Annotated in this window: 154 protein-coding genes, 1 tRNA gene and 1 pseudogene; 61 read left to right on the forward strand and 95 right to left on the reverse strand. The window is 52.5% G+C overall.

Annotation, left to right across the window (positions count from 1 at the left end; genetic code table 11):
* Nucleotides 1–77: 77 nt before the first annotated feature.
* The 5 genes and pseudogenes from OGX94_RS00050 to apbC all read right to left on the reverse strand — a co-directional run.
* Nucleotides 78–1805: pseudogene (locus OGX94_RS00050) on the reverse strand (fimbrial biogenesis outer membrane usher protein); the annotation flags it as partial.
* A gap of 12 nt (nt 1806–1817) precedes the next feature.
* Complete coding sequence (locus tag OGX94_RS00055) at nt 1818–2501, reverse strand: fimbria/pilus periplasmic chaperone (protein ID WP_257661818.1); 684 nt, start codon at nt 2499–2501, stop codon at nt 1818–1820.
* Between the two features lie 52 nt (nt 2502–2553).
* Nucleotides 2554–3108: a fimbrial protein gene (locus OGX94_RS00060; protein WP_257661817.1), complete on the reverse strand. Its 555-nt coding sequence runs from the start codon at nt 3106–3108 to the stop codon at nt 2554–2556.
* A 284-nt stretch (nt 3109–3392) separates the two neighbouring features.
* Complete coding sequence (locus OGX94_RS00065; protein ID WP_257661816.1) at nt 3393–3674, reverse strand: DUF2574 family protein; 282 nt, start codon at nt 3672–3674, stop codon at nt 3393–3395.
* A gap of 265 nt (nt 3675–3939) precedes the next feature.
* Nucleotides 3940–5049 (reverse strand): iron-sulfur cluster carrier protein ApbC, encoded by a 1110-nt coding sequence (gene apbC, locus OGX94_RS00070; RefSeq protein ID WP_043016929.1) that lies wholly within the window; start codon nt 5047–5049, stop codon nt 3940–3942.
* 164 nt (nt 5050–5213) lie between these two features.
* Here apbC and metG point away from each other — a divergent pair, with 164 nt between their 5' ends.
* Entirely contained in the window at nt 5214–7247 is a 2034-nt protein-coding gene (metG, locus tag OGX94_RS00075; RefSeq protein ID WP_003834451.1) for a methionine--tRNA ligase, read from the forward strand.
* A gap of 205 nt (nt 7248–7452) precedes the next feature.
* The gene (locus tag OGX94_RS00080; RefSeq protein WP_125112583.1) at nt 7453–7911 is read left to right on the forward strand and encodes a YehR family lipoprotein; all 459 of its coding nucleotides are present in this window, start codon (nt 7453–7455) and stop codon (nt 7909–7911) included.
* 43 nt (nt 7912–7954) lie between these two features.
* On the opposite strand, the gene OGX94_RS00085 is transcribed toward OGX94_RS00080, so the two are convergent.
* The 3 genes from OGX94_RS00085 to OGX94_RS00095 are packed head-to-tail and all read right to left on the reverse strand — an operon-like array spanning nt 7955 to nt 10873.
* The gene (locus OGX94_RS00085; protein ID WP_003834454.1) at nt 7955–8425 is read right to left on the reverse strand and encodes a YehS family protein; all 471 of its coding nucleotides are present in this window, start codon (nt 8423–8425) and stop codon (nt 7955–7957) included.
* A gap of 46 nt (nt 8426–8471) precedes the next feature.
* The gene (gene btsR / locus OGX94_RS00090; protein WP_003840155.1) at nt 8472–9191 is read right to left on the reverse strand and encodes a two-component system response regulator BtsR; all 720 of its coding nucleotides are present in this window, start codon (nt 9189–9191) and stop codon (nt 8472–8474) included.
* Nucleotides 9188–10873 carry a sensor histidine kinase gene (locus OGX94_RS00095; RefSeq protein ID WP_003834458.1) on the reverse strand — a complete coding sequence of 562 codons (1686 nt, stop codon included), beginning with the start codon at nt 10871–10873 and terminating at the stop codon, nt 9188–9190. Before OGX94_RS00095 ends, btsR begins: the two co-directional genes overlap by 4 nt.
* Before the next feature lie 225 nt (nt 10874–11098).
* Between OGX94_RS00095 and mlrA the strand changes: the two genes are divergently transcribed.
* Together mlrA and OGX94_RS00105 are read left to right on the forward strand one after the other, a co-directional pair.
* Nucleotides 11099–11830 carry an HTH-type transcriptional regulator MlrA gene (gene mlrA / locus OGX94_RS00100; RefSeq protein ID WP_003027351.1) on the forward strand — a complete coding sequence of 244 codons (732 nt, stop codon included), beginning with the start codon at nt 11099–11101 and terminating at the stop codon, nt 11828–11830.
* A 259-nt stretch (nt 11831–12089) separates the two neighbouring features.
* A complete protein-coding gene (locus tag OGX94_RS00105; protein WP_003027354.1) occupies nt 12090–12197 on the forward strand; it encodes a protein YohO in 108 nt (35 codons plus the stop codon).
* On the opposite strand, the gene OGX94_RS00110 is transcribed toward OGX94_RS00105, so the two are convergent.
* The 5 genes from OGX94_RS00110 to bglX form a co-directional block, all read right to left on the reverse strand.
* Nucleotides 12178–12909, reverse strand: coding sequence for an ABC transporter permease (locus OGX94_RS00110; protein WP_257661815.1), 732 nt, complete (start codon nt 12907–12909; stop codon nt 12178–12180). The two genes, OGX94_RS00105 and OGX94_RS00110, sit on opposite strands and share 20 nt — an antisense overlap.
* Nucleotides 12893–13840 carry an ABC transporter ATP-binding protein gene (locus tag OGX94_RS00115; protein ID WP_257661814.1) on the reverse strand — a complete coding sequence of 316 codons (948 nt, stop codon included), beginning with the start codon at nt 13838–13840 and terminating at the stop codon, nt 12893–12895. Before OGX94_RS00115 ends, OGX94_RS00110 begins: the two co-directional genes overlap by 17 nt.
* Nucleotides 13833–14999 (reverse strand): ABC transporter permease, encoded by a 1167-nt coding sequence (locus OGX94_RS00120; protein ID WP_277401776.1) that lies wholly within the window; start codon nt 14997–14999, stop codon nt 13833–13835. Before OGX94_RS00120 ends, OGX94_RS00115 begins: the two co-directional genes overlap by 8 nt.
* 15 nt (nt 15000–15014) lie before the next feature.
* Nucleotides 15015–15932 (reverse strand): glycine betaine ABC transporter substrate-binding protein OsmF, encoded by a 918-nt coding sequence (osmF, locus tag OGX94_RS00125; protein ID WP_191222359.1) that lies wholly within the window; start codon nt 15930–15932, stop codon nt 15015–15017.
* Nucleotides 15933–16163: 231 nt separating this feature from the next.
* Nucleotides 16164–18461, reverse strand: coding sequence for a beta-glucosidase BglX (gene bglX, locus OGX94_RS00130; RefSeq protein WP_003834471.1), 2298 nt, complete (start codon nt 18459–18461; stop codon nt 16164–16166).
* 232 nt (nt 18462–18693) lie between these two features.
* On the opposite strand from bglX, the gene dld reads away from it, so the two are divergent.
* Nucleotides 18694–20403: a D-lactate dehydrogenase gene (gene dld, locus OGX94_RS00135; protein WP_063940511.1), complete on the forward strand. Its 1710-nt coding sequence runs from the start codon at nt 18694–18696 to the stop codon at nt 20401–20403.
* 102 nt (nt 20404–20505) lie between these two features.
* Here the strand turns inward: dld and pbpG are convergent, their stop codons facing one another.
* The gene (gene pbpG / locus OGX94_RS00140; protein WP_003027363.1) at nt 20506–21453 is read right to left on the reverse strand and encodes a D-alanyl-D-alanine endopeptidase; all 948 of its coding nucleotides are present in this window, start codon (nt 21451–21453) and stop codon (nt 20506–20508) included.
* Between the two features lie 180 nt (nt 21454–21633).
* Nucleotides 21634–22221 (reverse strand): Yip1 family protein, encoded by a 588-nt coding sequence (locus OGX94_RS00145; RefSeq protein WP_003834475.1) that lies wholly within the window; start codon nt 22219–22221, stop codon nt 21634–21636.
* A gap of 240 nt (nt 22222–22461) precedes the next feature.
* On the opposite strand from OGX94_RS00145, the gene OGX94_RS00150 reads away from it, so the two are divergent.
* On the forward strand, nt 22462–23031 hold the full coding sequence (locus OGX94_RS00150; RefSeq protein WP_003834476.1) for a DedA family protein: 570 nt from the start codon (nt 22462–22464) through the stop codon (nt 23029–23031).
* A 37-nt stretch (nt 23032–23068) separates the two neighbouring features.
* On the opposite strand, the gene mdtQ is transcribed toward OGX94_RS00150, so the two are convergent.
* Nucleotides 23069–24508: a multidrug resistance outer membrane protein MdtQ gene (gene mdtQ, locus OGX94_RS00155; protein WP_048234918.1), complete on the reverse strand. Its 1440-nt coding sequence runs from the start codon at nt 24506–24508 to the stop codon at nt 23069–23071.
* A 169-nt stretch (nt 24509–24677) separates the two neighbouring features.
* Here mdtQ and OGX94_RS00160 point away from each other — a divergent pair, with 169 nt between their 5' ends.
* Together OGX94_RS00160 and yohP are read left to right on the forward strand one after the other, a co-directional pair.
* The gene (locus OGX94_RS00160) at nt 24678–25412 is read left to right on the forward strand and encodes a class I SAM-dependent methyltransferase (protein WP_003834481.1); all 735 of its coding nucleotides are present in this window, start codon (nt 24678–24680) and stop codon (nt 25410–25412) included.
* 70 nt (nt 25413–25482) lie between these two features.
* Nucleotides 25483–25566, forward strand: coding sequence for a small membrane protein YohP (gene yohP, locus OGX94_RS24900; RefSeq protein ID WP_015572324.1), 84 nt, complete (start codon nt 25483–25485; stop codon nt 25564–25566).
* A 103-nt stretch (nt 25567–25669) separates the two neighbouring features.
* Here the strand turns inward: yohP and dusC are convergent, their stop codons facing one another.
* The 6 genes from dusC to mhbT form a co-directional block, all read right to left on the reverse strand.
* Nucleotides 25670–26614, reverse strand: coding sequence for a tRNA dihydrouridine(16) synthase DusC (dusC, locus tag OGX94_RS00165; protein ID WP_003834483.1), 945 nt, complete (start codon nt 26612–26614; stop codon nt 25670–25672).
* A 61-nt stretch (nt 26615–26675) separates the two neighbouring features.
* Entirely contained in the window at nt 26676–27869 is a 1194-nt protein-coding gene (locus OGX94_RS00170) for a 3-hydroxybenzoate 6-monooxygenase (protein ID WP_257661813.1), read from the reverse strand.
* 14 nt (nt 27870–27883) lie between these two features.
* The gene (maiA, locus tag OGX94_RS00175) at nt 27884–28528 is read right to left on the reverse strand and encodes a maleylacetoacetate isomerase (RefSeq protein ID WP_003834489.1); all 645 of its coding nucleotides are present in this window, start codon (nt 28526–28528) and stop codon (nt 27884–27886) included.
* 8 nt (nt 28529–28536) lie between these two features.
* On the reverse strand, nt 28537–29238 hold the full coding sequence (locus OGX94_RS00180; RefSeq protein ID WP_063940516.1) for a fumarylacetoacetate hydrolase family protein: 702 nt from the start codon (nt 29236–29238) through the stop codon (nt 28537–28539).
* A gap of 15 nt (nt 29239–29253) precedes the next feature.
* Complete coding sequence (gene gtdA, locus OGX94_RS00185) at nt 29254–30291, reverse strand: gentisate 1,2-dioxygenase (RefSeq protein ID WP_149385215.1); 1038 nt, start codon at nt 30289–30291, stop codon at nt 29254–29256.
* Nucleotides 30292–30302: 11 nt separating this feature from the next.
* On the reverse strand, nt 30303–31661 hold the full coding sequence (gene mhbT, locus OGX94_RS00190) for a 3-hydroxybenzoate transporter MhbT (protein ID WP_240389221.1): 1359 nt from the start codon (nt 31659–31661) through the stop codon (nt 30303–30305).
* 126 nt (nt 31662–31787) lie between these two features.
* On the opposite strand from mhbT, the gene OGX94_RS00195 reads away from it, so the two are divergent.
* From OGX94_RS00195 to OGX94_RS00220, 6 genes are all read left to right on the forward strand, one after another.
* A complete protein-coding gene (locus tag OGX94_RS00195) occupies nt 31788–32696 on the forward strand; it encodes a LysR substrate-binding domain-containing protein (protein ID WP_286568471.1) in 909 nt (302 codons plus the stop codon).
* Between the two features lie 131 nt (nt 32697–32827).
* Nucleotides 32828–33232: a CidA/LrgA family protein gene (locus OGX94_RS00200; protein WP_003834497.1), complete on the forward strand. Its 405-nt coding sequence runs from the start codon at nt 32828–32830 to the stop codon at nt 33230–33232.
* Entirely contained in the window at nt 33229–33924 is a 696-nt protein-coding gene (locus OGX94_RS00205; protein ID WP_003027380.1) for a CidB/LrgB family autolysis modulator, read from the forward strand. Before OGX94_RS00200 ends, OGX94_RS00205 begins: the two co-directional genes overlap by 4 nt.
* A 148-nt stretch (nt 33925–34072) precedes the next feature.
* Nucleotides 34073–34957 carry a cytidine deaminase gene (gene cdd, locus OGX94_RS00210; RefSeq protein ID WP_003834500.1) on the forward strand — a complete coding sequence of 295 codons (885 nt, stop codon included), beginning with the start codon at nt 34073–34075 and terminating at the stop codon, nt 34955–34957.
* 163 nt (nt 34958–35120) lie between these two features.
* Nucleotides 35121–35840, forward strand: a complete 720-nt coding sequence (gene sanA / locus OGX94_RS00215; protein WP_003027383.1) for an outer membrane permeability protein SanA — start codon at nt 35121–35123, stop codon at nt 35838–35840.
* A 2-nt stretch (nt 35841–35842) separates the two neighbouring features.
* Nucleotides 35843–36082, forward strand: coding sequence for a DUF2542 family protein (locus tag OGX94_RS00220; RefSeq protein ID WP_257661812.1), 240 nt, complete (start codon nt 35843–35845; stop codon nt 36080–36082).
* A 51-nt stretch (nt 36083–36133) separates the two neighbouring features.
* Here the strand turns inward: OGX94_RS00220 and mglC are convergent, their stop codons facing one another.
* The 6 genes from mglC to folE all read right to left on the reverse strand — a co-directional run bounded on the left by mglC (nt 36134) and on the right by folE (nt 43054).
* On the reverse strand, nt 36134–37144 hold the full coding sequence (gene mglC / locus OGX94_RS00225) for a galactose/methyl galactoside ABC transporter permease MglC (RefSeq protein ID WP_003027393.1): 1011 nt from the start codon (nt 37142–37144) through the stop codon (nt 36134–36136).
* A gap of 15 nt (nt 37145–37159) precedes the next feature.
* A complete protein-coding gene (gene mglA / locus OGX94_RS00230; RefSeq protein ID WP_003027396.1) occupies nt 37160–38680 on the reverse strand; it encodes a galactose/methyl galactoside ABC transporter ATP-binding protein MglA in 1521 nt (506 codons plus the stop codon).
* Between the two features lie 71 nt (nt 38681–38751).
* Entirely contained in the window at nt 38752–39750 is a 999-nt protein-coding gene (gene mglB / locus OGX94_RS00235) for a galactose/glucose ABC transporter substrate-binding protein MglB (RefSeq protein WP_003027399.1), read from the reverse strand.
* 293 nt (nt 39751–40043) lie between these two features.
* On the reverse strand, nt 40044–41069 hold the full coding sequence (gene galS / locus OGX94_RS00240; protein WP_032943995.1) for an HTH-type transcriptional regulator GalS: 1026 nt from the start codon (nt 41067–41069) through the stop codon (nt 40044–40046).
* Between the two features lie 144 nt (nt 41070–41213).
* A complete protein-coding gene (yeiB, locus tag OGX94_RS00245; protein ID WP_063940519.1) occupies nt 41214–42371 on the reverse strand; it encodes a DUF418 domain-containing protein YeiB in 1158 nt (385 codons plus the stop codon).
* A gap of 14 nt (nt 42372–42385) precedes the next feature.
* A complete protein-coding gene (folE, locus tag OGX94_RS00250) occupies nt 42386–43054 on the reverse strand; it encodes a GTP cyclohydrolase I FolE (RefSeq protein WP_003027410.1) in 669 nt (222 codons plus the stop codon).
* Nucleotides 43055–43376: 322 nt separating this feature from the next.
* Here folE and fghA point away from each other — a divergent pair, with 322 nt between their 5' ends.
* A complete protein-coding gene (gene fghA / locus OGX94_RS00255) occupies nt 43377–44213 on the forward strand; it encodes an S-formylglutathione hydrolase (protein ID WP_003834512.1) in 837 nt (278 codons plus the stop codon).
* Between the two features lie 279 nt (nt 44214–44492).
* On the forward strand, nt 44493–46478 hold the full coding sequence (locus OGX94_RS00260) for a ligand-gated channel protein (protein ID WP_003834514.1): 1986 nt from the start codon (nt 44493–44495) through the stop codon (nt 46476–46478).
* 65 nt (nt 46479–46543) lie between these two features.
* On the opposite strand, the gene lysP is transcribed toward OGX94_RS00260, so the two are convergent.
* Together lysP and yieE are read right to left on the reverse strand one after the other, a co-directional pair.
* Complete coding sequence (gene lysP / locus OGX94_RS00265; protein WP_257661811.1) at nt 46544–48013, reverse strand: lysine-specific permease; 1470 nt, start codon at nt 48011–48013, stop codon at nt 46544–46546.
* Between the two features lie 195 nt (nt 48014–48208).
* Nucleotides 48209–49090: a DNA-binding transcriptional regulator YeiE gene (gene yieE / locus OGX94_RS00270; protein WP_003834519.1), complete on the reverse strand. Its 882-nt coding sequence runs from the start codon at nt 49088–49090 to the stop codon at nt 48209–48211.
* Nucleotides 49091–49209: 119 nt separating this feature from the next.
* Here yieE and OGX94_RS00275 point away from each other — a divergent pair, with 119 nt between their 5' ends.
* Both OGX94_RS00275 and nfo read left to right on the forward strand, forming a co-directional pair.
* Nucleotides 49210–50259, forward strand: coding sequence for a YeiH family protein (locus OGX94_RS00275; RefSeq protein ID WP_043016967.1), 1050 nt, complete (start codon nt 49210–49212; stop codon nt 50257–50259).
* Nucleotides 50260–50330: 71 nt separating this feature from the next.
* A complete protein-coding gene (gene nfo, locus OGX94_RS00280; protein ID WP_003834523.1) occupies nt 50331–51188 on the forward strand; it encodes a deoxyribonuclease IV in 858 nt (285 codons plus the stop codon).
* Nucleotides 51189–51220: 32 nt separating this feature from the next.
* Here nfo and hypT read toward each other — a convergent pair whose 3' ends face one another.
* Nucleotides 51221–52132, reverse strand: a complete 912-nt coding sequence (gene hypT / locus OGX94_RS00285) for a hypochlorite stress DNA-binding transcriptional regulator HypT (protein ID WP_020996669.1) — start codon at nt 52130–52132, stop codon at nt 51221–51223.
* Nucleotides 52133–52484: 352 nt separating this feature from the next.
* On the opposite strand from hypT, the gene cuyB reads away from it, so the two are divergent.
* Both cuyB and OGX94_RS00295 read left to right on the forward strand, forming a co-directional pair.
* On the forward strand, nt 52485–53204 hold the full coding sequence (gene cuyB, locus OGX94_RS00290; RefSeq protein WP_003834537.1) for a cysteate racemase: 720 nt from the start codon (nt 52485–52487) through the stop codon (nt 53202–53204).
* A 75-nt stretch (nt 53205–53279) separates the two neighbouring features.
* Complete coding sequence (locus OGX94_RS00295) at nt 53280–54578, forward strand: anaerobic C4-dicarboxylate transporter (RefSeq protein WP_063940523.1); 1299 nt, start codon at nt 53280–53282, stop codon at nt 54576–54578.
* 106 nt (nt 54579–54684) lie between these two features.
* On the opposite strand, the gene fruA is transcribed toward OGX94_RS00295, so the two are convergent.
* Genes fruA through fruB form a run of 3 tightly spaced genes read right to left on the reverse strand, consistent with a single transcriptional unit; the run spans nt 54685 to nt 58458 of the window.
* Entirely contained in the window at nt 54685–56373 is a 1689-nt protein-coding gene (fruA, locus tag OGX94_RS00300; protein ID WP_003834542.1) for a PTS fructose transporter subunit IIBC, read from the reverse strand.
* A 16-nt stretch (nt 56374–56389) separates the two neighbouring features.
* Nucleotides 56390–57328: a 1-phosphofructokinase gene (gene fruK, locus OGX94_RS00305; protein WP_003834544.1), complete on the reverse strand. Its 939-nt coding sequence runs from the start codon at nt 57326–57328 to the stop codon at nt 56390–56392.
* The gene (fruB, locus tag OGX94_RS00310) at nt 57328–58458 is read right to left on the reverse strand and encodes a fused PTS fructose transporter subunit IIA/HPr protein (protein WP_257661810.1); all 1131 of its coding nucleotides are present in this window, start codon (nt 58456–58458) and stop codon (nt 57328–57330) included. Before fruB ends, fruK begins: the two co-directional genes overlap by 1 nt.
* Before the next feature lie 368 nt (nt 58459–58826).
* Between fruB and setB the strand changes: the two genes are divergently transcribed.
* On the forward strand, nt 58827–60008 hold the full coding sequence (setB, locus tag OGX94_RS00315) for a sugar efflux transporter SetB (protein WP_003834548.1): 1182 nt from the start codon (nt 58827–58829) through the stop codon (nt 60006–60008).
* On the opposite strand, the gene OGX94_RS00320 is transcribed toward setB, so the two are convergent.
* Nucleotides 60005–60259, reverse strand: a complete 255-nt coding sequence (locus OGX94_RS00320) for a YkgJ family cysteine cluster protein (RefSeq protein WP_257661809.1) — start codon at nt 60257–60259, stop codon at nt 60005–60007. The genes setB and OGX94_RS00320 overlap by 4 nt on opposite strands.
* Nucleotides 60260–60416: 157 nt before the next feature.
* On the opposite strand from OGX94_RS00320, the gene yeiP reads away from it, so the two are divergent.
* Nucleotides 60417–60989, forward strand: a complete 573-nt coding sequence (gene yeiP / locus OGX94_RS00325) for an elongation factor P-like protein YeiP (protein ID WP_003027452.1) — start codon at nt 60417–60419, stop codon at nt 60987–60989.
* Nucleotides 60990–61704: 715 nt separating this feature from the next.
* Here the strand turns inward: yeiP and torD are convergent.
* Genes torD through torC form a run of 3 tightly spaced genes read right to left on the reverse strand, consistent with a single transcriptional unit; the run spans nt 61705 to nt 65968 of the window.
* Nucleotides 61705–62337, reverse strand: coding sequence for a molecular chaperone TorD (gene torD / locus OGX94_RS00330; RefSeq protein WP_191222350.1), 633 nt, complete (start codon nt 62335–62337; stop codon nt 61705–61707).
* Nucleotides 62327–64825 carry a trimethylamine-N-oxide reductase TorA gene (gene torA / locus OGX94_RS00335; protein WP_063940529.1) on the reverse strand — a complete coding sequence of 833 codons (2499 nt, stop codon included), beginning with the start codon at nt 64823–64825 and terminating at the stop codon, nt 62327–62329. The genes torD and torA overlap by 11 nt, the downstream gene beginning before the upstream one ends.
* 9 nt (nt 64826–64834) lie before the next feature.
* The gene (torC, locus tag OGX94_RS00340) at nt 64835–65968 is read right to left on the reverse strand and encodes a pentaheme c-type cytochrome TorC (protein ID WP_257661808.1); all 1134 of its coding nucleotides are present in this window, start codon (nt 65966–65968) and stop codon (nt 64835–64837) included.
* Nucleotides 65969–66133: 165 nt separating this feature from the next.
* On the opposite strand from torC, the gene pdxR reads away from it, so the two are divergent.
* Nucleotides 66134–67606 carry a MocR-like pyridoxine biosynthesis transcription factor PdxR gene (gene pdxR / locus OGX94_RS00345; RefSeq protein ID WP_003834556.1) on the forward strand — a complete coding sequence of 491 codons (1473 nt, stop codon included), beginning with the start codon at nt 66134–66136 and terminating at the stop codon, nt 67604–67606.
* Nucleotides 67607–67651: 45 nt separating this feature from the next.
* On the opposite strand, the gene uxuA is transcribed toward pdxR, so the two are convergent.
* Nucleotides 67652–68842, reverse strand: coding sequence for a mannonate dehydratase (uxuA, locus tag OGX94_RS00350; protein WP_063940532.1), 1191 nt, complete (start codon nt 68840–68842; stop codon nt 67652–67654).
* A 202-nt stretch (nt 68843–69044) separates the two neighbouring features.
* Between uxuA and OGX94_RS00355 the strand changes: the two genes are divergently transcribed.
* From OGX94_RS00355 to yejF, 9 genes are all read left to right on the forward strand, one after another.
* A complete protein-coding gene (locus tag OGX94_RS00355) occupies nt 69045–70511 on the forward strand; it encodes a mannitol dehydrogenase family protein (RefSeq protein ID WP_003834561.1) in 1467 nt (488 codons plus the stop codon).
* Between the two features lie 119 nt (nt 70512–70630).
* A complete protein-coding gene (locus tag OGX94_RS00360) occupies nt 70631–71617 on the forward strand; it encodes a CobW family GTP-binding protein (protein WP_003834563.1) in 987 nt (328 codons plus the stop codon).
* A gap of 33 nt (nt 71618–71650) precedes the next feature.
* A complete protein-coding gene (locus tag OGX94_RS00365; protein ID WP_126317672.1) occupies nt 71651–72364 on the forward strand; it encodes a phosphatase PAP2 family protein in 714 nt (237 codons plus the stop codon).
* 413 nt (nt 72365–72777) lie between these two features.
* Nucleotides 72778–73347, forward strand: coding sequence for a bifunctional murein DD-endopeptidase/murein LD-carboxypeptidase (mepS, locus tag OGX94_RS00370; protein ID WP_003834567.1), 570 nt, complete (start codon nt 72778–72780; stop codon nt 73345–73347).
* 167 nt (nt 73348–73514) lie between these two features.
* Nucleotides 73515–75074: a cyclic di-GMP phosphodiesterase gene (locus OGX94_RS00375; protein WP_032934501.1), complete on the forward strand. Its 1560-nt coding sequence runs from the start codon at nt 73515–73517 to the stop codon at nt 75072–75074.
* Nucleotides 75075–75174: 100 nt separating this feature from the next.
* The gene (locus OGX94_RS00380) at nt 75175–76989 is read left to right on the forward strand and encodes an extracellular solute-binding protein (protein WP_286568481.1); all 1815 of its coding nucleotides are present in this window, start codon (nt 75175–75177) and stop codon (nt 76987–76989) included.
* Complete coding sequence (locus tag OGX94_RS00385; RefSeq protein WP_003834575.1) at nt 76990–78084, forward strand: microcin C ABC transporter permease YejB; 1095 nt, start codon at nt 76990–76992, stop codon at nt 78082–78084.
* Nucleotides 78084–79109 (forward strand): ABC transporter permease, encoded by a 1026-nt coding sequence (locus tag OGX94_RS00390; RefSeq protein WP_003834577.1) that lies wholly within the window; start codon nt 78084–78086, stop codon nt 79107–79109. Before OGX94_RS00385 ends, OGX94_RS00390 begins: the two co-directional genes overlap by 1 nt.
* Before the next feature lies 1 nt (nt 79110).
* On the forward strand, nt 79111–80700 hold the full coding sequence (gene yejF, locus OGX94_RS00395) for a microcin C ABC transporter ATP-binding protein YejF (RefSeq protein ID WP_149281480.1): 1590 nt from the start codon (nt 79111–79113) through the stop codon (nt 80698–80700).
* A 3-nt stretch (nt 80701–80703) separates the two neighbouring features.
* Here the strand turns inward: yejF and OGX94_RS00400 are convergent, their stop codons facing one another.
* The 3 genes from OGX94_RS00400 to rsuA all read right to left on the reverse strand — a co-directional run bounded on the left by OGX94_RS00400 (nt 80704) and on the right by rsuA (nt 83295).
* Nucleotides 80704–81048, reverse strand: a complete 345-nt coding sequence (locus tag OGX94_RS00400; protein WP_085951589.1) for a YejG family protein — start codon at nt 81046–81048, stop codon at nt 80704–80706.
* Nucleotides 81049–81381: 333 nt separating this feature from the next.
* Nucleotides 81382–82572 carry a Bcr/CflA family multidrug efflux MFS transporter gene (locus tag OGX94_RS00405; RefSeq protein ID WP_003834584.1) on the reverse strand — a complete coding sequence of 397 codons (1191 nt, stop codon included), beginning with the start codon at nt 82570–82572 and terminating at the stop codon, nt 81382–81384.
* Nucleotides 82573–82587: 15 nt separating this feature from the next.
* On the reverse strand, nt 82588–83295 hold the full coding sequence (rsuA, locus tag OGX94_RS00410; RefSeq protein WP_003834586.1) for a 16S rRNA pseudouridine(516) synthase RsuA: 708 nt from the start codon (nt 83293–83295) through the stop codon (nt 82588–82590).
* Between the two features lie 151 nt (nt 83296–83446).
* On the opposite strand from rsuA, the gene radD reads away from it, so the two are divergent.
* Nucleotides 83447–85207, forward strand: a complete 1761-nt coding sequence (radD, locus tag OGX94_RS00415) for a DNA repair helicase RadD (RefSeq protein ID WP_032934604.1) — start codon at nt 83447–83449, stop codon at nt 85205–85207.
* Between the two features lie 124 nt (nt 85208–85331).
* Entirely contained in the window at nt 85332–85616 is a 285-nt protein-coding gene (rplY, locus tag OGX94_RS00420) for a 50S ribosomal protein L25 (RefSeq protein WP_003027502.1), read from the forward strand.
* A gap of 119 nt (nt 85617–85735) precedes the next feature.
* On the opposite strand, the gene yejK is transcribed toward rplY, so the two are convergent.
* Nucleotides 85736–86743 carry a nucleoid-associated protein YejK gene (gene yejK / locus OGX94_RS00425; protein WP_003027504.1) on the reverse strand — a complete coding sequence of 336 codons (1008 nt, stop codon included), beginning with the start codon at nt 86741–86743 and terminating at the stop codon, nt 85736–85738.
* A 134-nt stretch (nt 86744–86877) separates the two neighbouring features.
* Between yejK and OGX94_RS00430 the strand changes: the two genes are divergently transcribed.
* From OGX94_RS00430 to narP, 4 genes are all read left to right on the forward strand, one after another.
* Entirely contained in the window at nt 86878–87105 is a 228-nt protein-coding gene (locus OGX94_RS00430) for a YejL family protein (RefSeq protein WP_003027506.1), read from the forward strand.
* 31 nt (nt 87106–87136) lie between these two features.
* Complete coding sequence (gene yejM, locus OGX94_RS00435) at nt 87137–88897, forward strand: LPS biosynthesis-modulating metalloenzyme YejM (protein WP_003834595.1); 1761 nt, start codon at nt 87137–87139, stop codon at nt 88895–88897.
* Nucleotides 88898–88971: 74 nt separating this feature from the next.
* Nucleotides 88972–89048 (forward strand) — tRNA-Pro (locus OGX94_RS00440).
* Between the two features lie 208 nt (nt 89049–89256).
* A complete protein-coding gene (gene narP, locus OGX94_RS00445; RefSeq protein WP_003834605.1) occupies nt 89257–89904 on the forward strand; it encodes a nitrate/nitrite response regulator protein NarP in 648 nt (215 codons plus the stop codon).
* Between the two features lie 96 nt (nt 89905–90000).
* On the opposite strand, the gene OGX94_RS00450 is transcribed toward narP, so the two are convergent.
* The 15 genes from OGX94_RS00450 to napF form a co-directional block, all read right to left on the reverse strand.
* On the reverse strand, nt 90001–91050 hold the full coding sequence (locus tag OGX94_RS00450) for a cytochrome c-type biogenesis protein CcmH (RefSeq protein WP_193134229.1): 1050 nt from the start codon (nt 91048–91050) through the stop codon (nt 90001–90003).
* Nucleotides 91047–91604, reverse strand: coding sequence for a thiol:disulfide interchange protein DsbE (gene dsbE / locus OGX94_RS00455; RefSeq protein WP_003834613.1), 558 nt, complete (start codon nt 91602–91604; stop codon nt 91047–91049). The genes OGX94_RS00450 and dsbE overlap by 4 nt, the downstream gene beginning before the upstream one ends.
* Complete coding sequence (locus OGX94_RS00460; protein WP_008785295.1) at nt 91601–93556, reverse strand: heme lyase CcmF/NrfE family subunit; 1956 nt, start codon at nt 93554–93556, stop codon at nt 91601–91603. The genes dsbE and OGX94_RS00460 overlap by 4 nt, the downstream gene beginning before the upstream one ends.
* Nucleotides 93553–94032, reverse strand: coding sequence for a cytochrome c maturation protein CcmE (ccmE, locus tag OGX94_RS00465; protein WP_003834619.1), 480 nt, complete (start codon nt 94030–94032; stop codon nt 93553–93555). The genes OGX94_RS00460 and ccmE overlap by 4 nt, the downstream gene beginning before the upstream one ends.
* Nucleotides 94029–94241 (reverse strand): heme exporter protein CcmD, encoded by a 213-nt coding sequence (ccmD, locus tag OGX94_RS00470; RefSeq protein ID WP_003834621.1) that lies wholly within the window; start codon nt 94239–94241, stop codon nt 94029–94031. The genes ccmE and ccmD overlap by 4 nt, the downstream gene beginning before the upstream one ends.
* Nucleotides 94238–94975, reverse strand: coding sequence for a heme ABC transporter permease (locus tag OGX94_RS00475; RefSeq protein ID WP_257661805.1), 738 nt, complete (start codon nt 94973–94975; stop codon nt 94238–94240). Before OGX94_RS00475 ends, ccmD begins: the two co-directional genes overlap by 4 nt.
* Nucleotides 94976–95051: 76 nt before the next feature.
* Nucleotides 95052–95711 carry a heme exporter protein CcmB gene (ccmB, locus tag OGX94_RS00480; protein WP_003027542.1) on the reverse strand — a complete coding sequence of 220 codons (660 nt, stop codon included), beginning with the start codon at nt 95709–95711 and terminating at the stop codon, nt 95052–95054.
* Nucleotides 95708–96328, reverse strand: coding sequence for a cytochrome c biogenesis heme-transporting ATPase CcmA (gene ccmA, locus OGX94_RS00485; RefSeq protein WP_003834625.1), 621 nt, complete (start codon nt 96326–96328; stop codon nt 95708–95710). The genes ccmB and ccmA overlap by 4 nt, the downstream gene beginning before the upstream one ends.
* A gap of 20 nt (nt 96329–96348) precedes the next feature.
* Entirely contained in the window at nt 96349–96951 is a 603-nt protein-coding gene (napC, locus tag OGX94_RS00490) for a cytochrome c-type protein NapC (protein ID WP_003027548.1), read from the reverse strand.
* Nucleotides 96952–96960: 9 nt separating this feature from the next.
* A complete protein-coding gene (gene napB / locus OGX94_RS00495) occupies nt 96961–97410 on the reverse strand; it encodes a nitrate reductase cytochrome c-type subunit (protein WP_003834627.1) in 450 nt (149 codons plus the stop codon).
* Nucleotides 97407–98270: a quinol dehydrogenase ferredoxin subunit NapH gene (gene napH / locus OGX94_RS00500; protein ID WP_003027552.1), complete on the reverse strand. Its 864-nt coding sequence runs from the start codon at nt 98268–98270 to the stop codon at nt 97407–97409. Before napH ends, napB begins: the two co-directional genes overlap by 4 nt.
* A complete protein-coding gene (gene napG / locus OGX94_RS00505) occupies nt 98257–98952 on the reverse strand; it encodes a ferredoxin-type protein NapG (protein ID WP_003834629.1) in 696 nt (231 codons plus the stop codon). Before napG ends, napH begins: the two co-directional genes overlap by 14 nt.
* Nucleotides 98953–98958: 6 nt before the next feature.
* A complete protein-coding gene (gene napA, locus OGX94_RS00510; RefSeq protein WP_286568485.1) occupies nt 98959–101445 on the reverse strand; it encodes a nitrate reductase catalytic subunit NapA in 2487 nt (828 codons plus the stop codon).
* Complete coding sequence (napD, locus tag OGX94_RS00515; RefSeq protein WP_003027560.1) at nt 101442–101705, reverse strand: chaperone NapD; 264 nt, start codon at nt 101703–101705, stop codon at nt 101442–101444. The genes napA and napD overlap by 4 nt, the downstream gene beginning before the upstream one ends.
* On the reverse strand, nt 101695–102186 hold the full coding sequence (napF, locus tag OGX94_RS00520) for a ferredoxin-type protein NapF (protein ID WP_286568487.1): 492 nt from the start codon (nt 102184–102186) through the stop codon (nt 101695–101697). The genes napD and napF overlap by 11 nt, the downstream gene beginning before the upstream one ends.
* Before the next feature lie 413 nt (nt 102187–102599).
* Between napF and eco the strand changes: the two genes are divergently transcribed.
* Nucleotides 102600–103097 carry a serine protease inhibitor ecotin gene (gene eco, locus OGX94_RS00525; protein ID WP_032934607.1) on the forward strand — a complete coding sequence of 166 codons (498 nt, stop codon included), beginning with the start codon at nt 102600–102602 and terminating at the stop codon, nt 103095–103097.
* 96 nt (nt 103098–103193) lie between these two features.
* Here the strand turns inward: eco and mqo are convergent, their stop codons facing one another.
* Complete coding sequence (gene mqo / locus OGX94_RS00530) at nt 103194–104855, reverse strand: malate dehydrogenase (quinone) (protein WP_003834639.1); 1662 nt, start codon at nt 104853–104855, stop codon at nt 103194–103196.
* A gap of 278 nt (nt 104856–105133) precedes the next feature.
* On the opposite strand from mqo, the gene OGX94_RS00535 reads away from it, so the two are divergent.
* Nucleotides 105134–106381 (forward strand): SulP family inorganic anion transporter, encoded by a 1248-nt coding sequence (locus OGX94_RS00535; RefSeq protein WP_206159693.1) that lies wholly within the window; start codon nt 105134–105136, stop codon nt 106379–106381.
* Here OGX94_RS00535 and mgtE read toward each other — a convergent pair.
* The 6 genes from mgtE to OGX94_RS00565 all read right to left on the reverse strand — a co-directional run bounded on the left by mgtE (nt 106344) and on the right by OGX94_RS00565 (nt 113676).
* The gene (mgtE, locus tag OGX94_RS00540; protein WP_125112618.1) at nt 106344–107780 is read right to left on the reverse strand and encodes a magnesium transporter; all 1437 of its coding nucleotides are present in this window, start codon (nt 107778–107780) and stop codon (nt 106344–106346) included. The two genes, OGX94_RS00535 and mgtE, sit on opposite strands and share 38 nt — an antisense overlap.
* Nucleotides 107781–107885: 105 nt before the next feature.
* On the reverse strand, nt 107886–109529 hold the full coding sequence (locus tag OGX94_RS00545) for a multidrug ABC transporter permease/ATP-binding protein (RefSeq protein ID WP_003834645.1): 1644 nt from the start codon (nt 109527–109529) through the stop codon (nt 107886–107888).
* A 75-nt stretch (nt 109530–109604) separates the two neighbouring features.
* A complete protein-coding gene (gene alkB / locus OGX94_RS00550; RefSeq protein ID WP_373371602.1) occupies nt 109605–110255 on the reverse strand; it encodes a DNA oxidative demethylase AlkB in 651 nt (216 codons plus the stop codon).
* Nucleotides 110255–111319 carry a bifunctional DNA-binding transcriptional regulator/O6-methylguanine-DNA methyltransferase Ada gene (ada, locus tag OGX94_RS00555; RefSeq protein ID WP_125112619.1) on the reverse strand — a complete coding sequence of 355 codons (1065 nt, stop codon included), beginning with the start codon at nt 111317–111319 and terminating at the stop codon, nt 110255–110257. Before ada ends, alkB begins: the two co-directional genes overlap by 1 nt.
* A 79-nt stretch (nt 111320–111398) precedes the next feature.
* Nucleotides 111399–112451: an FAD:protein FMN transferase ApbE gene (gene apbE, locus OGX94_RS00560; protein WP_063940547.1), complete on the reverse strand. Its 1053-nt coding sequence runs from the start codon at nt 112449–112451 to the stop codon at nt 111399–111401.
* Between the two features lie 115 nt (nt 112452–112566).
* On the reverse strand, nt 112567–113676 hold the full coding sequence (locus tag OGX94_RS00565; RefSeq protein WP_020996678.1) for a porin OmpC: 1110 nt from the start codon (nt 113674–113676) through the stop codon (nt 112567–112569).
* 733 nt (nt 113677–114409) lie between these two features.
* Here OGX94_RS00565 and rcsD point away from each other — a divergent pair.
* A complete protein-coding gene (gene rcsD, locus OGX94_RS00570; RefSeq protein WP_148361718.1) occupies nt 114410–117079 on the forward strand; it encodes a phosphotransferase RcsD in 2670 nt (889 codons plus the stop codon).
* A gap of 16 nt (nt 117080–117095) precedes the next feature.
* A complete protein-coding gene (gene rcsB, locus OGX94_RS00575) occupies nt 117096–117746 on the forward strand; it encodes a response regulator transcription factor RcsB (protein WP_003027592.1) in 651 nt (216 codons plus the stop codon).
* 118 nt (nt 117747–117864) lie between these two features.
* Here the strand turns inward: rcsB and rcsC are convergent, their stop codons facing one another.
* A complete protein-coding gene (gene rcsC / locus OGX94_RS00580; protein WP_125112621.1) occupies nt 117865–120711 on the reverse strand; it encodes a two-component system sensor histidine kinase RcsC in 2847 nt (948 codons plus the stop codon).
* Between the two features lie 121 nt (nt 120712–120832).
* Complete coding sequence (gene gyrA / locus OGX94_RS00585) at nt 120833–123472, reverse strand: DNA topoisomerase (ATP-hydrolyzing) subunit A (RefSeq protein ID WP_057066395.1); 2640 nt, start codon at nt 123470–123472, stop codon at nt 120833–120835.
* A gap of 158 nt (nt 123473–123630) precedes the next feature.
* Here gyrA and ubiG point away from each other — a divergent pair, with 158 nt between their 5' ends.
* The 4 genes from ubiG (at nt 123631) to yfaE (ending at nt 128559) form a co-directional block, all read left to right on the forward strand.
* Nucleotides 123631–124359 (forward strand): bifunctional 2-polyprenyl-6-hydroxyphenol methylase/3-demethylubiquinol 3-O-methyltransferase UbiG, encoded by a 729-nt coding sequence (gene ubiG, locus OGX94_RS00590; RefSeq protein WP_008785314.1) that lies wholly within the window; start codon nt 123631–123633, stop codon nt 124357–124359.
* Nucleotides 124360–124778: 419 nt separating this feature from the next.
* On the forward strand, nt 124779–127064 hold the full coding sequence (gene nrdA, locus OGX94_RS00595; RefSeq protein ID WP_257661802.1) for a class 1a ribonucleoside-diphosphate reductase subunit alpha: 2286 nt from the start codon (nt 124779–124781) through the stop codon (nt 127062–127064).
* A gap of 110 nt (nt 127065–127174) precedes the next feature.
* On the forward strand, nt 127175–128305 hold the full coding sequence (gene nrdB, locus OGX94_RS00600; protein WP_003834668.1) for a class Ia ribonucleoside-diphosphate reductase subunit beta: 1131 nt from the start codon (nt 127175–127177) through the stop codon (nt 128303–128305).
* Complete coding sequence (yfaE, locus tag OGX94_RS00605) at nt 128305–128559, forward strand: ferredoxin-like diferric-tyrosyl radical cofactor maintenance protein YfaE (RefSeq protein WP_003027609.1); 255 nt, start codon at nt 128305–128307, stop codon at nt 128557–128559. The genes nrdB and yfaE overlap by 1 nt, the downstream gene beginning before the upstream one ends.
* Before the next feature lie 3 nt (nt 128560–128562).
* Here yfaE and OGX94_RS00610 read toward each other — a convergent pair whose 3' ends face one another.
* Nucleotides 128563–129753, reverse strand: coding sequence for an MFS transporter (locus OGX94_RS00610; protein WP_257661801.1), 1191 nt, complete (start codon nt 129751–129753; stop codon nt 128563–128565).
* A gap of 160 nt (nt 129754–129913) precedes the next feature.
* Here OGX94_RS00610 and OGX94_RS00615 point away from each other — a divergent pair, with 160 nt between their 5' ends.
* On the forward strand, nt 129914–130792 hold the full coding sequence (locus OGX94_RS00615; RefSeq protein WP_257661800.1) for a LysR family transcriptional regulator: 879 nt from the start codon (nt 129914–129916) through the stop codon (nt 130790–130792).
* A gap of 61 nt (nt 130793–130853) precedes the next feature.
* Here the strand turns inward: OGX94_RS00615 and glpQ are convergent, their stop codons facing one another.
* On the reverse strand, nt 130854–131921 hold the full coding sequence (gene glpQ, locus OGX94_RS00620; RefSeq protein WP_257661799.1) for a glycerophosphodiester phosphodiesterase: 1068 nt from the start codon (nt 131919–131921) through the stop codon (nt 130854–130856).
* Between the two features lie 3 nt (nt 131922–131924).
* Complete coding sequence (glpT, locus tag OGX94_RS00625; RefSeq protein WP_003834677.1) at nt 131925–133283, reverse strand: glycerol-3-phosphate transporter; 1359 nt, start codon at nt 133281–133283, stop codon at nt 131925–131927.
* Nucleotides 133284–133553: 270 nt separating this feature from the next.
* On the opposite strand from glpT, the gene glpA reads away from it, so the two are divergent.
* From glpA to OGX94_RS00645, 4 genes are all read left to right on the forward strand, one after another.
* A complete protein-coding gene (glpA, locus tag OGX94_RS00630; RefSeq protein WP_125112623.1) occupies nt 133554–135182 on the forward strand; it encodes an anaerobic glycerol-3-phosphate dehydrogenase subunit A in 1629 nt (542 codons plus the stop codon).
* Nucleotides 135172–136431 carry a glycerol-3-phosphate dehydrogenase subunit GlpB gene (glpB, locus tag OGX94_RS00635; RefSeq protein ID WP_003834683.1) on the forward strand — a complete coding sequence of 420 codons (1260 nt, stop codon included), beginning with the start codon at nt 135172–135174 and terminating at the stop codon, nt 136429–136431. Before glpA ends, glpB begins: the two co-directional genes overlap by 11 nt.
* Nucleotides 136428–137618 carry an anaerobic glycerol-3-phosphate dehydrogenase subunit GlpC gene (gene glpC / locus OGX94_RS00640; protein WP_003834686.1) on the forward strand — a complete coding sequence of 397 codons (1191 nt, stop codon included), beginning with the start codon at nt 136428–136430 and terminating at the stop codon, nt 137616–137618. The genes glpB and glpC overlap by 4 nt, the downstream gene beginning before the upstream one ends.
* A gap of 183 nt (nt 137619–137801) precedes the next feature.
* Nucleotides 137802–138743 carry an Rpn family recombination-promoting nuclease/putative transposase gene (locus tag OGX94_RS00645; RefSeq protein WP_257661797.1) on the forward strand — a complete coding sequence of 314 codons (942 nt, stop codon included), beginning with the start codon at nt 137802–137804 and terminating at the stop codon, nt 138741–138743.
* 38 nt (nt 138744–138781) lie between these two features.
* Here the strand turns inward: OGX94_RS00645 and OGX94_RS00650 are convergent, their stop codons facing one another.
* A complete protein-coding gene (locus OGX94_RS00650; RefSeq protein WP_257661796.1) occupies nt 138782–139978 on the reverse strand; it encodes a nicotinamide mononucleotide deamidase-related protein YfaY in 1197 nt (398 codons plus the stop codon).
* Between the two features lie 79 nt (nt 139979–140057).
* Nucleotides 140058–140600 (reverse strand): YfaZ family protein, encoded by a 543-nt coding sequence (locus tag OGX94_RS00655; protein ID WP_003834693.1) that lies wholly within the window; start codon nt 140598–140600, stop codon nt 140058–140060.
* 318 nt (nt 140601–140918) lie between these two features.
* Between OGX94_RS00655 and nudI the strand changes: the two genes are divergently transcribed.
* The 8 genes from nudI to arnF all read left to right on the forward strand — a co-directional run bounded on the left by nudI (nt 140919) and on the right by arnF (nt 149004).
* Nucleotides 140919–141344: a nucleoside triphosphatase NudI gene (gene nudI / locus OGX94_RS00660; protein ID WP_257661988.1), complete on the forward strand. Its 426-nt coding sequence runs from the start codon at nt 140919–140921 to the stop codon at nt 141342–141344.
* A 283-nt stretch (nt 141345–141627) separates the two neighbouring features.
* Nucleotides 141628–142767, forward strand: coding sequence for a UDP-4-amino-4-deoxy-L-arabinose aminotransferase (arnB, locus tag OGX94_RS00665; protein WP_257661795.1), 1140 nt, complete (start codon nt 141628–141630; stop codon nt 142765–142767).
* 2 nt (nt 142768–142769) lie between these two features.
* A complete protein-coding gene (arnC, locus tag OGX94_RS00670; RefSeq protein ID WP_193134236.1) occupies nt 142770–143753 on the forward strand; it encodes an undecaprenyl-phosphate 4-deoxy-4-formamido-L-arabinose transferase in 984 nt (327 codons plus the stop codon).
* Nucleotides 143750–145732: a bifunctional UDP-4-amino-4-deoxy-L-arabinose formyltransferase/UDP-glucuronic acid oxidase ArnA gene (gene arnA / locus OGX94_RS00675; RefSeq protein ID WP_003834702.1), complete on the forward strand. Its 1983-nt coding sequence runs from the start codon at nt 143750–143752 to the stop codon at nt 145730–145732. The genes arnC and arnA overlap by 4 nt, the downstream gene beginning before the upstream one ends.
* A complete protein-coding gene (gene arnD / locus OGX94_RS00680) occupies nt 145729–146631 on the forward strand; it encodes a 4-deoxy-4-formamido-L-arabinose-phosphoundecaprenol deformylase (RefSeq protein ID WP_125112627.1) in 903 nt (300 codons plus the stop codon). Before arnA ends, arnD begins: the two co-directional genes overlap by 4 nt.
* The gene (gene arnT, locus OGX94_RS00685) at nt 146628–148286 is read left to right on the forward strand and encodes a lipid IV(A) 4-amino-4-deoxy-L-arabinosyltransferase (RefSeq protein WP_257661794.1); all 1659 of its coding nucleotides are present in this window, start codon (nt 146628–146630) and stop codon (nt 148284–148286) included. The genes arnD and arnT overlap by 4 nt, the downstream gene beginning before the upstream one ends.
* On the forward strand, nt 148283–148618 hold the full coding sequence (gene arnE, locus OGX94_RS00690; protein WP_257661793.1) for a 4-amino-4-deoxy-L-arabinose-phosphoundecaprenol flippase subunit ArnE: 336 nt from the start codon (nt 148283–148285) through the stop codon (nt 148616–148618). Before arnT ends, arnE begins: the two co-directional genes overlap by 4 nt.
* A complete protein-coding gene (gene arnF / locus OGX94_RS00695; RefSeq protein WP_003834713.1) occupies nt 148618–149004 on the forward strand; it encodes a 4-amino-4-deoxy-L-arabinose-phosphoundecaprenol flippase subunit ArnF in 387 nt (128 codons plus the stop codon). The genes arnE and arnF overlap by 1 nt, the downstream gene beginning before the upstream one ends.
* A 2-nt stretch (nt 149005–149006) precedes the next feature.
* Here the strand turns inward: arnF and pmrD are convergent, their stop codons facing one another.
* From pmrD to OGX94_RS00740, 9 genes are all read right to left on the reverse strand, one after another.
* Nucleotides 149007–149270, reverse strand: a complete 264-nt coding sequence (pmrD, locus tag OGX94_RS00700; protein ID WP_257661792.1) for a signal transduction protein PmrD — start codon at nt 149268–149270, stop codon at nt 149007–149009.
* 95 nt (nt 149271–149365) lie between these two features.
* On the reverse strand, nt 149366–150790 hold the full coding sequence (gene menE / locus OGX94_RS00705) for an o-succinylbenzoate--CoA ligase (RefSeq protein ID WP_063940554.1): 1425 nt from the start codon (nt 150788–150790) through the stop codon (nt 149366–149368).
* Nucleotides 150787–151749 (reverse strand): o-succinylbenzoate synthase, encoded by a 963-nt coding sequence (gene menC, locus OGX94_RS00710; protein ID WP_125112629.1) that lies wholly within the window; start codon nt 151747–151749, stop codon nt 150787–150789. Before menC ends, menE begins: the two co-directional genes overlap by 4 nt.
* Nucleotides 151749–152606 (reverse strand): 1,4-dihydroxy-2-naphthoyl-CoA synthase, encoded by an 858-nt coding sequence (gene menB / locus OGX94_RS00715; RefSeq protein ID WP_003027671.1) that lies wholly within the window; start codon nt 152604–152606, stop codon nt 151749–151751. Before menB ends, menC begins: the two co-directional genes overlap by 1 nt.
* A gap of 14 nt (nt 152607–152620) precedes the next feature.
* Nucleotides 152621–153379 carry a 2-succinyl-6-hydroxy-2,4-cyclohexadiene-1-carboxylate synthase gene (gene menH, locus OGX94_RS00720; RefSeq protein ID WP_063940556.1) on the reverse strand — a complete coding sequence of 253 codons (759 nt, stop codon included), beginning with the start codon at nt 153377–153379 and terminating at the stop codon, nt 152621–152623.
* On the reverse strand, nt 153376–155046 hold the full coding sequence (gene menD, locus OGX94_RS00725; RefSeq protein ID WP_003834726.1) for a 2-succinyl-5-enolpyruvyl-6-hydroxy-3-cyclohexene-1-carboxylic-acid synthase: 1671 nt from the start codon (nt 155044–155046) through the stop codon (nt 153376–153378). Before menD ends, menH begins: the two co-directional genes overlap by 4 nt.
* A gap of 87 nt (nt 155047–155133) precedes the next feature.
* Nucleotides 155134–156432 carry an isochorismate synthase MenF gene (gene menF / locus OGX94_RS00730; protein WP_057066387.1) on the reverse strand — a complete coding sequence of 433 codons (1299 nt, stop codon included), beginning with the start codon at nt 156430–156432 and terminating at the stop codon, nt 155134–155136.
* Between the two features lie 104 nt (nt 156433–156536).
* Nucleotides 156537–156842, reverse strand: coding sequence for a stress response protein ElaB (gene elaB / locus OGX94_RS00735; RefSeq protein WP_257661791.1), 306 nt, complete (start codon nt 156840–156842; stop codon nt 156537–156539).
* Between the two features lie 63 nt (nt 156843–156905).
* A complete protein-coding gene (locus tag OGX94_RS00740; protein WP_008785342.1) occupies nt 156906–157367 on the reverse strand; it encodes a GNAT family N-acetyltransferase in 462 nt (153 codons plus the stop codon).
* Nucleotides 157368–157433: 66 nt separating this feature from the next.
* On the opposite strand from OGX94_RS00740, the gene rbn reads away from it, so the two are divergent.
* Complete coding sequence (gene rbn, locus OGX94_RS00745) at nt 157434–158351, forward strand: ribonuclease BN (protein WP_257661790.1); 918 nt, start codon at nt 157434–157436, stop codon at nt 158349–158351.
* Nucleotides 158352–158415: 64 nt separating this feature from the next.
* On the forward strand, nt 158416–159420 hold the full coding sequence (locus OGX94_RS00750) for a chemotaxis protein (RefSeq protein ID WP_003834740.1): 1005 nt from the start codon (nt 158416–158418) through the stop codon (nt 159418–159420).
* Between the two features lie 58 nt (nt 159421–159478).
* Here the strand turns inward: OGX94_RS00750 and nuoN are convergent, their stop codons facing one another.
* The 14 genes from nuoN to lrhA all read right to left on the reverse strand — a co-directional run bounded on the left by nuoN (nt 159479) and on the right by lrhA (nt 176177).
* Complete coding sequence (nuoN, locus tag OGX94_RS00755; protein ID WP_003027689.1) at nt 159479–160936, reverse strand: NADH-quinone oxidoreductase subunit NuoN; 1458 nt, start codon at nt 160934–160936, stop codon at nt 159479–159481.
* A gap of 6 nt (nt 160937–160942) precedes the next feature.
* Entirely contained in the window at nt 160943–162472 is a 1530-nt protein-coding gene (nuoM, locus tag OGX94_RS00760) for an NADH-quinone oxidoreductase subunit M (RefSeq protein ID WP_003027692.1), read from the reverse strand.
* A gap of 251 nt (nt 162473–162723) precedes the next feature.
* The gene (gene nuoL, locus OGX94_RS00765; protein ID WP_257661788.1) at nt 162724–164565 is read right to left on the reverse strand and encodes an NADH-quinone oxidoreductase subunit L; all 1842 of its coding nucleotides are present in this window, start codon (nt 164563–164565) and stop codon (nt 162724–162726) included.
* Nucleotides 164562–164864 carry an NADH-quinone oxidoreductase subunit NuoK gene (gene nuoK, locus OGX94_RS00770; protein ID WP_000612644.1) on the reverse strand — a complete coding sequence of 101 codons (303 nt, stop codon included), beginning with the start codon at nt 164862–164864 and terminating at the stop codon, nt 164562–164564. The genes nuoL and nuoK overlap by 4 nt, the downstream gene beginning before the upstream one ends.
* Nucleotides 164861–165415, reverse strand: coding sequence for an NADH-quinone oxidoreductase subunit J (gene nuoJ / locus OGX94_RS00775; RefSeq protein WP_003028059.1), 555 nt, complete (start codon nt 165413–165415; stop codon nt 164861–164863). The genes nuoK and nuoJ overlap by 4 nt, the downstream gene beginning before the upstream one ends.
* Nucleotides 165416–165426: 11 nt before the next feature.
* On the reverse strand, nt 165427–165969 hold the full coding sequence (nuoI, locus tag OGX94_RS00780; protein ID WP_003028062.1) for an NADH-quinone oxidoreductase subunit NuoI: 543 nt from the start codon (nt 165967–165969) through the stop codon (nt 165427–165429).
* A gap of 14 nt (nt 165970–165983) precedes the next feature.
* The gene (gene nuoH, locus OGX94_RS00785) at nt 165984–166961 is read right to left on the reverse strand and encodes an NADH-quinone oxidoreductase subunit NuoH (protein WP_003028063.1); all 978 of its coding nucleotides are present in this window, start codon (nt 166959–166961) and stop codon (nt 165984–165986) included.
* Entirely contained in the window at nt 166958–169684 is a 2727-nt protein-coding gene (gene nuoG / locus OGX94_RS00790; protein ID WP_032934609.1) for an NADH-quinone oxidoreductase subunit NuoG, read from the reverse strand. Before nuoG ends, nuoH begins: the two co-directional genes overlap by 4 nt.
* 80 nt (nt 169685–169764) lie before the next feature.
* On the reverse strand, nt 169765–171102 hold the full coding sequence (gene nuoF / locus OGX94_RS00795) for an NADH-quinone oxidoreductase subunit NuoF (RefSeq protein ID WP_003834753.1): 1338 nt from the start codon (nt 171100–171102) through the stop codon (nt 169765–169767).
* The gene (nuoE, locus tag OGX94_RS00800) at nt 171099–171599 is read right to left on the reverse strand and encodes an NADH-quinone oxidoreductase subunit NuoE (RefSeq protein WP_003028069.1); all 501 of its coding nucleotides are present in this window, start codon (nt 171597–171599) and stop codon (nt 171099–171101) included. Before nuoE ends, nuoF begins: the two co-directional genes overlap by 4 nt.
* A gap of 2 nt (nt 171600–171601) precedes the next feature.
* A complete protein-coding gene (gene nuoC / locus OGX94_RS00805; RefSeq protein WP_003834757.1) occupies nt 171602–173404 on the reverse strand; it encodes an NADH-quinone oxidoreductase subunit C/D in 1803 nt (600 codons plus the stop codon).
* A gap of 85 nt (nt 173405–173489) precedes the next feature.
* Nucleotides 173490–174152, reverse strand: a complete 663-nt coding sequence (gene nuoB / locus OGX94_RS00810) for an NADH-quinone oxidoreductase subunit NuoB (RefSeq protein WP_003028075.1) — start codon at nt 174150–174152, stop codon at nt 173490–173492.
* A gap of 15 nt (nt 174153–174167) precedes the next feature.
* Complete coding sequence (gene nuoA, locus OGX94_RS00815) at nt 174168–174611, reverse strand: NADH-quinone oxidoreductase subunit NuoA (RefSeq protein ID WP_003028077.1); 444 nt, start codon at nt 174609–174611, stop codon at nt 174168–174170.
* Between the two features lie 627 nt (nt 174612–175238).
* On the reverse strand, nt 175239–176177 hold the full coding sequence (gene lrhA, locus OGX94_RS00820; RefSeq protein ID WP_003834760.1) for a transcriptional regulator LrhA: 939 nt from the start codon (nt 176175–176177) through the stop codon (nt 175239–175241).
* Nucleotides 176178–176348 lie beyond the last annotated feature (171 nt).

The following is a 176348-nucleotide window of genomic DNA, read 5'->3' on the forward strand; positions in this document are numbered from 1 at the left end:
GGCTCATGATGTCCCTCTGGGATGCGCTCCGGATGAATATGATGATCTCATATCAGGAACTTGTTCGCACCTTCCTTAGACACATACAAATGTCTGCGCGGAGCGCTAATATCATCTCCCCAGTCAAACGGAATGGAGATAAAGATGTTAAAACGTTTATCTTCGTGATGATCTTCATCGTAAGTCTGACTAGCTGAAAAGGTATAGCTAATCCGTTGCCAGCTATTGGAATAACTCAGTTGATAATCTTTGCTGCTACCGCTACGCCCCCAGTAATCTCGCCACAGCGTACTGAGCGAGAATGAACCCCAGCCTTGCGGCAGAGACTGGCTGACGTTGGCCGAAAAACTGTTCTTACGACCAAAATCATTCTGATAATAATCTGCAATGTCATACACATCGTTTTCATCACGACGGTAGCTATTTTTGTTATTGGCCCAGACATGATCGTTAAACGTGCGATAGTCTTTTGAAGAGTAGCGATACGCCGCTAAGCCAAAACGGGTGGCGGTTTGCGTCAAATACTTGTTATAGGCAATCTGGTAGCTCTGCCCGTCAAACACATCACCGCTATCCTGCTTACTGTGGGACTGTGTTGCATCAACGGAAATCGCGCCAATACGCGTATTCCAGCCGGTACCCAACGTAAACGCATTGTAGTTATCCGCCAGCATGGTACCGCCGTACAGCGTTAACAGATTATTCAGCCCGTACTGATAGCTCATCTGTGCAAAGTCGGTCTGGTTACTGGCGCCTTCGATATGGCTACGCCCGGCGGCAAAATCATATTTTGAGACACCCGGCTGCAACATATTGGGCACCGCAGCATAGGGCACCAGATAGGTTGTTACCGATCCGTCCGCCTCTTTGATACTGACGTCAAGATCCGCACCGCCACCAGCCAACTGCAAATCAGCAATTGAGAACGGGCCAGGCGGAACCTCTTTTTGGTAAACCACAAAGCCGTTCTGTTCGATGGTGACCAACGCATTGCTTTGCGCAATCCCCTGAACCAGCGGCGTAAAATTCTGCTTTGAGTTTGGCAGCATCTGCATATCGCGATACAACCGTACGCCACGAAAGCGCACAGCATCAAAAATATCTGATGAGGTATACATATCCCCGGCACGCAGAGTGCCCAAAATTTGCGGGATGCCGCGTTCCAGATACAGGGTGTTGCTTTTCCACTCCCCGCTGCTGTCATCGGTTTTGTTATAGCTGGCATCAGAATGCAGCTGCCAGCCCAGCAGGTTTAACCCACTGGTAAAACGCGCATAGGTACTTTTGCTGTTACCAGAATCCTTATAGTCGCTGTAATACTGACTGGCATAATAGGAAGTATAGAAAGCATTGATGCCACGATCCCAATTCTCAGGAGGAACATACCCTTGCTCAAGTTCATCGACAAACGCCTGCGGAACGCTGAGATCCAGACGAAACGTGCCGATATTCCAGGCATAACTGCCCCCTTGCACCACCTGCTTTAGGGTTGGGCATTCATTCTGCTTGTCCAATGCTTGTATATTTATCCCCAGACGCGTTAATGCATCGCGGGATAGACAGGTGTCATCCGGATTATCCTTAACAGTAATATCATACTTACCACGCCACTGTTTATTGACGTAGATGTCAATATCATATTGGCCTGGCAGGGGTTGATTATCATCGAGGCGAAAATCAGAAACTTTCTCACCCTTCATTCCACCCATCATAAAATTTGTATCAAACGTTTCTTCTGCGGCATGGGCATCAATGCCAAGTAGCAACAGTAATACCGCCGAAGCAATCGGAGTCATCCTTAACATAACCAGCTCCTGTTATTTTAGGCTGACGTTATGGCTAATATAATTACCGTGATCGTCAATAATAGTCATTTTATACTGATTGGCATTAGCAATTTTTAATGCCACGTCTGTGCTGGAGAGCGGTGCAAGCATAATACTTTCGTTATTAATTTTAACATTATTAGCTTTTACTTCCGTCACCGTGACCCAGTTAGCGGCATCATTCTTAATGGAATAAATACTACCGCTACGTTTCATGGAAAGTTTCTGAAATGTACCTCTATTAACTGGGGCAATTCCTTTAGGCCGATAGAATAATTTAATGCGATTCTGCATTGCAAATTTCAATACATTTTTACCAGTACTGTCTGGATTGTTTGGTGGAATATCCAGTACATTAAGATAAAACAAACTTTCTTTGTTATCTGGCAACATATTCGGCATTTTTTTAATTTTCAACTGCTGACCAGAGTCCGCTGCTATCTTAGCCACCGGAGGAGTAAGCATAAAGGGTACGTGAACTTTTTCCGGTGGTAACGATGTATCTCCATCATCAATCCATGACTGTACCAGTGAAGACCGCACCCCCTGATTCATCAATTGAACCAATACTTCTTTTTTTTCTGCCGGGTAGATAACGCGAGTGCCATAAATCACTATACCAGCATGGACGGGGTGCGTAGATGCAATTAATAAAGCCGTTAGAATCCATTTCATTTCGCGTTCGTCCTTTTTAATGAATTGCCGGTGAAGACACCGGCATAGAAATTTAGTCTGCAGAAACGGAAATGGTTAAAACCGAAGACAATGTCCCTGCGGTTACCGGGATATCAGAATTAAGACGAGCATATTTTGCTTTGAAATCCAGAGTATACTCAATTCCATCATCGGTTTCTATTGCTGTAAGCTCATTTTTTAGATTACTCTCTTCAGCATCTGTAATTTGCTTATCACCCAATGCTAAATTAAAACCAACACCGTTTGCATCACCAGACGTTTTATTCAGAACTCCGGATGTAAATTGTGCACCAGTAATTCTTACAGTATTTAATTCTGTACCTACTGGACACACAATAACCATTGGTGTTGAATCATCATCCCTCTTTTCGTCTCCTACGGTAGCACCAGTAGACAAACCAGAAAAACGTGAAGCATCAATATTTGGCAGTGTAATAGTGCTTTTCGCATCGCTATTTTTAAAATAACAGGAACTATTTTCCACCGTACCATTGATGGTTAACGTGCCAATTTCATTGGCAGCAAAAGCCCCAGCACTCATAAATACAGTAGACAGTACAGCAGCAGAAATAATTGAACGTTTCATAGTATCTTCCTTAATTAAGTAATTTCTATTTATTAAGAGTTGTTATCTCTTGAAATTAAATTCGCACAACAAAAACGTTATCGCAATGTGAACACGTTGTTTTGTTGATTTAAAACAAGTTACTAATTGCAATATAATTGCAACAAATAAGTGAAGATAAACACTATTTATATATTTAATAAATTAGCGTTATTAATTGTCGTTTTTATTTGCTGGGGAAATAAAAAAGCACCCATCATTCATATAAATGATGAGTGCTTAATATAAACACTGAGATTCTTAGTTTAATCGTAACGGTTTAACACTATCTGTCGCATAGAACCCCCTGGTACAGAAACGATCTCGGTCACGACGCCCCTCGCTGGAACAGGATCCACATGACTGACATTTGAAAGATGAAGAGATTGACCGCATTTCTGTTGAACGTTGTTATTCACGACGTCAGCACTACAGGTTGGTTCAACGACTCGCCCACTGATTGTTAAGGTCGCAGTATCGGAAGCGAAGGTAGGGGCGCTCATTCCATAAGTCAGAGCTATAATTCCCATCAGTAAACTTTTTTTCATTTTAATCGTTATTCCTGTGGTTAGCATCAAATAGCATACAGAGGACCTGTTCAGCAGATTATGGGCATAACACCCTATTTGAACCAATTGAAATTGTAGATTAATGAGATAGATTTGATCAACTATAATGATGCATCGAGGTGATTTATTCGGAAAAAGGCATGAATTATAAACGCAGAATGAACAATATCGTAAGATTTTTAAATTTAATATATTCACCGCATCAATAATACATTGATACGGTGAATATCTGTAATGCTATAAATTACACCGCGCGGAAGGCAATCTCGCCCGGAATAACTTCTCCTTGCCAGTAGAGCTGTGCAGCCACTCGTCCTGCCAGGTCGCGGTAAATAGCAGTAAATTCGCTATCAGGACGGCTGATCACCGTCGGCGTACCACGATCGAGGTCCTCACGCAGAGAAATATGCAGCGGCATCTGTCCCAGCAGTTGAGTGTGATACTGTTCCGCCAACTTCTGTGCCCCACCGGTACCGAAGATCGGTTCATGGTGACCGCAGTTGCTGCAAATATGCATACTCATATTCTCAACAATACCCAGTACCGGCACTTCGACTTTTTCGAACATCACGATGCCCTTTTTCGCATCGATCAGCGCGATGTCCTGCGGCGTAGTGACAACAACCGCGCCCGTTACCGGAATGTTCTGCGCCAGCGTCAGCTGGATGTCACCGGTGCCCGGCGGCATATCCAGTACCAGATAATCAAGATCCGGCCATAAGGTTTCCTGCAACATCTGCAGCAGCGCTTTACTGGCCATCGGGCCGCGCCATACCATTGCGTTATCGTCAGTGACCAGATAACCAATGGAATTCGTTGCCAGACCATGAGACATGATCGGTGCCATGTGGGTACCATCTGGCGAGGTTGGACGCTGGTTTTCCGCGCCAAGCATTGTCGGGATAGACGGACCATAAATATCGGCGTCCAGAATCCCCACCTTCGCCCCTTCTGCAGCCAGCGCCAGCGCCAGGTTCACGGCGGTAGAGGATTTACCCACACCACCCTTACCTGAACTGACGGCGATGATGTTTTTCACACCATTAATACCCGGCTGGTTTTTCACGCGTTTCAGCGTCGCGATGTTATGCGACAGTTTCCAGTCGATCGCTTTCGCACCGGTAATACGCAGCAGATCGGCGCTACATTGCTCTTTTAATTCCTCAAACGCGCTATGCCAGACAAACGGCATGACCAGCTCAACGTGCAACGTGTCATCCATCCAGGCGACGTGGTGCAACGCTTTAAGCGTCGTCAGATTATGCTTCAGGGTTGAATGCTGAAAATTCGCCAGCGTCCCGGCAACCATGGCGCGCAGGGTCTCTGGTGATTTGGCCTGGGATTGTGCGTTCATCCCGACTCCTTTTTGTTGTTCTGAATATACAATAGTCACCAGGTAGTTTACTCCAACCGCAACAATTATTCATTTACGGATAAATGCCCTTATCGCTTGGCGCAGTAATTACCATTTTGGTACTATCAAAGCCCTTTTCACTACAAAAGAAGTAATTGCCCACTATGACTCAAGTCGCGAAGAAAATTCTGGTAACGTGCGCGCTGCCGTACGCCAACGGCTCAATCCACCTCGGCCATATGCTGGAGCACATCCAGGCTGATGTCTGGGTCCGTTACCAGCGAATGCGCGGCCACCAGGTTAACTTCATCTGCGCGGACGACGCACACGGTACGCCAATCATGCTGAAAGCACAGCAGCTTGGGATCACGCCAGAGCAGATGATCGGTGAAATGAGTCAGGAGCATCAGACTGATTTTGCAGGTTTTGACATCAGCTACGACAACTACCACTCGACGCACAGCGAAGAGAACCGTGAGTTGTCTGAGCTGATTTATACTCGCCTGAAGGAGAACGGTTTTATTAAGAACCGCACAATCTCCCAGCTTTACGATCCGGAAAAAGGCATGTTCCTGCCGGACCGTTTCGTTAAAGGCACCTGCCCGAAATGTAAGTCTCCGGATCAGTACGGCGATAACTGTGAAGTCTGCGGCGCAACCTACAGCCCGACCGAACTTATCGAGCCGAAATCCGTCGTGTCTGGCGCAACGCCGGTGATGCGTGACTCCGAACACTTCTTCTTTGATCTGCCGTCATTCAGCGAAATGCTGCAGGCGTGGACACGCAGCGGCGCGTTACAGGAGCAGGTCGCCAACAAAATGCAGGAATGGTTCGAATCCGGCCTGCAACAGTGGGATATCTCTCGCGATTCCCCGTACTTCGGTTTTGAAATCCCGAATGCGCCTGGCAAGTACTTCTATGTCTGGCTGGACGCGCCAATTGGCTATATGGGTTCATTCAAAAACCTGTGCGATAAGCGCGGTGACACCACCAGTTTTGACGAATACTGGAAGAAAGATTCCGACGCCGAGCTATATCACTTCATCGGTAAAGATATCGTTTACTTCCACAGCCTGTTCTGGCCTGCCATGCTGGAAGGCAGCAACTTCCGTAAGCCGACCAACCTGTTTGTACACGGTTATGTGACGGTGAACGGCGCGAAGATGTCCAAATCTCGCGGCACCTTCATTAAGGCCAGCACCTGGCTGAAGCACTTCGATGCCGACAGCCTGCGCTACTACTACACCGCGAAGCTTTCTTCACGTATTGATGACATCGACCTAAACCTGGAAGACTTTGTCCAGCGCGTTAACGCCGATATCGTCAACAAAGTAGTCAACCTGGCATCCCGTAACGCCGGCTTTATTGCTAAGCGTTTTGACGGCGTTCTGGCGGCTGAGCTGGCCGACCCGGCGCTGTATAAAACCTTCACCGACGCCGCAGCGGTGATTGGCGAAGCATGGGAAAGCCGCGAATTTGGTAAAGCGATCCGTGAAATCATGGCGCTGGCCGACGTGGCAAACCGCTACGTTGACGAACAGGCACCGTGGGTCGTGGCCAAACAGGAAGGCCGCGATGCCGACCTGCAGGCGATCTGCTCTATGGGTATCAACCTGTTCCGCGTGCTGATGACCTACCTGAAACCGGTTCTGCCAACGCTTGCTGAACGTGTTGAAGCTTTCCTGAACAGCGAACTGAGCTGGGATGCCATTGAGCAGCCACTGCTCGGCCACAAGGTCAACACCTTTAAAGCGCTCTACAATCGTATCGACATGAAACAAGTTGAAGCGCTGGTTGAAGCGTCGAAAGAAGAAGTGAAAGCAGCAGCTGCACCGGTTACCGGCCCGCTGGCTGATGACCCGATTCAGGAAACCATCACCTTTGACGATTTCGCCAAAGTTGACCTGCGCGTAGCGCTGATTGAAAACGCCGAGTTCGTGGAAGGTTCCGACAAACTGCTGCGTCTGACGCTGGATCTCGGTGGTGAGAAACGTAACGTCTTCTCTGGTATTCGTTCTGCGTATCCAGATCCGCAGGTCCTGATTGGCCGCCAGACCATTATGGTTGCCAACCTGGCTCCTCGTAAGATGCGCTTCGGCATTTCCGAAGGGATGGTGATGGCCGCAGGTCCTGGCGGGAAAGATATCTTCCTGTTAAGCCCGGATGAAGGTGCAAAACCAGGCCAACAGGTGAAGTAAATCAAACATCTCAAGCGCTGCAACTGCAGCGCTTTTTTTTGCTACGCAAGTGCTTCCTCTAATCTCAACCCCTGCTCCATTTTCGGACTGCTTCGTTGTTAATATTAGATTTATTCTATACTGCTCTGGTATCAAGGTAGTCTGAGCTCACCAGATTCGTGGACGTTATTATTTAACATCCGATATTCATGAAATGGAGTTTTACATGAAAGCGTTACAAAAATTATTTTTTCTCGCCGTGGCATCGATTGTGGTTTTTTCCCTGGCGGGATGTGGTGATAAAGAAGAGACAAAAACATTCAATGCCAACCTTAATGGTTCTGATATCACCGTCTCTTACACCTATAAAGGTGATAAAGTCCTGAAGCAAATCTCCGAAAGTAAAATTAGCTATGCGTCAGTCGGTGCCAGCAATAAAGAGGAGGCAGCAAAAGTATTCGACGCATTAAGCGCCAAATATCAAAACATTACTGGCATAGAAGAAAAACTCACCTATTCAGATACCTACGCGCAAGAAAATGTCACTATCGATATGGAAAAAGTTGATATAAAAGCGTTGCAGGCTATTTCAGGGATGAAGCTATCTGAAAACGCCGATAAAAACATCAGCATGAAGCAAATGCAAACGGTAATGGAATCGGCGGGTTTTAAAGAAGTGAAGTAAACCATCGGCGACCCGATGTTAATCGGCGTCGCCCATTTTTTCTTTATGGCTTCGCGTTATGTACCCGTGATGTCAAACCACGCAGAAAATAACGCAGGAACTGATCGCCGCATTCGCGATAGTTCTTATGATCAGGTGCACGCATCATGGCGGTAATTTCCGGCATCGACACACGGAATTTCTGCTCGGTCATAATAGCCAGAATATCGTCGGTTTTCAGCGAAAAAGCGATACGCAGCTTTTTCAGCACCGTATTGTTATTAACACGACGCTCCAGCGCCAGTTCCGGTGCAGAATCATCTTTACCACGCAGATGATAAATCAGGCCGTTTAAAAAACCGGAGAGAATGATATCCGGGCAACGAACAAACCCTGCTTCATCTTCTTTTGTCATCCAGGTATCGAAACCTGCGGAGGTGGATTCCATGTCAGCGAGCGCAAGAATACGCACCATGTCGTTATTGTTCGCTTTTAGGGTGTAGCGCAGGCTACGAAGAATATCGTTACTTAGCATAGAGCCTTCAACTGTCGGTGATGCAATGGCGCGCAGTGTATCAGTTTTACAGTCCAATCGCCTCTTTTAGACTTTTAAGATAACGACGACTCACCGGAACGGTCAGTCCGTTACGCAAAATCAGTTCCGCCTGACCGTTGTCTTCCAGACGGATCTCCTGCAATTGCGCCATATTCACCAGATATTGCCGATGACAACGCAGCAGAGGAGTACGGCTCTCCAGCGTCCTGAGCGTCAACTCAGTGAAGCCTTCTTTACCATCGCTGCTCGTCACATACACACCACTCATGCGACTGCTGATAAACGCCACATCATCCATTTGCAGCAAATAAATCCGACTATGGCCGCTGCACGGAATAAACTTCAGTGCCTGCTGATTTTCTGGTAGCAGTGATACATCCTGCTTGGTGCGCTCCTGACGCAAACGGATCAGCGTTTTTTCCAGCCGTGCTTCTTCAATCGGCTTGAGCAGATAATCAAACGCATGTTCTTCGAAGGCTTTCACCGCATACTCATCAAAGGCGGTCAGAAAAACAATGTATGGACGATGCTCAGGATCAAGCATACCAACCATTTCCAGGCCGCTGATTCGCGGCATCTGAATATCAAGGAACAGAACATCCGGACGCAATTTATGCACCGCGCCAATGGCTTCCACCGCATTCGAACATTCACCGACAATCTCGATGTCGCTTTGCTCTTGCAACAGGATCCGCAGATTCTCCCGGGCTAACGGTTCGTCATCGACAATCAGCACTTTGATCATGCCAGTTCCTCCAGAGGAAGTCGTAAAGTGATTCGGGTAAAGCGGTCAGGTTCACACGCTACGCTGATGCCAAAATCATCGCCAAACCGCTCGCGCAGTCGTTTATCGACCAGATTCATACCCAGTCCACTGGCTTCTGAGGTTGGCTGATACAGCCCAGCATTGTCTTCAATATCCAGCATCAGATATTGCCCTTCGCGACGGGCGGTAATCGATACTTCACCGGTATCCAGTAACTGAGAAGTGCCGTGTTTGATGGCATTCTCCACGATGGGCTGCAGAGTAAAGGCGGGTAATTGCTGATGCGAAAGTTCTTCTGGCACCGTCAAGGTCACCTGAAGACGCGACTGGAATCGTGCCTTTTCAATTTGCAGATAAGCATTAACGTGTTCAATTTCATCGGCCAGCGTCACAATTTCCGACGGGCGTTTTAAATTTTTACGAAAGAACGTCGACAGATACTGCACCAGTTGGCTGGCCTGCTCGCTATCGCGTCGGATCACAGCTTTGATGGTGTTAAGTGCATTAAACAGAAAATGGGGATTGACCTGGGCGTGCAGGAGTTTTATTTCCGACTGCGTGAGCATCGCTTTTTGCCGCTCATACTGCCCGGCCAGAATCTGTGCCGAAAGCAGTTGGGCGATCCCTTCCCCCAGCGTACGGTTGATCGAACTAAAGAGGCGGTTTTTGGCTTCATACAGTTTGATGGTCCCCATTACCCGCTGGTTTTCACCTCGCAGAGGGATCACCAGCGTCGAGCCTAATTTGCATTGCGGGTGCAAAGAGCAACGGTAAGGAACTTCATTCCCATCGGCATACACCACCTCTCCGGTTTCAATCGCGCGTTGGGTATATGACGATGAAATAGGTTTTCCGGGTAGATGGTGATCGTCGCCAATACCGGTAAATGCCAGCAGTTTCTCACGATCGGTAATCGCCACCGCACCGATATCCAGCTCTTCATACAGCACCTGAGCAACCTTCATGCTGTTAACCTCGTTGAACCCCTGGCGTAAAATACCTTCCGTTGAGGCGGCAACTTTGAGTGCTGTGGCGGAAAAAGCGGAGGTATATTTTTCAAACATCGCCCGTTTATCGAGCAAAATACGCATAAACAAGGCGGCGCCCACGGTATTGGTTACCATCATAGGTGCGGCAATATTGCTGACCAACCGAAACGCATCGTCAAACGGACGGGCAATTAATAAGATGATCAGCATCTGCACCAGTTCGGCGACAAAGGTAATCGCCCCCGCAGTCAGCGGACTAAAGACTTTATCCGTACGACCACGACGGGTGAGCACGCTGTGCACCAGCCCGCCGAGCAACCCTTCCACAATGGTCGAGATCATGCAGCTAAGCGCTGTCATCCCACCCATAGAATAACGATGCAAACCGCCGGTAAGACCAACTAAGCCACCGACCACCGGGCCGCCAAGCAGCCCGCCCATCACCGCGCCAATAGCGCGAGTGTTAGCAATAGAGTCATCGATATGCAGCCCGAAATAGGTGCCTAAAATGCAGAAAATGGAAAAAGTAACATAGCAAAGCAGTTTATGCGGGAGTCGGATAGTCACCTGCATCAGCGGGATAAACAAACGCGTTTTGCTCATGAGCCACGCGATAACGAGGAACACACACATCTGCTGAAGCAGCAGCAACACCAGATTAAACTCGTACATACCCGCCAACCACACATCACTTAAAAGCGCGTAACATACATGGGCTGCGTGTAACTTTCTTTGAAGTGTTGCAAAAAAAGACGAATTTGTGAGAACGATCACTCGAAAGCGCGAGCATGGTTACAAACTCACCCATTCATAGATCAAAAAACAGACAAAACTACCTGGTTCGCAAAAGAGCGTCTAAAGTAAAACTGGGACCTCGCGAGCAAGAGTGAGACGACGATGGCGCTTTACACAATAGGTGAAGTGGCTTTGCTTTGTGATATCAACCCTGTCACTTTACGCGCGTGGCAGAGGCGTTACGGATTACTTAAACCGCAGCGGACAGACGGCGGGCATCGCCTGTTTAACGATGCGGATATTGACCGGATCCGCGAGATAAAACGCTGGATAAACAACGGTGTCCAGGTCAGCAAGGTTAAAATGTTGCTCAGCAATGAGAGCATTGATGTGCATAACGGTTGGCGTGAACAACAAGAGACGCTGTTGAGCTATTTGCAAAGTAATAATCTGCATAGCCTCAGACTATGGATCAAAGAGCGTGGCCAGGATTATCCCGCACAAACGCTCAACACCCATTTGTTCATTCCGTTACGCCGACGTCTGCAATGCCAACAGCCGATCCTGCAGGCGTTACTGGGGATCCTCGACGGCGTACTGATCAACTACATCGCGATTTGTCTGGCCTCAGCACGTAAGAAACAGGGGAAAGATGCTCTGGTGGTTGGCTGGAACATTCAGGATACGACCCGCTTATGGCTGGAAGGTTGGGTCGCCAGCCAGCAGGGATGGCGCATTGACGTCCTTGCCCATTCGCTGAACCAACTGCGACCGGAGCTGTTTGAAGGTCGCACCTTGCTTGTCTGGTGCGGCGAAAACCAAACGCCCGCTCAGCAGCAACAGCTGAATGAATGGCGCGCGTTAGGTCACGATATTTATCCACTCGGTATTTAGAGCCTGGCCCATTAGGGCTATTTTGCTTGCCATTTCGAACCAGGGCAGTACTCAGACAACACTCAGAGAGTTTTGAACGCCCTTTAGGGCGGCCCGGAGGGTGAGCGTAGCGAATAATCCTCACGTACTACGTGTACGCTCCGGTTCTTCCGCGCTGGCCGTGTTCAAACTGTCTGCGCCAATAACACCTACTGAGATAGGCTCTTAATATTCTATTAACAAACGTGTACAATCCTTGAATTCACATAAGGAGTGCATAATGAGCGCAGCTAAAATCGGTGTCATTACCCTCTTCCTGCTGATGGCCATCGGCGGTATCGGCGGTGTCATGCTGGCAGGCTATACCTTTATTTTACGTGCCGGGTAAGATGTCTCGCTAATTTCTCAAACCCGCGGTCAACAATTACCGCCGCCAGCGCGACCAGCAGCGCCCCCTGAATCACATAGGCGGTATTGAACCCACTCAGCCCGATAATAATCGGCGTACCCAGCGTGTTCGCCCCAACGGTTGAGGCGATGGTTGCGGTGCCGATATTAATAATCACCGACGTGCGAATCCCGGCCAGAATCACCGGGGCCGCCAGCGGCAACTCGACTTTACGCAGCCGCTGCCCCTGACTCATGCCCATTCCGCTGGCAATATCCATCACGCTGGGTGAAATTCCGCCGAGTCCCGCCAGCGTTGCCTGCAAGATCGGTAATACGCCATACAGGATCAACGCGATAATTGCCGGTTCAGGACCAAATCCCATCACCGGTACGGCGATCGCCAGCACAGCAACTGGCGGAAAGGTCTGTCCCACGGCGGCGATGGTTTCCACCATGGGCCTGAATTCCGCGCCCCAGGACCGGGTTACCGCTATACCGGCCCCGGTGCCAATAAGTACGGCAATCAGGCTTGAAATCCCCACCAGGCCAAAATGGCTCAGTGCCAGCACCGCAAAACTTTCCTGCTGATACACGGGACGCGGTAGCGCCGGAAATAGCGCACTGAACAAGGCCTGACTATGAGACAACCCAACTAACAGGACCAGAAACAGGACAATAAGCCATAACAACGGATCAGCAAGACGTTTCACGGGTCGGCATCTCCGAAAGCAAATCACGAAAATGAAGCGTCCCGCAGGACACCCCCTGCGGGGTCACGACCGGCAAGACGTCGCAACCGCGCGCTACGAACACCGACAACGCATCACGCAGCGTCATTTCATCTACCAACGGTTCACCGGCGGTGTGTTCACCGCGACGGATAAAATCCCCTACCGTGCGAAGCGACAACAGACGTACGCCCAGTTCACTACGGCCAAAGAATGTTTGCACGAATTCGTTCGCCGGTGCAGTCAGCATCGACAGCGGCGTGCCTTGCTGTACTACCTTTCCTGCATCCATCAGAACCAGATGCTCCGCCAGCCTTAGCGCCTCGTCGATATCATGCGTCACCAGCACAATGGTACGCCCGAGCAGACGATGAATACGCGTCATCTCCTGCTGCAGCGCACCGCGGGTGACCGGATCCAGCGCGCCAAAAGGCTCATCCATCAGCAGTACCTGCGGATCTGCCGCCAAGGCACGCGCCACGCCGACCCGCTGCTGTTGCCCGCCAGACAGCTGATGCGGATAACGATGGCGCAAACTTTCCTCAAGACCCAGCAGCGCCATCAGTTCGTCTGTTCGGTCATCAATATGTGAACGCGACCACTTTTGTAGCTGCGGCACCGTGGCGATGTTCTGCGCGACGGTCCAGTGGGGAAACAAGCCAATAGACTGAATCGCGTATCCCATGCGCCGCCTTAACTCCAGCACCGGCAGGCTGCGGATCTCTTCCCCGGCAAAGCGAATCTGTCCGCTGTCATGTTCAACCAGCCGATTGATCATTTTCAGCGTGGTGGATTTCCCGGAACCTGACGTGCCAATTAACACCGAAAAGCTGCCCTCCCCCAACCGCAGATTAAGGTCGTCAACGGCTGTTTGCTGACCATAGGTTTTACTGACATGGCGAAATTCAATCATTGTTTGTTACCTTCAACAGCGCGAGCCCTAAATCAAACAGCGCATCAATCAATACCGCCAGTACCACAACCGGGATCACGCCCAGCAACACTAAATCGACGGCGCTACTGAGCAATCCCTGAAAGACCAGCGCGCCAAATCCCCCTGCGCCAATCAGCGCAGCGATTACCGCCATTCCCACCGTTTGCACCATCACCACCCGCAAACTGCGCAAGAAGACCGGCAGCGCCAGTGGAAACTGCACCGAGACAAATCGCTGGAAAGTGCTCATCCCCATCGCTCGGGCGCTTTCCAGCACATCGCGTGGAACCTGATGCAATCCAGCTACTACGCCGCGCACCAGCGGTAACAGCGCATACAGCACCAACGCAATAAGCGCAGGCGTCAGGCCGGTTCCGGCGACGCCGAGTGAACCCAGCAAGGGAAAATGCTTCACCAGCCCGGCAAGGGGCGCAATCAACAGGCCAAACAGCGCGACGGAGGGAATGGTTTGGATGATATTCAGTACTGCAAAAACCGGTCCCTGACGGGCGACAGAGAAAGCACACCAGATGCCCAGTGGTACGCCAATCACGAGTGCGGGCACCACGGTAGCGAACAGAATTGTCAGATGTTGTGCCAGGGCGTCGTTAAAAACATCCTGGCGGTTGGCATACTCTTTAAGAAGGGAAAGATCGTTAAACGTGCCGGAGAACAAAAGCACCAGCGGCAAAATAAACATTTGCGCGTGCAACAGCCAGCGCCATGACGCCTGTTCGGTGATGCGACGAATGGCGTCACTGGCGGCCAGCAGCATTAGTCCTAGCCCCAACCAGAACCCGCTGCCCAGGCTGGTTCTGGCCAGTGGACTTCCCGTCTGGGCCAGATACGTTGCCGTTGTTCCTGCGGTTACCAGCGCAGCAATAACCAGCAACTGGCTAATAACAAGCGTCAATATATTGCCGGGCTTTCCCGGTACAAAGCACAGAAGAAACAGCAGTAAACAGGCAACTGCCAATCCCCACGCCATGTCGGGCCGGATATCCCAGAGTTGGCGCCCCTCACCGGAGACCAGGCGATTAGGCGCATAGCTAATGAAAGGCAGCGCTGCCGCCGCGAAGGTAAGAAGTACCAGTAACAACAGCACCCGATTAACTGAAATCTTTGACAAAACACCCACCTGCTGCAAACTCCGTTACTTCACCCATCCTTTTTGCTTCAGGTAGTCTGCTGCAACTTTTTTCGCATCCAGCCCCTCCACGGCAATACTGGCATTCAGCTTCTGCAACGTTTTTTCATCCAGGCTGGCAAAAACCGGTTGTAGCCATTCTCCCATTTGCGGGTAGTCTTTCAGCACCGATTCACGCACAACGGGTGCTGGCGCATAAATGGGCTGGACACCTTTTGGATCGCTTAAAGTTTGCAGACCGAGCGCCGCAACCGGGCCATCTGTGCCATAAGCCATCGCCGCATTGACGCCAGAAGTCTGCTGCGCCGCCGCTTTAATCGTCACCGCGGTATCCCCTCCTGCCAGCGACAACAGCTGGTTTTGATTCAGTTTGAAATCATAGGCTTTTTCAAACGCAGGCAGCGCGTCAGCCCGCTCGATAAATTCAGCAGAGGCGGCAAGTTTGAACGTTCCCCCGTCTTTCAGGTAACGGCCTAAATCAGCAAGGGACTCAAGCTTGTTCTTTTGCGCGATATCCTGGCGTACTGCAATGGTCCAGGTATTGTTGGCAGGAGCAGGCGTTAGCCAGACCAGCTTATTTTGCTCTGCGTCCAGCTTTTTCACTTTCTCGAATCCGGCCTGCGCATTTTTCCACGCGGGATCATTTTCATCTTTAAAAAAGAATGCGCCATTACCGGTATATTCCGGATAAATATCCAGCTCACCGGAGGTGATTGCCCCACGCACCACTGGGGTGGTACCCAGCTGTACTTTATTGACGGTTTTCACGCCATGGCTTTCGAGCACCTGCAAAATAATGTTGCCGAGCAGCGCCCCTTCGGTATCGATTTTTGAACCGACCGTGACGGGTGACGCGGCCTGTAAGGGCTGGCTTATCGCGGCTAACAGCGCCAGCGAACCCACCGATACTTTTGAGATTATCATGCTGTACTCCTCATCCTTTTGCGGCCCTTTTCAGAGACTTGAGGAAAAAGCATAGTCGAAAAATCAAGCCTTAACCTGGCTATTGGGTGGTAACGCTGAGAGTTATTAGCGGTAAGGCGATAATAAAATAAAAAAATCCGGCAACCCCAATATGAATTTGCCGGATGATACGATTTAGTCGGCCTGATAAGCATTGCGCCATCAGGCCTGCTGCATGAATTTACTCGTCAATTAAAGCAGTTCGAATTCGCCCTGCTTCACTCTGGCGGAATCCACACCGATAAAGACGTTAAACTTGCCAGGCTCTGCATCGTATTTCATCTGCTGATTCCAGAATTTGAGCGCTTCAATATCAATCGGGAAGCTGACGGTCTGGGTTTCACCTGGCTTAAGATTCACTTTTTCAAAACCTTTCAGCTGTTTTACCGGACGACTCATGGAGGCGGTCACATCCTGTAAATACATCTGAATCACCGTTGCACCTTCGCGCTTGCCGGTGTTGGTCACCTGCACGCTGGCCGTCACGGTTCCGTCACGTTTCATCGTCGGAGAAGAGAGCTTCACATCAGAAACTGTAAACGTGGTGTAGCTCAGGCCATAACCAAAGGGATACAACGGACCATTGGCTTCATCAAAGTAGCGCGACGTGTACTTGTTCGGCTTATCGGCGTTATACGGACGACCGGTATTGAGATGGCTGTAATAGACCGGGATCTGTCCAACAGAGCGCGGGAAAGACATCGGCAGCTTGCCTGACGGATTGTAATCACCAAACAGCACATCGGCGATGGCGTTACCGCCTTCCGTCCCGGCAAACCAGGTTTCGAGGATCGCATCGGCTTGTTGATCTTCCTTAACCAGCGCCAGCGGACGACCGTTCATCAACACCAGAACCAGAGGTTTACCCGTGGCTTTCAGCGCAGCAATCAGGTCACGCTGACTTTGCGGAATGGTGATATCGGTGCGGCTGGAGGCTTCATGCGCCATGCCCTGCGCTTCACCGACTACCGCGACAACCACATCTGATTGCTTCGCGGCGTTAACGGCTTCATCGATCATCGCCTGCGGCGAACGCGGGTCAACCTTTACCGCTTCTTCATACAGGTTGAGGAAATCGACAATGCCTTTGTCGTTGGTGATATTCGCCCCTTTGGCGTACAGCACTTTGCCCTGATCGCCGACGGCATTTTTAATCCCCGTCAGTACCGTTACCGACTGATCGGCAACACCGGCGGCGGACCAACTGCCCATCACATCACGCTTGCTGTCGGCCAGCGGACCGACAACCGCCACTGTGGCCGATTTTTTCAGCGGCAACGTTTCCAGACGGTTTTTCAGCAGCACCAGGCTTTCGCGCGCCACTTCACGCGCCTCTTTGCGATGCAAACGGCTTTCTGCGTTGGTGTCCTGTGGGTCAGATTCTTTGGCCCCCAGATGGCTGTACGGATCGTTAAACAGCCCCATATCATATTTCACGTTCAGCACGTGGCGCGCGGCGTCGTCCAGCTCCGCCATCGTCACTTTGCCGGATTTAATCAAGCCCGGCAGATATTTGCTGTAATACTCATCGCTCATACTCATGTTGATGCCGGACTTGATCGCCACACGCACCGCATCTTCAGGATCGGAGGCGGTACCGTGCTTAATCAGTTCCTTAATCGCGCCGTGATCGGAAACGGTAATCCCCTTAAAGCCCCATTCATCTCGCAGCACGTCTTTTAACAGCCAGGCGTCTGAGGTTGCAGGCGTACCGTTTAGCGAATTAAGACCCACCATCACCGCACCGCTACCGGCGTCCAGCCCGGCTTTATACGGTGGCATATAGTCGTTGAACAGACGCTGTGGGCTCATATCGACGGTGTTATATTCCTTGCCACCTTCAACCGCGCCATAGGCGGCGAAGTGCTTGACGCTGGTCATCACCGAATAGCGATCCGCCGGGCTTTTCCCCTGCATCGCTTCCACCATGGTTTTACCCATCGTAGCCGTTAAATACGTGTCTTCACCAAAACCTTCTGAAGCACGGCCCCAGCGCGGATCGCGAGAGACATCGACCATTGGTGCCCAGGTCATATTCAGACCATCATCGGCAGCTTCATACGCGGAAATACGGCCAACGGTTCTGACCGCATCGAGATTAAAAGAGGATGCCAGGCCGAGACTTATCGGGAACACGGTACGCTGGCCGTGCAATACGTCGTAGGCAAAAAAGAGAGGAATTTTCAGGCGGCTGAGCTCCATCACCTGATCCTGCATTTTGCGGATATCCTGGCGCGTGACGGTGTTAAAAATTGCCCCAACCTGCCCGTCTTTGATCATCTCGCGGATGGCTTCTTTCGGGTTATCAGGCCCGACGCTTATCAAGCGTAGTTGCCCAATTTTCTCATCCACGGTCATCTGTTTAAGTAAATCGGTAACGAATGCATCCCGCGCTTCTGGCGTCAGAGGATGGTTACCAAACAGCGTGTCCGCCAGCGCTGGTTGCAACGCCAGACTCACCGCGACACCTACAGAACATAGCCATTTCATGTTGATTCTCTCTTTATTTTTTCCCGACCAGGCAGCGAAAATATAACAAAAACCGCAGTTTGCCGTAAGACTAAACGGGAGTGATAAAGAAAGCTAAGGTTATTCTCCTAATTTTCAAAACCAGCGCGAATCAGTAGAAGACGAACCAGAGACAATATGAATGAGAAAGCGTATTGTCATACAAAGCGCTATGCTTGTTCCTGATATTGAGTCCCACCACAAGGAGTGGAGAATGTCTTCCATTACAACAGATAATAAAGCTTTTCTGAATGAACTGACCCGTCTGGTAGGTCATTCACACCTGCTCACAGACCCTGCTAAAACCGCCCGCTATCGCAAGGGATTCCGCTCCGGTCAGGGCGATGCACTCGCCGTGGTGTTCCCTGGCTCGCTTTTAGAACTGTGGCGCGTCCTCAACGCTTGCGTCGCCGCAGATAAAATTATCCTGATGCAGGCCGCCAACACTGGTCTGACCGAAGGCTCTACGCCGAGCGGTAATGATTACGATCGCGAGATTGTCATTATCAGCACCCTGCGCCTTGATAAGCTGCACGTCATCGGCAAAGGCGAACAGGTGCTGGCCTATCCCGGCACCACGCTTTATTCACTGGAAAAAGCGCTCAAACCGTTTGGCCGCGAGCCGCATTCGGTGATCGGATCTTCCTGTATCGGCGCTTCAGTGATTGGCGGTATTTGTAACAACTCCGGCGGCTCGCTGGTTCAGCGCGGTCCGGCATACACGGAGATGTCGCTGTTTGCGCGTATTGACGAGCAGGGTAAATTACAGCTGGTTAACCATCTGGGTATCGAACTGGGCCAGACCCCGGAACAGATCCTTAGCAAACTTGATGACGACCGTATCAAAGATGACGATGTGCGCCACGATGGACGTCATGCACACGATCACGACTACGTTACCCGCGTCAGAGATATTGAGGCGGACACGCCCGCTCGCTATAACGCCGATCCGGATCGGTTGTTTGAATCATCCGGTTGTGCAGGCAAGCTCGCGGTTTTTGCGGTGCGTCTGGACACCTTCGAAGCCGAAAAAAACCAGCAGGTCTTTTACATCGGTACCAACCAGCCAGAGGTGCTGACGGAGATCCGCCGTCATATTTTGGCAAAATTTGAGCATCTGCCGGTCGCCGGTGAATATATGCACCGCGATATTTATGACATCGCTGAGCAATACGGCAAAGATACGTTTCTGATGATCGACAAGCTCGGCACCGACAAAATGCCGTTCTTCTTCACCCTGAAAGGTCGCACCGATGCGATGCTGGAAAAAGTGAAAATTTTCCGTCCGCATTTCACCGATCGGGCAATGCAGAAATTTGGCCATTTGTTCCCCAGCCACTTACCCGCGCGCATGAAAAGCTGGCGCGATAAGTATGAACATCACCTGCTGTTAAAAATGGCCGGTGGCGGCGTGGCTGAAGCGCAAAACTGGCTAAGCGAGTTTTTCAAAACCGCTGAAGGCGACTTCTTTGCCTGTACGCCGGAAGAAGGCAGCAAGGCGTTTTTGCATCGCTTTGCGGCGGCTGGCGCGGCTATACGTTATCAGGCCGTGCATGCCGATGAAGTGGAAGATATTCTGGCGCTGGATATCGCGCTACGCCGTAACGATACCGAATGGTACGAGCATCTGCCTGCAGAGATCGACAGCCAACTGGTGCACAAACTCTATTACGGTCACTTTATGTGCTACGTCTTCCATCAGGATTACATTGTGAAAAAAGGCGTGGACGCGCATGCGCTGAAAGAGCAGATGCTGGAACTCCTGCGCGAGCGTGGGGCGCAGTATCCGGCAGAGCACAACGTCGGGCATCTGTATCAGGCGCCGGAAACCTTGACCCGTTTTTACCGTGAGAACGATCCCACCAACAGTATGAATCCGGGTATTGGGAAAACGAGTAAGCAGAAGTTCTGGAAAGAGTCGTAAACCAAAAAAAAGATAAGCGCCACCGGGCATGTTGCCGGGGGCGCTTCGCTTGCCCGGCCTACAGCCACATTAGTTTTGTGCAGGCCGGATAAGACGTCTTGTTTAATCGTTCTGTGCGGTTTGCTCGCCCGTCGCCGAACCTGCCGCCGCCATCTGCGCGGCTTTTTGCTTTTTATAGCTCAGCGCCGCCGCCGGAACCGGCATCACCTTGCCCGTTTCGATCCAGGTACGTAAACGGCTGGCATCGGCAAAGTGGGTATATTTACCGAACGCATCCATCACCACCAGCGCCACCGGTTTGTTATTGATCACCGTGCGCATCACCAGACAGTGTCCTGCCGCATTGGTAAACCCGGTTTTGGTTAACTGAATATTCCAGTTATCGCGGTATACCAGATGGTTGGTGTTACGGAATGGCAGCGTATAAGCCGGGTTGGCAAAGGTCGCCATATCTTCACGCGTGGTGCTTAACTGGCCAATCAGCGGATACTGCTTGCTGGCGATCAGCAGCTTAGTTAAATCACGAGCGGTCGATACGTTATGAATCGATAAGCCAGTTGGTTCCACAAAGCGAGTCTGAGTCATGCCGAGCGCTTTCGCTTTGGCATTCATGGCCTTAATAAACGCGTTATAACCGCCAGGGTAATGATGCGCCAGGCTCGCCGCCGCACGGTTTTCTGATGACATCAGCGCCAGCAACAGCATGTCTTTACGGCTAATTTCACTGTTCAGTCGCACACGAGAGTAGATGCCTTTCATTTCCGGCGTCTGACTGATATCAACTTTCAGTTTCTCATCCAACGGCAGTCGTGCATCAAGCACCACCATCGCGGTCATTAATTTGGTAATCGACGCAATCGGACGCACAAGGTCCGGGTGGTTCGAATAGATAACTTTGTTGGTATTCAGATCAACAATCATCGCGCTACCGGACGCTATCTCAGGTTGAGAAGCCGCTGCGGTAGTTGCCGTTTTAGCCACGGCTTGGGGTGCAAAAGGAACGGCCAGCACCAGGGCAAGGCTTAATAATGAAACTCGGAATTTCAGCATGATGAGATTTCTGATAATGGTTCACGCACGTCACAACGCACACCGCCAGAGACTAAGTATTATCTCAAGCTAGCTCAGGCATCATAGCGATCCAGCAGGTTTGCCGCCACAGGAGAATCGTCTCGAAATGCTGCGTTGCTGACTTTTACGTCAACAACGCAGCGCAGACAGGTTTATCCGTCAGAATAACCGATAGCCGTAACCCCACAGGATTACCGTAATCGCCAGCAGAACTTCCAGTACCAGCACACCGATCGCCAGCGTCGAACTGGAAAAGCTCAGGCCTTCCTCTTTAGAGATATTCAGGAACGTCGGTATGCCGAGATAAAGTAAATAGCCGGTGTAAAATAGCGCGATCGTTCCTACTAATGCACACAGCCAGACCAGCGGATAAAGTGCGACCAATCCGCTTAAAAACAGCGGCGTCGCGACATATCCTGCAAAGACCATACAGTGGGCCAACGACGGACGCTGCGGGTAATTACGTGCCATCCACCAGATAACCCGGCCCATGACGGCGACGCCTGCCAGCATGACCCCGTAAAACAGAATTGCCATCGCAAATCCGGTCAACAGAGATAACTTCAGGATATTGCCATCGCCAAAATTCCAACCGATTTGCGTTGTACCGATAAACGCGCAAACAACCGGGATTGCCGCCATCAGCAGTACATGGTGGGTATAGTGATGCGAAACACTTTCGTTTTCGCTGTTGATCACGTGCATTTCACGATCGGGATGGGAAAACAGTCCCCAGACATGGTTCATACCGCCCCCTTCTTGTCAGCTCCGGACCTCAACACTTCAAGTATAATTCAGCTTTTGATTATTTTATGTACACATGAAAAATACCGAAGCGCCGGGTAAAAAGTGTGTAAGCCGCAGGCTTGATAAGCGAAGCGCCATCAGGCATTAGGGAACTGAACGACGTTAAGCGCTACTATGCGTCTTTTCCGGCATCAAGTATTCATTGGGTGTATGCTATGACCAGTGGAGGTCATACAACGTATGGATATAACGCATTATGTTGCGCAATACGGCTATGCTGCGTTAATCATCGGCAGCCTGGCAGAAGGTGAAACCATTACCCTGTTAGGCGGCGTCGTGGCGCATCAGGGAGTCCTGAAATTCCCGCTGGTGGTGCTCTCGGTCGCGCTGGGTGGGATGATTGGCGATCAGTTGCTCTATTTACTCGGACGTCGTTTTGGCGGCAAAATTCTGCGTCGTTTCTCGCGCCATCAGGCGAAAATTCATTATGCGCAGAAAATGATCCAACGACGTCCTTACCTGTTTGTTGTCGGTACTCGCTTTATGTACGGCTTTCGCGTTATTGGTCCCTTACTGATTGGCGCCAGTCACCTGCCGCCGAAGATCTTTTTACCGCTGAATATTCTTGGCGCGTTTGTCTGGGCATTGCTATTTACCACCCTCGGCTACGTCGGTGGTGAAGTGATCGCGCCGTGGCTGCACAGCCTCGACCAGCATATCAAGCATGGCATCTGGCTGGTGCTGGTTATCGGGATAGTCGCGGGCGTCCGCTGGTGGATGAAACGTCGAAGCACGCGTAAAGCGCAATGAAGATGGCCCGACAGCGGAACACCGGCGGGCCGAACAATCAGGATGCGTGATAACCGCCACCCAGCGCGCTGGTCAACTGGATTGAGGCATCCAGCCACTGTCCTTGTAAAAGCAGACCGTTGCACTGCTCACGTAATGCCGGGATCTTTGCCTCGCTGACCCTGGAACCCGCAATAATACCTGCATTAAAGCGCGCCTGCGCCAGCCCCACTACGCGCTGAGCGTCATGTTCAATCTGCTGCTGATGCTGATTTTTCTGCGCCAGTGTTTCTACCTGCGATGCCGCACGTGCCACGTCATTCACCGCATCCACCACAGCTTTGTTGTAATTCGCCACCGTCAGGTTACTTTGCGCTTTCGTAATATCGAGATTCGCATTCAGTCTGCCGCTGTCAAAGATAGGCAGCGTCAGCCCGGCGGTTACACCCATTTGCTGCGCGGAATGGCGGAACAGGTCACTCAGATGTAACGCATCCTGTTGTAAAAATGCCATCAGATTCACATCGGGATAAAACGCCGCTTTCGCCGCATCAATGCTGCTCAGCGATGACTCAATGTACCAGTGTGCCGCCTGCAAATCTGGTCGACGGGCCAGAAGCGAGTAGCCCAATTGGGATGGGAGCTGACTTTCAACCACGGGCAGTTTGGTCGAATGGAGCTTCAGGGCAACGGACTGCGAGTTGCTCAACGCGCTTAGGCGCGCCTCAATCACCTTCATTTTACCGCTGACATCGTTCAGCTGCTGCTCTGTTTTGCTGGAATCGATATCGGTTTCAACACCTTCCACCGAAGAAGTGAGGCCGTTTTGATATAGCTGACGATCGACGGTTATCACATTTTGCTGCTCGCTTTCGATTTGCGTCAACACGGTTTTCAGCGCGGCCTGCGTCTGCCATTCCCAGTAAAGACGGGAGACGCCGCTCGCCAGCAGCTGTCGGGTTTGCTCACGCTCGGCTTCACGCGCCTTAACGGCCCCTATACGCGCCGTCACTTCAGCCCGATTCTTACCCCACAGATCCAGATTCCAGCCTGCGGTTAAACCAAAGGTGCCGTTGGTGTACCACGGCCCTGTCGTCCCGGCGGCCGGATCGGTAATGGCAAACGGTCCCATCAGCCCTTCGGCTGACATTCTCTGACGCTCAACGTCCGCGGAGAAGTCGATCTCCGGGCCATCCTGCGCCTCCACCGCCTTAGCCTGCGCCTCCGCCAGTTGAATGCGCTGTTCCGCGACCTGCATATCAGGAGAATTTCGCAACGTGCTGTCAATCAACGCATTAAGCTGGGGGTCGTGATATGCCTTCCACCACTGGCTGTCCGGCCAGCCATTTTTTAACGCGGCAGGCAATGTGGTATCGACATTTGCGGCAGGCGTCTGCTGTGACAGAGACTGGCGGTCATCATGCATCGGCGCGCAGCCAGACATCAGAACAAAAAGCGGCAACAATGCCGTCGTGACAAACACAGAATTACGATTCATGGAGATATACAGGTAAGAAAAGATGTGCAGAGATTACGACTTGTCGCTGTTGCTTTTTTAGTTACGCGTGGCAATACATCTTTGGCAATAAAAATATATAATCAGAAAAATATACACCTCGTGAATAATATAGATTAAATAATTTTAATAATTAATGGATGGAGATGTTATGTCACAGAATATCTATGACGATCCTGAGTTCTTTGCCGGATATGCCACGCTGGATCGTTCAGTAAAGGGACTCGACGGTGCGCCAGAATGGCCGACAATACAAGCGATGCTCCCCTCTCTTCAAGGCAAAAATATTCTTGATTTGGGCTGTGGATATGGTTGGTTTTGCCGCTACGCGCGCGATAATCAGGCAGCCAGCGTAATGGGACTGGATATTTCACAAAAGATGTTAACCCAGGCACACAGTATGACTCAGGGTAATGGCATCGTTTATCAGCGTGAAGATCTCGAAACGCTAACCCTGTCCCCAAATTCTTTTGACCTGGTTTATAGCTCGCTTGCCCTGCACTATTTGCACGATATAGAACGATTATTCGTAACCATTTACCAGTCATTAACACCAGGCGGTATGTTAGTTTTCTCTGCCGAGCATCCAATTTATACCGCACCGCTTAATCAGGGCTGGATAAAAGATAAAACCGGGCAGCTGTCCTGGCCGGTTAATCATTATCAGCAGGAAGGTGAGCGCATCAGTAACTGGTTTGCTGAAGGCGTCAAAAAACAGCACCGTAAGCTGGCGACCTGGATTAATGCGCTGATTGCCGCCGGATTCGAGATCGTTTGTCTCGATGAATGGGGACCTTCCGGGCAACAGATTGCTGAAAACCCGGCTTTAGATGAAGAAAAAGAGCGGCCGATGGTGTTTCTGCTCAGCGCACGTAAACCAGCATAACAACGCCCCCAGGCAGAATGATTGATACTTTCCTATACTCAATCTGAACTTACCAAAAAAAGGAAAGTTAATGAAAATTCTGCTGTGGGTAATTCTGATTATTTTTCTGATTGGGCTATTGGTGGTAACAGGCGTGTTTAAGATGATTTTCTGATGTCGTCATTTCGCCCAGGCCTGATAGCAGAAATCTCAGGCTATTATTCTCTCTGATGCCGGATGGCGGCGTAAACGCCTTATCCGGCCTACTGGAGCTGAGATCAGGCAGTAATCTCGATAGCCTGAATCGCTCGTGCGATATCCGGCGAATTATTTAACGCACGAATTTCCTGAAACAGTTCTGTTGCCTCTGAATATTCTTTGCGCAAATACCCTAACCACTGCTTAATCCGCGCTACATGATACAGCCCGGTGTCCCCCTGCTTTTCAAGGCGGGTATATTTTTGCAACAGCGTCACGACTTCAGGCCACGGCATACGCGGCTCGTTGTATTTCACCACGCGGCTCAGGTTCGGAATATTTAATGCGCCACGTCCGATCATCACCGCATCGCATCCGCTGATGGCCATACAATCCTGGGCGCTCTGCCAGTCCCAGATTTCGCCATTCGCAATAACCGGAATGGTCAGCCGCTGGCGGATCTCGCCAATCGCCTGCCAGTTAATATGTTCGGCCTTGTAGCCCTGCTCTTTGGTTCGGCCATGCACCGCCAGTTCGCTGGCACCGGCCTGCTGGACGGCATCGGCAATTTCAAACTGCCGGTCGCTGTTGTCCCAGCCCAGACGAACTTTCACCGTCACCGGAAGATGAGCCGGGACCGCCTCACGCATAGCTTTTGCACCCCGGTAGATAAGCTCAGGATCTTTCAATAACGTTGCGCCACCGCCGCTACCGTTCACCAGCTTCGACGGACAGCCGCAGTTCAGATCGACACCGTACGAGCCCAGTTCTACCGCGCGTGCGGCATTCTCCGCCAGCCACTGCGGATACTGTCCTAACAGCTGAATGCGAACCAACGTGCCGGATGGCGTCCGGCTGTTATTATGCAGTTCCGGGCAGAGTCGATGAAATACTTTTGCCGGCAGGAGCTGATCCACCACGCGCACAAACTCGGTGATGCACAGATCGTAATCATTCACTTCAGTCAGCAGCTCGCGCACCAGTGAGTCGAGCACGCCTTCCATCGGCGCCAGTAAAACACGCATATCGTCACCCGCAAAAAAAGAGGCGCTATGGTAGCGCCTCCGTTCGGGAGATTAAAGAGGCTCAGCGCGGCAATAGGCAGTTATCTTCTTTCCAACCGTACAGCCATTCCATACCGCGATAAAACTCCGCCTGCGATTTGTCTTTCCACAGCAGATTACGCACCTGCCGCTCGACGCCTGCGGCATGGTAGACACGGCCCATTTCACGCGTTGACCAGACGATGCGTGCGGTACGCGGAATACGCACCGACTCATACAGTGCAAAGGCATCAGCCGCATCGCCATCACACTGCTGTAGCGCTTTACCGAGCGTTACCGCGTCTTCCAACGCCATACAGGCACCCTGCGCCATATATTGCGCCACCGGGTGCGCGGCGTCTCCCACCAGCGTGATGCGGTCGGTTCCCCATTTTTCTACCGGCTCGCGGTCGGCGGTGGACCAGCGCCGCCATGATGTCGGTTTATCCAGCATCTGGCACGGGCGCGGATGGATACCCGCAAAATAGGAGAGCACTTCCTCTTTGCTGCCATCCTTCACGCCCCACTCTTCCTGCTGACGACTGTGGAAGGTCACCACCAGGTTATACTGCTTACCTCCGCGCAGCGGATAGTGCACCAGGTGACAGTGTGGTCCGGCCCACAGCACCGGTGCGTTAATGCGTAAATCTTCCGGCATATCATCACAATCAATCACGGCGCGATAGACCACGTGTCCGGTAACCCGTGGCGCATCGCCAATCAGAGACTGACGAACGACCGATTTTACACCGTCACAGCCCACCAAAATATCCGCCGTCCAGCTGTTACCGTGCTCATCAAATACCGTCACGTCATTCTCTGTCTGGCGAATATCAACCACGTTAGTTGAAGTGCGATACTCAACGTTAGGATGCACCAGCGCCGCTTCCCAAACGCTGGCGTGAATATCAACCCGATGGATAACCGCATAAGGACCGCCAAAGTGATCGCGGAACGCCTGCCCGGTTTCAATGCGCACAACCTCTTTTGCGTTTACCGCATCCATCATCGTGATGTGATCGGTAAAAACAGCACGCTGACGGGCGACTTCCCCCACGCCAAGGCTGTCCAGAGCAGAGAATGCATTCGGCCCGAGCTGAATACCCGCGCCAATTTCACCAATCTCGTGCGCTTTCTCCAGCAACATCACTTTAATGCCCTGACGGGCCAGCGATAGCGCGGTTGCCGCGCCGCCAATCCCGCCACCCACGATAATTGCGCGTGTCACTTTAGCCATTGTCGTTCTCCTTATCAGGCTGGAATTTTATCTTGTTGATTCTCGGGCGCGGCGGCGATAAACGCCGGAAGCTGAGTACAGGCATCATATACCGCCTTACAGCGCGGATATCCGCTCAGATCGCAACCCATACGTAACGCATTCGCCCACTGTGGGATCAGACAGCAATCCGCCAGCGTCGGCGCATCACCTACGCAGAACTTACCCGAATGACTCTGGCGCAGCATCTGTTCCACCGCGCTTAACCCTTGCTGGATCCAGTGTGCATACCAGCGTTTTTTATCTTCTTCACTGACCTTTAACTCTTCGCTCAGGTAGCGCAGTACCCGCATGTTATTCACCGGGTGGATATCACAGGCGATGGCATAGACAATTTCCAGCACCTTACTGCGCACCGGGAAGTCGGCTGGCAGCAGCGGCGTTTGCGGAAAGTGGCCATCCAGCCAGTCAATTATTGCCAGCGACTGCCCAAGTGATTCTCCGTCATCGGTCACCAGCGTCGGCACCAGTCCCACCGGGTTCATCCGTCGGTAGGCCAGTTCGTTCTGCTGACCAATGCGAATGTTGACGCCCACCGTCTGGTAATCCAGCCCCTTCAGCGCCAGCGCAATGCGCACCCGATATGACGCCGAGCTATTAAAGAAACTGTACAGCTTCATCATCCACCTCAGACAATCTTCACGGCGATGGGGGTTAAACCGTCTACGTTTCCGGTGATCACATCCCCTTTCACTACCGCCCCCACGCCTTCAGGGGTACCGGTGTAGATCAGATCGCCCGGCTGCAGTTCGAAGAAGCCAGACAGATAGCTGATGGTTTCATTCACAGACCAGATGAGGTGGCGAATATCGCTACGCTGATGATCGTCGCCGTTGACCTGCAACCAGATTGGCGCATGGTTAACATCCACACTTTCGCTGGCTTTATGCAGCGGCGCGATGGGCGCGGAGAGATCAAACGCTTTGCCAATTTCCCACGGACGCCCCATCTGGCGCATCTCCATCTGCCGATCACGGCGAGTCATATCCAGACCGGTGGCATAGCCCCAGATATATTCGTGCGCTTTTTCCAGCGGAATATCACTGCCCTTTTTGCCAATCGCCACCACCAGCTCTATCTCATAGTGATAGTTATCGGTTTGCGATGGGTACGGCAGTTCGAGGGTCTGACCAGCCGCCACCGGGACTACCGCATCGGCAGGTTTACAGAAAAAGAACGGCGGTTCGCGATCCGGATCAAAGCCCATTTCACGGGCATGAGCGGCATAGTTACGGCCCACACAGTAAACTCGGCGCACAGGAAATTGTTCATCACAGCCAACAACCGGAACGGTAACAGGCGCTTGTGGTTCAAATACGTATTGCGTCATTTTCTCTCTCCCAAATTAATAACGTGCTTCGCGGAACAACCCCAGCGCTTCCTGAACCGGTCTGTCCGAAAAACTGAATAAGACGGTATCTTCGCGGGTCTTGAACGACACGCCGTGCCAGGTCGGCACCACAAAGATATCTTTTGGCGAAAAGTTGAAGGTCTCATTGCCGATGGTGACCTGCCCACTTCCTTCCACCACGTGGTAGATAGTGCTGTCGGTGGTACGCGCCATTCGTGAGGAAAAGCCCTGCGGCAACAGTTGCAGGAAGGTTCCCATTGAAGGCATGGGATAACCGCCGGTTACCGGGTTGACGTAACGCATCTTGTAACCGTCCCATTCATCGGCGTCACCCATGCGGGTCAGGTCATGCAGTGCCTCACGGCTGCGATCGTAGCGATAGTTAAAAATCGGCGATGAGTTACCTTTCTGATGACGCAGCGGCAGCATATTGGCCGCGTAGCGCGGTAAATAATCCCCTTCCTTGCGCGTGACCGGCTGCTGATCTTCCGGGTAGTCTTCCGCAAAGCCACAGCCCAGCAGGTTCACCAACGGCAGGTCCAGACCGTCCAGCCACACCACCGGTTCACTGCCCGGGTTGCCGTGATCGTGCCAGCGCCACTGCGGCGTCAGAATAAAATCGCCTTCTTGCATCTGGGTGCGCTCGCCATCCACGGCGGTAAATGCCCCTTTCCCTTCGACAATAAAGCGCAGCGCAGACTGGTTGTGGCGGTGACTCGGCGCAACCTCGCCCGGCATAATTAACTGCAATCCCGCGTACAGCGTTGGGGTGATTGAAGACTGTCCGCGCAGCATTGGGTTTTCCAGCACCAGCACGCGACGAATCGCCTCTTTCGCGCCAATCAGATTGCCACTTTCTAACAGTAGTGGACGGATCTCCTGATAGTTCCAGTACGCTGGCGCGCAATGTGCGTTCGGAGTTGGCGGCACCAGACGATGCAGCGACTCCCACAGCGGGGTCAGATTCTGCCCGGAAATATGCTGGTAAAACTGCTGACGGCTGTTCTTAACATCCTGATTCAGTTCAGACATAGGGATTCTCCTTATTCATTCACAACACCTGCGCGAGGCAGAGTATTCGAGGCAGAGGCCGACTGGCGGATAACAACCGTCAGCAGCGTAAGCATCACCGCGCTGATGGCCGCCGGGACGGCAATAATGAAAAACAGGTTATCGAATGAGAAATTCATCGCCATCATCACGCCGCCGGAAAGCGAGCCGACAATCGCGCCGCAGCGTCCCACCGCATTAGACCAGCTGACGCCCGTCGCCCGGCTTTGTGTCGGATAAAGCGTGGCGGTTAACGCATTAAGACCAACCTGAGAACCGCTGATACCAATGCCGGTGCCAAAAATGGCCAGCGCCATCAGCCACAGGCCGTTCTCACTCAGACCAATCATGACGATGCATACCGCGCCCAGCGCATAGCTCACGGCCAGCACGCGGAAAGGATTGTATTTATCCATCAGCACGCCCAGCGCCAGCGCGCCAAGCGTACCGCCAATCTGGAAGGCAGCGGTCACCCAGGAGGCATGCTGCAGATCAATTCCACGGTGGTTTAACAGCGTTGGCATCCAGCTGGAGAGCAGATAAATAATCAGCAAGCTCATAAAGAACACTACCCATAGCATCAGGGTAATGGGCAGCTGTCGCCCGACGAACAGCTGGCGAATGCTGCCTTTAGCAATTGAGGTGCCCTCGTTGAGATAAAAATGGGTATTGTCATAACGTTCCCGGGTGATGGCGCTAACGGTTCTGGCAATCACGTTTTGCGGCAGCTGACGACGAACCTGCCAGCGTGGGGATTCCGGTAGCGCAAACAGCAGGGCCACAAACAGCATCAGCGGTAGAACGCCTCCCAGCACCAGGATGCCGTGCCAGCCAATCACCGGCACCAGCTGCGCGCTGACGATGCCGCCCATTGCCGATCCCAGGGTGAATCCGCAGAACATCATGGTGACCAGTGCCCCACGCCGACGCGCTGGCAGGTATTCAGACGTCATGGTGATGGTATTTGGCATCGCGCCGCCCAGACCTAAACCGGTCAGGAAGCGCAAAATAACCAGCGTTTGTAGATCGGGTGAAAAAGCCGAGATCAGACTTAGCGCACCGAACAATGCCACGCAGAGTTCTATCACTCTTTTGCGGCCAAAACGGTCGGACAGCGGGCCACAGAGCAGCGCGCCAGCGGTCAGTCCCAGCAGACCTGCGCCAAACAGCGGGGCCAGATCGCCGGCAGTCAGCTGCCAGTGAGTGCGAATGTCGGGTGCGATAAAACCAATCGCCGCGGTATCAAATCCGTCGAGCATGACAACCAGAAAACAGCAGATGATAACGCGCCACTGGGTCTTACCGACGGGGGCGGAATCGATCAGCGCTTGTAGATCACGTTGTTGAGTCATAGTGAATGCCTCAGTGCAGGTAGAGTAGATGTCTGTTTTGTTTTAGGTATGTTGCGACTTTGTATGTTTGGAGATGAAATGTACAATGGCTTTTCATGCAGAGGTATAACCTGGAGGTTATAGCAAATGGCAAACTGGGCGCAGAAACTGAAGTTGCACTACCTGCAAACGCTTATTGCACTGGGCGAACAGGGAAATCTGACTCACGTCGCCCGGATGATGAATATCACCCAGCCCGCGTTGTCGAAATGGTTATCACAACTCGAAGATGAGATTGGCATCACGCTCTTTGAACGTCATAGCAAAGGCTTGCGTCCTTCCGAAGGCGGCAAACTGCTACTGCAGCATGCCCAACGCCTAATCAATGATATGGAACGTTCGCAGTATGAGATCGCCCGTTTTAAGCAAGGCGGCCTTGTAGGGAGTCTGAAGATTGGCTGCTCGCCAGTAGCGACCGACTGTGTTTCTCAGGCAATACTGGGGTTGCTTAAAGAGTTACCAACCCTGCATCTTAATATTGAAGAGAAAGTGATGACCCCGCTGCTGCACGATCTGCTCGCGGGTTCGGTGGATGTCGTCGTCGGTCGCGTCGGTGGCCGGGCGCTTCAGTTGCCGCTCAATTACCAGGTGCTGTATACCGAGCCGGTCTGTTTCGTCGCCCGTCCCGATCATCCCCTGGCAAAATATCCCCTGCTCACCTGGCACGATCTGGCGAACTGGCGCTGGATTGTCTGGCCGACAGGAACCCCTATCCGGATAAGCATTGATAACGCGCTGGTTGATAACGGTGTCATGTTGCCGGAAAACATCATTGAATCGGCATCGATCAACGTCAGCACCAATCTGCTGCAAAGTAGCGACATGATCTCTATTCTTTCTTTGCGTCTGGCACAAAGGTATGCCGCCCAGGGACAGCTGGCTATCCTGAATCTGCCGAAGATTGAACAAAAAGGCAGCGTCGGCGTATTCTGGCGCAACAACGAAACGCCGACTACCGCCCTGAATCGTTTTTTGTATTATCTGGCACAGGTTTAGCGCGGAGAGTTAGGGCCATCGCCCGATGTTCCAGATATCTATTTCCTCTATGCTTAGAATTCATGATGTGATCGGTAGCACGTTTTTAAGTTTAATTGTATGATGAATGAGTCTCGTCAAGGGTTTCAACTATGAGCAAAGCACTGAACGTTATCTGGCAATATTTGCGCGCATTCGTCCTGATTTATGCCTGCCTCTATGCAGGTATTTTTCTTGCATCGCTACTCCCTATCACCATTCCGGGCAGCATTATCGGCATGCTGATCCTATTTGTCTTACTGGCTTTGCAGGTGTTACCGGCAAAATGGGTTAACCCTGGCTGCTACGTGCTGATTCGTTATATGGCCCTGTTGTTTGTCCCGATTGGCGTGGGGATCATGCAGTACTTTGACCTGCTCCGCGCACAATTTGGTCCGGTAGTGGTGTCTTGTACCATCAGTACGCTGGTCGTTTTCCTGGTGGTGAGCTGGAGCTCGCACATTGTGCACGGTGAGCGCAAAATCGTTGGGCAAAAAGAGGCTAAAGCAAAAAAATGATGTCGTATATCTGGTGGTCGTTACCTCTTACGCTGGCGGTATTTTTTGGCGCACGTAAGCTGGCAGCTCGCTTTAAAATGCCTTTGCTGAACCCTCTGCTGGTGGCCATGGTGGTAATTATTCCCATTCTGCTGCTGACCGGTATTCCCTATGATCACTATTTCAAAGGCAGCGAAGTGCTGAACGATTTGCTGCAACCTGCCGTGGTCGCGCTGGCCTATCCGTTATACGAACAGTTGCACCAGATTCGCGCCCGCTGGAAATCAATCATTGCTATCTGTTTTGCCGGCAGCGTTGTGGCGATGGTTACAGGTACAACAATCGCCTTGTTGATGGGCGCATCGCCGCAAATTGCCGCGTCAATCATGCCAAAATCGGTCACTACACCTATCGCTATGGCCGTGGGTGGCAGTATTGGCGGTATTCCGGCTATCAGTGCCGTTTGCGTCATTTTTGTCGGCATTCTCGGGGCAGTATTTGGTCATACGTTGCTTAATGCGATGCGTATTCGCACCAAGGCCGCTCGTGGGCTGGCAATGGGCACCGCGTCGCACGCCCTGGGCACCGCACGCTGTGCGGAACTGGACTATCAGGAAGGTGCGTTTAGCTCACTGGCGCTGGTCATTTGCGGCATTATTACCTCGCTGGTAGCCCCGTTCCTGTTCCCGATTATTCTGGCAGTGGTGGGTTAACCTTCATTTTTTAGCTATTTATTTGCGATGCGTTGCACATTTTTCATTTAAGTTTCATAAGTTGCATACACAATGAGATTTGGATCACATATAAAGCCATAACAGGCCCGTAAACTACGATTCCATTACATTGTTATGAGGCATCGCCATGCATCCACGTTTTCAAACTGCTTTTGCCCAACTCGCGGATAACTTGCAATCAGCCCTGGCCCCTGTTCTGGCGGATGCACATTTCCCCGCCATGCTGACTGCTGAGCAGGTCTCTTTGCTGAAACGCGAATCGGGACTGGACGAAGACGCGCTGGCATTCGCTCTGCTGCCGCTGGCTGCGGCCTGCGCACGTACTCCGCTATCCAACTTCAACGTTGGGGCAATTTCTCGCGGCATCAGCGGCAACTGGTACTTCGGTGGGAACATGGAGTTCCTGGGCGCGACCATGCAGCAAACCGTTCATGCCGAGCAAAGCGCCATCAGCCACGCCTGGCTGCGCGGTGAAAAAGGGCTCGCTGCCATCACCGTCAACTACACGCCGTGCGGCCATTGTCGCCAGTTTATGAACGAACTGAACAGCGGACTGGATTTACGTATTCATCTGCCGGGACGTGCACCACACGTGCTGCGCGACTACCTGCCAGATGCCTTCGGCCCGAAGGATCTGGAGATTAAAACGCTGCTGATGGACGATCAGGATCACGGCTTCGCGCTGCAGGGCGATACGTTGACTCAGGCGGCAATCACCGCTGCCAACAGATGCCATATGCCGTACAGCAAATCCCCAAGCGGCGTGGCGCTGGAGTGTAAAGATGGTCGTATTTTTAGCGGCAGCTATGCTGAAAATGCCGCTTTTAACCCGACCCTGCCACCGCTGCAGGGCGCGTTAAACCTGTTGAATCTCAACGGTTATGATTATCCAGATATCCAACGTGCTGTACTGGCTGAAAAAGCCGACGCGCCATTGATTCAGTGGGATGCAACCTCCGCCACGCTGAAAGCACTGGGCTGCGACAATATAGAGCGCGTACTTCTGGGTTAATCGACTCAATAACGCCAGTTCGTAGGCCGGATAAGGTGTTTACACCGCTATCCGGCACTATGCGCAATGCCTAAAATCCCCTCAATCAGACTGCTGTTTCTTGCGCTACGTCTTCCGGTACAGTAGCCTGATTGAAATTCCATCCAAATAACGAGTTTTCTGCATGTTAAAGCGCGTGTTTTACAGCCTGTTAGTCCTGCTAGGCTTGCTGCTTTTGACTGTGCTTGGACTCGATCGCTGGATGAGCTGGAAGACGGCTCCCTACATTTACGACGAACTGCAGGATTTACCCTACCGCCAGGTAGGTGTGGTTCTGGGCACGGCGAAGTATTACCGCACCGGCGTCATCAACCAATATTACCGTTACCGCATTCAGGGCGCATTGAACGCCTATAACAGCGGGAAGGTAAACTATCTGCTGTTAAGCGGCGATAATGCCCAGCAAAGCTACAACGAACCCATGACGATGCGTAAGGATCTGATTGCCGCAGGCGTCGATCCCGCTGACATCGTGCTTGATTACGCAGGGTTCCGGACACTCGACTCCATCGTGCGTACCCGCAAGGTCTTTGATACCAACGATTTCATCATTATTACTCAACGATTCCACTGTGAGCGCGCCTTGTTTATTGCGCTGCATATGGGTATTCAGGCCCAGTGCTACGCCGTACCTTCGCCAAAAGATATGCTCACCGTGCGGGTACGTGAATTTGGCGCCCGTTTTGGCGCACTCGCCGATCTCTACATTTTCAAACGTGAGCCCCGTTTTTTAGGCCCACTGGTGCCCATCCCTACTATGCATCAGGTACCGGACGATGCGCAGGGGTATCCGGCGGTCACGCCTGAACAATTACTCGAATTACAAAAGAAACAAGGAAAATAAGCATGGAAGGAAAAACGATCTTTATCGTTATTGGCGTACTGATGATTGTTCTCTGGACGTGCAGAGAAGGCCTGAAGGGACTACGTTCCGGTATCGTCGAGAAAACAGTGAAAGGTTCGCAGACGCCAATGATCATTTCTCGCGCTAAAGAACCCAGCACTTACTGGAACTATATCATCGTTTATTTCGGTATGGCCATTGGTGCATTGTTCACTGGTATCTGGTTACTCTTTATCAAATAAAAAAACCGATGCAGAACGCCTCTGCACCGGTTTTATTTTTCTCTTCCCAGATTACTTCTTACGCGCGTACTTCAGTGAGTCCAGCGCGACCGCGAAGATAATAATGCCGCCCTTGATAATATACTGCCAGTAAGGGTTCACGCCGATGTAGGTCAAACCGTAGTTGATGACGGTGAAGATGATCACACCGGTTACTACGCCAAACACGGTACCTACCCCGCCGCTGAACGACACGCCGCCAACCACGCACGCCGCAATCGCATCCAGCTCATACATAAAGCCGAGGTTGTTGGTCGCTGAGCCGATACGTCCGGCTTCGAGCAAACCGCCGAAGGCATAGAACACGCCAGACAACGCATAGATAATCAGCAGGTTCAGCGCAACGTTTACACCGGACACTTTCGCAGCTTCCGGGTTTCCGCCGATGGCGAAAATGTTTTTACCGAAGCGGGTCTTGTTCCACAGCACCCACACAAAGGCCACCGCAATCAGCGCATAGAATGTGATGTAGGAGAGTCGGAAACTGCCCAGTGCAATAAAGCCCTGCGCAAAGGTTGAGAATCCGCTGTCAAAGCCAGAAATTGGCGATGCGCCGACGAAGTCGTAGTACAGGGAGTTGATCCCGTAAACGATAATCATCGTACCCAGTGTGGTAATAAACGGTGTTACGTTCAGATAAGCAATGATAATACCGTTCACCAGACCGATAATGGCGCCAATCACGCAAACAATCAGCACCACTACAATGATTGGCATCGTCGCCATTTCCGGGAATACCTTGTTGGCATTCTCCATCGACTGCAACAGAGTTGCCGCCACCACTGCCGCCAGGCCAACCTGACGCCCCGCCGACAGGTCGGTCCCTTGGGTAACAATCAGTCCAGCCACACCCAATGCGATAATAATACGCACCGAGGATTGCGTGAGAATATTACTCAGGTTCAGTAAGCTTAAGAAAGTGGGATCCTGGAAAATAATAATCGCCAGCAAAACCAAAAGAACAACGTAAATTCCGCCTTCTTTCAGGTAAGTAAGAAAACTTTTCTTATTTAACGCACTCATGAGGAGCCCCTAATCTTAAAGGTGCAAAGACGCAAGACGGAGGATTTCGTTTTGCGTTGTTGTTTTAGTGTCAACAATTCCAGCAACGAGACCATTGCTCATCACCAGAATACGATCGGTAATACCCAGCAGCTCCGGCATTTCAGAGGAAATAATAATAATCCCCTTATCCTTTTTCGCGAGTTCGGCAATCAACTGATAAATTTCAAATTTCGCGCCAACATCGATTCCACGCGTCGGTTCATCCAGCATCAGAATTTCTGGCTGGGTTAATAACCAACGACCAATAACCACCTTTTGCTGATTACCGCCAGAAAGTGAACCGATTTGCGTACGATGACCCGGTGTTTTTACCCTCATGGAGTCAATTACCCACTGGGTATCACTCTTCATGCGGGAATTATCCAACAGACCAACTTTGTTTTTATAGTTTTGGATATTGGAGATTAACGAGTTAAAACCAATGTCCAGATATGCATAAATACCGGTTGAGCGGCGCTCTTCCGTGACCAGTGCAAAACCATGGTTGATGGCTTCATTTGCACTGTGGTTATTAATTTTTTTGCCGTGTAGCGTAATCGTACCTGATGATTTCTCACGAATACCAAAAAGCGTTTCAACGATATCCGTGCGTTTTGCGCCTACCAGACCTGCAATCCCAAGAATCTCCCCTTTGTGCAAATCAAACGAGATATCACGAATCGACGGCTGGCGCAGCGAGGTCAGGTTACGCACTTGCAGAATGACTTCACCAGGTTTGTTTTCTTTATCCGGAAAACGTTGGTTCAGTGAACGTCCGACCATCATGGCGATGATCTTATCCATATCCAGCCCTTCCAGCGGCTGGGTCGCAATCCACTGACCGTCGCGTAGTACGGTAATTTCATCGCACAGCTGGAAGATTTCTTCCATTTTGTGAGAGATATAAACAATACCGCATCCACGCTCTTTCAGCTTACGGATGATGGTGAACAGATGGTTAACTTCTTTTTCAGTTAACGATGAAGTTGGTTCATCCATGATGACGATTTTGGCGTCATAGGAGAATGCTTTCGCAATTTCAATCATCTGCATTTGTGAAACGGATAATGTACCGACGCGCGCACGCGGATCGATATCAATATCCAGTTCATCAAATATCGCTTTGGTATCGCGGTACATTTTTTCCTGATCGACAAACATGCCTTTGGTGGGATAGCGTCCCAGCCACATGTTGTCCATCACAGAACGTTGTAATACCAGGTTTAATTCCTGGTGTACCATCGAAATACCATTTTCAAGCGCTTCTTTAGCAGAATGAAAATCGATTTCTTTACCCTGAAATAAAATACTGCCGGAATCTTTTTGATAGATGCCGAAAAGACATTTCAATAATGTTGATTTCCCCGCTCCATTCTCTCCCATTAGGGCGTGAATAGAATGCGGGCGAACTTTTAAATTGACATTATCAAGCGCCTTAACGCCGGGGAAGGACTTGTTGATGCCGGTCATTTCCAACAAGTATTCGCCTGACGACTGAGTATGTGTGCTGACCATAATTATACCTTGTTGGCCTTGCAGAGTGCATTATTAAGGGCGCAATGAAATTGCGCCCACATACGGAGTATTTATTTGTTGGTGAACTCTGCCAGATTATCTTTATCGACACCTACGTACGGAACGCGAACAATCTTGTTCTCAATTTTCCAGTTAGTGCCATCTGCCGCACCTTTGCCGTCAGCCAGGTTTTTCGCCAGATCGAAGGTGGCTTTCGCCTGGTTGTTAGCATCGTTCAGCACGGTACCGGCCATGGCGCCAGATTTCACCAGAGCCAGCGCTTCAGGCAGCGCATCCACACCAAATACTGGTACGCTGGTTTTGTTGTGCGCTTTCAGCGCTTCAACTGCACCCATTGCCATCGCATCGTTGTTAGCGATAACCACTTCAATTTTGTTCGCGTTTGGACCAGACATCCACGCATCCATCTTATCTTTCGCCTGAGCGGTATCCCACATTGCAGTATCTAACTGCAGCTGCTCAGTTTTAATGCCCTTGTCGTTCAGCTCTTTAATCACGTAAGTGGTACGTGCTTCAGCATCCGGGTGTCCCGGTTCGCCTTTCAGCAGAACAAACTGAATTTTGCCGTCTTTGTTCAGGTCCCAGTTCGGGTTAGCTGCCCAGTGTTTGGCAATCAAATCACCCTGAATAATGCCGGACTCTTTAGAGTCGGTACCGACGTAATACGCTTTGTCATAGCTGTCCAGCGCTTTACGAGAAGGTTCTTTGTTGAAGAACACGATCGGTACGTTCTGTCCGCGTGCTTTTTCAATGACCGTGCCAGCAGCTGCCGGGTCAACCAGGTTAATCGCCAGTGCTTTAACGCCTTTTGCCAGTAGCACGTCGATCTGATCGTTTTGTTTGGACTGGTCGTTCTGCGAGTCGTTCATCAGCAGCTGTACATCTGGTGCCGCTTTGGCATCTTTTTCAATAGCCTTACGTACTACAGACATAAAGTTATCGTCATACTTATAGATAGTCACACCAATGCGGGTATCAGCAGCGTGCGCAGCCGCGCCGAATAACATGCTTGCCATTACAGCAGACAGGGTCAACACCTTCTTATTCATGGTATCTCCGGTTTTATTATGCAGGGTAGTACTTGAGATAAATGCTCGGCAGGCAGAACGTTACTGAAGTGTTACTGAACGCCGAAGCTCACTTTTAAAAAATATTTCTTCCGTGTCTGGCAACGCTCCAAAAACAGGCTTTAATTTTTGTTTAAGGCACCTATACCTCGATGAAAGTGATTATTCACCGTTACATAGTAGTTACAGCGCAACAAACAGTGTCATCATAGCTATCGCATTGTTAATATACTGTGAATTTACTCACATATTGAAAGCGGTTACATCGCGCAACGTTATGAGTTAGTGATCGGTGCCGCATTCTGCCGCAGCGCTACTGAATGGCGACGCACCAGCGTTGGCATAAAACAATGCGACGCCTGCGGATCCAACGTGCCAGCCGCCCCCTGTAGCGCAAGCTCCGTCGCCATTTTTGCCATTGAAGCAATGGGATAGCGCACAGTGGTTAGCTGCGGATCGGTGTAACGCGCGATGGGAATATCATCGAAGCCAATGATAGAAAGGTGTAATGGAATAGCGATGCCGTTATCTTTTAGCGCGGTCAGCGCGCCGGCTGCCATATTGTCGTTATAAGCGAAGACCGCCGTCAGTTGTAAGTTACGCCCCAGCAGTTCCACCATCGCGGACTCTCCGCCCTGCATATCGGGCGAACCGGTGCCGACCCAGCTTTCTGCCGCAACAATCCCCTGCTCTTTCAGAGCAGTTAACCACCCTTCTTTGCGCATGGCGTCATCTTCAATGCGGTGGCTTGATGCCAGATAACCGATGCGTTGATGACCATTATTTAGCAGCATCCGGGTAGCCATTTTGGCACCGCTGATGTTATCCAGGCAGACGCAACGGTGGGCGTAGCCAGGAACAAGGCGGTTGATCAGTACCATGCCGGGGATTTGATCCATAAACTCGGCCAGTTCCCGATCGCTCAGCGCTTTAGAGTGTACAATCAGCGCGTTACAGCGTTGGCGAATCAACACCTCAATGGCATGACGTTCTTTTTCCGCCTCATGGTAGCTGTTGCCAATCAGGACATACTTCTGATGCTGCTGAGCAACCATATCCACGGCTTTTACCAGCGCGCCAAAAAACGCATCTGATACATCCATGACGACAACACCAATCGTGTCGCTTACCTGCGTCGCCAGCGCTTGTGCGTTGGCATTAGGTCGATAGCCAAGCTGAGTGACTGCCTTCATTACCGCTTCACGCGTATCGGGACTCACCAGCGCACTGTTGTTCAGTACGCGGGAAACGGTCGCTACAGAAACGCCAGACTGCCGTGCCACATCACGAATGGTTACCATATTCACTGCCCTGTTTTAGATTGCGGCTGCCCGCAGACACCCCAGGCTGGGTATTTTGTCAGCACAATGAAACGGACTGCGTGAGTGATGTCACAGGAATGAAAGCGCTTACATCCATTTTGTTAATGAATGTGATCCAGATCGTTATCTGGATGTTCGTGGTAATGATGTCCCCGAAGCACGCAGGGTTAATTGACGCCACAGCCATTCCACCGGGCCCTGCCGGTAGAAACGCAGCCATATGACAGAGAAAAGTAAGTTAATCGCCCAGACCGGGATGACGAAAAGCAGCAGCTCCAGCCGGTCAAATTTCATAAATAAACCGGCCTGATAAAACAACGTGGTGCAGATTAAGGTCTGTAACAGATAGTTGGTTAATGCCATGCGACCCACACAGGCGACGGCAATGACCCATTTTAAGCGACTAAGCTGTGGCCAGAAACCAAACATCAGCGCGGCATAACCAATGGTTTGCAAAGGCGCCCCCAGCTCTCGCGGTGCTTGTAACAGGAAGGCACACCAGCGGTAGGCCCAGTCCAGTTGCCACTGGGCGATGATAGCAGGCAGGTTAATCGCCATGCCGATAATAACCAGCAGAACGCCAGTGCGTCGATAATGCTGCAAACTGTACTGCCCTTTTAGCCAGCCGCTACGCATTAATGCCGCGCCGAGCAGCATCATCCCCGCCAGTTGCCAGCCATATTGCGCACCTAACGCCAGCAAGCTATTGGACATCATATCCACGCGATTACTGATTGCTTCCATTCCGCCGTTCACTTTCCAGTATTTTTCATACAGCAACGCTGAAGCATCCGGCGTCCAGGCCCGGCTGGTTTCGCTCCCGGAGATCACACCCAACAGCAGCAATACACCAACGCCCGCCAAATAAAGCACCACGCCGGTGTTAAACAAGCTTTTCACCGACGGCGCATCCCGGATCAGCCGCCAGCAAATCAGGCCGATCAAGCCATATGCCAGCAGGATATCGCCATCCCAGAAGAGTAAACCGTGAATGAATCCCAATAGCACCAGCAACGTAAGCCGCGACTGGATCCAGCGTTTACCACGCGGGAGCAGCATTTGCAGACCAGCACCAAACAGCAGAGCAAACAGGGTAAGGAATTTTACCTGCGCAAAGAGATCGAGCAGCGCCCAGGTCCAGGCGTCAGATAAGGTAATGTCGCCATACCAGGCGGGATTGAGGTATGCCGCCTTCGGCAGGCCAAAGGCGCTAATATTGAGAAGCAGGATACCAAGAATGGCAACGCCACGAATAAAATCCAGCGTGACATTACGCTCCATGGTTCCTGCCCTAATCAGTTGTGATGACGTACTGCGCGCAGGAATTCCTGACGCGTGTTCTGGCTGGACTTAAACAATCCGCCAAGAGAAGTGGTGGTGGTCGCACTGGTCGCATCGCGAATGCCGCGCGCTTTCACACAGTAATGCACCGCGTCAATCGATACCGCCACATTATTCGTCCCGAGCAGCGTTTGCAGCGCGGTGAGAATTTGCTGGGTCAGACGTTCCTGTACCTGCGGACGCTGTGCAAAGAACTGCACAATGCGGTTAATCTTCGACAGACCAATGACCGAATCTTTCGGAATATACGCCACCGTCGCTTTGCCATCGATAGTGACAAAGTGGTGTTCACAGGTGCTGGTCAGCGTGATATCGCGGACCGTGACCATCTCGTCCACCTTCATTTTGTTTTCAATGACGGTGATTTTCGGGAAGTTGGCGTAATCGAGACCAGAGAAAATCTCATCGACATACATTTTCGCAATGCGATGCGGAGTTTCCATCAGACTGTCATCGCTCAAATCGAGATTGAGCAATTGCATAATCTCGGTCATATGGCCAGAGATAAGACGTTTGCGTGTTTCGTTATCCATCTCTTGCACAGGCGGGCGCAGCGGGGTTTCGAGACCACGCGCAACCAACGCTTCATGAACCAGTGCCGCTTCTTTACTGAGTGATGACATTTCTTCTTCTCCTGCAGGTGGGGCGCCTCTGCCCTGCATGGGGCAAAGTTTTTAGGCTGTGTCACAGCCAGAACATTGTGCGTGAGGCGGCGCACATAATCCAGTATTCACCGTGATAATTATTGAAATTGGCACAGCCTTTCAGCGTCGCTGATTTCACTTGTCTTTCAGCCCGGTGACGTCGAGTGTTAATGTAAAGTTATATAGATGATGAAGTATGTTTGCTCAATGCGGAAGTGAAAGTTACTCACAGTGCTATGAATAATCTGTATTATGATGAGTTCGCAAACACATTCAGGTTCAACACAACAAGGAGCCACGCATGGAAATGCTTGAAGAGCACCGCTGTTTTGAAGGCTGGCAGCAACGCTGGCGTCACGACTCCACCACGTTAAATTGCGCCATGACCTTCAGTATTTTTCTTCCACCACCCCGCGATAACGCTCCGCCTCCGGTGCTGTACTGGCTGTCGGGCCTGACCTGCAATGATGAAAACTTCACCACCAAAGCGGGTGCGCAGCGCATCGCGGCTGAGCTGGGTATAGTGCTGGTGATGCCGGACACCAGCCCGCGCGGCGAGCAGGTTGCCAACGATGATGGCTACGATTTAGGTCAAGGGGCAGGATTTTACCTCAATGCCACCCAGCAGCCGTGGGCAACGCATTTTCGTATGTATGACTATCTGCGTGATGAGCTTCCGGCACTGATTCAGTCGCAGTTTAACGTCAGCGATCGCTGTGCCATCAGCGGACACTCCATGGGCGGCCACGGCGCATTGATTATGGCGCTGAAAAATCCCGGGAGATACACCAGCGTTTCCGCCTTTGCGCCGATCGTAAACCCTTGTCGTGTTCCGTGGGGTGAGAAGGCTTTTAGCGCTTATCTGGGCGAAGATAAAACACAGTGGGCAGAGTGGGATAGCTGCGCGTTGATGCTGGCCAGCAAACCCGCAGACGCGATCCCGACGCTAATCGATCAGGGAGACAGCGATCAGTTTCTTGCCGATCAGTTGCAGCCCGCGGTACTAGCCGAAACTGCCCGTCAGACCGCTTGGCCAATGACGCTACGCATCCAGCCTGGTTACGACCATAGCTATTACTTTATTGCGTCGTTTATTGAGGATCACCTGCGCTTCCACGCCCAGTATTTGCTGAAGTAATTTCTTAGTTGAGGGCGGAAGCCCTCTTCATTTCTCCATCATTCCTTCACTTTTTCTCCTTTTTTCTTCCCCCACTATCTTATTGATTAAAAAAGTATTTCACCCCAAATCATATCAAACACAAATGATTTCTATTATCATTTGTGTTTACAAATATTCATACTTTTGTACAATCCCCCCGCTTCTTTACTGAAAAGAGTCCTTAAAAGACAAATACATACAATTGTCATGGCCTTTCACATGACGCGCAGTTTGATTCATTTAAATGGAATGATACAAATGACTATACCTCACGTTAAGGCTGTAGCTGCCGCAGTATGCGTCGCCTGCCTCCCATCACTCGGCCATGCCGCTGAACAAGACACCGTGGTCGTTACCGCTACCGGTTTCGAGCAGAAAATTCAGGATGCCCCGGCTTCAATATCTGTTATTACCAAGCAGCAGATTGAGGACAAAGCCTATCGAGATGTCACCGATGCGCTAAAAGATGTCCCTGGCGTCGTCGTCACTGGCGGGGGGAGCAGTAGCGATATCAGTATTCGCGGTATGGCTTCGCAATACACACTCTTCCTGGTCAACGGTAAACGCATCAGCACCCGCGGTACACGTCCTAACAGCGACAACTCAGGTATTGAGCAAGGTTGGCTGCCGCCGCTGGAATCCATCGAGCGTATCGAGGTAATCCGCGGCCCGATGTCATCCCTCTACGGCTCCGATGCGATGGGCGGCGTCATTAACGTCATCACCAAAAAAGTGTCGAATACTAAAGCCTGGACCGGCTCTTTGCACGGCGATGCCACTTTCCAGGAAGACAGAGACTCCGGCGATATTTACCAGACCAACGCCTATGCGTCTGGACCACTGATTGACGGATTACTTGGCGCGAAGGTGACCGGATTATTCTCCCACCGCGCGGAAGATGAAATCGTAAATGGCTACAATGAACAGCGTATGCGTAGCGGGGGATTAACCCTGAACTTTACGCCAGATGATAAAAACGACATCGATTTCGATTACGCACGTGAATTGCAGGATCGCGACAGTACGCCGGGCAAATCCATGGCCGAGGAAAACTGCCGCAACGGAAGCTGTAAGCCCAACAGTAAAAGCGAAAACAAGTATGTGCACACCACGTACTCAATAACCCACAGCGGTTATTACGACGACTTCAACTCCACCAGCTATGTCCAGCAGGAAGAGACCGACAACCCCGGTCGCCAGATGAAGTCCTACAACACGATTTTCAATAACCAGAACCAGGTATTCCTTGGGGCGCACACCCTGACGTTGGGCGGGCAATACCGTTATGAAAAACTGCGCGATAATGGCAACCAGCTGCAAGCGGCTGATGGACTGAACAAACTGACTCGCTGGAGCTGGGCGCTGTTTGCTGAAGATGAATGGGCCGTTACCGATACCTTCACGCTGACCGGCGGTCTGCGTATGGATAAGGATGAAAACTACGGTGACAACTGGACGCCGCGCGGCTATGGCGTATGGCATCTGAGCGATCAGTGGACCTTAAAAGGCGGCGTTTCCGCGGGCTATCGCGCACCGGATCTGCGCCAGTCTTCTGCCAGTTGGGGACAGGTCACCGGCGGCGGTCGTCTGAACGGAATCATTGTCGGCAACCCGGACCTGAAACCGGAGAAAAGCCTCAGCGAAGAGATCGGTTTACTGTGGGATAACGGCAACGACCTCAACGCAGGCGTTACGTTGTTCAATACCGACTTTAAAAACAAAATCACCGAAGTTCGCCGTTGTAACAGCAGTTCCGATCCGGCCTGCACCATCGGCGGCACCCATTATGACTTCGTCAGCGATCGCGTTAACGTCGATAAAGCCAATATGCGCGGCGTAGAATCCACCTTCGGCTGGAAAATAACCTCTGACGTCAACTGGACCGCGAACTACACCTACACAGAATCTGAGCAGAAAAGCGGTCAGTTCTCAGGCCAACCGTTGAACAAAATGCCGAAGCATATGTTTAACACGACACTGGACTGGCAGGCTACGCAGGATCTCGGTTTCTGGAGCCGTCTGAATCTGCGCGGGAAAACGTCTGAATACCTGAGCCGTACCTCCATGGCACAGGGCACCCCGTCCTATACTCAGGTCGACGTTGGTTTACGTTACTATGCTACCAAGGATCTGTTGATGACCGCTGGCGTGTATAACGTGCTGGATAAACAAATCGATTACGATACCTACGACACCGTCCTTGATGGACGTCGTTACACGGTTGGCATGACTTATAGCTTCTAAGTTAGGCGCAATAAAAAACCCCGGCACTCATCATGCCGGGGTTTTTGTTATGCTTTTTTATACCGTTACTTCTTTACGCGGCCCGGGAATTTCATTTCGCTGTAGCGAACAAAACGGGTTCCTTTGGTCAGCTTATAGCCAAACCAGATAATCAGGAACAGCGGGATACCGATATAGGTAGCCATCACGCCGCCCCAGTCAATGCTGTCTTTCAGGAACGCTTCGTAGTTCTGACCCAGGGTGATAATCAGGCACAGCACAAAGGCGAAGATCGGACCCAGCGGGAAGAAGCCAGAACGGTACGGCAGATCCTTCACATCGTGCCCCTGCAGCACATAACCGCGACGGAAGCGATAGTGGCTAATAGCAATCCCCAGCCAGGCGATAAAGCCCGTCATCCCGGAAGTATTCAGCAGCCACAGGTACACGGTCTGGTTGCCAAACATTGAAGTCAGGAAGCACAGCCCCGCCACCACGGTGGTCGCATACAGCGCGTTACGCGGTACGCCGCCACGAGACAGTTTGCCGAAAATACGCGGCGCTTTACCGTCACATGCCAGGGTGTAAAGCATACGCGTGGAGGCGTACATCCCGGAGTTACCTGCGGACAGCACCGCCGTCAGGATAACTGCGTTCATCACCGCTGCCGCAGACAGCAGACCCGCATGCTGGAATACCAGCGTGAACGGGCTAACGCTGATGTCTTTTACATCGTTACGCAGCAGGCTTGGATCGGTATACGGAATGATCAGGCTGATAATCAAAATTGCGAACACATAGAACAGCAGGATTCGCCAGAATACCTGACGTACCGCACGTGGAATGTTCTTTTCAGGATTTTCAGATTCGCCAGCCGCGATACCGATAAGCTCCGTCCCCTGGAAGGAGAAACCGACGATCATCGCCACGCCAATCATCGCAGCAAAACCACCGGCAAACGGTGCATCACCGATCGTCCAGTTGCTCCAGCCCACCGGCTGAGCGCCTTTGAAGATACCGAAAATCATCATCACGCCAACCACGATGAAGATAATGACGGTGGTAACTTTGATCAGTGAGAACCAATATTCCGCTTCACCAAACCCGCGAACGGAAATGTAGTTCAGCAGGAAGATAACGCCGAGGAACAGCGCACTCCAGATCCAGCCCGGCGTGTCCGGGAACCACCAGCTCATCACCAGCTGTGCGGCCACCAGGTCAACAGCAATCGTTACCGCCCAGTTGTACCAGTAGTTCCAGCCCAGCGCGAAGCCAAAGCCTTCTTCTACGTAGTTCTGACCGTAGGTGGAAAACGAGCCGGAAACCGGCATATAGGCAGCCAGTTCACCGAGGCTGGTCATCAGGAAGTACACCATCAGACCGATCAGAATATAAGAGAACAACGCGCCGCCTGGACCCGCTGCAGAAATAGTTGCACCAGATGCAACGAAAAGACCTGTACCGATGGAGCCTCCAATGGCAATCATCGTCAGGTGACGCGCCTTCAGTTCACGACGTAGCGTGGGCGCTTCTGTGGTTTTAGTTTCGGAAACCATGTGAAAATGCTATCCATCCAAAAAATGAGGCGCGATTGTAGCAGACGAAATGGCATTCTTCTGGCACAAATACGCTGTTATAAGAGACCTTCATGACTGGCCGCGGATTATAAGTAAAGCAGAAAATATGCGGTGTAAGGCGGTTAAGTTATAACCGCCGTTCTACAGAGAGGTGACATTACGACAGTAAGCGCCCTATTCGCCCAGCTCGACCTGATCGCTGTAATGTAAAAAACGCGTAATGGCATTGGAGATGTGTTTTTGCCTGTGATGCACGCGCCAGAGAGTACGGACTAAACGCGGCAGCGGCACGGGAACTTCGCTCAGCGTTCCCGCCTGCAACTGCTCCGCAATAACCCGACGCGACAAGCAGCTGATCCCGAGACCATGACGCACCGCATGCTTAATGGCCTCGGAGTTACCCAACTCCATTGCCATCTGAAATCTCGGCAGATGAGACAGCAGCAGGTAATCCACCAGTTCGCGCGTACCCGATCCTCGTTCACGCAGGATCCACGGCGAAGCAGCCAGCTGTTCCAGCGTAACAGGCCCCTTTGTGAGCGGTGACGACGGTGCGGCAAACACCACCAGCTCGTCTTCCAGCCACGGTTCAGAAATAATTTCAGTACTGTGACAAGGCCCTTCGATCAGTCCGATATCTACCCTAAAATCCAGCACCGCATTAATCACATCCTGACTGTTACCCACGCTCAGCTCGAGCGGCAAATCAGGAAAATCCTGCCGATAGCGGGCGATCATTGCAGGCAAGATATAGTTACCAATGGTGCTACTGGCATAGACCCGAATGGCACCATTATCTTCGCGAAAAAGCTGTTCGATTTCGGTTGTTTGCTCAAGTAACGCCAACGCTCGTGGGTAGAGCAAACGCCCGTGCTCGTTGACCACCAGTCGTTTACCGACACGGTCAAACAGTTGCACGCCGAGTTGCCCTTCCAGATCGGTAAGTGCCGCACTCACCGCCGACTGCGACAATGCCAGCATGACAGACGCCTGGGTCGTTGAACCGCTTTTTAGTACCTCAGCAAACACTTCAAGTTGTCGCAGGGTGATATGCATAGTCGTTTTCCACCAGATAACCGTCACTTACCACTTATAGAGATTAATTATAAATATATAATCAATTTTATTTTTAAACCACTTCGCCGTACTCTTTTACCCAGATAAAGGAGAAGGATATGACAGAACTCACCTTGCAGACTCATCGTCGTACAGCGTGGCATTTTATTCCGGGGCTTGCCCTGAGTGCAGTTATCACTGGGGTTGCCTTATGGGGTGGATCTATTCCCGCCGTCGCAGGTGCCGGGTTCAGCGCCCTCACCTTAGCAATCTTGTTGGGGATGGTCCTCGGCAACACCGTCTATCCGCACATCTGGAAAAGCTGTGACGGCGGCGTGCTGTTTGCTAAACAACATCTATTACGTCTGGGGATCATCCTCTACGGCTTCCGCCTCACCTTCGCGCAAATTGCTGACGTCGGCGTCAGCGGTATCGTGATTGATGTGTTAACGCTGAGCAGTACCTTTATGATTGCCTGTTTCCTGGGGCAAAAAGTGTTTGGTCTGGACCGCCACACCAGCTGGCTGATTGGCGCGGGGAGCAGCATTTGCGGTGCCGCCGCCGTGCTGGCAACCGAGCCGGTAGTGAAAGCGGAAGCCAGTAAGGTAACCGTCGCTGTCGCCACCGTGGTGATCTTCGGTACCATCGCTATCTTCCTGTATCCGGCAATGTATCCGCTGCTGGCACACTGGTTTAGCCCAGAAACCTACGGCATTTACATTGGTTCCACCATGCATGAAGTGGCGCAGGTAGTGGCTGCCGGGCACGCCATTAACCCGGATGCAGAAAACGCCGCGGTTATTGCCAAAATGCTGCGCGTCATGATGCTGGCACCGTTCCTCATCCTGCTGGCAGCTCGCGTTAAACAACTGTCTCCGGCTACGGGTGGTGAGAAAAGCAAAATCACTATTCCATGGTTTGCCATCCTGTTCATTGTGGTCGCGATTTTTAACTCGTTCCACCTGCTGCCGCAGTCGGTTGTGAACATGCTGGTAACGCTGGACACCATTTTGCTGGCAATGGCAATGGCTGCACTGGGGTTAACCACTCACGTTAGCGCACTGAAAAAAGCCGGTGCCAAACCGTTACTGATGGCCCTGCTGCTGTTTGTCTGGTTGATTGTCGGTGGTGCTGCGATTAACGTCGCTGTCCACGCCCTGATGGCATAAACGATCACGACTCACCTCCATTAACCCGCTATACTCTCCCTTTTTGTATTTGAGTATGGCGGGTTAAATTTATGAAATACATCGGAGCGCACGTAAGCGCCGCTGGCGGTCTGGCTAACGCCGCTATTCGAGCCGCAGAAATCGAAGCGACCGCATTCGCCCTGTTCACCAAGAATCAGCGCCAGTGGCGTGCCGCGCCGCTGACCACCGAAATCATTGATGATTTCAAATCTGCTTGTGAGAAGTACCACTACACCTCTGCACAAATCCTGCCTCACGACAGTTACCTGATTAACCTCGGTCACCCGGTCAGCGATGCGCTGGAAAAATCGCGTGATGCGTTTCTTGATGAAATGCAACGCTGTGAACTGCTTGGCTTATCCCTGCTGAACTTTCACCCTGGCAGCCATTTGATGCAGATCCCGGAAGATGAGTGTCTGGCGCGCATTGCCGAATCCATCAACATCGTCCTCGCTCAGACCCAGGGCGTTACGGCAGTTATCGAAAATACCGCCGGACAAGGTAGTAATCTGGGATTCAAGTTTGAGCACCTGGCCGCCATTATCGACGGCGTCGAAGATAAGTCCCGTGTTGGCGTTTGTATTGATACCTGCCACGCTTTCGCGGCGGGTTACGATTTGCGTTCCGCAGAAGAGTGCGAAAAAACGTTTGCGGAATTTGAACGTATTGTCGGTTTCAAGTATCTACGCGGTATGCACCTGAACGACGCCAAGAGCGCGTTTGGCAGTCGCGTTGACCGTCATCACAGCCTGGGTGAAGGCAATATTGGCCATGATGCCTTCCGTTGGATTATGCAGGATAATCGTTTTGACGGTATTCCAATGGTGCTGGAAACCATTAATCCGGATATCTGGGCCGAAGAGATCGCCTGGCTGAAAGCCCAGCAAACAGAAAAAGCAGTGGCGTAACGATCTCCGCGCGCCAGACAAGCTGGCGCGTATCAAGTGAGCGTAACCAGATCCTCTGGCATATGGTTGTACAAAATCCGCCAGAAATGCTCAGCCGTTTTATTCAAACGGGTATCCATTCGGTAAATATAGGCCTGAATTGGCACCATCAACTCCGGCGTGTCCAGACAAACCAGGCGCTTATCGCGCAATTCGTTCACGATCGTCCACGCTGGCAGCCAGGCGATACCATGACCATCTAATGCCATATTCTTCAATAGCTCACTCATCGAAGACATAAACAGCGTACGCGCCGAAATACTGCCCACCTCCGCCAGGTGACGGTTAACCAATCTTCCCATGTAGGAAGTGCTGGTATAGTTCAGAATCGGCACCTGCGGCTGATAGATATCAAACAACGCCTTACCCTGTGCATCCGCAGCACAGACGGGATACAGCTCAGACTCAAAAACCTTCAAGCCGCAGAAAGGTGACTGCATTAAGTCTTCATCGCGAAAGGAGATAATAAAATCACTTTTCCCCTCGCGCAGCGTATTCACCGCCTGGACTACGTCAATCGCTTCGACGTGGTAAACAAACTCCTCGCCCCATGCCGACATTGAATGTACTAATCTGGGCAACATCGTCAGCGACAAAGAATGTGCCGCCGCTATTTTGATATTGGGAACGCCAAGCAGGTTGTGACCACTTAGCTCATCTAAATTGCATTCCAGTTGTTGCAGCAGGCTACGGGTCTGCGAATGGAATAACTTACCCTCCTCCGTCAGCTGCAGTGGACTCGTCGTACGGTCAAACAGCAGCACCCCAACAGCGGATTCGAGCGCCTTGATCCGCCGGCTAAATGCCGGTTGGGATAGGTTGCGCTCCTCCGCGGCCTGGGAAAAATGACGACACGCTTCCAGCGTCAGAAAATCATATAACCATTTTGTCTCGATATTTTTCATGCCTGTCACGCGGATGTTTAAATATGTCGATTAGTCTTAAGCATCATGCCTGAATATTCCCGGAGATGATATTCAACATCAGTATCTGGTGATTCGTTTTTTGCATAATGCCTTCGTTTTTGACATTAACATGTTTCTTTACTCATCGACCACGACCGCTCACCCACCGCGTAACGTCGGGCCTCTGGCTGATTGCCGGCCAGCTGAGGTGGTAAAAGACATCACACTCATGCGTTTTTTGCATTGAACCAAACATTATTGCATTTCTCCTCACGACACTCTGCTGTTAAACATAAGCACCAGATAGACACCAGCTCTGAATATTAAATATCGGTAAATAGAGGTATATATCGTGAAAGGTTTAATTGGCGTACTTGGTGGTATGGGGCCTGCTGCAACCGTCGATCTTTTTAATAAATTCGTCACCTTTACCGCAGCGCAACGCGATCAGGAACATATCCCATTAATTATTTCATCCATCCCTGATATTCCAGACCGAACTGATGCGTTAATGCATCATGGTCATTCCCCACTTCCGGCAATGCGTGATTATATGCACAAACTGGAAGATGCTGGTGCGGAGTGTATTGTGATCCCCTGTAATACCGCCCATTTTTGGTTTAATGAATTAAAAGAGTGCTGTCATACAGAGTTACTCAGTATCGTTGAAACAACCATGAATGAGGTCAAAAACTGCGGAAAATCACGTATCGGTTTACTTGCTACTAACGCCACCCTTTACATGGGACTCTACCAAAAAGGCATAGAATCTCTTGGGTTAACCTGCATCAGTCCTGATTCATCCGATCAGGAAAAGGTCATGGAAAGTATTTATTGCTTAAAAGCCGGCGACCTTAAGCGGGCACAAACGCTGATGAATGAACAGGCTGAAGTGCTCTTCTCACGCGGCGCACAAATCATTGTACTGGGATGTACTGAAGTCCCCGTCATTCTTGCCGACGCAGTCAGAAAGTCTCCAGATAAATATATTGACTCAACCGGATCATTAGTTCGCGCCGGTATTAAATGGTACGAAAAACGAGTTGGCAAACATCATCTTCTGGCGCAATAACAGCCATTACCAGATTAATAAAGCATTAAACAACCACTTATTTTAATAACAAATTATTCTCTGGCGGAGGCCATTATGGTTTGGTTAGAAATTATCGTCGTGTTGGGTGCAATATTTTTTGGTATCCGCCTCGGCGGAATAGGTATCGGTTTATGCGGTGGTCTGGGGCTGGCTATTTTAACGTTGGGATTTGATCTGCAAATTGGCTCGCCACCCGTTGACGTTATCCTTATTATTATGACAGTTGTCGTGGCAGCATCGGCGCTACAGGCCGCAGGAGGTATGGATTATCTGGTTCGTGTTGCCGGTAATTTCATGCGGCGTAACCCTAAATATATCAATATTATTGCACCGATTATCACCTGGTCGATGACCATAATGGCCGGAACAGGGTTCATTGTATTTTCTACCCTGCCAGTGATTGCCGAAGTCGCCAAAGAGTCCGGTATCCGCCCTTCTCGTACGCTCGCCGGATCCGTAGTCGCCTCCCAGGTGGCGATATCCGGTTCGCCGATCAGTGCCGCAATGGCGGCGATGCTGACCATTATGGAGGGCAACGGTATCACCTTTATTCAGGTCATGGCGGTATGTCTACCAGCTTCGTTTGTCGCCGCGATGGTTGCCGCTTTTATCGCCTCACGTCAGGGATGCGAGCTTCAGGATGATGAAGTCTATCTGGAACGCCTGCAAAAAGGATTAGTGCGTAAATATGAAGGGCAAAACAGCACCACGCCGGGTGCCAAACTCTCGGTCGCCCTGTTTATGCTGGCAACGGTCGTCATCGTTATTCTTGCCGCCTGCCCGCAGCTACGCCCTGGATTCGATGCAGGCAACCCAATGAATACCCGGGATATCATCATTATCTGTATGTTGGCTGCCGCTTGCCTGATGGTGGTGTTATGCAAAACATCAACCGATGCTATTGTCCTGACATCCACGTTTAGATCAGGGATGAGTTCACTGGCGGTCATTCTCGGGATTGTTACACTGGGAACGACCTTCATTGATGCCCACTTAGCGGAGATTAAGGATATCGCAGGCGATATTCTACGGGCTTATCCCATGCTGTTGGCACTGGTGCTGTTTGGTACCTGTGCGCTTCTCTACTCGCAAGGCGCCACCACGCCGCTGATCATCCCTCTGGCCGTTGCGCTCGGCGTACCTACATGGGCAATTCTGGCCTCCTATGTGGCGGTAACCGGGGTGTTTGTTCTACCAACATACCCGACTTCGCTGGCGGCAATGGAGTTCGACACCACAGGGACAACGCGCGTGGGCAAGTATGTCTTAAACCATCCGTTTATGCTGCCAGGACTGGGTGGGATCATTGCTGGCGTTGCCTTTGGTTTTATCATCGCGCCAATGATTACCTGACCCGTTTTATTAAGGCTGGATGGATTATTGTGGCGATGCTGCAACGGTATAGGTAAAAGCATAAAAAAGGGGCAGAGAATTCTCTGCCCCTGGTATTGACGTTAAATCAGGCCGCCTTTGCCACAACCTCAGCTTCCGGGCGCTTCAGCACCGCGTAGGAGAGACCGGCTACCAGCGTACCGGCAATAATTGCCAGCAGGTATCCCAACACCGGCGTGATTGCACCTGGGATTAACAGGACAAACAGCCCGCCGTGTGGCGCCATCAGCTTCGCACCCACCGCCATCGAGATAGCCCCGGTAATCGCACCACCAACGATACAGCAAGGCAGAACGCGCATTGGGTCACGGGCAGCGAACGGGATTGCCCCTTCGGTGATAAAGCACAGGCCCAGTACCAGCGCAGCTTTTCCGCCTTCCTGCTGCGCTTTATCGAACTTACGACGCGCAACCAGCGTTGCCAGACCCAGAGCCAGCGGAGGTACCATACCCGCAGCCATGATGGCCGCCATCGGCGCATAAGTTTGTGTACTCAGCAGACCCACACCGAAAGCATACGCCGCCTTGTTAACCGGACCACCCATGTCGGTACACATCATGCCGCCAAGAATCGCGCCAAGCAGCACCGCATTGGCCGTACCCATGGTTTGCAGCCAGTGAGTCAAACCTTCCAGAATACCCGCCACCGGTTTGCCGATCAGGTAAATCATGGCCAGGCCAACCACCAGGCTTGAGAACAGCGGAATGATCAGGATCGGTTTCAGCGCTTCCATACTCTGCGGGAGTTTCAGCTTCGTGCTGATAAGCTTCGCCACATAACCGGCAAGGAAACCAGCAATAATCCCGCCAATAAAGCCGGAACCGGTGCTTACCGCCAGCATACCGCCGATAAGACCCGGCGTCAGACCCGGACGGTCAGCGATGGAAAACGCGATATAACCTGCCAGTACCGGCACCATCAGCGCGAAGGCTGAACCACCGCCAATCTGCATCAGCGCCGCCGCCAGCGTACCCTGCTCTTTAAACGCTTCGATACCAAAAGCGAACGAGAGTGCAATACACAGGCCGCCAGCAACTACCATCGGCAGCATATAAGAGACGCCCGTCAGCAGGTGACGATACGCCCCCGCGCTCTCTTTCTTACTTTCGGTTGCTGAAGTCTGCGCTTTACCGGTTGGCTGGTACGGTGTTGCTTCTTCCAGCGCTTTGTCCAGCTCCTGCTTTGTTTTCTTCAACGCAAGACCGGTAGAGGTGCGATACATCGGTTTGCCGGCAAACTTCGCCAGATCAACTTCAATGTCAGCTGCCACAATCACCAGATCAGCCTGAGCCACCTCTTCCGGCGTAATAGCGTTACCTGCGCCAACAGAACCTCGGGTTTCAACCTTCACCCACCAGCCACGTTTTTTCGCTTCAGTTTCAATCGCTTCAGCGGCCATAAACGTATGAGCAACACCGGTCGGACACGCCGTCACCGCCACCACGCGTTTTGGACCACTGCTGGCCACAGGTGCTGTTGTAACCGGGGCGCTGTAGGGTTTTGCATGGCCTTTAGCTTCGCTAAGGAAGAGTTCAGGATGCGCAACCGCACGACCAATGTCGCCCAGCCAGACTTTTTTGCCGTTCAGCGAACTGTCGGCAGGAAGCGTATCGCCCAGAACAATTGCCAGTTCGGCATCATTCGGATTATCAATAATTTCCAGATGTGCTTTCTGTGCCGCCGCTCCAAGCAGGGTTTTCGCCATGTAAGCGCGAGCCTGGCCGAGATTAGCGTCAATAATCAGCAGCGTTTTCATTATGCCTCTCCTGCTGTCAGTTAAACGGTTTTAAGTCGACACGCGCCATCATTGCGGCCAACTGAGGACGATCGGTAATGCCTACATTACTTTGGCTTACCGCCAGGGCGGCAACAGCCGTCGCCAGACGCAGGGTATGTTCGCTGGACTCACGCATCAGCAGGCCGTAAATCAGACCGCCAACCATTGAATCACCCGCACCGACGGTGCTGACCACCTCAACTGACGGCGGTTTAGCAATCCACTCGCCTGAGGCGTTAACCCACAGCGCACCTTCCGCGCCGAGTGAAATCACCACATGAGCGATCCCCTGCTCGCGAAGCGCATGCGCCGCTTCAATCACATCTTTCATTTCCGGCAGCTTACGACCGGCCCAGATTTCCAGTTCGCGACGGTTTGGCTTCACCAGCCATGGCGCCGCTTTCAGACCTGCTACCAACGCTTCACGACTACTATCAAAGATAATGCAAGGACACTGACTACGCAGGCGCGTCATCCAGTCGGTGAAGGCTTCCGGGCTCACGCCGGTTGGCAAACTGCCGCTGACGCACACCATGTCGAACTGGCCCAGCCAGCTCAGCGAATCATTTACAAAGCGTTCCCAGTCAGCCGGGGTGACTTCAAAGCCGGAGAAGTTGAAGTCAGATACTTCACCGTCTTTTTCGGTCAGCTTGACGTTAATACGGGTACGGCCCTGCACGACCTGAAAACGGTTGGCAATGCCCAGCTCGCTGAACAACTGCTGAAAACCATCCTGGTTGTCTTTACCCAGGAAGCCACCCACAGTGACATCGATACCTAAATCCTTCAAAACCTTAGCGACGTTGATCCCTTTCCCTGCCGCATGCAGACCGGTGGTTTTAACCAGGTTCACTTCACCGCGTTCAATTTCCGGGCAGAAACCCACCAGGTCGTAGGCCGGGTTAAGGGTGATAGTAGCAACACGTCTGCTCATTACGCGCCCTCCCCAAGACCTGCTGCGATGGCTTCGCCAATCGCCTTCAGCGCCTGTTCAGCATCTTCGCCCTGTGCAGTAAAGCGCAGGTGATGTCCTTTCTTCACGCCTAACGCCACAACTTTCATCAGACTGCGTCCATTCGCCGGCTTGCCGGTTCCATCAAGATTTGTCACGGTAATTTCACTGTTAAATTGTTTAATCGTATTCACCAGCATGGTGCCCGGGCGGGCATGTAAACCATGCTCATTGCGCACAATAAATTCGGCGCTCAGTACATCATCAGTTAAGGCGTCATCGCTGGTCAGCAGCGCCAGCACCGTTGCCGCATCAGCTTTCAACAAACGGTCAGCTTTATTATTCAGCAGCAGATCGCCAAGGCGCTTCAGTACCGCAACCGGTTGATCGTCATTCATGGCGACGGTCACCAGCAAGGCTGCCGCTTCACCTTGTACATCGAACACTGTTGCTGCACGACTAACCGCAACGGCGCTACGCACGTTACCTTCAGCACAGTCATTCAGCCAGATCCCCTGACCGAGATTCATCGGTTGCTCATTGATTGCTCTGGCCACAAAGGTGGCGTCAACCGCACCGACTTCTTTCAGCCGTGCCGCGTTGAGTGCCTGCAGCGTCACCAGCGAGTTGGCCACGACATCCAGCGACAGCGTTTCGTTATCAAGCTTCAGCTGTTCACTTTGCTTTTCACCCATCAGCAGCGCACGCAGTTCTTCCGCCGTGGTCGCAGATTTCAGCTGTTCAGCGACGGAGTCATCGCTCAGCACGTGTGTCAGCTGACGCAGTAAACCGAGGTGTTCATCAGAACTTGCGGCGATGCCGATTGCCACATAAGCAACCTGCCCTTCGCCCCAGGTCACGCCCTGCGGAAACTGAAATACCTGCACACCGGTTTTCAGTACCTGATCGCGCGTGTCCGTCGTACCGTGAGGAATCGCAATACCGTTGCCGAGGAACGTGGACGTCTGTTGTTCGCGCGCCAGCATGCCATCGACGTAGCCTTCCGCGACGTTACCCGCCTGCACTAAGGCAGCGGCAACCTGGCGAATAGCCTCTTCTTTATTCCCGGCCTGTTCGCCCGGGTGAATATCCTGAACAGATAACTGGAACATGATTCTCCTCTCCCGCTGAATTGAAACGATTCAGCCAACATGAGAAAAAAGGCGTCACCCGACTCCATCAGTTAAGGCAAGATGACGCTGAAACGTTTCAAGAAGTCTTGCTCTTTTTTCTTCAGCACACAAGTAAAGTTGACAAATTACTTGCTGAATTTAGAGATAACGCACATTTTCTCTGCGGAGGAGAAAAAATTGCTGACGCAAAAACGCCGTCAGCTTGTCAGATTCAGCAACGTCAGCAAGCAGCATTCTTTGACTGAAATGCTATTTTGATTTTTGATGCCGATTTTGATTTGGCTCCCTGTTTATTTTCTGACAAGCGGCGTAAACTCCGCGTCTCTTCACATCATTGATATCAAAACATGCATAACACCCCCGTAGCCGCCACACCCAAGGCGTTTGATTTAACGTCTTCGGCGTTCCTGCTTGTCGCATTTCTGACGGGTATCGCCGGTGCGTTGCAGACGCCAACGCTCAGCCTTTTTCTGACGGATGAAGTCCACGCCCGTCCCGGCATGGTCGGGTTCTTTTTTACCGGTAGCGCTGTGATCGGTATTCTGGTAAGTCAGTTTCTGGCCGGACGTTCAGATAGAAAAGGCGATCGCAAGAACCTGATTGTGTTTTGCTGCGTGCTGGGGATGCTGGCCTGCGTGCTGTTTGCCTGGAATCGTAATTATTTTATCTTGCTGTTTGTCGGGGTATTCCTCAGCAGCTTTGGATCGACCGCCAACCCGCAAATGTTTGCTCTCGCCCGTGAACACGCCGACCGCACAGGTCGGGAAGCCGTCATGTTCAGCTCAATATTACGTGCGCAGGTTTCGCTAGCCTGGGTAATTGGCCCGCCGCTGGCCTACGCGCTGGCCATGGGATTCAGCTTTACAGTGATGTATCTCAGCGCGGCGGTGGCGTTTGTTGTCTGCGGCGTAATGGTCTGGCTGTTTTTACCCTCAATGAGTAAAAACGTGCCTCTCGCGACAGGCGCAGTTGAGGCCCCGCGCCGCAATCGACGCGACACGTTGCTGCTGTTTGTTATCTGCACATTAATGTGGGGAACCAATAGTCTCTATATCATTAATATGCCGCTGTTTATCATCAACGAACTGCATCTGCCGGAAAAACTGGCTGGCATCATGATGGGCACCGCAGCCGGTCTGGAAATCCCGACCATGTTGATTGCTGGCTATTTTGCAAAGCGTCTGGGTAAACGTCTGTTGATGAGAATTGCCGTCGTTGCCGGATTCTTCTTTTATGCCGGTATGCTACTGGCTCACTCTCCGGCGATATTGCTTGGCTTACAGCTGCTGAACGCGATTTACATCGGTATTCTCGGCGGGATTGGTATGCTCTATTTCCAGGACCTGATGCCGGGACAGGCGGGTTCAGCCACCACCCTCTATACGAATACCATTCGCGTGGGCTGGATTATTGCCGGATCGCTGGCGGGAATTGCCGCTGAAATTTGGAACTATCACGCGGTGTTCTGGTTTGCACTGGTGATGATCGTCGCCACCGTCGCGTGCCTGGCGCGCATCAAGGACGTTTAAGGCGCGATTAGCACTTCAAGCTCGATGAGATAAACCATGGCCTGGTGCGTCGTCCGCCCGCACATTTCCGCACTGGGCTGTAAACCGGCGCACACCTTTGGTCGTAGCGGCGACGCAAAAATTTTGCAACGCAGGGATTCATCCAACTGAACGCAGGGCGTATTAGCGGGCTTGCCATCAGGCATACCGGGGATGGGACTGGAGATTGAAGGCGCGGTGCAGCATGCACCACAATCCGGACGGCATTCCATACAGTACTCTCTTTATCGTAAACCATCGGATTGTGCAGGAAGGGCACAGTACCACCTTTTTTGCACCAGCAAAAGCATGAATTCCGCTTGCCTGAATGCCCCGGCGCGAGTAGTTTTACGCGATATTTTAGACACTCCTCACTACAGGATTTTTTCGATGCCAAGAGCGAACGAAATTAAAAAAGGTATGGTACTGAACTACAACGGCAAACTGCTGATTGTAAAAGATATCGATATTCAATCACCGTCCGCACGTGGTGCTGCCACGCTGTACAAAATGCGTTTTTCTGATGTGCGTACCGGTCTGAAAGTTGAAGAGCGCTTCAAAGGCGACGATATCGTGGATACCGTCACTCTGAGCCGTCGTGGCGTTGATTTCTCCTACGTCGATGGCAACGAATACATCTTTATGGATAAAGAAGACTATACCCCGTATACCTTCACCAAAGACCAGATTGAAGAAGAGCTGCTGTTCATGCCGGAAGGCGGTATGCCGGACATGCAGGTACTGACCTGGGACGGCCAACTGCTGGCGCTTGAACTGCCGCAGACTGTAGACCTGGAAATCGTTGAAACCTCACCGGGTATTAAAGGCGCTTCAGCGAGCGCGCGCAACAAGCCAGCAACCCTGAGCACCGGTCTGGTGATCCAGGTTCCTGAGTACCTAAGTGCGGGTGAAAAAATCCGTATTCATATCGAAGAACGTCGCTATATGGGCCGTGCAGATTAAGCTCCTGTCGTTACAGGTGAACCAAAGATAATGACATGTTGTCTCTGGCAAAATGTTCCGTTCACTTTAGTGATATCACTTCTCTGAAACGATACTGCCTGTGAACGTGTTAAGGGTACTATCGCCGTACCCTTAACAATCCCGGCTCCCGGCGGGAAAATTGTTGCTACGCAATACCCTCCGCTTTTTCCTTCAGGCTATCGGGCCGGGCGCGAGGTAGCGTCCCTGCAAAGCGCGCCCTGAACCCGCATCCCTGCGGGTTCTCCCGGCCTTACGGAAACACGTCGGCAATTTTCAGCCGGACCAGCCACACCTGACCATCTACTTTTTTTGTTTAAACAGCAAAACAGATTTAACTGGAAATCAGAGAGTTGAAGCGATGACCCCGGTCCGGCTGAAAATCGATGAGGCGTTGACGGCTGACCGGGTCTGCCCGCAGGGATGCGGGCAGAGGGGACGGCCTGCAGGGACGCAGGCTCGGCCCCGACCCGACAGGCAGACGGCATGAGCCGAATGAATCGCATCGCGACGATTTTCCTGCCGGGAGCCAGGGTTGCAAGGGAGGCGGCGGTGAGCCTCCCTTGCACGTTCACGGGTATCTGCTCTTCAGAGAAATGACTCCGCTGAGGTGAACGGAACCCTATGCCGCAATAAAATATGCTCCATAATGCTTAACTGACTGGCATTACAACGCAGGCTGTCCCTTTTTTCATTTTCAGCGCTGGCTGCTGAGATAAAAATCATCCATCAACAATGACTCCAGATACTGTTCATCCTCTTGCATAAAACGCACTATCAGATTAACCGCCTGAGGATAAAACCCCTCGTTATCCCGCACCAGACAAGCGTCGCGAAATAACGGTGCCCAGCACAGAATATGATGATGCAAAAAGTAGTATTGCGCCGATAGCCTCTCCTCTTTAGCAACCATCCTCGCCATTAATGCCAACTGCACGGCAATATGATCGGAGGGCTCATTCTCTCTCGCTGCCAGACCTTGCTCAATCAGCAACACATTCATTTGCCGACGTTCTTCTGCCGCTGTCGTGTGTGGATAGTGCCCTGCATAGGGAGAAACACTAGCCGGCGGGGCCAGCAGAAACAGCGAGGCAAAATCTGCTGCCAGCTCCAGCTGACGGGAGTCGCGCCGCAAAACCCGGCTCAGACTACGCTCAAAACGTTTAACCTCGGCAGACACTCCAGGAACCGCCGCCAGTGAGGCAATCCAAGCCTGGCTATCGCCGTTTTCCAGACTGGCGAGCTGTTTTTCATCCAGCTCACGAAATAACAGTTGCGAAAACCACTGGTACACAGCCGCCCGCTGCTGATGAATTTGCTTATGCTGCACTGGTCCCCTCCTCTTTCACAATCTGCGGACCACCGAAAGCCGTCACTTGCGGGGCTTTCTGCTGATAACGCTCGACCTCCACCAGCACGGTATGCGCTGAAGGCCCCTGGGCCAATTGTGAAGTACCTATATCCGCGCTCAGCACGTTCGGGTCGCCATAGGTGCATAATGTCCCGGCTTTCCCCCCTTCCTGCGGGGAATACCACGCGCCTTCATGAATACGAATCACGCCAGGGGAAAAATCCGGACTGACAACCACGCCAGCCAGTACCTGACCACGAGCGTTATAAACGCGGGCGATATCACCGGCTTTTAAGCCACGAGCGGTGGCATCCTGTTCACTGATATAAAGCGGCTCTCTTCCGGCAACCGCATAGGTGTTGCGAAACGCCTCGCTAGAGCACAGTTGGGAATGCAGACGTTTATCCGGATGGCAGGATTGCAGATGCAGCGGGTATTTATCTTTTTTGCCGCTATGGGTACGCTCAAAGGGTTCCATCCACACGGGATGCCCTGGACAATCCTCATAGGCAAAGCCCGCGATGGTTTTGCTGTAGATTTCAATCAGACCTGACGGCGTTCCCAGCGGATTCAGGTCTGGCTGGTCGCGAAACTCACCGTGCCGTACCCACGGCTGACCCGGCGGATATTCAATATATCCGTCACCCTGCCAGAACGTTGTGAAATCCGGTAATGAGACACCGAGCGACGCTCCCATCTTCACGCCTTCATCATAAAGCACCTGTATCCACTGCATTTCATCACGGTTTTCGCGGTACACCGCTTCCTTGTCAAAGCGCTTACACAGCCCGGCAAACACATCAAAATCATGTCGCGCTTCATATTGCGGTTTGACGATCTGATGCAACGCCATCAACCCTTTATTCGAATGCGTACCGAACTGCTCAATATCGTTACGTTCAAAGCGGGTGGTAACGGGCAGGACGATATCGGCGAATCGGCACGACGCGGTCCATTGATGATCCAACACCACCACGGTTTCCAGCTTCTTCCACGCGTCGATCATGCGATTCCTGTCCTGCTGCGCATGAAATGGATTTGCCGCACTGTAGATCGCCATTTTGATGTCAGGCCATGTTAACGTCTCGCCGTTAAAGGCAACTTTTTTGCCCGGCTCAAGCAGGCAGTCAACGATACGTGAAGTGGGGATATGCTCCGATGCGCCGCGAAAATCCGCGTTGTACTTTGCCTGCGGGGGATTCGTGATCCCTCCCAGTCCAGAGAGCACAGGCCCGGCGGATGTTACCGTACCTCCACCGTTGTAGTGCCAGCCAAATCCTACCCCGCCGCCGGGCAAACCAATTTGACCGACCATGCTGGCCAGCACCACCAGCATCCACGGATACTGCTCACCATGGTGCATGCGTTGTACGCACCAACCGCCCATAAACTGTGTCCTGCCTTTCACCAACAGGCGGGCGAAGTCTCGGATCTGCTCTGCCGTCAGGCCGCAGATTTCTGCCGCCCATTCGGCATTTTTCGGCTGTTTATCGGCTTCGCCCAGCAGATACGGCAAAAACTGCTCAAAGCCGACGGTGTAATCGGTAATAAACGCCGTGTCGTACAATTTTTCTTCGTACAAGGTATGCGCCAGCGCCAGCATTAACGCCACATCGGTTTGTGGCCGCAACGCCAACTGCTCGCAGCCAAGAAAGTTTTGCGACTTGCTACGCACCGGATCAACACTGATAACGCGCATCTTACCCTGCGCTACCGCCTCTTTAATCTGCTGCCAGTAGCCAAACGCATCGTGATCGGGAACCAAAAACTCGATCTGCAGGTTCTTGATCGGATCGCAGCCCCACAGCACGATGGTATTGCTGTTTTCAATCACCAGCGGAAGCGACGTCTGCTGCTCATAAACTTCCAGCGAACCAATCACATGCGGTAAAATGACTTGTGCCGCTGCCGCAGAATAGTCGCCGACGGTTGTCACATAGCTACCATGCAGGCCAAGTCCCCGGTCCATCGCCCCGCCCGCTTTATGGTATTTGCCCACCATCTGCCAATCGGCAAGCCCGGTAAATACGCCTGATGAGCCATAGGTTTTTTGCACCCGCTCCAGCTCTTCGTAAAACAAATCCAGCGCCTGATCCCAACTAACCCGCACAAAACGGTTATCTCCGCGCTGGCTGCGATCCGACTTCTCACGCTTACGCAACCAGTCCAGACGCACCATTGGGTAGCGCACCCGCGACGGGTTGTAAACCACTTCACGCACCGCGTTCAGCATATCGCAGGGGTATTTGTCATGTTTGAACGGACGGGTTTCGGTCCACTCACCGTTGACCACTTTGGCTTCAAAAGCGCCATAGTGCGAACCAGATTGGATCCACTGTTCGGGATTTTCCCCCGCCGCCCACACTTTTGATATCAGCGGATTAGGCGCCAGTGCGCTGGCAGCCCCCACCGCCAGCATTCCGTTGAGAAAACGGCGGCGGGACGGATTAAAGTCATGAATATCCATACATTATCCTTACTTTTTGTTGGTTTCAGACACATCGCTGGCGTGGGTCTGGAGGTATTTCAACAACGTACGTTCCTCCACCGGATTAAGCCGGTAATAGGTCGACATGGCTTTCAGTCCGGCGATCCAGCCGTTAGCGGTATATCGGGTTGTAGGAGGAGTGCTATGACAGGCGCTACAGGTGGATTGCAGCATTTGATCTGAGTACTCCCAGATTGGCGCGAGCGTGTTGATAAAGTCCTGATCGGTGGTCCAGGCGGTGACGCTCACCTGCTGCCATTCCTGATGTGAGTCAGGATCGACCTGAGTTTGTAGCACTTTTACGTTCACCATCAGGGGCTCATCGAGAACGGCGGAGAAAACGCGTTTCCCCATATACTGGGTGATCACCCGTCCGCGTCCTTTGCTTTCACGCCAGCCCGCGATTTCGAGCTGCACGTTACGGCCTTCTTTTTTCAGCACCTTGACCTCGGTGGCGGGAAATAACAGCGCCTTCCCGGCCGGACTCCCTGCCGTTGCCGCCAGTGATTTTTCGCTTAATGAGAACAGCGTGGTCGCATCCGTTGGCGTATCTCCCTGACGCTGTAGTTGCTTATAGCGATCGCGAAAACCGCTGCTCATATCGGGTTTGTGATGGGCTATTCCTTTGTGACAATCGATACAGTTACTGTCTTTTGCTGCCGCTGCGGTCATTTGCGCCGCTGCATTTGCCGATTGCTTGCCATGATCCATTGCCTCATAGCTATGGCAGGATTTACACGCCGCTGAATTATTCGCGCTCATGCGCGCCCACTCCCGCTGGGCCAGCTCCGGGCGTTTGGCAGCAAACTTTTCAGGAGTATCGATAGAAGGAGAAATAAAGGTGTGATAGAGGTCGTTTAAGGCTTCAGTTTTACGAATAAGCGTTGGAACAACGCCCGGGGGGATATGACAATCCTTACACTCAGCCCGCACGCCAGATGCGTTGCGAAAATGCACGCTGGTTTTATATTCCTCTCCAGCCGTGCGCATCGAGTGACACGATAAACAAAATTCGGTGGTACTAGTGTAATGAACGCCTTGCCACGTTCCCCAAATAGCCAGGGCCATTACCACCGCCCCAGCCAATACGCACCACAATGCGTTCTTTCTTATCCACGACATGCTTGCCTCCATTTTTTTAATAGCGACACGCTAAGGGATAATAAAAACCAAAAATAGAGACAGCGATAGCAAGTTATAGGAACAGCCACTACTCCATGAGGTGTATCAAATAGTAAAAACGAGAAATTCGTAATATATTGGCCATATATTAATAAGGAATTCCTCATGCTTACATTAACGCTCAATAGAGAACTCCGCACTCCGCTGCAATTGCAAATTTTTCAATTTTATTTCCAGGCTATTCAGCGGGGAGATTTGCTTTGTGGCGATAAGCTACCCTCTATTCGCGAGCAGGCTCAGGTATTGAACGTAGCCAAAATAACGGTAGTGATGGCCTATGATAAGCTTATGGCTGCAGGGTTAATCAAGAGCCGACACGGCATTGGCTATGAAGTGATATTCACAACGCCTGTACGTATAACACCAACGCTTGTGCCCGTTACCCAGGGTTCTCCGCCCACAAAACCTAAAGCTGCCGGGGTCTCTACCGATGTTTACGCCGAGCCTGGACGAGAGTGCTACTGCCGGATGGGCGTCCCCGATCCCAACGCTTTTCCCTGGTCAAGCTGGCGGAAATGGAATAATGCTCCAAGCATACTTAAAGAACAATTATTTACCCGATATCATTCACCAAATGGATTATTTTCATTGCGTGAGCAATTGGTCAGATACCTTAATTTATCCCGCGGAATTAATACCCGAGCAGAGAACATCATCATTACCAACGGGATTCAGGAGGGATTATCACTGCTCAGCCAAATATTTATTATTCATCATGCTGTCAGTCAGCAAAAAAAGTGCCATATTGTGACCGAATCCCCTTGTTATTCTGGCGCATGGCATCTTTTTAATTATTACGGTGCAGACATTACGTCAATCGCCGTAGATAACCACGGGCTGCAAACAGATAATTTACCCGAGTATGAAACCCAGCTTTGTTATGTTACTCCAGCGCATCAGTATCCGATGGGAAGTGTACTTTCGCTGGAGCGCCGTCAGTCATTATTAACGTGGGCGCAACGCGTCGGCGCTTACATCATTGAAGACGATTACGATGCCGTTTTTACCTATGGGGAAAATCCCCTTCCCGCGCTGAAAGCCATGGATTATCACAACCGGGTTATCTACATGGGGACATTTTCTAAAACGCTGGGGCCAGGCGCACGGCTTGGCTATCTAATTTGCCCTGATGAACTGCTTCCGGCGGTACAGAATATGAAAGCGCTCAATAACAACGGCAGTCAGTGGTTGTTGCAGCAATTTTTAGCCGAACTGATGCAAAATCAGGTGTTTTATACGCATCTCAGCAAGCTGGCCTGCAGCTATGCGACGCGCCTCGCCCTGTTACGCGATGGCCTTTCCACTCTGTTTCCCGAAGGGAAAATCGCTGGCGCAACGGCAGGTCTGCACCTCTCGTTACGCATTGCCAGACATACCGAATTCATCGCCAGGCTGCAACAAAGCTGCCTGTTGGCCGGGATCCGTTTCGACACTCTGCCGGATATAGAAAATGGATCAGAAGCCACATGGCGCAAAGAGAACAGCGATGCTGTTATGTTTTTTGGATTTGGTGGATTGCAGATACAGCAGATCAATAAAGTGCTGACAGTGCTGGAGCAGGCGCTTGCGCAGCCTTGATGAATAACAGGGATCGCGCCTGTCGCGCAATCCCTGTGGTTAGACTTACAGCAGGTCGCGGAACTGCGTTTGTTTCAGCGCCAGCTCAACGCCGCGGACTTCTGCCAGGCCTTTCAGGCGACCAATCGCAGAGTAGCCCGGATTAGTTTTCTTGTGCAGATCGTCAAGCATCTGGTGTCCATGATCCGGGCGCATCGGGATAGGACGCAGGTCGCCCGCCTTTTTACGCCGCTGCTCTTCGCTCAAAATGGCAGCCACCACCGATACCATATCCACATCGCCCTGCAGGTGCGCACCTTCATGGAAGGTTTTCGGGTTATCTTCACGACAGGTTGAGCGCAGGTGTGTGAAGTGGATTCGATCGCCAAAGGTTTCGATCATTTTCACCAGATCGTTATCAGCGCGCACGCCGTAAGAACCGGTGCACATGGTAAAACCGTTATTAATGCTATCGACCGTTTCTTTCAGCCACTGCATATCTTCGATAGTCGAAACGATACGCGGCAGGCCGAGGATCGGGCGCGGCGGATCGTCAGGATGCACGGCCAGACGCACGCCGACTTCTTCTGCCACTGGCACAATCGCCCGCAGGAATACCGCCATATTATCGCGCAGATCGTCCTTGCTGATGCCGTCATATTCAGCGAGACGCGCACGGAACTGATCCAGCGTATAGCCCTCTTCTGCACCTGGCAGCCCAGCAATGATATTGCGGGTCAGCTTTTCAATTTCTGCATCACTCATGGCATTGAAGTAGTCCAGCGCCTGGCGTTGTTCTTCGGCGGTATAATCCGCTTCAGCTCCCGGGCGTTGCAGAATGTGAAGTTCGAAGGCCGCAAAAGCAATCTGGTCAAAACGCAGCGCTTTGGAACCATCCGGCAGCTGATATTCGAGGTCGGTACGCGTCCAGTCGAGGATCGGCATGAAGTTATAGCACACCGTATCGATACCACAGGTCGCCAGATTACGGATACTCTGCTGATAGTTGGCAATCCACGTTTGAAATTGACCTGAACGCGTTTTGATATCTTCGTGGACAGGGATACTTTCCACCACCGACCAGGTCAGCCCTTTTTCAGCCAGAATGGCCTGACGCTGTTGAATTTCTTCTACCGGCCACACTTCACCGTTAGGAATATGGTGCAAGGCGGTCACAACACCCGTTGCGCCAGCCTGACGCACATCATCAAGCGATACCGGATCGTTAGGTCCGTACCAACGCCAGGTTTGTTCCATTGTTTCACCTCACAAGTTGTTATACCAAATTAAATCATCTTAATGACGACTACCATACAGGCATCCGTCAACTGATCAACACATTGCCGATGATTGGTTGATCAAGCTCACATTCCCCGGATAAATGAGGCACACCAATTCAATTTGTTGTCATATAACTTTATACTGCCATTGTTAATTTATGGTTAATCAGGTGTGTTAAATGAAAACTATTGCCTCAGCGCCACTGGCGGAAAATGTCATGATTCCGCAATACGACCGCCAGCAATTAAAAACGCGGATTGTGCATTTTGGTTTCGGTGCTTTTCACCGCGCCCATCAGGCGTTACTAACCGACAGGGTGCTGAATGCGCAGGGTGGAGACTGGGGTATTTGTGAGATCAGTCTGTTCAGCGGCGATCGACTGATGAGCCAACTGCGCGAACAGGATCATTTATTTACCGTGCTGGAAAAAGGGGCCAACGGCAACCAGCCAATTGTTATCGGCGCCGTCAACGAATGTCTCAACGCCAGGCTGGATTCGCTGGCGGCCATTATCGAAAAATTCTGCGAACCTCAGGTGGCTATTGTCTCGCTAACCATCACAGAAAAAGGCTACTGCATCGATCCGGCGACAGGCTCGTTAGACCTCAGTAATCCACGTATTGCTCACGATCTGCAAACACCGACTGAACCGCACTCTGCCCCCGGAATTATTGTTGAAGCCCTACACCGCCGACGTGAACGCGGGCTACAGCCGTTTACCGTCCTCTCTTGCGATAACATCCCGGACAATGGTCATGTGGTAAAAAACGCCGTCCTTGGAATGGCGGAGAAACGTTCACCAGAACTGGCAACCTGGATTCAGGAACATGTCAGTTTCCCAGGCACCATGGTCGACCGCATTGTCCCTGCCGCCACTGAAGAGTCACTGGCCGAAATTGCCCGCGAGCTGGGGGTTGCCGATCCTTGCGCAATCAGCTGCGAACCGTTTATCCAGTGGGTGATTGAAGATAATTTTGTGTGTGGCCGCCCACAATGGGAAACGGCGGGCGTCCAGATGGTCGAAAATGTGTTGCCGTGGGAACAAATGAAACTGCGGATGCTGAACGGTAGTCATTCGTTTCTTGCTTATCTCGGCTATCTGGCCGGGTTTCAGCACATCAGCGACTGTATGCAGGACAGCGCTTTTCGTGAAGCCGCTTACCGCCTGATGCTCAACGAACAGGCACCTACGCTGCAAATTACCGATGTGGATTTAGACCAGTATGCCCTAAGCCTGTTGGAGCGTTTTGCCAACCCAGCGTTGAAACATAAAACCTGGCAAATCGCGATGGACGGTAGCCAGAAATTACCCCAGCGCATGTTGGAAGGGATCCGCGTACATTTAGCCCGCCAAAGTGAGTGGCCACTGCTGGCGCTCGGCGTCGCAGGCTGGATGCGTTATGTGAGCGGCGTGGATGATTCAGGCACCGCTATTGATGTTCGTGACCCGTTGAGTGAGAAAATTGCCGCTCTGGTTAAACAGAGCACAGAGTCAGAACGCGTCAACGCCCTGCTTTCGCTGCGCGAGATTTTCGCCACCGATCTCGTACAGAATCCGCAGTTTGTCGCGGCCATTCAGCAGGCCTGGCAACGCATTGCCCAATACGGTGCGCATCAGGCTGTCATTGAGACGTTAAAAAGTTAACGATTTCTGCCATTAAGCAGGACGAAGCGCCTCTTCGTCCTCTCCCCCCTTCTCTTTTTCCCCGTTTTTCGCCAGGATTGTTAAATGCCATTACGGTAATTTATGATTCTGGAGTAAATGTGACTAAAACCAATCTCATCACCGGTTTTCTCGGCAGTGGCAAAACCACCTCTATTCTTCATTTATTGGCAAACAAAGATCCTGCTGAGAAGTGGGCCGTGCTGGTTAATGAGTTTGGCGAAGTTGGCATTGATGGCGCGTTGCTGGCCGACAGCGGTGCGCTGCTAAAAGAGATCCCCGGCGGCTGTATGTGCTGTGTTAACGGCCTGCCAATGCAGGTTGGCCTCAATACGCTGCTGCGTCAGGGAAAACCCGACCGTCTGCTGATTGAACCCACTGGCCTCGGGCATCCCAAACAGATTCTGGATTTACTCACTGCACCGGTTTATGAGCCGTGGATCGATCTGCGCGCAACCCTCTGTATCCTTGATCCTCGCCTGTTACTGGATGAGAAAAGCGTCGCCAATGACAATTTCCGCGATCAGCTGGCCGCCGCTGATATCATTGTTGCCAACAAAACCGACCGTGCCACGACGGAAAGCGAAAACGCCCTGCAAAGCTGGTGGCAACACTACGGCGGTAATCGCCAGTTAGTTCATGCCGACCATGGGCAAATTGACGGACAGCTACTGGATTTGCCCCGACTAAACCTGGCGGAGCTTCCTGCAAGCGCGGAGCACGCCCATAGCCATGCCAACAAAAAGGGGCTGGCAGCGTTGAGCTTACCCGCACAGCAGCGCTGGCGTCGTAGCCTGAACAGCGGTCAGGGCCATCAGGCCTGCGGTTGGATTTTTGACGCCGATACAGTGTTCGATACCATCGGTCTGCTGGAATGGTCGCGTCTTGCTCCTGTTGGACGCGTGAAGGGGGTAATGCGTATTAAAGAAGGACTGGTACGCATTAACCGCCAGGGAGACGACTGGCATATAGAGACGCAAAACGTCGCACCACCCGATAGCCGTATTGAACTCATCGCCGATACCGAGACCGACTGGAATGCGTTACAGAGCGCGTTGTTGAGACTTCGTTTAGACGCTAGCGCGTAAGGTTGCCTTCGTTTTTAGCAATGGTAAACGACGATGAAAACCCGATACCCTTCAATCCTCCTGCTAAATATTGCGGGCCTGGCACTGTTTATGTCCTGGTATATTCCAGTCGGGCATGGGTTCTGGTCTTCACTGGATACGGGCGTTTTCCGCTTCTTTAATCATAAACTGGTGGAAAGCCCACTGTTCTTATGGGTTGTTGCTATTACCAATAATCGGGCATTTGATGGCTGCTCATTGCTGGCTATGGGCGCATTGATGCTGCACTTTTGGCTCAAAGAGACGTCGGAAGGTCGCCGACGTATTGTGGCTATCGGTTTGGTTATGCTGCTCACCGCAGTGGTATTAAATCAGCTGGGCCAGGCGCTTATTCCCGTTAAACGCGCCAGCCCGACCCTGATGCTGGATAATATTTATCGCGTCAGCGAACTGCTGCATATTCCGACCAAAGATGCGTCGAGAGACAGTTTTCCTGGCGATCACGGCATGATGCTGCTTATTTTTTCCGCATTTATGCTGCGTTATTTCGGAAAAGTCGCAGGAATAATCGGCCTTATTATTGCTGTGGTTTTTGCCTTTCCACGCGTAATGATTGGCGCTCACTGGCTCACTGATATCGTGGTTGGTTCCATGACGGTGGTCTTGATTGGCCTTCCCTGGTGGCTAATGACGCCATTAAGTGACCGATTAGTCACTCTGTTCGTGAATTATCTCCCCGGCAAAAACAAACAATTTTTAAACAAATAACGCAGAGTAATTAACATCATCAGGGATACTTCTGATTCCCTGATGATGCCGGGCAATATTTCATCATTCTGATTGTCATTCCCTTGTCATCTTATTCATGTTTAAAATGAGTAGGTTGCGTATTTTTTACCCTGATTGTTCTTAATTTAGACAATGCCGTTTATTCACTTTCTGTATCAATTTTTCTTATAAGAAATCACGTAAAATCACTCGCATTGGCCGGAACGATCGGGTAATCTCGAACTAGTTTTGCCTCGCGGGATAATTATTCCCTTTCAGAATAAATTTGTGCGTTCTGCCACAGATTTGACCTTAAGGAATTGTCTCATCGTGCGATGGTAATTAGTCTCGTCACGTTTGGCATTTTTTATAACGATATTTATCGTTAAGGACTTCAAGGGAAAACAAACAAAATGGTCAAATCTCAACCGATTTTGAGATATATCTTGCGGGGCATACCCGCGATAGCAGTTGCGGTTCTGCTTTCTGCATGTAGCACAACGAACACCGCCAAGAATATGCATTCTGAGACGCATGCTGTGGGCAATGGAGATAACTCTTCACTGCAAGCCTCTCAGGATGAATTTGAAAATATGGTACGTAATATCGATGTTAAATCACGTATTATGGACCAGTATGCTGACTGGAAAGGCGTGCGTTACCGCCTTGGCGGCAGCACCAAAAAAGGTATTGATTGCTCAAGCTTCGTGCAGCGTACATTCCGCGAGCAATTTGGTTTAGAGCTTCCGCGCTCAACCTATGAACAGCAGGAAACGGGAAAATCCGTTTCGCGCACTAATCTGCGCACAGGCGATCTGGTTCTGTTCCGTGCTGGCTCTACCGGCCGTCACGTCGGTATTTATATCGGTAACAACCAGTTTGTACATGCCTCGACCAGCAGTGGCGTTATCATTTCCAGCATGAACGAGCCTTACTGGAAAAAACGCTACAACGAAGCTCGCCGGGTTCTGAGCCGCAGTTAGTTTCGTTTGGCAGCTATCCCTTGGCTATCCTGATGAGACATTCCAAAAGCACTGCTTCGGCGGTGCTTTTTTGTTTCACCCTGCGACTAAGAAAAATCTCACAACATGAGTCATTTCAGGTTATATTCATACAGAGTAAGCAGTTAAATCAGGTAAAATAAGGATCTATGTTCAGACGCTCTTCTTCATCCGGTCGGAAAATCCTGCTTTCCTGTATGTTAACGGGGCTTATCGTCGCAATACTCGTGAGTACCCTGCAGTTTTTCGTCACCTGGCATAAACGAGAAGTTAAGTACGACACGCTCCTTGCCGATATCCAGAATTACGTCAGCAGCTACTTCACCGACCTCAAAACCACCACCGATGCCCTTCAGCCGCTGGTTGCCAACAGTTGCCAACAAGTCAGCGCTAAACTGACCTCCAGTGCAGCCTTTAGCCTGAACGTTCGCGCTTTCTTACTGGTAAAAGACGGCATCGCTTTCTGCTCTTCCGCAACAGGTTCCATGTTCACTCCGATTTTAGATTTGATCCCGAACCTCGATATCAGCAGAAATATTGATGTGGAATTACTTCCCGGTACGCCCATGATGCCGGACAAACCAGCGATCATGATTTGGCACCGAAACGCGTCGTTCAATGATAGCGGCGTATTTACCTCACTGAATATCAATCTGGCGCCTTACCTACTCTATACCGCCCGGCAGGATGATTTTGACGGTATTGCTATTATCGTCGGTAATACCGCAATTTCGACATTCTCATCGCGAATCATCGATGTCTCCGCTCTTCCTCATACCTCCTGGCGGCAGGCCACTCTTGAAGGGATCCCGCTTAAAATTCGCTTATACGCACAAGAGTGGAACTATACCGACGTCTGGTATTCTATTTTGTTGGGATGTATGGCCGGGATTATTGCCTCCCTTCTCCTCTGGTACTACATCTACAGCATCCGTTTACGCCCAGGCAAAGATATCCTCAACGCCATCAAACATAACCAGTTTTATGTGGTGTACCAGCCCGTCGTAGAGATGCAAACGCTGGAAGTGAAAGGCGTCGAGGTCCTGTTACGTTGGAATCACCCAACAACGGGCGAGATCCCACCGGATGCCTTTATTCATTACGCTGAATCACAGAAAATGATCGTCCCACTGACTCAGCATCTCTTTAAGTTGATCGCCCAGGATGCCCCGACACTGCAAAAAGTGTTACCCGCTGGGGCAAAATTAGGGATCAATATCGCGCCATCACATCTGCATGGCGAGACGTTTAAAGACGACATTCGCCACCTACAGGCCTCGCTTCCCGCAAACTATTTTCAGATAGTACTGGAAATCACAGAACGAGATATGCTCAATCAGCACGAGGCCACAAAGCTATTTGAATGGCTGCATTCCGCAGGTTTTGAAATTGCGATTGATGATTTTGGCACCGGCCATAGCGCGCTTATTTATCTGGAACGCTTTACCGTTGACTACCTGAAAATCGATCGCGGATTTATTAACGCCATTGGGACGGAAACACTGACTTCTCCGGTACTGGACGCCGTGTTGACACTTTCTAAACGTCTTAATATGCTGACGGTTGCGGAAGGGGTAGAAACTCCTGAGCAAGCCCGTTGGCTGCGCGATCGTGGGGTGCATTTTTTCCAGGGGTACTGGATTAGCCGACCATTACAGCTTGCTGATTTTGTGCGTTGGATGGCACAGCCCAATAAGCCGACGTGGTGATCGCAGTATGCGATTCATATACTCTCACTCGCCGCTACATCCCTTATCTTTCAGGCATGATGCCCGTCGGGTTGTGGCAGGAAAAGGAAATCGCTTTTATATGATCCCTCGCGTACTGCTACTGTTTATTACCCTCATCGGGTTTAGCGCCCAAGCGCAATCCATCAAAGAAAGCTATGCTTTTGCCGTACTGGGTGAGCCGAAGTACGCATTTAACTTTAATCACTTCGATTATGTTAATCCCGCAGCCCCTAAAGGTGGTCAAATCACCCTGTCCGCCATTGGCACATTTGACAACTTCAACCGCTATGCGATGCGCGGTAACCCCGGCGCACGTACCGAAACGCTTTACGATACGCTGTTTACCACCTCTGACGATGAACCTGGTAGCTATTACCCGCTCATTGCCGACAGCGCACGCTATGATGACGACTATTACTGGGTAGAAATTGCCATTAATCCACGCGCGCGTTTTCACGATGGCTCACCCATTACCGCCCGCGACGTCGCATTCACCTTCCACAAATTTATGACTGAAGGCGTGCCGCAGTTTCGTCTGGTCTACAAGGGAACAACGGTAAAAGCCATCGCGCCATTAACCGTACGCATTGAATTAGCCAAACCGGGTAAAGAGGACATGCTCAGCCTGTTTTCATTACCCGTGATGCCAGAGAAGTACTGGAAAGATCATAAGCTCAGCGATCCCTTATCATCGCCACCGCTCGCCAGCGGCCCTTATCGCATTACCAAATGGAAGATGGGCCAGTATATTGTCTATTCGCGCGTCAAAGATTATTGGGCCGCTAATCTGCCCGTCAATCGTGGACGCTGGAACTTTGATACCATCCGCTACGACTACTATCTGGATGATAACGTCGCCTTTGAAGCGTTTAAGGCCGGTGTGTTTGATCTGCGCCTTGAAAATGATGCCAAAAACTGGGCGACGCGTTATACCGGGAAAAATTTCGCGAATCATTACATCATCAAAGATGAGCAAAAAAACGAGTCCGCGCAGGATACCCGCTGGCTGGCATTTAATATTCAGCGTCCGGTATTCAGCGACCGACGGGTGCGGGAAGCCATCACGCTGGCCTTTGATTTTGAATGGATGAATAAAGCGCTGTTCTATAACGCCTGGAGCCGGACCAACAGCTATTTTCAGAATACCGAATATGCCGCGACAAAATACCCCGACGCGGATGAGTTGGTGATACTCGCGCCCTTGAAAAAGGATCTCCCCCCTGAGGTCTTTAGCCAAATCTATCAGCCACCAAAATCAAAAGGCGATGGCTACGATCGCGACAATCTGTTGAAAGCCGATACCTTACTGGAACAGGCCGGGTGGGTACTAAAGGGTCAGCAGCGCGTAAATAGCGCCAACGGTAAGCCCCTGAGCTTTGAACTGTTGCTCCCGGCAGGCAGCAACAGTCAATGGGTGCTGCCGTTCCAGCACAACCTGCAACGCTTAGGTATTACCATGAATATCCGCCAGGTGGATAACTCACAAATCACGAACCGCCTGCGCAGTCGCGACTATGACATGATGCCGAGGTTGTATCGTGCGATGCCGTGGCCGAGTTCGGACCTGCAAATTCTGTGGGCCTCTCAATATATTGATTCCAGCTACAACGCCCCCGGCGTACAAAGCCCGGTGATTGATAAACTGATCGACCAAATCATCGCGGCGCAAGGCGATAAAGCCAAATTGATCCCACTGGGCCGGGTGCTGGACAGGGTATTAACCTGGAACTACTACATGTTGCCTATGTGGTTTATGGCAGAGGATCGCATTGCATGGTGGGATAAATTTTCACATCCTGCTATTCGCCCAATTTATACTATTGGCCTCGACAACTGGTGGTATGACGTCAACAAAGCGGCGAAGCTGCCCGCAGCCAGGCGGCAGGGAGAATAAATGGGCGCTTATCTGATTCGACGTCTGCTGCTGGTGATCCCAACGCTTTGGGCCATCATCACCATCAACTTTTTTATCGTGCAGATAGCCCCCGGCGGTCCAGTTGAACAGGCCGTCGCCGCCATTGAGTTCGGGCAAAGCGGGGCATTACCCGGCGCGGGTAGCGAAGGCGTTCGTGCCAGCCACGCGCAAACCGGCGTGGGTAACATCAGCGACAGTAATTATCGAGGCGGCCGGGGTCTGGACCCGGAAGTGATCGCCGAAATCACTCGCCGCTATGGGTTCGATAAGCCCATTCATGAGCGTTACTTCAAAATGCTCTGGGATTACATTCGTTTCGATTTCGGTGACAGCCTGTTTCGTAGCGCCTCGGTGCTGACGCTTATCAAAGACAGCCTGCCTGTTTCCGTCACGCTGGGGCTGTGGAGTACGCTCATCATCTACCTGGTGTCGATACCGCTTGGGATCCGCAAAGCGGTGCATAACGGCAGCCGGTTTGATGTCTGGAGCAGCGCATTTATTATTATCGGCTATGCCATACCGGCCTTTCTGTTTGCCATTTTGCTGATCGTCTTTTTTGCCGGGGGAAGCTACTACGACCTGTTCCCGCTTCGCGGGCTGGTTTCCGCCAATTTTGACTCCCTGCCCTGGTATCAGAAAGTAACCGACTACCTTTGGCATATTACCCTGCCGGTGCTGGCGACGGTGGTTGGTGGGTTTGCCGCGCTGACTATGTTGACCAAGAACTCATTTCTGGATGAGGTGCGCAAACAATATGTCGTCACCGCACGCGCTAAAGGGGTCAGCGAGAAAAATATTCTGTGGAAACATGTGTTTCGCAATGCCATGTTGCTGGTGATCGCCGGCTTCCCGGCAACGTTTATCAGCATGTTTTTTACCGGCTCACTGCTGATTGAAGTGATGTTCTCACTTAACGGCCTGGGATTGCTGGGTTATGAATCTACCGTATCACGCGACTACCCGGTAATGTTTGGCACGCTTTATATCTTCACCCTGATCGGTCTGCTGCTGAATATCCTCAGCGACATCAGCTATACGCTGGTCGATCCTCGTATTGATTTTGAGGGACGCTAATGTCGCGATTAAGCCCCGTCAATCAGGCCCGCTGGGCGCGCTTTCGCCACAACCGTCGCGGCTACTGGTCGCTGTGGATTTTTCTGGTGCTGTTCGGCCTTAGCCTGTGTTCAGAACTGATTGCCAATGATAAGCCGCTACTGGTGCGCTACGACAATAGCTGGTATTTCCCCCTGTTCAAAAACTACAGTGAAAGCGACTTCGGCGGACCGCTGGCGACTCAGGCTGATTATCAGGACCCGTGGCTACAACAGCGCCTGGAAAACCAGGGCTGGATCCTGTGGGCACCAATACGCTTTGGGGCCACCAGCATTAACTTTGCCACCGATAAGCCCTTCCCTTCCCCGCCTTCCGCACAAAACTGGCTGGGAACAGACGCTAACGGCGGTGATGTACTGGCACGCATCCTCTACGGCACACGTATTTCTGTCTTGTTTGGTCTAATGCTCACCCTCTGTTCGAGCGTGATGGGCATTATGGCTGGCGCAATTCAGGGCTATTATGGCGGCAAGGTGGATCTGTGGGGGCAACGATTCATTGAAGTTTGGTCAGGAATGCCAACGCTGTTTCTCATCATTCTATTGTCGAGTGTGGTCCAGCCTAACTTCTGGTGGCTGCTGGGCATTACCGTATTGTTTGGCTGGATGAGCCTGGTTGGCGTGGTGCGCGCGGAATTTTTACGTACCCGAAACTTTGATTACATTCGAGCCGCTCAAGCGCTAGGCGTAAGCGATCGCAGTATTATTCTGCGTCATATGCTGCCCAACGCGATGGTCGCGGCCCTGACTTTTTTACCGTTTATTTTATGCGCCTCGATAACTACTCTGACCTCACTGGATTTTCTTGGGTTCGGTTTACCGCTTGGCTCGCCATCACTGGGAGAACTCCTGTTGCAGGGTAAAAACAACCTGCAGGCACCGTGGCTTGGCATCACCGCGTTCATCTCCGTTGCCCTGCTACTATCGCTACTGATCTTTATTGGTGAAGCGGTACGCGATGCGTTTGATCCCAACAAGGCGATTTAAAATGACACAACCTCTGTTAGCCATTGAGAATTTATCGGTAGGTTTTCGTCAACAAGAGACCGTGCGCACCGTAGTCAATGCCCTCTCACTACGGGTTGATGCCGGACAAACGCTGGCGCTGGTGGGTGAATCTGGCTCGGGTAAAAGCGTGACCGCGCTTTCTATCCTACGGTTGTTACCGTCCCCTCCGGTAGTTTACCCTTCCGGGGACATCCGTTTTCATGGTGAATCATTACTTCACGCCAACGAGCAGACGCTTCGCGGCGTACGGGGGAATAAAATCGCCATGATTTTCCAGGAGCCGATGGTGTCACTGAACCCGCTCCACAATCTGGAAAAACAGCTTTATGAAGTGCTGTCGCTGCATAGGGGAATGCGTCGGGAGGCGGCGCGGGCAGAAATCCTGACCTGCCTGGATCGCGTTGGCATCCGTCAGGCAGCCAAACGTCTCGCAGATTACCCGCACCAGCTGTCCGGCGGTGAACGCCAGCGCGTGATGATCGCCATGGCGTTGCTAACACGACCGGAGTTGCTTATTGCCGATGAACCGACCACCGCGCTGGACGTTTCCGTCCAGGCACAGATCCTGCAACTGCTGAGAGAACTACAGCGCGAGCTGAACATGGGATTACTGTTCATCACCCACAACCTGAGCATTGTGAAAAAGCTGGCCGATACCGTGGCGGTCATGCAAAACGGCCAGTGCGTTGAGCAAAATCGAGCAGCACAGCTGTTGGCTGCTCCAACGCATCCCTACACGCAGAAATTGTTAAACAGCGAACCTTCCGGCGATCCGGTGCCTGTACCTGCTGGGCAAGCTCCGCTGCTGGAGGTAGAAAAACTCCGCGTCGCCTTTCCTATCCGCAAAGGCATCCTGAAACGCGTGGTGGACCACAACGTCGTCGTTAACGACGTCAGTTTTTCCCTCCGGCCCGGTGAAACGCTGGGGCTGGTTGGAGAGTCAGGCTCCGGAAAAAGCACTACCGGACTGGCGCTTCTGCGGCTAATCACCTCGCAGGGAAGCATTGTGTTCGATGGTCTGGCACTGCATACCTTAAATCGACGCCAGCTGTTGCCGGTCCGTCACCGTATTCAGGTGGTATTTCAGGATCCCAACTCCTCGCTAAACCCACGCCTGAGCGTGCTACAGATTATCGAGGAGGGGTTGCGCGTTCATCAGCCTACCCTGTCAGCCGAACAACGCGAGGCACAGGTGAAAGCGGTGATGGCGGAAGTGGGATTGGATAGCGAAACGCGACATCGTTATCCTGCGGAGTTTTCTGGTGGGCAACGCCAACGCATTGCTATTGCCAGAGCATTGATTCTCAAACCTTCCCTGATCATTCTGGATGAACCAACATCGTCGCTCGACAGGACCGTACAGGCGCAAATCCTGACGTTGTTAAAGTCCTTACAGGAAAAGCATCGGCTAGCTTATATTTTTATCAGCCATGATTTGCACGTAGTACGCGCGTTATGCCATCAGGTTATTGTGCTACGTCAGGGAGAGGTCGTGGAGCAAGGGCAATGCGAGCACGTATTTAACGCGCCACAGCAAGCCTATACGCGTCAGCTGCTCGCGCTAAGCTGACGCTCAAAAAGGATTGTTGTTTGAAAACGGTTCTGCGATAGCCACGCCGAAGTTTTTCAGTCTGCAGGTCGCGGCAAATTCGTCCTGGCGATTCACAAACAGGCACGGCTCCCCTTCACATTCCAGTACGGAACAAGGAACCTCGATATCACTGAGGGCCTGGCTGAGCTTATGCATGACTGACCACGCGCTGTCACCATCAGGGCTGAGCAATTTGAGTGCCACCAGGCTGTTCTCATTACTCTGACCGTTTTGCGGAATCGGTTCAACTTTCGAACCTGCGAAACCCACCGACCAACGATAGCTCTGCGGCAGACGATGAACGATTGAGAGTTGTAATGTCATCACTTTCTTTCCCTGGAAGCACAATCACTTCACAATTATTTTACATCAATATTAACACATCATTGACAATACGTCTTTAGACAGTTGGTAAACGTTTACATCCAGTACTTATGCTGCTTACAGAACCCAGTAATTAAATTTATTCAACGGTTCTGGCATATTTCCGGGCTATATGTACTCGTTTCTGCGATCTAACTCAACCTTTTTAACTACAATGATGTGACTTTTTACATAAATTGATTTTACATAAAATAAACATAAGCAGGGGAAATGATAGATTTGCGGTTGATGTACATCAACTCTGGAGACCTTATGGCCCCCAGGTTGTGTAATAGATCACCGTTTTTGAGCGCGACTGGCGTAAAGATAGAAGAGAATTGAGCAGGTAGCGCAAAATGCGATCGACCATATCATTGGCCAGGCCGAGTTAAAGGTCGCCAGAGACAACAGGGCCCCGACAATGGCGCCAATGCCGAAGCGGAATGTCCCAGCCAGCGATGACGCCGTTCCTGCCATATGCGGAAATTCATCCAGGATAACCGCCATGGCGTTTGATGACACCATCGATACACAGCCAACAAACGCCGCAACGCCAACGACCAGAGCCCAGAACCCCAGCCCAAACAGTGCACTAAAGACCATCCATCCCGCCATCACGAACTGGATCCACAGACCAGTACGGAACATATTCAATGCCCCAACCCGACGCACAAAGCGGCTGTTGATGATAGTCATCACGAACAGGAATACGATGTTAAGTGCGAAGTAATAACCGAAATGCTGCGGTGAAACGTGGTTAATCTCAATGTAAACAAAGGGTCCGGCGCTCAGAAACGAGAACATCCCGGCAAAGCTGAACCCGCTGGCCAGCATATAGCTCAGCACTCGTTTATGACGAAACAGCGAGGCAAAGTTGCCAATAGTGGTACGCAGGCGAAACGGCTGGCGACGCTCTACAGGCAGGGTCTCTTTGATTAGCGTAAAGATCATCACCGACGCCAGAACAGCCGCCATGGCGAGGATCCAAAAGATATAGTGCCAGCTAAGCCATACCAGCACCCAACCACCCACGATAGGTGCCAACAAGGGCGCAATTGTGGTCACCAGCATGACGAATGACATCATGCGCGAGAACTCTTCCTTCGGATAGATATCGCGCATCAGGGCGTTGATAACCACGCTCGCCGCCGCGGCAGCCAGACCGTGGAAGAAACGCATCACGATCAGTTGATCGATAGTTTGCGCCAGGGCGCAGGCCACTGCCGCCGCCGCAAACACCAGCGTTCCGCCCAGAATCACCGGCTTGCGCCCAATGCTGTCAGCCATTGGGCCATAGAGCAACTGCCCCACTGCAAACCCCAGAATATAGGTACTGAGGGTCATCTGCGCGCTACCCGCAGGCACACCAAACTGTTCTGAGATAACAGGTAGCGCCGGAAGATACATATCAATCGACAACGGCATCAGCATGGCTAACAAGCCAAGGATAAAGACTATGGCAATTGACGAGTTCTGCCGGGTGGTCACATTTAGCTCCTGAAATTAACGCGGGGTTAAGTTAACGCTGGCGATTTCTTCTTCGGTCAATGGACGGTATTCACCCGGCTCCAGATCGTCATCAAGCCTGATGTCACCAATTCGTTCACGGTGCAGTTCCACAACGTGGTTACCCACCGCGGCAAACATACGTTTTACCTGATGATAGCGCCCTTCGCTGATGGTCAATCGCACCTGAGTTGGCGTAATGACCTCCAGAACAGCCGGTTTGGTCAGGTCTTTTTCATTATGCAACTGTACGCCACGGGCAAACTGCTCGGCGGTATCGTCTGCCACTGGCGACTCCAGCGTCACCAGATAGGTTTTCTCACAATGGTGACGAGGAGAGGTGATACGATGCGACCACTGTCCGTCATCGGTCATCAGTACCAATCCGGTGGTGTCGATATCCAGACGCCCTGCCGCATGCAGTTTGTAGGCAACCGGTTCATCAAGGAAATAGAGCACCGTCGGATGATCCGGGTCATCCGTTGAGCAAACATAACCCTGAGGCTTATTCAGCATAAAATAGCGCGGGCCATTTTGTTGAACGAGGGAATTACCGTCATATTCGACGTCGTGTTCTGGTAGCAGCTTAAAGGCACTGTTTTTAACGATTTCACCGTCAACGGTAACGCGGTTAGCACGGATCTCACGCCCGGCAATAGCGCGGCTGACGCCGAGTTGCTGAGCGATAAATTTATCAAGTCGCATGAGTGTGATTTTTGCCTGTAAAAATACGAGAAGCGGGTTTACGCCCGAAAAGTGGGACTGTTATCCGCCCAGTATAGCGGTGTTACACCATCCCTCAAGGGAAATGATTCATGGCATACTATACATTGTTGCTGTTTACCTTAATGAGCTCATGATTTTTACTCTTCGCCCGTACCAAAAAGAAGCCGTGGACGCCACGCTCAACCATTTTCGCCACCACCGCACGCCAGCGGTTATCGTCCTGCCAACCGGCGCGGGCAAAAGTCTGGTGATTGCAGAACTGGCCCGCGTGGCACGTGGTCGCGTACTGGTACTGGCGCACGTCAAAGAACTGGTCGCACAAAACCATGCCAAATATTGTGCGCTGGGGCTGGAAGCCGATATTTTTGCCGCAGGCCTGAAGCGTAAAGAGAGCCACGGGAAAGTAGTCTTTGGCAGCGTACAGTCGGTAGCGCGTAATCTGGACGCCTTTCAGGGTGAATTCTCCCTGCTGATCGTCGATGAATGTCATCGTATTGGCGATGATGAAGAGAGTCAGTATCAGCAAATCCTCACTCACCTGACTAAAGTAAATCCCCACTTACGTCTGCTCGGGCTTACCGCCACACCTTTTCGTTTGGGTAAGGGCTGGATTTATCATTTTCATTATCATGGTATGGTGCGCGGCGATGAAAAAGCGCTGTTTCGCGACTGCATTTATGAATTACCGCTGCGCTACATGATTAAACACGGCTACCTGACGCCGCCAGAACGCCTCGACATGCCGGTCGTGCAGTATGACTTTAGCCGCCTGCAGGCACAGAGTAACGGCCTGTTTAGCGAAGCGGATCTGAATCAGGAGCTGAAAAAGCAGCAGCGAATAACGCCGCATATCATCAGCCAGATTATCGAGTTTGCCCAAACCCGCAAAGGGGTGATGATTTTCGCCGCCACCGTTGAGCACGCCAAAGAAATTCTGGGCCTGCTGCCCGCTGACGACGCCGCGCTAATCACTGGAGATACGCCAGGCGCTGAGCGCGACGTGCTGATTGAAGAGTTCAAAGCCCAGCGCTTTCGCTATCTGGTGAATGTGTCGGTCCTGACCACCGGCTTCGATGCCCCGCACGTCGACCTTATCGCTATTCTGCGCCCAACAGAGTCAGTTAGCCTTTACCAACAAATTGTCGGTCGTGGGTTGCGCCTTGCACCGGGTAAAACCGACTGTCTGATCCTCGATTATGCCGGCAACCCGCACGATTTGTACGCACCGGAAGTGGGTGCTCCGAAAGGAAAAAGCGACAACGTTCCGGTACAGGTGTTCTGTCCTGCCTGCGGATTTGCAAACACCTTCTGGGGCAAAACCACGGCAGACGGCACGCTGATTGAACATTTTGGCCGCCGCTGCCAGGGATGGTTTGAAGATGATGACGGCCATCGCGAACAGTGCGATTTTCGTTTCCGTTTTAAAAACTGCCCACAGTGCAACGCGGAAAATGACATCGCCGCCCGCCGTTGTCGGGAGTGCGATGCGGTGCTGGTTGACCCGGATGACATGCTGAAAGCCGCGCTCAGGCTCAAAGATGCGCTGGTCCTGCGCTGTAGCGGTATGGTGTTACAAAACGGGCAGGATGATAAAGGCGAATGGCTGAAAATCACCTATTACGATGAAGATGGCGCTGACGTCAGCGAACGCTTTCGCCTGCACACTCCCGCGCAGCGTACGGCCTTCGAACAACTGTTTATTCGCCCGCACACCCGAACACCCGGTATACCCTTACGCTGGATAACCGCCGCCGATATCCTCAATCAGCAGGCGTTGTTACGGCATCCTGATTTCGTGGTGGCGCGTATGAAAGGTCAGTACTGGCAGGTCCGTGAAAAGGTCTTCGATTATGAAGGACGCTTTCGTCGGGCACATGAATTACGCGGTTAATCGTACTTTTGATTGATGTACCAGCCGTTTGAGTATAGAATCTCGCCCGCTTTTGCATACGCAAAGCAGATCACTTACCTGTTGCTGGGTCGCCTGTAGCAGGAATTATTAAAGAGAGATTTAAATGTTTACTATCAACGCTGAAGTACGTAAAGAGCAGGGTAAGGGTGCGAGCCGCCGCCTGCGTGCCGCTAACAAGTTCCCGGCAATCATCTACGGTGGCGCAGAAGCCCCGATTGCTATCGAACTGGATCACGATGCAGTTATGAACATGCAAGCTAAAGCTGAATTCTACAGCGAAGTTCTGACCATCGTTGTTGACGGTAAAGAAGTTAAAGTTAAAGCTCAGGCTGTACAGCGTCACCCGTTCAAGCCGAAGCTGTCTCACATCGACTTCGTTCGCGCGTAATCGCCAACAAGTTGAAGAAAAACCCCGCCTTGGCGGGGTTTTTTTATGGGATTTTTTTGGCGGTAAAGATGAAGCACGCTTGCCGGATAAGGCGTTTCCGCTCCATCCAGCAAACGGTTTTATTTCCCGCCCGACGTGCGACGCTGCAGCTGGTCGCGCAGGTTCGGCGGCGTACCTTTGATGGTCAACGTATCTGTAGCCGGATCCCAGAAAATACGCTCACCCAATAACATAGCGTCGAAGTTAATGGTTAACCCACCGCCGCTGCCGGCAAATTTGGTTAACTGACGCAGCGTACTGCGATCCGCAGGGAAGCTCTCTTCCAGCTCGTAACCTTTATCAGCGGTAAATTCGCTGAAGCTAACTTCACTGACGCCGGAAAGCTCTTTAGACAGCGACTCCAGTTCGATCTCTTCACCAGCCTGCAGCTGCTCGTTACAGTAGCTATACACCTGCTGACGCACGTTCTGGCGTTCGGCTTTATCGAGTTGCGCCTCGGCAGTAAAGTCATCGACCGCCTGCAGCAGGCCACGGTTTTGCGCTTTGGCATTCAGACCTTCGCTGGCACCGAGGAAGTCCATAAAGAAATCGGCGACTTTGCGCCCTACCCGCCCTTTCAGGAACGTCAGATAGCGCGTGGACTCCGGGTTGGTTTCCCACTCGGTTAAATCAATGCGCGCCACGATGTCCGCATGATTGATATCCAGATAGTGCGTCGGATTGATATCCAGATTTTCATTGACGCGCATGCTGCTTAAATTGTTCAGCACAGCAACTAACAGATACTCTACCGCCAGATAGCGATAATGGCAGAACAGAACAATACCACCGTCGGCAAAAGGATATTTCGCCAGTTCGTCCCGCAAGCGTCCGGTCGCGGCACGACTAAATGCCAGAAAATCCTCTTCACCCTGACGCTGTAAACGCAGCGTTTGCGCCAGTTCACTCTCTTCGCTAAACAGGCCATAGGCTTTATTCTTGGCGCTATACACCCGATGCAACTCAGCCATCATATCGACAACCGTCGCTGTCGGTTCCAGTAATGAATCGCGCAAGACCAGCTCAAGGTTCTGCTCGTCACGTTTGATAAGCTGGTGCAGGGCAATCTGGTTGATATCCAGACTCATGATAAACTCTCCTTTTAGACCGGGCGGTATTCAACCACCTGCCGGGCAGTGACGCAATAGAAGATAAAAAAGCAGAAAAAAAACTGTCTGTACGGTAATATGTTGCCCTTTCATGAACAGACTGATTTCGATTTATGCCACAAATTTCCCGCTATAGTGACGAACACGTTGAACAACTGCTGAATGAGATGCTCAACGTACTGGAAAAACATAAGGCGCCGACCGACCTTTCCCTGATGGTACTGGGAAATATGGTGACTAACCTTATCAATACAAGCATCGCACCGGCCCAGCGCCAGGCGATTGCCAACTCTTTTGCCCGCGCATTGCAGTCTTCGGTAAACGACGACCAAGCGCATTAAGAGCCTGCTCCGGGGAAACGAACAACAGTTTATGGTAACTCATCGTCAGCGCTACCGTGAGAAAGTCTCCCAGATGGTTAGCTGGGGGCACTGGTTTGCCTTGTTCAACATTCTGTTGGCCATGGTTCTCGGTAGCCGTTACCTGTTTGTCGCCGACTGGCCGACAACCCTTGCAGGTCGTGTATATTCCTACCTGAGCGTTGTCGGGCATTTTAGCTTTCTGGTGTTTGCCACCTATCTGCTAATCCTGTTTCCCCTGACGTTTATCGTCATGTCCCAGAGGCTGATGCGATTCTTATCGGCTATTCTGGCGACGGCTGGCATGACGCTGTTGTTAATCGACAGCGAGGTTTTCACCCGCTTCCACCTGCACCTCAACCCGATCGTCTGGGAACTGGTCATTAACCCTGACCAGAATGAAGCGGCGCGTGACTGGCAACTGTTGTTTATCAGCGTGCCGGTTATCCTGTTAATAGAAATGTTGTTTGCGACCTGGAGCTGGCAAAAGCTGCGCAGCCTGACGCGTCGTCGCCATTTCGCCAAACCGTTAGCGGCATTCTTTTTCGTTTCTTTTATCGCCTCGCATGTGGTGTATATCTGGGCTGATGCCAATTTCTATCGCCCGATTACCATGCAGCGCGCAAACCTGCCACTCTCTTACCCGATGACGGCGCGTAAGTTTCTGGAAAAACATGGCCTGCTGGATGCGCAAGAGTATCAGCGTCGCCTGATCGAACAGGGCAATCCGGAAGCGGTTTCCGTGCAGTACCCGCTCAGCGAACTGCACTATCGCGATATGGGCACCGGCCAGAACGTTCTGCTGATCACCGTAGACGGCCTGAACTACTCACGCTTTGAAAAGCAGATGCCTGCGCTGGCTGAGTTCGCCGGGCAGAATATCTCCTTTACGCGTCACATGAGCTCAGGCAACACCACGGATAACGGGATCTTTGGCCTGTTCTACGGCGTTTCGCCAAGCTACATGGACGGCATTTTATCGACCCGAACGCCTGCGGCGCTGATCTCTGCACTGAACCAGCAGGGTTATCAGTTAGGGCTATTCTCCTCGGATGGCTTTACCAGCCCGCTTTATCGTCAGGCGCTGCTGTCAGATTTCTCCATGCCGAGCGTGCAAACGCAATCAGACGAACAAACCGCAAGCCAATGGATTAACTGGCTGGGACGCTACGCGCAGGAAGATAATCGCTGGTTCTCCTGGGTCTCCTTTAACGGGACAAACCTTGATGACAGTAACCAGAAGAACTTTGCCAAACGCTACGCCAGCGCCGCTCAGGATGTGGATGCCAATATTAACCGTGTTCTTAGCGCCCTGCGCGACTCGGGTAAACTGGACAACACGGTGGTGATTATTACCGCTGGTAGAGGCGTGCCGCTGACGCAGGAAGAGAACAACTTTGCCTGGTCGCGCGGTCATCTGCAGGTTCCTCTGGTTATTCACTGGCCGGGAACACCTGCCCAGCGCATCAATAGCCTGACCGATCATACAGACCTGATGACGACGCTGATGCAGCGCCTGCTGCATGTCAGCACGCCGGCTAACGAATACTCGCAGGGGCAGGATTTGTTCAATGCAACCCGTCGTCATTACTGGGTGACCGCCGCTGACGGCAGCACGATGGCAGTGACCACACCAGAGATGACGCTGGTACTGAACAACAACGGTAATTACCAGACCTATGATTTACGTGGCGAGAAAATTAAAGATCAGAAACCGCAGCTCAGCCTGCTGCTACAGGTTCTGACGGATGAGAAACGATTTATTGCTAACTGATTAATTATAAATCAGTTAGTGAGGCATCCTCTTGCATTCGTAGCGGAAAGCAGTAGTATTAGCAGCCATAGCGTCGGCACGTAGCGCAGCCTGGTAGCGCACCGTCATGGGGTGTCGGGGGTCGGAGGTTCAAATCCTCTCGTGCCGACCAAAAATCCCAGAAAAAACCAACCCTTGTGGTTGGTTTTTTTATGCCTGCGATTCCGCATTCCTGAGTTTTACATCAGCCTTCAGCACAGGTTTTACTACTTACCCATGCATAAATTGGGGTAAAATTTATCTTCTCATCAGCGCGATGAATCTGGACGATTGATGCGCTGAAAACAATAATGATACTAATAAAAGCTCAGGAGAATAGTATGCCTGAAGTAACGCCTTTTCGGGTGCTGATTGTCGACGACCACCCGCTCATGCGGCGGGGAATTAGTCAATTATTGCAACTGGATCCCGCATTTGACGTAGTCGCTGAAGCTGGCGACGGCGCAAGTGCTATCGATCTGGCAAACCGTCTGGACCTTGATGTGATCCTGCTGGATCTCAATATGAAAGGTATGAGCGGGCTGGACACCCTGAATGCGCTGCGTCGGGACGGCGTCACCGCGCAAATTATTATTCTTACCGTATCGGATGCCGCCAGCGATGTGTACGCCTTAATTGATGCCGGCGCGGATGGTTATTTACTGAAAGATAGCGATCCTGAAGTCTTGCTGGAAGCCATTCGTAACGGCGCCAAGGGGGGTAAAGCGTTTAGCGCTCGCGTTAGCGAATATCTGCGCGAACGTGACCTGTTTGGCGCACAAGAAGATCCGTTCAGCATTCTCACCGAACGCGAGCTGGATGTATTGCATGAACTTGCTCAGGGGCTGTCGAACAAACAGATTGCATCAGTGCTGAATATTTCTGAACAGACGGTGAAGGTGCATATTCGCAACCTGCTGCGCAAACTCAATGTGCGTTCTCGCGTTGCTGCCACCATCCTGTTTTTGCAAACTCGCGGCATGCAGTAATCAATGAGATGCCGGATGACGACGCAGCAGCGTCATATCCGGCCTACAAAGCTCGCACAGGCCCGAAAGCAGCACGCCTTCGGGTAATCTGGACTCTTACTTCTCCTGCGGCGTTAGCTGCTCCATCGCCTGCTTAATGCTGCGTTCTATCACCGCCCGACGGGTATCATTGGCCGGTAATAATTTCAGCATCATCTCCCACGCCGCAACCGCCTCACCAAAGCGCTGCTGTTCAAAAGCGTTAAATGCGTACATGCTGAGAACCCGCACGTTGGCATGCTCGCCGCGCACCAGCTGGCGTAACAGCTCCCCGCCCCTGCGATTATCGTCAGGATCGGATGAACGGGTCAGTGCTTCCGCATAACCCAGCGCCGCATCGCTGTTTTTAGGATCCAGTCGATATGCATTGGCATAGGCTTCAGTGGCCGTACTGGCATTACCGAGTACCATGCCAATACGACCAAGCATGATCCAACCTTCAACGTTTGTAGGATCGGCTTGTAAACGCGTGCGCAGCCCCAGCGCCAGACGTGTCATATCCTCTTCATTGAGCGGGGCAGCTTTCGGATCCAATGCGCGTTCCAGCAGCGCCGGAGCCTGAGCAGTGGCCTGATGCCAGACCTGAACCTGCTTATAGCTGCCGGTTTCATAATAGCTCACCGCGCCAACGATCAGCGCCACCACGATGCCGGGCACAAACAACCCAAATCCACCGCGCTTGCCATCCGGGATAACGTCATCAGGAAACTCTTCCAGCTTCACCCGGACGCGTCGGCGAGTACGGGCAAAAATAATCCAGCCGCCCAAACCAATCGCTACTACCGGCATCACCCACAAAAGCACTGTAAGCGGCGTCAACGGTGGATCGTAGGTGACGAAGTTGCCGTAGCGCGCCACCATGTAGTCGACAATCTCTTTCTGACTTTTTCCTTCCTGCATCAGTTCGTACACTTTCTGGCGCAGGTCAGTGGCAATCATCGAGTTAGAATCGGCGATACTGTTGTTCTGACATTTAGGACAGCGCAGCTGTTCGGTAAGCTGACGGAACTGCTGCTCCTGCGCTTCATCCTTAAACTGCATCACATCGATGGTCGCCAGCGCAGATCCCGAGATAACCAGCATCAGCAGGCCCAGTAAAAATCTCATTGCGCAGCCTCCTTACTGTACTTATCCCACAACGGTTTGATCTCGCTCTCCCACACCCTGGCATTCAAATCACCGGCATGGCGATACCGAATAATACCTTTACCGTCGATCAGGAACGTTTCCGGCGCGCCGTACACGCCAAGATCCAGACCGAGCATACCGTCGCCGTCAAACAGGCTTAATGAGTAAGGATTGCCCAGCTCTTTCAGCCAGACAATGGCTTTCTGACGATCGTCTTTATAGTTCAGACCCACCACCCGCACGCCTTGTGCAGACAGCTGGTTCAGATACTGATGTTCGGCGCGACAGGTCGGACACCAGGTCGCCCAGACGTTCAGCAATACCGGTTTGCCCTGGGTCAGCACATCGGCCTGATAATGCTGACCTGGATTCTCCAGCGACTCCAGGCGGAATGTCGGAACGGGTTTGCCGATCAACGCCGATTCCAGATTCGTGGGATCGTCCCCCTGAGCGTTACGCGCCAGCTGCCACAGCAGCGCCGCCGCAATGATCAGAAAAATAATAAACGGAATTAACAGTGCGTTGCGCTTCATACAGCCTCCGACGCATTTTTTTGCACCGCGGCGCGAGGACGCGCGCGCTGACGATAGCGTGGATCAAACAGGCAGAACAATCCGCCCAGCGCCATCAGCAATCCTCCGGCCCAAATCCAGCGAATAAACGGTTTGTAGTACAGACGCACAGCCCATGCGCCGTTATCCAGTTCTTCACCCAGCGCGGCGTACAGATCGCGCGTGAACCCGCCGTCAATTGCCGCTTCGGTCATCATCGAACTGGTGCTGTTATAGAAGCGTTTTTCCGCATGCAGCGTGGCTTCCGGTTTGCCATCTCTGGTAACGCCAATAATGGCGACACCGCCCCGGTAGTTAGGTCCGGTAATATCTTTCACTTCGCGGAACGTGAACTGATAGTTATGGATACTGACGCTATCACCCGCTTTCATGCGGACATCGCGTTCAACGCTGTAGTTCTGGCTGAAGGCAATACCGACAATAGTAATCGCCAGCCCAACGTGGCCCGACACCATGCCCCAATAGCTTGGTGTTAATTTCGTTCCGCGGGAAACACGCAGGAATGCTTCGGACATCGCCAGCACGAATATCCAGCATGCCATCGCCAGCCCTACCACCGTCATAGCGGCAATGCGATCCTCAAACAACCACGGCAGCAGCAGCGACAGAACAAGCGTGGTGACAAACGCGATAATCAGTAACGTTTTCAGTTTACGCGGTCGGTCACGGCCCCAGCGCACTAATGGCCCAATTCCCAGCAACAGCGCGAACGGCGCCATCAGCCAGGTAAACATGGTGTTGAAGAACGGTTCGCCAATCGAAATGCTGCCCAGACCCAGCTGTTTGTGCACCAGCGGCAGCAGCGTGCCCAAGAGCACCACCAGCATGGCGGCAATCAGCAGAACGTTGTTGCCCAACAGCAGAGATTCACGCGACCACAGCGCGTTGTTTACCCGTGAACGGACCTTGTGACCGCGCACCGCAAACAGCAGCAGGGAGCCGCCAATCACCAATACCATAAAGGCCAGAATAAACATCCCGCGTGACGGATCGGAGGCGAAGGCATGCACCGATACCAACACGCCGGAGCGCACCAGGAAAGTACCTAACAGGCAAAGCGAGAATGCGCAGATTGACAGCAGCAGCGTCCAGGCTTTAAAGCTGGCACGCTGTTCGGTTACCGACAGCGAGTGCATCAGCGCCGTTCCCACCAGCCATGGCATAAACGAGGCGTTCTCAACTGGATCCCAGAACCACCAACCGCCCCAGCCCAGCTCGTAATAGGCCCAGGCCGAACCGAGCACAATACCCAGCGTCAGGAACACCCACGCCGCCAGCGTCCACGGACGCGAAAAACGGGCGAAGGTACTGTCCAGTCGTCCGCTCATTAGCGCGGCAATCGCAAACGCGAAGGCCACGGAGAAGCCGACATACCCCATGTACAGCAACGGCGGATGGAAAATCAGCCCCGGATCCTGCAACAGCGGGTTCAGGTCGCGCCCTTCAATAGGGAAGTTGGGCAACGTACGGGCAAACGGGTTGGAGGTAAACAGAATAAACAGCAGAAAGCCAACGCTTACCATCCCCATCACCGCCAGCACGCGAGCAACGATGTCCAGCGGCATTCGCTGGCTGAACGCCGCAACGGCGAACGTCCAGCCGCTCATCAGCAGCACCCATAGCAACAGCGAGCCTTCATGAGCCCCCCAGGTTGCTGCCACCCGATACCAGACCGGAAGCTGGGTATTGGAGTTGCTGGCAACGTAGGTGACGGTAAAGTCATTAACCACGAAGGCGTTGACCAGAATCAGGAACGCCCCCATCACGCAGATAAACAGAACCCAGGCAAAAGGCCGCGCGGAGGCCATCATTCGCACGTCGCCGCGCGCTACGCCCCACAGCGGATAGACCGACAGTAGTAACGCCACGCCGAGCGCAAGGCACAACAGCGCATTGCCAATTTCAGGCATCATGACGTTTTATCCTTATAAACACTTTCCGGGCGACGATGGTTTTCCTGCATCGCTTTTTCGACTTCCGGCGGGGTGTAATTCTCATCATGTTTGGCAAGAACCTCTTTGGCCTGCACATGATTTCCTTCGTCCAGTTCGCCCTGAACAACGACACCCTGCCCTTCGCGGAACAGATCCGGCAGAATGCCTTCGTAGGTGACATCCACCACACCTTCGGCGTCATAGATACTGAAATTCACCTTCAACGACTGCGGGTCGCGCTTTACGCTACCGGGCATCACCATTCCGCCCACGCGCAGGCGCTGACCGACTTCGGGCATCTGCTGCGTTTCGCGCTTACCGTAGAGTATCTCTCCCGGCGTATAGAACAGGTCAATATTAGAACGCAGCGCATAAAGCACCAGCGTAATGGTCAACGCCAGACCCGCCAGTACCGCACAGGCTATCCATAACCGATTTTTACGTCGAATATTCACGCCGCCTCCCGTTGCACTTGCGCCGCACGCATACGCGCTTCTCTCGCCCGCTGCTGCGCCACACCGCGTAAAATTGCGCGATGTTGTAACGCGGAATGCAGTACCAGCACCACCAGCGGGATAATGCTCATCGCTACGGCAAGCCAGACATACAAGGCGTAGCCGCCCATCGCGAAAAAATCACTCCATGATGCAAATGCAGGGGTCATTGGCGGCCTCTTTTTAAGATCAGTTCGCTCACCCACGGGCGGCGTTTTTCCATCATCAAAACCAGGTTACGCATGCGCATCAGCGCCAGCGTGACAAACAGTAACAGGTAGCCGACGATCGCCAGACGCAGCGGCGTACGCATCGCCGGATCGATGCTTTGCTGCATGCGGGTAGACCCCTGATGCAGCGTATTCCACCACTCAACCGAGTAGTGGATAATCGGTAAGTTGACCACGCCAATCAGCACCAGAATACCGGCGGCACGACCTGCCAGACGGCGGTCGTCAAAGGCATGCCACAGCGCAATGGCGCCCACGTAGAGAAACAGCAGCACCAGTTCAGAGGTGAGTCGGGCATCCCAGACCCACCAGGTTCCCCACATCGGTTTGCCCCATGCGGAGCCGGTCACCAGCGCAATAAAGGTAAACACTGCACCAATCGGCGCCATCGCAGCCAGCGCCAGATTGGCCATTTTCATCTGCCAGACCAGGCCGATAAACGCGGCAACAGCCATCGAGGCATAAATGCCCATCGACCAGATTGCCGCCGGAACGTGCAGATAAATAATGCGATAGCTCTGCCCCTGCTGATAATCCGCAGGCGCAAAACCAAAGCCCCAGACCCATCCCGTTATCAGTACCACCGCGCTGGCAATCGCCAGCCACGGGATAAACCAGCCACAGATCTGATAGAGCCGAGGGGGCATCGCCAATTGATGAAGTGTTTTCCACATAGTTCAGTCACCAGACTCCATAAATTAAAATCCGTTGTGCCAGAGCGCCTTGCCCGGCCTACACATCTAATTCTCGTTACTGCACGCTTATCCGTAACGCAGCGGCTGTGGCAAACGGGCTTAACGTGGCGCTGCCGACCAGCAACGCACCCAGAATTGCCATGTACCCTTCAACCGGTAAGTGCATAGAAGCCGCATCCATCGCGGCGGTTGCAAAAATCAGTAAGGGTATGGTGAGCGGGAGCACCAGCACGCTTAACAACACGCCGCCGCGCTTTAAGCCCACCGTCAACCCCACACCCGGCGCACCGAGGAAGCCCAGCGTCGGCGTGCCGAGTAACAACGTCAGCGCCATAATTTTCCAGCCGTACATATCCATGCCCAGCAGCAGCGCCACCAACGGCGAGAGGATCAACAGCGGCAGGCCGGTCACGACCCAGTGCGCCATCACTTTCGCCAGCACCACGGCCGGTAGCGGTAACGGCAGCAGCATCAGTTGCTCAAGGCTGCCGTCCTGCAGATCATCACGAAACAGGCGTTCCAGCGCCAGCAATGATGCCAGCAGCGCCGCAACCCAAATGATGCCCGGCGCAATGCGCGCCAGTAGCTGCGGCTCCGGCCCAATGCTCAGGGGGAACAGCGTAATAACAATCAGGAAGAACCATAAAGGATTGGCGATTTCCGCACTATGACGAAACGCAACTCGCAGTTCTAAACGGAAGATTCGCCACATCATTGCGTTACCCTCTCGCTGGTCAGCGCAATACGTCGCACTTTATCGGTTTCGACATTGAGCGGTTGGTGGGTGGTGAGAATAACAATACCACCCTGCTCTGTATGCTGCGCCATACGCTGAGTCAGTCGTTCAACGCCGTTCACATCAATGGCGGTAAAGGGTTCATCGAGGATCCACAGCCGGGCGCGGGTCAGCCACAAACGGGCCAGCGCCACACGCCGCTGTTGTCCGGCGGAGAGCTGGTTCACCGGGATATCTTCATATCCGGCAAGTCCCGCCTGCGCCAGCGCAGCCAGACACTGTGCAATGTCGCCGTCATGATGGAAGAAACGCAGGTTCTCCAACGCCGAAAGCCGGGTTTTTATCCCCGGCTGATGTCCGATCCACAGCAGTTGCTGATGGTAGTTGTCCCGCACGTGATGCAGCGGCTGCTCTTGCCAGCAAACCTCCCCTGCATCGGGACGCGCCAGCCCGGTAAGCAACCGCAGCAGAGTAGTTTTCCCTGCGCCGTTGCTGCCGGTAATTTGTACCCATTCCCCTGCGTTGACGCGAAATGACAGATTGCTGAACAGTATTCTGTCATCCCGCTCGCAAAGTAATTCTCTGGCTTCAAGCATACCTGGTTATCTACATCCTGTTAAAAGCCCGGTTTGACTTCGCGCATATCAGGCAGTTTGTGCGCTATCCCTTTATGACAGTCAATACAGGTTTGCCCGTCTTTCACGGCCTGGTCGTGCATTTTGGCCGCAACGCCTTTCTGGGCGGTTAAATCCATAAACTCGAAGTTGTGACAGTTTCGGCACTCTTGCGAATTATTATCTTTCATACGCCGCCACTCATTTTGCGCCATCGTCAGACGATGATCTTCAAATTTCTGCGGTGTATCTATCAGCCCCAGTGCTTTCGCGTACAGCTCTTTACTGGCCTTGATCTTACGAATCATTTTCGGGCCCCACTCATGCGGGACGTGGCAATCAGGGCAAGTCGCTCGCACACCACTGCGGTTGTTGTAGTGTACGGTTTCCATGTATTCCTGGTATACCGTATTGCGCATTTCGTGACAGCTAATGCAGAACTCTTCTGTATTGGCCTTTTCCATACCGGTATTAAAGCCGCCCCAGAAAATAATGCCGCCCACAAAGCCGATTAACAACAGCGTGCCGAGCGCCAGACGGCTGGGGCGACGCCACCATTGCCAGACGCGCTTAATCCAGCCTGGTTTACGGTTAGAATTTTCCATAATGACCTCTTATTTCCCGTAACCTTTCGAGGGGGTGAAGGTATTTTCAACAATCGGCGCGGCGTCAGCCTGCGGAACGTGACATTGCAGGCAGAAATAACGACGCGGCGCAACTTCAGCCAATACCTTACCGTCGCTGTCCATAAAGTGCGTCGGACTGATTCGCGGCGCACCGGTAGTGCGATAGCTTTCCACACCGTGGCATTGCAGGCAGCGGTTAGTGTTAGTCGTCACCTGATACCCTTCAACGCTATGCGGAACCATCGGCGGCTGATTCACATAGTTCAGCGGCATGCGCTCTTGCTCTTTCGGCATGCGAATCGCCCCTTCCTGTGTTCCTGAGACTTCCGGTGACTGGCTCAGATCCACTCCATTTGCAGCCCAAACGGCCCCACTGACGACCAGGGCAAGCAGGGCCGTCCATTGACACAGCGTCTTAATCAGGTCATGGCTTTTCATGATTTCGCTCCCGAACTCCATCGTGTTGTTATTGTAAAAACATCCTCAGAACAGACATCCACGCAACGACCGCAGGCCATGCAATCGCGGCTGGTTACCTGCACCGGACTTTGCTCATCCAGCACCGGCGCACGTAGCACATGCGGTTCCGGGCAAACATGAAAACAATCCATACAGCGGTTACATCTGTTACGTTCTTTTGCCGAAACGGTTAATGCCCCTTTGCTTCCCACCACGCTATACAGCGCACCCAGTGGGCAAAGATGCCCGCACCAGCCATGCTCAACGACCAGTAAATCAAATAAAAACAGCGCGAGGATCAGCAGCGCTCCGCTACCGAATCCCATTACCAGGCTCCGTCCAAGCAGAGAGACTGGATTTATCCACTCCCACAACAGCGTACCGGTCAGGGCGGAACCGACCAGGATAACCACCAGCAGGACGTACCGTATATGGCGCGGCAGGGTTGCGGACTGATTCAGGTCAAACCTTCTGCGCAACCAACTGGCTAAATCGGTAACCGGGTTCATGGGACAAACCCAACTGCAAAACAGTCGCTTACCGGCCAGGGCATACAGCACCGTGATGATAGCCGCCCCCGTTAACGCCACCGTCGCCGGCAGATGCCCGCTGGCCAGGCTTTGCAGAGTAATCAGCGGATCGGTGAACGGGATAGCGTCCAGCAACAGGCTGCTACTGTAGTTGCCATGCAGGATCCACACGCCAAGCCATGGGCCGCTGAGGAACATCGCCAGTATCAGAAATTGACTCAAACGACGCAGCAGCAGCCAGCGATGACTCTTCCACCATCCTTTTTTTGCCTGCGCTTCACGCCCGGCATCACGTTTACGATTTGCCATTGTTCCCCTCCAGCCAACCGAAGCGGTAATGGTGTCCTAACTCCCCTTTCGCCAACGACAGCGGCAGCACTTTTATTGCTGGCTGTTCCAGTACGCAGACTTTTTCGCATTTCCCACAGCCGGTACAGGCATCGCTGTGCACGGTCGGAATAAACCGCGCATGCTTGCCGGTACGCATGTTGCGGTCCAGCTCCAGGGTGATCGCCTCATCGATTTTCGGGCACTCGCGATAGCAAACGTCGCAGCGTAATCCCTGATAGTTGAGGCAGTTTTCGTGATCCAGCAGTACCGCCAGCCCCATACGCGAATCGTCAATGGATTCAATTTCCCTGTCCAACGCGCCGCTCGGGCAGACTTTGGCACACGGAATGTCCTCACACATTTCGCAGGGAATATCACGGGCGACAAAATACGGCGTACCGGCCGCCAGCCCGGAGGCCAACGTTGCCAGTTTCAGCGTGTCATACGGACACGCCTGAACGCACTGACCGCAACGTACGCAGGCGCTGGCGAATGCCTCCTCGCTCAGTGCACCTGGCGGGCGCAACCGCACGCCGGTTGCGCGTGCGGTTTGTTGTTGCAACCCCAGCGCCACGCCAACGACGGCCAGCCCGCCCGCTGCGCGAACCATATCGCGCAGAAAGCGGCGGCGGCCATTTTGGGGTTTTGCTGACCGGGACATAACGCGTTACACCTTCGCCAGTTTCACGGCGCACTTCTTGAAATCCGTCTCTTTGGAGAGCGGATCCGTCGCATCCAGCGTCAGGTTGTTCACCAGCTGTGCGGCGTCGAAGAACGGCATGTACACCAGCCCCTGCGGCGGACGGTTACGACCGCGTGTTTCAACAATCGAAATCACTTCGCCACGACGGGAAATCACTTTGACCTTATCGCCACGGCGCAGATCGCGTGCTTTTGCATCCAGCGGGTGGATAAACAGCACGGCTTCCGGGAAAGCACGGTGTAGTTCAGGCACACGACGCGTCATACTGCCGGTATGCCAGTGTTCCAGCACACGTCCGGTAGACAGCCACAGGTCATATTCTTTATCCGGCGCTTCAGCAGCAGGCTCAAATGGCAGCGCGAAGATAACCGCTTTACCGTCCGGTTTACCGTAGAACTTGTAGCTTTCACCTGCTTTCACGTAAGGGTCGTTGCCTTCGCTGTAGCGCCACTGGGTCTCTTTACCCTCAACGACCGGCCAGCGTAAACCGCGCGCTTTGTGGTAATCGTCAAATGGCGCAAGGTCGTGCCCGTGGCCGCGGCCAAACCAGGCGTACTCTTCGAACAACCCTTTTTGCAGGTAAAAGCCCAGCTCGCGGGATTCATCGTTCAGTTGATCTTCAGCCAGTTCAGTCACTGGGAATTTCGTTACTGCTGGCGTAGCAAACAGTACGTCATACAGCGTTTTGCCACGCAGTTCCGGTTTTTGTGCCAGCAGCTCTTCCGGCCACACTTCTTCTGTTTTGAAGCGACGAGAAAATTGCACCAGTTGCCACAGATCCGATTTCGATTCGCCCGGCGCTTTAATTTGCTGACGCCAGAACTGCGTACGGCGTTCCGCGTTCCCGTAGGCGCCTTCTTTCTCGACCCACATCGCGGTCGGCAGGATCAGGTCAGCCGACAGGGCGCTGATCGTCGGGTACGGATCGGAGACGATGATGAAGTTGCGCGGATCGCGCCAGCCCGGCATACGCTCTTCGTTGATGTTCGGACCAGCTTGCATGTTGTTGGTACACATCGCCCAGTAGACATTGAGCTTGCCATCTTTCAGCGCGCGGTCTTGCGCCACGGCGTGCAGACCAACTTTTGCCGGAATGGTCCCTGACGGAATGTTCCAGTGCTTCTCGCAGATATCGCGGTGTTTTTCGTTCGTCACCACCATGTCCGCAGGCAGACGGTGAGAGAACGTACCGACTTCACGCGCAGTGCCGCACGCGGAAGGCTGGCCGGTCAGAGAGAACGGGCCGCAGCCTGGCTGGGAGATTTTGCCAGTCAGCAGGTGCAGGTTATAGACCAGGTTGTTGGCCCACACGCCGCGGGTGTGCTGGTTAAAGCCCATCGTCCAGTAGGAGATAACTTTTTTCTTCGGATCGGCATACAGCTGCGCCAGCTGTTCCAGCTGATCTTTCGGTACGCCGGTCATTTCGGCCGTTTTATCCAGCGTGTACTCAGCAACGAAGGCTTTGTAATCCTCAAAACTCATCGGTACAGAGGCATCGGATCCCGGGTTTTTCGCCGCTTTTTCCAGCGGATGGGTTGGACGCAGACCGTAGCCGATGTCCGTCACGCCTTTACGCAGGTTAACGTGCTTGCTAAAGAAATCCTGGTTAATCGCATTGTTTTGAATGATGTAGTTCGCGATGTAGTTGAGGATCACCAGATCGGTTTGCGGTGTGAAGACCATACCGTTATCCGCCAGCTCAAAGCTGCGGTGCTGGAAGGTGGAGAGAACCGCGACGTTAACATTAGGATCGGACAGACGACGGTTGGTGATGCGCGACCACAGGATCGGGTGCATCTCCGCCATATTCGCGCCCCACAAGACGAAGGCATCGGCATGTTCGATATCGTCATAGCAGCCCATCGGTTCATCCATACCGAAGGTACGCATAAAGCCGACTACCGCTGACGCCATGCAGTGACGTGCGTTCGGGTCGATGTTATTGGAACGGAAACCCGCTTTAAACAATTTGGCAGCGGCATAACCTTCCCAAATCGTCCACTGACCAGAGCCGAACATACCGATAGACTCCGGGCCTTTCTCTTTCATCGACGTTTTGAATTTCTCTTCCATCACGTCAAAGGCCTGGTCCCAGCTAATCGGGGTGAACTCGCCTTCTTTGTGATATTTGCCGTCTTTCATGCGCAGCATCGGCTGCGTTAAACGGTCTTTTCCGTACATGATTTTCGGCAGGAAGTAACCTTTGATGCAGTTAAGCCCACGGTTAACCGGCGCATCCGGATCGCCCTGGCATGCCACAACACGCCCTTGCTGCGTTCCGACCAATACGCCACAGCCCGTCCCGCAAAAACGGCACGGGGCTTTGTCCCATTTGATGGCTTCTTGCTGACCGACTACCGCGCGGGCAACGCCCGGCACGCTTAACCCGGCAGCCGCCGCAGCGGCCGCAACGGCGTTAGCTTTCATAAAGCTACGACGACTGAGTTTCATGGTGTTTCCTCACCTTGCTCATCCTGCTGGTGATAAACCAGCGACACCGCCAGTACGCCCGCAACGTTGCGTACTGACTCAATTGTTTTCATTAGCGTTTCACTTTGCTCAGCTTCCACCACCACAATCAACTGACCACTTTCCACATCGCTGAGTGCAACTTCGCAACCGGGAAAGGAACGCAACTGCGTGGCGATATCGTTGATATGCTGGCTTTTGGCCTGAACGACCAGGCTGCAGACCTGCCAGTTATTGTCCATGGTTGTACTCCGCGTTAATGGCTGATACCGGGCAGATAGCGACACAGGCGCCACATCCGTTACAGTCCTGATTGTCGAGCTGCGGCTGATAAATGCCGGAAAGCGTGGGGCGAAAGGTTATTGCCATGGGCTCACAGCTATCCTGACAGCGGTGACATTCAACGGACTGATGTGCGAGACAGTTTTCCCCAATCGTAAAATTCAGATCCCATGCCCTGGTGTGGCGCGGAAGAAAAAGTGATTCGGGACAGGCTTCTGCGCAGGCATAGCAAAAGCTGCACTCGCCGTGTTTGAAATTTACGCTCGGGTAACCACCCTGGCCTCGCTGCAGGATGTCGGTTTCGCACGCCTGGATGCAGACGTCACAACGGAGGCAATGAGCCAGAAAGTGAGAGTCTTCCTTGCTCCACGGCGGACGGGTCCCTGCGCTGGCGTTTCGCCAACTGCCTGTCAACATGCCTCGACGGGATAAATCAACCATGACATTGTCCTTCCATAATGACGCCCTCCCTCGGCGGGTTGAACGACATAAAAAACTGCACTATTTATGAGTAGTTATTTTTAGCCGTAAGATATTTCAGGATGTGTTAGAGGTGCATACCCCAATTGGGGTAAATGCTGTTGCCGGATCAAAAGAGTGTTGAGTTGGCGGGAAAAAATGCGCTTTTGCTCACATTTCAATGAGTTATATAACAATGTATATAACGATTTATTTAAAAAGAGAAAGATCTCAATATTAGGATAATTCCTGGAATATATCGCTACCTTGATAGTAAACCTCTATCTAATACACTTTAAATATAAGTAAATCCAGATTAATAGATTATCCAAATATGTTAACCTGCTACAGACTCGTTCATAAGACAGAAGAAAGGAAACACTGTGAACAATAAGATGAAGACAATTGTCCCTGCCGTACTTTTCGCCGCCTTTGCCAGCACCTCTGCATGGGCTGCCAGTAACGAAACCGCCGCTCAGCCGCTGGAAAAAGTCGCCCCTTATCCTAAGGCGGAAAAGGGTATGAAGCGCCAGGTTATCCAGCTTACCCCTGAGAAAGATGAATCTACTCTGAAAGTAGAACTGCTGATCGGACAAACGCTGGAAGTTGACTGTAACCAACACCGCCTGGGCGGAGAACTGGACAGCAAAACGCTGGAAGGTTGGGGATATGACTACTATGTCTTTGACAAAGTTACGTCTCCGGTTTCAACCATGATGGCCTGCCCGGACGGTAAGAAAGAGAAGAAATTCATTACTGCGCATCTGGGTGATGACGGTATGCTGCGTTATAACAGCAAGTTGCCGATTGTGGTCTATACCCCGGAAAACGTGGACGTTAAATACCGTATCTGGAAAGCGGAAGACAAAATTCAGGACGCAGTCGCGCGCTAAGTGAGAATGTGCCGGATGGCGGCATACCGCCTTATCCGGCCTACAGACGCATGAACCATGCCGGATAAGCGCAGCAGCGCCATCCGGCATTTTATTTTACAGCGCGATATCCGCGACGGCTTTCTGTTCAGGCTGCGGTTGTGCCTGAGGTTTCAGCTGTGGTTTCGGCGCTTCATCAGCAACCTGCGGCTTGTCATATTTCAGACCCAGAACCTCACTGGTGTACTGCAGCTCTTGTTCCGTAGCCTCAACGTTACCGTTCAGCTTAGTACCATAAGACGGAATAATGGTTTTCAGCTTCGCCTGCCACTCGGGGCTGGCTACTTTATCTTTAAACACTTTTTCCATCAGATGCAGCATAATCGGTGCCGCGGTTGATGCGCCCGGAGAAGCTCCCAGCAGCGCAGCAATCGTGCCTTCTTTATCGCTGACGACTTCAGTGCCCAGACGCAGCACGCCGCCCTTCTCCGCATCGCTTTTGATGATCTGCACACGCTGGCCGGCCTGCCATAAACGCCAGTCTTCTTTTTTCGCCTGCGGATAGTACTCTTGCAGCGCAGCAAAACGGTCGTCGTCGCTGAGCATCACCTGGCTCACCAGATATTTCACCAGATCGAAGTTATCCAGACCCACGTTGACCATCGGCATAAAGTTTGAGGTGGTGGTCGAGCTGAGCAGATCCCACAATGAACCGTTTTTCAGGAACTTGGTGGAGAATGTCGCGAATGGCCCAAACAGCACAACGCGCTTGCCATCAAGGATACGGGTATCGATATGCGGTACGGACATCGGCGGCGCGCCAACGGAGGCCTGGCCGTACACTTTCGCCAGGTGGCGATTGACCACATCCGGGTTTTCTGCAACCAGGAACTGCCCGCCAACCGGGAATCCGGCATAGCCTTTCGCTTCCGGAATGTCGGTTTCCTGCAACAGCTTCAGCGCAGCGCCACCGGCACCGATAAAGACAAACTTCGCCTTGATATCATGTTCCGCTTCGTTATTTTTCAGATCGGCGACTGTGACAGTCCAGCTATTGTCGGCATTACGCTTAAAGCCACGAACTTCGGTGCTCAACTGCAGTGCAAAGTTGGGCTTTTTCTGCAATGAGGTAATCAGTTGGCGGGTGATTTCGCCGTAGTTCACGTCAGTACCAATCTCGGTACGCGTTGCTGCGACTTTCTGCTGCGGATCGCGACCTTCCATGACCAGCGGCGCCCACTCTTTGATCTGCGCGTGGTCTTCGGAATAGCGCATACCACGGAACAGCGTGCTCTGCTGCAGTGCGGTGTAACGGGCACGCAGGAAGTTCACGTTCTCGTCACCCCAGACAAAACTCATGTGCGGAACGGTGGTGATAAACGAGCGTGGTTCATGCATTACGCCATTATTGACCTGATAGGCCCAAAACTGGCGGGAAATCTGGAAGGCTTCGTTAATTTCGACTGCCTTTTCAATGCTGATGCTACCGTCGGCCTTTTTAGGCGTGTAGTTCAGCTCCATCAGTGCGGAGTGGCCGGTTCCGGCGTTATTCCAGCCGTTTGAGCTTTCCTGCGCTACACCATCCAGTCGCTCAACCATGGTCATTGACCATTGCGGCTCCAGCTCCTGTAAATAGGTTCCCAGCGTGGCGCTCATGATGCCGCCGCCAATCAACAGTACATCCGTTTCCTGCTCTTCCGCCGCTTTCGCTTTTGCCGCCATCGAGACAACATTCAGCCCAACGGCCATGGTGAAGAGCATGGCAGTCACTTTTTTCATAATGTTAATGCCTTACTTTTAGTATCACTTTTTTGCTTTTAATGCAGGTGAAAATCGAGCGGCACCAACGGTAACACTTAAGTAAAAATAATTAAATAAAGTTTATAAATTATATTTAATTTTTAAAAATGTTATTAATACGTTGATAATTTATGCGGTTATTGACAATCATTTCTGGAAACCGGTCCATCTGACGGGTACTATGCTGCGCTTTGCTATTCACCGCACGGATGCCTGTCGGTCTGCTGTATCAGGCCATTTTTGACCTGAGTGTAACTATGTCTGCAACTCAACATTCTTCTGCCGCAGTCGCTGAACACGCGACCCGTGCCGTGCTCCGCCAACCCCGTCTGCTGGTTCGCGAAACGCTGGCCGGTGTGGTAACCGCCCTGGCGCTGATCCCGGAAGTGATCTCGTTTTCCGTGATCGCAGGCGTTGATCCTAAAGTCAGTCTGATCGCCTCCGTCATACTGTGCCTGGCGATGTCTTTTTTAGGCGGTCGTCCCGCAATGGTTACCGCCGCTGCAGGATCGGTCGCGCTGGTGATTGGTCCGATGGTGCATCAACACGGCGTGCAATACATCCTGCCTGCAGTGGTGCTGGCCGGGATGATTCAGATCCTGTTTGGTGTATTGGGAATGGCACGTCTGATGCGATTCATCCCTACGGCCGTGATGACCGGCTTTGTTAACGCGCTGGGTATATTGATTTTCTTTGCCCAGGTCCCGCATTTCTGGGGCAAAAGCCCGCTCATCTGGGGGCTGTTTGTCCTGACGCTGCTGATTGTGCTGTGGGTTCCGCGGTTTATTAAAGCAATTCCCGCACCGCTTATCGCCATCGTGCTGCTGACCGTGTTCACTGTCACCAGCGGGCAACTGTTACCGACCGTCGGTGATGAAGGTTCAATGAGCGGCGGCCTGCCGGGTTTCACCGAGTTGTTGGTTCCGCTCAACCTGCAAACGCTGGCGATTATCTGGCCCTGCGCGCTGAGTATCGCTTTTGTTGGTTTAATGGAGTCGCTGTTAACCGCCCGTCTGGTGGATGACCTGACGATGACGCCGTCGAATAAGAATCGCGAGAGTGCCGGGCTGGGGATAGCCAATATTCTGGCCGGATTTTATGGCGGCATCGCCGGGTGCGCGATGATTGGTCAAACCATCGTTAACGTCGAGATGGGCAAAGGACGCAGCCGCGTCTCGACAGTTGCCGCCGGACTGGTATTACTCCTGTTAGTCACTGGGTTAAGCGAAGTGATGGCAGAAATACCCATGTCGGTGCTGGCGGGAATTATGGTGATTGTGGCGGTAAAAACCTTCAGCTGGCACAGCATCCAACCCGCCACGCTGACGAAACTCCCCGTCACTGAAACGCTGGTGATGCTGGTGACCGTCGCTGCCACGGTCTCAACCGGCAACCTGGCGATTGGCGTGGTTGCCGGGGTGATGACGATGCTCATTCTGCCGCGTATCGTCAGACGCAAACGGGCGACTACATCAGAAACAGCGTCGCCAGACCGAGAAAAATAAAGAAACCGCCGGTATCAGTGATAGCGGTTATCATGACGCTCGAGCCGACCGCCGGGTCGCGCCCGAGCTTCACCATCGTCATCGGAATGATAACCCCCATCAACGCCGCCATCAGCAGATTGAGCATCATCGCCAGGGTCATCACACCGCCGAGGGCCATATCATCATACAGCCACCAGGTAATGCCCCCCATAATCCCGCCCCACACGAGGCCGTTGATTAGCGCCACGCCCATCTCGCGCAGGATGAGAAACGTCAGGTTTCCTGGCTGAATATTTTGCAGCGCCAGCGCGCGGACGATCATAGTGATGGTTTGATTCCCGGTATTGCCACCGATCCCCGCCACAATCGGCATCAACGAGGCCAGCGCCACCAGTTGCGAAATCGTATGTTCAAAGCCGTCGATCACCCGCGAGGCGATAAAGGCGGTACAGAGGTTAACGGCCAACCACGCCCAGCGGGTTTTTACCGCTTTGGTAACAGGCGCAAAAACGTCCTCTTCGGCGCTTAAGCCCCCCATTCGACGCAGATCGGTGTCGGTTTCTTCATAGACCACATCGACGATCTCATCGATGGTTAAACGGCCCATCAGTTTACCGGAAGGGTCAACCACCGCGGCACTAACCAGGTTGTCGCGTTCGAAGGTACGCGCAGCGTTTTCGGCGATATCTTCAGGAGAAAAGGTGAGCGGGTCATTTTCCATCACCTCGCTGACTTTTCGCTGCACATCATTGAGCAAAATGCAGGTTAGCGTCAGTTCGCCAACCAGCACTTTATTGCGATCGGTCACGAAAAGTTTATCGGTGTTCTCCGGCATTTTCCCCAGCCGCCGCAGGTAGCGTTGCACCACTTCCAGCGTCACGTCCGGACGCACGGTGATGACTTCGAACTCCATGATCGCGCCGACGCTATTCTTCTCATAGTGCAGCACCTGGCGGACGCGCGTCCTCTCCTCTGCCGGTAACGTCGCCAGCAGACGACCGGTAAGGTTACGAGGCAAATGTTGAACAAGGTAAATCTGTTCATCAATATCGAGGTATTGCAGCGCATCCAGCAGCTCGCGGTCGCTCATCTCATCGATCAGGTCGTCCCAGACGTTTTCAGACGCCTCAAGCAAGACGTTACCGCGCTTTTCATTTTCGACCAGTCGCCACAGGGCGTGGCGCTCTTCTGAGGGCAAAGCTTCGAGGGTATCGGCAAGGTCAGGCGGTGGCAGGTGAGCCACCAGCGCCCCTACCTCAGCAATATCGTCGGCTAACGTACCGACGTCATATTGCTCAGCCAGGGTAAGCTTGCCCAACAGCGTTGAAATAATGGCTTTATCAGTGGTCAGCAGCCAGATGAGGCGCGCACGCTCTTCATCACGCAGTCTGGCGCTGTTTTTGTTTATTACGGACATTAATCATAAATCCATGATATGAAATATCATTAATCATGATGCCGATTTATGTAAATAACAATAAACAGTGCCGCCGGGTGGCTAAAAAACCGGCGGCACGAAGGTTCAGGCTGTGCGAGCCACCGCGTCGCGCGAGGCGGCGTCACGTTCATCGCCCAACAGTTCACTCAACTGTCCGTTACGCATTTCCAGCAGACGATCGGCGTGAATAAAATAGTGATCGTCGTGGCTGATGGCGAAAATGGTTTTCCCCATTTCCTGCATCAAAGGCAATAGCACCTGATAGAACTCCCGGCGGAAATGGGGGTCCTGATCGGCAGCCCATTCATCCAGCAGAATGATGTCGCGCTCCTCCGCCAGGGCCAGCAGCAGCGCCACGCGTTTCTTCTGCCCTTTCGACAGCTTCAGATTGAGGATACGACCATCGCTCAGCTCCAGCTTATGACCCATCTTCAGATGTTCCAGCCACTTCGCGACCAGCTGCGGATTAGCCTCTTTACCTTCCGGCCCCAGCAGTTTGTCGAACAGCCAGACGTCGGTAAACACGGCAGAGAATAGCTTGCGGTAGTCTTCCGGTTTTTCAACGGCAACGGCCTTACCATCAAGCAATATTTCGCCTGACTGCGGCTGGTATAGACCGGTCAGTAACATCGCCAGCGTAGATTTCCCGCTACCGTTGCCGCCAATCAAGAAGATCAGTTCACCGCGATGAATCGTCAGATTCACCGGCCCTACGGAAAACGCATTATCCTGATAGTGGAAAACCACGTTGCGCAGCTCCAGCGTTTGCCAGTTGGGAAACGCGGTTGGGCGTGGGAATTCGGCCTTAAAAGGTGCTAGTGCGAATTTATTCAGTTTGTTGAACGCCACCTGCGCGGTAAGCAGCGTCGGCAGCGCGCCAACGGCAGAGAGCAGCGGCGTTCGCAGGAATAACAGCGTCAGAGAATAGGTCGCTGCCACGGCGGTATCAGCCCATCCCAGACTGTTAGCCATCCAGAACACCAGGCCAATGGCACCCAGCATCATAATGTTCGACCAGTTAACCGCGCTCAGGTGGAAGGTATCGGCACGGATAATATGGTGGCGATACTCTTTGGCATCCGGGACGTACATCTGATTAAAGATATGCTCGGCGCGCTCGCGGTTAAGCGTCAGCTCTTTGCGCCCTTCCAGCACCGTCTGATAATCGTTGTACAACTTGTCTTCAGTTTCGCGCAAGGTGGCCATGTGTTTATACACCCGCGCCACCAGCACAAATCCGCCCCAGATGGTGATTGCCATCCAGATTGCCGTTACCAGCAGCATTTTGGTCGACAGCATCGCCAGATACGCCGCCGATCCGATGGTCAGGATAATCCCCTGTACCAGTTCAGGCAGACGAACAAAGGCAATGGTGATGTTGCGGATATCACTGGTTAAACCGGCCAGCAACGAGGCGCTGCCAAGCTGTTCAATACGCTCGACGTGAGTATCCAGAATTCGTTTGATAAATTCGCTACGCAGGCGGTAGACAAAGTGGTGACCCAGCGTGGTCAACGCCAGCTGAGAACCGAGGGTAACAACCATCAACAACAGCAGCAGGCCAAGAAACTCCGGTAGCACCATCAGCGTGGTGTCGACCGTTTCGATCAAGCGCTGGTTGATAAACGCAATCAGCCCAATCCCCAACGCGGCGCTGGCGAGGCTGAGCGCCATCACGCTGATAAATGGCCAGCGATACTGCCGCCAGACAAGAAGTAAAAGTTCCATGCACACAACCCGGACAAGTAATAACAGCCCGCAGTTTAAACATCTCTTCGCTGACAGCAATAATAATTCTTATTTTTATTCTTTTTTACCCGCCAGACGAAACGTCAGGTTGTAACGACAGTCTCCGGTTAATGGGTGATACCCTGTTTTAAGCGGCTGGATCCCATGATAAAACAGCCGCGAATTACCGCCCCACACCACGACATCGCCGTGTTCCAGCAGTAAACGCTTTAAAGGGTCATTACGGCGCAAGCCGCCAAATTGAAAGATGGCTGGTAGCCCCAGCGATACAGAGACAATCGGCGCCCGCAGGTCGGGCTCGTCTTTATCCTGATGTAAGGACAGTTTTGCCCCTGGCGTGTAGCGGTTAACCAGGCAGGCATCGGGTTGAAAATCAGCATAGCCCGCCGCCGTCGCCGCCTGTTGGCACAGATCAGCGAACGCATCCGGCAGTGGCGGCCAGTGCGTGCCGGTGAGTGGATCAAACGGAGAATAAAGATAGCCATGCTGATCCGTCGTCCAGCCCAGATGGCCGCAGTTGGTCATCGCCACCGACATTGTATAGCCGCCGGGCGTCACCATCTGGCGAAACGGCGACTGTCTGGCGACAGCCGCTATCGCCTGCAGTAAAGAGGGCGCAGAGTCAAAAGCGAAACGTCGCAGAATAACCGCACCTGACGCCAGCGGCTCCTGCCAGGGTTTCGCATCCGCAAAGAGATCGAGCATTATGTTTCCTCGCCAGTAGTTTCCCGTTGCAGTAACTGCGCCTTGCGCGCAATACCCCATCGGTAGCCCGAAAGTGCGCCATCGCCACGGATCACCCGGTGACACGGAATAACAATCGCCAGTTTGTTGGCCCCACAGGCACTGGCCACCGCGCGCACCGCCTTCGGTTTGCCGATGGCGCTGGCCAGCTGTTGGTAGCTCACTGTTTCGCCGCACGGAATTGTGCGCAGCGCCTGCCACACCTGCTGCTGAAATGCGGTGCCCCGGATATCCAGGGGTAGCGATAGCGACGCGTCACGCGAGTTGATCGCAACGATCACTTCGCGCACGCGCTGCTGAAAATTGGCCTCTGCAGGAACATCCTGCGCAGCGGGAAACAGCGCATGAAGATCCGCAACCAACGTAGCGTCATCATCGCCAAGCAAGATCGCGCAGATACCCCGCTCGCTTTCCGCCACCAGACAACGGCCCAGAGCGCAATCTGCGAGGGTATAGCGTACAGAAACGTTGTCGCCACCTTTACGAAATTGCTTTGCCGTCATGCCTAATGCTTGATCGGCTTTGCGGTAGTAGCTGCTGCTGTCGGGGAATCCGGCATTGAGAATCGCCTGTGTAACCGGAACACCTTTCGCCAGGGCATCACGCAGACGGCGAGCACGCCATGATTGTTGCCACACTTTCGGGGTCATGCCCGTCGTGGCTTTGAACAGACGATGCAAGTGATACGGGCTCATTGCCACCTGCTGTGCCAGCTCGTCCAACGTAAGAGGTGACTCTTGCTCCAACAACTGACAGGCGCGGGCAATTTTATCCAGCCGATGCTGTTGCGCGCTGTCTTTATCCGGCTGGCAGCGCTTACAGGGGCGAAACCCGGCATCCTGTGCCTGGTGGGCATCGGCGAAAAAACGGACATTTTTGCGCAGCGCATGTTTTGCCCGACAGGACGGACGGCAGAAAATACCGGTAGTCTGGACGGCAAAAACAAACTGACCATCGGCGTCAACGTCGCGATCCACAACGGACTGCCAACGGTCATCGTCAGTGATGCGTAAACGATTTTTCATTTCGGACTCCTTTGTTAAGCATAGCGCTTAGCCTCAGTGTGTCCCCATCGTCGGGCATAAAAACCCGCAATCTTGCTTTTTAATTATTTTCGCTGACCAGAAAGCTATTAAACTGCGGCGACATCCAGGTTTTAAACCCCTCACCCTCTTTCACAATCATATAGACCGCCAGCCCTTCACGACGCACGACTTCTTTGGCCTTTTCCGGGCCGAGCACCATCAATCCTGTATCCCAGCCATCGGCTTCCAGCGCCGTTGGCGCAATCACCGTTACGGATACCAGATTATGTTCGATCGGGCGACCGGTTTGCGGGTCGATAACATGGGAAAGGCGCTTACCGTCCAGCTCATAATAGTTCCGGTAGCTGCCTGAGGTGCTAATGCCATGCCCATTAATGTCGACAATCGCCTGCACCGCGTTTTCACGATCGGTGGGTTTCTGGATTGCCACTCGCCACGGATGCCCTTCAGCATTCATTCCCCTGCTGTTCAGCGCACCACCAACGGAAACCAGATAACGGGCGATCCCCTCTTGCTCCATCAATCGAGCCAGATGATCGGCGGCGTACCCTTCGCCAACGGTTGAGAGATCAACATACAGATCCGGCAAGTCTTTTTGCAGGTAGTTCTGATGCGCTTCATTCACGACTTTCAGATGAGAAAGCCCGGTTTGCGCTTTTGCAGCGTCAATTTGCCCCTGGGTGGGAATATGCAACGGCTGCTGATCCGGGCCAAAGCCCCACAGGTTGACTAACGGCCCCACGGTGATATCCATGGCCCCATCGGTTTTTGCACCAATGCGTAGCGCCGAAGTCACGATATCCGCCATGGCGTCATTAACCGGCCACGGCGACAGACTTTTCGACAGGTTAAAGCGCATTAACGCAGAATCGTTTTTATAGGTGGAGAGCAGTTGATCATCGGCATCAAGCTGAGTCTGGATCTTGGCCTGCAGTTCCCTGGCGCGTTTGGCATCTACGCCTACCGCACTGACCCGCCAGAAAGTGCCCATCGTTTTACCTTCCAGAACGGTGGCAGGTGTTGTGGTCTGAGCAGGTTTCGGAGCCTCATCGCACCCGACAAAAAAGATCGTCACAGCCAGCAGTGCTGCGCGATAAAAATTCATTTCCATACGTAATTATCCTCATGCGAACAGGCGCAAGAGTACACCAAAAATCATTGTTTGTACGGCGAAAAAACGGCATTAAAAAAGGCCCCGCAGGGCCTTTTAACAACATGAGCGCAGATTAGAACTGATAAACCAGACCCAGTGCTACGATGTCATCGGTGCTGATGCCAGCATCACGAGTGAACTGGTTGTCATCCAGCAGGTTGATTTTGTAATCAACATAGGTGGACATGTTTTTGTTGAAGTAGTAGGTTGCGCCAACATCAACATATTTCAGGATATCCTGGTCGCCGTAGTTGGTGAGGCCATTGTTCAGGTCTTTGCCTTTGGACTGCAGGTAAGCCACGGACGGACGCAGACCGAAGTCGAACTGGTACTGTGCAACAGCTTCAAAGTTCTGTGCTTTGTTAGCCCAGCCCAGGGAGCCCGCACGCGTTGCGTTGTAGGTCTGGGTGTACTGTGCTGCCAGGTACACGTTGTTCGCGTCGTATTTCAGACCACCAGTGTAGGTTTCAGCACGGTCGCCGGTACCGAAGTTCAGCTTGTTCTGCTCGTCAGTACGTTTAGAGCTGGTGACTGCAGTACCCAGCGCGAAGCCTTCACCGATATCATAAGTGATGGATCCACCAACGCCGTCGCCATTCTGACGCAGTGCATCACGACCGTTGCCGGTCACACCAGTCATACCTTCGCCTTCCGGGCTACCGTTTTTACCCTGGTACTGCAGGGCAAAGTTCAGGCCATCAACCAGACCGAAGAAGTCGGTGTTACGGTAGGTCGCGAAGCCGTTACCACGCTGCTGCATGAAGTTGTCAGAACCGTAGGTGTCGCCGCCGAACTCCGGCAGAACGTCGGTCCAGGACGTTACGTCGTAAACTACGCCGTAGTTACGACCGTAGTCGAAAGAACCTACGTCAGCGAATTTCAGACCCGCAAACGCCACACGAGTCCAGGAGTTGTTCTCAGATTCAGGCGCGTTACCCTGAATCTGGTATTCCCACTGGCCGTAACCGGTCAGTTGGTCGTTAACCTGAGTTTCGCCTTTGAAGCCGATACGCATATAGGTCTGATCACCATCTTTAGAAGAGTCATCAGAGAAATAGTGCAGACCGTCGACTTTACCGTACAGATCTAATTTGTTGCCGTCTTTGTTATAAATTTCAGCCGCATTCGCTGCGCCTGCTACCAGCAGTGCTGGTACCAGGAGGGACAGTACTTTAACTTTCATGTTATTAACCCTCTGTTATATGCCTTTATTGCTTTTTTATGCCACTGCATACTGATTAAGGTCATTAACCAGTCGGCAACTTCATTCTCCGCAAAAACACAGAATAATCCAACACGAATATGATACTAAAACTTTTAAGGTGTTTCATTTATCGGTATAGATGTTTCAAAATATTAATATGAGGGAACTTTTTTAAAATCAAAAAACAGACAAAATAAGCACAAATAATCAAGAATCATTTTAATTAGCTTTATAATCAATGCATTACGCAAAAATATCTTATAGCACTGAATGACAAAACAAAATCTTCACTCGCAACTAAAATAGACCCGCTATCATCATTAACTTTATTTATTACCGTCATTTATGAATGTCTGTTTACCCCTATTTCAGCCGAATGCTCTGCGTTCGGTTTATTTTTACCCTTCTTTACACAAAACTTACCTTTCCGTGCTACCGATGCAAAACTATAACGACTATTAACTATCTCGGGCGTCACGATCAGATATAAGTTTGATAAATAATTTCTTGTTATTTAATGCTAAATGTATACATTCCGTACGAATATTTGTACCCGCCTTTATCTTCTGTACACCTTTGCATCGTAATGGCTGCAACAAAATCAGGCGCAAAGAATGCAGGCCAGGCGGCGTGGTGTAAGTGTGGTAATTCATACATTACCCTTTATACTGCCCTTTCATCTTTCGCGTCGTTTAACAGGTCATAAACACGAATGAGTCAGTCTGACACAACGGTTTCCACCCGATTCTCCCTGTTGCCAGGAAGTATTACCCGTTTCTTCTTATTACTGATCGTTGTGCTGTTGGTGATGATGGGTGTTATGGTCCAGAGCGCCGTCAACACCTGGTTAAAAGATAAGAGCTATCAGATTGTTGATATTACCCATGCCATTCATAAAAGGGTCGATACCTGGCGATACGTGACCTGGCAAATCTATGACAATATTGCCGCCTCAACCAGTTCGCCGGGTGCAGAAGGGCTGCAGGAAACACGTCTGAAACAAGACGTCTATTATCTTGAGAAGCCGCGCAGAAAGACTGAGGCGCTGATTTTCGGCTCGCATGACAGTTCTACATTGGAAATGACCCAGCGCATTTCAACGTATCTGGACACGTTGTGGGGCGCGGAGAATGTCCCATGGTCAATGTATTACCTGAATGGCCAGGACAACAGCCTGATCCTAATCTCAACGTTACCGCTGAAAGATCTGACCTCTGGTTTTAAAGAATCGACGATTGGGAATATTGTCGATTCCCGGCGCGCTGAGATGCTGCAACAGGCTAATGCGCTAGATGAACGTGAAAGCTTCTCTTCACTGCGCCGTCTGGCCTGGCAGAACGGGCATTACTTCACGCTACGCACGACCTTTAATCAGCCAGGACATCTGGCAACGGTTGTCGCCTTTGACCTGCCGATTAATGACTTGATCCCGCCCGGTATGCCGCTGGACAGTTTCCATCTGGAACCTGATGCCACCTCAACGACCGAGCACCTGAATGAAAAAGAGTCGCCTGACAGCGTCAGCATTAATTTCAACAACAGTAAAATTGAGATCTCTTCGGCGCTAAACTCAACGGATATGCGGCTGGTGTGGCAGGTTCCGTTTGGCTCATTGCTACTCGACACATTGCAAAGCATTCTGCTACCGCTTTTGCTGAACATTGCGTTACTGGCTCTGGCGCTGTTTGGCTATACCACCTTTCGCCACCTCCCTGCCCGTTCCACCCAGGTGGCGCCAAATCTTGCGGCAAATAATGAGTTGCGTGTTCTGCGCGCAATCAATGAAGAGATTGTTTCCCTTCTGCCGCTGGGATTACTGGTACACGATCAGGAAGCAAACCGCACGGTTATCAGCAATAAAATTGCCGACCACCTGCTGCCGCATTTAAATCTGCAAAATATTACCAATATGGCAGAGCAGCATCAGGGAGTGATTCAGGCCACCATCAATAATGAACTGTATGAAATCAGACTGTTTCGCAGCCAGATCTCCCCGAGAACGCAGATCTTTATCATTCGTGACCAGGACCGCGAGGTGCTGGTCAATAAGAAGCTGAAACAAGCGCAGCGGCTGTATGAGAAAAACCAGCAGGCCCGCGCGGCCTTTATGCAGAATATTGGCAGCGCGCTGAAAGACCCCGCGAAAACGCTGGCTGCTAATGCCGCCGCGCTCAATACACCAGACAGCCAGAAACTGGCCAATCAGGCCGACGTTCTGGTGCGGATGGTGGACGAAATCCAGCTAGCCAACCTGCTGGAGAACGATGCCTGGAAAGGTGAATCCACACTGTTTTCCGTGCAGGCATTAATTGACGACGTGGTTCCGGAAGTTCTGCCGGCCATTAAGCGTAAAGGGCTGCAGCTACTGATTAAAAATCACCTAAGCGCCCATGACGAACGCCGTGGCGATCGCGATGCCTTGCGCCGTATTTTGCTGCTGTTGATCCAATATGCGGTAACCACCACGCAGATAGGTAAAATCACGCTGGAAGTCGACCAGGATGAGTCGGAGGCCGAACGCCTGACCTTCCGCATTCTGGATACCGGGGAAGGCGTCACATTAAATGAAGTTGATAATCTCCATTTCCCATTCATTAATGACACGCAGGGCGATCGGTATGGCAAAGCCAACCCGCTGACGTTCTGGCTGTGCGATCAGTTAGCCCGCAAGCTTGGCGGACACCTGAATATTAAAGCACGGGAAGAACTTGGAACACGTTACATCGTCCATGTTAAAATGCCGCTGCACGATCAACATGCTGATAGTGAAGAGCGCCTGTTGGATGACGTCTGCGTAATGGTTGATGTCACCTCAAATGACGTACGGAGCATTGTATTACGTCAACTGGAAAACTGGGGAGCAACCTGCATCACGCCCGATGAACGGTTGAATAGTCAAGAATATGATCTCTTTTTAACAGATAATCCGTCTAATCTTACTGCCTCGGGCTTGCTTTTAAGCGATGATGAGTCTGGCGTACGGAAAATTGGCCCCGGTCAGCTGCGCGTCAACTTTAATATGAGCAATGCTATGCAGGAAGCTGTCCTTGAGCTGATTGAAGAGCAGCTGGCACAAGAAGAGTTCCAGGAACTCCCCCTCGGCGGAGATGAAAACGCCGAACTTCATGCCAGTGGTTACTACGCACTCTTTGTAGACACAGTACCGGATGATGTTAAGAGGTTGTATACTGAGGCGGCTATCAGCGATTTCGCTGCATTAGCCCAAACGGCCCATCGCCTGAAAGGCGTGTTTGCCATGCTTAATCTGGTACCCGGCAAGCAGTTATGTGAAGCGCTGGAACATCTTATTCAAGAGAAAGATGCTCCAGGTATAGAAAAATACATCAGCGACATTGACGTTTACGTCAAGAGCTTGCTGTAGCAAGGTAGCCCAATACATGAACACTATGAACGTAATTATTGCCGATGACCACCCGATTGTACTGTTCGGTATTCGTAAATCACTTGAGCAAATCGAGTGGGTAAATGTTGTCGGCGAATTTGAAGACTCCACTGCACTGATCAACAATTTGCCTAAGTTGGATGCGCATGTGTTGATTACCGACCTCTCCATGCCGGGAGATAAATACGGTGATGGGATCACGTTAATTAAATATATCAAGCGTCATTTCCCGAGCCTGTCGATTATCGTTCTGACCATGAACAACAATCCGGCTATCCTGAGCGCGGTACTGGATCTCGATATTGAAGGGATCGTACTGAAGCAAGGTGCGCCAACCGACCTGCCAAAAGCGCTGGCCGCGCTGCAGAAAGGTAAGAAATTTACCCCGGAAAGCGTGTCTCGTCTGCTGGAGAAAATCAGCGCCAGCGGCTATGGCGACAAACGTCTGTCACCGAAAGAGAGTGAAGTTCTGCGCTTGTTTGCCGAAGGTTTCCTGGTTACTGAGATCGCCAAAAAGCTCAACCGCAGCATTAAAACCATCAGTAGCCAGAAAAAATCGGCAATGATGAAGCTCGGTGTGGAAAACGATATCGCACTGCTGAATTACCTCTCCTCCGTGACGCTGAGTCCGTCAGACAAAGAATAATTCTTTATCACGTCAAAATGCCTGATGGCGCTGCGTTTATCAGGCCTACGAACACACAGCATCGTGCACGTTTCGTAGGCCGGATAAGACTAACGCCGCCATCCGGCTCTTTTATTCCCTATCCCCGCGTTTTTCTCACTCTTTCCGCATAGACCGCCAGCGTTTGCTTCAATACGTCTAAGGTCACCGGCTTGGACAGACAGCTATCCATACCTGATTCCAGACAACGCTGCTTCTCTTCGGCAAGCGCGTTTGCCGTTACCCCCACAACAGGCAGCGTTAACCCTAGCTGGCGGATACGCTGCGTCAGGCGATAACCATCCATATTTGGCATGTTGACGTCACTCAGCACAATGTCGATATGGTTTTTGCTGAGTACATTGAGCGCATCCACACCGTCATTCGCCGTTTTACACTGATATCCCAACGATCCCAACTGATCGGCCAGTAAGCGCCGGTTGATAGGGTGATCGTCAACAACCAGGATCATCATGTCATCGTTCGTCGCACCGGCTTTATCCGGGGCTGGCAGCGCCGTGGAAAGATCTTCACTCCCCAGCTCTACACTGTATATATGCGCCAACAGCGCAGGCAGTTCGTGCGGTGACGCCACGCTGTGTACCCATTCTCCAGGCTCTCTTTCCAGCGGAATGCCAATATGGCGGCGGCAGAAAATCACCGCAGCCCGTCCCTGCCACGCCTGTTCCAGCACATCGTCAGCCACCAGCAGGTCATCCGCATCGGGCTGTTGTCCCTCATATCGCAGCACCGTCATCCCGTTACGCGTCAGGCTGGATTCGAGAAAATGGTACAGTGACGCATTACGTACTGCCAGCCAGCAACGCGTGCCAGCCAATCCTTCAACACCCTTTTTCAGCGGATACTGTGCGCCATACAGCGGAATACGTAGCGTAAACTGACTCCCCATTCCCGGCTCGGAATCGACGGAAATATCCCCATCCATCATGCTGATCAGTTTTTCACAAATCGCCAAACCGAGTCCCGTTCCCTGGAAATTACGCTGTACGCCAGTCCCCACCTGGAAGAAAGGATCGAACAACCGAACCACCTCTTTGGCAGGGATCCCTACACCGGTATCACGCACTCGAATGCTCAGGTAGTCGCCGCTGCACTGCACGTGCAGCACAATACAACCGGTATCGGTAAACTTGATTGCGTTACTCAGCAGATTAGAAATCACCTGTTGTAAACGCATCGGATCGCCATTCAGCGCCACAGGCACATCCGGGTCGATAAAGCAGTACAACCCCAACTGCTTGCGGACCACCAGCGGCAAATAGTTAGCCGTAATATGGTTCATGACTTCACGCGGTGAAAACTCTCGCGGCTCAATCTTCAGCTGTTCAGATTCAATTTTTGAGAAGTCGAGAATATCGCTGATAATTTTCAGCAGCAGACTGGAAGAGTTATTCATCGCCGTTACCAGACGATCCACCCCACTCGGTAACTCTTTGGTTTGCAACAAATCAAGGTTACCGATAATGCCATATAGAGGTGTACGTAGCTCATGGCTCACCGTCGCAAGGAACATCGATTTGGACTGGCTGGCCTGTTCCGCCGCCTGCGCCATCTCCTGCAACGACTCTTCCATTTTAACGCGCGCACTGACATCAACCAGGACACAAATTGCCACGTTTTCATTGCGATAGCGCGAGTGCACAAAGCTGATTTGCAGATTGGTATTGTTGCTGGTCAGCACATCAACAAAATTGACCTGTTGGCCGCAAATAATTTGCGTTAACCGCTGACGGTCTTCATGCGTCAGCATGTTCAGATAGGTGTGCGCCAGTTCGTTACTCAGGATGTTAATGCCATCCATCGTGCGCAGAATACAAATACCCACCGGCGCAGAAGCTACGATTTTACGGTTAAACTGCTCATGTTCTTCCAGACGCTGAGCATCGCTTTCCGCTGGAATAAAAATGCGCCGTTCATACATGCGCGTGAGCATAAACAATGCCGCCCCAACCAGCACGTTCAACAAGATAGCGTTCAGGATCATCATGCGGATCCGCTCCAGCACCAGATCGACCGGTACGGAGTACACGATGCTCAGGGAGGACGGAGGCAGATTCTTCTTCAATACCAGCTCGCGGAAACCCGGTGTGTAACCAAACCAGGAGCGTTCCTGCATCCAGTGGGGCTCAGCCTTAATATTCCCTTCAGGGCCAGTGAGAGAAATTAGCGCATGCCCATTTTCGTCGAGGATGGTCACGCCCATCGGTAAACTGCCCGGCGTGAAGAAATTCTCCATGCGAATTGGCTGCTCTACGCCCAACAGCGCCTGGAGGCGATTGGCGAGGTAAACCGGCGTCAGCGCATAGAAATACCCTACTCCCGGACGTGGCCCCTGGCTGATCCAGAACAAGTTGTTGCCATTTTCGTCTTGCGTAGCATTACGATACTTAATAATGCGCTCATGCAGCGCCTTCAGGGCCTCGTCACGTTCAACGGGCATATCACGCAAACCGAAATTGGCCATACAGAGGTTGTCGCTGCCGATCAGGAACACTCGATTTAAATCATAGGCGGCGGAAAAGTTGTCGCGCCAGTAGCGCATAAACCATGCCAGTGATTCCAGAGAACCTCGCCAGGCGTTGCCCATGACAGAACAGTCGGAGTCGGCAAACAACGGCTCAAAATTAGGCACGACGGTTTTATCATCTCGCGCCCGCAGCGACATCACACCGTTTTCCGCCGTTAAGCGATTCTCGGCAATATATTTCAGCTCTTTAATGACATCAGATGTGCGCTGAATGTAGCGCTGGGCCTGATCGGAGCTGAGATTAAGCTCCTGATGGATCTCAGACTCTCGCTGGTGCAGCGCATTCACAATGTAGAACACGGAAGCAAACGCAATCAGACACCAGATAACGAGCGCCAACGCTCTGAACAGGTAGCGTGAGACTTTTAGGGTTGAATGAACGGAAGCAAGGTATTTCAAAGGGGCGAAGCTCCGCCTCAGGGCATTAATAGAGTGTGGTTAAGGTAGCGGTAAATGTCTTTTGTCGCAATGCCATTAAAAAAAGGGCCGGATTTCTCCGGCCCTTTTTATAGCGTCTTAATTACTCGTCAGCGTCATCCGCTGCTGCATCGTCATCGCTTTCCGCTTCAGGTGCGATATCCTCGTCACCTTCAGCTGCACTTCCGTCGATGGAGTCGAGCTCTTCATCATCAACCGGTTCAGCAACGCGTTGCAGACCCACGACGTTTTCGTCTTCCGCAGTACGGATAAGGATCACACCCTGGGTATTACGTCCTACCACGCTGATTTCCGACACGCGAGTACGTACCAGCGTACCTGCGTCGGTGATCATCATGATCTGGTCGGTATCTTCAACCTGCACTGCGCCAACAACGGAACCGTTGCGCTCGGTAACCTTGATGGAGATAACGCCCTGGGTCGCACGAGACTTGGTCGGATACTCTTCCGCCGCCGTACGTTTACCGTAACCGTTCTGAGTAACGGTCAGGATCGCACCTTCACCGCGCGGAACGATCAGCGATACCACGCTATCTTTTTCCGCCAGCTTGATACCGCGTACACCGGTCGCGGTACGACCCATTGCACGGACAGCATCTTCTTTAAAGCGCACCACTTTACCTGCCGCAGAGAACAACATGACTTCGTCACTGCCGGATGTCAGATCTACACCAATCAGTTCGTCGCCTTCGTTCAGGTTAACCGCAATAATACCGGCAGAACGCGGACGGCTGAATTCGGTCAGCGCCGTTTTCTTCACGGTACCGCTGGCGGTTGCCATGAAGACGTTCACGCCCTCTTCGTACTCACGTACTGGCAGAATTGCGGTAATACGTTCGTTAGCTTCCAGCGGCAGCAGGTTGACGATTGGACGTCCACGCGCGCCACGGCTTGCTTCCGGCAACTGATAGACCTTCATCCAGTACAAACGACCACGGCTGGAGAAGCAGAGGATCGTGTCATGGGTGTTGGCCACCAGCAGGCGGTCAATAAAGTCTTCTTCTTTAATGCGTGCTGCTGATTTACCTTTACCGCCACGACGCTGCGCTTCGTAATCGGTTAACGGCTGATATTTCACGTAGCCCTGATGAGACAAGGTTACGACAACATCTTCCTGGCTAATCAGATCTTCGATGTTGATGTCAGCGCTGTTCGCGGTGATTTCAGTACGACGAGCGTCACCGAATTGTTCACGAATCAGCTCCATCTCTTCACGGATAACTTCCATCAGACGATCGGCGCTGCCCAGAATGTGCAGCAGTTCAGCGATCTGTTCCAGCAGCTCTTTGTATTCGTCGAGCAGTTTTTCGTGCTCAAGGCCAGTCAGTTTCTGCAAACGCAGATCCAGAATCGCCTGGGCCTGCTGTTCAGTCAGGTAGTACTGACCGTCACGCACGCCAAATTCCGGCTCCAGCCATTCAGGACGCGCGGCGTCATCACCGGCACGCTCCAGCATGGCGGAAACGTTGCCCAGTTCCCACGAACGCGCAACCAGCGCAGCTTTCGCTTCAGCCGGGGTCGGCGCGCGGCGGATCAGTTCGATAATCGGATCGATGTTCGCCAGCGCAATCGCCAGCGCTTCAAGGATGTGCGCACGGTCGCGGGCTTTACGCAGTTCAAAGATAGTACGACGGGTAACGACTTCACGGCGGTGACGTACGAACGCGGCAATAATATCTTTCAGGTTCATGATCTTCGGCTGGCCATGGTGCAATGCAACCATGTTGATACCGAAGGAAACCTGCAGTTGGGTCTGGGAATAGAGGTTGTTCAGAACCACTTCCCCGACCGCATCGCGTTTCACTTCAATCACGATGCGCATACCGTCTTTGTCAGACTCGTCACGCAGCGCGCTGATGCCTTCAACGCGTTTGTCTTTTACCAGCTCGGCGATTTTCTCAATCAGGCGTGCTTTGTTTACCTGATACGGAATTTCGTGAACGATAATGGTTTCACGGCCCGTTTTGGCATCTGCTTCGACTTCCGCGCGTGCGCGAATGTACACTTTGCCACGGCCGGTACGGTAGGCTTCTTCAATACCACGACGACCGTTGATGATCGCGGCGGTCGGGAAGTCCGGACCCGGAATATGTTCCATCAGCCCTTCAATGCTGATGTCTTCATCGTCAATATATGCCAGACAGCCGTTGATCACTTCGGTCAGGTTGTGCGGCGGAATGTTGGTCGCCATACCTACCGCGATACCGGACGAACCGTTCACCAGCAGGTTAGGAATTTTGGTCGGCATGACGTCAGGAATTTGTTCGGTGCCGTCATAGTTGTCGACGAAATCAACCGTTTCTTTTTCCAGGTCAGCCATCAGCTCATGGGCGATTTTCGACATACGGATTTCCGTATAACGCATCGCCGCTGCGGAGTCGCCATCGACAGAACCAAAGTTACCCTGACCATCTACCAGCATGTAGCGCAAGGAGAATGGCTGCGCCATACGAACAATGGTGTCGTAAACGGCGATATCACCATGAGGGTGGTATTTACCGATTACGTCACCAACGACACGGGCAGATTTTTTATAGGCTTTATTCCAGTCGTTGCCCAATACGTTCATGGCGTAAAGTACGCGACGGTGAACCGGTTTCAGGCCATCTCGGACGTCCGGCAGCGCACGGCCAACAATGACCGACATCGCATAATCCAGATAGGAGCTCTTCAGCTCTTCCTCAATGTTGACCGGTGTAATTTCTCTCGCAAGGTCGCTCATCTAACCGCTATCCCTCTACTGTATCCCGGATTCAAAGGTCGCAAATTATAACACATCCGTGCAGATTCAGGTAAATGGATTCCCCCTGACAGAGGCTTTATTCATCCCGTCAGGCTGATATACTCATTTGCATCGCAAATTTAGGAGTAGAAGCCCCAATGAATGCCGAAAAACCTCCGGTAGCTCACAACGTTGACCATGAAGAAATTGCCAAGTTTGAAGCAGTCGCGTCACGCTGGTGGGATCTTGAGGGTGAATTTAAGCCGCTGCACCGCATTAACCCACTGCGTCTGGGCTATATTACTGAGCGCTCAGGCGGCCTGTTTGGTAAAAAGGTACTCGACGTCGGATGCGGCGGCGGTATTCTGGCGGAGAGTATGGCGCGCGAAGGCGCCACCGTCACCGGACTGGACATGGGTTTTGAACCGCTGCAGGTAGCGAAACTGCATGCGCTGGAAAGCGGTATCCAGGTAGAGTACGTACAAGAAACCGTCGAAGAGCATGCGGAAAAGCATGCACATCAGTATGACGTTGTCACCTGTATGGAAATGCTGGAGCACGTGCCAGACCCACAGTCAGTGGTCAGAGCTTGCGCCAGGCTGGTCAAACCGGGTGGCGAAGTATTTTTCTCCACGCTTAACCGCAACGGTAAATCCTGGCTGATGGCGGTGGTCGGAGCGGAATATATTCTGCGCATGGTGCCGAAAGGCACGCACGATGTGAAAAAGTTTATTAAGCCTGCTGAATTATTAGAGTGGGTTGACCAGACCGTACTGAAAGAGCGTCATATGACCGGCCTGCATTACAACCCCATAACCAACACCTTCAAACTTGGCCCGGGCGTTGATGTGAACTATATGGTACATACCACCGCCAAGGTTGATTAACTGCACCTGTAGGCCGGAAAAAGCGTGCTACGCCGCCATCCGGCCTGCTTACTGGAACCATGCCTGATGACGTTTCGCTTATCAGGCCTACAAATCCTGTGCCAGATCATAAGAACTTTCCTTGCCTTAGATGAAGAAATCAGCACTCGATCAAATTTTCTATTTTTTTTCTCAATTATTGACATCCTCGCCAGGCCTTATAAGACGCGCACTTAGCGATTATCACCCTTTTGCAACCTCAATTTAACCTCAAAATCAACTCTTGTGCTGAAAAGAATCCCTACTAGAATACTCACCATATAGCGTCTATTTTATCAAACAACCCCTACATATAGTATTTATCCACAGACTTAGTCACAACATGACTCTGTGGATAATATGGGGGATATTTTTTCTTTCACGGACAGGTAAAAAACCACATGAATCAGAGTCTGCTGGTGACAAAGCGTGATGGTAGTACAGAGCGCATCAATCTCGACAAAATCCACCGAGTTCTGGATTGGGCGGCAGAAGGACTGAATAACGTATCGATTTCTCAGGTTGAGCTGCGCTCCCACATTCAGTTTTATGACGGAATCAAGACCTCCGACATCCATGAAACAATCATCAAAGCAGCCGCCGACCTGATCTCCCGCGAAGCGCCGGATTATCAGTATCTGGCTGCCCGTCTGGCGATTTTCCACCTGCGTAAAAAAGCCTACGGTGAGTTTGAACCGCCAAAGCTGTTCGACCATGTCTTGAAAATGGTTGAAATGGGCAAATACGACAATCATCTGCTGGAAGACTACACGGAAGAAGAGTTCAAGCAGATGGACTCGTTCATCGTACACGACCGTGATATGACCTTCTCCTACGCTGCGGTGAAGCAGTTGGAAGGTAAATATCTGGTGCAAAACCGTGTTACCGGTGAGATCTATGAAAGCGCACAGTTCCTCTACATTCTGGTAGCGGCTTGCCTGTTCTCTAACTATCCGCGTGAAACACGTCTGCAATATGTAAAACGTTTCTACGACGCCGTTTCTACGTTCAAAATCTCGCTGCCGACGCCAATTATGTCCGGCGTGCGTACCCCAACGCGTCAGTTCAGCTCCTGCGTACTGATCGAGTGCGGCGACAGCCTGGACTCCATCAACGCAACCTCCAGCGCAATTGTGAAATACGTTTCTCAGCGTGCCGGTATCGGCATTAACGCTGGTCGCATCCGTGCGCTGGGGAGCCCGATTCGCGGCGGTGAAGCGTTCCACACCGGCTGTATTCCGTTCTACAAGCATTTCCAGACTGCGGTGAAATCCTGCTCTCAGGGGGGCGTACGCGGTGGTGCAGCCACGCTGTTCTACCCAATGTGGCACCTGGAAGTTGAAAGCCTGCTGGTCCTGAAAAACAACCGTGGCGTCGAAGGCAACCGCGTTCGTCACATGGACTATGGCGTACAAATCAACAAGCTGATGTACACCCGTCTGCTGAAAGGCGGCGACATCACCCTGTTTAGCCCGTCCGACGTCCCGGGTCTATATGACGCGTTCTTCGCCGATCAGGATGAGTTCGAGCGTCTGTACACCCAATATGAAAACGACGACAGCATCCGCAAACAGCGCGTAAAAGCAGTTGAGCTGTTCTCACTGATGATGCAGGAACGTGCCTCGACCGGTCGTATCTACATTCAGAACGTTGACCACTGCAACACCCATAGCCCGTTTGATCCGGTTGTCGCGCCGGTACGCCAGTCCAACCTGTGCCTGGAAATCGCCCTGCCGACCAAACCGCTGACCGACGTTAACGATGAAAACGGCGAAATTGCGCTGTGTACGCTGTCCGCATTTAACCTGGGCGCTATCGAAAGTCTGGACGAACTGGAAGAGCTGGCTGTACTGGCGGTACGTGCGCTGGATGCGCTGCTCGATTACCAGGATTATCCGATTCCGGCCGCCAAACGCGGTGCGATGGGTCGTCGTACGCTGGGTATTGGCGTGATCAACTACGCTTACTGGCTGGCGAAAAACGGTAAACGCTACTCTGACGGCAGCGCCAATAACCTGACTCACAAAACCTTTGAAGCGATTCAATATTACCTGCTGAAGGCTTCTAACGAGCTGGCAAAAGAGCAAGGCGCATGCCCATGGTTTAACGAAACCACCTATGCGAAAGGTATTCTGCCGATTGATACCTATAAAAAAGATCTTGATGCTATCGCTAACGAACCGCTGCATATGGACTGGGAACAGCTGCGTGAATCTATCAAGACTCACGGCCTGCGTAACTCCACGCTGTCAGCCCTGATGCCGTCCGAGACCTCTTCGCAGATCTCCAACGCCACCAACGGCATTGAACCGCCACGCGGTTACGTGAGCATCAAAGCATCGAAAGATGGGATTCTGCGTCAGGTCGTGCCGGACTACGAACACCTGCACGACGCATACGAACTGCTGTGGGAAATGCCAAACAACGACGGCTATCTGCAGCTGGTAGGCATCATGCAGAAATTTATCGATCAGTCGATTTCCGCCAACACCAACTACGATCCGTCGCGCTTCCCGTCCGGAAAAGTACCGATGCAGCAGTTGCTGAAAGACCTGCTCACCGCCTACAAATTTGGTGTTAAAACGCTGTATTATCAGAACACCCGTGACGGTGCGGAAGACTCTCAGGACGATCTGGTACCGTCCATTCAGGACGATGGCTGCGAAAGCGGCGCATGTAAGATTTAATCTTTTGCCGGGTGGCGTAACGCTTACCCGGCCTACAAATTAATTCGCGGTATTGTAGGCCGGATAAGCAAAGCGCATCCGGCAGTACATTCCAGACAGGATTCACATCAATGGCATACACCACTTTTTCACAGACGAAAAATGATCAGCTTCTGGAACCGATGTTCTTCGGCCAGCCGGTGAACGTCGCCCGCTACGATCAGCAAAAATATGACATCTTTGAAAAACTGATCGAAAAGCAGCTCTCTTTCTTCTGGCGTCCGGAAGAAGTCGATGTTTCTCGCGATCGTATCGACTTCCAGGCATTGCCGGAACATGAAAAACATATCTTCATCAGCAACCTGAAGTATCAGACGCTGTTGGACTCCATTCAGGGACGTAGTCCTAACGTCGCGCTGCTGCCGTTAATCTCGATCCCTGAACTGGAAACCTGGGTGGAAACGTGGGCGTTTTCTGAAACGATCCACTCCCGCTCTTACACCCACATCATCCGTAATATTGTTAACGATCCGGCGGTGGTGTTTGACGATATCGTCACCAACGAGCAAATCCAGAAACGCGCAGAAGGCATCTCCAGCTACTACGACGAATTGATCGAGATGACCAGCTACTGGCATTTGCTCGGTGAAGGTACGCATACCGTTAATGGTAAAACGGTTGTCGTAAACCTGCGTGAGCTGAAGAAGAAGCTGTATCTGTGCCTGATGAGCGTGAACGCGCTGGAAGCGATCCGCTTTTATGTCAGCTTCGCCTGCTCTTTCGCCTTCGCCGAACGTGAACTGATGGAAGGCAACGCGAAAATTATTCGTCTGATCGCCCGCGACGAAGCCCTGCACCTGACCGGTACTCAGCATATGCTGAACCTGCTGCGCAGCGGCGTGGACGATCCGGAGATGGCGGAAATTGCCGAAGAGTGCAAACAAGAGTGCTACGACCTGTTCGTACAGGCCGCGCTGCAGGAAAAAGAGTGGGCAGACTATCTGTTCCGTGATGGCTCAATGATTGGCCTGAACAAAGACATTCTGTGCCAGTATGTTGAGTACATCACCAACATCCGTATGCAGGCTGTTGGACTCGATCTGCCATTCCAGACACGTTCTAACCCGATCCCTTGGATCAATACCTGGCTGGTGTCTGACAACGTCCAGGTTGCGCCGCAGGAAGTGGAAGTCAGCTCTTATCTGGTCGGCCAGATCGATGCCGAAGTCGATACTGACGATCTGAGTAACTTCCAGCTCTGATGGGCCGCGTGACTCTGCGCATCTCTGGCACGCAGTTGCTGTGCCAGGATGAACACCCTTCCCTGCTTGCCGCGCTCGAGTCGCACGATGTTGAAGTCGAATATCAGTGTCGTGAAGGCTACTGCGGCTCCTGCCGTACCCGCCTGGTGGCGGGACAGGTTGACTGGATTGCAGAACCGCTGGCCTTCATTCAGCCCGGTGAAATATTGCCGTGCTGTTGCCGGGCAAAAGGCGATATTGAAATAGAGCTGTAGTGTTTAGTGAACTTCATGCGCGGAGACCAGTACCACGTCTCCGCGTTTTTTCATCTGCATGATATACAACGCCCCGGCCAGTACCACCAGCAGCGCCCCCACCAGATAAATCGCCCGATATCCCACACCCTCGACCATCATCCCCATGATAAACGCGCCGATTGCCATTCCTGCATCCATCGCATTGAAAAACAGCGAATTGGCGATACCAATTTTATGGGGTTCCACCGAACTAATAATTTGTGTCTGAAATACGGGTGTGACCGAACCATAACCGATGCCAATTAATCCACCGGAAATAATCATCATAATGCTACCGTAAGTATAGCCAAGCGCCACCAGCCCGACTGTGAAAGCCAGCAAACACGGATAGACCACGTATTTCGGCCCTTTTTTATCACAAACATTGCCGGTAAAGGTTCGACAGATCATCAGGCAAATGGCGTAACACAACAGGAAATTACTGGCGGCAGCCATCAGATCGAGCTCGCGCGCATACAGTGCGAGAAAAGCGGAAACGCCCGCGTAGGAAAAGGTCATGAAAAACGTCACCATCGCGAAAGGCAGTGCGGCGCGATCAAACATTGCCGCAAATCCCAGCTTCGGTTTTGAGCCGTCAGCATGACGGATAACCGGCGGTACGGCGACAATCAATGACAGGATAATACCCAGTACGGCAACCGCGCTACACAGCCAGAATGCTGTGGTAAAAGCTCCCCAGCGTGCCATGTTCAGCCCTACCCACGGCCCCACAACCATTGCCAGTCCCATGGCTAACGAGAAAAAACTGATGCCCTCCCCACGTCGGGAGGCCGGTATCAACCGCGCGGAAATCGTTCCTTTTACCGTAGTAATAACGCCAAACGTTACACCATGAAGCACCCGAATCAACAGCAGTGATTCAATTGAGTGGCAAACAGGATACAGCGCAGTGACCACCAAAAAGGCCAGAGAAGAGAGCACCAGAATTGTTTTATTCGAATATTTTCCTACCCATTGTCCCGCAAACGGGCGCACAACAATTGCGGCCCCCAAAAAGAAGGTGACTAATAATCCGGCCTTATCTGGAGTGGCATGCAGGCGATCCGAAATATAGATCGGTAACAGCGTGAGCAGGACATAAAAAACAAAAAATATAATAAAGCTGATTATCGTTATTGCCCAAAAATCTTTCGTCCACAGTTTTTCTTTCATATTCGACAACCTGTCCAGACGGCGCACGCAGGCAACGCTCAGCTCAACTGAACTACGGACAGGTGCGTCGAAGAGTGATTTTACGGTAGACCGCAAGTATAAACAGGTCCATTATATTAGAGAAATTAATCGTTTTAATATTGTTGATTAGAGGGAACTAATGACACTAACCCAGATCCACGCCCTGCTTGCCGTACTTGAGTACGGTGGATTTACCGAAGCCAGCAAGCGGCTGTACATGACCCAATCCGCCGTTAGCCAGGCAATTTCAGCGCTAGAGGAAGAGCTAGGGGTTGATATTCTTATCCGCGAACGCCGCAAAGACATTCAACTTAGTCCGGCCGGGAGTCGGATCGTTTCACACCTGCGGACGATCGTGTCTGAAACCAACGCGGTGAAAGAGATTGCCGAGCAGGAGCGACAAAACCCGGCCAGAACCCTGCGTATCGGCTGCTTTCCCAGCGCCTGTGCCTGCATTTTGCCCGGCATCATCCACCACTTCGAACAGCACCACCCGCATATCAAAATTATCCCTTATGAAGAAAACAGCACGGCAATAGTTGATTCCCTGCGCAGTGGGGATATCGATGCGGGATTTGTGCATTTCCCGGTAAATGGCATGTACTGCGTACCGGTGTATCGCGACAAATTTACCGTTGTAGTTCCTGAAAGCCATCCGCTGGCGGCCAATAGCACGATTTCAGTGGAACAACTGGTTGGAGAACCGCTCATTATCAGCAAAGGTCGCTATGAATTAAGCATCATGGCGCTATTTAAAGAGAAGGGGATTGAACCGGTCATTAAATACGAGTTTAACCATCCGGATACCGCGATGAGCTTTATTCGTCAGGGGCTGGGTATAGCATTATTACCGGAATTAACGCTGAAGGCGGTTGGTGGGAAAGTACGCTCAGTCGCGCTGGAACCAACGTTCTATCGACAGATATCCTTACTGGTAAAAGAGCCGCCGGTGGACGGCAGCCCTTTATTTCTCCTGCAGGCATGCATGGAAACGTTGACAGCAGACGGCCTTATCTAGCAGTTAAAACGTTTCATCCATTAAGGCCTGTGACCGGAGGTGCATCACAGGCCTTACGCTATCACTCTTTATCCAAGAATTTCACTGCTTTGTCGGGGAAGTCGGTGAACAGCCCGTCAACGCCCGCCTTGTTATAAAGAATGTCATACAGCTGGTTTACGTCAGTGGTGTAATCCGGCAGTTGATCGGCGCGAACGGTATAAGGATGCACCACCATCTTACTCTGATGTGCGTCCTGCACCATGCCAGTTAACGAGATATTGCCCTTCTTCGACTTCTCATCAATCAGCATGTGGTAGTCCGGCCCAATGCCGTCCGCATACTGCGCAACCTGCTTCATGGCACCCGGTTTAAACATCCAGTCGTAGTTGTAATTCACCCAACTGCCGTCCGGCTTTTTCTCCTGGGTTTCATTCCAGTCAGTGTACGCAATCAACTGTACCAGATTGAGATCCATCCCCATCTTCGGTTCCAGTTCATTTTTAATGCGCTTCAACTCTGCAACATCAAAACACTGTAGATAGACCTTGTCGTTCTTGTCGGTATACCCGTACTTTTTCAGTACTTCCAGTGTTTTAGCCGCAATGTCCTTCCCTTCCTGGTGATGGAACCACGGTGCTTTCATTTCCGGGTAAATACCGATGTTTTTACCGGTGGAATGATTTAATCCCTGAACAAACTCAATCTCTTCTTCGAACGTGTGCACGCGGAAATCAGATTTACCCATCGGGAAGCGCCCTGGGTAGGTCTGGACCTTTTTGCCATTTTCGATATCGAAGCCTTCGGTAAATTTCAGCGATTTAATTTCATCCAGCGTAAAGTCGATGGCGTAGTAACGCCCATCTTTACGCGCACGATCCGGAAAACGCTCGGCAACATCGGTGACGCGGTCAAGATAGTGGTCATGCAGGACGACCAGATGGTCATCCTTGGTCATAACCAAATCCTGCTCCAGATAATCCGCACCCTGGGCATAGGCCATCGCTTTTGCTGGCAGCGTATGCTCCGGCAGATAACCGCTGGCGCCACGATGCGCAATCACGATTTTATCTGCGGCAACCGCTGCACTGCTGACCACCATACCTGCGAGCATCAGCGCCACGCTGAGACTTTTCAATGTGGTTTTCATCTATTAGCCCCCGTTACGCTTCAGTTCCATCTCTTCGTGATGGCGTTTTTCGCCAATCATGACGACTACCAGCAGAATAACCGCCAGCACGCTACCGCCAATCATCACCATAAAGCCGCCGTCCCAACCGAAGAAGTCAACGGTGTAACCAACAATGGCGCTCGCGGCCACAGAACCACCGAGATAACCGAACAGACCGGTAAAGCCAGCCGCCGTTCCCGCCGCTTTTTTCGGTGCCAGTTCCAGCGCGTGCAGACCAATCAACATTACCGGGCCGTAGATCAGGAAGCCGATGATGATCATACAAGCCATATCCACGTTCGGGTTGCCTGCCGGGTTCATCCAGTAAACGATGGTTGCAATAGTTACCAGCGTCATAAAGAACACGCCGGTCGCGCCACGGTTACCACGGAAGACTTTATCCGACATCCAGCCGCACAGCAGCGTGCCCGGAATACCCGCATACTCATACAGGAAGTAGGCCCAGGATGACTTGTCCAGTGCGAAATGCTTCACTTCTTTCAGGTAGGTCGGTGACCAGTCCAGGATGCCGTAACGCAGCAGATAAACAAACACGTTAGCGATAGCGATGTACCACAACAGTTTGTTCGGCAGTACGTACTGCATGAAGATCTGCTTCGCAGTTAGCTCTTCTTCCGCTTTCTCGGTGTAATCGTCCGGATAGTCGTTCTTATACTCTTCGATAGGCGGCAGACCACAGGACTGCGGCGTATCACGCATCAGGGCAAAAGCAATCAGCGCGACGACGATCGCTCCGAAAGCAGGCATATACAGCGCCGCTTTCCAGTCATTGAACCAGGCCATACCCAGCAGGAACAACAGCGGAGGCAGACCGCCACCCACGTTGTGCGCACAGTTCCAGACGGAAACAATTCCTCCACGCTCTTTCTGCGACCACCAGTGCACCATAGTACGACCACACGGCGGCCAGCCCATCCCCTGGAACCATCCGCAGAGGAACAGCAGCACAAACATAATAGCAATACTCGATGTCGCCCACGGCACAAAGCCCATGAACAGCATCACTGCGGCGGCCAGAATCAGACCGGCTGGCAGGAAAACGCGCGGATTCGAGCGATCCGAAATGGACCCCATGATGAATTTCGAAAATCCGTAAGCAATGGAGATACCGGACAACGCAAAACCCAGATCGCCACGCGAGAAACCTTGCTCAACCAGATACGGCATCGCAAGGGCAAAGTTCTTACGTACCAGATAGTACGCGGCATAACCAAAGAAAATCCCCAGAAAAATCTGCCAACGTAATCGACGATATGTCGGGTCGATCTCCGCTGCAGGTAAACGCGCCGTGTGTGACGCTGGTTTAAAAATGCTCAACATAGTGTAGCCTCCGTGGCCGTCTTTCATTCGAAGTAAACACTGCAGTTCGTCATTACTACCCTACCGCTCCCAGTGTGGCCGCGATGTTAAGGAAAGATACATAACAAAAATGTGAAACGCAGCACATATTGTTACAGATTTATGACAAATGTTCATAAAGGCGCACGAAATCACGTTTCATTTTCGAATAATGAGCGATTATGCGCGAAATCAAACAATCCATGTTTTTTATGTGGCTAAATGATAAAAAACGAACTGTGAGGAAAAACAATGAAAACTCGCGACTCGCAAACAAGTGACGTGATTATCATTGGTGGAGGAGCAACAGGTGCAGGGATCGCACGTGACTGTGCGCTGCGCGGGTTGCGCGTCATCTTAGTGGAACGCCACGATATCGCCACAGGTGCGACCGGGCGCAACCACGGTCTGCTGCACAGCGGTGCACGCTACGCCGTCACCGACGCTGAATCTGCCCGTGAGTGCATCAGCGAAAACCAAATTCTGAAACGTATCGCCCGCCATTGCGTTGAGCCAACGGACGGTCTGTTTATCACCCTGCCGGAGGATGAGCTGTCCTTCCAGTCCACCTTTATTCGCGCCTGTGAAGAGGCAGGGATTCGCGCAGAAGCGATTGACCCTCAGCAGGCACGTATTATCGAACCTTCTGTGAATCCACAGCTGATTGGTGCAGTAAAAGTACCAGACGGCACGGTCGATCCTTTCCGCTTAACAGCAGCTAACATGCTGGATGCGCGTGAGCATGGAGCGGTTATCTTAACGGCGCATGAAGTGACGGGACTGATCCGCGAAGGCGCAACGGTTTGCGGCGTTAACGTGCGCAATCATCTGACAGGCGAAATGCAGTCCCTGCATGCACCGGTTGTCGTCAACGCCGCTGGGATCTGGGGTCAACGCATTGCGGAATATGCCGATCTGAGCATCCGTATGTTCCCGGCCAAAGGTTCGTTGCTGATTATGGATCATCGCATTAACCAGCATGTCATTAACCGCTGCCGTAAGCCATCTGACGCCGATATTCTGGTGCCTGGCGATACCATTTCACTGATCGGTACCACCTCACAGCACATTGATTACGACGATATCGACAGCAACCGCGTCACCGCAGAAGAGGTCGATATTCTGCTGCGTGAAGGCGAGAAGCTGGCGCCGATTATGGCGAAAACGCGCATTTTACGCGCCTACTCTGGCGTACGCCCGCTGGTGGCTAGCGACGACGACCCAAGCGGTCGTAACGTCAGCCGTGGGATTGTACTGTTCGATCACGCTGAACGTGACGGACTGGACGGATTTATCACCATTACCGGCGGCAAACTGATGACCTACCGCCTGATGGCGGAATGGGCCACCGATGCCGTTTGTCGTAAGCTGGGCAATACCCAGCCTTGCACAACGGCAGACACCGCGCTGCCTGGCTCACAGGAATCTACCGAGCATACGCTTAAACGCGTGATCTCATTGCCTGCGCCACTGCGCGGCTCGGCGGTCTACCGTCACGGCGATCGCACCCCTGCGTGGCTTAGCGAAGGCCGTCAGCACCGCAGTCTGGTCTGCGAATGCGAAGCAGTCACCGCAGGCGAAGTGCAATACGCCGTCGAGAATTTAACCGTCAACAGCCTGCTCGATTTGCGTCGCCGTACCCGTGTTGGAATGGGGACCTGCCAGGGCGAATTGTGTGCCTGCCGCGCCGCAGGTTTACTGCAACGTTTTAATGTCACTACCGCAGCGCAGTCCATTACCCAGCTTTCCGACTTCCTCAATGAACGCTGGAAAGGCGTGCAGCCTATCGCCTGGGGAGATGCGCTGCGCGAAAGCGAATTCACGCGCTGGGTTTATCAAGGGTTGTGTGGTCTGGAAAAGGAGCACCAGGATGAAATTTGATACCGTCATTATCGGCGGCGGCCTCGCCGGACTGCTATGTGGCCTGCAACTGCAAAAAAGCGGACTGCGCTGCACGATTGTTACCCGCGGCCAAAGCGCCCTGCATTTTTCCTCCGGCTCACTGGATTTGCTCAGCAGCTTACCCGATGGTCAACCGGTGACGGATATAGAAGCGGGTTTGAATGCGCTGCGCACTCAGGCACCCACACATCCGTATAGCACCATCGGAACGCAGAACGTTCTGGAACTGGCCCAGCAGGCGCAAAATTTACTGGATGAATGCGGAACGCATTTGCAGGGCAAAGTGCATCAGGCGCATCAACGTGTTACGCCGCTGGGCACCCTGCGCTCAACCTGGTTAAGTTCCCCGGAAGTGCCGGTCTGGCCGCTGTCCGCGCAGCGTATCTGCGTTGTAGGGATTAGCGGGTTACTGGATTTTCAGGCGCATCTCGCCGCAGCGTCATTACGCCAACGCAATCTCAGCGTCGAGACGGCAGAAATCGAGCTGCCGGAGCTGGATGTCCTGCGTGATAACCCAACCGAGTTTCGCGCCGTTAATATTGCGCGCCTGCTGGATAACGAAGATAAATGGTCGCTGCTCTATGACGCATTGCTGCCAATGGCAAAAACCTGCGACATGATAATCATGCCGGCATGCTTTGGTCTGGCCGATGAGCGGCTCTGGCAGTGGCTTAACGAGCGCCTCCCCTGCTCGCTGACACTGTTACCGACCCTACCACCTTCGGTGCTGGGCATGCGTTTGCACAACAAATTACAGCGCCAGTTTGTGCGCCAGGGCGGTGTGTGGATGCCGGGTGATGAAGTGAAAAAAATCACCTGTCAGGATGGCGTGGTCAGCGAAATCTGGACCCGAAATCATGCCGATATCCCCTTGCGGCCACGTTTCGCCGTGCTCGCCAGCGGCAGCTTCTTCAGCAGCGGGCTGGTCGCCACGCGTGAGGCAATCCACGAACCAATCCTGGGACTTGATGTACAGCAAACAGCTACCCGCGCCGAGTGGTATCAGCGTGATGTTTTCGATCCACAACCGTGGCAACAGTTTGGCGTAACAACCGATACCGCATTGCGTCCATCACTGGCGGGAAAAACGATAGAGAACATGTATGCCATCGGTTCCGTCCTCGGCGGATTCGACCCTATCGCCCAGGGTTGCGGAGGCGGCGTGTGCGCAGTTAGCGCCTTACATGCCGCGCATCATATTGCAAAACGTGCAGGAGGACAGCAATGAGCGACACACGTTTTGAAAGTTGTATCAAATGTACGGTGTGCACCACCGCCTGCCCGGTAAGCCGCGTCAATCCGAGCTACCCGGGCCCTAAGCAGGCCGGCCCGGACGGTGAACGTCTGCGCCTGAAAGATGGCGCGCTATATGACGACGCGCTGAAATACTGCATCAACTGTAAACGCTGCGAAGTGGCCTGTCCGTCAGACGTGAAAATCGGCGATATCATCCAGCGCGCGCGTGCCAAATACGACACGACGCGCCCATCGTTGCGTAACTTTGTCTTAAGCCATACAGATTTAATGGGTAGCGTATCCACCCCCTTCGCCCCAATAGTGAATACCGCCACCTCATTAAAACCGGTGCGTCAATTGCTGGATTACGCGTTAAAAATCGATCATCGCCGTACGCTGCCGAAGTACTCCTTTGGCACCTTCCGCCGCTGGTATCGTAGCGTTGCCGCACAGCAGGCGCAGTATCAGGATCAGGTCGCCTTTTTCCACGGCTGTTTTGTGAATTACAACCATCCCCAGCTCGGCAAAGACCTGATCAAGGTGTTGAATGCGATGGGAACCGGCGTGCAACTGCTGAGTAAAGAGAAATGCTGCGGCGTGCCGCTGATTGCCAACGGTTTTACCGATAAAGCGCGTAAGCAGGCAGTAAGCAACGTGGCCTCACTCAGAGAGGCAATTGATGGCAAAGGCATTCCGGTGATTGCCACCTCATCAACCTGTACCTTTGCGCTACGTGATGAATATCCGGAAGTGCTGGATGTCGACAACTCAGGCCTGCGTGAACACATTGAACTGGCAACCCGCTGGCTATGGCGCAAGCTGGATGAAGGTAAAACGCTGCCGCTGAAAACGCTGCCGCTGAAGGTGGTCTATCACACGCCATGTCACATGGAGAAAATGGGCTGGACGCTCTATACGCTGGAGCTACTGCGACAAATTCCAGGGCTGGAGCTGACGGTGCTGGATTCTCAGTGTTGCGGGATTGCCGGGACTTACGGCTTTAAAAAGGAAAACTATCCGACTTCACAGTCTATCGGCGCACCGTTATTCCGCCAGATTGAAGAAAGCGGCGCTGATATCGTCGTCACCGACTGCGAAACCTGTAAATGGCAGATTGAGATGTCAACAAGCAAGCGCTGCGAACATCCTATCACCCTGCTTGCCAAAGCGTTGGGTTAACTCTGTTGCCCGGTAGCATTTGCTACCGGGCATTTTTGCGTAGCCCGTTCCGCTTAATTGAATACGTTGCAGTCGGGCGTATTTATCTCTGATTCATCCACGCAAAGAACCCATTTCCCACATGCAGTGCATATTAAAAGTAGATACCGTCACGCCATCTTCTCTTTCTGGTGACGGACTACCATGGCTAAATCCACTACATCTACACCGCATGATGCCGTTTTTAAAAAGATAATGTCTTACCCTGAGATGGCTCGGGATTTTCTGGATATACACCTTCCCATCGCATTACGTGAGATATGTGATTTACAAACGCTGAAGCTGGAGTCCACCAGTTTTATCGAACAGGATCTCCGCGCATACTACTCCGACGTAGTGTGGTCACTAAAAACCCGCGAAGGCCTGGGCTATATTTATTGTGTTATTGAACATCAGAGTACCGCGGTACCGCACATGGCATTTCGTCTGTTGCGATATGCCACCTCGGCGATGCAGCATCATCTTGATGCCGGCAATAAAACGCTGCCGCTGGTGATCCCCATGTTGTTTTATCACGGCCAACAAAGTCCTTATCCCTGGTCACTAAACTGGCTGGATGAATTTGACAATCCACAGCTGGCACGACAGCTTTATTCAGAAGCCTTTCCGCTGGTCGACATTACCGTAATACCTGATGATGAAATCGCACAGCATCGGCGTGTTGCACTGCTAGAGTTGATGCAAAAACATATCCGCGATCGTGATTTGATGGGGTTGGTGGACCGCCTGGTCTCGCTATTAGTTACAAGCACCGCTAATGACAGCCAGCTACAAACGCTATTTAATTACCTGCTACGGTACGGTGACGTTTCTCGCGTCAGCGAGTTTATCCGCGAAGTTGCCGAACGTTCCCCCCATCACAAGGAGAAGCTGATGACAATTGCAGAGAGGCTCAGGCAGGAAGGCCACCAAAATGGACTGCAAGAAGGGATACAGCAAGGGTTAGAACAAGGGTTAGAACAAGGGGTGCAAAAAGGTACACAAGAAGAAGCCTTACGTATCGCTCACATAATGCTGGAACAAGGTATTGATCGTGATTTAGTTCAGTTAATTACCGGGCTATTGCCTGGCGATACCACCGCATGAGCCAGATTGGGAAGGCATTTAGCCTTCCCAATCAATGATTAAATCGTCAACGACTCAACCACTTCGATCCAGCCGTGTTCGCTAGCGATATCCTGATTGTTAAGCCAGCGGCGCAGCATATTTAGCGCCATCATCGCGCACACTTCCTGACGAATCGCCAGGCTGTAGCGATTTGCATTCAGCCGTACGCGCAAGGCGTGTGTCCCATCAGGCGTGGCCAGCGCAAAGTTAATATGTTCGTTTTCGAAAGCCGATATCGCGAGTGCCAATCCGGCATAATGCTTGCTGCGTCGCTCGGTTATCCAATGCGCCGTTTGTGCCAGCGTTTCTTCCTGGGGCGGAACCACCTCACTCGCCAATAACGGAGCATTCGCACGAGAAAGCTGCAATGCCACCAGACCACCGGTGAATTGTTCGCTCAGCGTCAGGCTGTATTGCCGTTCTTGCAACGTGCGGGCGATTTGCGCGGGTAAGCCTTCCGTACCTTCAAAAATCATATTCTGCCCGGCAACCCGCTTAACTTCTGGCCACAGCGCCAGCATCGCTTCCCGTTGGGAATCCGGACCGGTCAGCTTCAGCTCAATAATCGGCATTGAGGAGCGATAGCCCATTGTTACTCCCGGAGGCAACGGGAGCGGATCCAGGCTCTGCGCCAGGTCGCTTTCAGAACGGCCAAATGTGGTTAATCGCAGGCATAACTGGGGTTGAGCCAAAGAGAAACGCTCACGCAAACGAGGCAGGATCTCATGCTCCACCATGACTTTGAATTCTGACGGTACACCCGGTGTAAAGAACATCAGGCAGCGGTTAAGCTTCAGGGCGAACCCACACGCGGTACCCACCGGATTATTGATAAACTCAGCGCTGGCTGGGAGTTCAGCCTGTTTGCGGTTGCTTGGCGCCATCACGCGGCCACGATCGCGGAAATATCGCTCCATCTCGGCCAGCCATGCTTCATGCAACACCAGCCCTTCGCCTTTTGCCGTTGCCGCTGCCAGCGCGCTCAAATCATCGCTGGTAGGTCCCAGACCGCCATTAACGATCAGTACATCGGCGTGTTCGCTACGCTCACGCAAAACGGCGACCAAATCGTTAAGATTGTCACCTACCGTGTTGCGGCGTGTTAGCGGTAAACCCTGATTAAAGAAAAAGTCGGCCAGCCAGGCGGCATTAGTGTCGACGATTTGTCCGTGCAACACTTCATCCCCGGTGGATAGCATCTCCACGTTTAACATCGTGTTCTCCTGCTTTTATGATGAAAACACTATAACGCATGGAGGGGGGAAGGCGCGACTGAACGCCGCGCCAGAAATGTTAGAAGCTGGCGTTAACCCCAACGTACGGGCCATCAGCAATCGCGTTATCACGGTTGCCATCTTTGCCTGCCAGGTTTAGGTAACGATAACCGGCTTCGATGCTCAGCGGACGCATAATGGTCAGACGCGCACCGGCATTCGCTTCTTCATAGCTGTCGATACCGCTGGAAAGTGAATCAGGAGAGTAATAATACTCACCAAACAGACGGAAGCTATCGCCAATCGGCCATTGTAAACCACCACCGACAGCGGCAGCATAGCCTTCATCGCCATCATTTGGATTGGTATAAACACCTTTACCACCAACGGTCGCCATCAGCGGCCCCAGTGGGATATTCAGACCTAAACCCAGCCCGGCAACATCACCGTCGTCATCGTTATGCATCCAGTTACCGCTGACAGCCAGACCGGTGGTCTCAGTGCCCATACCGAATCCCAGGTTGGTGTAGTCTTCGCCAGCCTGGCCGCTGATGCTAATCGCGTTCGCCGACGCGGAAACAAACAGCATTCCGGCAAAACCCAACATTAAACTTTTTTTCATTTTCTATCCTTTCCTGCAAGAATCAAAACATAGCCCCAAAACCGATGAATTGTACTGTCAGATGACGAGGAATCAATGAGCTAAAAAAGCGATGCAATGACATATTGTAACTAAATACTACTCACAAGATTTATTTAAGGTTAAATTCTTGTGCCAATTACACAGTTGGACGTCCCAGAACGTCATTTTCAACAAACATCCTGATTTCCCTGCCAAAGCGCTCTTAATTGCCGATGAAACATTTTTTCTGCCGCCAGCAAAAGGTAAGATGAGCACATGATGGAATTTTTCTATACCTCCCCTACAAGGACTCGAATGATGCGCCAAAGAACGATTGTTTGCCCATTAATTCAAAACGATGGCTGTTATTTACTCTGTAAAATGGCTGATGACCGCGGCGTGTTTCCCGGTCAGTGGGCGCTTTCCGGTGGCGGTGTTGAACCGGGTGAACGTATTGAAGAAGCTCTGCGCCGTGAAGTGAGGGAAGAGCTGGGCGAACAACTGGTGTTATCAGAAATTACCCCCTGGACCTTCAGTGATGATATTCGCACTAAAACCTATGCTGATGGCAGTCAGGAAGAGATTTACATGATTTATCTCATCTTCGATTGTGTGGCGGCGAATCGTGAAGTGAAGATTAACGAAGAGTTCCAGGCATTCGCCTGGGTTAAACCGGAAAATCTCTGTGCCTATGATTTAAATATCGCCACGCGTAAAACGTTAACCTTGAAAGGGTTACTGTAGGTTATCATTTTAATAACGGCATATAATTAACATTCCGAATAGCGGCATTGCACTCATAAACTTATAGCAAACAGCAATGCCGCAAAAACAGAAAAAATAATTTAATTTCATCAAGATAAATAAAAATCACCTCTATTTATCCGTCTATCCCAAACCTTAAACTCTTAAGGATAAATTAACCTTCAGTCATTAACCTTTATAGCCTGATGAAATAATTAACGACGCCCCTGTTTATCACTAAAAATAAAGCTTTGGTGGCGTTAAATGGCTTGAAGGAATAATGATGTCTGACTTTTTGCCTTTCTCTCGCCCGGCAATGGGTGCTGAAGAACTTGCCGCAGTGAAGGCAGTTCTGGACTCTGGGTGGATAACCACCGGCCCGAAAAATCAACAGCTGGAAGAAGCCTTCTGTCAGCTCACAGGAAATCAACACGCCGTCGCCATCTGCTCCGCCACGGCGGGTATGCACATCACGCTGATGGCATTGGGCGTAAGCGCAGGCGACGAGGTCATAACGCCGTCGATGACGTGGGTTTCTACCCTCAACATGATTGTCCTGCTGGGGGCAACGCCCGTCATGATCGATGTCGACCGCGATACGCTTATGGTCACACCTGAGCAAATTGAAGCCGCTATCACCCCACGAACCAAAGCCATTGTTCCGGTACATTACGCTGGCGCTCCCGCCGACCTCGACGCGATTTATGCCATTGGCGAGCGTTATGGCATCCCGGTAATAGAAGATGCAGCCCATGCCGTAGGGACATTGTATAAGGGCCGTCATGTCGGTGCTCGCGGTACGGCAATCTTCTCGTTTCACGCTATTAAAAATATCACCTGTGCGGAAGGTGGACTGATCGTTACCGACGACAGCCAGCTCGCTCAGCGGCTTCGCAGCCTGAAGTTTCACGGTCTGGGCGTTGATGCTTTTGATCGACAAACCTACGGCCGGGCACCACAAGCCGAAGTGCTTGCACCTGGATACAAATACAACCTGACGGATATCAATGCCGCTATTGCGCTGGTACAGCTGAATAAGCTGGAGCAACTGAACTCACGCCGGGCGCAAATTGCCCAGCACTATCAACAAGCGCTGGCTGATACGCCATTTCAACCGCTGGGCCTGCCCCAATGGTCGCACATTCATGCCTGGCACTTATTCATCATTCGAGTTGACGAAACGCGCTGCGGGCTGAGCAGAGATGCCCTGATGGAAGCGCTGAAGACCAAAGATATCGGCACCGGTCTGCATTTTCGTGCGGCCCATACGCAAAAATATTATCGCGAACGCTTCACTACCCTTTCGCTCCCAAATACTGAATGGAACAGCGCGCGCATCTGCTCGCTGCCGTTATTCCCAGACATGACTGAAGCGGATACCCAGCGGGTCATTACGGCGCTTCGCGAGATCGCAGGACAATAACCATGTTTGAAGCCACACCGATTAAAAAAGTCTCGGTTGTTATTCCCGTTTTTAATGAACAGGAAAGCCTGCCAGAGTTAATCAGACGCACCAGCGCCACCTGCGAGAAATTGGGCAAAGACTATGAAATTCTGCTCATCGACGACGGCAGCAGCGACCGTTCCGCTCAGTTGATGATGGACGCCTCTCAGGCACCGAACAGCCATATTGTCTCTATTTTACTGAATCGTAATTACGGACAGCACTCGGCGATTATGGCCGGTTTCAGCCATGTCACCGGAGACTTGATCATCACACTGGATGCCGATTTGCAAAACCCGCCGGAGGAGATCCCACGGTTGGTCGCCACCGCAGATGAAGGCTTCGATGTGGTAGGCACGGTACGCCAGAACCGTCAGGACAGCGTATTTCGTAAGACCGCCTCACGAATGATCAACCATCTGATACAGCGCACCACCGGTAAAGCAATGGGTGATTACGGCTGCATGCTACGCGCCTATCGCCGTCACATCGTCGATGCCATGCTGCATTGCCAGGAGCGCAGCACCTTTATCCCTATTCTGGCCAACATTTTTGCCCGTCGCGCCACGGAGATCCCGGTACATCATGCAGAGCGTGAATTTGGTGACTCCAAATACAGCTTCATGCGTCTGATCAACCTGATGTATGACCTGGTAACATGCCTTACCACAACACCGCTTCGCATGCTGAGCCTGTTGGGCAGCGTGATCGCCGCCACGGGCTTTACCTTATCAGTCCTGCTTGTTGTTCTGCGCCTGACGCTCGGCCCGCAGTGGGCAGCGGAAGGGGTATTCATGCTGTTTGCCGTCCTGTTTACCTTTATCGGCGCACAGTTTATTGGCATGGGTTTACTCGGCGAATATATCGGTCGCATCTATAACGATGTCCGCGCCCGCCCCCGCTATTTTGTTCAACACGTTATTCGCCCACAAACCACGCAGTCAACCGAGGAAAACCGCGCATGAAAGCCGTCGTATTTGCCTATCACGATATGGGATGTCAGGGTGTCCAGGCCTTGTTGGATGCAGGTTATGAAATCGCTACCATTTTTACGCACACAGACAATCCGGGTGAAAAAGCGTTTTTTGGATCTGTTTCCCGCCTCGCGGCCAGCGCCGGTATTCCGGTTTACGCCCCCGACGAGGTTAATCATCCCCTGTGGGTTGAGCGCATTAGCCAACTGGCACCGGATGTTATCTTCTCATTCTACTATCGCCATTTACTGAGTGATGAGATCCTCAGTCTTGCCCCTAAGGGCGCATTTAATCTGCACGGCTCGCTGCTGCCGAAATACCGTGGTCGCGCCCCGCTGAACTGGGTATTGGTCAATGGCGAAACCGAAACCGGCGTCACGCTTCACCGCATGGTCAAACGCGCGGATGCCGGTGCCATTGTTGCCCAGCAGCGCGTTGCTATTTCACCAGATGATGTGGCGTTAACGCTGCACCATAAGCTGTGCCAGGCAGCGCGTCACCTGCTGGAAGAGGCGCTGCCCGCGATTAAAACAGGAGATTATGCAGAACTCCCCCAACAGGAAGCAGAGGCTACCTGTTTTAGTCGCCGTACGCCGGAAGATAGCTTCCTCGACTGGAACAAACCAGCCGCAGAGTTACATAACCAGGTTCGTGCCGTCAGCGATCCATGGCCGGGCGCATTTAGCTATGTTGGCACGCAAAAGTTCACCGTCTGGTCATCGCGCGTTTGCACAAACGACATTGCGGCCCAGCCGGGTACCGTCATCTCCGTATCTCCATTACTGATCGCCTGTGTCGATGGCGCACTGGAGATTATTACCGGACAAGCTGGCGATGGTATTGCAATGCAGGGTTCACAACTGGCGCAAGTTCTGGGTCTGGTGCCAGGTTCTCGCCTGAACAGCCAGTCAGTGACCACCAGCAAACGCCGTACTCGCGTACTGATCCTCGGCGTTAACGGCTTCATTGGTAACCATCTGACCGAGCGCCTGCTGCAAGAAGATAATTACGAAGTGTATGGACTCGATATTGGCAGCGACGCCATTGGGCGTTTCCTGCAACATCCGCGATTCCATTTCGTCGAAGGTGATATCAGCATTCACTCCGAATGGATTGAATATCATGTAAAAAAATGCGACGTTGTGCTGCCGCTGGTGGCGATCGCAACGCCTATCGAATATACCCGCAACCCGCTGCGCGTATTTGAGCTCGATTTTGAAGAAAACCTGAAAATCATTCGTTACTGCGTGAAATACCGCAAGCGCATCATTTTCCCGTCAACCTCCGAAGTCTACGGCATGTGTACCGACAAAGTCTTTGATGAAGACAGTTCGAATCTGATCGTCGGTCCGGTCAATAAACCACGCTGGATCTACTCCGTATCCAAGCAGTTACTGGACCGTGTTATCTGGGCGTACGGCGAAAAAGAGGGATTGCGCTTCACCCTGTTCCGCCCGTTTAACTGGATGGGACCGCGTCTGGACAGCCTAAACGCCGCGCGTATCGGCAGCTCACGCGCCATTACACAGCTGATCCTCAACCTCGTGGAAGGTTCACCGATTAAGCTGATTGAAGGCGGTAAGCAAAAACGCTGCTTTACCGACATTCGTGATGGTATCGAAGCTCTGTACCGCATCATTGAAAACGAAGGCGGCCGCTGTGACGGTGAGATTATCAACATCGGTAATCCGCAGAACGAAGCAAGTATTCAGGAACTGGCAGAAATGCTGCTTTCCTGCTTTGAAAAACATCCGTTGCGTAACCACTTCCCGCCGTTTGCCGGTTTCCGTGACGTCGAAAGCAGCAGCTACTACGGTAAAGGTTATCAAGACGTTGAGCATCGTAAGCCTAACATTCGCAATGCAAAACGCTGCCTGAACTGGGAACCGACCATTGAGATGCAGGAAACGGTAGAAGAGACGCTGGACTTCTTCTTACGCAGTGTGGATATCACGGAACACACATCATGACCAAAGTAGGCTTGCGTATTGATGTCGATACATTCAGGGGGACGCGCGAAGGCGTGCCCCGCCTGCTGGAGACATTAAACCGACATAACGTTCGGGCAAGTTTTTTCTTTAGCGTTGGGCCTGACAACATGGGGCGCCATCTCTGGCGTCTTGTGAAGCCGCAATTTCTGTGGAAAATGCTGCGTTCAAACGCAGCATCGCTCTACGGATGGGATATTTTATTGGCGGGAACCGCATGGCCGGGAAAAGAGATTGGCCAGGCCAACGCGGCAATCATTGCACAAACCGCCCAGATTCATGAAACCGGTTTGCATGCCTGGGATCATCACGCCTGGCAGGCACGAAGCGGAAACTGGAATGACAAACAGCTGATTGATGATATTTCGCAAGGCATCACCGCACTTGAAGCCATCATCGGTCAGCCAGTCTCCTGCTCTGCCGTTGCCGGATGGCGTGCCGACAACCGTGTCGTCCATGCCAAAGAAGCATTCCATCTGCGCTATAACAGTGACTGTCGGGGAACGTCGTTATTTCGTCCGGTGCTGGAATCCGGGAAAACGGGGACGCCACAAATTCCCGTCACCCTACCAACATGGGATGAGGTGGTTGGCCAGGAGGTCCAGGCGGTGGACTTCAACTCTTATATCCTCTCCCACATCCAGATGAGCAGAGGAACACCGGTGTACACCATTCATGCGGAAGTTGAAGGCATCGCCTTTCATCAGAATTTTGACGAGCTGCTTACTCGCGCCGCGGACATGGGGATGACATTCTGCCCGCTTGGCGAGCTGTTACCTGACGACATCAGTACACTGCCGTTAGGACAGATCGTACGTGGAAAAATACCCGGCAGAGAGGGATGGCTCGGCTGCCAACAACCGTTGAGTGTGACACAATGAAATCTGCTGCCCGCTACACTCTGGCATTTATCGCTTTAATCGCACTGTATTTTATTTTACCTATCAACAGCCGTATGCTCTGGCAGCCTGATGAAACGCGCTATGCTGAAATCAGCCGGGAAATGCTCAACTCTGGTGACTGGATCGTTCCACACTTTTTAGGGCTGCGTTATTTTGAAAAACCAATTGCCGGATACTGGTTGAACAGCATCGGACAATGGTTGTTTGGCGCCAATAATTTTGGCGTCAGAGCGGGGGCTATTTTTGCCACTTTGATGACGGCGCTACTGGTAGCCTGGCTTGCCATGCGACTGTGGCAGGATAAGCGTACCGCCGTACTCTCCTCCGCTATCTTTTTAACGTTTTTTTCGGTTTACAGCATCGGCACCTACGCGGTACTTGATCCCATCATTGCGCTTTGGCTGATGGCGGGCATGTGCTGTTTTTGGGAAGGCATGCAGGCCACCACCAGAACACGCAAAATCATCGCTTTTTTGCTGCTTGGTCTGACCTGCGGTACGGGTGTAATGACCAAAGGTTTTCTGGCACTCGCCGTCCCTGTGCTTAGCGTATTACCATGGGTTTTTGCACAAAAGCGTTGGAAAGACCTCATTCTCTACGGTCTGCTGGCGGTGATCGGCTGCATCGCGATCGTACTACCGTGGGGTATAGCGATTGCGCAACGCGAGCCGGATTTCTGGCATTACTTCTTCTGGGTTGAACATATTCAGCGCTTTGCGCAGGATGATGCCCAGCATAAGGCTCCTATCTGGTACTACATCCCGATATTTGTGGCAGGCACATTACCGTGGCTCGGGCTACTCCCCGGCGCGCTGCGTACGGGCTGGCGTGAGCGGGATGTTCCGCGCAGTGCTCTGTACCTGTTAAGCTGGATTATTATGCCAATCCTGTTTTTCAGCATCGCGAAAGGAAAACTGCCGACCTATATTCTTTCCTGCTTCGCGCCGCTGGCGATATTAACGGCGCGCTTCGGCCTGCAGGCTGCGGAAAAAGGCTCGACCGCGCTGCGCGTGAATGGTTGGATCAACGTGCTGTTCGGCATCGTCGGCATCGTCGCCACGTTTATTGTTTCCACGCTGGGTCCATTGAAGACGCCAGTCTGGTCGCATATCGAAACGTATAAGGTTTTTTGTGCCTGGGGCATCTTTATCATCTGGACGCTTTTTGGCTGGTATACGCTAAATAACCGCGAGAAGAACTGGAAATTCGCAGCACTATGCCCATTAGGGCTGGCGCTGTTATTTGGCTTCTCCATTCCTGACCGGGTGATGGAATCTAAACAGCCGCAGTTTTTTGTCGAGATGACCAAAGAATCGCTGGAGCCGAGCCGTTATATTCTCACCGACAGCGTTGGCGTCGCTGCGGGACTGGCCTGGAGCCTGAAGCGCGACGACATCATGATGTACGGACAAACGGGCGAGTTAAAATATGGCCTCAACTACCCGGATGCCCAGGGTCGCTTTGTCAGCCGGGAAGGCTTTGCCGACTGGTTAGCGCAACATCGACAGCAAGGAAACATTACGCTCGTGCTCTCGATTGATAAGAATGAAGATATTAATCAACTTGCCATCCCTCCCGCTGACTACATTGATAATCAGGGGCGTCTGGTCCTGATTCAGTATCGGCCCAAATGATCTGGATAGCCTTAGTCCTCGCCAGCCTGCTCAGCGTCTGCGGCCAGCTATGCCAGAAGCAGGCGACCCGACCGGTGTCTGTTCGTGCGCGAAAACGCTACATTACGCAATGGATTGGGCTTGCTCTGGCAAGCCTCGGCCTGGCCATGCTGCTATGGCTGGCGGTTTTACAAAACATTCCTGTCGGTATTGCCTATCCCATGCTGAGCCTTAACTTTATCTGGGTTACTCTCGCCGCATGGAAAATCTGGCGCGAACCCGTAACAACCCGCCACTGGCTGGGCGTTGGGCTGATCATTACCGGCATATTTATTCTTGGGAGTGCAGTGTAATGGGCGTATTTTGGGGATTATGTAGCGTGATGATCACCTCTATCGCCCAGTTGAGCCTCGGCTTTGCGATGGATAATCTGCCGCCAATGCTGCAGCCGCTGGCGTTCATCTCTGCCGTATTCTCTGTCAGTATCGGAGCGTTTGCTTTATATGCCGGATTGACAGGGTATTTACTGTCAGTGATTTGCTGGCATAAAGCCCTACACCAACTCGCGCTGAGCAAAGCCTATGCCCTACTCAGCCTGAGCTATGTGCTGGTGTGGGTTGCCTCAATGATCCTGCCCGGCTGGCAGGGAACATTTTCAGTGAAAGCGCTGGCAGGGGTACTGTGCATCATGGCAGGGCTAATGACGATTTTTCTGCCTTCACGCAAACACCAACCCTGAGATTACTTATCTTCAGACTGTCGTAACAGACGCTCCCATTCATCACAGATGTTCTGTCTGGCATCAATTACCTTAATGACCCGGGATTTATCGCGGTTAATACAATACTGTGCATCCTTCAGCGGTGAAAGGAGATCGCCGGGCTTAACCCGCTCGGAAGATTGCGCCTCAGCAAGCATCTTTAGCGAACCACCGCTATCGCAAAGTACGATATAGAGCTTCCCTGCTTTTTTGTGACAGCAAGACTTCTTCACATGCCATTCCATAGCGCACCTTTTGTTAATAAATTTCACAATAGGTTACACTTTAGCAGATAAACAAAAGGACAATCGCTGCTGAATGACAAAAACGAGAAATACTATTAATGTTTTCTTAATGTTAATGATGAAGTACTTACCCAATCCAATAACGCACGGCGCGAAATTTTAATTCCTCCAGCTTTGAGCTCGGGCGGCAATGTTAGCCAACATACCGGCTGCTGAAAGCGGGCCAGCTTATCTTTTACCCACACTGCGAGATTAGTTTCTCCAGCATTAGCGTCATACTCAATGACCGCCACCGGGCGATGGCCAAACTCTTTGTCTTCTATCGGCACAATAAAGGCTTGTAGAACATGCGGATGCGCTGCAATCACGCGTTCCACTTCTTCCGGCTGTATACCTTCCCCGCCGCTAAAAAAAAGATTATCCATACGACCGACAATCGTTAACTTGCCGTCCTTTAGCATGCCGCGATCGCGGGTTGCAAACCAGCCTTCCGCGTTCACTAAAGGAATAAGCTGTCCGTTACGCCAGTAACCTTGCGCCATGCTGGCAGCCCGTAGCCAGACTTCATCATCAACGATTCTGACTTCTCTGCCTGCCAGAGGGGAACCCACATCTGCCAGACCATCCGCCTCTTTCGCACAGACCGTAGAAGCAAACTCCGTTAATCCGTAACCGCACCAGCAACGAATCCCTTGCTCGCGCGCTTGCTCCGTCAATTCAACAGGAATTGCAGCGCCACCCAGCAGTACCGCTTTGAGCGTGACTGGCGTGTTGTTGACCAGCAAGCGCCACAGCTGCGTGGGCACCAGTGAAGCATGGGTACATCCAGCCAGCATTTGCTCCAGCGGCTGCTTGTCGCGCACGGTCATTCGCGCTCCGGCGAACAACCAGCGCCACAAAATACCCTGGCCGGAAACATGAAACAGCGGCAGCGAGAGCAGCCAGTCATCCTCAGCACCAAACGGCATTAATGACAGGACGCCCTGCGCGCTTGCCAGATGCGCCTGACAGGTATGAACAGCCGCTTTTGGCAATCCGGTAGAACCCGAAGTTAACGTCATCGTGCTCAAACGTTCAGGCAACCACGCTGCGGCGTGATCGCCTGGCAATGGCTGCATCTGCAACGGGCTGAGTTCCGGAAGTGCGATAGCGGCCTCCAGATCCAGCGCAAAACGTAGCGTTAAGTCCGGGATCAGCGCATCAAGCAGCGGCTGAGGCAACTGTGGGTTCACAGGTAAAACTCGTGCCCCACATTGCAGCAGCGCGAGCCAGGCCAGCAAAGCGCGCGGATGATTCCACGCGCGAAGCAGAACACCATCGCCCTCTTCCACGCCCTGAGCGGCAAAACCGCAGGCCAGCTGATCTACACGTGTGCAGAGATCGCTCCAGCTTAATACCTCATCGTTGAGGCGCAAGGCTGGCACCTTCGCACGAACCTGTCGCCAGTGACGCCACGGCCAGTCACCCGGTTGTACCAAGCCCGATAAGCTCACGCTATCGGACCTTTCCTGCTGGGTCATAGCAGACGTTCCAGCGCATCAACGTCGATACACGGCAACGTGCTACCCGGCCAGGTGCGAACCTGCTGGCACTGCATCAGGCTCAGGGTATCCAGACCCGGAATGGTCTGCGGCGTTAACCATGCGGCAATTCGCGCCAGCTGGGTTAAGCCCAGACTCGACTCGATTGACGAACTGATAACGGCAGTAAGACCAAGCGCATGTGCCGCAGCCACCTGTTCACGGACTTTATCGAGACTGCCGGTCAGCGTAGGTTTGATAACAACGGCCTTGACGCCTTCTTCGGCTTCGAAGGTGAAATCCGCTTCACGCAGGCTTTCATCCCAGGCGATGGCAATGCCGGTTTCACGCGCGAAGGCACGGGAGTCGTCGCGGGTTTTGCACGGTTCTTCGAGGAAGGCAATGCGTCCGCGATACTCCGGATTAACGTATTTCGCGAACTGCTGAGCTTTCAACGGCGTCCAGGCCCGGTTGGCGTCAAGTCGCAAATGCAGCTCCGGGATCGCCTCAAGCAGCAGATTGGCTACCATGCCGTCGCGGACCGCTTCATACAGACCGACCTTGATCTTCGCCACTTTTTCGCCCGGCATATCCGCCAGTTGTAGCACCAGATCGTCAGGATCGCCCGTGCACAGCGGCGCAGCACGATAGTCCGCGTCCTGTGGCAATACGCCAGTCAGTTCGGCCAGCGCACAGCTTACGCCAAAGGCGACCGAAGGCAGTTGCGGTAAGGAGTCATCCCCTTGCAGCCAGCCTTTCACCCAGGCCAGCAGCTCGGTTTGCGCCTCTTCCCAACTTTCCTGACTAAAGCCCGGCAGCGGGGAGATCTCTCCCCACCCTTCGCGCTCACCGTCACGAAGACAAACGTACAACCCGTCACGCGTTTTTAACCGCCTGTCGCGCAGAATCACCCCCGCGTCCATGGGGATCTGCCAGCGGTATACCTGCGCGCTACGCATTACGGATTCCGTTTGAATTTACTGAAATCAGGCTGACGTTTCTGGTTAAAGGCGTTACGGCCTTCCTGACCTTCTTCCGTCATGTAGAACAGCATAGTGGCGTTACCTGCCAGCTCCTGCAGACCAGCCTGACCATCACAGTCGGCGTTCAGTGCGGCTTTCAGGCAGCGCAGCGCCATTGGGCTGTTTTGCAGCATTTCACGGCACCAGCGTACGGTCTCTTTTTCCAGATCCGCCAGCGGAACCACGGTGTTGACCAGACCCATATCCAGCGCCTGTTTAGCATCGTACTGACGGCACAGGAACCAGATTTCACGCGCTTTTTTCTGACCGACGATGCGCGCCATGTAGGAAGCGCCCCAACCGCCGTCGAAAGAACCGACTTTCGGGCCGGTCTGACCGAAAATAGCGTTTTCAGCCGCAATGGTCAGGTCACACATCATGTGCAGTACATGGCCACCGCCAATGGAGAAACCAGCAACCATCGCTACTACCGGTTTCGGACAGGTACGAATCTGGCGCTGGAAGTCCAGTACGTTCAGGTGATGCACACCGGAGTCATCCTGGTATCCGCCGTAGTCACCACGCACTTTCTGATCGCCGCCTGCGCAGAACGCTTTGTCGCCAGCACCAGTCAGAATAATGACACCGATGTTGTCATCATAGCGAGCATCCGCCAGCGCCTGGATCATCTCTTTCACGGTGACCGGACGGAAAGCATTGCGTACCTGCGGACGATTAATGGTGATTTTTGCGATACCGTCGGTGGATTTCTCGTAAAGAATGTCGGTATAGCCTTCAGAGCAATCGTGCCATTCTACCGGTGCGTAAAGCATTGTTTCATCAGGATAGATCATAAAATGTCCTATAGTCAGCGACGCAGAATCTGAGCCAGACAGTCCACTACGCCCGCGGGGTTGTCCCGATGCGCGTTGTGTCCGGCATTACGAATCACATGGTTTGGTACTGATATTTCCGCCGCCAGAGCGCGGAATTTATCGTCACGTTCACCACATAAATAATAAAACGGAAATGTGCGCATCGTGAGTTGCGCACGTAAATCAGGTTGTACGGCAAGCGAGGTGGCCTCCAGCATTGCCGCCAGCGTTTGCCCATTATTCTGGCTACGCAGAGCGACCAGCGCCTCTCTTTGTGCCGCGTTCAGCGAGGAAAAAACGGGCTGTTGATACCAGTCATTAAACACCTCACGTAGCGGCTCTGCGCGAAAACGCGCAGCCCAGCGGCCATCCGAGAGACGACGCTGAACGCGCGCTTCTTCGCTTTGCAAGCCGGGATGTCCACCCTCAACCACCAGACCACAAAGCCCTGGCATCTCCTGACTGGCCGCCATCATCGCGACTCTGCCGCCAAGAGAGTATCCCACCAGCCAGTAGTTAAGTATGTTGTAACTAAGTAGAGTATTACGCAGCAAAACGCTGACATCATCGAACCCGCTCACGCTGATGTCAGCGGAGCCACCGTGTCCCGGCAGGTCGATGTATAGCCGCGAATAATCCTGAAACGCTTCGCCGACCGTCTGCCATTCCTGGCAATCACCAGAGAAACCGTGCAGGAAAACCAGCCAGGGAAACCCCGTCTGCCCCTCTTTCGCCTGCGCATGCAGGATCATAGGTGACTTACCTTCGCCAGCAGTTGCTGCAAGGTTTGCGCCCCGTCAGTTTCGTTCACCACCAGCTCAATCACCGTGGCCGCAGGTGTACGCCACGCGTTAGTCAACGCGCTCTCCAGCTGCTCCCAGTTTTCCGGGCGCTGGTATTTAAGGTTAAACATGGCGGCAGCATGCTCGAAATGTACGTTCTGCGGCATCAGATAGAACCGTTCGCGTTCGCTGGCTGGCGTCGGCAGCAGGGAAAAAATCTGCCCGCCGTTATTATTGACCACTATCAGGACAAACGGCGCGGATACCTGGCGCAATAATGCCAGCGCATTCAGGTCATACAATGCAGATAAATCGCCAACAATCGCCAGCGTCGATTTCGCGCTGGCACGCTGTACGCCTGCTGCCGTTGACAGCAGGCCATCAATACCGCTCGCGCCACGGTTGCTATAGACCGGGTAACCAGCCGGAAGCTGCGACAGCGCATCAATCAGGCGCACCACCAGACTGTTACCCACGAACAGCTGGCCCTGCTCCGGCAAGTAGTCGCGGATACGGTGGGCTAGTTGCGCTTCACCAAACGCCTCGCGACGGGCTTCTACCGCCTGCCAGGCCTGTTGCGCCAGACGAGGGATCTCAATACACCAGGGCTGACGTTTCTCCGCCGGATGTAGCTCCAGCCAGTCGCCAACTTTCGCTACCAACCTGCGGCCGCGATGATGGGCCGGATCGAGGCGACCTTCGATATTATCGACAATCCAGTATTCCTGCGGATCGCAGCTGGCCTGCCATTGCAGCAGACGTTTTCCGGTCAGGCTGCTACCAAGCTGCACCACAATCTGCGCCTGCTGCAATTCAGCTACAGCTTTCGCATTTCCCAGCCACAGGTCGGCGCACGGCAGCGGTTGTCCGGTTTGCGACAGAACATCGCCAATCAGCGGCCAGCCTAATGTCTGCGCCCACTGCGCAACCTTCTTACCTTCTTCCGCGCTCATGCGACCGGCAATGACTACGCCGCGTTTTTGTCGCCAGAAAAACCAGTCGCGCTGTTTGTCGCTTTCCAGCCGACGCGCTTCTCGCAGCCAGGGTTTATCGTCCTGCCACCAGTCGCCGAGGCGCTGCTGCCAGGCAATCCCCGTTTCGTCCATATCGCCATACAGCGGTTCCGCAAACGGGCAATTGATATGAACCGCCCCGCTATGCAGGGCAGCTAATGCATTATCAATAGTGGACACCAGCCAGCTTGCCGGAATGTCCTGAGTCGGACGCGGTAAAGAGAGCGTTTGCGATGGATGCGAGGCAAACATTCCGGCCTGACGAATCGCCTGGTTCGCGCCACAGTCGATAAGCTCTGGCGGTCGGTCTGCCGTAAGTAAAATCAGTTTTTCACCGGTCAGGCCCGCTTCAATCAACGCGGGATATAAATTCGCCACCGCGGTACCGGACGTCACAATCACGGCGACAGGCTGCCGGCTGACTTTTGCCAGACCTAAAGCCAGATGCCCAAGACCGCGCTCGTCAAAATGGGTGTGGTGGATGAATGCGGGGTTTTCCGCTGCCGCCAGCGTCAACGGTGTAGAACGAGAGCCAGGGGCAATGCAGACATGCCTGACGCCGTGGCGAGTGAGTGCTTCCAGAATGACCGCCGCCCAGCGTCGGTTAAATGCGCTTACTGACATGAGATTGTCCGGTATCAATATTGCGACACAGTATAGAGAATCGAATAAATGGATTTTTGATATGAATCGGAAATATACACGAAATCACTATCCTTCCATCTGTAATAAAGTACGTAACCCTGCCGCTTTATTGTCTATTTCTTGCCATTCCTGCTCAGGATCTGAGCCACGCACAATCCCTGCCCCGGCATACAGGCGTACCACGTTTGCGCTAATTTTCGCCGAACGCAATGACACACAAAACTCGCTTTGGCGCAAAGAAAGATAACCCGCTGAACCGGCATACCACTCTCGTTCAAAGGGTTCATTTTGTTGGATGAACTCACGCGCCAGCTCACGCGGAATACCGGCAACGGCCGCCGTTGGCTGGAGCTGCATCAGGCAAAGCGTATCGTCGGCCTGATTCAGTTCCGTCCAGATGCAACGGCGCAGGTGCTGCACTTTACGCAGCCTGAGCACCTGCGGTGGCAGCACATCGAGAGTTTGCGTACAGCCTTGTAGCCGCTGGCAAATATCTTCGACCACCAGCATATTCTCGCGCTGGTTTTTGTCATCTTTCATTAGCCAGTCGCCCAATTGCCAGGCCCGATGATCCTCAGGGTGATTGGCCACAGTTCCGGCCAGCGCCTCGGTGCGCAGCGCCGTATCACGTCGTCGATACAGACGTTCAGGAGAAGAGCCAAGAAAAGCGGTGTCGGCGGAGAATGCCATAAAGAAATGGTAGCAGTTCAGATTTAAGCGACGGCTGGAAGCCATCACGGCAGCGGCATTAACCGACTGAGAAAACTGTAAATCGGTCGCCCGCGCCAGCACGACTTTATCGAGGTCTTCTCCTGCGATCGTTTGAGTAGCGAGTTTTATCAGGTCTATCCAGCCAGCTTTCTCCGGCCAGTGCTGTTCTCCCGTCAAATTCAAACGCAATGCAGGGAGCGGTTTTACGGGAGCAAGCGATGAGATGAAGGCGATCGCTTGTGCAGCGTCTTCACGTAGCGACACGTCGCTATAGAGATGTAAGCGTAAGCTCGCCACTCCGGCACAACGTCGCCACTCCAGCCGCGGCAGCAGTAAATTGCCACGCTGAGGCTCAAAGGCATTCAGGCCCCAGATGCGCAGGTCGGGATGATTATCATGCTGATGTAAAAATTGCTGGGCTGATTCCAGCGAGGAAAATGCGGCGACGGCCCCTAATACGGCGGCTTCTTCATCGCCGTTACGCTGCTGCCAGTAAAACTGGGGCCAGACGGGTTGACTGGCCAGCCATCCTAAAGCGTCAAACGCATCATTCAGTGGGAAAGGTATGTCGTAAATACGAATTCCAGGTGCTGCTGGCATCTCTTGCGATAAATGACGCATCAGACTTTCCAGCGCAGTAGTGATTGAATGCACGCGGACCTCTCCCTGTTAAAAACCTCTCATTATACGGGGTACTGAGCAGAAAAAGCAGTACCCCCAGTTAGGGAGTACGTACAAATGCGATGACAGAACGGAATTTATCGCCGCGCTAACAATAATCCCATCACTAAACCGACTGTGGCGCCAACGCCGATTCCGCGCCAGGGTTTTTCGTGCACATAGTCATCCGCCCGACAAACGGCTTTTTTCGCACGGTAATAGTAGCTATCAGAAGCATGGCTGACGCGATTTCTCACCTCTTCTAACGCCCGCTCTGCCCGCGCTTTTAACTCAAGGTATTTTTGATCTGCTGGGTCGCCAGAAGAATGCAGCACCTCTTCCAGCGTTTCGCTTAATAATTCCAGATCATCATCGATACGTGATTCATAAGAATGAAAAGACATTATATTCTCCCTTTCTATTGACGTACCCGCTAACTATAGACAACCTGGACTGATTGCGCCTGTTTACGCCTGATGTGCTTCCCGCGCCATTCCGACGTGTGGAATACCATCTTCGTCATAGATATCCGTCACTGGAACAAAGCCAAAGCGCGCATAGAACGATTGCAGATGCGCCTGCGCGCCCAGATACAACGCCTTGTGTGGCCAGTGTTGCGCGCAGGATGCCAGCGTCTGGGCCATTAGCTGTTGCCCCAGTTTTTCACCACGCAGCGCTTCGCTTACAATCACCCGACCAATCACTACCGGCTCCAGCTCGTCATCGCTTTTCAGAATCCTCGCATACGCCACCAGCTCATCGTTATGCCAGCCCAGAATATGCCGATTCTCTCCGGCCAGGTCATCGCCATCCACATCCTGGTACGGACACTGTTGCTCAACTACAAACACCGCGCATCGTAGCTGAAGTAGTGCGTACAGTTGTTGGGTACTCAGCTTTGCATGGTGGAGATCTTGCCAGTGAATCATTGTCTGCCCCTATGTTGTGATAACCTGAACACCCTGCCTTATTGATGGCGAAAGTGTAACGCAAAGATGGAATTACTATTTTTAGGCACGTCTGCGGGAGTCCCCACGCGCTCACGCAATGTAACGGCAATTTTACTGAATCTGCAACACCCGACTCAGGCGGGGCTGTGGCTTTTTGATTGCGGCGAAGGGACGCAGCATCAGATGCTCACCACGCCTTTCAATCCAGGAAAACTCGATCGTATTTTTATCAGCCATCTGCACGGCGATCACCTGTTTGGTTTACCGGGGCTACTGTGCAGTCGCTCAATGGCCGGCAATGTCCAGCCTCTGACGCTCTACGGGCCAAAAGGGTTGCGAGAGTTTACCGAAACCGCATTGCGTCTGAGCGGCTCCTGGACCGATTATCCGCTGGATATTGTGGAAATTACCGCGGGTGAGATTGTGGATGACGGCCTGCGAAAAGTAACGGCGTACCCGCTGGCGCATCCGCTGGAATGCTACGGTTTTCGCATTCAAGAGCACGACAAACCGGGTGCGCTTGACGCCAATGCCCTGAAGGCGGCAGGCGTTAAAGCGGGCCCGTGGTTTCAGGATTTGAAAGCCGGAAAAACCATCGTGCTGGAGGATGGTCGAGCGATTAACGGTGCCGATTTTCTTTCCCCGCCCACCAGGGGAAAATCAGTCGCTATTTTCGGTGACACAGGACCCTGCGCGTCCGCCATTGAACTGGCTCGAGGTGTAGATGTCATGGTACACGAAACCACGCTGGACGCGTCAATGGAGGAAAAAGCAAACAGTCGCGGGCACAGCTCAACCCGACAAGCCGCACAGCTGGCGCTGGATGCCGGAGTGGGACGTCTGATAATGACCCACGTTAGCTCACGCTACGATGAAAAAGGCTGCCAGCGCTTACTCGCAGAGTGCAAAACAATATTTCCAGACACGGCACTGGCTCACGATTTCGCCATTTTCAGCGTTTAACGCTCTATTTTTCCGCCTCAGTGCCGATAACAGTGGAAAGGCTGGCTTTCACACTGAGGACAGGATGAACAATTTCCAGAAAGATATTGATGACAGGACAAACCTAACCCTGTCTAACCGTTTTGAACTGCTGCTGTTTCGCCTCGGCAAATCTGTTGAGGAGCAGAAATCAGAGCTGTTTGGCATCAACGTATTCAAGCTACGTGAAATCGTGCCGATGCCGACCTTTACGCGTCCGGCGGGTATGAAGGCCCCGTTACTGGGTATGGTTAATATTCGCGATCAGGTGATCCCGGTGATTGACCTGCCCGCAGTTGCGGGCTGTAAGCCAGAGACCGGACTCAACATCCTGTTGATCACAGAATATGCCCGCAGCGTCCAGGCGTTTGCTGTGGAGTCAGTGGAAAACATTATGCGCCTGGACTGGCAACAGGTGCATACCGCCGAGAAAGCCGTTAATGGTCGCTATATCACCAGTATCGCTTGCCTGGACGACAACAAAGAGACCAACAACCTGGCGCTGGTGCTCGACGTTGAGCAGATCCTGTACGACATCGTACCGGCGAACCACGACCTGCGCGCAACCGATCTTAAAACCAATAAATTCAACATCACGCCGGGTGCGGTGGCGATTGTGGCTGATGATTCCAAAGTGGCCCGCGCCATGCTGGAAAAAGGGCTTAACGCCATGGAGATCCCGCATCTGATGCATGTAACAGGTCAGGATGCGTGGGAAAAAATACAGCAGCTTTCCGCAGAAGCGCAGGCGGAGGGCAAGCCAATCAGTGAGAAGATCGCCCTGGTGCTCACCGATCTCGAAATGCCGGAGATGGACGGTTTTACGCTTACCCGTAAGATAAAAACCGACGAACGTCTGAAGAAAATCCCGGTCGTTATCCACTCTTCGCTTTCCGGTAGCGCGAACGAAGATCACGTTCGCCGAGTAAAAGCGGATGGCTACGTGGCCAAATTCGAAGTCAATGAGCTTTCTTCAGTGATCCAAGAAGTGATGGATCGCACAGCGAAAGGCATCAGCGGTCCGCTGGTGAGCCGTCAGCTATTAAACTGACCGTATTTCACGCATAAAAAAACCCGCCAAGGCGGGTTTTTTCGTTTCTGCATTTCGCTTACATCAGCGGAGTCGCTAACTGCACAATACTGATCAGCGGTTGCGGGTAAATACCCAGCACCAGTACCAGCAGAGCAGAAATCAGCACTACGATACCGCCCGCGCTGTACTGCCAGTTAGACGGCGCATCACGGTTCAGCTGTTGCGGTGCGCTCAGGTACAGGCTCACGGCAACACGCAGGTAGTAGTACAAACCAATCGCGGAACCGACTACCACTGCGGCAACCAGCCACCACAGGTTAGCCTGCACACCGACGGCCAGTACGTAGAACTTACCGATAAAGCCCAGCGTCATCGGGATACCTGCCAGAGACAGCATCATCACCGTCATCACTGCCGCGAGGATCGGACGATGCCAGAACAGACCACGGTAGGAGAACAGAGAGTCCGCATCCGGGCCGCGGTACGGGCTGGACATCAGGCTGACCACACCGAACGCGCCGAGGCTGCTGAACAGGTAACCGGCCAGGTAAACGCCAACCGCTTCCATCGACATCTCGCCGCTCTGCAGAGCAATCAGCGCCACCAGCAGGTAACCGAGGTGAGAGATAGAAGAGTAACCGAGCAGACGTTTAATATTGGTCTGGCTCAGCGCCATCAGGTTACCGAAGATGATGGAAGCAAAGGCAATTACGCCCAGTACGATACGTACCGCTTCGCTATCCCCTACCGGGGCGTACAGGAACAGACGCATCACCACGCCGAAGATAGCGATTTTGCTCGCCGTCGCCAGGAAGGTGGAAACCGGAGCAGGAGCACCCTGGTATACGTCTGGGGTCCACAGGTGGAACGGAACCAGCGAGAGTTTAAAGCCGAGGCCAACAATCATCAGACCGAAGCCAGCCAGCAGCAGCGGTTCGTGCAGCATGCCGTCGCCGAGGCTCTTACCGAGTGCAACAAACGACAGATTTCCAGACTGCGCGTACACCAGCGCCATACCGAACAGCAGGAAGGAAGACGCTGCGGCAGACAGAATGGTGTATTTGATACTGGCTTCCAGCGAACGTTTCTGACGGAACGCATAGCCAACCAGACCAAACAGCGGCAGAGAGATCAGCTCAATACCAAGGAACAGCGCCGCCAGATGGTTAGCGTTAGCCAGCAGAATACCGCCAAGTGCGGCAATCAGCACCAACAGGTAGAACTCTTCCCGGTTGTCATCGTAGCCTTCCAGCCACGGGTAAGCGAAGGTACAGGTGGCAAGACTCGCCAGTAGCACCAGCCCGGTGTAGAGCATGGCGAAACCGTCAACCCGCATCAGCGGGGTGACGTCCATGGCGCCCGCCTGGCCAACAAACCAGAGCGAAACCAGCGCGGCGTTAAGCCCAATGACCGACAGCGTGGCATTGAGGAAGTGATTGCGTCGCCACGCAATGGAGAGCATCACAACCACCACCGTCAAGCCGACGATCAGCAGCGGTAGCAGCGCAATCAGGTGTTGTGGAGTTATTGTCATGGCGATTTACGGCCTTGTAGTAGTAACGGAATTAACAAACCACTGCTGGATGTTGCTCATCGCAGAATGCGAGGTATCCAGAATCGGCTGCGGATAGAAGCCAAGCAGTACCAGAAGCACGACCAGCAACAGGATGATAAACAGCTCACGCAGCGACATCCCTGGCAGTTCAACACTGGCAATCTGGCTCTTCGCTTTACCGAAGTAAGCGCGATGCAGCATCGCCAGCGAGTAAACAGAGGCAAACACCAGACCAAAAGTCGAGATCACGGTAATGACCGGAACCACCTGGTAGCTGCCGAACAGAATCATAAATTCGCCAACGAAGTTACCTGTACCCGGCATACCCAGCGTACACACTGCGAAGAACATCGACAGCGCAGGCAACCATTTCATTTTGCCCCACAGGCCGCCCATCATACGCATATCACGCGTGTGCAGACGTTCGTACAGCTGACCACACAGAATGAACAGACCGGCTGCGGACAGACCGTGCGCAATCATCTGGATAACAGCACCCTGGTACGCCAGCTGGCTGCCGGTGTAGATAGCAATCAGTACGAAGCCCATGTGCGATACGGAGGTGTAAGCGATCAGACGTTTGATATCGTACTGATTAAAGGCCATCCACGCGCCATAGAAGATACCGATAACGCCCAGCCACATTGCGATAGGTGCAAACTCCGCCGACGCGTTCGGGAACAGCGGCAGAGAGAAGCGCAGCAGACCGTAAGCCGCGGTTTTCAGCAAGATCCCCGCCAGGTCAACGGAACCTGCCGTCGGCGCCTGGGAGTGCGCATCCGGCAACCAGCCGTGCAGCGGAACCACCGGCATTTTCACCGCGAAGGCGATGAAGAAGCCCAGCATCAGCAGATATTCCACACCGTGGGACATCGGGGTATTCAGCAGCTCTTCATAGTTGAAGGTCCACACACCGGTCGCTTTATAGTGCACAAACACCAGCGCCAGGATGGCAATCAACATCACCAGACCACTCGCCTGGGTATAAATGAAGAACTTGGTCGCCGCCGTGATACGCGTTTTACCGTCAGAGGCTTTATGCCCCCACAACGCGATCAGGAAGTACATCGGCACCAGCATCATTTCCCAGAAGAAGAAGAACAGGAACATGTCGATGGCAAGGAACACGCCGATCACGCCGCCTAAGATCCACATCAGGTTCAGATGGAAGAAGCCCTGGTATTTTTCGATTTCATTCCAGGAGCAAAGTACCGCCAGAACACCGAGCAGACCGGTCAGCACTACCATCAGCAGCGACAGACCGTCGATAGCCAGATGAATAGAGATGCCAAAACGTGGGATCCACGGCAGGACAAATTCAGACTGCCACTGCGGAATGCCAGCGGATTGCGTCAGTGAATAGCCGCCCTGCAACCACAGTTGCAGGCCAAGCGCCAGCGTCAATCCCATGGTAATCAGCGCGATCCAGCGCGGCACCTTCACGCCAAAGCGTTCGGTCTGCCAGCACAGGAAGCCACCGATAAAGGGAATTAATATCAACCAGGGTAATAACATAGCTAAGTATGTCCCTTATATTTACTCCTGCTCAGGCTATCTCACTCGTCAGCCCAAATCCCGGCAGTGCTCGCAATCCTCACGTACTTCAGTACGCTCCGGTTGCTCTGCGCTGGCGGTCTCCGGTCTGACTTCGCCGATGACGCCTGTACATCAGGAACAGATTTTCAACGAATTCTAAAAATTATTTTTGGGTTTGTAGGCCGGATAAGCGCAGCGCCATCCGGCAATCGTTCATCCAGCCAACAAACTCAACGCATTACCATCAACAGTGCCAGCACAACGACGGCGCCGATGCTCATTGATGCAACATACCAGCGCAGATAACCGTTCTCGCTCAACAGCAGGCCTTTACCTGCAAAGCGGGAAAGGATCGCCGGAATGTTCATCATTGAGTTGAGCGGATCGCGTTTCAGCAACCAGGCAACACCCAGGAACGGCTTAACGAACACTTTGTCGTACAGCCAGTCGAAGCCCCAGGCGTTATACCACCAGGTACCCAGCAGGCGGCCCGGCGCACTGTTCGCAATCGACGTCACCAGCGTGCGTTTACCCAGCCACAGCCATGCTGCGATCAGGATGCCCGCAATCGCTACGATACCGGAGGTAATTTCCAGCGTCATAACGCGACCATGCTCAAGCTCGGTCGTCGCAGGCAGTACACCCTGCAGCGGCGGCACAATCAGCGCGCCAACGAAGGTGGACAGGATCATCAGCACAATCAGCGGCAGATGATGGGTAATCCCCTTCCCTGCGTGAGCGTGAATTTGTTCTTTACCGTGGAACACGATGAAAATCATACGGAAGGTGTACAGAGAGGTCATGAATGCACCGACCAGACCTGCAACCATCAGATTAATATGACCATTCGCCATTGCACCGGCCAGAATCTCATCCTTACTGAAGAAGCCAGCGGTAATCAGCGGCAGAGCCGACAACGCCGCACCACCGATCAGGAAGCAGAGATACACCAGCGGAATTGACTTACGCAGCCCGCCCATCTTGAAGATGTTCTGTTCGTGGTGGCAAGCCAGGATAACCGAGCCGGATGCCAGGAACAGCAGCGCTTTAAAGAAGGCGTGCGTCATCAGGTGGAAAATCGCCGCGTCCCACGCCTGTACGCCGAGAGCCAGGAACATATAACCAATCTGGCTCATGGTGGAGTACGCAAGAACGCGTTTGATGTCGGTCTGTACCAGCGCAGCAAAACCCGCCAGCACCAGAGTGATAGCACCGATAATCCCCACCAGGTGCAGGATTTCAGGCGTCATCAGGAACAGGCCGTGCGTACGAGCTATCAGGTAGACACCAGCGGTAACCATCGTCGCGGCGTGGATCAACGCGGAGACAGGCGTCGGGCCGGCCATCGCATCAGCAAGCCAGGTCTGCAACGGCAGCTGTGCAGATTTACCGACCGCACCGCCCAGCAGCATCAGGGTTGCCCACATCAGCATGTTGTTACCGTCTGCAAAGTGCGCAGGCGCCAGTTCCACCATTTCGCGGAAGTTCAGCGTGCCCAGCTCGTTGTAGAGGATGAACAGCGCGAACGCCAGGAATACGTCACCAACGCGGGTTACCACGAAGGCTTTCATTGCCGCAGCGCCATTCTTCGGATCGGTGTAGTAGAAACCAATCAGCAGATAGGAGCACAGGCCCACGCCTTCCCAGCCGAGGTACATCAGCAGCAGGTTATCCGCCAGTACCAGAACCACCATGCTGGCGATAAACAGGTTGGTGTAGGCGAAGAAACGAGAATAGCCCTCTTCTCCGCGCATATACCAGGAAGCGAACATGTGGATCAGGAAACCAACGCCGGTCACCACGGAGAGCATGGTCAGCGACAGGCCGTCCAGCACCAGGTTAAAACCGATGTTGAAGTCACCGACTGACATCCACGTCCACAGCGGCTGGCTGTAAGCCTGCTGACCATTGGCAAAGAAATCAACGCCAACAAACGCAGTCACCAGCGCGGCCAGGCCGATCGAACCGACACCCACGGTAGCGGACAGATTTTCTGACCAACGACCACGAGAAAACGCCAGTAATACAAAGCCAATAAATGGCAGAATAATGGTTAAGGCAAGCATGTTCATCCACGCATCTCACTTACTGAATCGATGTTCAGGTTCTGGCGACGGCGATGAAGTTGCAGCAACAGCGCAAGCCCAATGCTCGCTTCGGCAGCCGCAAGGCTGATGGCGAGAATATACATCACCTGACCATCGGTCTGGCCCCAGTAGCTTCCGGCGACCACAAAGGCCAGCGCGGAGGCGTTAATCATGATTTCCAGCCCGATCAGCATAAACAGCAGATTGCGGCGGATAACCAGACCGGTTAAGCCCAGCACGAATAAGATCGCAGCGAGGATCAGTCCATGTTGTAAGGGGATCATGCGTGCTCCTCCGTTTTTCTTTTCGCGCGGTCGTCGGTGCGATTGCTCAGCACTTCACCAGAACGCTCTTCACGCCCCACATGGAAGGCCACAACCAGACCCGCCAGCAGCAGCATCGATGCCAGTTCAACCGCCAGTACATACGGTCCGAACAGGGAAATACCGACTGCTTTCGCGCTAATTGGCGTGCCGTCGATGCCCTGATCGTTAACGCCCAGAATGGCGTAAACAATAACCACCAGCATAATGGCCGACAGAATCGCCGGACCAATCCACACCTGCGGTTTCAGCCACTGACGTTCCTGTTCAATTTCAGAACCACCAAGGTTGAGCATCATCACCACGAACACGAACAGCACCATGATGGCGCCCGCGTAGACGATAATTTCCAGTGCACCAGCGAAGTAAGCGCCTAACGAGAAGAACACCCCAGAAATCGCCAGCAGCGAAATAATCAGGTACAGCAACGCGTGTACCGGATTAGTGTGGGTGATCACCCGCAAGGTTGCGAGAATGGCTATCAGGCCACAGATATAAAAAGCGAACTCCATTGCCCCTCTCCTTACGGTAACAGGCTCTTGACGTCGATAGGCTTAGCTTCGTTCTCTGCTTCGCCCTTATCTTTGCCGTCGATTGCCATACCTGCCATCCGGTAGAAGTTATATTCCGGGTATTTGCCCGGACCGGAGATCAGCAGATCCTCTTTCTCGTAAACCAGGTCCTGGCGCTTGTACTCACCCAGCTCGAAATCTGGAGTCAGCTGAATAGCCGTAGTCGGACAGGCTTCTTCGCACAGGCCGCAGAAAATGCAGCGTGAGAAGTTAATGCGGAAAAACTCCGGATACCAGCGACCGTCTTTGGTCTCTGCTTTTTGCAGAGAGATACAGCCTACCGGACACGCTACCGCACACAGGTTACAGGCAACGCAGCGCTCTTCACCGTCTGGATCACGAGTCAGAACGATACGACCACGAAAACGGGGCGGTAGATAGACCGGCTCTTCCGGATACATCTGCGTTTCGCGTTTCGCGAACGCATGCAGGCCGATCATCCAGATACTGCGTACCTGGGTGCCGAAACCTACGAACAATTCTTTTAAGGTCATGGTCTTTGTGTCCCTTATTGCGCCTGCCAGAGAATGACAGCCGCCGTTACCAGCAAGTTGACGAGCGTCAGCGGCAGACAGACTTTCCAGCCGAAGGACATTACCTGGTCATAACGAGGACGCGGTAACGACGCACGAATCAAAATGAACATCATCATGAAGAACGCGGTTTTCAGCGCGAACCAGACGAATGGCGGTAAGAACGGGCCATGCCAGCCACCGAAGAACAGGGTAACCATCAGTGCAGAAATGGTGACGATACCGATGTACTCACCCACGAAGAACAGACCGAATTTCATACCGGAATATTCAATGTGGTAACCGTCGGCCAGTTCTTGCTCGGCTTCTGGCTGGTCAAACGGGTGACGGTGGCACACCGCCACGCCCGCGATGGCAAAGGTGACAAAACCAAAGAACTGCGGAATAACGTTCCAGATATCAGCTTGGTTGTTGACGATGTCGGTCATGTTAAATGAACCGGCCTGCGCCACCACGCCCATCAGGGAAAGTCCGAGGAACACTTCATAGCTCAGCGTCTGCGCAGACGCACGCATCGCACCGAGCAAAGAGTATTTGTTGTTACTGGACCAGCCGGCGAACAGTACCGCGTATACCGCGAGGCCCGCCATCATCAGGAAGAACAGGATCCCGATGTTCAGGTCAGCAACCACCCAGTTCGGACTCACCGGCACGATGGCGAAAGCCAGCAACAGCGAGGTGAAGGCGATCATCGGTGCCAGGGTAAAGATGACGCGATCCGAGAATTTCGGGATCCAGTCTTCTTTAAAGAACATCTTGATCATGTCCGCAACCAGCTGGAGCGAACCGCCCCAGCCAACACGGTTCGGTCCGTAACGGTTCTGGAACAGACCCAGCAGACGACGTTCGCCAAAGCTCATGAATGCCCCGCAGGTGACCACCACCAGCAGGATCACGACCGCTTTGAGAATGCTCAGCAGGATCTCAATCAGATCGGGTGTAATCCAACTCATTGTTGTGCCTCCTGCAGATCCTCAAGACGCGCACCAGCCAAAACCGGCGCGATGCCAGGCATACCCATCGGCAAACCAACCTGCCCTGCCGTTAATCCTTCGGCTATTTCAACCGGCAATGTAACCGTGTTGCCATCGTAGCTGAAAGAAACGCGCGTACCGGCATTAACACCCAACTTCGCGGCATCAGCCGGGTTGAGTTTGATGTACGGCTGCGGCATACGGGTCTGGAAGACCGGCGCACGCTGGGACATTTCGTCGCTGCCAAACAGATGGTAGTACGGCGCGATACGCCACTGACCATCCTGAGCCTGGAAGCTCGCCGGAACGGTAGTGAAGTAATCCAGACCATCCGCAGAAGCTTCGATCAGGCGCACACCCGGATCGCCATGACGCAGTTTACCGCCCACTTCATCCTGGAACTTGTTCCACGCCTGTGGGGAGTTCCAGCCTGGAGCCCAGGCAAACGGAATTTGTGAACGCGGCGCAGACGGTTGGTTGTTCCCTTCCATAGAGAAGGCGAACATGGTGTCTTTGTCCTGCGGCTGGCGCGGTTCGTGTACGCTGATGTTGGCGCGCATTGCGGTACGACCGCTGTAGCGGTGCGGTTCACGTGCCAGTTTCTGTCCACGGATACGGAAGGTTGCGTCCGGCGCGGCATCTTTGATACCCGCCAGTTGCGGCAGCTTCTCAACGACCGCGTCGATAACGTGGTCGAGCTGCGTCCAGTCCACTTCACGGCTCTGCACGGTGCTGTGCAGCGAATGCAGCCAGCGCCAGCTTTCCAGCATGATAGTGTTACTGTCGTAGTAGGACGGATCATAAACCTGGAAGAAACGCTGGGCGCGGCCTTCGTTGTTAATCACCGTACCATCGCTTTCGGCGAAGCTTGCGGCGGAAAGCACCAGATGAGCGTTTTCCATAATTGCCGTACGCTGATGGTCAATGACCAGTACCAGAGGTGCTTTCGCCAGCGCAGCGTTCACACGCGTTGCTGAAGCATGGCGATGCAGGTCATTCTCCAGCACCACAACGGCGTCAGCACGACCTGTTTCCAGCTCGGTCAGCGCATCGTCAAGGGAACCACCGCCAATCATACCCAGGCCCATGCTGTTAACAGAGCGAGCAATCATGGTGATGCCAACGTCTGCGCCACGGCCTTTCAGCGCCTTCGCCACGTTGGCAGCCGCCTGAATCACTTCGGCGCTACCAGCGTTGGTGCCGGAAATAATCAGTGGTTTCTTCGCCCCGGCCAGTGCCTGAACGATAACGTCAATTTTGTTCTGCAGGTCACGGTCGATACCGTCAACCGCCGGAGCGTTGTTATCCAGCGCATGAGCGATAGCGAAACCTAAACGCGCCTGATCTTCAACCGGTGCACGATAGGTCCATGCGGCGATGTCATCCAGACGGGTGTTATCGACGTTGGTAACGAACAGCGGGTGCTTAGCACGCTGGCCGATGTTAAGGATTGCTGCGATCTGCCAGTCAGCCACTTTCTGTGCCGCCGCCATTTCACGCGCTTTACCTTTCACCGCCTGACGCACTGCCAGCGCAACGCGTGCGCCGGTCTGGGTGACATCTTCGCCCAGCACCAGAACCGCATCATAAGATTCGATTTCGCGCAGTGCCGGAGTATGAATCCCGCCGTCACGCAGCACGCTCAGTGCCAGTTGCAGACGTTCCTGCTCGCCCTGGGCGATACCGGTATAGAAGTTTTCCGCACCCACCAGTTCACGCAGCGCGAAGTTACTTTCAACGCTGGCGCGCGGGGAGCCGATACCAATTACTTTCTTCGACTGACGCAGAATATCTGCCGCGCCCTGCATCGCCTGCTCGGCGTTCAGCGTGATCAGGTCATCGCCACGACGCTGTACCGGCTGACGTGGACGGTCTTTCAGGTTCACGTAACCATAGCCAAAACGACCACGGTCGCAGAGGAAGTAGTGGTTAACGGTACCGTTATAACGGTTTTCGATACGACGCAGTTCACCGTAGCGTTCACCCGGGCTGGTGTTACAGCCGATGGAACACTGCTGGCAGATGCTCGGCGCAAACTGCATGTCCCATTTACGGTTATAACGCTCGGAGTGCGTTTTATCAGTGAAGACGCCGGTCGGGCAAATTTCTACCAGGTTACCAGAGAACTCGCTTTCGAGCGTACCGTCTTCCGGGCGACCGAAGTAGACGTTGTCATGTGCGCCATAGACGCCCAGATCCGCGCCATCGGCGTAATCTTTGTAGTAACGTACGCAGCGATAGCAGGCGATGCAGCGGTTCATTTCGTGAGAGATGAACGGCCCCAGGTCCTGGTTACGGTGAGTACGCTTCGTGAAGCGGTAGCGACGGAAGCTGTGACCGGTCATGACGGTCATATCCTGCAGGTGGCAGTTGCCGCCCTCTTCACAGACCGGACAGTCGTGCGGGTGGTTAGTCATCAACCACTCCACGACGCTTTCGCGGAACTGTTTCGCTTCTTCGTCATCAATAGAAATAAAGGTGCCTTCGGTGGCCGGTGTCATACAAGACATCACCAGGCGACCACGCGTGTCTTCCGCGTTTTGATATTGCTTCACCGCACACTGGCGGCAAGCACCGACGCTTCCCAGCGCCGGGTGCCAGCAAAAGTACGGAATATCAAGGCCGAGAGACAGACAAGCTTCCAGCAGGTTGTCCGCTCCGTTGACCTCATATTCTTTGCCGTCTACATGAATCGTAGCCATAGTCAGCATGCTTCCAGTTGGCTCGGTCGTAACCGAGCGTTAATCGAATTTCTTATCGCGATACAGGGCTAACCCTGTAATCACCAGCGCTCTTTCAGCAGGTTCGGCTGAATACCACCAATCTGATGGGTATTGCTGAAGGACTGCTTGATGCCAGCTTCGAATTCTTCGCGGAAATATTTAATGGCGCTCTGCAGCGGTTCTACTGCGCCCGGTGCGTGTGCACAGAAGGTTTTACCCGGGCCGAGGAAACGACACAGTTGCTCAAGTGTCTCGATATCCCCTGGCTGGCCTTCGCCACGCTCCAGCGCGCGCAGAATTTTCACACTCCACGGCAGACCGTCACGGCACGGCGTACACCAGCCGCAAGACTCGCGGGCAAAGAACTCTTCGAGGTTACGCACCAAAGGAACCATGCCAATCTCGTGATCGACAGCCATGGCCAGCGCGGTGCCCAGACGGCTACCTGCTTTACCAATGCTTTCGAATTCCATCGGCAGATCGAGGTGTGCTTCGGTCAGGAAGTCAGTCCCTGCGCCGCCAGGCTGCCAGGCTTTGAACTTCAGTCCATCGCGCATGCCACCCGCGTAATCTTCGAGGATCTCACGCGCGGTAGTACCGAAAGGCAGTTCCCACAGGCCAGGATTCTTCACGCGACCAGAGAAGCCCATCAGCTTGGTGCCCGCGTCTTTGCTCTTCGAAATGTTCTGGTACCACTCCACGCCGTTCGCGAGGATAGCCGGTACGTTACACAGGGTTTCGACGTTGTTTACGCAGGTCGGTTTGCCCCATGCGCCAGAGCTTGCCGGGAACGGCGGCTTGGAACGTGGGTTAGCACGGCGACCTTCGAGGGAGTTGATCAGCGCGGTTTCTTCACCGCAGATGTAACGCCCTGCCCCGGTGTGGACAAACAGTTCGAAGTCGAAACCAGTGCCCATGATGTTTTTACCAAGCAGACCGGCTTCGGTCGCTTCGGCGATCGCGCGACGCAGATGCACGGCGGCTTCGATATATTCACCGCGCAGGAAGATGTAACCACGGTACGCTTTCAGCGCAAACGCGGAAATCAGCATGCCTTCCACCAGCAGGTGCGGCAGCTGTTCCATCAGCAGACGGTCTTTATAGGTGCCCGGCTCCATTTCATCGGCGTTACACAGCAGGTAACGGATGTTCATGGATTCGTCTTTCGGCATCAGGCTCCACTTCAGACCGGTGGAAAAGCCCGCGCCGCCGCGCCCTTTCAGGCCAGCGTCTTTTACCTGATTAACGATTTCGTCCGGTGACAGCCCGGTCAGGGCCTTACGCGCACCTTCGTAGCCGTTCTTGCTACGGTATTCGTCCAGCCAGACCGGCTGTTTGTCATCACGCAGACGCCAGGTCAGCGGATGGGTTTCGGGAGTACGGATAATGTCTTTCATTTATACCGCTCCAGTAGTTCGGGAATGCCTTCCGGGGTCAGGTGAGCGTGAGTATCCTCATCGATCATCATATTTGGCCCTTTATCGCAGTTCCCCAGGCAACAGGTCGGCAGCAGCGTAAAGCGACCATCAAAGGTCGTCTGCCCCGGCTTGATGTTGAGTTTTTTCTCAAGCGCGGCCTGAATCCCCTGGTAGCCGTTGATATGGCACACCACGCTGTCGCAATAGCGGATCACGTGGCGACCTACCGGCTGGCGGAAGATCTGGCTGTAGAACGTGGCAACACCTTCTACATCGCTTGCCGGAATACCCAGCACATCAGCGATCGCGTAGATCGCCCCATCCGGCACCCAGCCACGCTGTTTCTGAACGATTTTCAGCGCTTCAATGGACGCCGCACGCGGGTCTTCGTAGTGGTGCTTTTCGTGCTCAATCGCTTCACGCTCAGCCGCACTCAGCTCAAAAGCCTCGGTTTGTGGTTGTTGATTCTCGTGCATAATTAGCGGTCCACATCTGACATAACAAAATCGATACTACCCAGATGGACGATTAAGTCGGACACCAGGCTGCCACGTACCGCTACCGGGATCTGCTGCAGGTGCGCATAGCTCGGGGTGCGGATACGGGTACGGTAACTCATGGTGCTGCCATCGCTGGTCAGGTAGTAACTGTTGATACCCTTAGTCGCTTCCACCATCTGGAAGGACTCGTTTGCCGGCATAACCGGACCCCACGAAACCTGCAGGAAGTGGGTGATAAGGGTTTCGATATGTTGCAGCGTGCGCTCTTTCGGCGGCGGCGTCGTCAGCGGGTGATCCGCTTTGAACGGGCCTTCCGGCATGTTATTGAGGCACTGCTCAAGGATGCGCAGACTCTGGCGCAGCTCTTCAACTTTCAGCATCACGCGGGTATAGCAGTCGGACACGCCGCCGCCAACCGGGACTTCAAAGTCAAAGTTTTCGTAGCCAGAGTACGGACGCGCTTTACGCACGTCGAAATCAATACCGGTCGCGCGCAGCGCAGCACCGGTACAACCCCAGTCCAGCGCTTCTTTCTTACCGTAAGCGGCAACGCCCTGCGAACGGCCTTTCAGAATGGTGTTACGCAGTGCGGCTTTCTCGTAAGAATCCAGACGTTTTGGCATCCAGTCGAGGAAGTCACGCAGCAGCTTGTCCCAACCGCGCGGCAGATCGTGTGCCACACCGCCGATACGGAACCAGGCCGGGTGCATACGGAAACCGGTGATCGCTTCCACCACGTCATAGATTTTCTGACGGTCGGTAAAGGCGAAGAATACCGGGGTCATCGCGCCGACGTCCTGAATGAACGTGGAGATGTACAGCAGGTGGCTGTTGATACGGAACAGTTCGGACAACATCACGCGAATCACGTTGACGCGATCCGGCGTGGTGATACCAGCCAGCTTCTCAACGGCCAGTACGTAAGGCATTTCGTTTACGCAGCCGCCGAGGTACTCAATACGGTCGGTGTACGGAATGTAGCTGTGCCAGGACTGACGTTCACCCATCTTTTCAGCGCCACGGTGGTGGTAGCCGATGTCAGGTACGCAGTCGACGATTTCTTCGCCATCAAGCTGCAGCACAATACGGAAAGCACCGTGAGAAGACGGGTGGTTAGGACCGAGGTTGAGGAACATGAAGTCCTCGTTTTCGGTGCTACGCTTCATACCCCAATCTTCAGGTTTGAAGGTCAGCGCTTCCATTTCCAGATCCTGTTTGGCTTTAGTCAGCTCAAACGGATCAAATTCGGTCGCACGCGCCGGGTAGTCTTTACGCAGCGGGTGACCTTCCCAGGTATGCGGCATCAGCAGACGCGTCAGGTGCGGGTGACCTTCGATATCGATGCCAAACATTTCCCAGGTTTCACGCTCGTACCAGTTGGCGTTCGGGAACAGTTTGGTGAAAGTCGGTACGCGCAGATCGTTTTCAGACAAAGCCACCTTGAGCATGATATCGCGATTGCGTTCAATGGAAATCAGGTGATAGAAAACGGAAAAATCCGCGGCAGGTAACCCTTCGCGGTGCGTACGCAGACGTTCGTCCATGCCGTGTAAGTCAAACAGCATGACGTAAGGTTTCGGCAGTCTCTTTAAGAAATCGCCAACTTCCAGTAATTGTTCACGCTTGACCCAAACAACGGGTACCCCGGTGCGAGTCGCCTGAACGGTAAAGGCATCCGGCCCAAAACGGTTGCGCAGTTCGCCAATGACCGGGTCATCAAGGTGATCCCGTGTTTGCCATACGGCGTCTTGCGCGGTTAAGTCGGTCATATTGTTCACCATTGCAAATGGTCCGTGGTGGTCGGCAGTGCTTCGCGCTATTTATGTAGTGATAAGCGAAGGAAGTGCTGCTGCCGACAGGCGCAAATTAAATCTCGTCTGGTGTACGAAGATTCGTTACAGCAATACGTTCGCCGCGTTTACGCTCGCGTTCTGACTGCATATTGGCGCGATAAACGCCCTGATCGCCAACCACCCAGGAGAGCGGACGGCGTTCTTTGCCAATGGAATCTTGCAGCAGCATCAGAGCCTGCATATACGCTTCTGGGCGCGGCGGACATCCCGGGATGTACACATCGACCGGAATAAATTTATCAACGCCCTGCACCACAGAATAGATGTCGTACATACCGCCGGAGTTGGCGCATGCGCCCATGGAAATAACCCATTTCGGTTCCAGCATCTGATCGTAGAGGCGCTGAATAACTGGCGCCATTTTGGTAAAGCAGGTTCCGGCTACGACCATCAGGTCAGCCTGACGCGGCGATGCACGCAGTACTTCCGCACCAAAACGGGCCACATCGTGCACGGCGGTAAACGAGGTCACCATCTCAACGTAGCAGCAGGAAAGGCCAAAGTTATATGGCCAAATTGAGTTTTTACGGCCCCAGTTAACCATGTCATGCAGTTTGCCCATGAACACGTTTTTGTTAACTTCTTGTTCCAGGGGGTCGGTTACGATCTCCTGTTTTTGCAGGGGGTAACGGTCGTTCTCACCGTTAGGATCTATGCGGGTGAGCGTATAATCCATCTTAATGCCTCGCGGTTAGCGTTGACGATTAGCGATACTGTTCGTTTCCGGGTTCATACGCTCGCGGCGTGAACGCGCGGGCGTCCAGTCCAGCGCGCCAATACGCACCAGATAAACCAGACCTGCCAGTAACACAAAAATAAAAATTGCAGCTTCCACAAAGCCAATCCAGCCGCTTTCACGGATAGAAGTTGACCATGCGAACAGATACAGCGCTTCAACGTCGAAGATAACGAAGAACATGGCTACCAGATAAAACTTGGCAGACAGGCGCAGGCGGGCGGTGCCGACCGAGTCGATACCTGATTCAAACGGCACGTTTTTAGATCTCGCGCGTGCGCGACCCCCTAAAAACCAGCCGCCGACGAGCATCAGGCAGCACAGGCCAATGGCAACGATAAGAAAGATAGCGAATGCCCAGTGATGAGCGATGATTTCAGTGGATGTTGACATACTCATTGCTTACTCATCAAAAGTAGCGCCAAATTCTCTGCTCTTTTCGGCAGATGAACGCCACATCGATTCATGGGGAGGAATAAAAAAAACCTTACAATCACTGTGAAAAATCATTTTATACAGCTAATTGATGGGGTTTTTTACTCCTTTCTATAACCTTTTGTCAACTTTAACAAAAGTTTCTTCACATTATTTTACACTGTTCCAACTTCATTAACATAAAGTGCTCTTTAGACCTATTTCGATTGCATCATCGGTCATTTTTAATGTTGTTGAATCGTGTCCGTAGTGAAGTAAAAAAGATAATACACGTCTATTTTGACAGGAATTCACCCAGATGCCTCCCCCTAAATGGGAGTATTTTCTTGATCTGTGACACGCTTTTGTTAATTCACCATAAAAAACAGCAACAATTTCTCTAGTTTTTTAACATGGAAACATTTAACAACTCAGCTGATTATTTTTCATCCTATTGTCAGTCAGTTTTTTTACCTGCTGATTTTGTTAAGTTTTAGTATATGAATGAACAGAAAGCAGTAATATTTGCATAAAAAAAGAGCCGCTGGATGTTTTTTCATCATCAGTGGCTCTTTTTTACACTTACATTTTAAAACGTTTTTTTGTGACGCTTTACTCAAAGTCGCCTTCAACAATCAGCGAGTCATCTCCCCCTTCAGGGGTAAACTGATTGTATTGCCAAGGATTTTGATATGTCTGCATCGACTTAAAGATAACCTGAGCTAATTCATTTTGCGTGGCCGGATCGCTGCACAGCAGATACTCGGTATCAGGCAGAGGTGGCAATCCGTCTGCCGCACCCAGTACGCGTAAATCAGGGCTCATCATTTCGACAGGACGGGCAGTAACGCCCAGCCCTGCTTTTACCGCCGCGCGGACCGCAGGCAATGTTGAAGCGACATAGGCCAGACGCCACGGGATCTGTGCTGCATTCAACGTCGCCAGCACGATATCGCGAAACGGGCTGGGATCGTCCAGCAGAACTAACGGCACTGGTTCCCCTTTTTGCAGGATATATTCGGCTGCGCAATACCAGTGCGTCGGTGAAGTCCGCAAATTCAGGCACTCAAAATCGCCAGGTCGGTTAGTGGTGACCACTAAATCCACTTCTTGCGACTTAAGCATCTCCACCATGTAGGCATTGCGTTTCACTCTTACATCCAGTGCAAGTTTCGGATAAACCGAACTTATACGGTTAAGCAGAAAAGGGAGTATGGTATCGGCGGATTCATCAGAAGCACCGATAGTTAACACCCCCTGAAGATTGTTAAACATCAATGATGAGCATGCCTCATCATTAAATCGCAGTATTTTCCTGGCGTAACCCAACAACTGGATACCATGTTCGGTCAGCAGTTTGTTGCGTCCATGGCGCGCGAACAACTCTTTCCCCACAAGTTGTTCAAGACGCTGCATTTGCTGACTTACCGCAGACTGAGTTCGACATACCGCAGCTGCCGCAGCCGCAAAGGTATTCAGGTCGGCAACAGCAACAAAGGTTCTCAGCAGATCGAGGTCGAGGTTAATTATCGGACGATTTGCATTTATCATAGTTTTTCACTTACTCGCGGGTCATACCGGGTTAATGCTGTGCATTCAGAATCAAACAACTCCATTTGTAATGTGCCTCCCTTCAGTTTCGCTTAGGGAAGGTGCGAACAAGTTCCTGATATGAGATCATCATATTCATCCGGAGCGCATCCCAGAGGGACATCATGAGCC

This window comes from Citrobacter sp. Cpo037, from assembly GCF_030332945.1.
GTDB classification, from domain to species: Bacteria; Pseudomonadota; Gammaproteobacteria; order Enterobacterales; family Enterobacteriaceae; genus Citrobacter; species Citrobacter portucalensis.

Coding starts and splice junctions, on each gene's coding strand:
- rcsD (WP_148361718.1), top strand. CDS start 114,410: ATGAGTCAGTCTGACACAACGGTTTCCACCCGATTCTCCCTGTTGCCA.
- OGX94_RS00065 (WP_257661816.1), bottom strand. CDS start 3,674: ATGAAAAAAAGTTTACTGATGGGAATTATAGCTCTGACTTATGGAATG.
- OGX94_RS00450 (WP_193134229.1), bottom strand. CDS start 91,050: ATGAGATTTTTACTGGGCCTGCTGATGCTGGTTATCTCGGGATCTGCG.
- OGX94_RS00610 (WP_257661801.1), bottom strand. CDS start 129,753: ATGAAAGAAAAACTGTGGACGAAAGATTTTTGGGCAATAACGATAATC.
- napB (WP_003834627.1), bottom strand. CDS start 97,410: ATGAAAAGCCATGACCTGATTAAGACGCTGTGTCAATGGACGGCCCTG.
- pdxR (WP_003834556.1), top strand. CDS start 66,134: ATGCTTACATTAACGCTCAATAGAGAACTCCGCACTCCGCTGCAATTG.
- yeiP (WP_003027452.1), top strand. CDS start 60,417: ATGCCAAGAGCGAACGAAATTAAAAAAGGTATGGTACTGAACTACAAC.
- OGX94_RS00160 (WP_003834481.1), top strand. CDS start 24,678: ATGTCACAGAATATCTATGACGATCCTGAGTTCTTTGCCGGATATGCC.
- arnB (WP_257661795.1), top strand. CDS start 141,628: ATGTCTGACTTTTTGCCTTTCTCTCGCCCGGCAATGGGTGCTGAAGAA.
- hypT (WP_020996669.1), bottom strand. CDS start 52,132: ATGAAAAATATCGAGACAAAATGGTTATATGATTTTCTGACGCTGGAA.
- nuoH (WP_003028063.1), bottom strand. CDS start 166,961: ATGAGTTGGATTACACCCGATCTGATTGAGATCCTGCTGAGCATTCTC.
- OGX94_RS00385 (WP_003834575.1), top strand. CDS start 76,990: ATGGGCGCTTATCTGATTCGACGTCTGCTGCTGGTGATCCCAACGCTT.
- napD (WP_003027560.1), bottom strand. CDS start 101,705: ATGGACAATAACTGGCAGGTCTGCAGCCTGGTCGTTCAGGCCAAAAGC.
- arnD (WP_125112627.1), top strand. CDS start 145,729: ATGACCAAAGTAGGCTTGCGTATTGATGTCGATACATTCAGGGGGACG.
- yejM (WP_003834595.1), top strand. CDS start 87,137: ATGGTAACTCATCGTCAGCGCTACCGTGAGAAAGTCTCCCAGATGGTT.
- metG (WP_003834451.1), top strand. CDS start 5,214: ATGACTCAAGTCGCGAAGAAAATTCTGGTAACGTGCGCGCTGCCGTAC.
- cdd (WP_003834500.1), top strand. CDS start 34,073: ATGCATCCACGTTTTCAAACTGCTTTTGCCCAACTCGCGGATAACTTG.
- gtdA (WP_149385215.1), bottom strand. CDS start 30,291: ATGTCTGAACTGAATCAGGATGTTAAGAACAGCCGTCAGCAGTTTTAC.
- OGX94_RS00260 (WP_003834514.1), top strand. CDS start 44,493: ATGACTATACCTCACGTTAAGGCTGTAGCTGCCGCAGTATGCGTCGCC.
- nuoF (WP_003834753.1), bottom strand. CDS start 171,102: ATGAAAGACATTATCCGTACTCCCGAAACCCATCCGCTGACCTGGCGT.
- nuoC (WP_003834757.1), bottom strand. CDS start 173,404: ATGGTGAACAATATGACCGACTTAACCGCGCAAGACGCCGTATGGCAA.
- pmrD (WP_257661792.1), bottom strand. CDS start 149,270: ATGGAATGGCATGTGAAGAAGTCTTGCTGTCACAAAAAAGCAGGGAAG.
- dusC (WP_003834483.1), bottom strand. CDS start 26,614: ATGCGTGTTTTACTGGCGCCGATGGAAGGCGTGCTCGACTCACTGGTG.
- OGX94_RS00565 (WP_020996678.1), bottom strand. CDS start 113,676: ATGAAAGTTAAAGTACTGTCCCTCCTGGTACCAGCACTGCTGGTAGCA.
- OGX94_RS00475 (WP_257661805.1), bottom strand. CDS start 94,975: ATGTGGAAAACACTTCATCAATTGGCGATGCCCCCTCGGCTCTATCAG.
- nuoA (WP_003028077.1), bottom strand. CDS start 174,611: ATGAGTATGTCAACATCCACTGAAATCATCGCTCATCACTGGGCATTC.
- OGX94_RS00295 (WP_063940523.1), top strand. CDS start 53,280: ATGGTTTGGTTAGAAATTATCGTCGTGTTGGGTGCAATATTTTTTGGT.
- pbpG (WP_003027363.1), bottom strand. CDS start 21,453: ATGCTGAAATTCCGAGTTTCATTATTAAGCCTTGCCCTGGTGCTGGCC.
- OGX94_RS00375 (WP_032934501.1), top strand. CDS start 73,515: ATGTTCAGACGCTCTTCTTCATCCGGTCGGAAAATCCTGCTTTCCTGT.
- nrdB (WP_003834668.1), top strand. CDS start 127,175: ATGGCATACACCACTTTTTCACAGACGAAAAATGATCAGCTTCTGGAA.
- bglX (WP_003834471.1), bottom strand. CDS start 18,461: ATGAAATGGCTATGTTCTGTAGGTGTCGCGGTGAGTCTGGCGTTGCAA.
- OGX94_RS00650 (WP_257661796.1), bottom strand. CDS start 139,978: ATGTTAAACGTGGAGATGCTATCCACCGGGGATGAAGTGTTGCACGGA.
- rcsB (WP_003027592.1), top strand. CDS start 117,096: ATGAACACTATGAACGTAATTATTGCCGATGACCACCCGATTGTACTG.
- nrdA (WP_257661802.1), top strand. CDS start 124,779: ATGAATCAGAGTCTGCTGGTGACAAAGCGTGATGGTAGTACAGAGCGC.
- fruB (WP_257661810.1), bottom strand. CDS start 58,458: ATGTTCCAGTTATCTGTTCAGGATATTCACCCGGGCGAACAGGCCGGG.
- alkB (WP_373371602.1), bottom strand. CDS start 110,255: ATGCTCGATCTCTTTGCGGATGCGAAACCCTGGCAGGAGCCGCTGGCG.
- ubiG (WP_008785314.1), top strand. CDS start 123,631: ATGAATGCCGAAAAACCTCCGGTAGCTCACAACGTTGACCATGAAGAA.
- dsbE (WP_003834613.1), bottom strand. CDS start 91,604: ATGAAGCGCAACGCACTGTTAATTCCGTTTATTATTTTTCTGATCATT.
- radD (WP_032934604.1), top strand. CDS start 83,447: ATGATTTTTACTCTTCGCCCGTACCAAAAAGAAGCCGTGGACGCCACG.
- dld (WP_063940511.1), top strand. CDS start 18,694: ATGTCTTCCATTACAACAGATAATAAAGCTTTTCTGAATGAACTGACC.
- OGX94_RS00150 (WP_003834476.1), top strand. CDS start 22,462: ATGGATATAACGCATTATGTTGCGCAATACGGCTATGCTGCGTTAATC.
- OGX94_RS00085 (WP_003834454.1), bottom strand. CDS start 8,425: ATGCTAAGTAACGATATTCTTCGTAGCCTGCGCTACACCCTAAAAGCG.
- OGX94_RS00365 (WP_126317672.1), top strand. CDS start 71,651: ATGAAAACCCGATACCCTTCAATCCTCCTGCTAAATATTGCGGGCCTG.
- yejK (WP_003027504.1), bottom strand. CDS start 86,743: ATGAGTCTGGATATCAACCAGATTGCCCTGCACCAGCTTATCAAACGT.
- OGX94_RS00180 (WP_063940516.1), bottom strand. CDS start 29,238: ATGACGCAATACGTATTTGAACCACAAGCGCCTGTTACCGTTCCGGTT.
- rplY (WP_003027502.1), top strand. CDS start 85,332: ATGTTTACTATCAACGCTGAAGTACGTAAAGAGCAGGGTAAGGGTGCG.
- nuoG (WP_032934609.1), bottom strand. CDS start 169,684: ATGGCTACGATTCATGTAGACGGCAAAGAATATGAGGTCAACGGAGCG.
- btsR (WP_003840155.1), bottom strand. CDS start 9,191: ATGATCAAAGTGCTGATTGTCGATGACGAACCGTTAGCCCGGGAGAAT.
- OGX94_RS00080 (WP_125112583.1), top strand. CDS start 7,453: ATGAAAGCGTTACAAAAATTATTTTTTCTCGCCGTGGCATCGATTGTG.
- fghA (WP_003834512.1), top strand. CDS start 43,377: ATGGAAATGCTTGAAGAGCACCGCTGTTTTGAAGGCTGGCAGCAACGC.
- napG (WP_003834629.1), bottom strand. CDS start 98,952: ATGTCCCGGTCAGCAAAACCCCAAAATGGCCGCCGCCGCTTTCTGCGC.
- nuoJ (WP_003028059.1), bottom strand. CDS start 165,415: ATGGAGTTCGCTTTTTATATCTGTGGCCTGATAGCCATTCTCGCAACC.
- OGX94_RS00275 (WP_043016967.1), top strand. CDS start 49,210: ATGACAGAACTCACCTTGCAGACTCATCGTCGTACAGCGTGGCATTTT.
- arnA (WP_003834702.1), top strand. CDS start 143,750: ATGAAAGCCGTCGTATTTGCCTATCACGATATGGGATGTCAGGGTGTC.
- OGX94_RS00655 (WP_003834693.1), bottom strand. CDS start 140,600: ATGAAAAAAAGTTTAATGTTGGGTTTTGCCGGAATGCTGTTTGTTTCC.
- nuoI (WP_003028062.1), bottom strand. CDS start 165,969: ATGACCTTAAAAGAATTGTTCGTAGGTTTCGGCACCCAGGTACGCAGT.
- apbE (WP_063940547.1), bottom strand. CDS start 112,451: ATGGAAATGAATTTTTATCGCGCAGCACTGCTGGCTGTGACGATCTTT.
- OGX94_RS00205 (WP_003027380.1), top strand. CDS start 33,229: ATGATGTCGTATATCTGGTGGTCGTTACCTCTTACGCTGGCGGTATTT.
- mqo (WP_003834639.1), bottom strand. CDS start 104,855: ATGAAAAAAGTGACTGCCATGCTCTTCACCATGGCCGTTGGGCTGAAT.
- OGX94_RS00750 (WP_003834740.1), top strand. CDS start 158,416: ATGAACAATTTCCAGAAAGATATTGATGACAGGACAAACCTAACCCTG.
- napH (WP_003027552.1), bottom strand. CDS start 98,270: ATGGCAAATCGTAAACGTGATGCCGGGCGTGAAGCGCAGGCAAAAAAA.
- OGX94_RS00645 (WP_257661797.1), top strand. CDS start 137,802: ATGGCTAAATCCACTACATCTACACCGCATGATGCCGTTTTTAAAAAG.
- setB (WP_003834548.1), top strand. CDS start 58,827: ATGCATAACACCCCCGTAGCCGCCACACCCAAGGCGTTTGATTTAACG.
- menB (WP_003027671.1), bottom strand. CDS start 152,606: ATGATCTATCCTGATGAAACAATGCTTTACGCACCGGTAGAATGGCAC.
- OGX94_RS00220 (WP_257661812.1), top strand. CDS start 35,843: ATGGAAGGAAAAACGATCTTTATCGTTATTGGCGTACTGATGATTGTT.
- fruK (WP_003834544.1), bottom strand. CDS start 57,328: ATGAGCAGACGTGTTGCTACTATCACCCTTAACCCGGCCTACGACCTG.
- OGX94_RS00105 (WP_003027354.1), top strand. CDS start 12,090: ATGAGCGCAGCTAAAATCGGTGTCATTACCCTCTTCCTGCTGATGGCC.
- glpQ (WP_257661799.1), bottom strand. CDS start 131,921: ATGAAAACCACATTGAAAAGTCTCAGCGTGGCGCTGATGCTCGCAGGT.
- nfo (WP_003834523.1), top strand. CDS start 50,331: ATGAAATACATCGGAGCGCACGTAAGCGCCGCTGGCGGTCTGGCTAAC.
- fruA (WP_003834542.1), bottom strand. CDS start 56,373: ATGAAAACGCTGCTGATTATTGACGCTAATCTCGGCCAGGCTCGCGCT.
- narP (WP_003834605.1), top strand. CDS start 89,257: ATGCCTGAAGTAACGCCTTTTCGGGTGCTGATTGTCGACGACCACCCG.
- galS (WP_032943995.1), bottom strand. CDS start 41,069: ATGGTAACCATTCGTGATGTGGCACGGCAGTCTGGCGTTTCTGTAGCG.
- apbC (WP_043016929.1), bottom strand. CDS start 5,049: ATGAACGCACAATCCCAGGCCAAATCACCAGAGACCCTGCGCGCCATG.
- arnF (WP_003834713.1), top strand. CDS start 148,618: ATGGGCGTATTTTGGGGATTATGTAGCGTGATGATCACCTCTATCGCC.
- arnC (WP_193134236.1), top strand. CDS start 142,770: ATGTTTGAAGCCACACCGATTAAAAAAGTCTCGGTTGTTATTCCCGTT.
- OGX94_RS00200 (WP_003834497.1), top strand. CDS start 32,828: ATGAGCAAAGCACTGAACGTTATCTGGCAATATTTGCGCGCATTCGTC.
- OGX94_RS00355 (WP_003834561.1), top strand. CDS start 69,045: ATGAAAACTATTGCCTCAGCGCCACTGGCGGAAAATGTCATGATTCCG.
- nuoM (WP_003027692.1), bottom strand. CDS start 162,472: ATGTTATTACCCTGGTTGATATTAATTCCCTTTATCGGTGGCTTCCTG.
- napF (WP_286568487.1), bottom strand. CDS start 102,186: ATGGTTGATTTATCCCGTCGAGGCATGTTGACAGGCAGTTGGCGAAAC.
- glpC (WP_003834686.1), top strand. CDS start 136,428: ATGAGCGACACACGTTTTGAAAGTTGTATCAAATGTACGGTGTGCACC.
- glpB (WP_003834683.1), top strand. CDS start 135,172: ATGAAATTTGATACCGTCATTATCGGCGGCGGCCTCGCCGGACTGCTA.
- yeiB (WP_063940519.1), bottom strand. CDS start 42,371: ATGGAGCGTAATGTCACGCTGGATTTTATTCGTGGCGTTGCCATTCTT.
- mglC (WP_003027393.1), bottom strand. CDS start 37,144: ATGAGTGCGTTAAATAAGAAAAGTTTTCTTACTTACCTGAAAGAAGGC.
- yieE (WP_003834519.1), bottom strand. CDS start 49,090: ATGCATATCACCCTGCGACAACTTGAAGTGTTTGCTGAGGTACTAAAA.
- OGX94_RS00615 (WP_257661800.1), top strand. CDS start 129,914: ATGACACTAACCCAGATCCACGCCCTGCTTGCCGTACTTGAGTACGGT.
- OGX94_RS00195 (WP_286568471.1), top strand. CDS start 31,788: ATGGCAAACTGGGCGCAGAAACTGAAGTTGCACTACCTGCAAACGCTT.
- rbn (WP_257661790.1), top strand. CDS start 157,434: ATGGAATTACTATTTTTAGGCACGTCTGCGGGAGTCCCCACGCGCTCA.
- mepS (WP_003834567.1), top strand. CDS start 72,778: ATGGTCAAATCTCAACCGATTTTGAGATATATCTTGCGGGGCATACCC.
- lrhA (WP_003834760.1), bottom strand. CDS start 176,177: ATGATAAATGCAAATCGTCCGATAATTAACCTCGACCTCGATCTGCTG.
- OGX94_RS00535 (WP_206159693.1), top strand. CDS start 105,134: ATGTCTGCAACTCAACATTCTTCTGCCGCAGTCGCTGAACACGCGACC.
- ada (WP_125112619.1), bottom strand. CDS start 111,319: ATGAAAAATCGTTTACGCATCACTGACGATGACCGTTGGCAGTCCGTT.
- torC (WP_257661808.1), bottom strand. CDS start 65,968: ATGTCGTGGATAAGAAAGAACGCATTGTGGTGCGTATTGGCTGGGGCG.
- ccmB (WP_003027542.1), bottom strand. CDS start 95,711: ATGATGTGGCGAATCTTCCGTTTAGAACTGCGAGTTGCGTTTCGTCAT.
- nuoL (WP_257661788.1), bottom strand. CDS start 164,565: ATGAACATGCTTGCCTTAACCATTATTCTGCCATTTATTGGCTTTGTA.
- yfaE (WP_003027609.1), top strand. CDS start 128,305: ATGGGCCGCGTGACTCTGCGCATCTCTGGCACGCAGTTGCTGTGCCAG.
- OGX94_RS00170 (WP_257661813.1), bottom strand. CDS start 27,869: ATGGCTAAAGTGACACGCGCAATTATCGTGGGTGGCGGGATTGGCGGC.
- torA (WP_063940529.1), bottom strand. CDS start 64,825: ATGGATATTCATGACTTTAATCCGTCCCGCCGCCGTTTTCTCAACGGA.
- OGX94_RS00145 (WP_003834475.1), bottom strand. CDS start 22,221: ATGAACCATGTCTGGGGACTGTTTTCCCATCCCGATCGTGAAATGCAC.
- OGX94_RS00115 (WP_257661814.1), bottom strand. CDS start 13,840: ATGATTGAATTTCGCCATGTCAGTAAAACCTATGGTCAGCAAACAGCC.
- OGX94_RS00460 (WP_008785295.1), bottom strand. CDS start 93,556: ATGATGCCTGAAATTGGCAATGCGCTGTTGTGCCTTGCGCTCGGCGTG.
- OGX94_RS00095 (WP_003834458.1), bottom strand. CDS start 10,873: ATGTACGAGTTTAATCTGGTGTTGCTGCTGCTTCAGCAGATGTGTGTG.
- OGX94_RS00430 (WP_003027506.1), top strand. CDS start 86,878: ATGCCACAAATTTCCCGCTATAGTGACGAACACGTTGAACAACTGCTG.
- nuoN (WP_003027689.1), bottom strand. CDS start 160,936: ATGACAATAACTCCACAACACCTGATTGCGCTGCTACCGCTGCTGATC.
- OGX94_RS00740 (WP_008785342.1), bottom strand. CDS start 157,367: ATGATTCACTGGCAAGATCTCCACCATGCAAAGCTGAGTACCCAACAA.
- napA (WP_286568485.1), bottom strand. CDS start 101,445: ATGAAACTCAGTCGTCGTAGCTTTATGAAAGCTAACGCCGTTGCGGCC.
- nuoK (WP_000612644.1), bottom strand. CDS start 164,864: ATGATCCCCTTACAACATGGACTGATCCTCGCTGCGATCTTATTCGTG.
- OGX94_RS00055 (WP_257661818.1), bottom strand. CDS start 2,501: ATGAAATGGATTCTAACGGCTTTATTAATTGCATCTACGCACCCCGTC.
- glpA (WP_125112623.1), top strand. CDS start 133,554: ATGAAAACTCGCGACTCGCAAACAAGTGACGTGATTATCATTGGTGGA.
- OGX94_RS00060 (WP_257661817.1), bottom strand. CDS start 3,108: ATGAAACGTTCAATTATTTCTGCTGCTGTACTGTCTACTGTATTTATG.
- rsuA (WP_003834586.1), bottom strand. CDS start 83,295: ATGCGACTTGATAAATTTATCGCTCAGCAACTCGGCGTCAGCCGCGCT.
- sanA (WP_003027383.1), top strand. CDS start 35,121: ATGTTAAAGCGCGTGTTTTACAGCCTGTTAGTCCTGCTAGGCTTGCTG.
- OGX94_RS00320 (WP_257661809.1), bottom strand. CDS start 60,259: ATGGAATGCCGTCCGGATTGTGGTGCATGCTGCACCGCGCCTTCAATC.
- mlrA (WP_003027351.1), top strand. CDS start 11,099: ATGGCGCTTTACACAATAGGTGAAGTGGCTTTGCTTTGTGATATCAAC.
- OGX94_RS00380 (WP_286568481.1), top strand. CDS start 75,175: ATGATCCCTCGCGTACTGCTACTGTTTATTACCCTCATCGGGTTTAGC.
- arnE (WP_257661793.1), top strand. CDS start 148,283: ATGATCTGGATAGCCTTAGTCCTCGCCAGCCTGCTCAGCGTCTGCGGC.
- OGX94_RS00545 (WP_003834645.1), bottom strand. CDS start 109,529: ATGGAACTTTTACTTCTTGTCTGGCGGCAGTATCGCTGGCCATTTATC.
- mgtE (WP_125112618.1), bottom strand. CDS start 107,780: ATGTCCGTAATAAACAAAAACAGCGCCAGACTGCGTGATGAAGAGCGT.
- lysP (WP_257661811.1), bottom strand. CDS start 48,013: ATGGTTTCCGAAACTAAAACCACAGAAGCGCCCACGCTACGTCGTGAA.
- uxuA (WP_063940532.1), bottom strand. CDS start 68,842: ATGGAACAAACCTGGCGTTGGTACGGACCTAACGATCCGGTATCGCTT.
- arnT (WP_257661794.1), top strand. CDS start 146,628: ATGAAATCTGCTGCCCGCTACACTCTGGCATTTATCGCTTTAATCGCA.
- OGX94_RS00390 (WP_003834577.1), top strand. CDS start 78,084: ATGTCGCGATTAAGCCCCGTCAATCAGGCCCGCTGGGCGCGCTTTCGC.
- menH (WP_063940556.1), bottom strand. CDS start 153,379: ATGATCCTGCATGCGCAGGCGAAAGAGGGGCAGACGGGGTTTCCCTGG.
- gyrA (WP_057066395.1), bottom strand. CDS start 123,472: ATGAGCGACCTTGCGAGAGAAATTACACCGGTCAACATTGAGGAAGAG.
- osmF (WP_191222359.1), bottom strand. CDS start 15,932: ATGATAATCTCAAAAGTATCGGTGGGTTCGCTGGCGCTGTTAGCCGCG.
- nuoB (WP_003028075.1), bottom strand. CDS start 174,152: ATGGATTATACGCTCACCCGCATAGATCCTAACGGTGAGAACGACCGT.
- yejF (WP_149281480.1), top strand. CDS start 79,111: ATGACACAACCTCTGTTAGCCATTGAGAATTTATCGGTAGGTTTTCGT.
- napC (WP_003027548.1), bottom strand. CDS start 96,951: ATGGAAAATTCTAACCGTAAACCAGGCTGGATTAAGCGCGTCTGGCAA.
- mhbT (WP_240389221.1), bottom strand. CDS start 31,661: ATGACTCAACAACGTGATCTACAAGCGCTGATCGATTCCGCCCCCGTC.
- nudI (WP_257661988.1), top strand. CDS start 140,919: ATGCGCCAAAGAACGATTGTTTGCCCATTAATTCAAAACGATGGCTGT.
- ccmA (WP_003834625.1), bottom strand. CDS start 96,328: ATGCTTGAAGCCAGAGAATTACTTTGCGAGCGGGATGACAGAATACTG.
- folE (WP_003027410.1), bottom strand. CDS start 43,054: ATGTCATCACTCAGTAAAGAAGCGGCACTGGTTCATGAAGCGTTGGTT.
- mglB (WP_003027399.1), bottom strand. CDS start 39,750: ATGAATAAGAAGGTGTTGACCCTGTCTGCTGTAATGGCAAGCATGTTA.
- ccmD (WP_003834621.1), bottom strand. CDS start 94,241: ATGACCCCTGCATTTGCATCATGGAGTGATTTTTTCGCGATGGGCGGC.
- menC (WP_125112629.1), bottom strand. CDS start 151,749: ATGCGTAGCGCGCAGGTATACCGCTGGCAGATCCCCATGGACGCGGGG.
- menE (WP_063940554.1), bottom strand. CDS start 150,790: ATGACCCAGCAGGAAAGGTCCGATAGCGTGAGCTTATCGGGCTTGGTA.
- elaB (WP_257661791.1), bottom strand. CDS start 156,842: ATGTCTTTTCATTCTTATGAATCACGTATCGATGATGATCTGGAATTA.
- nuoE (WP_003028069.1), bottom strand. CDS start 171,599: ATGCACGAGAATCAACAACCACAAACCGAGGCTTTTGAGCTGAGTGCG.
- yohP (WP_015572324.1), top strand. CDS start 25,483: ATGAAAATTCTGCTGTGGGTAATTCTGATTATTTTTCTGATTGGGCTA.
- mdtQ (WP_048234918.1), bottom strand. CDS start 24,508: ATGAATCGTAATTCTGTGTTTGTCACGACGGCATTGTTGCCGCTTTTT.
- glpT (WP_003834677.1), bottom strand. CDS start 133,283: ATGTTGAGCATTTTTAAACCAGCGTCACACACGGCGCGTTTACCTGCA.
- maiA (WP_003834489.1), bottom strand. CDS start 28,528: ATGAAGCTGTACAGTTTCTTTAATAGCTCGGCGTCATATCGGGTGCGC.
- eco (WP_032934607.1), top strand. CDS start 102,600: ATGAAGACAATTGTCCCTGCCGTACTTTTCGCCGCCTTTGCCAGCACC.
- menD (WP_003834726.1), bottom strand. CDS start 155,046: ATGTCAGTAAGCGCATTTAACCGACGCTGGGCGGCGGTCATTCTGGAA.
- mglA (WP_003027396.1), bottom strand. CDS start 38,680: ATGGTCAGCACACATACTCAGTCGTCAGGCGAATACTTGTTGGAAATG.